This window comes from Shimia sp. (assembly GCF_039969785.1).
In the GTDB taxonomy this organism is placed as follows: domain Bacteria; phylum Pseudomonadota; class Alphaproteobacteria; order Rhodobacterales; family Rhodobacteraceae; genus Shimia.
Genome location: NZ_JBDVNC010000022.1, coordinates 1 through 230,686, shown reverse-complemented (window position 1 = coordinate 230,686; position 230,686 = coordinate 1). Strand labels below are relative to the sequence as shown.

Annotated in this window: 201 protein-coding genes, 1 tRNA gene and 1 pseudogene (1 of these 203 cut by a window edge); 103 read left to right on the top strand and 100 right to left on the bottom strand. The window is 57.2% G+C overall.

The annotated features are described in order from the left end of the window. From rlmN to ABJI08_RS12290, 3 genes are all read right to left on the bottom strand, one after another. Positions 1–467, bottom strand: partial view of a 23S rRNA (adenine(2503)-C(2))-methyltransferase RlmN gene (rlmN, locus tag ABJI08_RS12300; RefSeq protein WP_348402136.1) — the 5' end (the start) only. Its footprint begins 727 nt before the window's first position; 467 of the gene's 1,194 nt are visible here — the first part of the coding sequence; the start codon lies at positions 465–467; its stop codon lies off the left edge, out of view. 85 nt (positions 468–552) lie between these two features. Then, on the bottom strand, positions 553–1,311 hold the full coding sequence (locus ABJI08_RS12295; RefSeq protein WP_348402135.1) for a Hint domain-containing protein: 759 nt from the start codon (positions 1,309–1,311) through the stop codon (positions 553–555). Positions 1,312–1,674: 363 nt separating this feature from the next. Next, the gene (locus tag ABJI08_RS12290; protein WP_348402134.1) at positions 1,675–2,208 is read right to left on the bottom strand and encodes an invasion associated locus B family protein; all 534 of its coding nucleotides are present in this window, start codon (positions 2,206–2,208) and stop codon (positions 1,675–1,677) included. 167 nt (positions 2,209–2,375) lie between these two features. Here ABJI08_RS12290 and ABJI08_RS12285 point away from each other — a divergent pair, with 167 nt between their 5' ends. Next, positions 2,376–3,371 carry an asparaginase gene (locus tag ABJI08_RS12285; RefSeq protein ID WP_348402133.1) on the top strand — a complete coding sequence of 332 codons (996 nt, stop codon included), beginning with the start codon at positions 2,376–2,378 and terminating at the stop codon, positions 3,369–3,371. 147 nt (positions 3,372–3,518) lie between these two features. On the opposite strand, the gene glgB is transcribed toward ABJI08_RS12285, so the two are convergent. Genes glgB through glgC form a run of 7 tightly spaced genes read right to left on the bottom strand, consistent with a single transcriptional unit; the run spans position 3,519 to position 16,623 of the window. Next, positions 3,519–5,681 (bottom strand): 1,4-alpha-glucan branching protein GlgB, encoded by a 2,163-nt coding sequence (glgB, locus tag ABJI08_RS12280; RefSeq protein ID WP_348402239.1) that lies wholly within the window; start codon positions 5,679–5,681, stop codon positions 3,519–3,521. Between the two features lie 59 nt (positions 5,682–5,740). Continuing rightward, the gene (locus tag ABJI08_RS12275; protein WP_348402132.1) at positions 5,741–8,146 is read right to left on the bottom strand and encodes a glycogen/starch/alpha-glucan phosphorylase; all 2,406 of its coding nucleotides are present in this window, start codon (positions 8,144–8,146) and stop codon (positions 5,741–5,743) included. A 47-nt stretch (positions 8,147–8,193) separates the two neighbouring features. After that, positions 8,194–9,831, bottom strand: coding sequence for an alpha-D-glucose phosphate-specific phosphoglucomutase (locus tag ABJI08_RS12270; RefSeq protein ID WP_348402131.1), 1,638 nt, complete (start codon positions 9,829–9,831; stop codon positions 8,194–8,196). Then, entirely contained in the window at positions 9,828–11,819 is a 1,992-nt protein-coding gene (gene malQ, locus ABJI08_RS12265) for a 4-alpha-glucanotransferase (RefSeq protein ID WP_348402130.1), read from the bottom strand. Before malQ ends, ABJI08_RS12270 begins: the two co-directional genes overlap by 4 nt. Continuing rightward, the gene (gene glgX / locus ABJI08_RS12260; RefSeq protein ID WP_348402129.1) at positions 11,816–13,915 is read right to left on the bottom strand and encodes a glycogen debranching protein GlgX; all 2,100 of its coding nucleotides are present in this window, start codon (positions 13,913–13,915) and stop codon (positions 11,816–11,818) included. The genes malQ and glgX overlap by 4 nt, the downstream gene beginning before the upstream one ends. A gap of 6 nt (positions 13,916–13,921) precedes the next feature. After that, positions 13,922–15,361: a glycogen synthase GlgA gene (gene glgA, locus ABJI08_RS12255; protein WP_348402128.1), complete on the bottom strand. Its 1,440-nt coding sequence runs from the start codon at positions 15,359–15,361 to the stop codon at positions 13,922–13,924. Between the two features lie 5 nt (positions 15,362–15,366). Further along, positions 15,367–16,623 carry a glucose-1-phosphate adenylyltransferase gene (gene glgC, locus ABJI08_RS12250; protein ID WP_348402127.1) on the bottom strand — a complete coding sequence of 419 codons (1,257 nt, stop codon included), beginning with the start codon at positions 16,621–16,623 and terminating at the stop codon, positions 15,367–15,369. A 332-nt stretch (positions 16,624–16,955) separates the two neighbouring features. On the opposite strand from glgC, the gene ABJI08_RS12245 reads away from it, so the two are divergent. Then, entirely contained in the window at positions 16,956–18,101 is a 1,146-nt protein-coding gene (locus tag ABJI08_RS12245; RefSeq protein ID WP_348402238.1) for an ROK family transcriptional regulator, read from the top strand. Positions 18,102–18,105: 4 nt separating this feature from the next. Further along, positions 18,106–19,032: a carbohydrate kinase gene (locus tag ABJI08_RS12240; RefSeq protein ID WP_348402126.1), complete on the top strand. Its 927-nt coding sequence runs from the start codon at positions 18,106–18,108 to the stop codon at positions 19,030–19,032. Positions 19,033–19,190: 158 nt separating this feature from the next. Here the strand turns inward: ABJI08_RS12240 and ABJI08_RS12235 are convergent, their stop codons facing one another. From ABJI08_RS12235 to ABJI08_RS12215, 5 genes are all read right to left on the bottom strand, one after another. After that, positions 19,191–20,630, bottom strand: a complete 1,440-nt coding sequence (locus ABJI08_RS12235) for a sulfatase-like hydrolase/transferase (RefSeq protein WP_348402125.1) — start codon at positions 20,628–20,630, stop codon at positions 19,191–19,193. A gap of 2 nt (positions 20,631–20,632) precedes the next feature. Further along, positions 20,633–21,457, bottom strand: coding sequence for a carbohydrate ABC transporter permease (locus ABJI08_RS12230; protein ID WP_348402124.1), 825 nt, complete (start codon positions 21,455–21,457; stop codon positions 20,633–20,635). Then, the gene (locus tag ABJI08_RS12225; RefSeq protein WP_348402123.1) at positions 21,450–22,337 is read right to left on the bottom strand and encodes a sugar ABC transporter permease; all 888 of its coding nucleotides are present in this window, start codon (positions 22,335–22,337) and stop codon (positions 21,450–21,452) included. The genes ABJI08_RS12230 and ABJI08_RS12225 overlap by 8 nt, the downstream gene beginning before the upstream one ends. A 66-nt stretch (positions 22,338–22,403) precedes the next feature. Next, positions 22,404–23,684 (bottom strand): sugar ABC transporter substrate-binding protein, encoded by a 1,281-nt coding sequence (locus ABJI08_RS12220; protein WP_348402122.1) that lies wholly within the window; start codon positions 23,682–23,684, stop codon positions 22,404–22,406. Positions 23,685–23,714: 30 nt separating this feature from the next. Next, the gene (locus tag ABJI08_RS12215; protein ID WP_348402121.1) at positions 23,715–24,521 is read right to left on the bottom strand and encodes a helix-turn-helix domain-containing protein; all 807 of its coding nucleotides are present in this window, start codon (positions 24,519–24,521) and stop codon (positions 23,715–23,717) included. 111 nt (positions 24,522–24,632) lie between these two features. On the opposite strand from ABJI08_RS12215, the gene ugpC reads away from it, so the two are divergent. From ugpC to ABJI08_RS12195, 4 genes are all read left to right on the top strand, one after another. Continuing rightward, positions 24,633–25,712 carry a sn-glycerol-3-phosphate ABC transporter ATP-binding protein UgpC gene (gene ugpC, locus ABJI08_RS12210; protein WP_348402120.1) on the top strand — a complete coding sequence of 360 codons (1,080 nt, stop codon included), beginning with the start codon at positions 24,633–24,635 and terminating at the stop codon, positions 25,710–25,712. Positions 25,713–25,717: 5 nt separating this feature from the next. Next, positions 25,718–26,632, top strand: coding sequence for an SUMF1/EgtB/PvdO family nonheme iron enzyme (locus ABJI08_RS12205; RefSeq protein ID WP_348402119.1), 915 nt, complete (start codon positions 25,718–25,720; stop codon positions 26,630–26,632). Between the two features lie 266 nt (positions 26,633–26,898). Then, positions 26,899–28,878 (top strand): thiamine pyrophosphate-binding protein, encoded by a 1,980-nt coding sequence (locus ABJI08_RS12200; RefSeq protein ID WP_348402118.1) that lies wholly within the window; start codon positions 26,899–26,901, stop codon positions 28,876–28,878. 202 nt (positions 28,879–29,080) lie between these two features. After that, complete coding sequence (locus ABJI08_RS12195) at positions 29,081–30,334, top strand: alpha/beta hydrolase (protein WP_348402117.1); 1,254 nt, start codon at positions 29,081–29,083, stop codon at positions 30,332–30,334. Positions 30,335–30,372: 38 nt separating this feature from the next. Here ABJI08_RS12195 and ABJI08_RS12190 read toward each other — a convergent pair whose 3' ends face one another. Beyond that, positions 30,373–31,353 (bottom strand): P1 family peptidase, encoded by a 981-nt coding sequence (locus ABJI08_RS12190; RefSeq protein ID WP_348402116.1) that lies wholly within the window; start codon positions 31,351–31,353, stop codon positions 30,373–30,375. A gap of 213 nt (positions 31,354–31,566) precedes the next feature. Here ABJI08_RS12190 and ABJI08_RS12185 point away from each other — a divergent pair, with 213 nt between their 5' ends. The 6 genes from ABJI08_RS12185 to ABJI08_RS12160 all read left to right on the top strand — a co-directional run bounded on the left by ABJI08_RS12185 (position 31,567) and on the right by ABJI08_RS12160 (position 38,660). Further along, complete coding sequence (locus tag ABJI08_RS12185) at positions 31,567–32,643, top strand: hypothetical protein (RefSeq protein WP_348402115.1); 1,077 nt, start codon at positions 31,567–31,569, stop codon at positions 32,641–32,643. A 307-nt stretch (positions 32,644–32,950) separates the two neighbouring features. After that, positions 32,951–34,072: a hypothetical protein gene (locus ABJI08_RS12180; protein WP_348402114.1), complete on the top strand. Its 1,122-nt coding sequence runs from the start codon at positions 32,951–32,953 to the stop codon at positions 34,070–34,072. 67 nt (positions 34,073–34,139) lie between these two features. After that, a complete protein-coding gene (locus ABJI08_RS12175) occupies positions 34,140–36,074 on the top strand; it encodes an ATP-binding protein (protein WP_348402113.1) in 1,935 nt (644 codons plus the stop codon). Between the two features lie 300 nt (positions 36,075–36,374). Then, positions 36,375–37,721, top strand: a complete 1,347-nt coding sequence (locus ABJI08_RS12170) for a DUF6638 family protein (protein ID WP_348402112.1) — start codon at positions 36,375–36,377, stop codon at positions 37,719–37,721. Between the two features lie 3 nt (positions 37,722–37,724). Next, the gene (locus tag ABJI08_RS12165; RefSeq protein ID WP_348402111.1) at positions 37,725–37,991 is read left to right on the top strand and encodes a hypothetical protein; all 267 of its coding nucleotides are present in this window, start codon (positions 37,725–37,727) and stop codon (positions 37,989–37,991) included. Between the two features lie 12 nt (positions 37,992–38,003). After that, a complete protein-coding gene (locus ABJI08_RS12160) occupies positions 38,004–38,660 on the top strand; it encodes a DUF1523 family protein (RefSeq protein ID WP_348402110.1) in 657 nt (218 codons plus the stop codon). A 318-nt stretch (positions 38,661–38,978) separates the two neighbouring features. On the opposite strand, the gene ABJI08_RS12155 is transcribed toward ABJI08_RS12160, so the two are convergent. The 4 genes from ABJI08_RS12155 to ABJI08_RS12140 all read right to left on the bottom strand — a co-directional run bounded on the left by ABJI08_RS12155 (position 38,979) and on the right by ABJI08_RS12140 (position 44,766). After that, positions 38,979–39,851, bottom strand: coding sequence for a DmsC/YnfH family molybdoenzyme membrane anchor subunit (locus tag ABJI08_RS12155; RefSeq protein ID WP_348402109.1), 873 nt, complete (start codon positions 39,849–39,851; stop codon positions 38,979–38,981). Continuing rightward, positions 39,851–40,612, bottom strand: coding sequence for a 4Fe-4S dicluster domain-containing protein (locus ABJI08_RS12150; RefSeq protein ID WP_348402108.1), 762 nt, complete (start codon positions 40,610–40,612; stop codon positions 39,851–39,853). Before ABJI08_RS12150 ends, ABJI08_RS12155 begins: the two co-directional genes overlap by 1 nt. 115 nt (positions 40,613–40,727) lie before the next feature. Further along, positions 40,728–43,553, bottom strand: a complete 2,826-nt coding sequence (locus ABJI08_RS12145) for a molybdopterin oxidoreductase family protein (RefSeq protein WP_348402107.1) — start codon at positions 43,551–43,553, stop codon at positions 40,728–40,730. 79 nt (positions 43,554–43,632) lie between these two features. Then, on the bottom strand, positions 43,633–44,766 hold the full coding sequence (locus ABJI08_RS12140; protein WP_348402106.1) for a citrate/2-methylcitrate synthase: 1,134 nt from the start codon (positions 44,764–44,766) through the stop codon (positions 43,633–43,635). 32 nt (positions 44,767–44,798) lie between these two features. On the opposite strand from ABJI08_RS12140, the gene ABJI08_RS12135 reads away from it, so the two are divergent. Continuing rightward, positions 44,799–45,650 (top strand): phosphate acyltransferase, encoded by an 852-nt coding sequence (locus ABJI08_RS12135; protein ID WP_348402105.1) that lies wholly within the window; start codon positions 44,799–44,801, stop codon positions 45,648–45,650. Between the two features lie 29 nt (positions 45,651–45,679). Here the strand turns inward: ABJI08_RS12135 and pta are convergent, their stop codons facing one another. The 6 genes from pta to ABJI08_RS12105 form a co-directional block, all read right to left on the bottom strand. Then, positions 45,680–46,708, bottom strand: coding sequence for a phosphate acetyltransferase (gene pta / locus ABJI08_RS12130; RefSeq protein WP_348402104.1), 1,029 nt, complete (start codon positions 46,706–46,708; stop codon positions 45,680–45,682). Positions 46,709–46,712: 4 nt separating this feature from the next. Further along, positions 46,713–48,488 (bottom strand): sulfoacetaldehyde acetyltransferase, encoded by a 1,776-nt coding sequence (xsc, locus tag ABJI08_RS12125; RefSeq protein ID WP_348402103.1) that lies wholly within the window; start codon positions 48,486–48,488, stop codon positions 46,713–46,715. Between the two features lie 103 nt (positions 48,489–48,591). Then, positions 48,592–50,049 (bottom strand): PLP-dependent aminotransferase family protein, encoded by a 1,458-nt coding sequence (locus ABJI08_RS12120; RefSeq protein ID WP_348402102.1) that lies wholly within the window; start codon positions 50,047–50,049, stop codon positions 48,592–48,594. Between the two features lie 41 nt (positions 50,050–50,090). Beyond that, on the bottom strand, positions 50,091–50,684 hold the full coding sequence (locus ABJI08_RS12115; RefSeq protein WP_348402101.1) for a GNAT family protein: 594 nt from the start codon (positions 50,682–50,684) through the stop codon (positions 50,091–50,093). A 98-nt stretch (positions 50,685–50,782) separates the two neighbouring features. Beyond that, on the bottom strand, positions 50,783–52,183 hold the full coding sequence (locus tag ABJI08_RS12110) for an aminotransferase class III-fold pyridoxal phosphate-dependent enzyme (protein WP_348402100.1): 1,401 nt from the start codon (positions 52,181–52,183) through the stop codon (positions 50,783–50,785). 280 nt (positions 52,184–52,463) lie between these two features. Next, on the bottom strand, positions 52,464–53,891 hold the full coding sequence (locus tag ABJI08_RS12105) for an aldehyde dehydrogenase family protein (protein WP_348402099.1): 1,428 nt from the start codon (positions 53,889–53,891) through the stop codon (positions 52,464–52,466). A gap of 264 nt (positions 53,892–54,155) precedes the next feature. On the opposite strand from ABJI08_RS12105, the gene ABJI08_RS12100 reads away from it, so the two are divergent. Then, complete coding sequence (locus tag ABJI08_RS12100) at positions 54,156–54,809, top strand: peroxiredoxin (protein ID WP_348402098.1); 654 nt, start codon at positions 54,156–54,158, stop codon at positions 54,807–54,809. Positions 54,810–54,849: 40 nt separating this feature from the next. Here ABJI08_RS12100 and ABJI08_RS12095 read toward each other — a convergent pair whose 3' ends face one another. The 3 genes from ABJI08_RS12095 to pnp form a co-directional block, all read right to left on the bottom strand. After that, positions 54,850–55,767: an amidohydrolase family protein gene (locus tag ABJI08_RS12095; protein ID WP_348402097.1), complete on the bottom strand. Its 918-nt coding sequence runs from the start codon at positions 55,765–55,767 to the stop codon at positions 54,850–54,852. Between the two features lie 129 nt (positions 55,768–55,896). Then, positions 55,897–56,784: a YghX family hydrolase gene (gene yghX / locus ABJI08_RS12090; protein ID WP_348402096.1), complete on the bottom strand. Its 888-nt coding sequence runs from the start codon at positions 56,782–56,784 to the stop codon at positions 55,897–55,899. A 131-nt stretch (positions 56,785–56,915) separates the two neighbouring features. Then, positions 56,916–59,060 carry a polyribonucleotide nucleotidyltransferase gene (gene pnp / locus ABJI08_RS12085; protein ID WP_348402095.1) on the bottom strand — a complete coding sequence of 715 codons (2,145 nt, stop codon included), beginning with the start codon at positions 59,058–59,060 and terminating at the stop codon, positions 56,916–56,918. A 385-nt stretch (positions 59,061–59,445) separates the two neighbouring features. Between pnp and ABJI08_RS12080 the strand changes: the two genes are divergently transcribed. Beyond that, the gene (locus tag ABJI08_RS12080) at positions 59,446–60,210 is read left to right on the top strand and encodes an SGNH/GDSL hydrolase family protein (RefSeq protein WP_348402094.1); all 765 of its coding nucleotides are present in this window, start codon (positions 59,446–59,448) and stop codon (positions 60,208–60,210) included. Positions 60,211–60,298: 88 nt separating this feature from the next. Here ABJI08_RS12080 and rpsO read toward each other — a convergent pair whose 3' ends face one another. The 6 genes from rpsO to rbfA all read right to left on the bottom strand — a co-directional run bounded on the left by rpsO (position 60,299) and on the right by rbfA (position 64,539). Then, positions 60,299–60,568: a 30S ribosomal protein S15 gene (gene rpsO, locus ABJI08_RS12075; RefSeq protein ID WP_348402093.1), complete on the bottom strand. Its 270-nt coding sequence runs from the start codon at positions 60,566–60,568 to the stop codon at positions 60,299–60,301. Positions 60,569–60,720: 152 nt separating this feature from the next. After that, positions 60,721–61,776: a calcium-binding protein gene (locus ABJI08_RS12070; RefSeq protein WP_348402092.1), complete on the bottom strand. Its 1,056-nt coding sequence runs from the start codon at positions 61,774–61,776 to the stop codon at positions 60,721–60,723. A gap of 78 nt (positions 61,777–61,854) precedes the next feature. Next, the gene (locus ABJI08_RS12065; RefSeq protein ID WP_348402091.1) at positions 61,855–62,385 is read right to left on the bottom strand and encodes a DUF1643 domain-containing protein; all 531 of its coding nucleotides are present in this window, start codon (positions 62,383–62,385) and stop codon (positions 61,855–61,857) included. Further along, positions 62,382–63,296 carry a tRNA pseudouridine(55) synthase TruB gene (gene truB / locus ABJI08_RS12060; RefSeq protein WP_348402090.1) on the bottom strand — a complete coding sequence of 305 codons (915 nt, stop codon included), beginning with the start codon at positions 63,294–63,296 and terminating at the stop codon, positions 62,382–62,384. Before truB ends, ABJI08_RS12065 begins: the two co-directional genes overlap by 4 nt. Positions 63,297–63,406: 110 nt before the next feature. Then, entirely contained in the window at positions 63,407–64,144 is a 738-nt protein-coding gene (locus ABJI08_RS12055; RefSeq protein WP_348402089.1) for a phosphodiester glycosidase family protein, read from the bottom strand. After that, on the bottom strand, positions 64,141–64,539 hold the full coding sequence (rbfA, locus tag ABJI08_RS12050; protein WP_348402088.1) for a 30S ribosome-binding factor RbfA: 399 nt from the start codon (positions 64,537–64,539) through the stop codon (positions 64,141–64,143). The genes ABJI08_RS12055 and rbfA overlap by 4 nt, the downstream gene beginning before the upstream one ends. Before the next feature lie 102 nt (positions 64,540–64,641). On the opposite strand from rbfA, the gene dapB reads away from it, so the two are divergent. From dapB to ABJI08_RS12025, 5 genes are all read left to right on the top strand, one after another. Beyond that, positions 64,642–65,451: a 4-hydroxy-tetrahydrodipicolinate reductase gene (gene dapB, locus ABJI08_RS12045; RefSeq protein WP_348402087.1), complete on the top strand. Its 810-nt coding sequence runs from the start codon at positions 64,642–64,644 to the stop codon at positions 65,449–65,451. A 197-nt stretch (positions 65,452–65,648) separates the two neighbouring features. Then, positions 65,649–66,608, top strand: coding sequence for an ABC transporter substrate-binding protein (locus ABJI08_RS12040; protein ID WP_348402086.1), 960 nt, complete (start codon positions 65,649–65,651; stop codon positions 66,606–66,608). Positions 66,609–66,613: 5 nt separating this feature from the next. Then, complete coding sequence (locus tag ABJI08_RS12035; RefSeq protein WP_348402085.1) at positions 66,614–67,666, top strand: glycine betaine/L-proline ABC transporter ATP-binding protein; 1,053 nt, start codon at positions 66,614–66,616, stop codon at positions 67,664–67,666. Next, positions 67,663–69,723, top strand: a complete 2,061-nt coding sequence (locus ABJI08_RS12030; protein WP_348402084.1) for an ABC transporter permease subunit — start codon at positions 67,663–67,665, stop codon at positions 69,721–69,723. The genes ABJI08_RS12035 and ABJI08_RS12030 overlap by 4 nt, the downstream gene beginning before the upstream one ends. Before the next feature lie 524 nt (positions 69,724–70,247). Then, positions 70,248–71,219 (top strand): hypothetical protein, encoded by a 972-nt coding sequence (locus tag ABJI08_RS12025; protein WP_348402083.1) that lies wholly within the window; start codon positions 70,248–70,250, stop codon positions 71,217–71,219. 369 nt (positions 71,220–71,588) lie between these two features. Here ABJI08_RS12025 and ABJI08_RS12020 read toward each other — a convergent pair whose 3' ends face one another. Continuing rightward, entirely contained in the window at positions 71,589–71,780 is a 192-nt protein-coding gene (locus tag ABJI08_RS12020) for a DUF1674 domain-containing protein (protein ID WP_348402082.1), read from the bottom strand. A gap of 78 nt (positions 71,781–71,858) precedes the next feature. Here ABJI08_RS12020 and ABJI08_RS12015 point away from each other — a divergent pair, with 78 nt between their 5' ends. The 7 genes from ABJI08_RS12015 (at position 71,859) to ABJI08_RS11985 (ending at position 80,529) form a co-directional block, all read left to right on the top strand. After that, positions 71,859–73,130: a transcription antitermination factor NusB gene (locus ABJI08_RS12015; RefSeq protein ID WP_348402081.1), complete on the top strand. Its 1,272-nt coding sequence runs from the start codon at positions 71,859–71,861 to the stop codon at positions 73,128–73,130. A gap of 160 nt (positions 73,131–73,290) precedes the next feature. Next, complete coding sequence (locus tag ABJI08_RS12010; protein WP_348402080.1) at positions 73,291–75,033, top strand: heparinase II/III family protein; 1,743 nt, start codon at positions 73,291–73,293, stop codon at positions 75,031–75,033. 22 nt (positions 75,034–75,055) lie between these two features. Further along, positions 75,056–76,645 (top strand): bifunctional phosphoribosylaminoimidazolecarboxamide formyltransferase/IMP cyclohydrolase, encoded by a 1,590-nt coding sequence (gene purH, locus ABJI08_RS12005; protein WP_348402079.1) that lies wholly within the window; start codon positions 75,056–75,058, stop codon positions 76,643–76,645. A gap of 115 nt (positions 76,646–76,760) precedes the next feature. Beyond that, the gene (gene lspA, locus ABJI08_RS12000; protein ID WP_348402078.1) at positions 76,761–77,231 is read left to right on the top strand and encodes a signal peptidase II; all 471 of its coding nucleotides are present in this window, start codon (positions 76,761–76,763) and stop codon (positions 77,229–77,231) included. A 58-nt stretch (positions 77,232–77,289) separates the two neighbouring features. Then, entirely contained in the window at positions 77,290–77,796 is a 507-nt protein-coding gene (locus ABJI08_RS11995; RefSeq protein WP_348402077.1) for a DUF3035 domain-containing protein, read from the top strand. 103 nt (positions 77,797–77,899) lie between these two features. Beyond that, the gene (locus ABJI08_RS11990; RefSeq protein WP_348402076.1) at positions 77,900–79,234 is read left to right on the top strand and encodes a pitrilysin family protein; all 1,335 of its coding nucleotides are present in this window, start codon (positions 77,900–77,902) and stop codon (positions 79,232–79,234) included. After that, entirely contained in the window at positions 79,231–80,529 is a 1,299-nt protein-coding gene (locus tag ABJI08_RS11985; protein ID WP_348402075.1) for a pitrilysin family protein, read from the top strand. Before ABJI08_RS11990 ends, ABJI08_RS11985 begins: the two co-directional genes overlap by 4 nt. A 44-nt stretch (positions 80,530–80,573) precedes the next feature. On the opposite strand, the gene ABJI08_RS11980 is transcribed toward ABJI08_RS11985, so the two are convergent. Together ABJI08_RS11980 and deoC are read right to left on the bottom strand one after the other, a co-directional pair. Then, complete coding sequence (locus tag ABJI08_RS11980) at positions 80,574–82,913, bottom strand: aldehyde dehydrogenase family protein (RefSeq protein ID WP_348402074.1); 2,340 nt, start codon at positions 82,911–82,913, stop codon at positions 80,574–80,576. A gap of 10 nt (positions 82,914–82,923) precedes the next feature. Beyond that, on the bottom strand, positions 82,924–83,916 hold the full coding sequence (gene deoC / locus ABJI08_RS11975; RefSeq protein ID WP_348402073.1) for a deoxyribose-phosphate aldolase: 993 nt from the start codon (positions 83,914–83,916) through the stop codon (positions 82,924–82,926). 186 nt (positions 83,917–84,102) lie between these two features. On the opposite strand from deoC, the gene ABJI08_RS11970 reads away from it, so the two are divergent. The 4 genes from ABJI08_RS11970 to ABJI08_RS11955 are packed head-to-tail and all read left to right on the top strand — an operon-like array spanning position 84,103 to position 88,008. After that, positions 84,103–85,065, top strand: a complete 963-nt coding sequence (locus tag ABJI08_RS11970) for a zinc ABC transporter substrate-binding protein (RefSeq protein ID WP_348402072.1) — start codon at positions 84,103–84,105, stop codon at positions 85,063–85,065. 4 nt (positions 85,066–85,069) lie between these two features. Further along, positions 85,070–85,876: a metal ABC transporter ATP-binding protein gene (locus ABJI08_RS11965; RefSeq protein WP_348402071.1), complete on the top strand. Its 807-nt coding sequence runs from the start codon at positions 85,070–85,072 to the stop codon at positions 85,874–85,876. 3 nt (positions 85,877–85,879) lie between these two features. Then, complete coding sequence (locus ABJI08_RS11960; RefSeq protein ID WP_348402070.1) at positions 85,880–87,085, top strand: metal ABC transporter permease; 1,206 nt, start codon at positions 85,880–85,882, stop codon at positions 87,083–87,085. Beyond that, a complete protein-coding gene (locus tag ABJI08_RS11955) occupies positions 87,082–88,008 on the top strand; it encodes a metal ABC transporter permease (protein WP_348402069.1) in 927 nt (308 codons plus the stop codon). The genes ABJI08_RS11960 and ABJI08_RS11955 overlap by 4 nt, the downstream gene beginning before the upstream one ends. Before the next feature lie 50 nt (positions 88,009–88,058). Here the strand turns inward: ABJI08_RS11955 and sulP are convergent, their stop codons facing one another. Beyond that, positions 88,059–89,810, bottom strand: coding sequence for a sulfate permease (sulP, locus tag ABJI08_RS11950; protein ID WP_348402068.1), 1,752 nt, complete (start codon positions 89,808–89,810; stop codon positions 88,059–88,061). 85 nt (positions 89,811–89,895) lie between these two features. Further along, the gene (locus tag ABJI08_RS11945) at positions 89,896–90,291 is read right to left on the bottom strand and encodes an SRPBCC domain-containing protein (RefSeq protein ID WP_348402067.1); all 396 of its coding nucleotides are present in this window, start codon (positions 90,289–90,291) and stop codon (positions 89,896–89,898) included. 83 nt (positions 90,292–90,374) lie between these two features. Here ABJI08_RS11945 and ABJI08_RS11940 point away from each other — a divergent pair, with 83 nt between their 5' ends. Further along, a complete protein-coding gene (locus ABJI08_RS11940) occupies positions 90,375–91,076 on the top strand; it encodes a methyltransferase (protein WP_348402066.1) in 702 nt (233 codons plus the stop codon). Between the two features lie 76 nt (positions 91,077–91,152). Here the strand turns inward: ABJI08_RS11940 and ABJI08_RS11935 are convergent, their stop codons facing one another. Beyond that, positions 91,153–92,826 (bottom strand): TIGR01244 family sulfur transferase, encoded by a 1,674-nt coding sequence (locus tag ABJI08_RS11935; protein ID WP_348402065.1) that lies wholly within the window; start codon positions 92,824–92,826, stop codon positions 91,153–91,155. A gap of 296 nt (positions 92,827–93,122) precedes the next feature. Between ABJI08_RS11935 and ABJI08_RS11930 the strand changes: the two genes are divergently transcribed. The 5 genes from ABJI08_RS11930 (at position 93,123) to ABJI08_RS11910 (ending at position 98,470) form a co-directional block, all read left to right on the top strand. Next, positions 93,123–94,286, top strand: a complete 1,164-nt coding sequence (locus ABJI08_RS11930; RefSeq protein WP_348402064.1) for a twin-arginine translocation pathway signal protein — start codon at positions 93,123–93,125, stop codon at positions 94,284–94,286. A 10-nt stretch (positions 94,287–94,296) separates the two neighbouring features. After that, positions 94,297–94,749, top strand: a complete 453-nt coding sequence (locus ABJI08_RS11925; RefSeq protein ID WP_348402063.1) for a MarR family transcriptional regulator — start codon at positions 94,297–94,299, stop codon at positions 94,747–94,749. A gap of 40 nt (positions 94,750–94,789) precedes the next feature. Beyond that, positions 94,790–96,655, top strand: a complete 1,866-nt coding sequence (mutL, locus tag ABJI08_RS11920; protein WP_348402062.1) for a DNA mismatch repair endonuclease MutL — start codon at positions 94,790–94,792, stop codon at positions 96,653–96,655. An 81-nt stretch (positions 96,656–96,736) separates the two neighbouring features. Continuing rightward, entirely contained in the window at positions 96,737–97,888 is a 1,152-nt protein-coding gene (rmuC, locus tag ABJI08_RS11915) for a DNA recombination protein RmuC (RefSeq protein WP_348402237.1), read from the top strand. A 255-nt stretch (positions 97,889–98,143) separates the two neighbouring features. Then, positions 98,144–98,470: a DUF3775 domain-containing protein gene (locus tag ABJI08_RS11910; protein ID WP_348402061.1), complete on the top strand. Its 327-nt coding sequence runs from the start codon at positions 98,144–98,146 to the stop codon at positions 98,468–98,470. Positions 98,471–98,571: 101 nt separating this feature from the next. Here the strand turns inward: ABJI08_RS11910 and ABJI08_RS11905 are convergent, their stop codons facing one another. Then, positions 98,572–99,153: a TetR/AcrR family transcriptional regulator gene (locus ABJI08_RS11905; RefSeq protein ID WP_348402060.1), complete on the bottom strand. Its 582-nt coding sequence runs from the start codon at positions 99,151–99,153 to the stop codon at positions 98,572–98,574. A 110-nt stretch (positions 99,154–99,263) separates the two neighbouring features. On the opposite strand from ABJI08_RS11905, the gene ABJI08_RS11900 reads away from it, so the two are divergent. Continuing rightward, positions 99,264–99,857 (top strand): NAD(P)H-dependent oxidoreductase, encoded by a 594-nt coding sequence (locus ABJI08_RS11900; RefSeq protein ID WP_348402059.1) that lies wholly within the window; start codon positions 99,264–99,266, stop codon positions 99,855–99,857. A 52-nt stretch (positions 99,858–99,909) separates the two neighbouring features. Here ABJI08_RS11900 and ABJI08_RS11895 read toward each other — a convergent pair whose 3' ends face one another. From ABJI08_RS11895 to ABJI08_RS11875, 5 genes are all read right to left on the bottom strand, one after another. Beyond that, positions 99,910–100,965 carry a saccharopine dehydrogenase gene (locus tag ABJI08_RS11895; RefSeq protein WP_348402058.1) on the bottom strand — a complete coding sequence of 352 codons (1,056 nt, stop codon included), beginning with the start codon at positions 100,963–100,965 and terminating at the stop codon, positions 99,910–99,912. Positions 100,966–101,167: 202 nt separating this feature from the next. After that, the gene (locus ABJI08_RS11890; protein ID WP_348402057.1) at positions 101,168–102,673 is read right to left on the bottom strand and encodes a tripartite tricarboxylate transporter permease; all 1,506 of its coding nucleotides are present in this window, start codon (positions 102,671–102,673) and stop codon (positions 101,168–101,170) included. Positions 102,674–102,683: 10 nt separating this feature from the next. Then, positions 102,684–103,127 (bottom strand): tripartite tricarboxylate transporter TctB family protein, encoded by a 444-nt coding sequence (locus ABJI08_RS11885; protein WP_348402056.1) that lies wholly within the window; start codon positions 103,125–103,127, stop codon positions 102,684–102,686. 79 nt (positions 103,128–103,206) lie between these two features. After that, positions 103,207–104,181 carry a tripartite tricarboxylate transporter substrate binding protein gene (locus tag ABJI08_RS11880; protein WP_348402055.1) on the bottom strand — a complete coding sequence of 325 codons (975 nt, stop codon included), beginning with the start codon at positions 104,179–104,181 and terminating at the stop codon, positions 103,207–103,209. Between the two features lie 33 nt (positions 104,182–104,214). After that, a complete protein-coding gene (locus ABJI08_RS11875; RefSeq protein WP_348402054.1) occupies positions 104,215–105,225 on the bottom strand; it encodes a YncE family protein in 1,011 nt (336 codons plus the stop codon). Positions 105,226–105,348: 123 nt separating this feature from the next. Here ABJI08_RS11875 and ABJI08_RS11870 point away from each other — a divergent pair, with 123 nt between their 5' ends. The 3 genes from ABJI08_RS11870 (at position 105,349) to ABJI08_RS11860 (ending at position 109,571) form a co-directional block, all read left to right on the top strand. Beyond that, the gene (locus tag ABJI08_RS11870) at positions 105,349–106,242 is read left to right on the top strand and encodes a LysR substrate-binding domain-containing protein (RefSeq protein ID WP_348402053.1); all 894 of its coding nucleotides are present in this window, start codon (positions 105,349–105,351) and stop codon (positions 106,240–106,242) included. A 124-nt stretch (positions 106,243–106,366) separates the two neighbouring features. Then, positions 106,367–109,156, top strand: coding sequence for a DNA polymerase I (polA, locus tag ABJI08_RS11865; protein WP_348402052.1), 2,790 nt, complete (start codon positions 106,367–106,369; stop codon positions 109,154–109,156). A gap of 46 nt (positions 109,157–109,202) precedes the next feature. Further along, positions 109,203–109,571 (top strand): hypothetical protein, encoded by a 369-nt coding sequence (locus tag ABJI08_RS11860; protein WP_348402051.1) that lies wholly within the window; start codon positions 109,203–109,205, stop codon positions 109,569–109,571. A gap of 6 nt (positions 109,572–109,577) precedes the next feature. Here ABJI08_RS11860 and ABJI08_RS11855 read toward each other — a convergent pair whose 3' ends face one another. The 3 genes from ABJI08_RS11855 to ABJI08_RS11845 all read right to left on the bottom strand — a co-directional run bounded on the left by ABJI08_RS11855 (position 109,578) and on the right by ABJI08_RS11845 (position 112,590). Further along, positions 109,578–110,339: a TIM barrel protein gene (locus ABJI08_RS11855; RefSeq protein ID WP_348402050.1), complete on the bottom strand. Its 762-nt coding sequence runs from the start codon at positions 110,337–110,339 to the stop codon at positions 109,578–109,580. Positions 110,340–110,578: 239 nt separating this feature from the next. Then, on the bottom strand, positions 110,579–111,481 hold the full coding sequence (locus ABJI08_RS11850; RefSeq protein ID WP_348402049.1) for a LysR substrate-binding domain-containing protein: 903 nt from the start codon (positions 111,479–111,481) through the stop codon (positions 110,579–110,581). A 518-nt stretch (positions 111,482–111,999) separates the two neighbouring features. Next, positions 112,000–112,590: a DUF1285 domain-containing protein gene (locus ABJI08_RS11845; RefSeq protein WP_348402048.1), complete on the bottom strand. Its 591-nt coding sequence runs from the start codon at positions 112,588–112,590 to the stop codon at positions 112,000–112,002. Between the two features lie 66 nt (positions 112,591–112,656). Between ABJI08_RS11845 and ABJI08_RS11840 the strand changes: the two genes are divergently transcribed. From ABJI08_RS11840 to ABJI08_RS11805, 8 genes are all read left to right on the top strand, one after another. Further along, complete coding sequence (locus ABJI08_RS11840) at positions 112,657–113,664, top strand: MoxR family ATPase (protein ID WP_348402047.1); 1,008 nt, start codon at positions 112,657–112,659, stop codon at positions 113,662–113,664. Then, positions 113,661–114,533: a DUF58 domain-containing protein gene (locus tag ABJI08_RS11835; protein ID WP_348402046.1), complete on the top strand. Its 873-nt coding sequence runs from the start codon at positions 113,661–113,663 to the stop codon at positions 114,531–114,533. The genes ABJI08_RS11840 and ABJI08_RS11835 overlap by 4 nt, the downstream gene beginning before the upstream one ends. Next, positions 114,530–117,271 carry a DUF4159 domain-containing protein gene (locus ABJI08_RS11830; protein WP_348402045.1) on the top strand — a complete coding sequence of 914 codons (2,742 nt, stop codon included), beginning with the start codon at positions 114,530–114,532 and terminating at the stop codon, positions 117,269–117,271. The genes ABJI08_RS11835 and ABJI08_RS11830 overlap by 4 nt, the downstream gene beginning before the upstream one ends. Further along, entirely contained in the window at positions 117,268–119,310 is a 2,043-nt protein-coding gene (locus ABJI08_RS11825; RefSeq protein ID WP_348402044.1) for a hypothetical protein, read from the top strand. The genes ABJI08_RS11830 and ABJI08_RS11825 overlap by 4 nt, the downstream gene beginning before the upstream one ends. A 132-nt stretch (positions 119,311–119,442) precedes the next feature. Next, entirely contained in the window at positions 119,443–120,966 is a 1,524-nt protein-coding gene (gene gpmI / locus ABJI08_RS11820; protein ID WP_348402043.1) for a 2,3-bisphosphoglycerate-independent phosphoglycerate mutase, read from the top strand. Then, positions 120,963–122,099, top strand: a complete 1,137-nt coding sequence (locus tag ABJI08_RS11815; RefSeq protein ID WP_348402042.1) for a peptidoglycan DD-metalloendopeptidase family protein — start codon at positions 120,963–120,965, stop codon at positions 122,097–122,099. Before gpmI ends, ABJI08_RS11815 begins: the two co-directional genes overlap by 4 nt. Before the next feature lie 3 nt (positions 122,100–122,102). Next, positions 122,103–123,443, top strand: a complete 1,341-nt coding sequence (locus ABJI08_RS11810) for a S41 family peptidase (RefSeq protein ID WP_348402041.1) — start codon at positions 122,103–122,105, stop codon at positions 123,441–123,443. Between the two features lie 136 nt (positions 123,444–123,579). Further along, a complete protein-coding gene (locus tag ABJI08_RS11805) occupies positions 123,580–124,062 on the top strand; it encodes an RNA pyrophosphohydrolase (RefSeq protein WP_348402040.1) in 483 nt (160 codons plus the stop codon). Positions 124,063–124,064: 2 nt separating this feature from the next. Here ABJI08_RS11805 and ABJI08_RS11800 read toward each other — a convergent pair whose 3' ends face one another. The 7 genes from ABJI08_RS11800 to ABJI08_RS11770 all read right to left on the bottom strand — a co-directional run bounded on the left by ABJI08_RS11800 (position 124,065) and on the right by ABJI08_RS11770 (position 130,018). After that, positions 124,065–124,763, bottom strand: a complete 699-nt coding sequence (locus tag ABJI08_RS11800; RefSeq protein ID WP_348402039.1) for a phosphatase PAP2 family protein — start codon at positions 124,761–124,763, stop codon at positions 124,065–124,067. Then, positions 124,751–126,205: a glycosyltransferase family 39 protein gene (locus ABJI08_RS11795; protein ID WP_348402038.1), complete on the bottom strand. Its 1,455-nt coding sequence runs from the start codon at positions 126,203–126,205 to the stop codon at positions 124,751–124,753. The genes ABJI08_RS11800 and ABJI08_RS11795 overlap by 13 nt, the downstream gene beginning before the upstream one ends. Then, a complete protein-coding gene (locus tag ABJI08_RS11790) occupies positions 126,192–126,503 on the bottom strand; it encodes a lipid-A-disaccharide synthase N-terminal domain-containing protein (RefSeq protein ID WP_348402037.1) in 312 nt (103 codons plus the stop codon). The genes ABJI08_RS11795 and ABJI08_RS11790 overlap by 14 nt, the downstream gene beginning before the upstream one ends. After that, positions 126,503–127,246: a glycosyltransferase family 2 protein gene (locus ABJI08_RS11785; protein WP_348402036.1), complete on the bottom strand. Its 744-nt coding sequence runs from the start codon at positions 127,244–127,246 to the stop codon at positions 126,503–126,505. Before ABJI08_RS11785 ends, ABJI08_RS11790 begins: the two co-directional genes overlap by 1 nt. A gap of 130 nt (positions 127,247–127,376) precedes the next feature. Then, entirely contained in the window at positions 127,377–128,927 is a 1,551-nt protein-coding gene (locus ABJI08_RS11780; protein ID WP_348402035.1) for a DUF427 domain-containing protein, read from the bottom strand. Positions 128,928–129,039: 112 nt separating this feature from the next. Continuing rightward, complete coding sequence (locus ABJI08_RS11775; RefSeq protein WP_348402034.1) at positions 129,040–129,744, bottom strand: hypothetical protein; 705 nt, start codon at positions 129,742–129,744, stop codon at positions 129,040–129,042. Next, entirely contained in the window at positions 129,716–130,018 is a 303-nt protein-coding gene (locus tag ABJI08_RS11770; protein WP_348402033.1) for a hypothetical protein, read from the bottom strand. The genes ABJI08_RS11775 and ABJI08_RS11770 overlap by 29 nt, the downstream gene beginning before the upstream one ends. 180 nt (positions 130,019–130,198) lie before the next feature. Between ABJI08_RS11770 and ABJI08_RS11765 the strand changes: the two genes are divergently transcribed. The 4 genes from ABJI08_RS11765 (at position 130,199) to ABJI08_RS11750 (ending at position 134,198) form a co-directional block, all read left to right on the top strand. Next, the gene (locus ABJI08_RS11765; RefSeq protein WP_348402032.1) at positions 130,199–130,681 is read left to right on the top strand and encodes a hypothetical protein; all 483 of its coding nucleotides are present in this window, start codon (positions 130,199–130,201) and stop codon (positions 130,679–130,681) included. 106 nt (positions 130,682–130,787) lie between these two features. Further along, positions 130,788–131,405: a ribonuclease HII gene (locus ABJI08_RS11760; RefSeq protein ID WP_348402031.1), complete on the top strand. Its 618-nt coding sequence runs from the start codon at positions 130,788–130,790 to the stop codon at positions 131,403–131,405. Positions 131,406–131,512: 107 nt separating this feature from the next. After that, positions 131,513–132,628: a site-specific DNA-methyltransferase gene (locus ABJI08_RS11755; RefSeq protein WP_348402030.1), complete on the top strand. Its 1,116-nt coding sequence runs from the start codon at positions 131,513–131,515 to the stop codon at positions 132,626–132,628. A 163-nt stretch (positions 132,629–132,791) separates the two neighbouring features. Continuing rightward, positions 132,792–134,198, top strand: a complete 1,407-nt coding sequence (locus ABJI08_RS11750) for an adenylate/guanylate cyclase domain-containing protein (protein WP_348402029.1) — start codon at positions 132,792–132,794, stop codon at positions 134,196–134,198. A gap of 6 nt (positions 134,199–134,204) precedes the next feature. On the opposite strand, the gene ABJI08_RS11745 is transcribed toward ABJI08_RS11750, so the two are convergent. Together ABJI08_RS11745 and mutY are read right to left on the bottom strand one after the other, a co-directional pair. Next, positions 134,205–135,338 carry an alkane 1-monooxygenase gene (locus tag ABJI08_RS11745; RefSeq protein WP_348402028.1) on the bottom strand — a complete coding sequence of 378 codons (1,134 nt, stop codon included), beginning with the start codon at positions 135,336–135,338 and terminating at the stop codon, positions 134,205–134,207. Between the two features lie 66 nt (positions 135,339–135,404). Next, positions 135,405–136,457 carry an A/G-specific adenine glycosylase gene (gene mutY / locus ABJI08_RS11740; protein ID WP_348402027.1) on the bottom strand — a complete coding sequence of 351 codons (1,053 nt, stop codon included), beginning with the start codon at positions 136,455–136,457 and terminating at the stop codon, positions 135,405–135,407. A gap of 86 nt (positions 136,458–136,543) precedes the next feature. Here mutY and ABJI08_RS11735 point away from each other — a divergent pair, with 86 nt between their 5' ends. Together ABJI08_RS11735 and ABJI08_RS11730 are read left to right on the top strand one after the other, a co-directional pair. After that, on the top strand, positions 136,544–137,059 hold the full coding sequence (locus tag ABJI08_RS11735) for a DUF721 domain-containing protein (RefSeq protein ID WP_348402026.1): 516 nt from the start codon (positions 136,544–136,546) through the stop codon (positions 137,057–137,059). After that, entirely contained in the window at positions 137,060–137,731 is a 672-nt protein-coding gene (locus ABJI08_RS11730; RefSeq protein WP_348402025.1) for a DsbA family protein, read from the top strand. It begins immediately after the preceding gene. On the opposite strand, the gene lpxK is transcribed toward ABJI08_RS11730, so the two are convergent. From lpxK to ABJI08_RS11715, 3 genes are read right to left on the bottom strand one after another with little or no spacing between them, the layout of a single operon-like run. Continuing rightward, entirely contained in the window at positions 137,732–138,757 is a 1,026-nt protein-coding gene (gene lpxK, locus ABJI08_RS11725; protein WP_348402024.1) for a tetraacyldisaccharide 4'-kinase, read from the bottom strand. Then, positions 138,754–139,977, bottom strand: coding sequence for a glycosyltransferase N-terminal domain-containing protein (locus ABJI08_RS11720; RefSeq protein WP_348402023.1), 1,224 nt, complete (start codon positions 139,975–139,977; stop codon positions 138,754–138,756). The genes lpxK and ABJI08_RS11720 overlap by 4 nt, the downstream gene beginning before the upstream one ends. 7 nt (positions 139,978–139,984) lie before the next feature. Then, positions 139,985–140,227 (bottom strand): DUF4170 domain-containing protein, encoded by a 243-nt coding sequence (locus ABJI08_RS11715; protein WP_348402022.1) that lies wholly within the window; start codon positions 140,225–140,227, stop codon positions 139,985–139,987. A 148-nt stretch (positions 140,228–140,375) separates the two neighbouring features. Between ABJI08_RS11715 and ABJI08_RS11710 the strand changes: the two genes are divergently transcribed. Beyond that, positions 140,376–141,113, top strand: coding sequence for a glutamine amidotransferase (locus ABJI08_RS11710; RefSeq protein ID WP_348402021.1), 738 nt, complete (start codon positions 140,376–140,378; stop codon positions 141,111–141,113). Between the two features lie 10 nt (positions 141,114–141,123). On the opposite strand, the gene ABJI08_RS11705 is transcribed toward ABJI08_RS11710, so the two are convergent. The 3 genes from ABJI08_RS11705 to ABJI08_RS11695 form a co-directional block, all read right to left on the bottom strand. Then, positions 141,124–141,897, bottom strand: a complete 774-nt coding sequence (locus ABJI08_RS11705; RefSeq protein ID WP_348402020.1) for a 3'(2'),5'-bisphosphate nucleotidase CysQ — start codon at positions 141,895–141,897, stop codon at positions 141,124–141,126. Then, positions 141,884–143,230 carry a TldD/PmbA family protein gene (locus tag ABJI08_RS11700; RefSeq protein WP_348402019.1) on the bottom strand — a complete coding sequence of 449 codons (1,347 nt, stop codon included), beginning with the start codon at positions 143,228–143,230 and terminating at the stop codon, positions 141,884–141,886. Before ABJI08_RS11700 ends, ABJI08_RS11705 begins: the two co-directional genes overlap by 14 nt. Before the next feature lie 111 nt (positions 143,231–143,341). Further along, on the bottom strand, positions 143,342–144,844 hold the full coding sequence (locus ABJI08_RS11695) for a DUF2125 domain-containing protein (protein WP_348402018.1): 1,503 nt from the start codon (positions 144,842–144,844) through the stop codon (positions 143,342–143,344). A 129-nt stretch (positions 144,845–144,973) separates the two neighbouring features. On the opposite strand from ABJI08_RS11695, the gene ABJI08_RS11690 reads away from it, so the two are divergent. Then, entirely contained in the window at positions 144,974–145,726 is a 753-nt protein-coding gene (locus ABJI08_RS11690) for an SDR family oxidoreductase (protein ID WP_348402017.1), read from the top strand. Next, entirely contained in the window at positions 145,723–146,346 is a 624-nt protein-coding gene (locus tag ABJI08_RS11685) for an enoyl-CoA hydratase/isomerase family protein (RefSeq protein ID WP_348402016.1), read from the top strand. The genes ABJI08_RS11690 and ABJI08_RS11685 overlap by 4 nt, the downstream gene beginning before the upstream one ends. Before the next feature lie 41 nt (positions 146,347–146,387). On the opposite strand, the gene ABJI08_RS11680 is transcribed toward ABJI08_RS11685, so the two are convergent. Next, positions 146,388–148,304: a DEAD/DEAH box helicase gene (locus ABJI08_RS11680; RefSeq protein ID WP_348402015.1), complete on the bottom strand. Its 1,917-nt coding sequence runs from the start codon at positions 148,302–148,304 to the stop codon at positions 146,388–146,390. Positions 148,305–148,631: 327 nt separating this feature from the next. Further along, positions 148,632–149,846: a 2-isopropylmalate synthase gene (locus ABJI08_RS11675; RefSeq protein WP_348402014.1), complete on the bottom strand. Its 1,215-nt coding sequence runs from the start codon at positions 149,844–149,846 to the stop codon at positions 148,632–148,634. A 360-nt stretch (positions 149,847–150,206) separates the two neighbouring features. On the opposite strand from ABJI08_RS11675, the gene ABJI08_RS11670 reads away from it, so the two are divergent. Both ABJI08_RS11670 and ABJI08_RS11665 read left to right on the top strand, forming a co-directional pair. Further along, entirely contained in the window at positions 150,207–150,869 is a 663-nt protein-coding gene (locus ABJI08_RS11670) for an FCD domain-containing protein (RefSeq protein ID WP_348402013.1), read from the top strand. Positions 150,870–150,930: 61 nt separating this feature from the next. Next, the gene (locus ABJI08_RS11665; RefSeq protein WP_348402012.1) at positions 150,931–151,740 is read left to right on the top strand and encodes a glutathione S-transferase family protein; all 810 of its coding nucleotides are present in this window, start codon (positions 150,931–150,933) and stop codon (positions 151,738–151,740) included. Between the two features lie 9 nt (positions 151,741–151,749). On the opposite strand, the gene ABJI08_RS11660 is transcribed toward ABJI08_RS11665, so the two are convergent. Together ABJI08_RS11660 and ABJI08_RS11655 are read right to left on the bottom strand one after the other, a co-directional pair. Next, positions 151,750–153,012 (bottom strand): malonyl-CoA decarboxylase, encoded by a 1,263-nt coding sequence (locus tag ABJI08_RS11660; protein WP_348402011.1) that lies wholly within the window; start codon positions 153,010–153,012, stop codon positions 151,750–151,752. Between the two features lie 12 nt (positions 153,013–153,024). Next, a complete protein-coding gene (locus ABJI08_RS11655) occupies positions 153,025–153,438 on the bottom strand; it encodes a YciI family protein (RefSeq protein ID WP_348402010.1) in 414 nt (137 codons plus the stop codon). A 181-nt stretch (positions 153,439–153,619) separates the two neighbouring features. On the opposite strand from ABJI08_RS11655, the gene ABJI08_RS11650 reads away from it, so the two are divergent. The 6 genes from ABJI08_RS11650 to ABJI08_RS11625 are packed head-to-tail and all read left to right on the top strand — an operon-like array spanning position 153,620 to position 158,630. Beyond that, a complete protein-coding gene (locus ABJI08_RS11650; RefSeq protein WP_348402009.1) occupies positions 153,620–154,285 on the top strand; it encodes a malonic semialdehyde reductase in 666 nt (221 codons plus the stop codon). Between the two features lie 7 nt (positions 154,286–154,292). Beyond that, positions 154,293–154,748, top strand: coding sequence for an OsmC family protein (locus ABJI08_RS11645; protein WP_348402008.1), 456 nt, complete (start codon positions 154,293–154,295; stop codon positions 154,746–154,748). Positions 154,749–154,777: 29 nt separating this feature from the next. Next, positions 154,778–155,851, top strand: a complete 1,074-nt coding sequence (locus tag ABJI08_RS11640) for a C4-dicarboxylate TRAP transporter substrate-binding protein (RefSeq protein WP_348402007.1) — start codon at positions 154,778–154,780, stop codon at positions 155,849–155,851. Positions 155,852–155,880: 29 nt separating this feature from the next. Continuing rightward, on the top strand, positions 155,881–156,441 hold the full coding sequence (locus ABJI08_RS11635) for a TRAP transporter small permease (RefSeq protein ID WP_348402006.1): 561 nt from the start codon (positions 155,881–155,883) through the stop codon (positions 156,439–156,441). Beyond that, positions 156,441–157,748 (top strand): TRAP transporter large permease subunit, encoded by a 1,308-nt coding sequence (locus ABJI08_RS11630; protein WP_348402005.1) that lies wholly within the window; start codon positions 156,441–156,443, stop codon positions 157,746–157,748. The genes ABJI08_RS11635 and ABJI08_RS11630 overlap by 1 nt, the downstream gene beginning before the upstream one ends. A 9-nt stretch (positions 157,749–157,757) precedes the next feature. Continuing rightward, positions 157,758–158,630 carry a dioxygenase gene (locus tag ABJI08_RS11625; protein WP_348402004.1) on the top strand — a complete coding sequence of 291 codons (873 nt, stop codon included), beginning with the start codon at positions 157,758–157,760 and terminating at the stop codon, positions 158,628–158,630. Positions 158,631–158,651: 21 nt separating this feature from the next. On the opposite strand, the gene ABJI08_RS11620 is transcribed toward ABJI08_RS11625, so the two are convergent. The 3 genes from ABJI08_RS11620 to ABJI08_RS11610 form a co-directional block, all read right to left on the bottom strand. Next, complete coding sequence (locus ABJI08_RS11620; RefSeq protein WP_348402003.1) at positions 158,652–159,797, bottom strand: iron-containing alcohol dehydrogenase; 1,146 nt, start codon at positions 159,795–159,797, stop codon at positions 158,652–158,654. Beyond that, the gene (locus ABJI08_RS11615) at positions 159,797–161,179 is read right to left on the bottom strand and encodes an aldehyde dehydrogenase family protein (protein WP_348402002.1); all 1,383 of its coding nucleotides are present in this window, start codon (positions 161,177–161,179) and stop codon (positions 159,797–159,799) included. Before ABJI08_RS11615 ends, ABJI08_RS11620 begins: the two co-directional genes overlap by 1 nt. A gap of 105 nt (positions 161,180–161,284) precedes the next feature. Further along, the gene (locus ABJI08_RS11610) at positions 161,285–162,646 is read right to left on the bottom strand and encodes a glutamine synthetase family protein (RefSeq protein WP_348402001.1); all 1,362 of its coding nucleotides are present in this window, start codon (positions 162,644–162,646) and stop codon (positions 161,285–161,287) included. Between the two features lie 292 nt (positions 162,647–162,938). Here ABJI08_RS11610 and ABJI08_RS11605 point away from each other — a divergent pair, with 292 nt between their 5' ends. Continuing rightward, entirely contained in the window at positions 162,939–164,483 is a 1,545-nt protein-coding gene (locus ABJI08_RS11605) for a sulfatase-like hydrolase/transferase (RefSeq protein ID WP_348402000.1), read from the top strand. Here the strand turns inward: ABJI08_RS11605 and ABJI08_RS11600 are convergent, their stop codons facing one another. The 5 genes from ABJI08_RS11600 to ABJI08_RS11580 all read right to left on the bottom strand — a co-directional run bounded on the left by ABJI08_RS11600 (position 164,484) and on the right by ABJI08_RS11580 (position 170,761). Further along, positions 164,484–165,266 carry a DeoR/GlpR family DNA-binding transcription regulator gene (locus ABJI08_RS11600; RefSeq protein ID WP_348401999.1) on the bottom strand — a complete coding sequence of 261 codons (783 nt, stop codon included), beginning with the start codon at positions 165,264–165,266 and terminating at the stop codon, positions 164,484–164,486. 259 nt (positions 165,267–165,525) lie between these two features. Further along, positions 165,526–166,878, bottom strand: coding sequence for an aspartate aminotransferase family protein (locus ABJI08_RS11595; RefSeq protein ID WP_348401998.1), 1,353 nt, complete (start codon positions 166,876–166,878; stop codon positions 165,526–165,528). After that, positions 166,869–168,317, bottom strand: a complete 1,449-nt coding sequence (gene phnY / locus ABJI08_RS11590) for a phosphonoacetaldehyde dehydrogenase (protein WP_348401997.1) — start codon at positions 168,315–168,317, stop codon at positions 166,869–166,871. Before phnY ends, ABJI08_RS11595 begins: the two co-directional genes overlap by 10 nt. Further along, the gene (gene phnA, locus ABJI08_RS11585; RefSeq protein ID WP_348401996.1) at positions 168,314–169,573 is read right to left on the bottom strand and encodes a phosphonoacetate hydrolase; all 1,260 of its coding nucleotides are present in this window, start codon (positions 169,571–169,573) and stop codon (positions 168,314–168,316) included. The genes phnY and phnA overlap by 4 nt, the downstream gene beginning before the upstream one ends. Before the next feature lie 9 nt (positions 169,574–169,582). Beyond that, complete coding sequence (locus ABJI08_RS11580) at positions 169,583–170,761, bottom strand: 2-aminoethylphosphonate--pyruvate transaminase (protein ID WP_348401995.1); 1,179 nt, start codon at positions 170,759–170,761, stop codon at positions 169,583–169,585. Positions 170,762–170,857: 96 nt separating this feature from the next. On the opposite strand from ABJI08_RS11580, the gene ABJI08_RS11575 reads away from it, so the two are divergent. The 6 genes from ABJI08_RS11575 to ABJI08_RS11550 all read left to right on the top strand — a co-directional run bounded on the left by ABJI08_RS11575 (position 170,858) and on the right by ABJI08_RS11550 (position 178,459). Further along, a complete protein-coding gene (locus tag ABJI08_RS11575) occupies positions 170,858–171,721 on the top strand; it encodes a LysR substrate-binding domain-containing protein (RefSeq protein ID WP_348401994.1) in 864 nt (287 codons plus the stop codon). 376 nt (positions 171,722–172,097) lie between these two features. After that, on the top strand, positions 172,098–174,137 hold the full coding sequence (locus ABJI08_RS11570) for an ABC transporter substrate-binding protein (protein WP_348401993.1): 2,040 nt from the start codon (positions 172,098–172,100) through the stop codon (positions 174,135–174,137). Positions 174,138–174,302: 165 nt separating this feature from the next. After that, positions 174,303–175,307: an ABC transporter permease gene (locus tag ABJI08_RS11565; protein ID WP_348401992.1), complete on the top strand. Its 1,005-nt coding sequence runs from the start codon at positions 174,303–174,305 to the stop codon at positions 175,305–175,307. Positions 175,308–175,311: 4 nt separating this feature from the next. Next, entirely contained in the window at positions 175,312–176,466 is a 1,155-nt protein-coding gene (locus tag ABJI08_RS11560; RefSeq protein ID WP_348401991.1) for an ABC transporter permease, read from the top strand. Beyond that, complete coding sequence (locus ABJI08_RS11555) at positions 176,463–177,461, top strand: ABC transporter ATP-binding protein (RefSeq protein WP_348401990.1); 999 nt, start codon at positions 176,463–176,465, stop codon at positions 177,459–177,461. The genes ABJI08_RS11560 and ABJI08_RS11555 overlap by 4 nt, the downstream gene beginning before the upstream one ends. Next, entirely contained in the window at positions 177,458–178,459 is a 1,002-nt protein-coding gene (locus ABJI08_RS11550) for an oligopeptide/dipeptide ABC transporter ATP-binding protein (protein WP_348401989.1), read from the top strand. Before ABJI08_RS11555 ends, ABJI08_RS11550 begins: the two co-directional genes overlap by 4 nt. Positions 178,460–178,463: 4 nt before the next feature. Here ABJI08_RS11550 and ABJI08_RS11545 read toward each other — a convergent pair whose 3' ends face one another. Then, positions 178,464–179,744, bottom strand: a complete 1,281-nt coding sequence (locus tag ABJI08_RS11545) for a flavin-dependent oxidoreductase (protein WP_348401988.1) — start codon at positions 179,742–179,744, stop codon at positions 178,464–178,466. Positions 179,745–179,873: 129 nt separating this feature from the next. Between ABJI08_RS11545 and modA the strand changes: the two genes are divergently transcribed. The 4 genes from modA to ABJI08_RS11525 all read left to right on the top strand — a co-directional run bounded on the left by modA (position 179,874) and on the right by ABJI08_RS11525 (position 185,086). Beyond that, positions 179,874–180,668, top strand: coding sequence for a molybdate ABC transporter substrate-binding protein (modA, locus tag ABJI08_RS11540; RefSeq protein WP_348401987.1), 795 nt, complete (start codon positions 179,874–179,876; stop codon positions 180,666–180,668). Beyond that, a complete protein-coding gene (gene modB / locus ABJI08_RS11535) occupies positions 180,665–181,360 on the top strand; it encodes a molybdate ABC transporter permease subunit (RefSeq protein ID WP_348401986.1) in 696 nt (231 codons plus the stop codon). Before modA ends, modB begins: the two co-directional genes overlap by 4 nt. After that, positions 181,357–182,442 carry a molybdenum ABC transporter ATP-binding protein gene (modC, locus tag ABJI08_RS11530; RefSeq protein WP_348401985.1) on the top strand — a complete coding sequence of 362 codons (1,086 nt, stop codon included), beginning with the start codon at positions 181,357–181,359 and terminating at the stop codon, positions 182,440–182,442. Before modB ends, modC begins: the two co-directional genes overlap by 4 nt. A gap of 262 nt (positions 182,443–182,704) precedes the next feature. Further along, positions 182,705–185,086: a Tex family protein gene (locus tag ABJI08_RS11525; RefSeq protein WP_348401984.1), complete on the top strand. Its 2,382-nt coding sequence runs from the start codon at positions 182,705–182,707 to the stop codon at positions 185,084–185,086. 175 nt (positions 185,087–185,261) lie between these two features. On the opposite strand, the gene aroQ is transcribed toward ABJI08_RS11525, so the two are convergent. After that, complete coding sequence (aroQ, locus tag ABJI08_RS11520) at positions 185,262–185,699, bottom strand: type II 3-dehydroquinate dehydratase (protein ID WP_348401983.1); 438 nt, start codon at positions 185,697–185,699, stop codon at positions 185,262–185,264. Between the two features lie 63 nt (positions 185,700–185,762). Continuing rightward, entirely contained in the window at positions 185,763–186,206 is a 444-nt protein-coding gene (locus tag ABJI08_RS11515; protein ID WP_348401982.1) for an Lrp/AsnC family transcriptional regulator, read from the bottom strand. 124 nt (positions 186,207–186,330) lie between these two features. Here ABJI08_RS11515 and ABJI08_RS11510 point away from each other — a divergent pair, with 124 nt between their 5' ends. The 3 genes from ABJI08_RS11510 (at position 186,331) to ABJI08_RS11500 (ending at position 191,955) form a co-directional block, all read left to right on the top strand. Next, positions 186,331–189,753, top strand: coding sequence for an indolepyruvate ferredoxin oxidoreductase family protein (locus tag ABJI08_RS11510; protein ID WP_348401981.1), 3,423 nt, complete (start codon positions 186,331–186,333; stop codon positions 189,751–189,753). 164 nt (positions 189,754–189,917) lie between these two features. Further along, the gene (locus tag ABJI08_RS11505) at positions 189,918–190,325 is read left to right on the top strand and encodes a hypothetical protein (RefSeq protein WP_348401980.1); all 408 of its coding nucleotides are present in this window, start codon (positions 189,918–189,920) and stop codon (positions 190,323–190,325) included. Positions 190,326–190,764: 439 nt separating this feature from the next. Continuing rightward, positions 190,765–191,955, top strand: coding sequence for a hypothetical protein (locus ABJI08_RS11500; RefSeq protein WP_348401979.1), 1,191 nt, complete (start codon positions 190,765–190,767; stop codon positions 191,953–191,955). 266 nt (positions 191,956–192,221) lie between these two features. Here the strand turns inward: ABJI08_RS11500 and ABJI08_RS11495 are convergent. Beyond that, positions 192,222–192,443 (bottom strand): annotated as a pseudogene (locus ABJI08_RS11495) (IS3 family transposase); the annotation flags it as partial. Positions 192,444–192,526: 83 nt separating this feature from the next. Between ABJI08_RS11495 and ABJI08_RS11490 the strand changes: the two are divergent. Beyond that, positions 192,527–193,423, top strand: coding sequence for an IS481 family transposase (locus tag ABJI08_RS11490; protein ID WP_348401978.1), 897 nt, complete (start codon positions 192,527–192,529; stop codon positions 193,421–193,423). Positions 193,424–193,976: 553 nt separating this feature from the next. On the opposite strand, the gene ABJI08_RS11485 is transcribed toward ABJI08_RS11490, so the two are convergent. From ABJI08_RS11485 to phnF, 4 genes are all read right to left on the bottom strand, one after another. After that, positions 193,977–194,765 (bottom strand): hypothetical protein, encoded by a 789-nt coding sequence (locus tag ABJI08_RS11485; RefSeq protein WP_348401977.1) that lies wholly within the window; start codon positions 194,763–194,765, stop codon positions 193,977–193,979. 518 nt (positions 194,766–195,283) lie between these two features. Further along, positions 195,284–195,360 (bottom strand) — tRNA-Met (locus ABJI08_RS11480). A gap of 125 nt (positions 195,361–195,485) precedes the next feature. After that, on the bottom strand, positions 195,486–195,890 hold the full coding sequence (locus tag ABJI08_RS11475; protein WP_348401976.1) for a DUF1801 domain-containing protein: 405 nt from the start codon (positions 195,888–195,890) through the stop codon (positions 195,486–195,488). 73 nt (positions 195,891–195,963) lie between these two features. After that, positions 195,964–196,689 carry a phosphonate metabolism transcriptional regulator PhnF gene (gene phnF / locus ABJI08_RS11470; RefSeq protein WP_348401975.1) on the bottom strand — a complete coding sequence of 242 codons (726 nt, stop codon included), beginning with the start codon at positions 196,687–196,689 and terminating at the stop codon, positions 195,964–195,966. A gap of 99 nt (positions 196,690–196,788) precedes the next feature. Between phnF and phnG the strand changes: the two genes are divergently transcribed. The 8 genes from phnG (at position 196,789) to phnN (ending at position 202,453) form a co-directional block, all read left to right on the top strand. After that, positions 196,789–197,235 carry a phosphonate C-P lyase system protein PhnG gene (gene phnG / locus ABJI08_RS11465; RefSeq protein WP_348401974.1) on the top strand — a complete coding sequence of 149 codons (447 nt, stop codon included), beginning with the start codon at positions 196,789–196,791 and terminating at the stop codon, positions 197,233–197,235. After that, positions 197,232–197,801, top strand: a complete 570-nt coding sequence (gene phnH, locus ABJI08_RS11460) for a phosphonate C-P lyase system protein PhnH (protein ID WP_348401973.1) — start codon at positions 197,232–197,234, stop codon at positions 197,799–197,801. Before phnG ends, phnH begins: the two co-directional genes overlap by 4 nt. Then, on the top strand, positions 197,801–198,913 hold the full coding sequence (locus ABJI08_RS11455) for a carbon-phosphorus lyase complex subunit PhnI (RefSeq protein ID WP_348401972.1): 1,113 nt from the start codon (positions 197,801–197,803) through the stop codon (positions 198,911–198,913). The genes phnH and ABJI08_RS11455 overlap by 1 nt, the downstream gene beginning before the upstream one ends. A 220-nt stretch (positions 198,914–199,133) precedes the next feature. Then, complete coding sequence (locus ABJI08_RS11450) at positions 199,134–200,003, top strand: alpha-D-ribose 1-methylphosphonate 5-phosphate C-P-lyase PhnJ (RefSeq protein ID WP_348402236.1); 870 nt, start codon at positions 199,134–199,136, stop codon at positions 200,001–200,003. Beyond that, positions 200,000–200,398: a VOC family protein gene (locus tag ABJI08_RS11445; RefSeq protein WP_348401971.1), complete on the top strand. Its 399-nt coding sequence runs from the start codon at positions 200,000–200,002 to the stop codon at positions 200,396–200,398. Before ABJI08_RS11450 ends, ABJI08_RS11445 begins: the two co-directional genes overlap by 4 nt. Then, positions 200,385–201,170 (top strand): phosphonate C-P lyase system protein PhnK, encoded by a 786-nt coding sequence (gene phnK / locus ABJI08_RS11440; RefSeq protein WP_348401970.1) that lies wholly within the window; start codon positions 200,385–200,387, stop codon positions 201,168–201,170. Before ABJI08_RS11445 ends, phnK begins: the two co-directional genes overlap by 14 nt. Before the next feature lie 66 nt (positions 201,171–201,236). After that, a complete protein-coding gene (gene phnL, locus ABJI08_RS11435; RefSeq protein ID WP_348402235.1) occupies positions 201,237–201,917 on the top strand; it encodes a phosphonate C-P lyase system protein PhnL in 681 nt (226 codons plus the stop codon). Beyond that, the gene (gene phnN, locus ABJI08_RS11430; protein ID WP_348401969.1) at positions 201,914–202,453 is read left to right on the top strand and encodes a phosphonate metabolism protein/1,5-bisphosphokinase (PRPP-forming) PhnN; all 540 of its coding nucleotides are present in this window, start codon (positions 201,914–201,916) and stop codon (positions 202,451–202,453) included. Before phnL ends, phnN begins: the two co-directional genes overlap by 4 nt. Here the strand turns inward: phnN and ABJI08_RS11425 are convergent. Further along, positions 202,435–203,121, bottom strand: a complete 687-nt coding sequence (locus tag ABJI08_RS11425) for a DUF1045 domain-containing protein (protein WP_348401968.1) — start codon at positions 203,119–203,121, stop codon at positions 202,435–202,437. The two genes, phnN and ABJI08_RS11425, sit on opposite strands and share 19 nt — an antisense overlap. 54 nt (positions 203,122–203,175) lie before the next feature. Between ABJI08_RS11425 and ABJI08_RS11420 the strand changes: the two genes are divergently transcribed. Further along, on the top strand, positions 203,176–204,321 hold the full coding sequence (locus tag ABJI08_RS11420; protein ID WP_348402234.1) for an alpha-D-ribose 1-methylphosphonate 5-triphosphate diphosphatase: 1,146 nt from the start codon (positions 203,176–203,178) through the stop codon (positions 204,319–204,321). Positions 204,322–204,394: 73 nt separating this feature from the next. Here ABJI08_RS11420 and speB read toward each other — a convergent pair whose 3' ends face one another. The 5 genes from speB to ABJI08_RS11395 form a co-directional block, all read right to left on the bottom strand. After that, positions 204,395–205,240 carry an agmatinase gene (gene speB / locus ABJI08_RS11415; RefSeq protein ID WP_348401967.1) on the bottom strand — a complete coding sequence of 282 codons (846 nt, stop codon included), beginning with the start codon at positions 205,238–205,240 and terminating at the stop codon, positions 204,395–204,397. A 10-nt stretch (positions 205,241–205,250) separates the two neighbouring features. Further along, complete coding sequence (nspC, locus tag ABJI08_RS11410) at positions 205,251–206,420, bottom strand: carboxynorspermidine decarboxylase (protein WP_348401966.1); 1,170 nt, start codon at positions 206,418–206,420, stop codon at positions 205,251–205,253. Positions 206,421–206,499: 79 nt separating this feature from the next. Continuing rightward, positions 206,500–207,711 carry a saccharopine dehydrogenase family protein gene (locus ABJI08_RS11405; RefSeq protein WP_348401965.1) on the bottom strand — a complete coding sequence of 404 codons (1,212 nt, stop codon included), beginning with the start codon at positions 207,709–207,711 and terminating at the stop codon, positions 206,500–206,502. 22 nt (positions 207,712–207,733) lie between these two features. Continuing rightward, on the bottom strand, positions 207,734–209,623 hold the full coding sequence (gene speA, locus ABJI08_RS11400) for a biosynthetic arginine decarboxylase (RefSeq protein ID WP_348401964.1): 1,890 nt from the start codon (positions 209,621–209,623) through the stop codon (positions 207,734–207,736). A 91-nt stretch (positions 209,624–209,714) separates the two neighbouring features. After that, a complete protein-coding gene (locus ABJI08_RS11395) occupies positions 209,715–210,014 on the bottom strand; it encodes a hypothetical protein (RefSeq protein ID WP_348401963.1) in 300 nt (99 codons plus the stop codon). Positions 210,015–210,068: 54 nt separating this feature from the next. Here ABJI08_RS11395 and ABJI08_RS11390 point away from each other — a divergent pair, with 54 nt between their 5' ends. Then, entirely contained in the window at positions 210,069–211,991 is a 1,923-nt protein-coding gene (locus tag ABJI08_RS11390) for a DUF3604 domain-containing protein (protein WP_348401962.1), read from the top strand. Between the two features lie 123 nt (positions 211,992–212,114). Here the strand turns inward: ABJI08_RS11390 and ABJI08_RS11385 are convergent, their stop codons facing one another. Further along, positions 212,115–213,713 (bottom strand): phosphoenolpyruvate carboxykinase, encoded by a 1,599-nt coding sequence (locus ABJI08_RS11385; protein WP_348401961.1) that lies wholly within the window; start codon positions 213,711–213,713, stop codon positions 212,115–212,117. A 372-nt stretch (positions 213,714–214,085) separates the two neighbouring features. On the opposite strand from ABJI08_RS11385, the gene ABJI08_RS11380 reads away from it, so the two are divergent. From ABJI08_RS11380 to ABJI08_RS11350, 7 genes are read left to right on the top strand one after another with little or no spacing between them, the layout of a single operon-like run. After that, positions 214,086–214,787, top strand: coding sequence for a response regulator transcription factor (locus ABJI08_RS11380; protein ID WP_348401960.1), 702 nt, complete (start codon positions 214,086–214,088; stop codon positions 214,785–214,787). Between the two features lie 32 nt (positions 214,788–214,819). Next, a complete protein-coding gene (locus tag ABJI08_RS11375) occupies positions 214,820–216,505 on the top strand; it encodes a sensor histidine kinase (protein ID WP_348402233.1) in 1,686 nt (561 codons plus the stop codon). Between the two features lie 13 nt (positions 216,506–216,518). Next, positions 216,519–216,980, top strand: a complete 462-nt coding sequence (locus ABJI08_RS11370) for an HPr kinase/phosphatase C-terminal domain-containing protein (RefSeq protein WP_348401959.1) — start codon at positions 216,519–216,521, stop codon at positions 216,978–216,980. A 1-nt stretch (position 216,981) separates the two neighbouring features. Continuing rightward, complete coding sequence (gene rapZ / locus ABJI08_RS11365; protein WP_348401958.1) at positions 216,982–217,911, top strand: RNase adapter RapZ; 930 nt, start codon at positions 216,982–216,984, stop codon at positions 217,909–217,911. Beyond that, positions 217,908–218,300 carry a PTS fructose transporter subunit IIA gene (locus ABJI08_RS11360; protein ID WP_348401957.1) on the top strand — a complete coding sequence of 131 codons (393 nt, stop codon included), beginning with the start codon at positions 217,908–217,910 and terminating at the stop codon, positions 218,298–218,300. Before rapZ ends, ABJI08_RS11360 begins: the two co-directional genes overlap by 4 nt. Before the next feature lie 4 nt (positions 218,301–218,304). Then, entirely contained in the window at positions 218,305–218,583 is a 279-nt protein-coding gene (locus ABJI08_RS11355) for an HPr family phosphocarrier protein (RefSeq protein ID WP_348401956.1), read from the top strand. Positions 218,584–218,628: 45 nt separating this feature from the next. Then, entirely contained in the window at positions 218,629–219,504 is an 876-nt protein-coding gene (locus ABJI08_RS11350) for a lysophospholipid acyltransferase family protein (protein ID WP_348401955.1), read from the top strand. Positions 219,505–219,524: 20 nt separating this feature from the next. Here the strand turns inward: ABJI08_RS11350 and ABJI08_RS11345 are convergent, their stop codons facing one another. After that, positions 219,525–220,400, bottom strand: a complete 876-nt coding sequence (locus ABJI08_RS11345; protein WP_348401954.1) for a 3-hydroxybutyryl-CoA dehydrogenase — start codon at positions 220,398–220,400, stop codon at positions 219,525–219,527. A gap of 160 nt (positions 220,401–220,560) precedes the next feature. Between ABJI08_RS11345 and ABJI08_RS11340 the strand changes: the two genes are divergently transcribed. Next, on the top strand, positions 220,561–221,391 hold the full coding sequence (locus tag ABJI08_RS11340; RefSeq protein WP_348401953.1) for a DUF6473 family protein: 831 nt from the start codon (positions 220,561–220,563) through the stop codon (positions 221,389–221,391). Positions 221,392–221,439: 48 nt separating this feature from the next. Here ABJI08_RS11340 and ABJI08_RS11335 read toward each other — a convergent pair whose 3' ends face one another. From ABJI08_RS11335 to ABJI08_RS11310, 6 genes are all read right to left on the bottom strand, one after another. Then, on the bottom strand, positions 221,440–222,369 hold the full coding sequence (locus ABJI08_RS11335; protein ID WP_348401952.1) for an electron transfer flavoprotein subunit alpha/FixB family protein: 930 nt from the start codon (positions 222,367–222,369) through the stop codon (positions 221,440–221,442). Then, positions 222,369–223,127: an electron transfer flavoprotein subunit beta/FixA family protein gene (locus tag ABJI08_RS11330; protein ID WP_348401951.1), complete on the bottom strand. Its 759-nt coding sequence runs from the start codon at positions 223,125–223,127 to the stop codon at positions 222,369–222,371. The genes ABJI08_RS11335 and ABJI08_RS11330 overlap by 1 nt, the downstream gene beginning before the upstream one ends. Before the next feature lie 252 nt (positions 223,128–223,379). Then, positions 223,380–223,952, bottom strand: a complete 573-nt coding sequence (locus tag ABJI08_RS11325; RefSeq protein ID WP_348401950.1) for a cob(I)yrinic acid a,c-diamide adenosyltransferase — start codon at positions 223,950–223,952, stop codon at positions 223,380–223,382. A gap of 3 nt (positions 223,953–223,955) precedes the next feature. Beyond that, positions 223,956–224,159 (bottom strand): twin transmembrane helix small protein, encoded by a 204-nt coding sequence (locus tag ABJI08_RS11320; RefSeq protein ID WP_348401949.1) that lies wholly within the window; start codon positions 224,157–224,159, stop codon positions 223,956–223,958. An 81-nt stretch (positions 224,160–224,240) separates the two neighbouring features. Then, positions 224,241–225,074: an SDR family NAD(P)-dependent oxidoreductase gene (locus ABJI08_RS11315; RefSeq protein WP_348401948.1), complete on the bottom strand. Its 834-nt coding sequence runs from the start codon at positions 225,072–225,074 to the stop codon at positions 224,241–224,243. 87 nt (positions 225,075–225,161) lie between these two features. Further along, complete coding sequence (locus ABJI08_RS11310) at positions 225,162–225,719, bottom strand: SH3 domain-containing protein (protein ID WP_348401947.1); 558 nt, start codon at positions 225,717–225,719, stop codon at positions 225,162–225,164. Between the two features lie 174 nt (positions 225,720–225,893). On the opposite strand from ABJI08_RS11310, the gene ABJI08_RS11305 reads away from it, so the two are divergent. Then, positions 225,894–228,236 carry a DNA topoisomerase IV subunit A gene (locus ABJI08_RS11305; protein WP_348402232.1) on the top strand — a complete coding sequence of 781 codons (2,343 nt, stop codon included), beginning with the start codon at positions 225,894–225,896 and terminating at the stop codon, positions 228,234–228,236. A 121-nt stretch (positions 228,237–228,357) separates the two neighbouring features. On the opposite strand, the gene ABJI08_RS11300 is transcribed toward ABJI08_RS11305, so the two are convergent. Next, positions 228,358–229,710 carry a cytochrome P450 gene (locus tag ABJI08_RS11300; protein WP_348401946.1) on the bottom strand — a complete coding sequence of 451 codons (1,353 nt, stop codon included), beginning with the start codon at positions 229,708–229,710 and terminating at the stop codon, positions 228,358–228,360. 114 nt (positions 229,711–229,824) lie between these two features. Between ABJI08_RS11300 and ABJI08_RS11295 the strand changes: the two genes are divergently transcribed. Next, on the top strand, positions 229,825–230,445 hold the full coding sequence (locus ABJI08_RS11295) for a hypothetical protein (RefSeq protein ID WP_348401945.1): 621 nt from the start codon (positions 229,825–229,827) through the stop codon (positions 230,443–230,445). A 100-nt stretch (positions 230,446–230,545) separates the two neighbouring features. Continuing rightward, the coding region (locus ABJI08_RS11290) for a GTP-binding protein (RefSeq protein WP_295176471.1) at positions 230,546–230,686 on the top strand (141 nt) is incomplete at its 3' end.

Sequence of the window (230,686 nt, the reverse complement as noted above, 5' to 3'; positions counted from 1 at the left end):
GCGGTCAGATTACGTACCAGCTTTTGTGTGCCTGTGTGACAGAAGGAACATGTCAGCGTGCATCCAACTTGAGATGAGACACACAATGTACCCCGGTCGGTTTCAGGAATATAGACAACTTCCACCTCGTGACCGCCAGCAATGCGCACCAGGTATTTCCGAGTACCATCCTCACTGACCTGGCGGCTGATCGTCTCGGGAATATCGACGCAGAATTTTTCGTCCAGTTCGGCACGATAAGCTTTGGAAAGATTGGTCATCGCATGAAAATCACGCACACCCCATTGGTACATCCACTGCCAAATCTGGTTTGTCCGCATTTTGGCTTGTTTTTCAGCAGTGCCGTTTTCAATCAGCACTGCGCGCAAACCATCCCGGGTCAAACCCACGAGATTGATTTTGCCACCTTCGGGCAGCTTGCGGGGAATGGTCATCACATCCTGCGTGACGGGGGCGCTGGCGGTCATGGTTATGGTGTCCGGGCTAGGAAATAGAGGGGTGCCTTACACCATTTGGCCTCAAAAGCAAACAAAACGAGGGTAGGCGGCCTGGTCAGGCGACCCATTTCGTGCGCACCGCCAATTGTGCTTCGTGTGTTTTTAGACACCGCCGCGCGGTGACGCCATGGGCGGCAAGTTCGATCAACTCTGGAAACAAACGTAGTAGCTCGTCGCGCGTTTCATTTTCGAACTGATCAAAGGTTAATTCGCCCGGGTGAAAGCTCTCGGTTTGCATGCCGTCAGAGATGATGATTTGATGCCTATCGAAAAGGATGTGAAAATACTCGGGCTGCGGGACGTAAGAGACCTGTTCGATACCTTTCCAACCGACCAGTTGCTTGGCGGGGACCAACACTTCACGGTCGTCAAACAATACTTCAAAACTGGCGTCCCGCATCCAGACCCGATGGTTCGGTGACACGTACAGATCCCGCGTTGGAACACCGCGGCCCATGGCGCCGCGGGGAATACGGATAGGCGCGCTCTTTTCAAAAGCGGAGCCACGCGCGGTGGCGGTGTAAGATCCTATCCACCGTATGGGTGCCAATCCGCCGTCGCGAACGACCACCATGTCTCCGGGGCGCAGTTCTTCTACGGCGACTTCACCACGTTTGGTGGCGATTTTTGTTCCGACGAGAAAGCAGGGAATAGTGCCTTCATTGATTGGGCCGGAGACCCAATTACCGTCTTCGTCTAGTTGAATGGACTCATTTTGATTGTTACCCGTCGACCCGATCTGGGTTGACGTCATCCCGTCGGCCGGTCCGCCATTGGCAGTGACTGCCCGGTCAAATGACACAAAATCGATCACCACACCGTCCTGGACAAGAGCGACTGCGCCAAAGCGATGAACACCTGCGCCCAGCGAGTAAACGTCTTGACCAAACTGCGTACCTTCAAATGAACCGATGGTATTTGTTGACCGCACTGTTCCGTTTGAATGGTACACAACAATCTGAGTATTCGAAACATCTGTTCCAGCCGCGATTGACGTTTCAATAAAGTCGTCATTCGCGGTACCGCGGTACTTTATCTCAGTAAGTCTTGGGTCTGGCATTGTCGTGCCTCCACATGTCTGAACGCAGACCGGTGTATCCGGCCTGTTTCCCCCATGTGACGATGTGGCTGTCTTAGACCCTGGCAGGGGTCTTTCTCGCCGAAATGGCGAAGATTGCTACTTACAACGCTTTTCTGCGTCTTCAACTGCGGCGGTAAATCCCAATAGCGAAAACGAGTCTTCGGTCTGGGTGTTGCGCGATGATCGGGCTGACAGCTTGGCCTTGGTGCCGCGTTTCATAGCTGCGATGATTTTGGCATCGTCGCCGGATGACGCGGGCCATGCCCACTCACCTTCGGTGATCATGGCAAATGTATTTCCATCAATGTCGACATTTACGTTGGACCCGCTGGCAAAGGGATACCCACCGGTAAAGCCCAGTTGACCAGCCACTTTCATATGTGGAAGGAAGCTGACCATCAAAAGAATATCACTGCGGCGAACGGCAACAACGCGGCCCCCTTTGGTATTGACGCTTTCCTTGGCGGTGCTGACGGCCCAGCATTCGCGCTTGTCGCCCTCTTTGTGTTCAAAAACACTCCAGTCAGTCATTGCAGCGACTTGATTTTCGCTGACGTCCTGTGCGTGCACAGCAAATGCCACAAGCGACAAACATGCCGAACCAACCGCGCTCACGAAACGTGATCCCATAATACACAGCCTCCAAGCTGTCTTGTGCCTCAATCGTCCTACCCCACGGCTTTGCGCCTTTTTTACTGGGCTGGACATTTCTATCCCGATCTTCACAGTCTAGCCTAATATGTCGACAGTGTGAAAGACCTGTTGGCACAAAATTGCCTGCAAAAAAGTGAGAAATCATGGCACAACCGGTCCTTATGACAGAAATCTGGCGCGGAGATTTTCTGGAGAACACACATTTTGGCCACGCGGTGGTCTGTGATGCCTCTGGCGACATCCTGCATGCGTGGGGTGATCCTGACGCTGTTGTATTACCACGCAGCTCGTCAAAAATGATTCAGGCGTTGCCTTTGATTGAAAGCGGCGCAGCTGATAAGCTTGGTCTTACAGATCAAAATCTGGCGTTTGCATGTGCGTCTCATAACGGAGCAGTCATCCATTCCGACATGGCGAACAAATGGCTCGACGCATTAGGGCTGAGCGAGTCAGATCTGCGTTGTGGTTCTCAGGAGCCCGCCGACATTCCAGCCCGTGACGCTTTGATCCGGGAAGGGCGCTCGCCTTGTCAGGTGCACAATAACTGTTCGGGAAAGCACTGCGGTTTTCTGACCGTGTCGCAACAACTTGGGGGGGATCCCGAATACATCGACCCGGACCACCCGGTACAGATTGCTGTGCGAGAGGCTTTCGAAGATGTCACAGGAGCGACCAGTCCTGGTTTTGCGATTGATGGTTGTTCGGCCCCGAATTTGGCTGCCACTTTGCACGGCATGGCCCGCGCTATGGCATTTTTCGCAGCTGCCCGTGAAGGGCAGGGAATCCGTCAGACCGCTGCTGCACGATTACGTAACGCGATGGCGGCGCATCCCGAATTTGTCGCTGGCGAGGGGCGTGCGTGCACGAACCTGATGCGTGCTATGGGGCACACCGTGGCTGTAAAGACGGGCGCTGAGGCGTATTTTGTGGCTATGCTGCCCGAGCAGAAACTTGGTGTGGCTTTGAAAGTCACAGATGGCACGACCATTGCCGCCGAAGCGGCGATTGCGTCCATTTTGACTAAACTTGGAGTTCTGGATTCAGCACACCCGACCACACAGCGCTATGTGAACGCACCGATTACCAACCGACGTGATATCCGTTGCGGAGTTATGAAATGCGCCTCCGGATTTCTTTGATCAGCGTGCGGAAGTCGCAATAATTCAATTGGGTATTAATACTATGCCTGCGGCACTCATCCTTTAGTGGGAAAAACCGGCCAATGAGGCCGGTCTTGAATCGTTCACGAAGTCGTTTCTATAGCGCAGTCCTGAGCCAGACTGTAACTATGCGTCATTCGATTTTCGTTGCCGCAGAAACAGGGTAGAGTTGCCCGGCAGGTCAAAGCAAATCGACTGGGACTGATTGCTCCATGCGATACCTTCGCTTTCGCAAGATTGCGCAAGGTTGTGCCCCGATCCGCCATATTCGGCGGCGTCGCTGTTAAGGATCACTTCCCAAGTGCCATCGTTGGGCACGCCCAGGCGGTAACCGGTGCGTGGCGCGGGTGTGAAGTTGCTCACAACGATAATCGGGTCTTTGCCGTTTTTACCCTGACGGACCCACGCATAGACTGACAGATCAGCCTGATCGACCTCAAGCCAATAGAACCCTGAGGCGTCACAATCCGTCGAATAAAGTGTCGGATTTTGTGCGTAGGTCTGGTTCAGTGCACGTACCCAGTTTTGCATGCCGCTGTGGCTGGGGTGGTCCAGCAAGTGCCAGTCCAATGACTGATTGTGGTTCCATTCAGATCCCTGGGCGAACTCCTGTCCCATGAACAGCAGCTTTTTGCCGGGATGTCCCCACATGAACCCGTAATAGGCCCGAAGGCAGGCAAACTGGTCAAAGCCGTCACCCGGCATTTTCTCCAACATCGAGCCTTTGCCATGCACCACCTCATCGTGGCTGATTGGCAGCACGAAGTTTTCCGAAAAGGCATAGGTCAGGCCAAAGGTCATTTGGTGATGGTGATGGGAACGATGAATTGGGTCGCGCTGGATGTAATCCAGCGTGTCATTCATCCAGCCCATATTCCATTTGAAGCCAAAGCCCAGCCCTCCCTGATCGGTCGGTTTGCTGACACCGGGGAAGGACGTGCTTTCCTCGGCAACCATCATCACGCCAGCATCGGCATTATAGACCAGTTCGTTGGTGCGCTTCAGAAACTCGATGGCTTCCAGGTTTTCGCGGCCGCCATGTTTGTTTGGAACCCATTCGCCGTCTTTGCGCGAATAATCCCGATACAGCATCGACGCGACTGCATCAACGCGCAGCCCGTCGATGTGGAATTCGCGGATCCAATACAGCGCGTTGGCACACAGGAAGTTCTGCACTTCGCGGCGGCCGTAATTGTAGATCAGGGTGTTCCAATCCTGATGGAATCCTTCTCTGGGATCGGCGTGCTCATAAAGTGCGGTGCCGTCGAATTTCCCCAACCCGTGTTCATCGGTCGGGAAATGCCCCGGTACCCAATCCAGCAGCACACCAAGCCCGGCAAGGTGGCAGGCATTTACGAACTGTCGGAATTCATCCGGTGTCCCATAGCGAATTGTCGGTGCGAACAGGCCGATGGGCTGATAGCCCCATGAGCCGTCAAACGGGAATTCTGAGATCGGCATCAGCTCGATATGAGTAAAGCCCATGTCGCGCACATAGTCGACCAACTCGGTCGCAAATTCCAGATAGCTGAGCGCGCGGTTGCCGTCTTCAACCTTGCGACGCCACGATCCCAGATGCACTTCGTAAGTCGAAACCGGTTGGTCGTGGCGATTTCGGCTGGCGCGATTCGCCATCCAATCATCATCGCTCCACTCAAAATCGCGCAGATCACGTACAACCGACGCTGTCGACGGAGGATGCTCGGCGCCAAATCCCATTGGGTCAGCCTTCAGAGGCAGTGTCGTGTGCGACTGGTCGCGGATTTCATATTTGTACATGCAACCAACGGTCAGATCAGGGATGAAAATTTCCCAGATGCCGGTGGAACCACGGGCACGCATGACATGACACCGACCATCCCATTGGTTGAATTCCCCAACAACGGAAACCCGGGATGCGGCTGGTGCCCAGACTGCAAACTGCACACCTTTTGTACCTTGATGGGTCATCGGATGTGCGCCGAGGCGTTCCCACAATCCCAGATGTGTTCCTTCGGCAATCAGGTATTCGTCCATATCGCCAAGAACCTGCGCAAACCGATACGCGTCGTCCTGTTCCCATTCGGCGTCGGCATTGCGCGCGCGCAACCGGTAGGGGCCGGTTGCAACGGGTTTACGGACATAGCCGGAAAACAAGCCGCGACCATCCAGACGGTTCAGAACAGCCTCGACCTTGTTGGTCTTTCCATTGATGACCTCAACGCTTTCTGCGCCCGGCATCAGGGCTGTCACGCTCCAGCGACGCCCGTTTAAGTGCGGTCCAAGAACGGAAAACGGATCCGTCATCATGCCGTTCAGCAATGCTTCGCCAGTTGCTGAACCAAATGCAGGAACATAAGCAATTTTTGTCATTTTCTGGCTCCGGATAATGAGTCCACGCCCCAGATTTCGTCGGCGTAGCTTTGAATGGTGCGATCCGACGAAAACCAACCTGACAGTGCAGTGTTGAGAACGGCCATGCGGGCCCAGGCGTCTTTGTCGGCAAAGCCCTTGTCGACTTTGCGCTGTGCCTTCCAGTAGGCATCGAAATCTGCGGCGACCATGAAGTAGTCGTCACGCAACAGTTTTTCGAGCACTGGCCAGTGGCGCGTTGTCTCTTCCGGGGAATAGAAACCGTCGCGGATCTGGTTAATGACCTCAGTCAGGATCGGGCTTTGATCTATGTAGTTTTGCGTTACATAGCCGTCTCGCGCGTCTTGCACTTGGTCCGCCGTCATACCGAAAATATAGATGTTATCCGGGCCGACATGTTCGGCGATTTCAACGTTGGCGCCATCAAGCGTCCCGACAGTGACAGCCCCGTTGAGAGCAAACTTCATATTGCCTGTTCCCGAGGCCTCTTTACCCGCAGTTGAAATCTGCTCGGACAAGTCGGCCGATGGGATCAGGATTTCAGCCATCGAGACGTTATAGTTTGGCGGATAAACCACTTTCAAACGATCCCCGATCACCGGGTCGTTGTTCACCGAAACGGCGATGTCATTGATCAACCGAATAATGTTTTTGGCGTCCAGATACGCAGGGGCGGCTTTGCCCCCAAAGATTTTGACGCGCGGTGTCCAGTCGGCATCGGGATTGCGACGGATGGCATTGGCAAGCGCTGCCGTTTCCAAAGCGTTCATCAGCTGACGTTTATATTCGTGAATACGCTTGATCTGAACATCGAACATGGCGTCGACCGATACGTCGATATCCATGGTTTCTTTGATCCAGGTCGCCAGCTTTTGCTTGTTGTCCCGCTTGATCGCCATGAAACGATCCCGGAATTCCGCATCATCCGCGAGAGGTGCAATTTTCTCCAGTTGCTCAAGATCGCAAACCCACTCGGTTCCGATTTTTTCATTCAGAAGGTTACGCAAGCCTTCATTACAACTGTGCAACCAGCGACGTGGCGTGACACCGTTGGTCTGGTTCAGGATACGGTTGGGATAGACTTGGTGAAGGTCGCTGAACACAGTCTGTTTCATCAAGTCCGTGTGCAAAGCTGAAACGCCGTTGACCTTGTTGGCACAGGTAAAGGCCAGCGTGCCCATGTTAACTTTTTCATTCTCGACAATCCGAGGCGCGGAGCCGACGTTTGACGCCCTGGCATCCCGTGCCAGACGATCATCAACACGCTCAATCAACTGCATGTGGCGCGGCAGCGTCTCGGACATCAGCTGGGTGTCCCAGGTTTCCAGCGCTTCTGGCAGCAATGTGTGGTTGGTGTAGTTCAGCGTGCCCTGAGCTATATCAAACGCGTCATCAAACTCAAAACCATGACCGTCAATCAACAGCCTGATCAACTCGGGCCCGGCGATGGCAGGATGCGTGTCGTTCATTTGGATGGCGACTTTGGACGGCAAGGCCCGCAAATCACCGTTATGGTTCAGGAAGCGTCGCAGCAAATCCTGCAAAGACGCAGCGGTAAAGAAGTATTCCTGCTTCAGCCGCAGAGCCTTGCCGATTTCGGTGCTGTCATCCGGATAGAGAACCCGGCTGATGGTTTCTGCCAGAACTTCCGGAGCAGCGGCTTCCATATATTCGCCACGATTGAAGGGTTCGAGGTCAAAGATTTTCTTTGGCTTAGCTGACCACAACCGCAATGTATTGGTCCAGCTGGCCTGCCACCCCGGAATTGGCGTGTCATAGGCTTGTGCCATCACCTGATCAGAAGACGTCCAAACCGCCCGCGATCCTTTTTCCGTTACGTGCCCGCCAAAACCGATGTCGTAAACGCATTCTGCGCGTTCAAATTCCCAGTTGTGCTGATGACGTAACCAATCCTCGGCCACCTCGATCTGGCGCCCGTCGTCAAACGATTGTTTGAACAATCCATGCGCGTATCTGATGCCGTATCCATAGGCGGGAATGCCAAGGCAGGACAGGGAATCAAGGAAACACGCTGCCAGACGGCCAAGACCGCCATTGCCAAGCGCTGCGTCTGGTTCGTCTTGCATAACATCGTTGAAGTTTACGCCATGAGCGGCAAGCGCCGCCGTGGCTTTTTCTTCGAGCCCGAGGTTATTGACCGCGTCCTCAAGAATGCGGCCCAGCAGAAACTCCATCGACAGGTAGTAAACCCGCTTGCGATCCTGCTTATAGGTCCGACGTGTGGCTTCGAACCAGGGATCGATAAGCTTGTCGCGTACAGCGCGTGACAGCGCGAGACGCCAGTCAGAATTAGAGGCCGCGTCAGGCGTTTTGCCAACTGTGTGGGCCAGGTGAAATTCGATCGAACCCGCAAGCGAGCCAGTGTCATTAAAATCTTTCATGGTCTTGTCCGTCATATTCTTTCCGTGGGGTTAGCGGGACCGGATCATCAAGTGATGATGTCCGCTTTGCTCCGGCCGGTGTGTTTGGTGATTTCTGAAATGATTTCAGCAGCCTCGATGACTGGTGCCAATGCGTTTTGTACGTCCTCGCTGTGGTCACCGGATGAGTCGACAAAGCGCTCAAGATAGACGCGCAGCGTGGCACCCTGTGTTCCGGTACCGGACAAGCGCATCACCACGCGAGAACCGCCGTCAAAGCTAATGCGTACGCCTTGGTGTTCTGTCAGGCTGCCGTCGACCGGATCGTGATACGCAAAATCGTCTGCATCGGTGATGGTCATGCTGCCTGCGGTGGTTCTCGGAAGAGAAGGCAGTTGAGCGCGCAGCGCTTTCATCAGCGCTTCGGCGTCATCTGACGGGATCTCTTCATAATCGTGGCGGGAATAATAGTTGCGCCCAAAGCTGCGCCAGTGATCTTGCCGCAACTGAATGATGTCGCGCCCGTCACGCGCCAGAATGTTCAACCATGCCAGCACGGCCCAAAGCCCGTCTTTTTCGCGAATATGGCTCGACCCGGTGCCAGCGCTTTCTTCGCCACAAAGTGTGGCTTTTTGCGCGTCCAGAAGGTTGCCAAAGAATTTCCAGCCCGTGGGGGTCTCAAAACACGGAATGCTAAGCCGTTCCGCCACGATGTCGACCGCCTGGCTGGTTGGCATCGAGCGCGCTACGCCAAGTAATCCACCTGAATAAGCCGGGCATAGATGCGCATAAGCCGTCAGCATTGCGAGGCTATCAGAGGGTGAAACGAAGCCATCCTTTCCTTTGCCGATGCACATATTTCGATCGCCGTCGCCATCTGATGCTGCGCCAAAGTCGGGAGCGTTGTCGCCTTCCATGATAGCGACCAGTTCGCTGGCCCAAACCGGGTTGGGATCGGGGTGCCCGCCGCCAAAATCAGGGCTTGGAACTGCGTTGATGACGGATCCGGGAGTTGCCCCTAACGTGCCCTCCAGAATGCGCTTCGCATAGGGTCCGGTTACCGCGTGCATGGCGTCAAAACAAACGCGGAATCCGCCTGTGAACATCTGGCGGATCGCGTCAAAGTCAAACAACTCCTGCATCACTTCTTCGTAGTCGTCCACGGGATCGATTACGTCGATCCGGGTCTTACCGATCTGCGTGCTGCCAATGGTGCCAATATCGCAATCGGCCGCGTCCGCAATTTTGTATTCCGAAATATTCAATGTACGGGCAAAAATCTCGTCAGTGATTTTCTCTGGGGCAGGGCCGCCATTTTCGGCGTTGAATTTAACCCCAAAGTCGCCGTTTTCGCCGCCCGGATTGTGGCTGGCTGACAGGATGATGCCGCCATCGGTATTGTTCTTGCGGATCAGGTTAGAAACCGCTGGAGTAGACAGGATGCCATTTTGGCCTACGATCAATCGTGCCGCTCCGTTGGCCACTGCCATACGAATGATGACCGCGATCGCTTCGGGGTTAAAGAAACGCCCGTCGCCGCCAACCACATAGGTTTTCCCTGCGGCGCCACCGGTGCCATCAAAAATACATTGCACAAAGTTCTCAAGATACCCGGGCTGGCGGAAAACGGCAGTTTTCTTGCGCAATCCTGATGTGCCGGGTTTCTGGCCCTCAATGGGGGCTGTTTGAACGGTTTGGAAGGTCATGGTCCTTCTCCGATTTTGTCAGTGTTTGTTCGACCTTCGGCGCGCATTTCAAGTCCGAGCTTGGCAAATGCGGGGGAATTGCGAATGTCGTTTGAGGAAAATGTTACGGCCTGTTGCCAGTTTGGATATTCGTCGATTGTTCCGGGCAGGTTTTGCTGCTCTTTTCTTTCTGCGACGTCGTCGAGCTGCACAGCCACCAGTTCAGAGTTGGCGTTGGCCAACCTTTTGTGGATTGCGCAAATGGGCGAAACGTCGCCAAGTGAATTGTGAGCCTTTTGACGGTCTGTTTGGATTTGTTCAAAACTGTCCGGGGTCATTGCGCCAAATTGCATCTGCAAACGAGCATCCTCGGCCGCGAAAAAGCCATTGATCGTAGGGGTGTCGTGGGTTGCAAAGGCACAGATCGCCTTTGTACGGGCTTTTGCTGTATCGGTGAAACCGCCAGCGTCGTTTCGCATGTATTGCAGGACATCGAGCCCGTAAATCCCATAGACCGCCAGCTTTTCACGCAGACCTTCAGGGACAAGACCCAAATCCTCGCCAATGACAATTGTACGGTTGCGCGCGCTTTCAATCGCGACGACAGCCAGCAGCGCGTCCACCGGATAAGAGACATAGGCACCTTCTGTGCCGCCATCAGGAATCCAGAAACTGCGCATCAAGCCCAGAATATGGTCAATTCGGATCATTCCGGCATGCCGCATGACCGCCTGCAAAAGACGTGAGAACCCGGCATATCCTTGTTCCCGACACAGTCTGGGCGATTGCGGCGCCAAACCCCAGCTTTGGCCGGAAGGCCCCAATGGATCTGGGGGCGCACCGAGCGTGGCACCGGTCACAAGAGATGTGCCTTCAACCCACGTTTCGGCGCCACCCAACCGGGGGCCAACGGCTAGATCAAGGTAAATGCCAATCCGCATTCCACCATCGATGGCCTGTATTTGGGCATCCGCGAGTTGGCGCGCCGCCAACCATTGCGCCCATTTGTGGAAGGATAGATCGTTCGTATGTTCAGGCAGGAACCGGGCAAGCGTTTTGTCATGGCGGTTACGGTATTCCGCAGGCCAGTTGCGCCAGTCCGGTCCAAACTGGCTCGCAAGGACCTCGAACAGGGCATAGTCGTCCAGGGCCTTCCCCTTGGTCTGGCAAAAACTGACAAAGTCGCGTTTGTCCGTTGCCGTTTCGGGCAAGTCCAGAAACTGGGCGTATTCAGTCGCAAGTGCCTTGTCGTTGGCAGTCAGAGCCGCCGGATAGTTGATCAAGCCAGGGGCGGATTGATCCGGTGACCTGAGCCGCCGCGAAGCGTTCGGCGCTGCCACATGCCACGTGTTTAGAAATTCCCGATGGCTGGGAGAATACGGGCTGATCACGTTTTCAGGGCGTGTTTGGCCCATCGCATGTATCGGGTTAATGCCAAGGAAATCAGCGCCATGCCCGGCCATCGCGGCTGCATATTCGCCCAGATAAGGATAGGTTCCGATTTCGGCGTTGTTTCCGTTGGTCAGACCATAAAGCGGCGCGGTAACACCCCAGGCACGGTCATGTCCGCTGTGGTCGGCCAGTGTGGTTGATTTGGTCGGGTGTGCCAATATCCAAGTAACCCACTCATCAGCTCCAGACCTCAGAACCAGGCGGTGAATGCCCAAGGGCAATTTGGGCAAGGCAATGCTTTGGTCCGACGTTCCGCTTGCCAAAACTGTTTGGCTAGTCTCTGCCTCGACAACCCAATCAACGTGTCTGGAAACCGGGACAATGGTGCTTTGTCCTGCAGGGATAATGACTTCAGGGGGGGCAGGGCGCTGTGCATCCTTGTTGCGAAGGAAGTTGAGTTGATTCTGAGCGTCCCCTTCAGTGGACACATTGTATCCAAGCGCACGCAACACGGCGAGCCGGGTGTCCTGGGATACCGCAATTGTCTGGCCGTCAAATCCACCATATTCGGCACCAATACCGACATGATGGCAAAGATCAGAAATCCAGTCTGTCATAGCGCCACCTTCTTGCCGACAAACAGCATCACAGAGTGCGGTGCTATGTGTTGGTGATTGGCGTCTTTGACAAGGAATGGCGCGGTCTTGGGCTTGGCTGTATCCAAGGCGCATTCCCATCGGAATTCCGAGCCAGGAGAAGTCAGGGCAAGGCGTCTTTTGGAGTCGCTGCCATTGACCACAATCATGGCAGTGCCCCCATCAGAAAGAGGGGCTTCGGCGGCTCCGCGCAACTGCAGGCAGAAGCCGTCCAGCATCGGGTCGCGCCAGTTCAACGCGCCACCTTCCAGATTGGACCAGATAGCGTCCTGAAACCCGTCTTCTCTCAGACGGCTGTGCAGGAACCAGCCTTGCCGCAAAACCGGCGTTTCGCGTCGAATGGCAATAAGTTTGCGGACAAACGCAAGCAGGTCCTGATCGGCGGTATCCCAAGCGATCCAGCTGGTCTGATTGTCCTGACAATAGGTGTTGTTGTTGCCTCGCTGGCTGCGGCCCAGCTCGTCACCGGCCAGCAACATCGGAGTGCCTTGAGACAGGAAGACTGTTGCCAACAGATTGCGTGCTCTTAGCGCTCGCCGGTCCAATATGGCCGGATCGGTTGTGTCACCTTCGGTCCCGCAATTGTCAGAGCAATTGTGCCCGTGGCCATCCGCGCCATTTTCACCGTTCGCTTCGTTATGCTTTTCCCGGTACCGGGTGGTATCCGCCAGTGTGAAACCATCATGCGCAGCGACGAAATTGATCGAACTAAATGTTTTGCGACCCGGATAGTCAAAGACAGACGCCGTGCCCAGAAAGTTGCCAGCCAGATCTTGCGCAGAATGCGCATCGCCACGCCAGAATTTACGGGACGTGTCGCGAAATTTGTCGTTCCACTCCGCCCAATCAGCCGGAAAACCACCGAGCTGGTATCCACCGGGACCGATGTCCCATGGTTCTGCAATCAGCTTACATTTGCTGAGAACCGGATCTTGTCGGATGGCATCAAAGAACCCGCCGTAAAGGTCAAATCCATGTGGTTCGCGTCCCAGTGTGGTTGCCAGATCAAATCGGAATCCATCGATCCCCATATTCGTGACCCAATAGCGCAATGAATCCAGTATCATGCGCAAACAAAACGGATGACTTACGTTTACCGTGTTTCCACATCCGGTATCATTGACGTAATACTGAGATTGGTTGGCCTGAAGGTGGTAATAGACCGCATTGTCCAGCCCGCGAAACGAAAGGGTCGGCCCCCGCTGATCGCCTTCAGCTGTGTGGTTATAGACGACGTCCAGAATGACCTCGATTCCGGCCTCATGGAGGTTACTGACGGCCTTTCGAAACCCGTCGGCTCCATTGGGACCGAAGTAACGAGATTCCAGCGCAAAGAACCCAACTGTGTTGTAACCCCAATAGTTTGTCAGGCCGCGGTCCAACAGAAATCCATCGTCCAGAAAGGCATGGATTGGCATCAATTCCAACGCGGTCACGCCGAGATCTTTCAGGTGATCGATTACAGGCGCGGTGCCGAGAGCCTCATAAGTGCCCCTAAGGGGCTCCGGAATGTCCGGGTGCAGTTGGGTCAGACCTTTGACATGCGCTTCGTAAATGACCGTGTCTGACCACGAGCGGCGGGGCGAGGGTGCACCTTTCCAAGCGGTTTCGATTTCCGGCACGACAGACTTTGGCACAAAAGGAGCGCTGTCAATCTGGCAAGGTTGGTCATCCGTCTCTGAAAGGGTGCGGTCATATCCCAGTGTTTCTTCCACCGCAGTCCAATCGCCGTTGTAAGACCGCGAGTAGGGATCAGCCAAAAGCTTTTGCGGATTAAAACGATGCCCTTTGTAGGGCTCATACGGACCGTGCACACGATACCCGTAAAGCGCGCCGGGTTTCAGGCCAGGCACATAGCCATGCCAAACTGGACCGGTACGCTCAGGCAGGGTCAGCCGGGTAAGTTCACGTGCACCATCGTGGCTGAACAAGCACAGTTCAATCTTGGTGGCGTTCTCAGAAAACACAGCAAAATTAACTCCTTGGCCGTTGTAAACGGCACCAAGGGTCGTGTGCTCTCCGGCACCGATACTATAACAGAAGGGGATCTGTTGCATCTTGTATTATCGCTCGCTCAGGTCCTGGAAAAGTTCTGCAAAACGGGCGGCCGAACTCTCCCAACTAACAGGGTGTTTCATCGCGTTGCGCACAGATTTTTGCCAGTGCGTTTTATTCTCATACAGCGCCATAGCGCGGTTAAGTGCGTCGCCTAGTTTTTCCGAGGTTACCGGCGCAAAATTGAAACCGGTCGCGCATTTTGCAGCAAGCGCGGCTTCGTTGGCATCAATGACCGTGTCCGCCAGACCACCGGTTTTTGACACAATCGGCAAGGTTCCGTAACGCATGGCGCAGAGTTGCGTCAGGCCGCAAGGCTCAAACCGGGAGGGGACGAGTGTCGCATCGGCGCCGGCCTGAACGAGATGTGCGAGGTCTTCGTCAAAACCGATTTCCACACCAACTTTACCGGGGTAACGTTTGGCCAGTTCCAGAAACCCGCGTTCCAGATCAGCACTGCCAGACCCGAGGAGAACGAACCGTGCGCCGCTGTCCAATATATCGGGTAGAACCCGCAGCGCGATGTCCAAACCCTTTTGTTCCGACAGGCGGCTGATGACTGAAAATAGCGGGGCGGACGTGTTGCCGGACAGGTTAAACCGCTCCAAAAGGGCACGTTTATTAGCTAACTTTTTCGCAAGAGTACGCGAAGAATAGTTTTGCGCCAGTGCAGGGTCGGTTTCCGGATTCCAAACTGTGGTGTCGATACCGTTTAATATGCCAGTCAGCACGTCCCGGCGCGCATTCAACACGCCCTGAAGACCCATACCGAATTCATCAGTCAAAAGCTCGTCCGCATAAGTTGGGCTAACCGTTGTGATCTGGTTTGCATACATCAGCCCGCCTTTAAGGAAACTGATCTTTTCGAAATACTCAAACCCGTCTTGAGTAAAGCCCATTGGATCAAGGTCCAAAGCACCGATCGTCGTGGCCGGAAAGATACCCTGAAACGCGATATTGTGGATCGTAATCACGCATGGTTGGGTGGCATTAGGAAACTGTCGCGCATAAACGGGTACTAGACCGGCCTGCCAATCATGGGCATGGATCACGTCCGGACGCCAGCCTGCGATGCCTTTGTCCGCGATCCGGGCGCCAATCCAGCTGAGCAGCCCAAACCGAAGATGATTGTCAGCCCAATCCACACCCTGTTCGTTCAGGTAAATCTGACCCGCACGATCATAAAGGTGCGGTGCATCAACCAGCAGTAAGTCAATCCCGGCCTCGCGCTTGGCGAGAACCCGAACCGAGCCGCCGAACCTCGTTTCCGACTCGAATACCTGTTCTGCACCTTCCACCAGATGCGCAATCTGACGGTAAAGCGGTAAAAGAACTCGACATTCAATAGCGTGATCGCCAAGCACTTTGGCCAGGGCTCCGACGACATCCGCCAGCCCCCCGGTTTTGATGAATGGCGCGCATTCGGACGCAACGGAAAGGATTTTCATAGTCATTAGTCTAAACGATCAATCATATCTTGGGTGATGAGGCAGATGCCGTTGTCAGTACGCTGAAACCGCTTGGCGTCAAGCTCAGGGTCTTCGCCAACAACGAGGTCGGCAGGAATCTGGACGGCACGATCAATGACCACATTTGTTAGACGTGCGCCGCGACCAATGTTAGCGTATGGCATGGCGACGACGCCTGACAACTCAGAGTACGAGTTTGCGCGCACGCCGGTGTGTAACAGGCAATCGTTCAACCGAGAGCCAGAAATGATGCATCCACCTGAAACCATTGAAGAAATTGCCATTCCCCGGCGATCTTTCTCATCGTGGATGAATTTGGCAGGCGGTGTGATTTCGGCATAGGTCCAGATCGGCCATGATTGGTCATAGAGATCCAATTCAGGTTCGAAATCGGTCAGGTCGATGTTGGCCTGCCAAAAGGCATCGATCGTTCCAACATCGCGCCAATAGGGTTTTTGCTCTTTCGAGCTAGTGACACAGGACCGGCTAAATGGATGAGCGTAGGCGCGCCCCTGAGCAACCAACGCTGGAATGATATCATTGCCAAAATCGTGCTCTGAGGTTTCGGACTCGGCATCCTTTTTCAGCAATTCGATCAGAAAATCAGTCTTGAAGACGTAAATACCCATACTGGCGAGGGCTTGCGTCTCGTCGCCCGGCATATGGGGTGGGTTTTCGGGCTTTTCTACGAAGTCCAGGATCAGGTCGCTTTCATTTACCGCCATCACGCCATAGGCCTTGGCTTCCTCACGTGGAACCTCAATGCAGCCAACAGTGACATCCGCGCCGGTTTCGACATGCTGTTTCAGCATCAGCGAGTAATCCTGCTTGTAGATATGGTCACCCGCCAGGATCAGAATGTATTTCGGAGCATAGCCTTCGATAATGTCGATGTTTTGCGTAACGGCATCCGCAGTGCCCAAATACCAGTGACCTTTTTCGACACGCTGAGACGCGGGCAAAATATCGAGCGATTCATTACGCTCAGCCCGGAAAAAGCTCCAGCCACGTTGCAAGTGGCGAATAAGGCTGTGCGCCTTGTACTGAGTGGCCACACCGATCCGGCGAATGCCGGAATTAACTGCGTTGGACAAAGCAAAGTCGATAATACGAGCCTTGCCGCCGAAATACACAGCCGGTTTGGCGCGAACATCAGTTAATTCTTTCAGTCGGCTTCCGCGACCGCCTGCAAGAACAAATGCCATTGTCTCGCGAGCCAGTTGATGTGTGGATACAGTCATCTCAGTTTCTCCAAGGTTAGGTCATCAGGACCTCTAGTATTTATGATAGCGCTAACAAAATATGTGCCGCTCGTAGCTCTTTTTTGCGATTCACGCAACTCATCGTGAACCAAAGGACCAGTCCCCCGGAGCCTTGCCCCCTAAAACACGATTCCACCGCCACCTGTCAATAAATAAATCACAATGATTTATTTATTGACAGGTGGGCGTGAATCTGAAAAACAGCACTGGCGAAAATGAAAGTTGACGACGGCGCTATGGAACATGCATTGAAAGCAGAACAGGTGGCAGGAGTCACGAGCCGCTTGTCTCGCGGGTCGAACCAAAGTGGTATGCGTGCGTATAATGAACGTCTTGTTCTGTCGCTGATCCGCCAGTCCGGCGCGTTGCCCAAAGCCAGCATTGCAAAGATGACAGGCCTGTCAGCTCAGACTGTATCCGTTATAATGCGATCTCTTGAAGCCGACGGTCTTTTGCAAAAAGGTGAACCTGTCCGGGGCAAGGTAGGGCAGCCATCTGTCCCGATGGATCTGACTGGAGCCGGTGCATACTTCTTTGGTCTAAAAGTCGGGCGACGTGGTGTGGATTTGATCCTGACAGATTTTCTGGGCCGTGTTGTTCAGCAAGTGTCGAAAAAATACCGGTTCCCGACGCCAGACGGGGTTGTCGCATTTGCAAATACAGCTATTGGCCAAATGCTTGATGATTTGCCCGAAGGTGGGCGCGACCGTGTGTCCGGGCTTGGCATTGCGATGCCCTTTCGGCTCTGGGATTGGGTCCGTCAATTTAGCGTAGACTATGGAGAAATGTCGGGTTGGCGCGACCGGACAATTTCTGACGAAATCGGAAAAAACTGGGACTTTCCCGTGCTTCTTAGCAATGACGCGTCAGCTGCTTGTGGTGCTGAGCTGGTATTTGGCGATCAGGAAAAGCCGCGGGACTTCTTGTACTTTTTTGTTGGGTATTTCGTTGGCGGTGGAATGGTGTTGGACAATGTGCTTTACACTGGGCGCACCGGGAACGCTGCCGCACTTGGATCGATGCCTATCGCGGGCTTGGGTGATAGCCCGCGCCAACTTGTAGATGCTGCATCATTGGCTGCGTTGGAAACTGCGCTGCAGTCCGGCGGGTATGATGGCGACATGATATGGGAAGCGCCCGGCAGTTGGGATTTACCCGAGGATGTTTTGGATTCATGGTTGGTCGAAGCGGCCGCCGGTTTGGCGCTTACAGTTCTCTCATCCGCCTGTGTAATCGATTTTGAATGTGTCGTTGTGGATGGTTGGTTGCCCGTTACAGTTCGTACCAAACTTGTCGCCCGCATCAATCACCAACTTGGCGAAATATCTCTGGCCGGTATCGAAGCCCCGAGCGTTCGTGAAGGAACGATCGGACCAGATGCGCGGTCTTTGGGTGCTGCAAGCCTGCCCCTGTCAGAGCGGTTTCTTGTAGACCGCAATGCTTTCTTGAAAGGTTAAGACAATGATTTTGTGCTGCGGAGAAGCGCTGATCGATATGATACCCTCCCCGAATACCGACGGGCGTGAAGGCTATGTGCCCCATTCCGGAGGTGCCGTATTCAACACATCAATTGGATTAGGGCGGTTGGGCGTTCAGACTGGCATGCTAACAGGATTGTCGACCGACATGTTCGGCCAGCAGCTTATCACAGCTCTTAAGGCCAGCCATGTGGACACGTCGAATGTGATCCTGTCGGACCGGCCAACAACGCTGGCATTTGTGCGTCTTGTGGATGGGCACGCGACCTATTGTTTCTTTGATGAAAACTCGGCTGGCCGGATGTTGACGCCAGATGATCTTCCGCAATTGTCCGACGAAGTCTCTTCGCTGTATTTCGGAGGTATCAGCCTTGCTTGTGTTCCGGGCGCCAACGCCTACGCCGCGCTGTTGGAACGTGAAGGCAAAGATCGCGCGGTGATGCTGGACCCGAATATCCGCCCTCGTTTTGTTGAGGACATTGACGCGTTTCGCGACCGTTTGGATCGGATGGTTGCCATGGCGGATATCATCAAAGTGTCCGACGAGGATTTGAACTGGATTTTGCCTGCTCCGCTTTCGTTTGATGAGAAAGTCGAAATGCTCCTGGAGAAGGGCCCGTCTGTGCTCATTTTGACCCGCGGCGGCGAAGGCGCCACTGGATATCTGTCTGACGGCAGTTCGGTTAAAGTCCCTGCGCAAAAAGTCGAAATGGTCGATACTGTTGGCGCTGGCGATACATTCAATGCGGGATTTTTGGCCAAATTGTATGAACTTGGGCAGCTTCGTAAATCCAACCTGAAAGTGCTGTCACATGCAGACCTGAAAGAGGCGTTGACGCATGCCGCCAAGGTTGCAGCCGTCACCGTTTCGCGTGCCGGTGCCAACCCGCCTTGGGCCGGAGAGTTGTAGACGGCGAGAGGTCGGTTGAAGGCCCTTGGCCAGACCAACGCGCAGATGGGTTGTTCCGTTCAGGCCTGTTGTCGATTCGAGATCGGACTCCCTCATGACTCCACAGCTTTAGGCACTTGACAGGGTTACTGTGATATCTGAGGTAGTTTTGAACACTTTTATCTTGTTCTTGCGGCCAGCATTTGTACGAAGCCTTGCGATTTCCGGGCGCTTTCGATGCGCCAGTTTAGAATTTGCTCTACTAAACTGCTGCGTACTGGAGCCGTCTTGGCATCGTCCCAAAGGTTATTAACCTCGTTAGGGTCGGCATCGAGATCAAAGAGCTGTCCTTCCTCATGATCGACGAAATGCACCAGTTTCCAGTTGTCTTGCCGGATCATGGTCATAAAGTCGGTCCCGGTCAGGATTGCGTCATCCGAATGCTCGGCAAAAACCCGATCCCGTGCGGCCCCCTTTGCGCCGAACAAGATGTCGGCCAGTGATTTGGCCTCCATCCACTCGGGTATTGCGGCACCAGCAGCCTCAAGAATGGTAGGTCCGAAATCAAACAGGGACACAAGCTGCGCATACTTTTGCCCGGCTGCTACTTTACCCGGCCAACACATTATGGCGGGAACATGGACCGACTGTTCATACATGTTCCATTTTTGGGAATGGCCGTGATCATTTAGACAATCGCCGTGGTCGGATGTGAAAATGATGATCGTGTTGTCTAACACTCCGCGGGCTTCCAGTGCTTTGACAATATTGCCGACCTGCGTGTCGATCATCGTTACATTCGCATAATAATGCGCGCGTTGGCGATGCAGCTGTTCCTTGTTGGGGGCTTCGAGATGGTGCACTGCGTCATGTCCGTTATCGAGGTGGTTCTGCCGCAGGGTTTGCAGTGGGGTTGGCTGGGTTGAAAGATCGTAGTTCAAGATCGGCTCGGGCAAATCCTTGTCCAAATACATGTCGAGATATTCTTGGGTGGGATCATACGGCGGGTGCGGGCCGGGCAGGCCTATCTGCAAAAAGAACGGCTCATTTCCCGGATAGCGTTCTAACCACCAACATGCGGTTTCACCTACAAAAACATCGGGGTGAAGGTCTTCGTCCTGTTCCCAGACAAATGCCCCCAAAGCTTCATCGTAATCGGGTCGTTTGGAATAGCTGACACGCGATGGTTTGTCGGCCCCACGCGCATGGATCGCCTTGTCCCAGTTGTCTAGATAGAACGGCAGGTTAGGGTGGTCGCGGTCCTTGTTTTCAACGACGTGACGTTCGTGAAATCCAAAGTCACCCTCGATCGGCATCGTGTGCATTTTGCCCACATTCACACAGCGGTAGCCCGCATCGGCTAGCTCGGACACCCAACAATAATTCCACGGTTCATCATTGCGAAAAACACCGTTTGTATGGGGATATGTACCGCTGAACAGCGAGGCACGCGACGGCGCACAAGAGGGCGCTGTCACATACATGTTCTCAAAAACAGCGCCCTTGTGCACCAGCGCGTCAATATTCGGGGTAATCATGTGATCAAACCCGTTGGCAGCAATCGTATCAATGCGCTGCTGGTCGGTCAGGATAAAGACTATGTTGGGTTGTTTACGCATTACTAGCCTTTCACTGCCCCGCCCATTGATTGGACGATATATTTATTCGCAAAGATAATGACTGGCACGGTCGGCAAGGTCAAAACGATGCTGGCCAAGGCGATGCTGCCCCAATCGACACTGGCATAAGAAACGAAATTCATAATGGCGACAGGTGCGGTCACTGTGTCGGAACGGGTGATGACCAGTGCAAAGAAAAAGTCATTCCAAGCGATTAGAAATGCCAGCACAGCGGTGGCGACAATGCCGGGTCGCGCGGCAGGAAGCACAACTTTGACCAAGGTTTGAAACAAGGAGGCGCCATCAAGAAGCGAGGCTTCGATCAATTCGTCCGGAATTTGTGACAGAGACGTCCAGGACGACCAAACCACCATTGGCAAGGTTAGGACCATATAGGCCGCGATCAGGCCGATCCACGTATCGAGCAGACCAATGTTCAGGTAGATCAGGAATAGCGGAATGACAAAACCCACCGGCGGTGCCATGCGCAAAAGAAGCAGTGCCCAAGAAGCGATGAATTTTCGTTGCGAACGTCCCTTGGCCAATGCAAATCCGGCAGGCACGCCAATAATCATGGCAAGGATGGTCGAGCCGCCGGCCGTCACTACGCTGTTAAACAGCGCAAACGGAAAGTCCGAACGGGCGAGGGTTTGAAAGTTGTCCCAAGTCAGCTGTGTGGGCGATTGCCAAATTGGTTCAAACAGGTGTGTGGTCGGGCGAAACGACAATATGAATGACCATATGATCGGCAGGAATGTGAACGCCAGACAGGCGAGCATCATTGTGACGCCCGCGATTTTCTTAAAGCTCATGTCACGTTTAGGCATCGGTTAACCTCGCGTTTGCACGGGCGACGTAAAAGCTGATGATGCCGGCAAATAGGAACAGGAAAACCGCAATCGCCGCGCCGTAGGACACATTGGACGATTGGAACGTCTGAATATAGGCATAGTAATTCGTAGCTTGGGTTGCGCGCCCCGGCCCGCCGTTCGTCATTACAAAGATCAGCGGGAAATGCTTGAGCGTTTCTATGAACCGGAACAGCGCGACCATCAACAGCGCGGGTTTCAGAAGCGGCAAAGTGATGCGCCAGAAGATCTGCATCTTTGAGGCCCCGTCAATCGAGGCGGCCTCATCCAGATCGCTCGAGATACCTTGCAACGCGGCAAGGATCAGCAACATCACAAACGGCGTGCTGGCCCATGTATCGGCAATCACGATGGCTGCAATCGCCCCGTATTGCGACGTCAAAAGCGGAGGAACGGTAATGGCAAAGATATCAAAGAAGGCGTTGATTGGGCTGAGCGTCGGGGTGAACAGGCTCAGCCAAATCAGGGCCACGGCCACGTGCGGTACGACAAACGGCACCACAAACATGCCTCGGGCAAAGCGCCAGCGTGGCACGATCTTTTCCAGACCAACGGCGATGGCTAATCCTAATGTGACCTGCGCGACAACGCCGAAAACGCTAAGCATCATCATCACAGAAATTGAGTTGCGAAAGCGGCGGTCTCCGATCAGACGTTCAAAATTGTGCAATCCGATGTCGCGGTCCCAGGGTTTGATCAAATGAAAGTCAGTAAATGATAACCCCAGCATCCCGAGCAAAGGGATGATTGCAAAAATGCCGACGGCAAAGACCGCGGGGAAGAGCATCATCCGATAGGCCCGGTTGAATTGCGGCTGAACGCCTGCGGATGGCAGCATCTTTGGTGGCTCTCTCAGACAAGGGTCCGAAGCCCCAAAGTGCAGGGCTTCGGCAGGGAGTGTTAGTTATCCGTCAGCGAGAATGTCAGCAATTTCCTGATCCGCCGCTTCCAGCGCTTCTTGTGGTGACAAAATACCGTTTACGGCCGCATTGATGTTTTCACCGACAGCGGCACCAATGGCAGGCCATTGTGGGATTAACGGACGGTAATGTCCGATCGCATCATTCAACATCGCCACACGGATATTCAGGAATTCCGGGTGGATGGATTTGAAATTGTCGATAACCGCTTGATCGCTGGCAACCGAGGCCCGAGTGAAGTCAGCGAAGCTGGCAGAGATCGCAATTTTTGCCTGTACGTCCGCACTTGTTGCCCATTCCATAAAGGCAAACGATGCCTCGGGGTGTGGCGCGTCAGCCGGCATTCCCAATCCGTGCACGGCAATTGCTGGTGAACGCCCCGCTGGGCCGGAGGGCACAGCAGCGATGCTGATATCGGCAGCCATTTTGCTCTTTTCGGGATCAAGCGTCTGCGCAATCAATCCGCTTTCGTCGATGATCATGGCAACCTGTCCATTTTGCATCGCCGCAGTGACTTCACCAAAGTTAAAGTTGCCGATGCCGTCGGGACCGTAATCGTTCATCAACGACATATATGTGTTGAGACCTTCGAGGCCTTCGGCAGTATTCATATTCGGCGTCAGGTCGGTTGGATAGTCGGCAAAGAATGCGCCGCCATAAGCCCGCATGATCTGAGGATAGACGAACATGTTAAAGCCCTGACCCGGTGCCACACGCATCGCAATCGCGGCGGTTTCAGGCGTATCAACGGCAGCCGCGACTTCTAGCATTTCTCCCCAGGTCGCAGGCGGAGCGTCATAGCCAGCGGCCTTAAGAATATCGGTGCGATAAGCCATCATGCCCACCCCTGCGAGGAAGGGCAGCCCCCACTGTTCACCGTTGACAACAAATGAATCGAGCGGCCCGGCGAGGATGTCATCTTTGGTGTCCATTGCGGCCACTTCAGCAGTGACAGGGCGAAGCCAGTTTGCCGTGACCCAGCGTTGCAGCTGAATGACGGGCGCGTGTACAACGTCGATGTCGCCTGAGCCACCAGTAAATGATAAAGTGATGCGGTTCTCAAAGACGTCTTGACCGATAACATCGATGTTGACCGTATGGCCTGTCGCTGCTTCAAAATCGGCCTCAAGTTCCGCCAAAGCCCGTGTGTAGGGCATTGAGAACATGACGACATTCAGCTCTTCGGCAAACGCAGAAGTTGGAATCGCTGTGGAGCACGCCATAAGGGCGCCAAGTATGGTGTGGTGAGATTTCGTGAGCTTCATGATGTCCTCCCATAGGATCTTTGAAGTTGGCTATTTGACCAATTTTAGGTTGGCGTAGTGCTTGCTGATGCCGTCTCCCCCGACGGCTTCAGCCTTGATTTGGGCGTTCAAAGTTGCCCTGGCTTCGCTTAGTACGCGTCGCGCCTTAGCGACGTGCTCTTGTTTGTCCCGTACAGGCACTGCCGCTTCAGCAATGCTAAGCAAATGCAAAAACTTGCCTTCTTCGTCCTCGATGATCGTTGAGAACCGACGAACACCAACGTGGTTCCCGTCAAAATCCATGTCGAAATTTGCTTCGGCCACGTCTTCGATGATCCGGCGCGCCTCACTTGGCGCGAGGCCCTTCATTTCAAGACCAGTTTTAAAAAAACCGCCGGTGAAGTATTTGTAGCTGACTTCGTCCCAACCCAGACGGCTCAGATAAAGCCGAGACATCGCATCAAGTTCATAAAGGCTGCGCCGGAACCCACGCGCCGCACGAATGGCGACGCTGGCATCGGGCAGTTGGGTGCGTGAGTGCCACAACAAATCAAAACCGGTTACAACAACGGCTTCAACCGAAACACTGTGCTCGGCCGTGATGTCGTTCATCAGATCGCTCAGCACCGACAGATAGCTTTCGGACATCGGAACGTTTCGGATCAGGCGAAAGTTGGGGATGCAGTATTTTTCGCTAGTGTGAAAGAGATAGCCGCGCTTGGCCAGTGTGCGCACGATCCTGTTGACCGTCGCCGCCGATATTCCAAGATCACGAGAGATATCGACCTGTTTTACCGGCTCGGGTCCGGCCGCCATCAGATATTCCATCACTTGCAAAAGACGGTCGCTTGGTCCCATCAGATTCTTCTTTCAAAATTTCACATTTGAAATTATAAAAACCAATAATGAAAGATAGGTCAAGCTTAATTCCCGGTCGGTAGGGATAGCTGGCACCAGTGAGGAGCGCTAATGGCAACGGTATCTTTGAGTGAAATTAAGAAATCCTTTGGCGCTGTCGATGTCATCCATGGCGTGTCCGTCGACATTGCACAGGGCGAGTTCGTTGCGTTGGTTGGCCCGTCCGGCTGTGGTAAATCAACGTTGCTGCGCATGATTGCCGGTCTCGAAGATCCCAGCGCAGGCCAAATTTCCATTGCCGGTAATGTGGTGAACGACCGTCTGCCCAAAGACCGTCAGATCGCGATGGTGTTCCAGTCTTACGCGCTTTACCCGCATATGACCGTGCGCGAAAATATGTCGTTTGCGCTTGAGCTTGAAAAGCGGCCGAAGGCAGAAATCGCCTCTGCGGTCGCAGAGGCAAGTGCAATTCTGGGTCTCGATGAATATCTGGATCGCCGCCCAAAGGCGCTGTCTGGCGGTCAACGACAACGAGTGGCGATGGGTCGCGCAATTGTGCGAAACCCAGAAGTTTTCTTGTTTGATGAGCCGCTTTCAAACCTTGATGCCAAGCTGCGCACTGTCATGCGCAAAGAGGTTAAGTTGTTGCACCAGCGCCTCAAGACCACTTCCATATACGTCACACATGACCAGACCGAAGCTATGACAATGGCAGACCGAATCGTTGTCATGAACGCAGGGCGAATTGAGCAAATTGGCACACCGCTTGAGCTATATAATGCGCCGGAAAACTTGTTTGTTGCTGGCTTTATCGGAGCGCCGCAAATGAATTTGATTTCGGGAACGGCATTGGTAACCCAGCACGGTTTCGCGATGCAGTTTGGAGAAACAGTTTTGTCGTTGCCTTCGGGCGTTGCTCTGAGAAATGAACAGGAAATTGTACTTGGGATACGCCCGGAGCATTTGCGTATAGATCCTGACGGCGAACTACTTTCCAAAGTAGGAGTCGTCGAACCGATGGGCAGTGAAACGCATCTGACCTGCGATCTTAATGGAACCGAGATCAGTCTGGTTGAGGCCGCAGATATCAACGCCCAGCCCGGCACTGTTGTCAGGCTGACGTTTGACAGGGACAAGGCGCATGTTTTTGACAACGCAAGCCAAGCGCGCGTTGTTCGAGGGGGAAACTAACTCCAATGTACGACCCAAACACGCTCAACCCAATGGTTCGGATCAAGGGAGGGCGTTTTTTGATGGGTTCGGACGCGCATTATCCCGAAGAGAAACCTGTGCGGCTGGTTGAAGTTGCTGACTTTGAAATTGATCCCGCGGTGGTTACCAATCAAGAGTTTTCGCATTTTGTAAGTAGCACCGGCTACGTCACAACAAGCGAGCGTGCGTTAAATCCGTGTTGGCAACCCGGCATGCCGTCAGAATATTATGTTGCAGGGTCGCTGGTGTTTCACATGCTGTCCCACCCGGTAAAGCTGACAGACCCCGGTCAATGGTGGCGGTTTGTACCGGGGGCCTTTTGGAAACATCCAGAAGGCCCAGATAGCACACTGACAGGGCGCGAATTGCATCCCGTTGTACATATTTCCTACATCGACGCGCAGGCATTTGCACAATGGGCTGGCAAGGCGCTTCCGACAGAAGCGCAGTGGGAATATGCAGCCAATCTAGCGCAATCTGACCGGGCTACAGCGCATATCTGGGACGGCGAATTTCCATACCGCAATGAGTATTCACAAACCGCGCCCTTTACTGTTCCTGCTCATTCTAGATCAGAACCGCCAAGTGGCTTACACAATATGCTTGGCAATGTATGGGAGTGGACGTGCGATAGGTTTTTGACACCTACCACTCAGAAGAATAGCTGCTGTGCCCCCAAAAACGACAATCCAATGCCCGTCTTACGTGTCTTAAAAGGTGGGTCGCATCTGTGTGCTGATAATTATTGCCTCAGGTACAGGCCCGCTGCGCGCATAGGTAATGATGAAAACTATGCATCAAGCCATGTCGGATTTCGATGTATTGACGCGGGCGCATCACGTCGTTCCGCCTTGCCGCAAAGTAGGCAATCGTTAGCCCTTTGCCCGCATTTGACCTGACGGAAACGACAATGTCGTCCATGCCGAAGAGCGCCCGGTTTCCCCGAACAATTAGACTAGCTTTGGGGTATCCACAGGTTCGCTGCAGGCAGTGGTTCGCACTTGTTGTCACGATTGCGTGTTTCAGTGCGCGGTTGTTGAATTGACCAAGTATAAGAGGGGATGGTTGGTCCCGCGGGCACTCATCAGGCGAGCAGAGGCGCCTCTGACCAGCCCCGGCAATTATTCGAAAGACTAAGGCGTGGCGCCTAAAACGGGAGAGACAGATGAGTGATGAACCCCTAGATTGGATCCGCGTTGGACATGTCGAAGATCTTCCAGAAGGTCGGGTAAAAACGGTCACAGCGCGCACCACGTCGATCTGTCTGGTGCATTTTGATGGTCAATGGGCAGCGATGAACAACCACTGCCCGCATCAGCGGGGGCCCTTGGGCGAGGGGTCGATCGAAAAGGGCATTGATGAAAAATGCTGGATACGTTGTCCATGGCATGGATGGGACTTCGATCCTCTGACCGGCAAACCGCCTGGTGGGCATGAAGACACAGGGCAGCAAACCTATCCCGTCGATATACGAGACGGAGAGATTTTTGTCGGGATTGAACCAGAGCCACCACATGACCCAACAGTGACCGATGTGATGGTTGAGACGCTGGCCAATTGGGGCGTACAATCTGTGTTTGGCATGGTCGGGCATTCAAATCTGGGGCTTTCGGATGCGATCCGGTTATCAGTGGCGGACGGCAAAATGCGCTACTATGGCATCCGCCATGAAGGCGCCGCTGCATTCGCCGCTTCGGCTTATGGTAAATTGACAGGCACCCCCGCCGCTTGTCTGACCATCGCAGGTCCGGGTGCAACGAACCTACTGACTGGGCTGTGGGACGCCAAAGTTGACCGCGCGCCGGTGTTGGCGCTGACGGGTCAGGTGCAAACCCAAGTGATGGGACCGGGGGCGTTTCAGGACATTGATCTTTTGTCTGCCTTTGATGCTGTTTCTGCATTTTCTCAACCGGTTCTGAGCAGTTCTAACCATGCAGAACTGGCGACGCTGGCATGCAAGACCGCGATAGTTGAACAAAACGTAGCGCATCTGATTTTTCCGGATGATGTACAGACTATTCCCAGCAGCCAGAAATCTGGCTCACCAACCGGTCGGGTTACGCAGGCGCCGGTATTGCCAGCGCCCAGCGAGGTTGAAAGAGCCGCCGAAATGATTGCAAACGCAAAGCGTCCGATCATCGTAGTGGGGCATGGTGCTTATCCGTTCCGGGACGATATCGCGGCTTTGGCCGAGAAGCTGGGCATGCCGGTGATGACGACGTTCAAGGCCAAAGGACTGCTGCCTGACAGCCATCCCAATGCGGGGGGCGTGATGGGGCGGTCGGGAACCCCTATCGCAAGTTGGTTCATGAACGAGGCGGATCTCATTCTTGCGCTGGGAACCAGTTTTTCTAATCACACCGGTATTAACCCCGGAAAACCGACCATTCAGGTGGATCATGAACGTATGCAATTGGGCAAGTTCCATCCTGTGACCCTGCCGGTTTGGGGGGATGTCGGGGCATTCTGTGACGCTTTGGGGCAAGGTTGCACGGCAAATCAGGAGGCCGATGATCAGATCAGCGAACTCGCAGAACGTTGGGGATTCTGGCGCAGCGAAAAGCAGACCCGGCTACAGGAGAACCTTGCCAAGGGCATTCATTCGTTCGCTATTTTCGAAGCGCTTGGTCGATTGGTGCCTGATAACACAATCTTTGCGGTGGACGTTGGCAATAACACCTACTCTTTTGGCCGCTATCTTGAGACCAAAGGCAGTCAGCGCGTGTTGATGTCTGGGTATCTCGGATCTATCGGCTTTGGGCTTCCTGCAGCGATGGGGGCGTGGGCGGCCACACAGGACAAAGAAGACTTGAAAGGCTGCAAGGTTGTGTCGATTTCTGGGGATGGTGGCTTTGGCCAATATCCGATGGAGCTGACAACAGCCGTAAAATACGGCATGGATATAACCCATATCCTGTTACACAACGGTGAGCTGGGTAAAATTTCCAAAGAGCAGCGTTCGGGGGAATGGCCGGTTTGGGAAACCAATCTGCAAAACCCTGGATTTGCCGCCTTTGCGCGACTGTGCGGCGCACAAGGAACCAAGGTAACGGACCCATCCGAAATCGAAACCGCCATCCGCGAAGCTTTGGAATACAAAGGACCAGCACTTGTAGAGATCATGACAGATGCTGATCTGGTCTGACTTTGACTGACAGGCGTTTCCGGATCAGGAACGCTCGTCAACTCTCGTCCGGTTCATGCGCACTTAGATCGGTTGGTTGCTGGGAAGATCTGGACCGGCTACCTTTAGCGCCCTTGAAATCTCTATCGGAAATTCAGACACTTACCTGCCCATCGAACATGTCGTTCGGTCTCGGATTTCAGAATAACCAAAGTGGCTTGTGATGACCCTTGTTAACAAATTTCTCCCTGTAGTGATTTTACTGCTTTTGGCGGCATGCAGTTCGACCCGTGTGTTGGCGCCCACTCCAAATGTCTTTGCAAACGGCGGGTATCCGCAAAGCGATGTCGCGCCAGCACTCCAGACTACACAATCTTCGATTTTCTACATCACGGACCGGATGCCTGAGCTAAAAGACGACGCGCTGTCATATGGTTCAGAGCGGTCAAGCTCGATGGCATTTGGCGTCACTGACGTGAGCTTTGGGGAAGATGGTGATTGGCCAAGCCTGACAGCGGCAAGTGGCGCGGTTAAACGTGACATGAAGCTGCCGCTCAGCATTGTCGAAAATCGCGAAGTTCTGAGGTTTGACCCGACACCGATCCCATTCAAAGTCAAAAATGGTCGACCCGAACGCATTCCCGAGGCGGTTCGGTCCTATAATGCGAAACGGGCTGATTTTCAGGCGCAGGTCCGCAAAGAGATGCGACGGTCCGGAAAAAGCGAAGTTGTCGTATTTGTGCATGGCTTTAACAACAGCTTTGAGGATGCAGTTTTTTCACTGGCCGACATCTGGCATTTCAGCGGCCGCAAGGGTGTTCCAATCGCCTATTCCTGGCCTGCCGGAGCGGGCGGGTTGTTTGGCTATTTCACGGACCGGGAGTCGGGGGAGTTTACGGTTTTCCATCTCAAAGAATTCCTAACGCAATTGTCCCAGATCCCCGAGCTACGTAAGATACATATCGTGGCACACAGCCGGGGCACAGACGTGACCACAACAGCCCTGCGCGAGATGATTATCGCGGTTAACAATCAGGGCAAGAACCCAAAGACCGTTCTGAAAATTGAAAACCTTATTCTCGCCGCGCCTGATCTCGATTTCTCAGTTGTTCGCCAGCGTCTTGTGGCCGAAGGGTTCGGGGCTGCAATTGGCCAGATAACCGTCTTCATGAACCCCGGAGATTCCGCGCTTGGATTATCGCAACGTTTGATGACGGGGCAACGGTTTGGCCGACTTGAAGTCGAAGACATCAACCCGGCTGAAAAGGAAATCTTTTCCGAAGTCAGAACCGTCAACTTTGTGAATGTAGAAGGCGTGCGTGGTCTCACCGGGCATGCGTATTACCGAACTAATCCGAATGTATTGTCCGACATCGCGATCCTGATCAGAAATGGTGGCATGCCGGGATCATCCTTACGCCCGATGACCCGAATTGAAGGGAATTTTTGGACTATGTCTGAGTCATATCCGTTCTGATTTAGGCGATATTGGGATCAATGGCGTCAGAATATGTCTTAACTCGTTTTGTAAGCAAAGCAGGGAAGTTTATCACCGGGTTCTGGCGACGCGTGATATGCGCCTCGGGCGATTGCACGTGCCAGACAAGTGGCTGCGGCGTGGCCCAGCCATAATGTGTCAGCAACCGTGTCTGTCAATGGCTTGGCATCGGTTGAAACAGCGAAAACAAGATCGCCATCCCTCGGCGTGTGCGCAGGGACAATTGCGCGGGCCATCCCGTCATGGGCGGCGGTCGCAATGCGCGTGCACTGCGCTTGGGTCAGCACTGCATCCGTCGCGACAATTGCGATGGTCGTGTTGTGGGCTCTCGGCTTGGTCGCGGGCAGATCTTGAACCGCGTGCGGGATATTTCCGAACCCTCCGAATTCACCGTCGATCTCCCACGGGGCAGCCCAAAAATGTTTGCCATCTGGTGACACGTCGCCAATTGCATTTACCGCAACCAGCGCCCCAACGGTGTGCCCTGATGGCAACGTCATGGATGCGGACCCAAGGCCGCCTTTATGCGACGCCATCGTGGCGCCGGCTCCGGCGCCAAATGTGCCCAAATCGAATTCTTCCGACGCATCTTCCAATGCGGCGACACCAAGAGCCCGATATGGGTTAACGTCCCAATCCTTGTTCCCACCATTGAGCATGTCAAACAGAATGGCAGATGGAACAATCGGAATAGTCTGATCGCCCGCCACAAATCCGCGCCCCTGAGAACGCAATTTGTCCGCGACACCAGATGCGGCATCCAGACCAAAGGCGGATCCCCCGGATAAAACAAGCGCGTCGACCTGTTGCACGGTTTTGTCCGGCGCAAGCAAGTCTGTTTCGCGTGTTCCTGGCGCGCCTCCCATGACGCTGACCCCGCAAGTCAGGGGCAAATCAGCCACCAAAACCGTGCTACCTGATTTGATACTGTGATCTTGTGCATTGCCTACTTTGAGCCCGGAAACGTCCGTGATCAGGTTGCGAGGTCCGGTGTGCATCGGCGTCCTTTCAGTGATGATGGGCGAACACTACAACTTTCAAATTGGCGGACAAGATGCGGAGCACCGGTTTTTTGCCGACGGGCGCGACATCGCGCTCTTTTCAATGCAGTGCGCATTTGCAACACTGTAATTTGATTGAATTCAGAATGGATGTAAATGGGCGTAACATTACCCATATGCATACCAACAGATTGATAAAACGGAGTGATTATGGCTGATTTTGACGCCCAGGTACGCGAATCTCAGGAACAGGTGGCTGCGGCTCAAAGCAAGATTGCAGAGCTGACAGGACGGATTGAAACGGCGCGGGCCAAAATGAAATCCGGCGACGATGTTTCCATCGACATTGAGAATGCGACGCTTGACGATGTGCACGCACATACCGACGTCATGAATGCCAATATCGCAGAGCTGATCATGGGCTTGGATGATGTTACGTCGGCATTTTCCAAAGACTTTGACGAAATGCGTGACAAGACCGGATGGGAAAGCTTTGTCGGCGTCTTTAGTCGTGCCAAGTCCGAGTCAATGCGACAGGACCGGATCAAGACAGCCAATATCGACGACAAATTGCAAGATCTGATCGCCAAGTCTGACATCATCACAACCTTGCTTGAAAACCAGCTGACCGTTTTGAACGAACAAAAAACCAAGGTCGAAGCCAACCTTACCGAAACGCTGGACGAACGTGAGGCAACGGTTGGAGAGCTGGAGACAGTTAAGGCGGAAATCGTTGCGCTGGACCCGAAAATCATCGAACTGGAAAACAAGATTTCCGTCGAACAGGACGCTGCGGCGCGCACGAAGCTGGAAAGTGAACTTGCCGACCTAAACGCAAAATACAACGCGATGGTGCAGCAGGAACAAGTCAAACTGGCCAACTCCCAAACGCTGGAACGCTACATCGAAAAGGGCAAGACCTGGATCGACTCGTTGCAGAACCAGGCGGCGACTCAGATGGTTTTGATCAATAAATTGCAGACCGATACTAAACAGCGTGTGGTTCTGTATGACGCGTTATCCAAGTCGTTGAAGACAGCGCAACAACAGGATGTGGCGCACCGCATCAACGAGATCGGGGTTGAAACCGACAAAGAAGCGCAGGCCAGCATGGCGGCGATCGGTACGGCCACCAATCAACGTATGGCCGACATGATGGAAGCCCACGAAGATCACATGGTGTTTGCGCGTGACGTTCTGGAAGCCAAGGCCAAAGCCGACGAACGCTTTGCCCGCCGGTTCCAGAAGATCGTCGAGAAACACGACAAGAACCTGTACGGGGAATGACATTCAGACGACGCTGCTATTTCTTTATTCTTGTCGGAGGCGCGCTGTCATATTGGGGCTACTCAATAGCGCCATGCGCAGTAGGTAATGGGCTGTGTCCGGGCATTGCTAGAACATTCGCATTCTTCGGCTTCTTAATTGGCTTCGGTCTGGGGCTAGGACCATTGATAAATCGCGGGGCATGGAGCGTGACGAAAATGGCAGAAAATGCATATTTTCTCGAGAAGTGGCAAGAACGGTGTCTCGGGTATAGTGGCGACATCCTGATTTGGTACGCAGGTATTAACTACGACGGAAGTTTGCGCAAATGAGTGACGAAAAGGCCGACCACAAAGCCCTGATGGATACCCACGCCTCGCGCCGGTATTTCCAGAAATTCGAGCGTATTACGGATCATCTGACCCGTGTGGCGGCAGCTCGTGCGGCAGAGGGCGCGCTGAGCGACGTCGATGTTGCAATCATGACGCGGTATCTCAAAGCGATTAGCTTTACGTTTCGCGCTTTAAGTATGAAATACCTGCTGGTTGGTCGCGAAACCGGTACGTTTTTTGGCTCGCTTTCCTTTGACGCCACTGCCAGCGGATTTCCGGTGTTTAACGAATTGCTGGTCATGGCCAATGATGCGCAGCAAGCGGAAAGCCATCTGCGCAACATGCCGTCGTCGGATGATCTGAAAGATCAGATGCTGCGCATGATCATCGGGGAACGCGAAATCCCGACGAAGCTGCAATTCGCCTTGGCGCAGCGGCTCTATTATGAAGAGTTGTTGCAGGGAGAGTTGTTCTGGGCGCAAAATCACCCTCAGGTGGAATGGATCGAGAATTTGGCGGATGAACGCCGTCGCTATCTTGTGCATTGGGCGGTTTATGACAGTCAGGTCAATTTACCGACAATCTATCTGTTAGAGCTGGAAGACAGCGGGCGCACCGCCCTGCCAAATGACGAACGTCGATGGCCCGAAGTTCAGGCGCATCTGATGGCGCAGTCATTAGGCGGTCTGAAGCTGGTGACAATCGCCAAAGGATTTGACGGGAGCTTTGATGATCTGCACCCCAAACGTTTGCGCCGGTATCACGTTGGCCCAATGTATTCGAGTGCATTTACCCGGCAATCCGGTCCCATCCGCCAAGTGTTGGAGCAGGCCCGTGCACCTGAGGGCGAAGATTGGGCATTGGCTTGGACCGTCGAGGAGTTGCTGTCAGAACGTGTGACTGAAGAGCGGTCCGGGTGGTTTTCGACTGTGGAACGAGAGATATTTGCGCTTGATCCGTTTTCGGGGCGTGGCGTCGATACTGGTGCGACCCGCATGGAGCGCGCAATTATTCTGCCTCAGCGCCCCTTTCAGGCGTTGGAAGAATTGAATTCGCCGGGATTTGGCAGCGTTCGAAAATATGTGGTCAGCCCCCAAGGGCGGGTGTTGAGTTATTGATTGTCCGCGCCGCGGCCAAGCCTGCGGCGCGAGTATTTTTGGCAAAATGAAGTTTGAGGTGTGAGATATGAGCGTGACGTCGGACCAGATGGAGCTGCGCGAAGAAGACATCCGCAAGCATTATGACGCTGCGGTCGGCTTGTTGGACGGGTTCGATCACACACCACGGATCGCCAAAAGCAAAGATGTAGCGGCACCTGAGCGGTCTTCGGGCATCGGCACGCGGCGGCGGTTTCGCACCACAACGCCGGGGCTGGTGACACGGTCCACGGCGCGCCCGGAAGGGGTGCATCTGGTCGAACGTATTGAAGCGGCTGACGGCGACGACCCGCTGGTGTCCCCTGTCCAGGCCAATGTGCTGCACGGGTTGCGCCGGGCGCTGGCGATTGCGCTGGCGATTGGTGAGAATTTTTCCGAAGCTTCGGGTCTGGGCGACCTCAAACGCGACAACCTTGCCGGATCGCTGGGCGCAGATCGCAAGGCCGAGTTTGGTGAACTGCTGACCGGCGAAGCGCTGGCGGTACTGCATGTGTTTGCCAACGCCACGGCCTATCTGTTGGCGCCATATGCCAGCGAAGTCTCCGTTGAAGTTGGCGAGGTGCAGGAAACGCTGACGGACAACGCGCAGCTTGGATTGCACGGCGCGTTGTGGGAACTGGATCAGGACATCGCGGCGCTGGTCAGTGAAGAGGCGCGGCTGGTGCCTTGTGTGACCGCATATGCCGAGCAGTTGATGGAGAAAGTGTCGCTGAGGGCGCAGACGGCGGGGCGGCTGGCGGCCTTTACCAATGCGAGCTGGCGGATCGAGGCGGATGATCTGACAATCAATGGGTTCACCCCGGCCCGCGCGGCTAAGAGCACTAAATTGACGATGACCTTTAAGAAACCCAACGAGGTTGTCGGCAATCACATCGCCAAATATCAGGCGATGAAGCTGTCCAAGATGCTGATGGCCTATGATTTTGACCGCAAGCTGAACCCGTTTGCCGAGCTGGGTGGATTCATTTTTACCTTTATGGGCGACGGCAAACCGGGTACGGGTAAGACTACGTTGATCCAGATGATGGCCGGGCTGATCAATGATTATTGTCAGGTCGCGGGCTATCCGTTCCGGTATCAAAACCTGAGCACCGACAATATCGACAGCTATCAGGGCAAATCCGGCCAGAACGCCAAAGCGTTTATCAACAACATCATCGATCCAATGGCGATTGGGTTTGGCACCATTGACGACATCGACCAGCTGGCGGGCAAGCGCGGCGACAGACAGTCCTCGGCCGGGCAACTGGAAATCACCGCTGTGCTGATGGAGAGTTTTGCCGGGGCAAACACAGTCGTGCGCGGCAATTGCACGTTTGGCATGTTCTCGAACTATCCCGAGAATGTCGACGACGCGCTGCGCCAGCGGGCCGGGGCGCGGTTTCTGGTGGATGGGCCGATCACCCGCGACGATTATGTCGACATCCTTGCATTGCTGATGGGCAAGAACCACGACATCCCGCTGGGTGATCATGAGTTGTTCGAGGCCCAGGCCATCCAAAAGGCCGTCGCTGCCAGCTTTGAAAGCCATTCGCGCCCGCATGAGGCCGGCTTGCTGAACGTGTTTGACCGGGTGCACGACCAGATTGGCGCGCTGGACACAATTGCCAAGCTGGGCACGTACCTTAAGGGCATTCAGGAGGCGGATGAGCGGTTTACCGGCCGGGCCATCAAGAACATCACCGATGCTGTCAAAGTGCGGGCGATGGACTTTGAATTGCCGGATGAATGGATGGAGAACCCCGAGCTGTTCCTGTTCCGCGATTACGACACCAAACGCGACATGATTTCAGACCTGCGGGTGCCCATCACGGTCGAAATGGTGTTGCAGGAGATCAACCGCTACGCCGACAGCGAATTCCGCTATGCCGACAAATCCGACGAAGTGGCGATTGAGAACATGGTGCGGGAATATGGGCGTCAGGAAGAGGCGAAAAAGCGGTACCTGGAGGGGAAGGGGTGAGGCTTCATTGGTTGATGCTAACTTATTTGGTTCCCACTTCGGCAGCATATTTAATTTCTGGTTCCATATGCGGAAAATGGTGGTTCGACGAAGTAAATTGCCTCCACGCAAGCGATCCATTTCGTGAAGTGTTTTGGTCATTCTTAGTCATTCTAGGAGGCCTTTGGACGATATTAATAGTATTGGCCGGTTTGATGGGGCGGGGAAGAGAAGCATGAAATTCATCCTGAATGTCCGCGGCGTAGTCTGCACCCACCCCGGGTCAGGCGCATCGCTGGGCATTGGAAAACGGAGGCCTAAATGCACCGACTGATTAAACGCGGCCTGATGTTTGGCAACCTGATCGAGGTGGCCTCGCCTGTGCTTGTCGAGCGTTACAACCGGGCGCTCAAGCATCTGACGGGTAAAACCACGCAGCTCACCGATTTTCATATCGACATCTCGGGTTATTCGCCCGAGATCGGGGATGAGCTGAACGATCCGTTGTATCTGAACCACAACGGAGTTAACCGGCAGTTTATTCTGCTGAGCACGGAACAGAAGACTGCACCGCTGCTCAATGCGAAGTTTTCGTCCAGCCGGGGTATCCTTAAACGGTTCATTGCCGAAAACGAGGCGCAGCTTTTTGCGCTGACAGCGCGCGATACTGTGGCGGGTGAGCTTGTGAATTCGGTGTTCAGCGTGGCCGATCCTGTGCGGTTGTTTGATATTCGCAGGGTCGAGATTGAGGCGGACACCACCGAAGGCACGTTGCGCGACGCGGATGAACTGGCCAAGCTGGTCGACCGGTTCAAGGGCGAAGAGGATGCGTGGTATGATGACGTTCTGATCGCTGACATGATCACATTGTCCAAACGCACTGGCGACGTTACCCGCAATCCGGTGCGGCTCAAGCAAATGGCGTTTCAACAGGATAATTTTTGGACGGCGCATTTTGGCGGGGTCTATATCTTTCGCGGGTTGGACCACCCGGCGGCGATTGCCCGGAACGACAAAAAAGCGCTGGGCAAGCTGCCGATCAAATACACGTTTGATTTCGGCGACCGGAACCAGATAGCCAAGTTTTTTGAGTTCAACGATCTGGTTGAACCCATCGTCAAGGCGCGCGGCATCGATGCAAGCGCGATCCTGCGGCAAACGATGGACTTTATCGTTGTGGATGCGGCGCAAGAGGCGGGCGTGGACCTGACCGGGGCCACGCGCCGTGACATTCGCGCATTGGCGCGTGCGCATGCCGATCAGCTGCCGCCGGAATACCACGGGCTTCGGGACTTGGTCAGCTGGGTCGATAATGACGGACCGTGGCCGCGTATCAACAGCGATCATCCGGCCTATTTCTATTCGCTCCGTGCGGCTGACACGCCTGACAAGGATCTGGTCAATATGTTGCTGGCGGAATTGGCACCCAAGGATGTCCGGCAATTGTTTATCTGCCACAAAGAAGCGTTCTATGCCGCCTATGCAGGGTGGACCGAGACCAAAAAGTCCTTTGTGGCGGATTTTCTGGATCGCGAGTATCAGGTGGACAAGGCCGGTGCGCGCGCGGCTCTTTTCGGGCATGATGCGCCCATGGAAGAACCTGTCGCAGCGCCAACGCGCGATGATCTGATAGCGCGGGTTGGGCCATGGGGTGCGGTGAGGAGATAGAGAATGTTTGCATTGTTCAGATTGTCGGCCATCGGGTTTGTAGTTCTGACGGTAATCTATATCTGCCTGTCGCTGTATTCCCGCAGCGTTCGGCGTGGCAAGCTTGAGGCTGAATGGGAAGAGGAAAACATGACCGGGGATCGTGATCTATGGATCGATCAGGGCTTGCAGGACTATGACGGGTCGCTTAGGCGCAAGCTGATACTGGGTGTGTATATCGTGCCGGTCACGCTGGTGATCACGCTGATCTATTTTATGAATTTTCACTAAGAGGGCCGGAACATGGTCTATGTTAAATGGGGTTTCTGGGGTTTGGTCTGGCTGCTGATTGCCGCCTTCTTCCACTATACCTTGCCACAGCACGATATCGTGCGCGTTGCTGATACCTATGAAAAGCGGATCGATTTTGGAGAGAACTCGATCTTTTGGGCCGCACCAGATGCCGGCAACGATACAGGTACGGTAAACCGGGATGTGTTTTTCATTCAGGCGTTTTATGAAAATGAACGCCCGATGGTCTATCGCAACGAAGACACAAGCTGGGGCTGGCCGCCCTATTTCAAGTTTGACACTGCAAACCTTCAGGCTGAGGCGACTGATCTCAAGTCAACCAAGGAAGCCGCCAAATGGGTGGCTTTGAAGCATTACGGTTGGCGCAATGAATTCATGTCGATCTATCCAAATGCCGTTGGGGTTAAGGCCGTGGAGGGACCGGATGTCACCATTATCCCATGGTTGAATATTGTGATCCTGGTCGTGTTCTTTGCGATTGCCTGGGCGATCTGGGTGCGTTGGCGGCGGTTCCGTCAGGCTCGGATTGATCCGGTACTGGAAGACATGGGTGATAGCCTAGAAGCTGCAGGCGATAATATTGCCGAAAAGCGTGGGCGTTTCTCAAGCTGGTTGGGGACGTGGCGGGAAAAACCACCAAAGAAATAGTGATGTATTTGTGAGTGGCAGTGCGAGGTCCCTTGATTCCTGCAAGGCGGGGTTGCGGATTCGGCATTAGTGCTTTGGGTGCGACAGGCATATCGGTTGCACCAACAAGACGATCTTCGAATAGGACACTCGATCATGGCAACCGCCGCATTCAAATCATCCGCTTTCACAATTATGGCTCTTCTGTCGCCGTTCCGCGCTGTTGCACTGGCGTTCAGATCAAACGAGAAAGTACCACATTGGGTGGACTATCTGCACGATACACAGAGCTAATACACTGAAAAAAATCTAAAAAACGGGCCAATGCGGCCCGTTTTTTTATCGCATTCCGTAATAGAGCCCGACGGTGTGTTCTGCTTGGGCAAAGAACAACCAGCGCGACACGGCTACGCCCGCCAGATGGCTGAGCACGGCGATCACGGCCAGAACGTGATGGAATGGCGCCAAAAGCAGTACAACCGGCAAGACGATCATCAGACTCAGGGCAATTACTCTGAGTTTGAGAGCGTGTTTGCGGCCCACGACAAAGACAAATTCGCGCATCAGATAGTTTGGTGACGTGTGCGGATGTGCCATCGAGCGGACCTCGCCCCGGTCCCCCAACCCTGTGGCAGTGCCCAGATCGGTGCCTGAATTCGCAAACGCGGTGTCACCGCGTATCCACCAGCCCAATTGAATGACACCGGCAAGACACAGCAGCCCGAGAGCCATAGTGATGCGCCCAGACAACAGTGCACCACCGGCAAGCGACAGCGCCAGAAACAAGGCCGGGGTCAGCGGCGTGTTCCAGCGTGGGATGGTCGCCAGTTGGGTATATATCATCGACGTGGTGAACACGGTTGCTAGACACAACAATGCTCCGAGCCAGCCCAATAAGGCGATATGCGCCCCGGCAAAGATCAGGGCAGCCGCATAAAGCCCCATGACGACAAGCGCGGCAATGGCACAAACACCCTCGCGGCTGAGCCAGCTGGTGCGCCACTGGGTCAACGCCCGCATCGCGCGTTCGGGATGCCCGAGGTGAAATGTCGAGGCAACCAATCCGCCAACCGCCAGCGCAAAGGCGATGACAAAGAAAACGAATGCGATCAGCCCGGTTGCCGGAGATGTATCAATGCCAAGCCAGAACAGCAGACCAAAGCCTAACCCGGAAAGCGTTGTGAAAACGATAACTGAAGGTGCTGGATGCATCAGGCGGTCCCTCCAGGCAGTTTATCGAGCGTCTTGTCGAGCCAGCTTAGAAAGCCTGTTGCCTCGCTTGCGACGGGTTCCAGCAACGGTGCCAGAAGGCTTTGATCGTCCCAGCTGTCTTTGGTCCGCGGCGGCAGGTATTTGTTTACCGGGGCTGTGCCAAGCTCGGGCATCAGGTCAAAACCCTCTCTCTTTTCAACAAGTTGCGAGACTTCGCTGGTCGGGTCTCCAAGGTCACCAAAGTGGCGGGCGCCGGCGGGGCAGGTGCGTACACATGAGGGAACGCGGTCCACCTCGGGCAGGTTTTCGTTGTAAATCCGGTCCACGCACAACGTGCACTTTTTCATGACGCCTTCGGCCTGATCCATTTCGCGGGCGCCGTAAGGGCAGGCCCACGCGCACAGGCCGCACCCAATGCAGCTGTCTTCGTTGACCAGCACAATCCCGTCTTCGACGCGTTTATAGCTGGCACCCGTTGGGCAGACGGTCACGCAGGGCGCTTTTTCGCAATGTAAACAAGACTTTGGAAAATGAACGGTCTGGGCCGCGCCGGTCTCGGGCTGAACCTCGTAGCTGTGTACCCGGTTCAGGAACGTCCCCATGGGTTCTTCGCCATAGGGGCGTTGATCCGACAGGGGTGCGCCATAGTTTTCTGTGTTCCAGCCTTTGCAGGAGATCACACAGGCATGACAGCCGACGCAAGTATCGAGGTCGATCACAAGGCCGAGTTTGCGGGTCGTTTGAGACGGCAGATCGGTCATTTTTGGCCCTCGGTATTACGTCGGTATTGCGTCGGTATTGCATCGGTTCTGTTTTGCGCCACCAAAACATGTCGGTCAGTTTGCAAGGATGAGCGGGCGGGAAGGTGCGCGAGGATCATTTGCCAACCTTCCATTTCAGCTCGTCCGGGCCCTGTTTGACCGGCGATGTGATCGGAGCAAAGACCGGCTGCGCCTCGGACGGCGCCGCAACCTTTTCGAGTTTGACGCGCAGGTCAAACCAAGCGGCTTGTCCGGTGATCGGGTCTGAATTGGCCCATCGCAAGCCGTCACCTTTGGGCGGTAAAAGCTCGTGAATAAGATGGTTGAGCAGAAAGCCTTTGTTCGCCTCGGGGGCGTCTTCGGACAAGGCCCACGTGCCTTTGCGTTTACCAATGGCGTTCCATGTCCACACGGTGTTGTCATTCAGTGCGGCCTGATGTGCCACAGGCACTGTGATCTCACCATGTACGGATGTGACCCGCGCCCAGTCGCCTTCGGTAAACCCATGTTTTTTCCAAAGCTTGGTGGGCAGGTAAAGCGGGTTTTCCCCGTGCAACTGACGCAGCCAGGCGTTCTGGGTGCCCCAGCTGTGATACATGGCCATGGGGCGTTGCGTCAGGGCGTGCACATCGAATTCCGACGCGTCCACGCTGGCATCCTCTAGCGGTTCGTACCAGATTGGCAGCGGGTCCATCACGTGTTTCAGGCGGTCGCGCAGGTGGTCTGGCGGCTGACGGTCGCCATGACCTTCGGCGGCACGTTGGAATTTGCGCATGGGTTCGACATAAAGCTGAAACAGGTAAGGCTGGGGGGCGTCGTAGATGCCCATGCCAACCGCCCAGTCCTGATAGGCGGCGTTCCAGGGTTTCATATATTGCGCTTCGGCGGGGATATGTTCGACAAAGAACCCGCCGTTTTCTATATATTTATCAAGCTGTTCGGGGTTGACGGCGCCGCGCCCAGCCTGATCACCGTCTTGGCCGCGGAACCCGGCCAGTGGGCCGATACCCGGGCGGCGTTCGTGATTGACGATATAGTCGGCGTAGTCTTTCCATTTCGGAGTGCCGTCTTCGTTCAGGAAACCTTTCAGCCCAATGCGGGCACCCAGCTCGATCAGCACTGACTGGAAACCGCGCACGTCGCGATCAGGTTCGATCACAGGCCAGCGGATCGCGTCGGCGGCGGCGTCTGCCTCGCAAATCGGACGGTCCAGCAACGAGATACAGTCGTGGCGTTCCAGATAGGTGGTGTCGGGCAGGATCAGGTCAGCATAGGCGACCATTTCCGAACTGTAGGCATCGGAATAGATGATACGGGGAATGCGATAGCCGCCGTCGTCGTTGCGATCGGTGAGCATCTTGATCACGCCGGATGTGTTCATCGACGAGTTCCAGGACATGTTGGCCATGTACATGAACAGTGTGTCGATCGGGTATGGGTCCTGAGCGTGGGCGTTGGAAATCACCATGTGCATCAGGCCGTGCACCGACATCGGATTTTCCCATGTGAAGGCCTTGTCGATGCGTTGTGCTTTGCCGTCGTCATCCAGCAACAGGTCTTCTGGTCCGCGTGGAAACCCAAGGTGCGGCCCGGCCAGCGCCTTGCCGGGGTGGCGTTCGCCGTGTGGCGTGGGGTGGGCTTCGACCGGTTTGGGATAGGGCGGTTTAAAGCGGAAGCCGCCGGGAACCTCGACTGTGCCGAGCAGGATTTGCAGTACGTGCAGCGCACGACAGGTCTGGAAACCGTTCGAGTGGGCCGAAATTCCGCGCATCGCATGAAAGCTGACCGGGCGACCCGTCATGGTTTTGTGGGTTTCGCCCCGGAAATCGGTCCATTCCTGATCCAGCTCGAATGCCTCTTCAAAAGCGACGCGGGCCAGTTCCGCAGCGATCTTGCGGATCTTGTCTGCCGGGATGCCGCAACGCTCGGCCACGGCCTCGGGGGCGTATTGCGGATCAAGGTATTTTTCGGCCATCAACGCCATGACCGTACGGTGTGTGGTGCCCGCGTGACGATAGCTGCCGGACAGATCGGGGCGCACGCCTTTCTGGTCGAACGGGGTCGGTTTGCCGGTTGTGCGGTCGATCACCAGCTGTTTGCCGTCGTCATCGCGCAGCAACAGACCGGTGTCGCCATCCACCAGCACCGCAGCATTGGTGTATTGCGCCAGATAATGCAGGTCGATTTTGCCTGCCTTCATCAGCTCGTGCACCAGAGCCAATATGAAGAGCCCGTCAGTTCCGGGCGTGATGCCAACCCATTCATCTGCGATTGCGTTATAGCCAGAGCGCACAGGGTTGACGCCAATCACCTTGGCGCCGCGTGCCTTGATCTTGCCCAGCCCCATCTTGATCGGGTTGCTGTCATGGTCTTCGGCAACGCCAAAGATCATGAACAATTTGGTGTGGTCCCAGTCCGGCTGACCAAATTCCCAGAACGCCCCGCCCATGGTGTAAATCCCGGCGGCCGCCATGTTGACCGAGCAAAATCCGCCATGCGCAGCATAGTTCGGGGTGCCGAAATGCTGTGCCCAGAACGAGGTGAAGGACTGTGACTGATCGCGTCCGGTGAAAAAGGCCAGCTTGTGCGGTGCGGTTTCGTGCAGCTCGGTCAGCCATCCGACCGCCGTGCTGAGCGCCTCTTCCCAGCTGATTTCCTCGTATTCGCCCGACCCGCGCGGTCCGACGCGTTTCAGAGGCTTTTTCAGCCGAGAGGGCGCGTTGACCTGCATGATGCCCGCCGACCCCTTGGCGCATAGCACACCTTTGTTGACGGGGTGGTCGCGGTTGCCTTCGATATAGGCGACCTGTTTTTTGCCATCCGGGCCGTCCTTCATGTGCACATTGATGCCGCAGCGACAGGCGCACATGTAACAGGTTGTCTGGCGGACTTCGTCCGAAACAGGGGGCGAAGTGTCTAGCTTGGGTTGCTGGAAGGTCATTATCGTTCTTTCGCGCGCGAGGTCAGTCAGACAGAGTTCACCGGGAAATTATCCCGAGGTAAAGCGAAATATTGGAACGCTATCGTTCTGAAAATGGAATATACGCGCGCATTTCCGGGCCGTTGTACAATGTCAGCGGACGGATCAGGATGTTGCCGCGTTGCTGTTCGACGCATTGCACGATCCATCCGGGCATACGACCGATGGCGAAAATTGGCACGTATAGGTCCATAGGGATGCCGTGCAGCTGGTAAATGACGCCGGAATAGAAATCGACATTCACGTTCAGCCCGTGGCGGGCATAGGGTTTCATCGCATCCACAACGGCTTGCAGGATTTCGTACCATTCCGGCGCGCCCATCTCTGCGCCCAGTTTGCGCACACCTTCGCGCATGTGACGCGCGCGCGGATCTTCGGCGCGATACACGCGGTGGCCAAATCCTGTGACCGCCTCGCGATTCTTGCGTTTTGCTTTGACATAATCGGCGGCTTTGTCCGGGCTGCCGATGTCGTGCACCATTTTCATCACGTCTTCGGCAGCACCGCCATGGGCCGGACCGGCCAGCGTCGACAGCGCGGTGACAATGCCGCCATGCAGGTTGGTTTCCGTGCCAATGGTGACACGGGCCGCAAAGGAAGACGCGTTGGCGCCATGTTCGGCATGCAGGATAAAGTCGACATCTGCCAGCCGCGCGGCATCTTCGGACGGCTTTTCCCCCTTGAGCATCCAGAGCCAGTTGGCCGCGTGGCTGAGAGCCGGGTCCGCAGGCATTGGTGCGCGCCCGTTGCGGATGTTTTCGTGTGCCGCGATGATCATCGGCACCTGGCTGGTCAGACGTATGCCATTGGAAAGAAACGCAGCCTCGCCGGTCTCATGGCTGCCTGGTTCCAGCGCAGCAAGGGCAGACACGGCGGTGCGCAGAACGTCCATCGGGTGCCCGTCAGCCGTGGCGCGGATGATGTCAAAGATCGGCTCGGGCAATGTGCGGGCCGCCTTGAGGTTAGCGTCAAATGCGGCCAGTTCGCCCTCGGTCGGCAACTCCCCGTGGATGAGCAGATAGCAGACTTCTTCGAAGGTCGAATGCGTGGCGAGATCGTGGATAGAGTATCCGCGATAACTGAGTTCCCCTTTGCTGCCGTCGATGTGGCTGACGCCGGAACGTTCGAAATAAATGCCTTTAAGGCCGCGGTTGATCTTGACGTTTTCGGTCACGGGTGGCTCCTGTTGCGTATACGGAGGTATACATGCGTATCACGGAATTGTTGTCGAATAAGGTTGCTGCCCAAAATGCCCGGGTGGTGTTTCCCGAGCACGAAGAGCCGCGCATTGCGCAAGCCATGGAAAAACTGGCGCGTGACGGGCTGTGTCAGCCGATATGTCTGGGCGATGACACGGACCAGTATGCAGAGGTGCTGGTCAAAACGCGTGGCATGAAGGAAGGGATTGCGCGCAGGCTGGTGACCAAGCCGCTGTATCGGGCGGCCGCCATGGTCGCGGCGGGCGAAGCGGATGCCATGGTGGCCGGTGCTGTTGCGCCGTCGCGCCGTGTTATCGAGGCCGCGTCGATGGCGATTGGTCTGGCTGATGGGGTCAGCGTGCCATCTTCCTTCTTTTTGATGTTGTTCCCGGATGAACGCGCCCTGATCTTTGCCGATTGCGCCGTGAATGTTGCCCCTGACGCTGATGTGCTGACCTCGATTGCGCGCAGTTCGCACGCCACGGGACAAGCGCTTTTGGGAGAGGCACGCGTGGCGCTGTTGTCGTTCTCGACAATGAACTCCGGGGCGGGCGACAGCGTTGATGTGGTGCGACAGGTGGCCGAGCGTACCGGTTTTTTGGGTCCGGTTCAGGGCGATGCGGCCCTGATCCCCGAGATCGCCCAGCGCAAAGGCGCTGGCGCGGGCGATGCCAATGTGTTGATCTTTCCATCGCTTGATGCAGGCAATATCGCTTACAAGCTGGCCGTTGCGCTGGGCGATGCACAGGCGTTGGGGCCGATATTGCAAGGGTTCCGCAAACCGGTTTGTGATCTGAGCCGTGGTGCGACGGTTGACGACATTGTCGACGCGACGGTTGTGACGCTCGCTTTGAGCTGACGGTATTGCGGATATTTGCGTGTCCACCATCATGCAGTTTGCCGTTGAGATAGCGCGTTGGATTGCGCGACGGTGACGGCTATCATATGCAGGATGTCCTCGGCGTCGCAGCCACGGGACAGGTCGTTTGCGGGCTTGGCCAGCCCCTGCAACACTGGACCAATCGCAGTTGCGCCGCCGATGCGTTGTGCGATTTTATATCCCAGATTACCCGCATTCAGGCTTGGAAACACAAACACATTCGCCGCGCCTTGCAGGGCTGAACTGCTGGCCTTGGAGGCCGCGACCTCGGGCACAAAGGCGGCGTCGAACTGAATTTCGCCATCAATGATCATGTCGGGATCGGCGGCCTTGACCATTTGTGTGGCCTGCACAACTTTGGACACTTTGGGATGTTCCGCGCTGCCAGCGGTGGAAAAGGATAGCATCGCCACGCGCGCAGGCGCACCGACAAGTGCCTGATAAGACGCGGCAGACGCGCGGGCGATCTCGGCCATTTCGCTGGCATCCGGGTCGACGACCAATCCGCAATCGGCAAAGATATGCGCGCCTTTGACGGCGTGATGGTCCTCGCAATAGAGCATCAGGAAAAAGCTTGAGACCAGATTTGTGCCCGGTGCTTTGCCGATAATCTGAAGGGCTGTACGCACAGTGTCGGACGTTGTTTCAACGGCGCCGCCGACCGTGCCGTCGGCATAGCCCTGTTGGACAAGAAGCGCGGCAAAGATCAGACGGTTTCGGATCAGAGGTTCGGCGTCTTGCGCTGTCATGCCCTTATGGGCACGCAACGACACCAGCGCGGCGCGGAATTCATTGGTCAAAGGGCTGGAGGCGGGATCGTGAATTTCAATCTCATCCGCGATTTCGGCAGTGGTGACGCCGTTATCCGACAGATGCTTTAGGATAATTGTGCGTGTGCCGACCAGCAGGATTTTGGCGGCGTTTTCAGTGCGCGCCAACAGCGCTGCCTGAACAACACGGGGATCATCGCCCTCGGAAAGGGCGATGATTTTGTCAGAGCCGCTGGCAGCGCCAAGGATTTGCCGGAGCGGCTGCAATGGATCAGCTGCCCGATTGCGGGCGCATATCAGCGGCGTCGATACCTGCCACGGCAACCGGTTTCTTCATCGCGTCGCGCCGGAAAGGTTCGCCAAGCTCCTGATTGATCATGGCTTCGATCAGTGTGGTGATGCCGTTTTTCTGATCTTCGACGGCTTGTGCCAAGGCAGCAGTCAATTCGTCCATGGTCTTGGCGACAACACCTTTAAGACCGCAAGCCTGCGCGATGCCGGCATAAGACACTTGTGTGTCCAATTCGGTGCCGACGAAGTTGTCGTCAAACCACAAGGTCGAGTTGCGCTTTTCCGCGCCCCACTGGTAGTTGCGGAAGACAATCTGTGTCACCGCGGGCCATTCTTTGCGCCCGATGGCGGTCAGTTCTGTGACGGCGATGCCAAACGCGCCGTCACCGGAAAATCCAACAACAGGTACATCAGGGCAGCCGATCTTGGCGCCGACAACCGATGGCAGGCCATAGCCACACGGCCCAAACAGGCCTGGGGCGAGGTATTTGCGACCTTCTTCGAAGGACGGATAGGCGTTGCCGATCGCGCAGTTGTTGCCGATGTCAGACGAGATGATGGCTTCGCGGGGCAAGGCCGACTGAATTGCGCGCCACGCCATGCGGGGGCTCATCCAGTCAGGTTTGGCGCCACGCGCGCGTTCGTTCCAGGTGGTGCCGGGGTCATCCTCTTCATGATCCATCGACGACAGCTGCTGTGCCCATGCGGATTTGGTGGTCGAAATCAGGTTCAGGCGTGCGTCGCGATTTTCGTCGCCCGCTGTGCCGGACAGCTTGTCCAGGATCGAGCTTGCCACTTGCTTGGCGTCACCGACGATACCGACTTCGACCTTTTTGGTCAGGCCAATCCGGTCCGGGTTGATGTCGACTTGAATGATTTTGGCGTCAGTGGGCCAATAGTCGATACCATAGCCGGGAAGGGTTGAAAATGGGTTCAGACGGGTGCCGAGCGCCAGAACAACGTCGGCCTTGGAGATCAAGTCCATGCCGGCTTTGGAGCCGTTATAGCCGAGTGGGCCAGCAAAAAGCGGGTGTGATCCCGGGAAGGCGTCGTTGTGCTGGTAGCCGCAGCAAACCGGTGCAGACAGACGTTCGGCCAAAGCCATAGACGCCGGGATCGCGCCGCCAATCACCACACCAGCGCCGTTCAGGACGACCGGGAACTTGGCGCTGCTCAGCAGTGCGGCGGCCTGATCCAGAGCTGCTTCGCCGCCGCTTGGACGCTCAAACCCAACAATTGCAGGCAGATCGATGTCGATCACTTGCGTGAAATAATCACGAGGTACGTTGATCTGCGCCGGGGCCGAATTGCGATGAGCCTGCATGATCACACGGTTCAGAACCTCGGCCATGCGAGAGGGATCACGGACTTCTTCCTGATAACAGACGCAATCAGCAAAGGCGCGCATCTGTTCCATTTCCTGGAACCCACCCTGGCCCATAGTCTTGTTGGCAGCCTGCGGCGTGACCAGCAAAAGTGGCGTGTGGTTCCAGTAGGCGGTTTTAACGGCCGTTACGAAATTGGTGATGCCGGGACCGTTCTGGGCGATCATCATCGACATTTTCCCGGTGGCGCGGGTGTAACCGTCGGCCATGAAGCCGCCGGAGCCTTCGTGGGCGCAATCCCAGAATGTAATGCCCGCCGGTTCGAAAATGTCGGAGATGGGCATCATGGCCGATCCGATAATCCCAAAAGCGTGCTCGATACCATGCATTTGCAGCGTTTTGACGAACGCCTCTTCGGTTGTCATTTTCATGTGAATCACTCCTGATGCGCCCATGGGCGTTTTGCGCTGAAATTAGGGGGGGGAGTGCCGCGCGGTTAGGGCCAGAATGAAAGCCCGGATAGAGCCAGAATTTTCAGACGTTGAAAACTTGCGCAATCTTGGCCACGCCTTCGGGAATACGGCTGGCCGGAATTGACGAATAGCCCAGCCGATAGAACCGCGTGGGTTTGTCATCGCCATGAAAAAACGGACGGCCCGGCTCGATAAGAACACTTTGCGCTCGCAGTTGATTGGCGACGTCATCAGCATCAAACCCCTCCGGCGCCTGCATCCAGAAAGAAGACCCGCCGAACTTGCCTTGTCCGGCCACGCTGAGCCCGTGTTTGTCGAGGGCGTCCTGCATCACCGTGCGCCGTTCCGCCAAGGCAATGCGAATGCGCCGGATCAAAGCGTCGTAATATCCAAGGGACAGGAAATAGGCGGTGGTGCGCTGAATATGTCCGGGCGGGTGGCGCAGGATACTGGCACGCAGCGCGCGAGCTTCGCGAATAAAAGCCTCAGAACCAACCAGATAACCAAGCCGCAACCCGGGAAACAGCGATTTTGAAAAGCTGCCGACATAGATCACGCGGCCATCCGTATCCAGCGATTTGAGCGCCGGTGTGGGGGCATTCAGAAAAGACATTTCGAATTCGTAATCGTCTTCGACCACCAGCGCGTCAATGTCGCGGGCCCGTTGCAGCAATGCGTTGCGCCGGTCCATGGGCATGGTGGCGTTGGTCGGGCATTGGTGGCTGGGGGTCGTAAAGATAACGTCGGTATTGTCGGGAATGTCGTCTGTTTTCAATCCGTCCCGGTCAACCGGGATGGGCGCAACATGACAACGTGACAGCTGAAGAATTTCACGCAACGCATAATAGCAGGGGTCTTCGATGGCGGCCGTGCGTCGCTGGGTCAGCAGGATTTGCGCGGCAATCCAAAGCGCGTTCTGAGCGCCCAAAGTTATCAGAATTTGTTCGGGTCGCGCTTTTACACCCCGTCTGGGCAGGGTGTTGCGGGCGATGAATTCGACCAGACGGGGGTCGTCCTGATCAAAATAATCGGCGGTCAGGGCGGTAAAGTCTTTTTGGCCAAGCGCCTGAAGCGCGCACAGGCGCCAGTTTGAGTGGTCAAATAATGTCGGGTCCGTTTGACCGTAGACGAAAGGATAGCGGTATCTGGCCCAATCCAACGGCTTTTGCAGCGTGTTGCCCCCTGTAAAGCGACGCCCGAGCGCGCGCGACCAGTCGACAGTGTCTTCGCTTTTCTTTGGTGGTGAAAAGCTAGGGGGCACCGGGGCGTTCTGCGAGACGAAATAACCGGAGCGCCCTTTGGAGGTCAGGTAGTCATTTGCCAGCAATTCGGTGTAGGCCAAAGTAACTGTGATCCGGCTGACGCCCAGATGCGCCGCGAGGCGGCGACTTGAGGGCAGCTTTTCGGCTTTGCGGAATTGTCCCGACAGGATGCCTTCGGCAATCATCTGCTGAATTCGGGCCTGAAGTGTGCCCTGATGGCTGGGAGACAGAAAGAAAGTTTCAACGGAAATTGCCATGTCGAAACGTTACACTGGACTTAATCGGCGTGCAATCTGGTCTATTTGGTGGGGTGGTTTTTCAGCTTGAGTTCCAACCCTGCGCGCACGGCTGGCCATTCGTGCGACAGGATTGAATACACCGCCGTGTCGCGCAGTGACCCATTTGCCATGCGTGTGTGGCTGCGCAACACGCCATCCAGTCGCGCGCCAAGACGCTCGATCGCGCGACGTGATTGCTGGTTCATGAAATGCGTGCGGAATTCCACGGCGATGCAGTCGAGTTTTTCAAAAGCATGCTGCAACAACAAGAACTTACATTCTGTGTTTACGGGGCTGCGCTGAACTGATTTTCGGTACCATGTCGATCCGATTTCCAGCCGCCGATTGACCGGATCAATATTCATGAATGTGGTCATGCCGACCGCTTGACCTTCGGTGTCGAGCACCGCGAAAGGGAGCATGGATTTTGCGTCCAGAAGCCCGAGGCGGCGGTCGATTTCGGCAGGCACGTCGCTTGGCGCAGGTATGGATGTGTACCACAATTCATGCAGGTGCCCATCCGCGCTTGCCTTGGCCAAGTCCAACGCATGGGCTTGGGAAAGCGGTTCGAGTCGCACATGGTTTCCAGATAGAAAGAGCGGTTCAGGCCACATGGAATATCTCGCTTAAGCAGACGCGCCGCCCGCCCCCGCGGAGAGGCCAGGCGGCGCGGGTTGAGGCCGCGGGCCTCAACCGGAACTGTGGTTAGGGGTTAGCCAAACACCTTGGTCAGCGCTTTGTCGACCGCGTCGGTAATGGCATCGATATCATCCGCGGTTGCGATCAGGGCCGGAGAGAAGCACAACACGTTGTTGCGCCCGGGGATAGACCGGTTGGCGGCGCCAATGATCACGCCCTGCGCGCCGCAATCGGCAACGATGGCGCCAACCTGCGCTTCGTCAACGGGTTCCTTTGTCTCCCGGTCTTTGACCAGTTCAGCCCCAAGGAAGAGCCCCTTGCCGCGCACGTCACCGATGACGTCGTGCTTTTCCATCAAGGCGTGGAGATTTGCCTTCATGTGGTTGCCCATTTTGGTGCAGTTTTCCAGCAGGCCTTCTTCTTCGATAATGGCCATGTTTTCCAACGCTGCCGCAGGGCCAGCCGTACAGCCGCCAAAGGTAGAGATATCGCGGAAATGGTCCAACTTGTCCGATGGATCGGCCTTGAACATCTCAAAGACCTCTTCGGTGGTGACCATACAAGCGATGGCGGCATAGCCCGAGGCAACGCCTTTGGCCATCGATACGAAATCGGGTTTGACGCCATAATGCTGATAGCCGAACCAATGTGTGCCGGTGCGCCCGATGCCGCAGACAACTTCGTCGATATGCAGCAGGACCTGATACTGTTTGCAAATCTCCTGAACCCGTTCCCAATACCCTTCGGGCGGTTCGATCACGCCACCACCGGCGGTCACAGGTTCAAGGCACAGCGACCCAACCGTATCGGGGCCTTCGCGCAGGATGACCTCTTCGATCAGATTGGCCGCAGCGATGCCAAATTCACGGCCCGACAGATGGCCAAGGCCAAGTTCGTCTTTGCGGTATTCCATGCAATGGGGCACCCGTACGAAATCAGGCGCAAAGGGGCCATATTGCATGTTGCGTTCGTCTTGTCCGCCAGCAGACATCGCCGCCAGGGTCGATCCGTGGTAATCCCGATCGCGGTAGAGGATTTTGGTTTTCTTGCCACCATATTTCTTGTGCGCAATCTGGCGCACCATCTTAAAGGCTTTCTCGTTCGCCTCAGAGCCGGAATTTGTATAGTACACGCGGCTCATGCCGGGCATTTTGCTGATCAGCTTTTCCGCATAGAGCGCGCCGGGAATGGACCCGCCGGTATTGGCGAAATAGCAGAGCTTCATCAGCTGGGCGTGCACCGCATTGGCAATACGTTCACGGCCATAGCCAACATTTGCGGTCCAGACTGCACCAGACACCGCGTCGAGGTATTCTTTGCCATTCTGATCCCAGACGCGCATGTCTTTGCCTTCGATGATGATGCGTGGATCACCGGTTTCAAAGGGTTTGTGCTGAACAAGGTGATGCCAAACGTGGGCTTTGTCGGCGTTTACGACCTTGCTGAGGTCGTTTTCATTGAGAGTACCGTCCATAACTCGGACCTCCTTGGGTATAGTAGCAATTTGGGAATAGGATCATGTGCCCTTGCGGACGCGGTCTTCCATTGTTGCCATCCTCGCTTGTTTTCGCGGCATTCATGTAGGGCCAGTTGGTGGCAGTGTGTGACGCCAGAATAGGTGGGCCCGTGCGCGGGTTGCAAGTTATGTGACGGGCGATATCACACAAGTCTCAAAGTTGTTCAGTTCGAACATGGCCTGCGCAAAGAATGCGCCGGGGCCGCATGCCCCGGCGTTTTGTTTGCGGGTCGCGGTGTTACCCCATCGGGACGCCGGAAATGGATTTGGTTTCGCAGAACTCTTCGAGCCCCCATTCGCCGCCTTCGCGCCCGTTGCCGGATTGTTTGTATCCCCCAAACGGAGAGCCGTTGACGCGGCCAACACCATTGGTTTCGACCATGCCCGAACGCACCTTGCGCGCCATGCGCAGGCGCTTGTTGTCGTCTTGCGTCTGAACATAGTTGGTCAGGCCGTAAACCGTATCATTGGCCATTTCGACGGCCTGTTCTTCGGTCTCAAAAGGAATGATCGACAGGACCGGGCCAAAGATTTCCTCGCGATAGATCGTCATGTCCGGGGTAACGTCGGCAAAGACGGTGGGGCGCACGAAATAGCCCTTGTTGACGCCTTCGGGGCGGCCAAGCCCGCCCGCTAGCAGCGTCGCGCCTTCTTTGATGCCGGTTTCGATCAGGCCCTGGATTTTGTTGAACTGAAGCTCGGACACCACTGGCCCGATGTGACGCCCGCTTTCGGTTGTGGGCCCAACCTGAGTGGCCTCAGCAGCCGCCCGGGCCTGTTCCAGGGCTTCGTCGTAGCGCGATTTTTCAACGAACATGCGCGTGGGTGCGTTACAGGATTGGCCCGTGTTGTTCATGCAATGGATCACGCCCCGTTTCACCGCCTTTTCATCGGCATCGGCAAAGATCACATTGGCGCCTTTGCCGCCCAGTTCCAGACTGACGCGTTTCAGGGTGTCGGCGGCGGCTTTGGTGATGGCGATGCCAGCGCGGGTCGAGCCGGTAAAGCTGATCATGTCGACGTCCGGATGGGATGACAGTTGTGAACCGACACCCACGCCATCGCCATTCACAAGGTTAAAGACACCGGGCGGGAACCCGGCCTCGTCCACCATCTCTGCAAACACCAATGACGAGAGCGGTGCGATTTCCGAAGGTTTCAGGACCATCGTGCATCCCACGGCCAAAGCCGGGATCGCCTTGAGCACAACCTGATTCATTGGCCAGTTCCAGGGGGTGATCAACCCGCAGACCCCAATGGGTTCTTTGCGGATACGGTCTGTGCCCATCTGAGATTCAAAATCGAAGCTTTCCAGCGCTTCCAGAAAACCGGACAAATGCCAGCTGCCTGAGCCCCATTGGCTGCTGCGGGCCAGATCGATAGGAGCGCCCATTTCCATGCGGATGGCTTCGGCCATATCATTGCGGCGGGCATTGTAGATCTCGCCCAGCTTTTTGATCAGCGCAACACGCTGTTCCAGCGGCGTATCTGCCCATCCTTCAAATGCAGCCCGGGCCGCGGCGACGGCGGCGTCAGTATCCGCCTGATCGCCCAGCGAAATCACGGCGCACACCTCTTCGGTGGCGGGGTCAATGACGTCTAGGTCGTTGGCGGTCGCAGGGGCAACCCACTGGCCGTTGATATAGAACTGGCGTTTGTCGATCATGGTGCTCTCCGTAAAATCTGTGAACACTGTGTCAGCGAGATTTCTACGCCGCAAGTGGTGTCACGCACCGTCACTTGGGGTTTGATCAGATCATTTGTGTCACACAAAGGCTGGAACTCAGTCGAGACACCTGTAGTCTGGGGATCGTTGTATTGCGTGCCTCCGTGTTTCGGGCGGTTTTTTGTGCGCAGACACTATGCATTTTATTCAGACGTCATATCTGAAGAAACAAGACACTCTGGGATCACTTAAGGGAGAAAACCTATGGGCCTTCGAATCAATGACACTGTTCCGAATTTCACGGCTGAAACGGATCAGGGCACAATTACATTTCACGACTGGATCGGGGATGGCTGGGCAATCCTATTTTCGCATCCCAAAGACTTCACCCCTGTCTGCACCACCGAATTTGGCGCTGTGGCGCAGTTGGCCGATGAATGGGCCGCGCGCAACACCAAGGTAATTGGTGTTTCGGTGGATGGGGTCGAAGATCACAAGGGCTGGAAGGGCGATATCGAAACTTATGCTGGCACGTCGGCCGGGTTCCCGATTGTCGCGGATGAAGGGCTGGAAGTCTCCAAAGCCTTCGACATGTTGCCAGCCGAGGCGTATTTGCCGGACGGACGTACCCCGGCAGACAGCGCAACCGTGCGTACCGTGTTTATCATTGGACCAGACAAACAGTTGAAGCTGTCGATGACGTATCCGATGAATGTTGGACGCAACTTTGCCGAAGTTTTGCGCGCGCTGGACGGATTGCAGACTGCGGCCAAAGAGAATGTCGCAACACCAGCGAACTGGACACCCGGCGGTGATGTGGTGATCCCGGTGGCTGTGAGCGATGACGATGCCAAGGCGAAATACGGCGAGTTTACCACGCATTTCCCATATCTGCGTATGACCAAGCTGCCTGCATAATCCCGTGTCGGTCAGCGCGTGGCCATCACGTGCTGACCGGTTACCGCGTTCCTATCTGTTCCATTGAAATCTTGCGACCAAAGGCGCGTTCTGCGTTGCGGTACGCTATTTTTTCCGCCACTTCGCGCGGCAATTGGGACAACCAACGCCGGTTGGATGCGATGATCTCGTCGTAATTGTCCCACTGGCCATTGACCCAAGTGTCGCTGCCCACCATCAGCCGATCCTGAAAATCGAACAGGATTTCGCGCCATTGCGGGTCCAGTGCGCCGCCGCCGCCCAAAATGGCGTATTCCCTGAGCGAGGTATCCGCCAGAAGCGCGGGGTAATCGGACATCAGCTCATGCACGTTGGTCGCTTTTTCCCCAAGTCCGGCATGGGCCCAGATAATCTTGACGTCCGGGTCCAGAGAGTAAAGCCAGCGGATGGGTTCGGTGCCGGAATGCACATGCAGGAAGATATCGCGCTGTTTTGCCATCTGAATGATCTCGCGAAACAGCGGCGCATCGTCGGTGTTGAGCCGGTGGATGTGGAATTCTCCGATGCCCTCGTGCGGATACTTGTCCAGCCGCCCTTTGAGATATTTGTTCATATCCTGCATGCGGGTCCAGTTTTGCGACCCATAGTCGCCGTGATACGGGCGCAGCTCTGGAACGATCCGGTTGGGCGCGTATTCCCAGAGCATTATCGTGCCTTCGTCGGGTGTTGAGGACACAAGGCCCATGGCCACACCGTTGCGATCCATCATTTCGATGACGCTGGCCACCGGGTAAGGCCCCCATGCAGGTTCCTTGTAGTGAATATGCGCGTCAAAAATCGGCAGGTCATTCACGCCGTCGCCAATGGCGGGACCGGCGTCGTCGGATATTGCACAGCTTGCGGCCAGCATCAGGCCAAGACCTGAGATCACGGCCAAAAGCGAGCCGGGTTTTGGGAAGGATGACAATCGAGGGTGCATGAGGCGCGCTTTCTTTGGACCGGGTGTTTCCGAGTATACGGCGGCCCACAGAAACTGGACGCATTTTTTGCCCATATGCAGGGTGCGTCGGATACATGCGACCCCGCGTTGGCCGCGGGGTCGGTAAGATCAGCTCAGATGTTTGGAGAAATGAGCAATTGTGCGGTCCCAGGCCAGAGTGGCTGCGGCCTCGTCATAGCGGGGTGTCGTGTCGTTGTGGAACCCGTGGTTGGCGTCCTCATAGATATGGGTCTCATAGGATTTGCCATTGTCCTTAAGCGCGGTTTCATATGCGGACCAGCCTGCATTGATGCGCTTGTCCAGCGCACCATAGTGGATCAACAGCGGGGCCTGAATGGCGGGCACGTCCTCAGCTGATGGTTGGCGGCCATAGAACGGCACCGAGGCGCCCATATTGGGATAGGCCACCGCGAGCGCATTGCATACGCCGCCGCCATAGCAAAAGCCGACGGCGCCCACTTTGCCGGTCGAACTATCATGGTTCACCAAATATTCAAAGGCAGCAAAGAAATCGGCCATTAGTTTGGCGCGGTCCAGTTCTTTCTGCATGGTCCGGCCTTCGTCATCGGTGCCCGGATAGCCGCCAAGCGGGGTCAGCCCGTCTGGGCCAAACGCGAGGAAACCGGCCTTGGCAGTGCGACGGACCACATCTTCTATATAGGGGTTCAGGCCGCGGTTTTCGTGTACGACCAGCACGGCGGGCAGTTTGCCGGTTGCGCCTGCGGGTTTTGCCATCAACCCCTTGATTGTGCCGTGGCCCTCCGGGCTTTCATATTCCGCAATCATCGTTTCAATCGAGGAATCGTCAGGGGCAACCTGTTGTGCGAGCGCGTAATTGGGCTGCAGGCTTTGCAGGATTGCGGCGGCCCCGACCCCGGCGGCGGTATACTGAGCAGCTCCGCGCAGGAATTCGCGCTTGGTCAGCTTGCCGTGGACGTAACCGTCATAAAGCTCAAGAATATGCGGATCAAAATCACTGGCTTTTTTACGTTGCATTTTAGGTCTCCGTCAAAGATGTGAGTCATACTCATATTCAGCCTAACACAATCATCGGCAGAGTCAGTGGAATCAAAAAACCCCGGCAGGTTACTGCCGGGGTTTTGATCGAATGTGATCGAAAGAGAGGTTTAGTCCTCGCTCTTTTTCTCACGTGGCTGCTGAGGGATTTCTTCGCCGGTTTCCTGATCGACGATTTTCATCGACAGGCGTACCTTGCCACGGTCGTCAAAGCCCAGAAGTTTAACTTTTACTTCCTGACCTTCTTTGAGAACATCCGAAGGATGGTTCAGGCGGCGGTTTTCGATCTGGGAAACGTGCACCAGACCGTCGCGCTTGCCAAAGAAGTTCACGAACGCACCGAAGTCTACGATCTTGACCACTTTACCGTTGTAGACCTGACCCACTTCGGGTTCGGCCACAATTGCGTGGATCATGTCATAGGCTTTCTGGATCGAGTCACCATTTGGCGACGCGATCTTGATGATGCCATCGTCATTGATGTCGACCTTGGCGCCCGACACTTCGACGATTTCGCGGATCACTTTACCACCCGAGCCGATCACTTCACGGATCTTGTCAGTTGGAACCTGCATAGTTTCGATTCGTGGCGCGTGCACAGAGAAGTCAGCAGCGCCAGTGATCGATTTGTTCATCTCACCCAGAATGTGCATGCGTCCGTCCTTGGCCTGAGCCAGGGCTTTCTCCATGATTTCTGGTGTGATGCCTGCAACTTTGATGTCCATCTGTAGCGACGTGATGCCGTTTTCGGTACCTGCCACTTTGAAGTCCATGTCACCCAGGTGATCTTCGTCACCCAGGATGTCGGTCAGGATTGCATATGAACCGTCGTCTTCCAGGATCAGACCCATGGCCACACCGGCAACGGCGTTTTTCAGAGGCACACCTGCGTCCATCATCGACAGCGAGCCGCCGCAGACAGAAGCCATCGACGAAGAGCCGTTGGATTCGGTGATTTCCGATACAACACGCAGTGTGTAGGGGAAGTCAGTCGCAGCAGGCAGAACCGCCTGAAGCGCGCGCCATGCCAGTTTACCGTGGCCTACTTCACGACGACCGGGAGGGCCCACGCGACCAGCTTCACCAACCGAATAGGGTGGGAAGTTATAGTGCAGCAGGAAGTTAGAACGGAAGTTGCCGTGCAGCGCGTCGATGATCTGTTCATCGTCGCCGGTGCCCAATGTGGTCACAACCAGACCCTGTGTTTCACCACGGGTGAACAGGGCAGAACCATGGGTCCGTGGCAGCAGGCCAGTTTCACACACGATGTCACGCACTTCGTCGGTTTTACGACCGTCGATGCGTGTACCGGTTTTAACAACGTCGCCGCGCAGGATGCCTGCTTCGAGCTTTTTCAGGGCCGAACCGAGGTTGCTGTCTGCCAGCTGGTCTTCGTTCAGCGCTTCTTTGATCGCGTCACGTGCTGCAGATACAGCTGCGGTGCGTTCCTGCTTGTCCGTCAAAGCAAATGCAGCGCGCATTTTCTCTTCACCGGCAGCTTTTACGGCTTCGTACAGATCGCTGTAATCTGGTGCCTGGAAGTCGAACGGCTCTTTCGCCGCGTCTTCGGCCAGATCAATGATCAGGTCGATCACTGGCTGGATCTGTTCGTGGGCGAATTTCACGGCACCCAGCATTTCGGCTTCGTCCAGCTCGTAAGCTTCGGATTCAACCATCATCACGGCGTCTTTGGTGCCGGCAACAACAAGGTCCAGACGCTGGTCAGGATTGTTGCGCAGGTCCTGCATGTCGTCGACGGTTGGGTTCAGAACGTATGCGCCATCTTCAAAACCAACGCGCGCACCAGCAATCGGGCCCATAAACGGAGCGCCGGAAATGGTCAGCGCGGCCGAAGCGGCGATCATCGCAACCATGTCAGGGTCGTTGACCAGATCGTGGCTGAGCACGGTGCACATCACCAGAACTTCGTTTTTGAAGCCGGGGACGAACAAGGGGCGAATCGGGCGGTCGATCAAACGTGCGGTCAGCGTCTCTTTTTCAGTTGGACGTGCTTCGCGTTTGAAAAAGCCGCCGGGTACTTTACCAGCAGCGTAGTATTTTTCTTGGTAGTGAACCGTCAGCGGAAAGAAGTCGAAACCGGGTTTCGGCGCCTTCGCAAAGGTCACTGCGGCCATCACGGATGTTTCGCCCAAAGTGGCGATTACACAGCCGTCGGCCTGACGGGCAACTTTACCCGTTTCCAGTGTGAGCGTTTCTTCGCCCCACTGCATGCTTTTTGTCGTTACATCAAACATCAATTTTTCCTAGTTGGGAGCACTCCCAGGCGTATCCCGGGTCTCCCGTTTCAATGGCGGCCCCATTGCCGCCGACCCCTCTTCATCGTTGATCCGCGTGCGAGGGTCAGGGCACATCGTCTCAGATCATCGGGCCATATAGGAAATTACCCCCTTTGGAAATAGGGTTTTTTGGATGTCGAAAAGGGGGGTGTTCGTGCATGAATAGGGCCGATATCTTGGCCATCTTCGTTCTGGCAACAGATTGTTTACGACGAAATTGTGGCAATTTGTCAGAAATGGGGCAATACTGTGTCTAAGGGTCGGACCGTTGGGGGCAATGGGTTTGGCAAAAATAAGAACCGCGTCACGAGGCGACGCCCCCAATGTTGAGAGCAGTCGATACATGAAAACTCTTTTTACCATTTGTGCTTTGGCAATTCTGTCTGTGGCAGGTTGTTCCAATACCGTTTCCCGCAATGAAACTGCGCCTGCGATGTCGGCAATGTCGACACCAGAGGTCAGCCGCAATGCAACGCCGCGGATTTTGGCGATGGGCGACAGTTTGATGGCGTGGCACACAATGACCGGCGGATCGATTGCCGATTCCGTGGCGCGGGAGCTGAACGAGCCGGTTTCAAACCATTCGATCAGCGGGGCGCGGGTGATTTACAAGCTGCCAATTTCCGGCGCGATGGGCATGAAGATCGCCAATCAGTACCGCAAGGGTGACTGGGATTGGGTTGTGCTGAATGGCGGCGGTAACGATTTGTGGATGGGTTGCGGATGTGGCGCCTGTGACAACCGGATGGACCGGATGATCTCGGCGGATGGTCGCAAGGGCGCAATCCCGCACATGGTGGACAGCTTGCGTAAAACAGGCGTGCAGATTGTGTATGTCGGATATTTGCGCAGCCCCGGCGCATGGTCGCCAATCGAAGGCTGCCGTGACGATGGTGACGCGCTGGAGGCCCGGATTTCCAAGCTGGCGGATATCATTCCTGAAATGCACTTTGTGTCGCTGGCCGATATGGTGCCAACCGGAGACCGGTCTTATCATGCGATGGATATGATCCACCCGTCCGTCAAAGGCAGCCGCGAGATTGGACAACGTGTGGCAGCCGTGATTAAGGCAGCGGAACAGCCCGTGTTGGAAACAGCGGCCAACTAACGCTGCCGCTTTCCTTCACACGACCTGACAAAAGAAAACGCCCGCTCGATTGAGCGGGCGTTTCTTTGAATAACTGTCTGAACGTGGCTTAGCGGCGGATGCCCAAGCGTTTGATCAGGTCCTGATAACGGGCTTCTTCTTTGCCTTTCAGGTAGTCCAGCAACTTGCGGCGCTGAGCAACCATCTTCAACAGACCACGGCGACCGTGGTTGTCTTTTTTGTGGGTTTTGAAGTGCTCGGTCAGGGTATTGATGCGCGAGGTCAGAATGGCAACCTGAACTTCGGGCGAACCTGTGTCGCCTTCTTTGGTTGCGAATTCGCTCATTACGCGTGCTTTGTCTTCTGCAGTAATCGACATCGGGGTCTCCTTGCGTTGAAGGTTAAGGGCACAAGCCGGGATGTCGTCCAGCAGGGTCCGTGGAGAAATCTGTCAGAGATTCTCTGAGCAGATGGGCGCATATAAGAGAAATTTCGTCGAAAGGAAAGAGCGGAACGCGTTGCGCGGGTTTGTTAGACGTGCAGCACTTCGGCGCCCGGGCTGGTCTGCGGCATCAGCGCGATGTCTGTCGGGTTAAGCCCAGAGCCACCATGCACCAACGCAAGCTCGGTTCCATTCACAAAAACCCGCACCGCGTCGTCGGTGTCTGTGTCAGGTTCTATTGTCACGTTCGGGTCGCTTCCGGTGTCTTCATACAGCAGCACCAGACTGTCTTGTGTCGGGTTGAAGTCCATAACCGTCAGCACATCGCCGGCCTGATCCCATTCGCCAAGCATGAATGCATCGCCATCTTCGCCGCCGCTCAGAATGTCGCCGCGCCCGCCAATCAGGGTGTCTTCGCCGTCTCCACCGTTCAGAAAGTCGGAATCGTCAGCGGCGTCTGCCGGGGTAAGGCCATTGACGACATCGTCGCCAAATCCACCAAACAAGGTGTCCTGCCCGGCGTCACCATTAAGGTAATCGTAGTCATGTCCGCCATGCAGCGCATCATTGCCGCTGCCCCCGGACAACGTATCATCATCGCTGCCACCCATCAGCGAGTCATCCCCGGCACCACCCTGCAAGTCGTCCGATTGCATATGCCCGAACAGGCTGTCGTTGCCGTCATCACCGCGCAGCACATCCATGCCATCTTCGCCGTGCAGAACATCGTCGCCCTGACCGCCTGACAATGTATCGTCACCTTCGGCGCCATGCATGTCGTCCTGCCCGTCATCGCCCGACAGCGTGTCGTCGCCGCCATAGCCGTTGATTTGATCGTTTCCGGCGCCGCCAAAGATGAAATCGGAAGTCTCCGTGCCTGACAGAATATCGTTGCCGACACCGCCATGAGTGGCGCGAAGGTCTGGGTCGTCAGATGTGCCACCATCGCCTTCGACGACTTCCGCAGGTGCCGGATCGACGGTATCCGGTTGCTCCGATGGCTCTAGAATGTCTGTCGTGGTCGCGATTTCTACGGAGGTTTCCTGTTCTTCTGAGGGTGCATCCTCACCGTCGTCAGAACCGTCAATTGCAACAAATGCCGCTGCTCCGGCCATCAGGCCCAAAATTCCCGCGAGAAAAAACATCGCACCATTACTCCACACTTACCCACGGGTATTACCGCACGAATCCGGTATTTAGGCAATCTTTGACGGCGTCAGTGGTTAACGTGGATCGGTTGCATCGTCCAGATTCCAGAGCGCCGGAGTTTGGGCATAGGCGATGTAAAGCGGGTGGCGCGGGTGGCCGTGTTTGGTGAGGCCAAGGTGATGAATCGGGCGCTGTGTGGTGCGCAAAACATCGCGCATGTCGTAACCGCGCCGGTGATGATCGCCATGTGCGCCCCACGCGGCGATGATGGTATCCGCCCAAAGGCAGCTTTCTGCAATAACTGTATCATTGTCCGGCCCCACGGGCTGAGGATGCACGCGCAGCTTGCGCGGATCGGTTTCCCGCAAGCCAAAGATATTGACCGCCCGGAATGCTCCAAACCCAAGTGCACGTGCGCGCCGTTCACAACGTTCAATGGTGGGATCGTTCTGCCGTTCTGTGGCTTTTGAAGGGTTCAGCATGATGAACAGCACACGTTTGCCGCTCGGTTCCCAGATGCGGGTCAGCGCATAGCGATAGGTTTCACAGTCAGAGTAAATCGCCGAAGACGCAGCATCCTCTTTCTGAAACCGGCGGGTAATCATGCGTCGGGCAGAACAAAAACGCGGCTTGGATGCAGTTCACCTGCCTTATAGACGCCAACCGCGACGGCCTGACCGTCAAAGGACGCCCAGCATTCATCGCCGTATTCGATATCATGTGCAATCACCATACCGGGATTGCCATTGCGCAACCGCACAACACCCTGCGCCGTCGCTTTGACTTCGGGCAGTTCGATCAACCCTTGTTCAAGTGGCATGAGATGGCTGTCCAGATCGGGCGATTTCGCCATGGCTTCGACCTGTTCGAGCGTCAGGCCCTTGTCCGCGTCAAACGGACCTGACCAGATGCGGCGCAATTCACGGACATGGCCAAAACACCCAAGTGCGGCGCCCAGATCACGGGCAATCGCGCGTACATAGCCGCCTTTGCCACAGGTCATTTCCAGCGTCACGTGATCGGCGTCTTCGCGGTCGGTCATGATCAGTTCTTCGACCCAAAGCGGCCGCGCGGCAAGTTCGATTTCTTCGCCATCGCGCGCCAGTTTATAGGCGCGCTGTCCGTCGATTTTCACGGCCGAGAATTTGGGCGGCACTTGTTGGATGTCACCAACAAACTGACCCAGCGCGTCTTTTATCTGATCATCAGTGGGGCGTTGGTCAGATGTGTTAATAACCTCGCCTTCGGCGTCATCTGTATTGGTCGATTGTCCAAGTCGCACAGTGAACTGATAGGCCTTCAGCGCGTCTGTGATATAGGGCACCGTTTTGGTTGCCTCGCCCAGGGCGATGGCCAAAACGCCGGTTGCGTCCGGGTCGAGCGTGCCTGCATGGCCAGCCTTTTTGGCATCCATGGCCCAACGGACCTTGTTGACCACAGAGGTCGAGGTCATGCCTGCGGGTTTGTCGATAACCAGCCAGCCGGAAATATCGCGGCCTTTGCGTCTGCGTGCCATGTTGTGTGCCCGTAATTGAAGGTGAAGGCGGCGGGGTAGCGGATCGGGCGCGGGCTGTCAATTTCCAGGAGCCGGGTTGGTGGTCGCAAATCGGTGGATTTGACGGGTTTTCAGTCTGCCGTGACGACGCCAACAATAGGCCCCATCCAGAACCCGGCATCCGACCGGTCGATCTGGGGCGCGTGCAAGCGGCTGACCTTGCCATCAAAGAACAGCGCGTTTGGTTTGTTCAAAGCATCGCGAAAAAAGCTACCGAATTCGTGAAACGTGACCCGATTGTTGGAAATGGCAAACACCACCCGTTGCCCGTCATCGCTGGTACCGACGCCATTGCGCACATGGCGCGATGTGCCGTCTGGCAGAAACCGCGGGTGCAGTTCGCCGTCAATCACCAGCATGGGCCCGGACTGTGTTGCAAAACGGCAATCGGGTGCTTCGCGCTCAAAGCGCAGCGTTTCAAACACGTCCGCGCGATCCGGGCGAATGCAAAAAACACCATTGGGCAAGAGGCCAAAATTGCCCTTGCTCGCACCTGTCAACAGACGTGCGACAGGTTGACCGTCTTCGACATAATGTCCAACCGGGGCACGGTCAGGGTGGTACATGCCCGCGTTCATTGCGAAAGACAAAACCTGTGTCTCAGGCAAGGCGCGCGCGACCCTTGAAAACTGACCCAGCACATCGCCGCTGTCATCTTTCAAAAACAGGCGCAGATCTTCCCTGGCCGCGTCCACCTCGCACACAGTGTAAGAATTGCCTAGGTATTCAGTATCCTGACACGTGACCGCATAGGCCAGTTGCGGAGCCAGAAAGGTCAGGAGTGTCAGGGCGAACGTGACAGGTTTCACTGGTCGTCAGTGTCCTGCCGGACCCGGTCTTCGGACAGCATGCGCCGGGTGTCATCCATCTGGTCAAACGTGTGATCCAGCTGAAACCGCAGATCAGGCGCGTATTTCAGGCCGGTCTTTTTGCCGATCACGCGGCGCAGTTCGCCTTTGTTGCGTGCCAGCAGAGCGACCACTTCATCGCGACCTTTGCCGCCCAGTGGCAGAACATAGGCCGTCGCGATCTTGAGATCGGGGGATGTGCGCACTTCGCCGACGGTGATGGACATGCGATTAAGGTCAGGATCGTGCACGTCGCCCCGGGCCAAAACCTCGGACAAGGTGCGACGGATCAGTTCGCCAACGCGCAGTTGGCGCTGAGAGGGGCCGGAGCCTTCGTGGAGTCTGTTCTTTGCCATGGCTCTCACTTATGCGTTTCGCAAGGCTTTGCCAAGCGGGCAGGCATTGGGTAAGCAGGGCGCAGTATCACTGAACTGACCGCCAGACATGGAGACAGCAATATGGAAGACCTGCCGGGTATCGTAATCACCGGGGCCTCGGGCCGCATGGGGCAGATGCTGATCAAGACTGTGGTCGACAGCGACAAGGTCCGGCTGGTCGGTGCCATTGAACGTCAGGGCCACGACTGGGTCGGGCGCGATGTGGGCGAGGCGATGGGCGGCGGCGCATTGGGCGTTGCGGTCACGGATGACCCGCTTGAGGCATTTGCCAAAGCGCAGGCGGTGATTGACTTTACCGCACCGGCGGCGACCATTGAATTTGCAAAACTGGCGGCTCAGGCGCGTGCGGTGCACGTGATCGGAACGACAGGCATGACGGACGACGATATTGCCAAGCTGGCACCATGTGCGCTGCATGCCGTGATTGTCCGTGCAGGCAACATGAGCCTTGGCGTGAACCTGTTGACACAGTTGACCCGCAAAGTGGCTGCCGCGCTGGACGAGGATTTCGACATCGAGGTCATCGAGGCGCATCACCACCACAAGGTTGATGCACCATCAGGCACGGCGTTGATGCTGGGCGAGGCCGCCGCCGAAGGGCGCGGTGTTGCGCTTGGCGACGTCGCAGACCGGGGGCGGGATGGAATCACCGGGGCACGTAAACGCGGTGACATCGGGTTCACGGCCATTCGTGGCGGTGACATTGTCGGCGAACATGATGTGATGTTTGCGGCTGCCGGAGAACGGATTGTGCTGCGTCATATCGCGACAGACCGGACCGTATTTGCGCGTGGTGCCCTTAAGGCGGCGATATGGGGAATGTCCCGGAAACCCGGGGAATATGATATGCTGGATGTGCTTGGCCTGTAGGTCTAACGGCGAACGTCCCCTTGTCTCAGCATCTGGTTTTCGCGGGCGAAAGCAATGGGCGCTTTGCTTTCAAGACCCGCGATTCGTCGGTAAGGTCGAGAAATAATTCTTGGCACAAAGGCGTGTGCGTGGTTTTATGTGTATAACAAAAATTGAATGGCCATTTAAATTTCAGGCCGGAATTCAGGGAGAAGACCATGAAAACTACCATGCATATGGGCCTTTCAGTATTGGCGCTGATGGCTGCTGGCGTTGCCGGAGCTGCCGAAATGGGCGACGTGGATGAGCCGATCAAACTGGCCATCAACGAATGGACCGGACAGCACGTCACCACACATGTCGCGGGCGAAATGCTTAAAGCGGCCGGATACAAAGTCGAGTTTGTCACGGCTGGTATGATGAACCAGTTCCAGGCCATTGCTGACGGTGACATTCACGCGACACTGGAGATCTGGTCGTCCAACGTGTCTGATCAGTACGGCGTTCTCAAAGGCGAAGGTAAACTGGAAGAGCTGTCCGATCTGGGTCTGAACGCGCGCGAAGGCATTGCCTATCCCGCGCATGTGGCCGAGTTGTGCCCCGGACTGCCCGCATGGGAAGCGCTGCAAAACTGCGCTGTGGCCTTTGCGACAGCTGAGACAATCCCGATGGGCCGGTTGGTCGATTACCCCGCAGATTGGGGCACACCGGGTGCAGACCGGATGGTGGGATTGGGCCTGCCGTTCAAAGCTGTGCCAGCAGGGTCCGAAGGCGCGTTGATCGCTGAGTTGCGGGCGTCTACGGAAAAGAAATCACCTTTGCTGATTACGTTCTGGCAACCGCACTGGGCGATGTCGGCCTATGATGTACAGTTTGTCGACCTGCCTGCAGGCGAGGCAGCCTGTTTTGACGATCCGGCATGGGGCCCGAACCCGAACGCTGTCAATGACTGTGACTTCGCACCTTCGCGCATCTTCAAAGCCGGATGGCCGGGTCTGAAAGACAAATGGCCAGCCGCGCATGAAATTCTGGTGAATTATACGCTGGCCGTCGAAGATCAGCAGCCCATGATGGGTGCGGTTGATGTGTCCGGCGACGCTGTTGAAGATGTTGTCGGGGCTTGGATGGGCGCCAATGAGGGCAAGTGGAAACCCGTTGTCGACGCGGCAATTCAGTAAGCCTGATGCCAGACGTCGATAGCACAGCACCGGCGATTGCGGTCGAAGGCCTGTGGCAGGTCTTTGGCACAAACGCCACATCGGCCTTGCGCGATGCGCGCGAGGCCGGGGATTCCCGGGCGATTGCGGAAGCTCTGATCAGCAAGGACCTGATCCCGGCTGTGAGGGACGCAAATTTCGAGGTGCGCTCGGGGGAGTTGTTTGTGATCATGGGTTTGTCTGGATCCGGCAAGTCCACATTGATCCGCTGTATCTCGCGCCTGGTCGAACCGACCGGCGGGTCTGTGCATATCGACGGAGAAGACATTCTTCAGGCGTCTGAAAAGCGCCTGATCGAATTGCGGCGTAATAAACTGGGCATGGTGTTCCAGCATTTTGGCCTGTTCCCGCATATGAGTGTTGTCGACAATGTTGGCTTCCCTTTGAAAATGCAGGGCGCGAATAAAGCTGACCGCAAAAAGCGCGCCATGGAAGTGATCGACCTTGTCGGGTTGACAGGGCGCGAAAACGCCTATCCCCGCGAGCTGTCCGGTGGGCAGCGGCAACGTGTTGGAATTGCACGGTCTTTGGCAGTGAATCCGGACATCTGGTTTCTGGACGAACCGTTTTCCGCGCTGGATCCGTTGATCCGAAGACAGCTGCAGGACGAGTTTCTGAACATTCAGGCGACGTTGAAAAAATCGATTGTCTTCATCACGCATGACATCACCGAAGCGCTGAAACTGGCGGATCGCATTGCCATCATGAAAGACGGCGAAATCGTTCAGATCGGTACGCCGGAAGAGATCGTTTTGCGCCCCGTGAACGACTATGTCGCAGAGTTTTCCAAAGATGTGGCCAAAGGCAAACACGCCTGTGTTGAATCTGTCATGACGCAGGAAATCCCTGATACTATGCCGGATGATCCCGGTCTGCGTGTTGGGATGACGCTCGATATGGCGCTGGCCAAATGCATGTCACTTTATGAGCCAGTGCCGGTGCATGATGCTGACGGCAAACTGGTTGGCGCGGTGCAGCCCGGTGATCTGGCTGCGGCACTACAGGTCGAAGATACATGAGCCTGGCGGATGTCCTGCCAGGCCGCGCAACCCTGTCGCGCGGTGCACAAGCTGCGTTGCTGGTTTTGGGCGTGGCTGTGCTGTGTCGTTTGTTGGGTGCGCAAGCGCCCTGGCTGGTGGGGTGGCCCAGTGCGCTGACCGTGCCAATGACCGACTGGGTGGGCACCGGCGCCACGTGGTTTCTGAGTGTTTTTAAACCGATAGCGCGGGCATTTTCCTTTTTGCTGAGCTTTCCCATGGATTGGGTCAGCGGGCTTTTGGGGAATACACCCTGGCCGCTGATCGTTGGCTGTGTAACGGCGCTGGGCTGGATGATTGGCGGGCTGAGAATGGCCGCACTGGGGGCTTTCGGGCTCGGATTTATCGTGCTTTCGGGCTATTGGGCCGAGAGCATGAACACGCTGGCGCTGGTCGTTGTATCCGTGCCGTTGGCCATGCTCAGCGGCTTGGCGATTGGTGTGCTTGCCTATGAATATCCGCGTGTCAAAGCTCCTGTACAGGCCTTGCTTGACGTGATGCAGACCGTACCGACCTTTGCTTATCTCACGCCTTTGCTGGTGCTGTTTGGCTTTGGCCCAGTGGTGGGGCTGATCGCGTCGGCGATCTATGCAGCGCCGCCTATGGCGCGCAATGTTTTGCTTGGGCTGGAACGGGTGGACAATGAAATCCGCGAGGCAGCGGTGATGTCCGGGGGTACCCGTCGTCAGCAATTGTTTCTTGTCGAATTGCCCGCCGCAACCACGCAGATCATGGTGGGTGTGAACCAATGTCTGATGGCCGCATTGTCGATGGTCATCATCGCAGCGGTGATCGGCGGCTTTGATGATATCGGTTGGGAAGTTCTGCTCACTATGCGTAAGGCCTTGTTTGGACAATCTTTTTTGGCAGGTCTTGTGATTGTGGTTTTCGCGATTGTGATTGACCGCATGTCCGGTGCGCTGGCGCATCAGCGCCCGTCGCAGGATCGGCGCGTGGCCTGGAGCATTGTGGCGGTTGGTGCCGTGCTGTCGGTTTGGGCATGGTCCGCCGGATGGGATCCGTCGCAAATGGCGGCGTTTGACGGCGCTGCTGACCGGGTTGATGCGGCGGTTGGAACGTTCACCGCCAATCAGGGCGCGACGTTGGATGCGATCAAGAACAACGTCATGTTTTATGGGCTTTTGCCGTTGCGGATCGGGTTGGGGGATGCCGTTTTGCCCTTTACCTGGGGGTTCCAGTGGACAGCCATGCACAGCGCGGTTTTTTATGGCGTGGCCATTTTGATTGCAGCACTGCTGGCGTGGCGTGGACGGTTGACCGCCGGTCTATGCGTGATGATCTTTGCGGTGGTTCTGGAAACCGGTATCGCGCAATTGCCGTGGCCGTTGGTGATTATCGGCACCGGGGCCTTGGGCTGGGTGTCGGGCGGGTGGAAGCTGACCCGGTTGGTGACCCTCCTTTTGGGACTTATCCTGATTTCAGGTCTTTGGGACCGTGCGCTGCTTTCTCTATATCTATCAGGAGCTTCTGTGGTTGCCTGTGCGCTCACAGGTGGTGCGCTGGGCCTGTGGGCGGCGGTCAGCACAACCGCTTGGCGGGTGATCCGACCGGCCTGTGATCTGTTGCAGACCATCCCGCTTTTCGTGTTCCTGATTCCGGTTCTGATGTTCTTTCAAATCGGTGAATTCTCGGCCTTTCTGGCGATTTGCCTGTATGCCGTTGTGCCCATGATCCGCTATACGCGGCATGGTCTGATCAACACGCCCGAAGACATGATTGAGGCCGCTCAGGCCAGCGGTGCGGGTAAGTGGCAGGTGATGTTCGAAGTGCGTGCGCCTTATGCGGCGCCGACGATCCTTTTGGGGCTGAACCAGACCATTTTGTACGCCTTTGCCATGCTGGTGATTGCCGCGCTGATCGGCACCACCGGGTTGGGTCAGTCGATCTATCTGGCGCTGGGGCAAGCAGATGTCGGGCTGGGTCTGACGGCGGGGGCGGCGATGGCGATTTTGGCCTTGGTTGCCGATCGGCTGGTGCAGGGATTTGCCGAAGAACGCCGTCGTGCGCTGGGATTGTAAAACACGCAACGAATCATGGTTAGCGTCTGTGTCTTTAGGGGTTTTGTGTATCTGCAGCGCGTCGGTTCCGCGTCGGTATTGCGTCAGTTTGAAATGCAAAAACACGCTGGTTAAGACACCGAACGCTTGTTTTTGTTATGTGATACCATATCGGTTTGAGCGCGACTGACACGGGAAACTCTGTTACAATCTGAGTTTGGGGGCTGTTGTCTGACAGACAGCCTAAAGCCGATGCCGATAAGACCGATGCCGTCGTCTACAATTCTAACCCATGGAACGAATTTGTATGGTACCCAGGTCCGAGCGCTAATGTCTATTTTCGCGGACAAAGTGTGAATTCGCTGCAGTTGCCCCAACGGCTACTTTGGCGAGAACCGCATCTACAAGATGCATGCTTTCGCACGCCAGAAACGGTTGTTTTTTGATACAGTGGTATTGGAAGGGGGTTCTTGTCCTGCGTGTGCCAAACTGATGATTTTCTGTTAGCTAGTTCATATATGAGTAGTAGCTAAGCAGGAGTTGAAATGTCGACAGCCAACATTGCATTCATTCCCGGTGTCAGCGCGCATCGGGCATTATATTTTCCCAAAGTACATGCGGTTTCAAAGAGACCGGTTCCTCAGTTTGAAGCAAGTGGGGCATTGAAACTAGCGACTCTACTCTATGAGCAGATCGTTTTCGATTGGACGTCGCAAGCGATAGATGAAGCTTGCAGATACTCAAAAATTGATCGGCCGAATAACTGGGTATCAGCTGATGAATATTCAAGCATCACGGGAGTGAATTCATTTCGTCAGTATCTTGATTCGCGAGAATTGACGGACCCGAAGAAATTTTATTCAGCTCTTGGCGATCTGACAACAGAGCTCGACGCTTTGTGCGGTGACGAAACTACTATCGTAATGGACGACCCTGTTCATCAAGCCATGGCATCTAACAGTGTAACGATGGAAAAATCCGCTAATTCCTTGAATGCTATTCAATCAATCTTCAACTGGTCTGCTTTCAACGTTTCGGTGCAGTCTACTCTGACCTGTTTGACAAGCTTTGAACGGGCGGTGGCAACCGCATACTTCGGCATGAGTGATGATCCACGCCCAACTACTATAAATCACAACCTTACGCTTCCATTCTTCGATTTTGATCAAGTCTCTTGGGAGAGCGTGAAGTCATATGGTGCCGACCCCAGGCTCAAAGAGTTTCATGAGTGGGTAAACAGCGGACTTGCCAATCAATCTGTGGACGTGAGCAAAGAAATGACAACTGGCATGTTCGAACTTTTATCAAGACTCGGTAACCCCAATAAGGCGGCAAAACTGAATCTTGGCCTTAGCTGTATGCCTTTGCCAATTCCGGTCAACCCTGTCAGCATCGGACTGGGTGTCAAAGATATGGTGGAAAGTCGCAAGCTGAACAGAGAGTATGGGTGGCTCTTTGCATTCATGGAAGTTGCACATTCAGTTGAACAGACGAATGACAATCCTGCACAAGTCTAAAAATAGCTTAGACCCGTACGTTTCTGTTACCGGCCAGAACGCTCGTTTTTGTCACCAAGGGCGTGACGTCCGAAATCACTAAATATTCTTATGCCACAAACCCTTGGCAAAACTCCGTTTGGTTTTGGCAGGTTTTTGATAATCTCAAGAAAACTGGACGTTCGTACGAAGCGCAGCATCATACACTCTGGGCTCCAAGCCGCCATTCATTACGTCGAGTGCAATTGTTCGAAGAGGCGCTGTCTCAAGTTAGGTGTTCGTCGAAATGGTCCTAAGGCTTCGCGCATCAGTGACCGCGAAGCGCGTTGCCGGGCATGGAGATTTTTCGTTGACCGTAGCGGTTGTGAGGGCGCTGTGCACAGGACGCCCTCAAAAATCGATGGCGATGCCTTTTTTCTCCCAGTCGCCATAGCGCACGGGGTCGAGGCCGTCGCGACCGCCCAGTTCTGTAGGCAATTGCTCTTTTGACGCCTTTTTGCGGCGCTCTTCGGCTTCGGCCAGCGCGCGTTTTGCGGCGGGGGGCAGGTCGGGTGTGTCGGATGTGGCGGTCTCATCGCTCATAACGGGTTCCTTTCGGGGCTGGCCCTTGATATACGCGCCCGTCCGCCATGGGCAAGAGAACAAGGAGTCGCGAGCCACATGTCCAATTCCGGGGTACAGACCCGCCGCAGTGCCGTTTATTTGCTGGATCAGGTTTTGGGAGAAGGCCGCTTGCTGTCTGAGCTGATTGGCTCGGGTGCGCTGGAGAGGCTGGAGCCGCAGGATCGCGCGCGCGCGCAGCGCCTGGCGACAGAGACCTTGCGCGGGTTGGAACGCGCGGACCGGTTGTTGCAGAAACACTTGCAGAAATATCCGCCACTGACAGTGCGCAATGTGCTGCGGCTGGCCACGGTAGAGCTGTGTCAGGGTGGCGCGGCGCATGGTGTGGTCAATGATGCGGTCGAGATTGTTGCGCGCAACAAGCGGACCAAGGCGATGAAGGGTTTGGTGAACGCGGTGCTGCGCAAAGTAGCGGCGCAAGGCCCTGACGCATGGAATGCGCTGCGCGTGCCGCGCTTGCCCAAGTGGCTGCGCAAGCCGTTGGTCGAGGCATATGACGGTGAAACAGTGCTGGCTATGGAAGCCGCGCAATACCGTAGCGTTCCGGTGGATTTGACACCCAAGAGCGACGCGGCGGCTTTGGCTGAGGCGGTGAAGGGCACACTGTTGCCGACCGGATCTGTGCGCCTGCAGGATGCGGGACAAGTGTCGGCGCTGCCGGGGTTTAAGGCCGGAGACTGGTGGGTTCAGGACGCCGCTGCCGCGATTCCGGCGCGGGTGCTGAATGCGCAAAAGGGCGAAACGGTGCTTGATCTGTGTGCGGCGCCGGGGGGCAAGACCATGCAACTGGCCGCCACCGGTGCCGAGGTTACTGCGGTGGATGACAATCCCGCGCGCATGGAGCGGGTGCGGGAAAACCTGAAACGCACCGGGTTGAAGGCAAAGTTGATCGTCGGTGACGTGATGGCACAAACCGGCACGTGGGACGCGATCCTGCTCGACGCGCCATGTTCCGCAACAGGCACGATGCGCCGCCACCCGGATTTGCCGCATGCCAAGGATGGCAGCGAATTTGCCGAGTTGATTGGCCTGCAGTCGTGGATGCTGGACCATGCGGTATCGTTGCTCAAGCCCGGTGGGCGGTTGGTGTTTTGCACCTGTTCGCTGTTGCCCGACGAAGGCGAAGTGCAGATCGACGAAGCGCTGGAGCGCCACAAAGGGCTGAGCGTAGATAAAAGCGCGCTGGATCTGCCCGGGATCGATCCTGCATGGATCACCCAGGAGGGCGGGCTGCGGCTGCGCCCGGATTTCTGGGCAGATCAGGGCGGTATGGATGGGTTTTACGTGGCCTGTCTGAAAAAAGACGCGTGATCTGTGCCCGCTTGTCATGAGCGAGCGGTCGCATGCCTTTCGTTGTTCCAAAAATACTCAAATTGAGCATTGCCGCGCACTGCGCCGATTCAATCGGTGACTCGGACCTGCAACGCCGTTACACTCGGGCCAAACGCCAAAGAGCGTAGAGGCAGAGCAGATGTCCGACCCAAACAGCATGTCAGCACGCTATACGCGTGTAATGCATCGTATGCATGCGCGTATCTCGACGATGGCGCGTCCGGCAACGGGATTCACCTCGATGCCGGAACCGCGCACGATTGGGCTTTTTGCGCGTGGCAAACAGCTGGTCGCCGGGAATTTTTTGTTTGCAGGCCATCTGGTTACGGCACCTGATACGTCGATCTGGGACATTGATGTGCCTGACGAAGTGTTTGGGCAGGACCTGCACGGATTTGCATGGATGGATGATCTGGCGGCGGTGGGTGACCCGCTGACGCGTGACCGCGCGCAGTTGTGGTTGTGGCGCTGGATTGACCGGTTTGGGCGAGGGCGCGGGCCGGGATGGACGCCGGATCTGACCGGGCGGCGGCTGATTCGCTGGATCAGCCATGCCTTGTTCCTGTTGCGTGCACGTGATGTGGACCAGTCTGACGCATTTTACCGGTCGCTTGCGCAGCAGACGATTTTCCTGAGCCGACGCTGGCACAAGACGCTGCCGGGACTGCCCCGGTTTGAGGCATTGACCGGCCTGATCTATGCCGGGTTGGCGCTTGAGGGGATGGGACGGCATGTTGATCCGGCGCGCAAGGCGCTGGACCGGGAATGCCGCCGTCAGGTGGACGCGCAGGGTGGTATTCCGACGCGTAACCCCGAAGAATTGCTGGAAGTGTTCACCTTGCTGACCTGGGCGGCAACAGCATTGTCCGAGGCCGGGCGCACTGTATCCGATGACCACATGCAAGCGATTGAACGCATCGCCCCCACATTGCGCACCTTGCGCCACGCCGATGGCGGTTTGGCGCGGTTTCACGGGGGTGGGCGCGGTATGGAGGGGCGGTTGGACAGCGCCCTGGCAGAAAGCGCCATCAAGACGCGACAGGCGGATGGTCTGGCGATGGGCTATGCCCGGCTGAGCGCGGGGCGCACCAGCGTGATTGTGGATGCCAGCGTGCCGCCGATTGGCGAAAGCTCGGTCAATGCGCACGCATCGACATTGGCGTTTGAGCTGACCAGCGGGCGCCGTCCGGTGGTGGTGAATTGCGGTTCCGGGGCCAGCTTTGGCGAAGAGTGGCGGCGCGCAGGTCGCGCAACGCCGTCGCATTCCACATTGTCGCTGAACGGATTGTCGAGCGCGCGGCTGGGTGAGCTGGGCCGGGGATGGCGTGAAGAGCAATTGGTGGATGCGCCCAAGGAGGTCCCGATTCAGATGAGTCAGGCACCGGACGGGCTGAGATTTGAGGGCGGGCATGACGGGTATGGGCGCACCCATGGTCTGACTCATGCGCGCACATTAGAGCTGACGTTTGATGGGCGCGGCATGGTGGGCGAAGACCTTTTGGTTGCGCTTGATGATCCGGCAAAGCGGAAATTTGACCGGGCGATGGACGCCAATGCCCTGCAAGGCATCCCGTTTGATATGCGATTCCATTTGCATCCAGAGGCAGATGCAGAGCTGGATATGGGCGGTGCGGCCGTGTCGATTGCCCTCAAAAGCGGTGAATTATGGGTATTCCGGTTCGATGGAGCCGCAAAAATGTCCTTGGATCCCAGTGTTTTTCTTGAAAAAGGCCGATTAAAGCCTCGCGCGACAAAACAGGTCGTTCTATCTGGCGTGGCAATGGAGTATGCGACCCGCATCCGGTGGTCCCTGTCCAAAGCGCACGAAACGTCCGTGGCGATCAGAGATCTGAACCGGGAAGAGCTGGATCTGACACACTGACCTTTTTGGGACCCGAACCGATATGACCGACATGACACCCATCCGCCGCGCCTTGATTTCCGTTTCTGACAAAACCGGGTTGATTGACCTGGGCAAAGCGCTGTCTGAGCGCGGTGTTGATTTGTTGTCGACCGGTGGCAGCGCCAAGGCATTGCGCGACGCTGGGTTGACCGTGACGGATGTAGCGGATGTGACAGGTTTCCCAGAGATGATGGATGGACGGGTGAAAACGCTGCACCCCAAAGTGCATGGCGGGCTGCTGGCGTTGCGCGACAATGCAGACCATGTCGCGGCGATGGACGAGCACGGCATCGGGCCGATCGATTTGCTGGTGGTGAACCTGTACCCGTTTGAGGCAACTGTGGCGGCGGGAGCTGATTATGACACTTGCATTGAAAACATCGACATTGGCGGTCCGGCAATGATCCGTGCGGCGGCCAAAAACCATGGCGACGTGACCGTGGTTGTGGATGTTGCGGATTACGACACTTTGCTGGGCGACATGGACCAGCACAATGGCGCGACTTGTCCCAAGTTCCGCAAAAAGCTGGCGCAGATCGCTTATGCCCGCACCGGCGCCTATGACGCGGCTGTCTCCAACTGGATGGCGGATGCGATTGGCGTTGAAACGCCACGTCGTCGTGCCTTTGCCGGAGAGCTGAAGCAAACGTTGCGCTATGGCGAGAACAGCCACCAGCAGGCCGCGTTCTATACTGACGGATCAAACCGCCCCGGTGTGGCCACCGCTCAGCAGATGCAGGGCAAAGAGCTGAGCTATAACAATATCAACGACACCGACGCCGCGTTTGAGCTGGTGGCTGAGTTTGATCCGGCCAATGGTCCGGCCTGTGCGATCATCAAACACGCCAACCCCTGTGGTGTGGCCGTGGGTGACAGCTTGGTCGGGGCTTATCAAAAGGCGTTTGATTGTGACCGTACCAGCGCATTTGGCGGCATCGTCGCACTGAACCAACCGCTGGACGCGGCCACGGCGTCAAAGATTGTTGAGATTTTCACTGAAGTGGTGATTGCGCCGGGTGCCTCGGATGAGGCCAAGCAGATTTTCGCAGCCAAGAAGAACTTGCGCTTGTTGCTGACCGACGGTTTGCCCGATCCTCGTAAACCGATTGTGGCACACAAGCAGGTGGCCGGTGGCATGCTGGTGCAGGACAAGGATGTCGGCAGCGTCGCAGCAGAAGAGCTGAAGGTCGTGACCAAGAAAGCGCCCACTGAGCAGGAAATGGCCGATCTGCAATTTGCGTGGAAAGTTGCCAAGCACGTCAAATCCAACGCCATTGTCTATGTCAAAGACGGCGCCACCGTAGGTGTGGGTGCTGGTCAGATGAGCCGGTTGGACAGCGCCAACGTGGCCGCCGCCAAAGCCGGTCGGATGGCTGAAGAGCTGGGCCTGAGCGAAAGCCCCGCCAAGGGCAGCGCCGTGGCATCAGATGCGTTTTTCCCCTTTGCTGACGGGCTGCTGGAAGCGGCTGCCGCAGGAGGCAAATGTGTGATCCAGCCGGGTGGGTCCATGCGGGACCAGGAAGTGATTGATGCGGCTGACGAAGCCGGGTTGGCCATGGTGTTCACGGGCATGCGCCATTTCCGTCACTAAGGTCGCGGAACAATTCGCCAGACCCCGATCTGCCCGGGGTTAAGCCAAAAATGAAATGCGTAAGCCTCTGAAAAAAGGGGCGCGCAGCTTCGCTGAGAGGCAGAAAGGGGGCGCGATGCGTCTGGTATTCTGGGCAGGTTTCTGGGCCTTTATTTCGGATCAGGCCAGCAAGTATGTGGTCGTGCACGCAATGAATTTGCGTGAGGTGCTGCACATCGATGTGCTGCCGCCGTTGCTGCAGTTTCATATGGCGTGGAACAAGGGCATCAACTTTGGCCTGTTTGCCAACAATGCCGAGGCGGCGCGTTGGATTCTGATCGCAGTTGCATTGATGATCTCGGTGTTTGTTGTGTTCTGGGTGCGTCGTGAACCGCCCGGAAAATGGGGGCTGATCAGTGCCGGTTTTTTGATTGGCGGTGCGCTGGGCAATGTGATTGACCGGCTGCTGTACGGGGCGGTTGCAGACTTTTTGAACATGTCCTGTTGTGGCATCAACAACCCCTATGCGTTCAATCTGGCGGATGTCTGGATTTTCGCCGGTGCGTTGGGGCTGGTGATATTTGGTGGTGGCAAAAGAGAGGCGTGACGTTTCCGGTGTGATACGGTAAAGCTGAGCGCAAGTTTGCAGGAGGTATGCGATGCGCATGTCGCGTATATTGATTGTTGGTTTGGGTCTGGCTCTGGCTGCGTGCAGCAGTGACAAGGGTGTGCGCCAGCTAAGTTCGACGGGCGACGGTCCGGACGAGTTTCTGGTGATGCCGGGCAAGCCATTGACGCAACCCGAGAATTACGCTGCATTGCCGCCTCCGACACCGGGGCAGGGCAACATTACCGATCTTGACCCGATGGGCGATGCGGTTGTTGCACTGGGCGGGTCGCGGACCGCCCGCAATAACAAGCAGACCATCGGAAAATCCGACGGTGCGCTGGTCAGTTATACGTCGCGCAACGGACGTGCGGCGGATATCCGCCAGACCGTGCTTGCCGAAGACGACGCCTTCCGCAAGAGACGTGGCCGGTTTACGAACTTTAGAATTGGTAAGCAGGACCGCTATAACGAGGTTTATAACCGTCAACAGCTGAACTCGTATGACGAGTGGTGGCGCTGGCGGTCTTCCGGTGCACGGACGCCTGCAGCGCCTCCGGGCTAAACCTGAACGAAATCGTCATCTCACATCTGCGTTTACGCCCTTGCAGCCGTCGGGATCGGGCGTAACTATTTGTGTGAAACGAGTTGGACAGGGAGTCGCGGGAATGATGCGAAGATTTGCTTTGGCACTGGGGGCCGCGCTGATCGCGCTGCCTGCATGGGCCAATGATCTGGTAACGGATTTCACCTTGGACAATGGCATGCAGGTGGTGGTGATCGAAGATCACCGCGCCCCGGTTGTCATGCATATGGTCTGGTATCGCGCGGGTTCCGCAGATGAAAAACCCGGCGTGTCTGGCGTGGCGCATTTTCTGGAACATCTGTTGTTCAAGGCCACGGACAAGCTGGAGTCAGGCGAGTTTTCGGCGACAGTGGCGGCGAATGGCGGGCGTGACAATGCGTTTACCAGTCTGGATTACACCGCCTATTTTCAGCGCGTGGCCACCGACCGGTTAGAGCTGATGATGACGATGGAAAGCGACCGGATGGTCAATATCCGCCTTAGTGAGGAAGAAATCCTGACCGAGCGGGATGTGATCATTGAAGAGCGCAATATGCGTGTGGAAAACAGCCCCGGCGCGCTGTTCCGCGAACAGATGGGCGCAGTGCAGTATTACAACCATCGCTATGGTGTGCCGATCATTGGCTGGCGTCACGAGATGGAAGAGCTGTCTCTGGAAGATGCGCTGGGCTATTACGGCACGTATTACGCGCCCAATAACGCCATTCTGGTGGTTGCCGGTGATGTGCAGCCAGATGAAGTCAGGGCATTGGCCGAGACATATTACGGCGCCATCCCGGCCAACCCGGACTTACCAGCACGTGCGCGCACCAAAGAGCCACCCCAGACATCTCCCCGGCGTATGATTTTCGAAGATGCCCGTGTATCGCAACCTTATGTGACACGGTCCTATCTGGCGCCCGAGCGCAATCCGGGCGACCAGAAAACAGCCGCCGCGTTGACGTTGCTGAGCGAAGTTCTGGGCGGATCGCAGACATCTGTTTTGAACCAGAAACTGCAATTTGAACGCAAGCAGGTGGTCTATTCCGGGGCGTGGTACAGCGGCACATCGCTGGACGAGACCACGTTCAACCTGACGGTTGTGCCGGTGCCGGGGGTGTCGTTGCAGGAAGCCGAAGACGTGATGGACGAGGTTGTGGCCGAGTTTCTGGAGACCGGGGTTGATGAAGATCAGCTTGAGCGGATCAAGATGCAGCTGCGCGCCAGTCAGGTTTATGCGCGTGATGACGTTGAGCGGTTGGCCAATCGCTATGGCCGTGCGCTGACATCCGGGTTGACGATTGAAGATATACAGGCGTGGCCTGATGTGTTGCAGGCGGTGACCGGCGACGACATCATTGCCGCTGCACGGGACGTATTTGACAGAAAACGCTCGGTCACCGGGTGGTTGATGGCACAAGAGGAGGTCACGCAATGATCCGGTTTGCATTGGTAATTGTCGGCTTTTTCGCGGCCTTTCCGGCGGTGGCGGGCATTGAGATCAAAGAGGTCACTTCGCCCGGCGGGATCAAGGCGTGGTTGGTTGAGGAACCTTCCATTCCCTTTGTTGCGCTGGAACTGCGGTTCAAGGGCGGTACGTCTCTGGATGCGCCGGGCAAACGCGGGGCCACCAACCTGATGGTCGGGCTTTTGGAAGAAGGTGCCGGGGATCTGGACGCACAAGGGTTTGCCCGTGCCAGCGAAGCGTTGGCCGCTCAACTGGGGTATGACAGCCATGATGACGCCGTGGCGATTTCAGCGCGCTTTCTGACGGAAAATCAGGATGAGGCGCTGGAATTGCTGCGCTTGTCGCTGATTGAACCGACTTTTCCGCAGGTGGCCGTGGACAGGGTGCGCACGCAGGTTCTGAGCGGGATCCGTTCCAGCGCGACCGACCCGGATGAGATCGCCGGAAAGCGATTTAATGCGCTGGTTTTCGGGGATCATCCGTATGGCTCTGACGGGGCTGGAACAGTGGAAAGCGTGACCGCGCTGACACGTGAGGATATTGTGGCGGCCCATCAGGGTGCGCTGGCCCGGGATCGGCTCTATGTGTCGGCGGTGGGCGATATTACAGTCGAAGAGCTGGGTCCGATGCTGGATCAGTTGCTGGGCGCGCTGCCGGAGACCGGGGCGCCTATGCCAGAGGCCGCGGTAGTGACGCTGGATGGTGGGGTAGAGGTGGTCGAGTTTGAGACGCCGCAATCTGTCGCGCTGTTTGGGCAGCCGGGAATTCACCGCGACGATCCGGATTTTTTTGCGGCTTATCTGCTGAACACCATTTTGGGTGGGGGTGGATTTGAAAGCCGTCTGATGACCGAAGTGCGCGAGAAACGTGGACTGACTTATGGGGTTTATTCGTACCTGGTGCTTAAGGATCTGGCGAACCTGTATCTGGGCAGCGTGGCGTCGGCGAATGACCGGATCGGAGAGGCGATTGAAGTGATCCGTGCTGAATGGGCGCGCATGGCTGAGACCGGAGTGAGCGCAAAGGAACTGGCGGATGCCAAGGCGTTGCTGACGGGAGCCTATCCGTTGCGATTTGACGGCAATGGATCGATTGCCAAGATCATGGTGGGCATGCAGGTGGATCAGATGCCAATTGATTACATCGCAACCCGCAATGCCAAGGTGGATGCGGTGACGTTGGAAGACGTCAACCGGGTGGCTGGCGAATTGCTGGACCCGGATGCGCTGAAATTTGTGGTTGTGGGCAAGCCTGACGGGGTGTGACCCGGAGGTAGGTCGGACAAATTTGTCCGACCTACGATGCCGTTCTATTCCCCGTAGGGGATCCAGATATTTTTGATCTCAGTGGACGCTTGCAGGAACGCGCGGCTGTCGTCGTGGGACCAGTTGCGCGCAGCGCCATTATTAACCCATGTGCGTTTCAGATTGCCTGCACTTTCGCGTTCGATGGTGGCGGCGAGGTCGGTAGAGGAAAACGACCAGAGTGCGTCGACATCCATATGACCTGCCAGCGGTTTGGCGAGGTCGCCGTGCGGGCCGGTGAGGATATTGACCACACCCGCTGGCACATCCGAGGTTTCCAGCACCTGATAGAAATCGGTCGCGGCAAGTGGAAACGGGTCTGACGCGACAAGCACAACCCGGTTGCCCATCGCGATGGCTGGCGCCATGACCGAAACAAGGCCCAGCAGAGGGGCTTCGTCAGGGCAAAGAGCGCCGATCACGCCCACAGGTTCTTTCATCGCCAAAGCGACACCCCGGATCGGTACGCCATGTGCCTGACCGTCGTATTTGTCGGCCCAGGCCGCACAGGTAAAGAGGCGTTGGATGGCGGTGTCGACCTCTTTCGCGCCAGAGCGCCCTCCGGTCAGAGCGTTTAGGCGGCTGGCAAATTCGCCCGCGCGGGCAGACAGGTTTTCGGCAATATAATAAAGGATCTGAGCGCGCAGGTGGCCGGTGGTGCCTGACCATCCCTTGGCCGCCTGAGCGGCTTCGACGGCGTTGCGTACGTCTTTGCGATTGGCAATTGGCGCCTGTCCGAGCAGAGCGCCGGTTTTGCCGTAAACCGCGCGCGAATAGCCGCCATCCGGGCGGGTTTGTTTGCCGCCGATATAGAGCTTGGGCGTGCGGTCAAGTGGGTCGACCGGGCCTTTGTCGCCCGAAAGCGCAGCCAGGGGTTTCAGCGGTTTGGTTGCGCCTTTGGGTTTTGTATAGGCGGCAAGGCCTTCCCAGCCTCCTTCGCGGCCAAAGCCGCTTTCACGGGTGCCGCCAAACCCGGCGGCGGCGTCGAACAGGTTGGTGGCGTTGACCCAGACCACCCCGGCGACCAGTTTTGGCGCGATGTCGAGCGCGAGGTTGATGTTTTCGCTCCACAGCGTGGCGGCCAGCCCATAGCGGGTGTTATTGGCCAGCGCGACCGCTTCGGCGGGCGTGCGGAACGTGGTCGAGACCAGCACCGGGCCAAAGATTTCCTCTTGCATCAGGCGCGCGGAGGGCGCGAGGCCGGTGATCAGTGTGGGCGGGTAGAAACAGCCCTCGACGGGCATGTCGACATTGGCGTGATAGGTTTCGCCATCGGTGTTGGTCGACACCATGTCAGTGATGGTCTGCAATTGCACCGGGTCCACCACGGCACCGACATCGATGCATTTGTCCAGCGGATTGCCAAGGCGCAGCCCGTCCATGCGCGCTTTGAGCCGGGTATAGAACCGGTCGGCAATGCCTTCTTGCACCAACAGGCGCGACCCGGCGCAGCAGACCTGACCCTGATTGAACCAGATGGCGTCCACCAACCCTTCGATGGCAGAGTCGATGTCAGCATCGTCGAACACAATATAGGGCGACTTGCCACCCAGTTCGAGTGTGAGCGCTTTGCCGGAACCTGCGGTGGACTGACGAATTTTGCGCCCCACATCGGTCGAGCCAGTGAAGGCGATCTTGTCGATGTCGGGATGCGCGGTGATCATTTCGCCAACCGCGCCGTCGCCGGTGACAATGTTGACCACACCTGCGGGAACACCGGCTTGATGGCAGATGTCGGCAAACAGCAATGCGGTCAGCGAGGTGTATTCGGCGGGTTTCAGCACCACGGTGTTGCCCATGGCCAGCGCTGGTGCGACCTTCCATGCCAGCATCAGCAGGGGGAAGTTCCACGGAACAATCTGGCCACACACACCCAATGCCTGAGCGTCGGGCAGTTCGCTTTCCATCAGTTGGGCCATGCCGGCGTGATAGTAGAAATGGCGCTGGACCAGAGGAATATCGATGTCGCGGCTTTCGCGGATTGGTTTGCCATTGTCGAGCGTTTCCAGCACCGCAAACAGGCGGCTGTGTTTCTGCAACAAGCGCGCGATGGCATAGAGGGTTTTGGCGCGGCCATGTCCGCCCAGCTTTTCCCATTTGGGCTGAGCCTTGCGCGCGGCGGATACGGCGGCGTCGATCTCGTCCTGAGAGGCCTGGGTCAGGTCCGCCAGCGTTTCGCCATTGGCCGGGTTCTTTGACTGAAAATCCTGGCGCGGTTCGGTCCACGTGCCGTTGATGAACTGACCAAAGGCAGCCCCCTGATCGACAATCCACGCAAGGGCATCTGCAGCGGATTCCGGGGCAGGGCCATAGTCCATGGACTCGAAGATTTCTTTGACGGTCATGAGCGTGTCCTTAGGCCAATGCGTGGCGGTAGTTGGCCGAGTAGTGGCCGGTCACATGGTGTTCGAGCTGGCGTTCGATGTCGCCCAAAAGGGACGAAGCGCCAAGGCGGAAGAGGTCAGGCTGCAGCCAGCGGTCGCCAAGTTCGTCTTTGATCAGTGACAGATAGACCAGCGAGTCTTTGGCTTTGGAAATACCGCCCGCCGGTTTATAGCCAATGCGATAGCCCGTGCGGTCGTAATAGTCGCGGATGGCGCGGATCATCACCAGTGACACGGGCAGGGTGGCGTTGACGCCTTCTTTGCCGGTGGATGTCTTGATGAAATCGGCCCCGGCCATCATGCACACCAGCGACGCACGGGCAACATTGCGCAACGTGCCGAGTTCCCCGGTGGCCAGAATGGCTTTGACATGGGCCTCGCCACAGGCTTCGCGAAAGGCGCGCATTTCGTCATAAAGCGCCTGCCAGTTGCCTTGCAGGACATGGCGTCGGGTGATCACGATGTCGATTTCCTGCGCTCCGGCTTTGACGCTTTCGCTAATTTCGGCAACGCGCAGATGAAACGGGGACAAGCCCGCCGGAAAGCCGGTTGAGACTGCTGCCACAGGGATGCCTGAGCCCGCGAGCGCGTCCACGGCGGTTTCGATCATGTCGTGATAGACGCAGATCGCCCCGGTGGTCAGGCCCTGCATGCCAAGCGCATCCAGAATGTCGGCACGTACGGGTTGGCGGGCCTTGGCGCACAGTCGTTGCACGCGGCCCTGGGTGTCGTCGCCGGACAGCGTGGTCAGGTCAATACAAGAGATGGCGCGGCACAGCCACGCGGCCTGATAGTCTTTTTTCACGGATCGCCGCCCCGGCAACGTTTTGGCGCGCCGTTCGATGGCAGAGGTGTTGGCCTGAGCGCTGCGCACCCATTCCAGATCAAGCGCCATGCCGGGATTGCGGGGTTCCAGCGCTGTCGGAAGCTGATGTCCGGTGGCTGTCATGGTGGGCGTCTGCATGAGTCCATCCTGAATAAAAACAGACCTCACCGTGTCATGGTGCCGCGCGCTTTTCAAGCAGAGTGAGGCGGTGGGGTGAATTTATTTGACCAAATGATCAGAATTTAGTTGAGAATAATTCTCAATTGCGTTGACTTCCTTGAGAATGGTTCTCATATTCAATACGAACACCAAAGAGGTAGACCAATGCGAATCACAAGACGTGGTATTCTGGCGGCCGGATTTGTCGGCGCGGCGTTGCTCGCGGCTCCGGGTTGGGCGGCGGACAAGCTGTCTGTGGTCGCAACCACGGGAATGATCGCTGATACCACACGTCAGATTGGTGGGGACGCGGTTGAGGTTAAGGCGCTGATGGGGCCGGGTGTTGATCCGCATGCCTATCGCCAGACACGGACCGATATTGCCGCCATGACCCGCGCCGATCTTGTGTTGTGGCACGGGCTGTATCTTGAAGCGCAGATGGAAGATTTTTTCCACAAGCTGGAAACACGCGGCAATGTTGTTGCGGTCACGGATACGCTGCCGCGGGATATGCTTAAGGGGCATGATGATTATGCCGAAAAGTATGATCCGCATGTGTGGATGGACCCCAAGCTGTGGGTCTTTGTGAGCGCGCATATTCGCGACACTTTGAGCGAGAAAGACCCCAAGAACGCCGGGAAGTACGCCGCCAACGCGACGGCCTTTATCGAAGGTCTGGACCGGTTGAGCCAGTATGGCGACAGCACGCTTGGCAGCGTACCCGACGAGGCGCGCGTGTTGCTGACGGCGCATGATGCGTTTGGGTATTTCGGCCGGGCCTATGGGTTTGAGGTGCTGGGTATTCAAGGCATTTCCACGCAATCCGAGGCCGGTCTGAACCGGATTGGTGAGCTGGTGGACATGCTGGTTGATCGCAATATCGGTGCAGTCTTTGTGGAAAGCTCTGTATCGGATCGGTCGATCCGGGCCCTGAGCGAAGGCGCCGCGGCGCGGGGCCATGATGTTGTGATTGGTGGCGAGCTGTTTTCCGACGCGATGGGCAAAGATGGCACCTATGAGGGCACGTATGTTGGTATGATCGATCACAACGTGACCGTGATTGCCGGCGCCTTGGGTGGCACGCCGCCCGCACGTGGCATGCAAGATAAATTATCAGCGGGATTTTGATTTTATGAGCGTTGAACTGGCATCTAATCTGGGCGTTGTCCCAGGCGCGGAAGAGACCAATAACAGCCCGCTGGTCGTGCGTGGCATGACCGTGTCTTATGGTCAGAAGCCGGTTGTTTTCTCTGTCGATATGACCGTGCAGGAAGGCGCGATGACAGCCATCATAGGGCCAAACGGTGCCGGCAAGTCGACCCTGCTTAAGGCGGCGCTGGGTATTGTGCGGCCTTTGGCCGGGCATGCGCTGGTGTTTGGGAAATCGCTGAAGCATCAGCGTCACCGCATTGCGTATGTGCCCCAGCGGGCCAGCGTGGACTGGGACTTCCCGACGCGCGTGATCGATGTTGTCCTGATGGGGCTGTACCGCGAACTGGGCCTGTTGCGCCGGGTGCGTCAGGTACATCTGGACAAGGTAACCGCCTGTCTGGAGCGCGTGGGCATGGTGGATTTTGCTGACCGTCAGATCGGGCAGCTTTCGGGCGGTCAGCAACAGCGGGTGTTTCTGGCGCGTGCGCTTGCGCAGGGGGCTGATCTCTATTTGCTGGACGAGCCGTTTGCCGGGGTGGATGCTGCCACGGAAAAGGCGATCATTTCGGTGCTTAAAGGCCTGCGCGAAGAGGGCAAGACAGTGGTTGCCGTGCATCACGATCTGTCCACAGTGCACGAGTATTTTGACCGTGTGTTCATGATCAACACGCGCAAGATTGCCGAAGGCTCTGTGGCTGCGGCCTTTACCTCTGAAAATCTGGACAAAGCCTATGGCGGACGTCTGGCCACCGGTCAGATTGATCAGCTGGCATTGACTGCGAGCTGACCCATGTTGTGGGACGCGCTAAGCCTGCAGCTGGGCTATAACGCCACTCTGGTCACCATTGGGGCGTGCTTTCTGGGTGTGGCTGCCGGGGTGACGGGCACGTTCCTGTTCCTGCGCAAGCGGGCACTGGTCAGCGATGCGATCAGCCATGCCACGTTGCCGGGCGTTGGGCTGGCCTTCATGATTATGGTGTATTTTGGTGGTGACGGGCGCAACCTGCCCGGGTTGCTGTTGGGCTCTGCGATTTCTGCCGGTCTGGGGCTGCTGTGCGTCAGCTGGCTGACCCGGCGCACACGGCTGGCCGAAGATGCGGCCATCGGGTCGGTGCTGTCGGTGTTTTTCGGATTTGGCATCGTGCTTTTGACCATCATTCAAACCATGAGCTCGGGGCGTGCTGCCGGGTTAGAGAGCTTCTTGTTGGGATCAACAGCGGGCATGTTGTGGAACGACGCAATGGTGATTGCCGGGGGTGGCGCTGCGACGCTGGTGCTTGTGTTGTTGTTGCGCAGACCTATGGGGTTGGTGGCGTTTGACCCGGAATTTGCCGCTGCAAGCGGTGTTGATGTGGCGCGCATCGATCTGGCCATAATGGGGCTGGCGATGGCTGTGACTGTGGTTGGTTTGAAAATCGTCGGGCTGATCCTGATCGTGGCGATGTTGATTATTCCACCGGTTACGGCACGGTTCTGGACCGACCGAACCGACCGCGTCGCGCTGATTTCTGGCCTGTGCGGCGGCGTGGCGGCGTGGGTCGGCGCGGCGATCTCGGCCATTGCGCCAGCGCTGCCAACCGGGCCGATTATTGTGCTGGTCAGCTTTGCGATGTTTGCGGTGTCGCTGTTTCTGGCACCAAACCGGGGCGTGCTGGCCGCCGTGCTGCGCCATGGCCGGTTCCAGCGCCGGGTGCATTTACGTCAGGGCTTGCTGGCGCTTGCGCAAGGCCAGCCGATTTATGAATCCTACACTTTGCGCCTGTTGCGGCGTGCCGGGCTGGCGCTGCCGGATGGTGTGCCAACCGAGGCCGGCAAGGCCCGCGCGGCCAAGGCGCTGCGCGATGAAAAACGCTGGGAGCTGATCCGCGCGGATCAGTCGTTTGAAAGCGCCGCAGCACTTTACGACGGGCTGCGCGAGATCGAAACGGTTTTGACCGCGGACCAGATCGACGAGATCGATTTGCGGATGGGTGGCCCCAAAGGAGTCGTGGCATGAACGGCGCTGAATTTGTCCCCCTGTCGCTGACCCCGCTGCTGATCGGCATCTTTGCGGCTGTGGCCTGTGCCTTGCCGGGCAACTTTCTGGTGCTGCGCAAGCAGGCCCTGATCGGCGATGCAATCAGCCATGTGGTGCTGCCCGGTATCGTGGTGGCGTTCCTGTTTACCGGCGTGGTGTCGGCGTGGCCCATGATGATCGGTGCCGCGCTGGCATCGGTTGTGGCTGTTGTGCTGATCGAGGCTGTGCGCCGGTTGGGTCGGATCGAGCCGGGCGCGGCCATGGGGCTGACGTTTACGTCAATGTTCGCCGCCGGTGTGTTGCTGTTGGAACAATCCGATACGTCCGCTGTGCATCTGGATGTGGAACATGCGCTTTATGGCAATCTGGAAAGCCTGATCTGGCTGGACGCAATGGGCTGGCACAGCTTGCTGGACCCGGTTGCATTGGCCGGGCTGCCAATTGAGCTGATCCGTATTGCGCTGACATTACTAGTGGTGATTGCCTTTACATGGCTGTTCTGGCGGCCTCTTAAACTGTCGACCTTTGACGAAGGCTTTGCACAGACGCTGGGCATGCGCACCGGCTGGATTGGTCTGGCGCTGGTGATTGTCGCGGCGGTGGCCGCAGTGGCGGCGTTTGATGCGGTCGGCTCGATCATCGTGATCGCAATGTTCATCTGCCCCCCGGCGGCGGCCCGCCTGATGACCAACCGGCTTGAGGTGCAAATTGCGTGGAGCGTGGCGTTTGCGGTGATTTCGGCGGTGCTGGGCTATGTTCTGGCAGGTTACGGGCCACTGTGGCTTGGCTTTGACAACGCGGTCAGCGCGGCCGGTATGATTGCGACGGTCTCGGGCATTATCCTGGCGCTTACAGCGCTGTTTGCTCCATGCCGCACACGCGCCGGGGCCCCGGCACACTGACGCCGCGCGCTTCATTTTGCCAAAAATACTCGCGCCGCAGGCTCCGACACTCAGGCCGCCACAGGCGTTTCCGGTGCACTCAGCGCTTTCCATGCATCATATTGTGCCAGGAACACTCGCCCGGTCAGATCCTCCAGGAAAGCACTGCGCTTCAGGCGGTCCATCACCGGCCCTTTGACCTCTGACAGATGTAGCGCGATACCCATGTCGCCAAGCCGGTGGTTGATCTCTTCAAGGCTTTCCAGCGCGCTCATGTCAATCTCGTTCACCGCAGAGCACATCAGCACCACGTCCCGGATCGGTGCGTCGCAGACAACCCGGTTGTTGATGTAATCTTCCAGATATCTCGCATTGGCGAAATACAGGCTTTCGTCGATGCGCAGCGTGACAAGGCTGGGCGTGGTGTCGACCTTGTGGCGCAGGATATTGCGGAAATGCTGAGTGCCGGGCACCAGCCCGACCTCGGCAACATGCGGGCGCGAGGTCTTATAGAGAAACAGTCCAATCGACAGGATCACACCTGCTGACACGCCCACTTCGACGCCAAAGCCCAACGTCAGTAGAATGGTGGCGGCGACTGCGGAAAAATCGACCTTGGAATAGGTCCATGTCCGGCTGAGGATGGAAAAATCGACCAGCGACAAGACCGCGACAATGATCGTTGCTGCCAGCGTCGCTTTGGGCAAAAAGAACAGCAAGGGTGTCAACAACAGCGCGGCAAGCCCGATGCCTATAGCAGTAAACGCCCCGGCGGCGGGGGTGGCTGCGCCAGCATCAAAGTTGACGACCGAGCGGGAAAAGCCGCCTGTGACGGGATATCCGCCAGACAGCGCCGAGGCGATGTTGGACGCCCCCAGCCCGATCAGTTCCTGATCAGGCACGATTCGCTGGCGTTTTTTGGCGGCCAGCGTCTGGGCAACCGAAACGGATTCAACAAATCCAATGACCGAAATCAGCAGGGCCGACACAAACAGCGACGACCAGATTTCCGTCGAAAACCCGGGCAGCGTTAATGGTGGCAGACCGGTCGGAACCTGCCCGACAATGCGCACGCCGTGATTGGTCAGATCAAACCCCCAGACCGCCAGCGTGGTCACAGCGACCGCCGCAACCGGACCAGCCTTGGCCAGAACTTCGGCCAGCCCTGGCGGCATACCCGTGCCCAGCAAAAGCGGTTTCAGCCCTTTGCGCACCCAGAACAGAAACCAGATTGTGCCGGCCCCGATGCCAAGCGTGATCAGATTGGTATCGGGCAGATGGGACACCAGCGAGCTGAGCAATGTGGTCAGGCTGTGGCCATGCGCATCGACGCCCAGAATGTGTTTCATCTGGCTGGTGGCAATCAGGATGCCAGAAGCGGTAATAAAGCCTGCTATCACCGGGTGAGACAGGAAATTCGCGAGAAACCCGAGCCGAAACACCCCCATAACGATCAGGATCACACCCGAGATAAAGGCCAGCGTGATTGCAGCGGCGATATATTCCGCCGTGCCTTGCAATGCGAGATTGCCAATGGCGGCAGCAGTCATCAACGAGACCACGGCCACAGGTCCAACCGCCAATGCCCGCGAGGTGCCAAAGATGGCATAGGCGACCAATGGCAGGATTGACGCATAAAGCCCCATTTCCGGCGGCAACCCGGCCAAAAGCGCATAGGCCAAAGACTGGGGGATCAGCATGATGGTGACAATCACGGCGGCGACACCGTCAGATGTCAGTGTGTCGCGATCATAAGATTTGGCCCATTGCAGAATGGGCAGGTGGCGTTCCAGCTGGGCGCGGGACGGGCGGTGCAGAGACATGGGCAATTCCGGGGCTGTCACAGGGTGTCGCTCTTATGTATTCAATAAAAGGAATAAGTGAAGAGACCAGATTGCCGCGTCTCTGTCATCGTTTTCCCAAAAATGCGACCAGCCCGGATATATAAGCGTCCCATCCACTGTCATGCATGTTCGCGCTGTCCGCCGAAGTAAACCCGCGATGCGCCAGGGTGATGACAGTGCCACCCTCATTGGCCCGGAATGTGACATCGATCAGGGACACCGCACCATCGCCGTTCCATTCCCACGTATAGATCAGGCGCGCATTGTGCTCGACCTTGTGGAACACACCCAGCGTTGACGCGCCGCCGTCGGGCCCCTCCATGAACAGCTGATATCGCCCGCCGGGGGCCGGCTCGACCAACATCCGGCTGGCCGGTGCAATCACGGTGTCCGATGAAATCCACGCGGCAAAGACCTGATCCACCGGAAAAGGCAGGGTGTAGCTCTTTTTGATGTCCATGCCCCATTTTGGCCCGTCAGATACATTGACGCAAGCGTCACATCTGACGATCATTCAGCGATCATGGGCAAAGGACAGACAGCATGGCGACCCTCAGAGAGATCCGAAGCAAATCAAGCTGGGCGCAGATTTTCGAAGGTCAGGGCCAGCACCTGATCATTCTGGGATTTATGCTGGCGGGGGCGGCGTGGTTCTTGCAGGGGCAGACCGGGCAGCGCGGTTTATTGTGGATGGACAGCCTGTGCTGGGCGTGGGTGTCGATCTGGTTGGCGGTGCTGCATCAAGTCATGGTGGCAGTGGTGTTTCGCCTGCAACTGCATCGCCGCCTGATGACCCGGATGTTCGAAGAGGGGGACTTGCAGGTCTGGGGTATGTTGTTCTTTCCGCTGTTGGTCGCGCGTCCGGTCACGATCCTGATCGTAGCGGTGCTGGACCGGGGCAGCCTTGGGGTGCCGGTCTGGATCGGCATACCATTGGGCGCGGTGTTTTTGGGGCTGTCGGCCTATACGATGTATTGTGTGAAACGCTATTTCAGCTTTGAACGCGCGTTAGGTGGGGACCATTTCTATGATCACTACGCAGATATGCCAATTGTACGCCAGGGCGCGTTTGGCTGGTCCCAAAACGCTATGTACACCTTTGGATTTCTGGGACTGTGGGCCTTTGCGCTGTTGCTGGGATCATGGCAGGCGCTGATCGTGGCGGCGTTCCAGCACGCTTATATCTGGGTGCATATGTACACCGTTGAAGGGCCCGACATGCGTCACTTGTATCAAGACGCGTAAGGCCGGGTGCCAATTCACTAAACCTGTGTGCGCAAAGCGCACGCCGCTGGATTACGATCTGCGTGCCTTACAGAAATCAGCTGGCCGATACTTTCTCTGGCTTGGCCATCCATTCCTTGCCGCGCAACATCGCCTTCCAATAGACCGGGGGCAGGATCTGTTCCTTGAGGATCCACGCCGCGCGGGTGGGTTTGGTGCCATCGATCAGCCATTTTGGGAAAGACGGCAGCAACGTGCCGCCATAACCAAACTCTGCCAGCACAATCTTGCCGCGCTCGACCGTCAGCGGGCAGGACCCATAGCCGTTATAGATGGCAGTCGGGGACATGCCGTTGATGTCATCGACAAGGTTTTCCGCAACAATCGGGGCCTGCATGCGCGCTGCGGCGGCGGTTTTGGCGTTGGGGGCGTTCATCACATCGCCCAGCGACCAGACATTGTCATACTCTTTGTGGCGCAGTGTGGATTGGTCGACATCGACCCACCCGCCTGCATCCGCCAGTGGTGAGACACGTATGAAATCCGGGGCTGTCTGGGGCGGGCAGACATGCATCATGTCAAACTCGACCGTCACGGTTTCCGGGTCCGTATCGGGTTTCTTCACCGCAAAAGTTGCCGTTTTGGCCGGGCCGTCCACCGCAACCAGATTGTGGAAGAAATTCAGATCCGCATTGTAGCGCTCGATATAGTTCATCAGCGCGGGCACGTAATCTTTGACACCAAACAGCACACCGCCAGCATTCATGAACTGGACATCGATGTCTTTGAGAACCCCCATGGTTTCCCAGTTATTGGCCGACAGATAGAGCGCCTTTTGCGGCGCGCCGGCGCATTTGATTGGCATGGGCGGCTGTGTAAACAGCGCGCGGCCCTTTTTGAGACCGCGCACCAGTTCCCACGTATAAGGCGCCAGATCATAGCGATAATTTGACGTAACCCCGTTTTTGCCCAGCGTTTCGACTAGCCCGTCAACCCCGTGCCAGTCCAGCTTGAGCCCCGGACACACCACAAGGCGGTTGTATTTCACCACCCGGCAACCATCCAGAATGACGGCGTTGTCTTTGGGTTCAAAAGCCGCGACTGCGGATTTGAGCCAGTGCACCCCTTTGGGGATCAGCGAGCCCATGGTCTTGGCGGTGGTTTCCGCGTCAAAAACCCCGCCGCCGACCATGGTCCAGCCGGGTTGATAATAATGAATATCCGCCGGATCGATTATTGCAACGTCCAGCCCGGGTTTGCGTGACAACAGTGACGACGCCACGGCGATGCCTGCCGCGCCCCCGCCCACGATCACCACGTCAAAGGCTGCGTCGGCTGCATCAGTTGGTGTTTTGCCGCCGTTTACGATGCGCCGCACCACACCCGCCATATCATACCCGGCCGCTTTGGTGGCCGCCAGAATGGCCGCTGGCTCCATGGTTTTCGCCTGCGCCAGCGACCAGAGTGTCGCCGAGCGGGTGCCGGTGCGGCAATAGGCAAATACCGGCCCGGGCAGTTCCAAAAGCGCGTGTTCAAATTCGTCGGAGTCTTCGTCCTGAACCTTGCCTGAAACGATCGGCAGATACCGCGCTTCGATCCCCGCGGCTTTCGCAGCAGTTTCGATCTCTTCAAAGGTTGGCTGATCCGCCGCTTCGCCGTCGGGACGGTTACAGATGATCGAGCGGAACCCGGCTGCTGCAAGATCCCTGACCTCGGCCGGGGTGATCTGAGGAGAAACCGAGAGTTGGGCGGTGATGGTCTTGATGTCCATTGGCTTGATCCTTGATCCGGTGCGACTGGTGTTCTGCGGGCGGCAGGGTGGCCCGGCCCGCGCAATTTGGGCTGCGTGGGAATTGATATATTCAATCTATCGAATGGATCAACGTGTGAATTGACGCAGGTGTCGGGCTTTGCCGGATGGCACGCAGAAATAAGAACTGGAACGAGACCTTGCATCTACGGTTAGACGTGGTCGATTGCCGGGGCATCCACAAAGAAACAATCTATATCTTGATTTTAGTTCGATATCGTATTATTTAATTCGATATCGAACTAATGAGGTGTGTCATGAACCGAAGATCATTCATACGGCTTGCTGGTGGCGGGCTTGTTTTGGCGGCGACCACGGCGGGGGCGGCCAAATGGTTTCACGCGTCTCAAGTTGCGATGCCTGATGCGGCTTTGCAGGGGTGGCGCTCGGCCGGGCAGGTGGCAGATTTGCGCGAACGGTGTTTGTCTTATGCCATTCTCGCGCCCAATCCGCACAATATGCAGCCGTGGATTGCGGATCTGTCAGACCCGGATACGATCACAATCCGGCATGACACCACCCGTCTGTTGCCCGAGACGGACCCTTATAGCCGTCAGATATTGTTGGGGTTGGGATGCTTTCTTGAGACTCTGAAAGTGGCGGCTGGCGACATGGGGGTTCGTGCCGAATTTGAGCTGTTCCCTGACGGCGCCCCCGGGGAGTTTCTTGATGGGCGGCGCGCGGTGCGTATCACGCTGACGCCGGATCGAAAGGTTACGCGCGACCCGCTGTTTGCACAGATTCTGGCGCGCCGCACAGATCGGCGGGCGTATGATGTGTCGCGTCCGGTGACGGCAAGCGAAGCTGACGCGCTGATCACTGCAGCCGCGGGGCATTCCGTTTTGTCAGGCGTTGTCACTGATCCGACCGAGGTTGCCCGGGTGCGTGAGATTGCGATCCGCGCCATGCAGATCGAGATGGTGACCGAGGGGGCCTTTATGGAATCCATGCGTGTGCTGCGCGTCGGCACCCAGGAAATTCTGGCGCATCGCGACGGCATATCCGTGACGTCGCCCGTGCCCGTGGTATTGTCCAAAACAGGCCTGTTTGACCGAACTGTCATGCCCGAACCCGAGTCGATGGCCGTGAAAGGGCAGATCCAGAAAATGCAGGCTGATATGACCGCGACCCCGGCCTATTTGTGGATTGTGTCTGACGGGAATTCGAGGGAGGCGCAGGTGAATGCCGGGCGCGCTTATGTGCGGATGAACCTGGCCGCCACCGGATTGGGATTGTCGGTGCATCCCAACCAGCAATCGTTGCAGGAATACGAGGCGGTTGCAGAGCCATATCGCGCGATCCACGCCGAGCTGGCAGAGGCAGGTCAGGTGGTGCAGATGTTGGCGCGTGTGGGCAAGGTCACCGGGCAGGCGGAATTGTCGCCCGCGCCAAGACGTGCATTACAGGATTTCCTGACATAGTCTGCCTCGTATGAAGAACCCGTATTTCTCGTTCCTGACTGAAATTGGCATCATCGCGCAGCTGAGCCGCACGATGTTGGAAAAGCGGCTGCCGGATGGGGTGAGTGCGCCGATGTTTGGCGTGTTGAACCATCTGGCAAGGCTGGGCGGCGGACAGACACCTTTGCAGATTGCCCGCGCCTTTCAGGTGGCAAAGTCGAGCATGACCAATACACTGGCCGGGCTGGAGCGACGCGGGTTAATCGAGATGCGGCCCAACCCCAAAGACGGGCGGTCCAAGGGCGTGTGGCTGACCGACAAGGGCGCGACGCTGCGTGAGGCAGCCATTCAACAAGTGGCACCGGATTTAAAGGGGCTGGCCGAGGCGTTTCCGGCAGGCTATGTGGATGAAATCACCCCACGATTGTCCGAGATACGGGCGTGGCTGGACGCGGCGCGCGACGCTGATAATAGCGCCGAATAGGTGTGGCAGAATCGCGGCCTGACGTGCTAGGTTTTGCGGTATGCCTCTATCTGACCCCAACATAAGCGAAAAAACGCCTGTAATCCGCCAATTGGATGACGCGGCTATCAACCGGATTGCAGCCGGGGAAGTGGTGGAACGTCCGGCCTCTGCCGTCAAAGAGCTGGTTGAAAATGCCATCGACGCCGGAGCACGGCGTGTGGACGTGGCCTATGGCGATGGCGGCAAGACGTTGATCCGGGTGTCGGACGATGGATGCGGCATTGAGGCCGACGCATTGCCCCTGGCATTATCGCGCCATGCCACGTCCAAGATCGACGGATCGGATTTGCTGGACATCCACACATTTGGGTTCCGTGGAGAGGCGCTGCCGTCTTTGGGCGCCGTGGGACGGTTGAGCATCACATCGCGCGTTGGACGGGCGGATGCAGCCTCAATCACGGTTGAAGGCGGTCAGATGAGCGCGGTGCGGCCCGCTGCGTTGTCTGCCGGCACCATCGTAGAATTGCGCGATCTGTTTTATGCCACGCCGGCACGGTTAAAATTCATGCGCAGTGATCGGGCCGAAGCGCAGGCGATCACAGATGTGGTAAAACGGCTGGCGATGGCCGAGCCGTTTATAGCCTTCACATTGCGCGACGTGACGGGCGGCGGTGAGGGGCGCGTGACCTTTCGCGCTGAGGCGGAGAATGGCGATCTGTTTGACGCGTTGCATGGGCGGCTGGCATCGATTTTGGGGCGTGAATTTGCCGAAAACGCGCTGAGGATTGATGCCACGCGGCATGGGTTGCGGTTGCTGGGCTATGCAGCTTTGCCGACTTATTCGCGCGGGTCATCGGTTGCGCAATATCTGTTTGTGAACGGACGTCCGGTCAAGGACAAATTGCTGGTTGGGGCGTTGCGCGGCGCGTATTTCGATTTTCTGAGCCGGGACCGGCATCCGGCGGCGGCGTTGTTCATCGACTGTGATCCGCATCTGGTGGATGTGAACGTGCATCCGGCCAAGTCCGAAGTACGGTTTCGCGATCCCGGGCTTGCGCGGGGGTTGATCGTAAGTGCGTTGCGCCATGCGCTGGCCGAGGCGGGGCACCGGGCATCAAGCACGGTGGCGGATGCGACGCTGGGCGCGATGCGCCCCGAGCAAACGGGTCCGGCGCGGGTGTATCAGATGGACCGGCCATCATTGGGCGCCAGAATTGCGTCCTATAATGCACAGGCGCCAGCGCCCGAGGCAGGCTTTTCCGAGCTGTCCGGTGCCTTTAGTGCGCGGGTCGAGCCGGTATTGGATGAGGCAGAGGATGTCGGCGCAGACACCCCGGCTGAGGGCTTGCCGCTGGGCGCGGCGCGCGCGCAGGTGCATGAGAATTATATCGTGGCCCAGACCGCGACGGGCATGGTGATTGTTGATCAGCATGCCGCGCATGAGCGGTTGGTTTACGAGAAACTGAAGCGCCAGATGGCTGAGACCGGTGTGGCGGCGCAGGCGCTTTTGATCCCGGAAATTGTGGAGCTGAGCGACGGGGATTGCGCACGGATACTGGCGGTGCAGGGACCTCTGGCCAATCTGGGTTTGACGCTTGAACCGTTTGGCGGCGGGGCCATTGCGGTGCGCGAAACGCCTGCCATTCTGGGCGAGGTGAATGCGCGGGCGATGGTGCTGGATATTCTGGATGAGCTGGATGATCAGGGCGAAAGTCTTTTGGTGCAGGCGCGGATTGAAGCGATCCTGAGCCGGGTCGCGTGCCACGGGTCTATCCGGTCCGGGCGGCGCATGCGGGCCGATGAGATGAACGCGCTGTTGCGCGAGATGGAAGCCACGCCGCATTCGGGGCAGTGTAACCACGGGCGTCCGACCTATGTGGAACTGAAGCTGAGCGATATTGAACGGCTGTTTGGCCGAACCTGAAGCGTGTCCCCCGCCCCCGCGGAGGGGCCGGATGACACGGCCCGACCTGATGGTCGGGCGGACAAATACGATAGGGCAGGAATGATCACAATTGCAGATTATACGTTGAGCGGGGCCGAAGTGGCCGGGCTGGGAATTGCCGCCGTGGTGATCGTGCTGTTGGTTCTGTCGGTGCGCGCTGCGGGTCGCTCTGCCCGAATGGCCGAGCCGCTGGCGCACCAGATGGGCGCATTGGGACAGCGGGTGCAGGCGCTGGGTGATGGGCAGCAACAGCTTGCGGGCGGGCTGACGCAAGTGGTCGAGAGTCAAGCGGCGGCGCAGGCCAATCTGTTGCAGCATATGGAAAAGCGGCTTGCTTTGGTGAACCAGCAGATGACGGAGAACCTGCAAGGGTCAGCGCGGCGCACAGCGCATTCATTGGGCGAACTGCAAGAGCGGCTTAAGACCATCGATAAGGCGCAGGACAACATCACACGATTGTCGGGCGATGTTCTGAGCCTTCAGGACATTCTGAGCAACAAGCAGACCCGCGGGGCGTTTGGCGAGATCCAGCTGAACGATATTGTGTCCAAAGCGCTGCCCAAGGATTCCTATGCGCTGCAACATACGCTGTCGAATGGCAAGCGCGCCGATTGTCTGATCCACTTGCCCAACCCGCCCGGGCCCATCGTGATTGACAGCAAGTTCCCATTGGAAGCGTATGAAGCGCTGCGCAATGCCGAGACGCAACACGAACTGAACGAAGCAGCGCGTATGCTGCGCACGTCGGTCAAAAAGCACATCAAGGATATTTCCGAGCGCTATATTCTGGAAGGCGAGACGGCAGATGGCGCGTTGATGTTTTTGCCGTCCGAGGCGGTTTATGCAGAGCTGCACGCCAATTTCCCGGAACTCGTCCGCGAGGGGTTTGCGGCGCGTGTGTGGATTGTGTCTCCGACGACCTGCATGGCCACGCTGAATACAATGCGCGCGATCCTGAAAGACGCACGCATGCGGGAACAGGCCGGGTCGATCCGACGCGAGCTGGGGCTGCTTTATACAGATGTAGAACGGCTGGGCACGCGGGTGGAAAATCTGGACCGGCATTTCGGGCAGGCGGCCAAGGATATTTCCGACATCAAGATCAGCGCAGACAAAGCCGGGCGACGTGCCCGGCGGCTGGACAATTTTGATTTCGAAGAGCTGGCGTCGGATGACGGCAAGGTGGTTCCGCTGACAAAATCGGAAACCTGACCGTCAGGCGCAACCGCGGCGCAGCCGCCATGCCCAACGCTTTGAGGCGCGGCTTGCCGCGTTGAAAAGGGGCGGGAGCGCTGGCGGCGATAAGCCGGGCCGCGACATGTCCTGAAGCGATGTGTGTGCCGTTTTTGCCCTGCGTCCAGTTATCGGCGCTGCCAGATGGCGCAGAAAAATGATTTGCGCAAGATCAAGGACGGGGTGCATGCTTTCGGGCGAGATGGGGGTGGGCGAACAGATAGGAGCCGCAAAATGCTTGAAATTACCGCATGGAAAGTGGCGCAGGTTGTGCTGATGTCGCGGGAACTGGACCGGGCCGAAGGCGAATTGCGCGGTTTTATTGACCGGTTGAACGAAGACGAACAGGCGAGCCTTGTGGCGGTTATGTGGGTCGGACGGGATGCCTTTGCCGCAGACGAGCTGGCCGAAGCCATTCAGACGGCCAAGCGAGAGGCGACGACGCCGACGTCGGATTATTTGCTGGGCACACCGCATTTGTCGGACCATCTGGAAAACGGCATGGAAGAACTTGGCCTGTCCCTGTCAGATGCTGAAGACGGTCTTGTGCGCGGTGGCTGATGCCTGCTCTCTGTTAGCTGGTTTAAGATGCTGTTTTTCCGTCTAAAAAACCGAAACCCTGATTGGCGAGGGCATCACACCCGGCGTCGTGTGACGGCGCTTTACCAGGATGCAGGTGTCAGCCAGGCATTCAGGTAGAGCGTCATTCGGGCGCGCAGATCGGTTTCGTTGTGCAGCGCACAAAAGATCAGCGCCATGGCCTGAACGCTAAAGGCCTGAACGCCCTCGGCCAGCAATTCCGCGCTGATGTCCTTGCGAAATGGACCATCTGCCAGCCATGAGATCATGACGTCGATCTGGCGTCCGAATGTGGTCGCGATGGTCCCGATGTCTTCGCAGGCGGCGGCGCCGGAATAGCGCATGATCACATCAAAGACATACCGCTCACATGTCATGAATTGCATCATCGGCATCAGCGCGTCTGTCATATCGTCAACTGATTGCGGGGCCGGAAGTGTTTCAATCTGGTCGAGAAATGTGTTGATTCGTGACCCGATCAGCAATTCCATCAACGCGTCTTTGTCGCGGAAATGGGCGAAAAACGTACCCTTGGCCACGCCCGCCCGCAACACCACATGTTCGACGCGAAGCCCCTGATAGCCCACTTCGTCTATGACTGCGTTTGCCGCCGCCACAAGCCGGGCGCGGGTTTCCAATGTGCGTTTTTGAGCTGCTCTGGCCATATGGTGTTTTCGCACGTTAACTGACCGTGGTCAAATTTTATATTGACCGCGGTCAGTATTTTGATCAATAAAATGACCATGGTCAATTTAAGCGATTCGAGGATACCGACATGACTGGCAAACGCATTTATGTATTGAACGGCCACCCGGCCAAAACATCTCTGACCAAAAGCATGGCCGAAACCTATGCCAGCGCGGCACGGGACGCGGGCCATGACGTGCGGCTGACGCATCTGCATGATCTGGAGTTTGACCCGGATTACGGATTTGGCGGCTATGTGAACAAAAAGCCGCTGGAACCCGCGTTGCAGCAGGTCACGGACGATATCGCGTGGTCCGAGCATATTGTGATTGCAACGCCGGTCTGGTGGGGGGGCGTGCCCGCCAAGCTTAAAGGTCTGTTTGACCGCGCGTTTCTACCGGGATTCGCGTTTGATACGCGCAACACCACACGGTTGGGCTTGCCCGCGCCATTGCTGGGTGGGCGGACGGGGCGGGTTCTGATGCTGTCGGACACACCCGGCTGGGTCTTTCAGTTGCTCTATCGCAATGCGATGATGGTGCAGCTCAAAGGTCAGATTTTGGGGTTTGTGGGCATAAAACCGCTAAAGATCACGCAGTTTAGCGGGGCCAGCCACCCAAAGGACGGGTTGGTCGAAAAATGGCTGCGCAAAACAGCGCGGATTGGCGCAGCAGCCGGATAAACGTATGCGCCTTCAAGTGCCGGACACCCAAAGCTGAAGTGTCCGGCAGTCTTTAAAGCTCTTTGGAGTGGAGCACAAAATCGGCCTCAGCCCGTGTCCAGACCCCGCCGGACAGGTCGTCGACACTCAACAATGTGTTCAGCAATTGCGCCGCATAATCCTGAGAGCTTTCAACCGGCAGCATTGAGGGCAGGTTGTCGATGGCCATCACATCCAGTACCGGAACAGTGGCGACGCGCACAACCGGTTGGTCCCATGTGGTAGCGCGATCATAGACCGGTACGGGGTTGTAATCGCTGTCCGGGTCACAGGCGACATCGCCAATCGCGCTGAGCGCGCGAGGGGCGGACAATGCAGATTTGGGAACAAATACCGGCGTGCCGGGGCGGGCGAAAATGCAGTTCAGGAACAGCGCATGGTCCAGAATTTCGGGAAACGGTCCGCCGCTTGCGGTTTCGGCCATGTCCCATTTGGTGACGCTACATCCCATGGCCGACAACAAACCCACAGCGCCTGAACCGACACGCCCCAATGCGCCAATGACAAGGGCGCTGGGACGCGCGCGGTTCAGCGCATCCAGCTCTGCGCCAAGCTCCGCCAAAAGTGCGTCCTTGCCCGGATAAACCCCAACCGGCCCACATACCGCGCCGCGCTGTTGCGCCGCCCAGGATTTGAGCGTGACCGCCGCGCCGGCATATCCCGCCCAATAGCCAAATGCCGCGACCCGGCGTCCGGTCTCATCCACAAGATATTCCAGATCATACAGCGTGCCGCCGCCCGCTTTGAACCGTTGCAATAAAGCCTTGCCAGAATGCTGGCCCTTGTAAGCGTGGCCAAACATGATGTGGCGATGGTGCAGGGGGGTGCCATCTTCGGGCAGTTCTTTGAGCCCAAATATGATCGCGTCCCCGGGCGCATCGGGCCAGCTGTTCTCCGGCGCAATCTCGCACCCTGCATCCACGTAACCGTCAATCGGGATTGCGCGCACCGAGCTTTTCTCAACCGTGACACGGATGCCTTTGTCCAAAAGCGCCCTCGCGCCCTCGGGCGTTAGCCCGACGCGATCTTCGTTGAGGCGTTGCTCCGCCCGGACCCACAGATGTGCCATTCTCGACCCCTTCATTGACGGCAAAGAAAAACGCGCACAACGGCAGCGCGTCAAGCCCTGAACGTGCCAAACACGCAGTTTCGAGCCTCTTCATTTTGCCAGAAATACTCCGGGGTGTGCGATGCCTTTGCCTAGCAAAGGCATCGTGAGGGGCCGCGCCCCTTAATTGGCCCTTTGTCACCATTCCCTGATCCCACCCCGATTAGTCATCATCAACCATCGCGATTTTCCGGGTTTTGTTTACGCTTGGCAAAACCGCAACAATCAGAGCCACTGCAGCGACAGCCAGCAATCCGGCACTGATCGGTTCGCGCACGAACACAGATATATCCCCGCGCGAGATCAGCAGAGCCCGCTGCATATGACCTTCCATCATTGGCCCCAGAATAAAGCCAAGGATCATTGGCGCGGGCTCACATTCCAGCTTTTTCAAGACGTAGCCGAATACGCCAAACCCAGCCATTGTGAAGACCGCAAAAGCCGAATTATTGATACTGAAAACGCCGACACAGGCAAAAACGATGACAATTGGAAAAAGGATTTTATAGGGAATGGATACGAGTTTCACCCAAAGCCCAACCAGCGGAAGGTTCAGCAACAAAAGCATCAGGTTGCCAATCCACATTGACGCAATGATGCCCCAGAACAGTTCCGGGTGGTCCGAAATGACGGCAGGGCCCGGTTCAATCCCCTGAATGACCAGCGCGCTGATCATAAGCGCCATAACCGGATTTGAGGGGATGCCAAGGGTCAGCATGGGAATAAAAGACGTCTGGGCGCCTGCGTTGTTGGCGGCCTCGGGGGCGGCAACGCCCTGAATGGCACCGCGCCCAAAATCGTCGGGGTTTGGCGCGATTTTCTTTTCCAGAGCATAGGCGGAAAAAGAGGCCAGCAAGGCCCCGCCACCCGGCAAAACGCCTAGAAAAGACCCAAGAAAAGTTCCGCGCACCATTGGAGCAAAAATACGTTTCAGATCGTCCCGGCCGGGCATCAGGCTGGTGATTTTGGATACAGTGAAATCGCGCCTGTTAAAGTCCTCAAGGTTGCGCATAATCTCGCCAAGACCAAAGATGCCCATGGCGATTGCCGCAACGGCAAGCCCGTCTGACAATTCGGGCACGCCCAAAGTCATGCGTTGTAAGCCGGATTGTTCGTCGGTGCCGACGAGGCCGATCAACAACCCCAAAACCATCATTCCAATGGCCTTCAGCACCGATCCGTTGGCCAGTACAACCGACACAATCAGGCCGCAGACCATCAGCGAGAAATACTCGGCGGGGCCAAACTTAAAGGCAAGCTCGGCCAGAGGTGGCGCAAAAATTCCGATCAGGACAGTCGCCACACAACCCGCAAAGAAAGACCCGATGGCCGCGGTGGCCAGAGCTTTGCCAGCCTCGCCGCGCTTGGCCATCTCGTGACCGTCCAGCGTGGTGACAATGGACGACGCTTCGCCCGGTAGATTGATCAGGATGGCCGTTGTTGAGCCGCCGTATTGCGCACCGTAAAATATACCGGCCAACATGATCATCGACGACACTGGGTCCAGACCAAATGTGAACGGCAACAAGACCGCAATCGCGACCAGCGGTCCAAGGCCGGGCAGCACGCCAATCAAGGTGCCCAGAAGGACGCCAAAGAAGGAGAACATCAGGTTCTCAGGCGTGAGAACTGTTGCAAAGCCTAACTCGAGATTACTGAGCAGTTCCACAAATCGCCTCCTACACCGGCCAAAGCGAAATTGGCAAATTCAGCAAGACCACAAATAACAATGCGCTGAAGGCAGCCAGTCCAATCGCCAGCACGAACCGCTGCACGTTCCCGAAATGGGGCCGTGCGCAGCTTGCAATGAGGACCGCCAGAATGACCGACGGAACCAATCCAAAAGGTTCGATGCAAAAAGAAAACACACAGACAGCGGCGGTGATCAGAATTAGGGGGGGCAGTGCGAAATGTGCAATGGGATCACCGTGGCGCAAAAGGCCCCAGCCTGAAATCGCCGCGCCGATCAGCATCAAAAGCACCGACAATACAATCGGAAAGAACCCTGGTCCCGGGCGGGCGGCTGATCCGAAATCGAACTCTGATGTCAAAAACAAAGCGATCAGACCGAATAGGATGAACATCAGGCCAGAGGCGACGTCCTTGTCATTGAGGTGCTTCATTGAGGTGCTCGTCGCCAAATTAAACGCGGGAAGGCGATGGCCTGTCTACTTCAGGCCATCGCTTTTGTTTCAAGACAGTTTACTTCGAAAGGATTTCTTTCCAACTGACAAGCTCGGCGTCGATCACGTCTGCGAACTCTTGGGGGGTGCCCGCAATCAGTTCCAACCCGGCTTTGGCAATCGCCGCCTGAAACGCCTCGGTCTTGGTTTGACGCAGAACTTCGGCGTTCAGCGTTGCGATGATGTCTTGCGGTACGCCTGCTGGTGTCACAAAGCCAAACCACGATCTGAACTCATAACCGGGAACGCCCAAGTCGGCGATTGGTTTGAGGTCCGGTGCGCCGGGGTTGGGTGTCAGGCCCGTGATGCCAAGCGCTGTGAGTTTGCCTTCATTCACGAACTGCATGCCTTGTGCAGCCGAGACAAACACTGAAGACACGCGCCCCGCGACGACGTCCAGAACGCCCAAGTTCAGTTTTTTGTAGGGAATAGCTGTCATTTCAACGCCGGTTTCTGTCTGAAACAGCTCGGCTGCCAGATTTGCGGCGCTGCCCAATCCAGCGGTGGCAAAGGTCACTTCTCCGGGATGCGCTTTGGCGTGGTCGATGAACTCCTGGACGGTTGAGACGCCCAGATCATTGGAGACGTAATGAACCATCGACGCGCCAGCGACGCGGATGACGGCATCAAAGTCGGCGCTGACATCATAGCCGATCTCGTAAAGATAGGGGTGTGTGGTCAGGTTCGCAGGGACAAAACCAAGCGTGTAACCGTCGGCCTCGGCTTCGGCCAGTTTCGCAGCCCCAATTGATCCGCCCGCGCCGCCGATGTTTTTGACGACCACTTGCTGGCCCCAAGTTTCGGTCATGCCTTCGCCGACAAGCCGCGCCAGAATGTCAACCAGGCTGCCCGGTCCGGTGGGCACGATAAGGTTGACCGGTTTGTCCGGATAGCTTTGCGCCTGAGCAGTGTTTGGCATCAGCGACATCGATGCGCCAAAAGCGGCAATTGCCATTGCGCCAAATATCCGCCTGTTCAGCTTTGTGATTTTCATTGTGTCTTCCTCCCGTGGAATTTCTCTTATCTCTTAGTAGTAGGTCAGCGCCTCGATCCCTTTTCCGGCGGGCACACATTCAACCGCTTTGGCGGTCTTCAGATGAATGCGCGTGAACAGGCCGCAATCGTGGTTCGAGACGATGGCGTGCGTGCTGTCGGCGTCAAAGGCGATCCCTTGCGGGCCTTTTGCGATGGGCAACAATTCGTGGATTGCAGGGTCCGCCGCGTCGTGGATGTGCATGACCCCTGATGCATAGTTTGTGCTGACAAGGTATTTGCCATCCGGCGAAAACCGCAGACGTATCAGCCGGCTGGTTTTCGGATTGCTCAGGACCGCGCCTTTCAGGGGAATGACCCGACTGATGCGATTGGTGGCCGTTTCGATTTCCAACAGGTCCTGTCGCGTGTTTTCAGCGGCATATAGATGGGTGCCATCCGGCGAAAGCGCGATGCCTTCGGTGCCATGTGGGACATCAATTTCTGTCACCACGGATCGGTTTGGAACGTCAAAGACAATAATATTTCCCAGCTTGCACGACACATAGATGCGCTCACCATTTGGCGTGATTTCAAGAAATGGCGGACGTTTGCCAGCAGCGCCAATGTCAAAGGTTTCGGCCAGAGTCATTGTTTTGGTGTCCACGCGCCCCAACTCGCCGGTTTCCTCAAAGATCACCCACAAATCGCCGTTGGTATCGAACCGCATCGCATGTGGGCCTTTGAAATCGCCGGTTGGAATGCGTTGGACGATGGCCTGAGTTCCCAAATCTACGACGCTGATATGCGCGCCGGACTCAACGAACTCCCCCGCAAAGAACTTTCCAAACTCTGAAGCGTAGGCAAGCTTGTGGTCGGGAGAAACGGCCACTTCATGGTGGTTCTTGTGCGCGATGACCTTTTGCGTTTCCAGCGTCACCGGATCCATAAACAGGATAGCGTTTCCAACTTTGTCGATGCCAATCAGACCGTCTCGCCCAGTTGGATTGTTCACCGGTTCAAGATTGGAAAGCTGATGTGTTTGATTGTGCGAATTTGCTGACACAGTTCTGTAAAACCTGCTTGAGTGGTCTGCAAGCTGGCATTCTCCCACAGGGATGCTAGGCAATTTGCTTAATTCCAATCAAATATGTATTATTCATATGGTATTCCAAAATGGACTTAAATCGTGCGATTTTCCTTAAATCAAATTCAGTCAATTGTGGAAATCGCCCGCGCTGGATTTCACGTATCTAAAGCTGCCGCAAATCTGAATACGTCGCAATCTGCCATCAGCAAACACTTGAAATCTCTTGAAAATACACTTGCCCGACCGGTTTTCCTGCGATCCGGAAAGCGGTTGGCAGGCTTGACGCCCGAGGGTGAAAAGATACTGAAATATGCCGAGCGCGTGTTGCAGGATCTTGCCAGCATCGAAAAGATCGGTGTCGAGGCGAACGTGCTGGAACGCGAAACGCTTGCGTTGGCGACAACGCCGACATTGGCACATTATTTACTGCCAACGACGGTTAAGACATTCACGCATGCGAATCCGGATGTTCACCTGCGCATACAGGTCGAAGAATCCGACAAAGCAGTGGCGGCGGTGCAAAGGGGGGAGTGCGATTTTGCCATCGCCCCAATCGGAAAACGACCTATGAATGGGCTATCGATCGACGTTCTCCTGGAATGGAGCCGTGTGTTGATCGGGACAAAGGAATGCCCATTGTTTGCTGCGCGGGAAATTTCGTTGGAAACCATCGCGACAGAGCCCATAATTGCGTTTGAAACCCCGACAGTTTCCTTGCGAGAGACGTTTAAGCTGCATGGTCTCAATCCCAATTACGCGCTGACGACAAGCAATCCGGACGTCATGAAAGCCTATGCGGCTCAGGGGCTTGGCGTTGCCATTGTTGCGACCCCGACATTTGATCCCGTTCGAGACGCGCCGCTGGTTGCGCGCGATGCCTCGCATCTCTTTCCAAATGTAACAATTGCGTCCGTGCACAAAGAGGATGGCTACCGGACAATTGCACAGAAGCGGTTTTTGAGTAACTTAAAATCGGTATTGCCTGCAGGCTAGGACTTTTCCGGACATTGGGACCTAGCGATCAACAAACAGACAACGTTTTGTCGCCGCCGCTTTGCATCTGGCCCCGCTGCGTCTGGCGTGGCACAACGGGTTCAAAGTCACGAAGGAGCGCGCCATGAGTTTTGGTAAGGGATGTCATCTTCACCTGATCGACGGGTCGGCCTTTATTTTCCGGGCCTATCACGCGTTGCCGCCGCTGACGCGAAAATCTGATGGTTTGCCCGTGGGCGCTGTGGCCGGGTTTTGCAACATGCTGCAACGTTATGTTGAGGGCAATACCGGCCCCGATGCGCCGACCCATGTAGCCGTGATCTTTGATCATTCCGGCAAAACTTTTCGCAATGACCTTTATGATCTGTACAAAGCCAATCGTCCGCCCGCCCCCGAAGATTTGCGACCGCAATTTCCGCTGACCCGGGATGCCACACGTGCCTTCAACATTGCCTGCAAGGAAATCGAAGGGTTCGAGGCCGATGACATCATCGCAACCCTTGCGCATCAGGCGCGCGATGCTGGCGGGCGCTGTACCATCATCAGTTCGGACAAGGATTTGATGCAGCTGGTGGGCGGCGGCGTCGAAATGCTGGACGCGATGAAGAACAAACGCATCGACAGTGACGGTGTGCACGAAAAATTTGGCGTTGGTCCCGACCGCGTGGTGGATGTTCAGGCGCTGGCCGGGGACAGCGTTGATAACGTGCCCGGCGCGCCGGGGATCGGGATCAAGACGGCGGCGCTTTTGATCAATGAATATGGCGACCTTGAGAGCCTTTTGGACCGCGCCGAAGAGATCAAACAGCCCAAACGCCGTCAGTCGCTGATCGACAATCGAAGCCAGATCGAAATGAGCAAGACGCTGGTGCAGTTAGATTGCGTTATGCAGCTGGACTTCACTTTGGATGAGCTGGAAGTGCGCGACCCCGAGCCAGAGGCCTTGCTTGGGTTTTTGGCGGAAATGGAATTCCGCACTCTGACCAAACGTCTGGCGGATCAGATGGGTGTGGAAGCGCCGTCGATTGCAGAACAGGAAACCGGGGGCGCCGCTGCCGAGGAAGCTGTGCCGATCAACCCGGACGCCTATGAATGTGTGAACGATGATGCCGCGCTGGAAGGCTGGATCGCGCAGGCCTATCATCGGGGATATGTCGCCGTGGATACGGAAACCACCTCCCTGAACGAGATGGTGGCCGAGCTGGCCGGGATATGTCTGAGCGTTGAGCCGGGCGCGGCCTGTTATGTGCCGGTTGGGCACAAAAAAGGCGCCAGCGACGATCTGTTTGGTGGCGACGAGTTACAGGACGGGCAGATGCCGCTGGAAAAGGCGTTGGCGATGTTGAGGCCGATGCTGGAGGATGCGTCGGTTCTTAAGATTTTCCAGAACGCCAAATATGACTGCAAGATTTTTGCGCGCTACGGGATCAACGTCGCGCCAATCGATGACACGATGTTGCTGAGCTATGCGTTGCATGCGGGCGAGCATAATCACGGTATGGATGCGCTGAGCGAACGGTATCTGGATCACAGCCCTATCCCGATCAAGACGTTGCTGGGTACGGGAAAATCCGCGATCACCTTTGACAAGGTGCCGATTGAGGATGCGGTGAAATACGCGGCAGAAGACGCGGACGTGACTCTGCGCCTGTGGAAGTTGTTCAAGCCACGCCTGCATCAGAAACAGGTCACAACCGTATATGAAACGCTGGAGCGGCCATTGGTGCCGGTTTTGGCGCAGATGGAGATGCATGGCGTCAAGGTGGATCGCGACACGCTGAGCCGGATGTCAAATGCGTTTGCCCAGAAGATGGCGGGTTTTGAGGCCGAGCTGCACGAGCTGGCCGGGCATGAATTTAACGTGCAAAGCCCCGCCCAGGTGGGCACGATCCTGTTTGAGGAAATGGCGCTGGAGGGCGGTAAGAAGACCGCCAAGGGGCAATGGCAAACGGCGGCCTCTGTGTTGGAGGACCTTGCGACCGAACATGAGTTTGCCGCGCGCGTGCTGGATTATCGGCAGCTGCAAAAGCTTAAATCCACATACACGGATGCCTTGCAGGATCACATCAATACCGACACGGGCCGGGTGCACACATCATATGTGCAGACCGGGGCCAATACCGGGCGGTTGGCGTCAACCGATCCGAACCTGCAAAACATACCCGTGCGTACGGAAGAAGGGCGGCGCATTCGCGAGGCGTTTGTGTCTGAGCCGGGAAAAACGCTGATCAGCCTGGATTACAGCCAGATCGAGCTGCGCATTCTGGCGCATATTGCAGAGATCGATGCGCTGAAAGAAGCGTTTCGGGATGGGCAGGACATTCACGCGATGACCGCGTCCGAAGTTTTTGGTGTGCCGATGGACGAGATGACGCCGGAAATACGCCGCCGCGCCAAGGCGATCAATTTTGGTGTGATATATGGCATCTCGGGCTTTGGTCTGGCGCGCAATCTGCGTATTCCGCGGGGCGAGGCGCAGGATTTCATCAACCGGTATTTCGAGCGGTTCCCGGGCATTCGTCAATACATGGACAGCACCAAAGAATTCGCCAAAGAGCACGGCTTTGTGCAGACGTTGTTTGGCCGCAAAATCCACACACCCGAGATCAATGCTAAGGGTCCCAAGGCGGGGTTTGCTTATCGCGCGGCGATCAATGCGCCGATACAGGGCACCGCGGCAGATATTATTCGCCGTGCGATGATCCGCATGCCGGATGCGATCAGGGATTTGCCAGTTAAGATGCTGTTGCAGGTGCATGACGAACTGATCTTTGAAGTCGAGGATTCTGCGCTGGATGATGCAATTGGCGTGGCGCGCGACGTGATGCAGGGCGCGGCTGACCCTGCCGTTAAGCTGGATGTGCCGCTGATCGTGGATGCGGGCACCGGTCAAAACTGGGCGGATGCGCACTGATCGTGGTATCCTGGCTTTGACGCGCGTCTGAAAAGTTGGGGGATTGGTGTTGTTAAGATCGCTGGGCATCGTTGCTTTTGTGAGTGTTTGCGCGGGGCCGGTATGGGCCAATGACGACGTTTATTACGTGTCCGGTGGTGGCGATGACTATGTGATCACTGCGAATGCCAATGGCTATGTGCTGACCAGCCGCTATCCCAAGGCGCGATTTGTTGAGGCCGGGGTGAACAGCCATGTGGTGCGAGGCGTAGAGACGTTTTATTTCGGTAAAGACTGCGATGCGGCACATACGTTGTTTGGCGCCGGAACGTGGGGCTGGGCCAATGGTGGATTTGGCGCTGACTTTGAGAGTTTTCAGCTGCGGTTTCCACGTCAGGAATTGCCCGATGGCCCGGGGTTGGAATGTCGCTGGTAAGTGGGGTCAGACCGGCTGAGGTTTGAGCCAGCCGAGGCCTTTGCCGGTTTCTCCGGATGGGTGGTATTCGGCGCTGACATACCCTGAATAGCCCGATGCATCCAGTTCCCGGAAAAATGCCGGATAGTTGAACGGACCGCCGGCAGGCTCGGCGCGTTCCGGCAAGCCGGCGATCTGGATGTGGCCCGCACGTGATCCGTGTTTTGCCCAGCATGCGCCGACGTCTTCGGTGATATGATAGGCGTGGTAGGTATCAAACTGAAGCGCCAGATTGGGGGCGGCGACCTGATCCAGAATATCCGCCGCCAGATCGAAGGAGTTCAGGAAATATCCGGGCATGTCGAGCGGGTTCAGCGGTTCAATTGTCAGACGTTGTTTGGGCGCAAAATCAGTGGCCCAGTTCAGGTTTTCCACAAAGGTGTCATGCGCCTCGGGGCCAGCGGCCACGCCTGCCATGACGTGCAGAATATGCGCGCCCAGAACCTCGGCATAGCGCAGCGCGCGCTTGAAATCATGGCGAAACCGGTCCTGCCCTCCGGGGATTGCCGCAAAACCACGCGGCCCGCCGGTGTAGTTTGGCGGCGGTGTGTTGATCAGAACAAGCTCCATTTCGGAGGCGGTCATGGCCGCAAGCAGATCGCGCGCAGGGGTATCATATGGGAACAGAATTTCGACCGCATCAAACCCGGCCTTGCGCGCCGCCTCAAACCGGTGAGGCAGTGGAAGCTCGGTAAAGAGCAAGCTCAGATTGGCAACAAATTTCGGCATGTTCGCATTCCCCCGACAAAGAGATAGCGCAGGTTTAAATCGCTTAACAGACAGAAGAAAGGTCAGCTTGCGAAAACTGACCTGAGACCTTCGTTGCTATGTGCGCAACACGGTGCGGGTTGCAGATATTCACCAATTGTCGCTGAATGCATGGAGTTCAATCGGAACTGCACTAATGCGGACAAACTGGCCCTTCAATTTTCAACGGGTCACCCGATGAAAGCAGTCAGATGCGCCGCTCAGGTGTCCTTGGATAGCAAAGCCTCATCACCGAACCCTGGCCCGACGGACTCAAGCCAGCTAATAAATGCAGCGACCGCCGGGCGAGGCTTCCATGGCGGTGTGACGATGAAATATCTAGACATGTTAGTGATTGAGATGGGGGCAATTTTGAGCGTTTCTGCCTTGAGTTGGGCGCGTACGTCGATCTCGGATTCAACTACAAGCCCCATACCTTCCTCTGCTGCTCGGATTTCGAGAGACGGGGCGCCAATTGCCAGGGTTTTGATGGCGCTCGTGTCGATACCGGATTCTTCCAGGGCTTCTCGTTCCCAGAGGCTGTCACTCGGGATCAGCCAGGGAACTTCATCCCAATTGGTTGCTGGGTTATCGACGAGTGAAGGCGCAGCAAAGGCCCGGGTTGGGCTTTCTATCAACAGTCGACACTTTAAGTCTGGCCAGTTTCCGTCACCTGCCCGGATGGCAAGATCGAAACCCTCTGCGACGAGGTCAATAGCCTCGTCCGTCGGGGCGAACGAAATTTCGATTCTTGGAGCCGTACTCCAAAATTCCGCGATCTTTGGAAATATGACTGCCTCTGCAAAATATGCTGTGGTCGTCACTCGCACAGGTCGGCTCCTGTTTTTTTCCTGAAGCGTTTCGATACCTTCAGCGATTGCGGCGAACCCGTTCGCCAAAGCCTTCGCAAGTTCTTGTCCCTCAGACGTCAGGCTCACGCCCCGCGCAGAGCGTTCGAGCAATTGCATACCAATGAATTCTTCCAGGGCACGAACCTGTTGCGCCACCGCAGCGTGGGTTACATTGAGCGATCGAGCCGCCGCGGAAAAGCTCTTTGCCCGCGCTGCAGCTTCAAATGCCCGAAGCGCGGTTAGGGATGGCAGCTTTGTCCAGTCCAACGCCATACTGATAGATCACCTTTCACCCCAAAAGTATTTCTGACTCTCAGGGTTGCTGGAATATTACCATACTCCAATTGAAAATCACCTATTGAAGGAGAAATTCAATGTTTGCCCCAAACACAGACCTGTTGCGTGCCGTTTCAAAGTACGATGCCAGCGGTCGCCCACGCCCTGGTTATTTCCCGAGTTACAGGTTGCCATCGGAGACGCAGCGCATGGGTCGGCGTCGTAGCCTGACATCTCTGTTCCAATACATCCTGACCTGGACGCGACCGCGACACACGCACATAGAGGTTGGTCATCGGTGACCCGGTGGAGCTTTTCATCGTAAAGCAAATCAAATGGCGTGATGGCGCGACCAATTGTTTTACCTGGGCGCTGCTCTTAACGTTGGCAAGACCGCTCTGGGCTCAAACCGGACGAGAGTCGATCGAGCCGGATTGTCTTGTCATAATTTAGCATCGATTGAGCGCGCTTTGAGCTGGCTCACACGTTTGGGAGCAGGTGCTTGGGTTGCGCGCTTAGACCAATTCGTCCGACGGAGTGATTGGGAAAAATGCGCCGCCGGAATGCACGCCAAACCAGCTTGACCCGTCCACATCGGCATGTGTGCCAAGGTCAATCAGGCGATAAAAGCTTTTGCGGTCGATCAGCGCCACAAGGTTGGTACGGATTGTGACATAGGGGGCGGGTTCGCCGGTTTCCGGGTCGCAGTCGACCCGGATTGGATTGTCCGGGCCTGCGGTGGCGAAATCCCCGACATGAGTTTCAAAGGTCAGCTTCTGATCGGTCCCGGCACCTGACGCGTTGAAATCGATGGCCACAAAAGGGGCGTCGTCGACGGTGATGCCGACCTTTTCCACCGGTGTAACGAGAAAATAGTCGTCGCCATCCTTGCGCAGGATGGACGAGAACAAACGCACGAGCGGGGCGCGGGTGATTGGTGTGCCGAGGTAATACCACGTGCCGTCCCGGGCGATGCGCATGTCGAGATCGCCGCAAAATGGCGGATTCCACAGATGTACGGGCGCTGGTCCCTTGCCCCTGGCCGCCGATTGGGCCGCTGTGGCGAGGCTGTTTACGTCTGGTTTCACAGGAATTTGTCCGCTCATTACTTTTGCCATTTCATCCATGCGGGTTAAGCTTCGTATATATATAGTAATGCAGGGAGCATTGTAATGAGCGAAGACACCGATCTGGTTGCGGATATTGAAGTCCTTGGCGGGAAGCTGGCCGAGGCGAAATCCGCGATCACGCGGCGTTTTATTGGGCAGGAGCGGGTGGTTGATCTGACGCTTTCGGCCTTGCTGTGTGGGGGTCATGCGCTGGTGATTGGTCTTCCTGGACTGGGTAAAACGCGGCTGGTGGATACGCTGTCGACGGTGATGGGGCTTAACGGAAACCGGGTGCAGTTCACGCCCGATCTGATGCCTGCGGATATTCTGGGGTCGGAAATTCTGGAGAAAACCAAGGGCGGCGGACGGGGCTTCCGATTCGTTCCGGGACCGATTTTCTGCCAGCTTTTGATGGCGGATGAGATCAACCGGGCCAGCCCGCGCACCCAATCGGCGCTTTTGCAGGCGATGCAGGAGAAAAAAGTGACCGTCGCCGGCGAAGATCGTGAGCTGGAAGCGCCGTTCCATGTGTTGGCCACGCAGAACCCGATCGAGCAGGAGGGCACCTATCCTTTGCCCGAGGCCCAGCTGGACCGGTTTCTGGTGCAGATCGATGTGCCTTACCCTGATCGCGATACTGAGCGTGACATTCTTTTGGCCACAACAGGTGTTGAGGAAGATGAGGCGCATCAGGTGTTTACCGGTGCAGAGCTGATCGCGGCGCAGACGTTGCTGCGGCGTATGCCTGTAGGTGACAGCGTGATGGAGCTTATCCTAGATATGGTGCGGGCGTGTCGCCCTGATGACGAGACCGCAACCCAGGCCGTGCGCGAGCATGTGGCTTGGGGGCCGGGACCACGTGCAGCGCAGGCGCTGATGATGACCGTGCGGGCACAGGCGTTGCTGCACGGACGACTGGCCCCAAGCGCGCAGGACGTGATCGACATGGCGCAACCGGTTCTGAGCCACCGCATGGCGCTGACTTTTGCGGCGCGGGCGCGGGGCGAGTCTTTGCCAGCGTTGATCGCGGACACCATTCGTCAGTTTGACGTGGTCGGGGCCGCCGCGTGATTTCATTTTCCCAGCTTCGCAGTGGTGCCGAGACAGAGGCGGCAAGTCTGCCGCCCTTGTTGGCGCAGGCCGAGCATCTGGCAGGCACCGTTCTGTTGGGTGAACACGGACGCCGCCGCGCCGGGCTGGGAGATGATTTCTGGCAATACCGTCCAGTCCAGGAGGGTGACAGCCTGCGCATGATTGACTGGCGTCGGTCTGCCAAAACCGGGGCGCAATTTGTGCGTCAGCGGGAATGGCAGGTGGCGCAATCGGTGATGCTGTGGGTGGATCAGGCGTCATCGATGGGATTTTCCAGCGACAAAAACCTGCCGTCCAAAGGGGATCGGGCCAGATTGCTGGCTTTGGCGGTTGCCATCCTGTTGATCCGGGGCGGTGAACGGGTTGGATTGACCGGCACTTTGCTGCCGCCGCGCCGGGGCGAAGGACAAATTTTGCGCCTGACGGAAATGATGCTGCGCGACGAGGGTGGTGATTACGGCACACCCGAAGCGCGCGCCATGCTGCCGCATGCAAGGGCGTTGTTTGTGTCAGACTTCATGGGTGATTTTGACAGTTTTGAAGCGGCCCTGACCAAGGCCGCAGATCGTGGTGTGCGCGGTGTGTGTCTGCAGGTGTTGGACCCGGCTGAGGAAAGCTTTCCTTTTAAAGGGCGCGCGATTTTTCAGAGCATGGGCGAGACCATAAGTCATGAAACCAAGAAAGCCGATGATTTGCAGGCGCGTTATCTGGAGCGGCTAATCGAACGCAAAGAGCGTTTGCGGGCGCTGTGCCGTTTGACGGGTTGGCATTATGGCCAGCATCACACGGGCGAGTCGACGCAAAGCACCCTTTTGTGGCTGCACCGAGCGTTGGAGCGGCGCACATGATTTTCGGATTACCCATCGGATTTACTGCACCTTGGGTGTTGTTGGCGCTGATTTTTCTGCCGGTGTTGTGGCTGATCCTGCGGGCCATACCCCCTGCGCCGATACGGCGTCGGTTCCCCGGTGTGGTTTTGCTATTGGGGTTGCGCGACGAAGACACGGTCACGGATCGCACGCCCTGGTGGCTTTTGCTGCTGAGGATGCTGGCGCTGGCGGCGGTGATTGTGGGGCTCGCGGGGCCGTTGCTGAACCCCGAAGAGTCCAGCGACGGAGACGGGCCGTTGTTGATCGTGATGGATGCCAGTTGGGCATCTGCCCCCGATTGGGAAGCGCGCCGCGCCATGGTCGAAGCTTTGCTGGACGAGGCCGCGCGCGACGGGCGCGCCGTATCAGTACAGCGGCTGAGCGACCCTCAGGAGGTGCGGTTTCAGCAGGCCGATACGTGGAAATCACGGCTGGCAGGGGTGAAGCCATTGCCGTGGGCCCCCGATGGCGACGCCGTGACAGTGTTTGCGACCCAATTGGCTGGTCAGAGATTTGATACGATCTGGCTGTCGGACGGGTTAGAGCGCGATGGGCGCGATGTGCTGACGGATGCGTTGCAGGCAGCCGGGGCGTTACGTGTTGTGCAGACCGGGCGCGGAGCGCTGGGGCTGGAGGCGCCGGGGTTTGAGGATGGCAAAGTTCTTTTGACGGCAAGACGGTCAGAAGGCGCATTGCCGCGTGATATTTCGGTGCAGGCGATTGGTAATGATCCGGGTGGATCAGAACGTGTGCTGGCGGCGTTGCCATTGAATTTCGAAGCTGGTGAAACAGTGACGGAAAATGCGCTGGTTTTGCCAGCAGAGTTGCGTGCACGGGTTTCGCGTTTTGAGGTTCAAGGCGTGCGGTCTGCGGGCACAGTCAGCCTGTCAGATGACAGTTTGCGCCGCCGCGAGGTGGCCTTGATTTCCGGACGGGAAGACCGCGAGGGACTGCAGCTTTTGTCACCCTTACATTTCCTGCGACAGGCGCTGCTGCCCACGGCGGATGTGTTGGAAGGGGCGCTGGTCGACCTGTTGCCCGCGAACCCGGATGTGATTGTGCTGGCAGATGTGGCGGTACTGTCCGAGGGGGAAGAAACGGCCGTTCTGGAGTGGATCGATAAGGGCGGTTTGTTGCTGCGCTTTGCCGGGCCGCGTTTGGCGGCGAGCGAAGTCAGCCGCAGCGCCGAAGACCCGCTGTTGCCGGTGCGGTTGCGCGCTGGTGGGCGCAGTGTTGGGGGCGCGATGAGTTGGGGCGAGCCTAAATCGCTGGCGCCGTTTGCAATCGACAGTCCGTTCTATGGTCTTGAGGTGCCCGACGAAGTGACGGTGACAGCGCAGGTGATGGCGCAGCCTGATCCGACGCTGGCGGACCGGGTGATTGCCAGTCTGAGTGACGGCACGCCGTTGGTGACGCGCAAGGAAATCGGCCAGGGGCAGGTGGTGCTGGTGCATGTCACGGCCAACGCAGAATGGTCCGGATTGCCTTTGTCAGGCTTGTTTGTGCAGATGTTAGACCGGCTTGCGGTTTTGAGCGGTACTGCCGCTGATCTGGAAGAGCGTATGGCGGGTACGGTCTGGCAACCGTTGCGGGTGCTGGATGGGTTTGGGCGTCTGGAAGACGGGCAAACGCTGCCCGGGGTGCCCGGCGAGGATATTCTGGACGGTGATTTGAGCGCTGAACTGCACCCGGGGCTGTACCGGGAAGGAGACCGGTTGATGGCGCTGAATGTGGTACGCCCGGATGTCGAGCTGATCCCGGCAAACTGGCCGGTGGATGTGCCGGTCGAAGGGTTGCGCGGCGCAGTAAGTCAGGATTTGTCCGGGTATCTGTTGGCCGGTGCGCTGATCCTGCTGGCTTTGGACGTGCTGGCGTCGCTGGCGGTGTCCGGTCGGCTTTGGGGTGCACGGGTGGCCGCGGTTATGTTGCTTGGGGCTATGATGCCGGTGCCGGATGCGACGGCCCAAGGCGCGGATGCGCATGCCCGCGACGTTGTGCTGGCGCATGTTCTGACCGGGGATCGACAGGTCGATAACGTCGCCCGTGCCGGAATGCTGGGGCTGAGCGAAACCTTGTATTTCCGCACGTCGGTTGAGCCGGGCGCGCCTGCGTCGGTGGATCTGGAGCGTGACGAGCTGGCGTTTTACCCAATCCTTTACTGGCCGATCTCCCCCGATCAGCCGACCCCATCGAGCGAGGCTTATGCCAGGCTGAACGATTATCTGCGGTCGGGCGGGATGATCGTGTTTGATACGCGCGACGCCGATGTGGCACGATTTGGCGCGGCCAGCCCAAACGGGCGCAAATTACAGCGGTTGGCGGCCGGGCTGGATATTCCGGCGCTGGACCCGCTGCCAGCGGATCACGTACTGACCCGCACATTTTATCTGTTACAGGATTTTCCGGGCCGTTATGCCAGCCGGGATGTCTGGGTCGAGGCCGCACCGCCGGATGCGGAATTAATCGAAGGCATGCCATTTCGCAATCTGAATGACGGTGTCACGCCGGTGGTGATTGGCGGCAATGACTGGGCTGCGGCTTGGGCCATGGATGACCGGGGCAACAGCCTTTTTCCCGTCGGGCGCGGGCTGGCAGGAGAGCGACAGCGCGAACTGGCCTATCGGTTTGGGGTGAATATCGTGATGCATGTGCTGACCGGAAATTATAAAAGCGATCAGGTGCATGTGCCCGCGCTGCTGGACAGGCTGGGCCAATGACAGGACAAGTTCTTTTTGATCCGCTTGTACCGGTTTGGGTGTTGATCGCGCTGGCCACGCTGAGCGCGGTCGCAGTGTCGGTCGCGTTGTGGCGCGGTTTGTCGGGCTGGGTGTTTCGCGGGTTGGCGGGGCTGGTCATACTGGCGGCACTGGCAGGGCCGGTATTGCAGACCGAAAAACGTGCGCCGCTGAGTGATATTGTTCTAATGCTGGTCGATCAAAGCGCCAGCCAACGTCTGTCAGATCGCGGTGCACGCACTCAAGCTGCGGCAGAGGCGTTGGAGACGCGCATCGCCAATCGCGACAATACCGAACTGCGCCGGATCAATGTGCCGGATGGTTCGGGCGATGCTGGCACCGAGTTGATGGCGGCGTTGACAGAGGCGATGGCGCAGGAACCGCGCGGACGTATTGCCGGTGTGATCGCGCTGAGCGACGGGCTGGCGCATGACCTGGACCGGGCGCCGGATGTTCCGGCGCCGGTGCATTTGTTGCATACCGGGAAAGCCAGCGATTGGGATCGGCGGTTGAGCGTGCGCAATGCGCCCGCATTTGCCATTTTGGGCGAGCCGGTCACGCTGACCCTGAGGATAGACGACAACGGCGCAGCCCCTGAAAACGCGGATCGCGCGCCGCTGGATATTTCCGTGGATGGCAGCCCACCTGAACGGTATATGGTGCCGATTGGGCGGGATATCGAATTGCCTGTGACCTTGTCGCATGGCGGGCGCAATGTGATTCAGTTCATCGTGCCCGGAGAAGAGGGAGAGCTGACCGACCGCAATAATGCGGCACTGGTGCAGATCAACGGCGTGCGCGACCGGCTGCGTGTTTTGCTGGTGTCCGGAGAGCCACATCCGGGCGGGCGGACATGGCGCAATCTGCTGAAATCTGATGCGTCGGTGGATCTGGTGCATTTCACGATCCTGCGGCCACCCGAAAAACAAGACGGTGTTCCGGTATCCGAACTGTCGCTGATTGCGTTTCCGACGCGCGAGCTGTTCCTTGAAAAGATTGAGGATTTTGATCTAATCGTGTTTGATCGCTATCAGCGGCGCGGGATTTTGCCGTCGATTTATCTGGAAAATGTTGCGGATTATGTACGCAAGGGGGGGGCGGTTCTGGTGGCGGCGGGGCCTGATTATGCCACGGCGGACAGCCTGTATCGCTCACCTCTGGCGGATGTGCTGCCAGCGAGCCCCACGGCGCGTGTGCTGGATGAAGAGTTCAGGCCGGTGATTTCGGATTTGGGGCAACGCCATCCGGTGACAACCGGGTTGCCCAACCAGGAAACGTGGGGACCATGGTTGCGCCAGATCGATGTGGTGCCGGATGCGGGCACGGTGTTGATGACCGGCCATGAAGATCGCCCCTTGCTGGTGTTGAACCGCGTTGGCGAAGGGCGCGTGGCCCTGCTGGCGTCGGATCATGCCTGGCTTTGGGCACGCGGATATCAGGGCGGCGGGCCACAGCTGGAATTATTGCGGCGGTTGGCGCATTGGATGATGGGCGAGCCGGAGCTGGAAGAAGAGGCGTTATGGGCTGAGGCGACCGGGCAGAGCATGCGCATCATTCGCCGGAGCCTGAACGACAGCGTTGGTGCTGTGACCATCACAACGCCATCGGGCGCACAGGTGGATGTCCCCTTGCAAGAGGTGGCGCCGGGGCGGTTTGAGGCCCTGTATGAAGGCCCGGAGATTGGACTGTATCGGTTGAGCAACGAAGACAATGAGGCGGTGATCGGGTTGGGGCCAGCCGCGCCGCGAGAGTTTGTTCAGACTATCGCGACAGGTGCAGAAATGGCGGCACTGGTTGAGGCGCGGCGCGGTGGTGCCTTTGCCCTGGAGGACGGCATGCCGTCGGTCCGGGATGTGCGGGAAGGACGGCCCGCGGCAGGGCGTGGGTGGCTGGGGCTGACCCCGCGCGGTGCGTTTGAGACGCTGGATATTGCGCGGGCGCCATTGCTGCCTGCGTGGATTGTGTTGCTGCTAACGGGTATGCTGATCGTGGCCGGATGGTTGCGTGAAGGGCGGCGCTGAGCGGGTGTTGAGCTGTTTTCGGTTTACGCAAAGCCCATCATTTCAGGCGCAATCATACCTAAACAGGAAAAACAGGTTCCCCCTTGGACGTGCACGCGGTAGAACGCCCCGGATTTCATACGGGAGAATTCCATGACCACGCCCAAGCCTGTTGTTCTGTGCATTCTGGATGGATGGGGATTGTCCGAGCGCCGCGATGACAACGCGCCCTTGCTGGCCCAAACCCCGACATTTGACGCGATGATGACCGATTGTCCCAATGCGTCGCTGATTACGCACGGCCCGGATGTGGGTTTGCCCAGCGGGCAGATGGGCAATTCCGAGGTGGGGCACACCAATATCGGCGCTGGGCGCGTGGTCGCGATGGATCTGGGGCAGATCGATCTGGCCATTGAAGACGGTTCGTTTTTCGAAAATGACGCGTTATTGGCATTTGTGGCCCGGTTGAAAGAAACCGGTGGTGCGGCGCATCTGATGGGCATGATTTCGGATGGCGGGGTGCACGGGCATATCACCCATATTCTGGCGGCTGTTCGTGCCGTTGCCAGTGCCGGTGTGCCGGTGGTATTGCATGCGGTGACCGATGGGCGCGATGTGGCGCCAAAATCTGCGCTGACCTATCTGGAGACGCTGAACGCCGGACTGCCTGAGGGCGCGCGCATTGGCACCGTGACCGGGCGCTATTTCGCCATGGACCGGGACAATCGTTGGGAGCGTGTCAGTCAGGCCTATGCCGCATGGATCAACGGCACGGGGCTGGCGGTTGAAACGGCGCAGGCGGCCATAGAGGAAGCCTATGCGCGGTCGGAAACGGATGAGTTTATCACGGCTTCAGTGGTCGGTGATTATGACGGCGCAAAGAAAGGCGACGGGTTCTTTTGCCTGAATTTCCGGGCAGATCGCGCCCGCGAAATCCTTGCAGCGATTGGACAGCCCGCGTTTGCGGAATTTGATGTTGGTGTGCGCCCGCAATGGGCGGGATTGCTGGGCATGGTGGATTATTCCGAGGCGCATAATGCCTATATGACCAGCGCCTATCCCAAGCAGGAAATTGTCAATACGCTGGGCGAGTGGGTCGCGAAAAAGGGTTTGCGCCAGTTCCATCTGGCGGAAACCGAGAAGTATCCGCATGTCACGTTCTTTCTGAATGGCGGCAAGGAAGCGCCAGTGGCCGGCGAAGACCGCTATATGGCGGCATCACCCAAGGTGGCGACCTATGATCTGCAGCCCGAGATGTCAGCAGGAGAAGTGACCGAACATTTTGTCGGGGCGATCGAGGATGGTTACGATCTGATCGTAACCAATTTTGCCAACCCGGACATGGTGGGCCATACGGGCAGCCTTGAGGCTGCGATGCGGGCGTGCGAAGCCGTTGATCAGGGGCTGACAGCGGTGCAGGCCGCGTTGGAAAAGGTAGGCGGTGCGATGATTGTCACCGCCGATCACGGCAATTGCGAAACCATGGTAGACCCGGTGACGGGTGGACCACACACGGCGCACACCACCAATCCGGTGCCGGTGGTTCTGGTGAATGGCCCCACAGGCGCGACGCTGCGCGCGGGAGGTCGGTTGGCCGATCTGGCGCCGTCGTTGCTTGACCTGATGGGGCTGGACCAGCCCGAAGAAATGACCGGAGAGAGCCTGATTATACGATGAAACGTATTGCGCTGTTGTTGCCATTGGTTTTGATCGCGGGTCTTGCCCGCGCTGAAACTGATCCGGCGACGTCGGCGCGGGATGCGGCGGATCAGCTGGAAGGCGCGAGCGTCGCTTTGGCGCAGGCGGGCAGCGCACGCGACCGGGTCAAGGCGTTGACCGAAGTTGTGCATGCCTATGAGTCCGGGTTGACCGCGTTGCGCGCGGGATTGCGCCGTGCGGCCATTCGCGAGGCCCAGCTGGATCGCCAGTTGAAGGCACAGGAGAGCGAAATTGCACGGCTGTTGGGCGCATTGCAGTCTATTGGATCAGGGCCGCCACCTGTGATGTTGCTGCATCCGGCAGGGCCAGAGGGCACAGCACGCGCCGGGATGATACTCGCAGATGTGACGCCTGCCTTGGAGGCCGAGGTTGCGCAATTGCGCCGTGATCTTGAAGAGGTTGTGATCCTGCGCAGTTTGCAGGAAGGGGCTGCGGAAACGCTGCAAGAAGGTCTGGCAGGCGTTCAGGATGCGCGCACCGAGTTGAGCAAGGCCATTGCCGACCGGACTGACCTGCCGCTGCGATATGCCGAAGATCCGATTCAAACCGCATTGCTGATCGCGTCGACCGAAACGTTGGAAGGTTTTGCCAGCGCGCTTGTTGATTTGCAGGTCGATGGTATGGCCGAGATTGATCTGCCGGATGCCACAGCGTTCAAGGGCATTCTGGCCCTGCCGGTCGAATCACAGGTGCTGCGGCGTGCCGGAGAGGCCGATGCCGCCGGGATCAAACGCCCGGGGTTGGTTTTGGCCACACGTCCCAATGCGCTGGTGGTGTCACCCACGGCGGCAACGATCCGGTATCTTGGGCCATTGCTGGATTATGGCAACGTGATGATCCTTGAACCACAGCCAGGCCTGCTTTTTGTGCTGGCGGGTATGGAACAGGTCTATGGCGAGGCCGGGCAAGTGCTGCCCGAAGGGTCACCAGTGGGATTGATGGGCGGAAATGATCCGGAAATCGGTGCCATCCTCTCACAGTCGAGTGATGGCTCTGGTCATGACCGTACAGAAACGCTCTATATAGAAGTCAGAGAAGGCAAATCGCCTGTGGACCCGGAAACGTGGTTCCGAACCAACAAGGATGGATAACCTATGAAGAGATTCTTAGCTGCCGCCGCAGGTGGTGTGGTGGCCGGTCTGCTTGTCACGACGCAGATCGCTGGGCCGCTCTTGGCGCAAGAGACTGAACGCAAGGTCAATGTCTATGAGCAGCTCGATCTGTTTGGCGATATTTTCGAACGCATTCGCGCGCAATACGTCGAAGAAGTGGACGAGGCTGATCTGATCGAAGCAGCGATCAACGGGATGCTTACTTCGCTTGATCCGCATTCCAGCTATCTGTCGCCGGACGATGCCGAAGACATGCGCGTGCAGACGCGCGGTGAGTTTGGCGGTCTGGGCATCGAAGTGACGCAGGAAGACGGGTTTGTAAAAGTGGTGTCGCCGATTGACGACACGCCTGCAGATGCAGCCGGGATCGAAGCCGGGGATTTCATCACGCATGTCGACAATGAAAGCGTGTTGGGCCTGACGCTGGATCAGGCGGTCGAAATGATGCGCGGCCCTGTGGGGTCAGAGATCATTATCACCGTGGTCCGGGAAGGCGAGCCGGAACCGTTTGACGTGTCGATCATTCGCGACACGATCAAGCTGACGGCGGTGCGGACACGGACAGTGGGCGATTCAGTTGTTCTGCGGGTAACCACGTTTAACAACCAGACAACCCCCAACCTTGAAGCCGGTTTCAAGAAACAGGTCGAAGAGCTGGGCGGCATGGACAATGTGAACGGCATTGTTCTTGATCTGCGCAACAACCCGGGTGGTCTGTTGAATCAGGCGATTATGGTGTCTGACAGCTTCCTTGAAAAAGGCGAGATTGTTTCGACACGCGGGCGCGATCCTCAGGATGGTGAGCGGTATAACGCAGAGCCGGGCGATCTGGCCGAAGGCAAACCAATTGTGGTGCTGATCAATGGTGGGTCTGCATCGGCATCGGAAATTGTCGCCGGAGCTTTGCAGGATCATCGCCGTGCCATCGTTGTGGGTACCAAGAGCTTTGGTAAAGGCTCAGTACAAACAGTGATGCCTTTGCGTGGCGAAGGCGCGATGCGTCTGACCACGTCGCGGTATTACACGCCTTCGGGACGGTCCATTCAGGCGCTGGGCGTTAGCCCGGACATCGTAGTAGAACAGCCACGACGCAATCCGACCACAACCGAGGACGAGGAAGAGGCCAACAACCAGCGTATTCGCGGTGAAGCCGATCTGCGTGGCAGCCTGAACAATGACAGCCTGACCGAAGACGAAATCCGTCAGATCGAAGAAGACCGCGCCAAAGCCGAAGACGCGGCCGAGCTTCGGGAAGAGGATTACCAGCTGGCCTATGCCATCGACATCCTCAAGGGTTTGTCGGCCTTGGGTCCAAAAGAATAACCCACGCAATTGCGTGACATTAGAAAAGGGGCGTCCGACCGGGCGCCCCTTTTGTCGTTAGGCACCGCCATTGGCATTGCACCGCGTGCGGCGCTTGGTTAGGACTTGATCCGGTTGATCCAAGGAGCCCGCAGACATGACCCCGGATGAGATTTCAAAACTGCCTTATCGGCGCAATGTTGGTGTGATGCTGGTCAACGCGGATGGGCATGCCTTTGTCGGACAGCGGTTGGACAGCGACGTGGCCGCCTGGCAGATGCCACAAGGTGGGATCGACAAGGGCGAGGCCGCGCAAGAGGCCGCGCTGCGCGAGTTGGAAGAGGAAACCGGCGTGTCCCGCGATCTGGTCACAGTTGAAGCCGAGACCGAGGGTTGGATTTCCTACGACCTGCCGCATGATATTGTGCCGCGCATCTGGAAGGGCCGGTACAAGGGGCAGGAACAGAAGTGGTATCTACTGCGGTTTCATGGCCGGGACGATCAGGTCAGGATTGACGGAGACCATCCCGAGTTTTCTGAATGGCGCTGGCTGCCTGCGGACGAATTGGTGGCCAATATCGTGCCGTTCAAGCGGTCGGTTTACGAACAGGTTGTAGCGGCGTTTTCATCCCGTCTGTGACGTCAGAAGAGGCGCAAAGACCGGTAGCGTTTGAGTTGCAGCAGGCCGAGTGCGATCAGCGTGACAAACAACATGGCAAACAGCGTATCCGACAGGAAATGACGCCCCATCAGAATGCGCAAGGTCAACCCAAGCGTTGCCATGACAATAACAATATGCGTGACAAGCTGCGTGTAGCGCCCGGGCGCCATGTTACGTGTGATCAGCAGTACCGAAATCAGCATGGCGGTCGCGCCTGATCCTTCGCCGGAAACGAACGAACAATTATCCACGCATTGATCCGACATAACGACTGGCGGGGTGAAAGGCTGTGATCCGCCAAACTCAGCCACATTGGCCGGGCGGGCGCGTCCCCAAAAGCTTTTGAGAACAGCATCCACCAGCAAGATCGGCCCCAGCAGATAGGTCAGCACGACGACCTCCCAGACCTTGTTCAGCACAGGCGCCGTGGTTCGGAATATCCTGGAGAATATCAGGGCGATCAGGGCGACGCAAAATACCAGTATAATCAGCCCCCAGACCAGTTCGCGCAATGTTTGCACGGCGGAGATGCGGGCGATCCAGAAACCATGAATATCTGCAAAGAACAGCCCGGACACAAAGAGGTCGAGCGCGGGCCATGAGGTAAAGACCATGGCCAGAACCACGGTGATAATCACACAGTCCCGCAGAGCTTTGCGGTTTGGTGTCATCTCAGACATGCTGCGTCCACGATAAAGGCGGGCAATGTCATGTTCGCCCACGTGCCGATGTCCTGAGACAGGTCCGTCACCGGCGTCATGGCTATACCGTCACAAGTCAATTCCGGGTCGTGGCTGACAAACAGGACACGCCCGGAATACTCATCCGGCAACGCCTTTTTCTGTTCGTAATAGTGATGCGGCGCGCCCTTGGGTGGCACGGAATAGAACACCATATCGCTGTCAGATCCGGTGAAAAAGAAATCCGCCAGAATGCCGCGATTTTGGGCCACGATGGTGGTCATGTCATTGGCGCGGGCCAGCGCCATTGCGTCATGGGTCAGGTCGGCGACATTGACATAACGTTTGGCCAAGGGCTGGCCTTTGCCGTCTTGGATCAGATTGGGGAACAGGGTCACAATCGGAATAGCGAGGCAGACCACCATGTTCAGGGCGAACCCGGCCCACATGCTGCGGTGGCGGTGGGTGTCCAGTGCCCAGAGCATGGCCGCGATGGTGGCCGGGGGAATGGCGGCAAACGCCCAATTGGCATAGGCGCGTGACAGCAGGGCCTGTATCAGCACGATCGTCCAGACGGGGATTGAAAACCAGATCAAAGCACGTTGCGGCCCTGTTGCGGGCGCGCGCAAAGCCAGCAACCAGAACACCATGAACACAGGCCCAAAGACCAGAAACTGGCTGGCGATGAATTGGATCATGCGGGGCAGGCTGGGCTGGGGGCCGGCGCTTTCGGCCTTGAGCCACGCGGCATTGTCCATGGTATGGCTGACCGTGGTTAGGTCGTTCGCGATATTCCACAAAATATTGGGCGAAGCGGCCAGTAGAAATGCGAGTACATAAAGCGCCAGATGGCCTGCGCGCGGGCGCATCGAGGGATAGATGGCATAGGCGATCAGGGCGCCGTGCAGGAAATAGATGGCGGCGTATTTGGACAGGAATGCGCAGCCCAGTAGCAGCCCGCCAAAGATCGCGTCGCGTGCGGTGCCGCTCGTGCCGATACGCCAGTAGAACAACAACGCTCCCGCCAGAAACGGCGCCATGATGGTGTCTGTTGAGATCAGAAAGCTTCCGACGGCGACGATGGGCAGGCTGAGATAGGCCATTGCCACCCAAAACCCCGCCAGCCGATGCGATGGGGCAAGGCTTTGTGCCCATGCGCCAAGGATCAGGGCGGTGGCGCTGTGAAACAGAGGGGCGGGTAGGCGCACGCTGAACGCGTTGCGCACCGGGACAAGTTCATCAAAGAACCGCAGCACCCAGCCGATCATTGGCGGCTTGGAATAATACCCGAAATCGAGCGCCTGGCCCCAAATCCAATACTGGGATTCGTCGACATAAAGGTCGGTTGGGCTGCCCCACAGAGCAACAACCCGCAGCAACGTAACCAGACCAACACCGATCAGTGCAGGTTTGATCCATGCGTGAGATTCAGCGTGCAGCATTTTCGCGGCGTTCGCGATAGATCAAAAACAGATTGCGCGAATAGATGAACAAGCCAAGGGATTGGCCAAGAATGAACACCGGATCAGCGCGATAAACGGCATAGCTGAACAGGATCACACCGCCACCCATTGAGAAATACCAAAAGGCCACCGGTACGGTCGAACGGTGCGCCTTTTCCGAGGCGATCCATTGTACGATAAAGCGGCCGGAAAACATCAGCTGGCCAAGCAGCCCGAACATCACCCACCAGAATTCCAACCAGCTGTCGACTTTGAGAAAGGAAAGCAGCGCTTCCATCAGCTCGCTCCGTTGTGTTCAGTGGCTTGTGTCTTTTTCCGGCGCCGGATCAACCATGCCACGCCCAGAAGGTCAACGACACCAACCAGCCCGCGTTGCAGGTTGGAATAGTTGGAGTGGCCCGAATGACGCGCTTCGTGGCTGACATCGACATGCTCGACCCGCCAGCCGTTCATCGTGAACAGGGCAGGCAAATAGCGGTGCATGTGATCGAAATAGGGCAGTTCCAGAAAGGCGTCGCGGCGAAAGGCCTTGAGTCCGCAACCGGTGTCGCGGGTTTCATCTTTGAGCACAAAGGACCGGATGCCGTTCGCGGCTTTGGAAGCCAATTTCTTGGACAAAGTATCCTGCCGATTGACCCGCTGTCCGGCGACCAGACCCAGTCTGGAAGCGGGGGTCGCGGCCAGCAATGGCGCAACAAGACCGGGCAGTTCGGATGGCGGGTTTTGCCCGTCGCCGTCCAATGTGCAGATGAAGCGCCCCTGCGCCGCCAGAACACCGGAATGCACCGCCGCGCTTTGACCGCCCGACCGCGCGTGGCTGAGCACGCGCAAGTTGCGCATTTCTGCCTGAAGCTGGTGCAGCGTGGCAAGGGTGCCGTCTTCTGATCCGTCATCGACGATGATGATTTCAATCGGGTGCTCCGCCCCGGCAAACGCCGCCTGAATCCCGCCTGTCAAAGTTCGCAGGCTGGCCTCTTCGTTCCTGGCCGGAACGACAATAGAGATGACGGGCACGTTCATTGCGGCACCTTTAAAGGCACCCACCGGGCACTTCGGACCGGCAGGCGGAATTTAGCTCCTTCTTCCCCTTAAAACTCTGCGCGTCAAGAGAGGCGGGATGTCGGGGCGGCGACGGCTTGCCGGAATTGTTTCAACTGTTTGCAGAAACCGCATAGCTCGTGACCGGCACAGAGACGTTGTGCAAGGCAATGTCCCCAAGCGGTTCGGCGGTGTCGCCAAATTCGGCGACGTCTTGGGTCACGACAATCCGACGACCGATCTTTTTGCCGAAATCACCCAAGCGCGCGGCGATATTGGCGGGTTGTCCGATAACAGTGAAGTCCAACCGTTCCCGAGAGCCGACATTGCCATAGGTCACGCGCCCATAAGCAACGCCGATGGAACATTCAAAGTCCAGCTGTGTTTCTTTGGAGACCTCGTGCAGGCTGCGCACAATGGTTTTTGCTGCCTCCAGCGCGCTGGACCGCGCTTCGCCCTGAATTTCGCCTTTGGGGAAGACGGCCAGAACAGCGTCGCCGATGAATTTCAGCACTTCGCCGCCGTTTTCGTTCACAATATCGGTGACGGTGTCGAAGAACTGGTTCAGGAAGTTGATATAGTCATCCCGTTCCATTTCTTCTTCCAGCCGGGTTGAACCGCGCAGGTCGCAGAACATGATTGCGGCGTCGATCTCGTCACCATCACCGCGCCGGATGTCACCGCCAAGCACACGCGCGCCCGAGCGGCGTCCGACATAGGTTTCCAACAGAGATTGCGCATTTTCCTTTTGCATGAACACTTCGAAGAACCGACTGATGACCGATGAAATTTCAAAGATCAGTCCCAGATTGGCGGTGGTAAATCCTTTGGGGTGATCACTGGTCAGGGTCATGACGTTGATCTGCCCGTTGGAAAACATCAACGGCATGGCGACATAGTCGGTGTGTCCTTCCTGTTGCAGTTCATCCATGATGGAAAACTGCATTTGATCTGAAGGGCCGTCCAGTTTTTGACGGACTCCGCCTAACCCCGCGGCCACATGGCTGAGCGGGCTGTTGACATAAGAAGGGTGGTCATAAACATCGTGCGTGGGCGCATAGGTGGTGATCTCATTCTGGCCTTTTTCCCACAGATATATTTTGCCAGCTGTCATCGGGTGCAGCGACCAGATCAGCACGCTCATCCGGGACACCGCGATGCCGCTTTCCAACATCTTTTCGGACAGCGCCTTGGTAAAATCTTCGGGCGAGTCCAGAAAGGCAGCGCCGCGCATCAACCAGTCAACTAGCGGACCGGATATATTGCCTTCGTCGTCAGTTTGAAGCTCTGTCCCACCCAGATCGATTTCGATGTCGTCATTTGGCATGAAGCCAATAAAGCCATTGATTTCGCGGCTTTCCGGCAATGCGTCATCATACGACCAGATGGCGTTTTCGATAACTGTTTGGTCCAGTTCAATGTCGCGGTAGCGCGCCGTGCCTTTGAACGGGCAAAAAGTTTGCAGATCGGTCAGATCGGACAGGGGAACGCGCACGTCTTCGGCCGGCAGATACACCTGAGGGGGCAGCCGGGTTTCGTACATGACTTTGGCTCGATTGGATTGCGCCAAAAGTCTTCCGTGGTGCCAGACACGCACAGTGGTGTCGAGCGGTTCGATTCTGAGGCCATAACCTGAATTTGCGCCGAAGCGAGAGCCTTCCATACCGGGCGGCCTTTCTCAATAAATACTGGAGCGGCTCAAGATATGGCAATTGATGCGCCAATTCCAACCACTTGCCGGTCAGTTTATTGGAAAAGTGGCGCATTTTCCCAGCCTAGAGAACGCGGATCACGTCCTTGTCAATCGCCAGCATATATCCCTTGCGGGCAATGTTCTTGACCAACAGCTCGCTGACCATCTGGTTTCCTAGTGAATCCCGCAGTCGTTTGATGCGTGTTGCACCCGCCGCTTCTTCGCAATCTGACGCGGTTTTCCCCGAAATCACAGATTCAATTTCAATACCGGACAACACGTCGTCATCCATGCGCGCCTCGGCCAGAACGGACAGGGTTTCCATGGCAGCATCGGTCAGTTTGAAGCCCATATTGTTGAGGTAGACGGTTTTTTCATCGCGGCTGATCAACAGGGAATTGACCTGAATGCCTGCACGTTCGATCTGGGCCATACGGCGGTTCATCGTGACCAGCATGATCAAAAAGACCAAAGCGGCAATCATCATGCCGGTGGCGAACACCAGCAAAACCAGAATCACCATGCGATAACTGGCCAGAATATCGGCAAAAGAAGTTCCCGACTGCGCCAGAATTTCCAGGAGCTTGATCTCGGCCTGACCGGTCAGCGTGTCATTTTCCAGAAACAAGCGTTCAACGCGCGCGTTAAATGCATTGGCGTCCGGCAGAGTCAGAACCAGAACAATCGCCGCCACCAGGAGAATGGTAACGATGGCGATCAATCCAAAGGTCACAACGCGCCCGCCGTGGCGGCGGGCGTCAATAACGGAGATAGAAGTGTCCGGCACTGGATTCCTTTCCCGAAAGCTGTGACGCATCAAATACCGAAAGCACATTCAATAGCGTCCAGCCGTCCCGGCGAATGCGTTTGGCGATCTCAGAGCGCGCGCTGTCCTTGGAACAGTCCTGACGCAGTTGCACGACACCGTAATGCAGTTTCAGGGGATTGTCTTTTTTGGCTTTGTAATCGGCAAAGCAATCAGCCGCCGCCGCCGCATCCGGCAGGGCCAGCGCCAGCAGCATGGCCCCGGCAAGAGCGATATGTCTGAATGTGTATCTCATGGTGTCGACTGTGCGCTGAATTCGCGTGTTATTCAATAACCAAGCGTCGTTCCGGAAGCGATATCGGATATCAAGCATCTGATATTGCGTGGCTTTTTAAGTTGAGGGCAAAGTTGGGCTACACCGCCCGGTGCAAGACAGCCGGGTCAGGACAATTCGCAAGTACAAAGGATCTGAGCCATGAAAACCCGTACCTTTATCGCCGCAGTCATAACCGCCGCCATGACGCTGACTGGGGTGTCCGCCTCAAGTGCGCGTGCGCTGACTGAAGATGACGTCGCTAAGCTGATGATTGGAGCGACCGCTTTGTTTATTCTGGGTAAGGCAATAGACGACAATAAAAAGAGCAAACCAAAGGCCGTCATTCAACCGACACGCCGGTATGAGCCAAAGCATGTGACCAAACCCAATACCCGCAACACCGGGCGCGCCAATCCGCATCGACGCAATCTGGTCCTGCCGGTGCAATGCAAACGCAACTTTGTAACTGAGCGCGGCAAACACGTGACGGGGTTCCGCCGGGTATGTCTTAACCGGTCTGGCGTGTCTGTGAACCATCTGCCTGGCGGGTGCGAGCGTCAGGTTAACACCCAGCGTGGCTGGAAGACGATCTATGGCGCGAACTGCATGCACCGCAGCGGATACCGCGTGGGCAACCGGTAAAAAAATCGAGCAGCAGACCGGCATCAGACCGGTCGCTGAACCGGAGGGTCTTGAACCCTCCGGTTTTTTAGTTGCGAAGAGGCGTTGCCCGTGATTGTCAGGGGGCATGGATATGCCAGATTTTTCACTTGAGCGCGGCGCGTTTGAACATGGCGCAAGCCGGGTTGCCGGAGTTGACGAGGTTGGGCGCGGGCCTTTGGCCGGACCGGTCACGGCGGCGGCTGTGGTGTTGGACCCTGACAACATTCCCGACGGGTTGAACGATTCAAAGAAGTTGTCTGCAAAACGCAGAGAGGTCGCGTTTGAAGCGATCCTTGCCAGCGCGGATGTCTGCGTCGCCCACGCGACAGTGGAAGAGATTGATGACATCAATATCTTGAGGGCCAGCCATTTGGCGATGCAACGTGCGGTCGATGGTTTGTCACACGTGCCGGATTATCTGTTGATTGACGGCAATATGATCCCGCGCGGATTGCAAATCCCATCGGCTGCCATTGTCAAAGGAGACGCCCGTTCGGTGTCGATTGCGGCCGCGTCAATTGTTGCAAAAATCACCCGCGATGGGATCATGATGGATTTGGCGCAACAGTTTCCCGGATATGGATGGGAGACAAACGCCGGATATCCATCAAAAAGTCACAAAGCGGCGTTGCTGAAATTGGGTGTAACCCCACATCATAGGCGTTCGTTCAAGCCTGTACACAATATCTTGTATCAAGAGTAAAAACTAACCTCTTGATTCAAAAAAGAATTTGACGCCGAATCGCGTTTGAATCATCCTAGTCCCAATCAACGAGCGCACAAAAAACAGCGCCGTGAACGAGGCAGAGAATGAAAACGATGACCAAAGCGAAGAGCGCACCCGCGCTCCCACTCAACACGATTCTGGACGGTGACTGCATCGAAATGATGAACAGTCTGCCCGAGAATTCGATTGATCTGATCTTTGCAGATCCCCCATATAACCTTCAGCTCAAGGGCGATTTGCACCGGCCGGACAATTCCAAAGTGGATGCCGTCGATGACGAGTGGGACCAGTTTTCCAGTTTCGCAGCATATGATAAATTCACGCGGGCCTGGCTCAAGGCGGCACGTCGTCTGTTGAAGCCGAACGGCGCGATCTGGGTGATCGGATCCTATCACAACGTGTTCCGCATGGGCGCCGAATTGCAGAACCAGGGCTACTGGATTCTGAACGATGTGGTGTGGCGTAAATCCAATCCGATGCCGAATTTCCGTGGTAAACGGTTCACCAATGCGCATGAAACCATGATTTGGGCATCCAAATCTGAGGGCGCAAAATACACGTTCAACTATGAAGCGCTGAAGGCCCTGAACGAAGGCATTCAGATGCGCAGCGACTGGGTGCTGCCAATCTGCACAGGTCACGAGCGTCTGAAAGACGACAACGGCGACAAAGCGCATCCGACACAAAAGCCAGAGAGCCTGTTGCATCGGGTGCTGGTCGGATCGACCAATCCCGGTGACGTGGTGCTGGACCCGTTCTTTGGCACCGGCACAACCGGGGCTGTGGCCAAGATGCTGGGACGCGAGTTCATCGGGATCGAACGCGAAGCGGCCTATCGCAAAGTTGCCGAAAAACGCTTGAAGAACACACGCAAGTTTGACCGTGAAGCCCTGCAGGTGTCGGTCAGCAAACGCGCCGAACCACGTGTTCCATTTGGACAGTTGGTCGAACGCGGCATGCTGCGCCCGGGCGAAGAGCTGTTTTCGATGAACAAACGTCACAAAGTCAAAGTGCGGGCCGATGGCACGCTGATTGGCGACGACATCAAAGGATCAATCCATCAGGTCGGCGCGCATCTGGAAGGCGCGCCAAGCTGCAACGGCTGGACCTACTGGTGTTTCAAACAGGATGGCAAACGAGTGCCTATTGATGTGCTGCGTCAGCAGATCAGGGCCGAGATGGCCGAACGCCCTAACTAAATGACCCAACCTTACCTTTAATAAGAATACCGCCGGTGCCTGAAGCCTGACTTCAAGATCAGGCACCTTGACTTACCCCGCCGCATGTCGGCGGGGTTTTTTTGACCTTTACGCTGCGCGATGTGCCACTATCTAAGGCAGATCACTAAAAAAGGTCGGCCCAATGTCTCAGAAGCGTCCGCTTCTTTCTTTGTTCGCGCGCAGGCGTCGGGATGAATTCCCGGACAAGAGCAGCCCTGAATATCAATACACCGAAGCCGTTCTGGAACGTCACAAGCGCGAAGGGCTTGAACTGGCTGTGCAGGTGCGTTGGGTCGCGATGGCGGCCATTGGGGTTCTGATGCTGTTTCTGGTGCCATTCCCCGAGGTGCTGTATATCGAGTGTATTCTGGCGCTTTTGGCGCTGAATGGCTGGTTTATGCGACGGGTTGGCAAGGTGGGGCAGTCCAAGGCCGAACTGGGGCTGATCTTTTTTGACCTTGTTCTGATGACATACGGCATGGTGGGACCGAACCCGCTGAGCGATCAGACATGGCCGCATGCGATGCAATATCGGTTTAACAATTTCCCCTATTTCTATGTGATTCTGGCGGGCGGCGCATTGGCCTATTCCTGGCGCACGGTGCTTGCCATTGGCACGTGGACGACAGGCGTTTGGCTGATTGGTCTGGCCATATCGGTTTGGTTCGTTGATCCGCTGCCGGAATACAGCGACGCGGTCATCGCAGCCTTGCCGGATCAACAGGATATGGCGCATTTGCTGGACCCCAACAGCTATCAATTGCAGCTTAGGGTTCAGGAGATCGCAATTTTTCTGATCGTGGCGCTGAGCATGGCGGTGCTGGTGCGGCGCTTTAACGGATTGCTGCGCTCGAACGCAGCGCTGGAGCGCGAACGCACGAACCTGTCACGCTATTTCTCGCCCAACGTGGTCGAAGCGTTGTCGACCAATGATGAGCCGCTGAAAAAGATCAGAAATCACGAAATTGCGGTGTTGTTTGTGGATATTGTCGGGTTCACCGAATTTGCCGCCACCCGGCGGCCCGAAGATGTGATCGAGACGCTGCGGGAATTTCATGGGCTGATGGAAACGGCTGTGTTTGCTCATGGTGGCACGCTGGACAAATATCTGGGCGATGGATTGATGGCGACGTTTGGCACCCCTGATCCCACCGAACAGGATGCGGTTAATGCACTGGCCTGCGTGCGCGATATGATGGACACGCTGGACACGTGGAATGACGACCGTATTGCCCGCAATCAACCGCCGTTGCGGGTGGGGTTTGGCGCGCATTATGGCCCTGCGGTTCTGGCCGATATTGGCGCGAACCGGCTGGAGTTTGCGGTGGTGGGCAATACGGTCAACGTGGCCTCGCGCCTTGAGGCGCTGACCCGCGGCTTGAACGCGCGATTGGTGATCAGCGACGGCATGCGCGACGAAGTGATCGGCGAAGGCGGGCACGAATGCCTTGATGGATTGCGTCGGTTTGCCGATCAGGACATTCGCGGTGTCGAAGACAAGCTTACGGTTTGGGCGTTTGAGCGGCCTCAGGGTCAAACATCCGCCTGATCCGTTTTAGCGTGGCATCGGGGTTTTGGCCTTGGAATAGGGTGTCCAGTCGGTGATCTCCGGATAATACATGCCGCGCCATTTGCGCACGCGCGGGTTCATGATGCGTCGCCAGACTGGGGGCATCATGGCGGCCATGGTCATGATTGGATAACCATAAGGCAGTTGCGGGGCCTCGGCCTCGGTATAGTTCTGCAACAGCGGAAAGCGGCGGTCGGGCTTGTAATGGTGGTCCGAGTGGCGCTGAAGGTTGATCAGCAACCAATTGGACGCTTTGTGCGCGGCATTCCAGCTGTGATGTGGTTTGACATGTTCATATTTGCCTTCGCCCAGATGTTTGCGGGTCAGGCCGTAATGTTCGACATAGTTGGTCAGCTCCAGCTGCCAGATGGCAACATAGGCTTGCCACAGGAACAACAGCAGCCCGATCCAGCCACCGATCAGCAGCGCCAGCACCAGCATGACGCCTTGCAGCGCCCAGTAGCGAAAGAACGGGTTGGACAGATCGCTCCAACGCAGGTCCTTGCGCGCCAGCATGTCCTTTTCAGCGCGGAACGAGGATTTCAGAGAGCTTATCAGGACGCGTGGGAAAAAACGGTGAAAGCCTTCGTTGTAGCGGGCGGTAACAGGATCGCGCGGGGTGGCGACATAACGGTGATGCACCAAAAGGTGTTCTGAGCGAAAATGGGAATACATCACCATGGACAAGAGAATGTCACCGAGCCAGCGTTCGGTGTTGTTTTTCTGGTGCATCAGCTCGTGGCTGTAGACAATCCCCACAGAGCCGGTGACAACGCCAACCCCGAAGAACAGTCCAATCATCGCGCCGACGGACAGGTGGTCGGTATGTGTGGCGTACCAGATCATGCCAAACAGGGTCACAAACTGCAGGCCCGGCCAGATCATGGTGACAAAGCGATACCAGTACAGATCGTCTTCGGTCGTGTCGGGATCGGCGTTTTCAAGGTTCAGCCCGGCGAACGCGTCAAGGATGGAAAACAGATACCAGGTGGCAGCAGGTACAAGCAGCACCCACCAGCTGCCCAGACCTGCAACAATCCAGATCAGGGGGATCAGAAGCAGGGACAGCCAGAACGGCAGGGCGCTGGCAAATCTGGCAACTTGCGATGACGGGATCATGATCACTTTCCTCTTTCATGCGCGCAGGCGCAGTATGGTCTGCGTTGCAGGCGGCTGCAATCGAGATCAGGCGTTGCGATAAAGATCGTAGGCTTTGCGCATCACTGTGGGCAGATCAGAGGGGCGGAAATCTGATTGTTCGTGGAATACACCGGATTTGGGGGCGCGATCCATGGGCACAAGTGCGGTTTTGACGGTCAGACGCAGGTGAAAGTGGGTAAAGGTATGGCGCGCCTCGGCGGGCAGGGTTTTCCATTCGGCGCGGATCGGGTGGGGGTGATCTGGTGTGCCGATTTCAACCCACTCTGAACCGGGCCAACCCAGCATGCCACCCAACAACCCCTTGTCGGGGCGGCGTTCCAGCAAAATCGCACCATCGACACGTCGCGCAATGTAGACGGTGCCAAAGCGGATGGGTTTGGGTTTCTTAGGTGTCTTTTTGGGCAAGTCTGAGGCGGTGCCCAGATCGCGGGCCTGACAAGGTGCACGCCAAGGGCAAATGCCACAGGCCGGATTGCGCGGTGTGCAGATGGTGGCGCCAAGGTCCATAACGGCCTGCGCGTAATCCCCCGGGCGTTTCTGCGGGGTCAGCGCAGCGGCATGGGCTGTCAGGATGGGTTTCGCGGCGGGCAGGGGCGTGTGTTCGTCAAAGAGCCGCGCCATGACGCGTTCGACATTGCCGTCGACCACGGTTTCGGGCTGATCAAACGCAATCGAAGACAGTGCGGCGGCCGTGTAGGGCCCGACGCCAGGTAATTTGAGCAGTTCGTCGTGGGATGAAGGGAACACACCGTTCAGGTCTGTGCTGATCACGCGGGCACATTTCAACAGGTTGCGCGCGCGGGCGTAATAGCCAAGGCCCGCCCATGCGCCCATGACCTCTTCATCTTTGGCGTTGGCCAGCGCATCCACATTGGGCCAAAGCGTGGTGAACCGTTCGAAATAGTCTTTGACAGCGGCCACGGTGGTTTGCTGCAACATGATTTCAGACAGCCAGATGCGATAGGGATCAGGCGCAATGCCCTTGGCGCGATCCGCGGGGCTCACCCGCCAGGGCATTTTGCGGGCGTGAGTGTTGTACCACTCCAGCAAGTCAGTGGCCTGAGGCAAGTCACGCAAGTTTTATCTCCTGTCCGGAACGGTTTCGCTGGCGCCGCGCAGCAGGCACACTAAAATAGCGCCAGACACAAGGATGCAAGACCGACATGCGCCGCACCACGACGAAAGGTTTCAAACGCACGTCTTCGCTGTTGCGTGACCGGATTCGCCAGGCGGGCGAAAGCCGGGGTTTTGCCGTGACCCGGGTGCTGACTCATTGGGCCGAAATTGTAGGACAGGACATTGCGGCCATCTGCAAGCCCGTGGACGTGAAATACGGACGTCAGGGATTTGGCGCGACGCTGACGATCCTGACAACCGGCGCGCAGGCGCCCATGCTGGAAATGCAAAAAGAAACGCTTAGGTCCCGTGTTAACGCAGCTTATGGGTATAACGCGATTGCCCGGTTGCGGATCACACAGACAGCAGCGACAGGGTTTGCCGAAGGGCAGGCGCAGTTCGCGCCCAAACCCAAGCCACAAGAAAACAATCCCGACCCGGAAATTCGGGCCGAAGCAGCGCAGGTGGCGGCACCCGTGGCTGATGACACTTTGCGGCAGGCGCTTGAGCGGCTTGCCGGAAACGTTCTTTCAAAACAAAAAACCGATAAGAAAGGTTTCTAAATGAACCGTCTCATTCCCATCCTATTGGTGGCGTTGATCGCAGTAGCCGGCGGCGGCTATTGGTACAGCCAGTCTTCGGGCGTTGCTCCGGGCGTGACCAATGTAGAAGTTGTCTCATCAGAAGGGGCTGCGGATGTTGACACATCCGGTGTGGTCGAAATGTCGATCGGGGCCGAAGACGCACCGATCACCATGATCGAATATGCGTCATTTACGTGCCCGCACTGTGCCAGCTTTCACGACACTGTCTATAAGCAGCTGAAGATCGACTATATCGACACTGGCAAGGTCAAGTTCATCTTCCGCGATGTGTATTTTGACCGCTTCGGCCTTTGGGCGTCGATGGTGGCACGGTGTGGCGGTCAGGAGCGTTTCTTTGGCATCACCGAGCTTCTGATGAGCTCGCAGGATGAATGGGCTCGTGCCGGTGAACCTGTTGCGATTGCGGATGCGTTGCGCAAAACCGGGCGTTTGGCCGGGTTGGAAGACGCCCAGTTGCAGGCGTGTCTGCAAGACGAAGACAAGGCCAAGGCGCTGATCGCGTGGTATCAGACCAATGCCAGCGCGGATGATATTTCCGGCACGCCGACATTGATTATCGACGGCGAGAAGCACTCGAACATGAGCTATAGCGACCTGCGCGATATTCTGGACGCCAAGCTGGACGGCTGATCAGGTTTTTGACCGGGCGGGATTGTTCTGCCCGGTCAGTACATCATCGATGGCGTGGTCAATGGCTGACCAGTCGTCGATTTCCAGTCTTACCGGAACACTCAGAACGTTTTGACGCATGTCGCGAGGCAGGCGCACCGCGTCTTTTTCGGTGGTCACAAGCTGGGCGCCCAGCCGGTTGGCTTCGTTGGTCAAACGGGTCAACAAAGCAGTGGTCAGCGTCTGGTGATCATCCAGCGCCTGTTCGCGCAGGATTTCGGCGCCCAGCCCCCGCAACGTTGCAAAGAATTTTTCGGGATGACCAATACCGGCAAAGGCCAGAACGCGTGTGCCCTGCCACTCCATCCCGGTGGGCAGTGGCGCAAGTTCACCAGTGGCATGTGGTAGGGTGATGTCATTGCCCCATCGGGTTGCGAACTCTGCTTGTGCCGCTTTCGGGCCAATCGAGAGCAGCAGGTCGGCGCGGCGCAGTCCCGGTGTGACGGGTTCGCGCAAGGGGCCTGCGGGGATGCAACGTCCGTTGCCAAAGCCGCGGGATGCATCCACCACGATCAATGACAGGTCTTTGTGCACCGACGGGTTTTGAAATCCATCATCCAGCAGGATCAGATCGGCGCCGGCATCCTGGGCGGCTTTGACGCCAGCGGCGCGGTCTTTGGAGATCCATGTGGGGGCAAACGCGGCCAGCAAAAGCGGCTCGTCTCCAGTTTCATGCGCCTGGTGTCGCATTTCATTGACCTGTACCGGGCCGTCCAGCACGCCGCCATAGCCGCGGGACACAATATGGGGCGTATGCCCGCGTGCCTGCAAACGTTGAGCCAGCGCGATTGTGGTCGGCGTTTTGCCCGTACCACCGGCGTTAAGGTTACCGACGCACAGAACCGGAATTTTCGCTCGAAAGGCATCGCCGGTGCGCCCAACCCGGTTGCCGGTCGCGCCCGCATAAAGCGCGCCGAGTGGTGCCAAAAATCGCGCCTGCCATCCCGGGCGGTCCGGCGGATTGTCCCAGAAACGCGGCGGTCTCATAGGTAACGCCCCTGGCTCTCAAGCATCTGCTGAGCGCGCGCAATGATGTCGTCCGAGACCTCGGCGCCTGCTGAGATTACCTGCCATCCGGCATGGGCCATCGCGGCCACCTGATCCGGCGCAATCAGCTGTGTGAGCGCGGCGGCAAGGTTGTCGGCGTCTTTGACGATTCGCGCGCCGCCTTCCTGGGCAAGTCGGGTGTAGGCATCCAGATGCTGGCGTACGCCGGGGCCGTAAAGCACGGCAGACCCGAGCGCGGCGGGTTCCAGCGGGTCGCGCCCGCCAAACCCCGGAACCAGCGACGAGCCGATAAGGGACACGGGCGCAACGCGGTACCAGAGGCCAAGTTCGTCAGGTCTTTCAGCCAAAAGAATATGTGTGCTATTTTCAGGAAAGGTGCCATTTTCCCATTCCGCAAACCGCAAACCTGACTCGGTAACAGCTTGTTTAATCTCGGCGGCGTCCTCGCTGGAATCCGGTACAATGATCAGCAGCATCCTGTGAGCCAGACGCAGAACCTTGCGAAATGCGGCCAGCGCGGTGTGGACTTCGCGTGGCTGAACGCGGGCAGCGAGCCAGACAGGACGCCCAGCCAACGCCGCGCGCAATTCTTCCAGATCGGTTTCATTACAGGGCAGCGCCGGGCTTTCTTCCATCAACGGGCCGCTTTCACAGATAAGCGTCGAATTGTCGGGCAAGGATTTGCGGAACCGGTCTGCGCTGGCTTTGTCGATGGTCAGAACATTCGAAAACCGGTGCAGCGTTGCCTGGGTCGGTTCCGGGATCCAGCGCCAGTTTTTGTTTTCCAGACCGGGGGTGCTGGCTTCGAGCAACAGAGATGCAATGGCACGCTGATGGGCTGCGTCGATCAGGGCCGGGCGCAGCCATTGACCCAGCCAGATCAAAAGATCAGGGCGCCAGTGGTTCAAAAAAACGCGGATATCATCGGGGTTTTCCGAGGGGCATTCCTGCCACAGCACATTTTCGGGCAGGTCTTGCAGAGGGCGTTGGCCGGGTGACGTGGTCAACAATATCTGAACTTCGGGGCGGTGCACCGTCAGGCGCAGGCCAAGCTGTGCAAGAGTGCGCGCGCGTTTGGGGTCCGCGCAATGCAGCCAGATCAGTTCGCCATCAGGGCGTTGCGTTGTAATCTTCTCAAGGCAGGCCGGTTGGCGGCGCGCAATAGCCAGATAGGCCGCGAGGCTTAGCGAGCGCGCCATCAAAGGATCAGTCCAGTTCTTCGGTCGTAGAGGTTTCGGCCTCTTCGTCACGCAGGCGATGCAGGTGCGCGATGAAAAACCGCATATGCGCGTTGTCCACGGTGCGCTGTGCGGCGGCACGCCATGCGTCATAGGCCGCCTGGTAGTTGGGGAAAATTCCGACAACTTCGATGTCATCGACATTTTTGAAGGCCGACTTGGTGGGGTCCACCAATTCTCCGCCGAAAACGAGGTGCAGGCGCTGGGTCATGTAACGACTCCTGAGGTTTGAAGTTGGGGCAACCTATGACCGATGGGTCGCAGCCTCAAGTGCTCTGCGCCGGTTTGATGCTGCGCGGTTGACGCATGCCAGTCAATCGGGCAACCACGCAGGACAGCATTATGTGGATATTGGCCTGATGAAACGCTTTTTGATTTTGCAGTTGCGCCCGGAAACTGAAGCGTCGGATGACGAGTTTCAGGCCATTTTGCGCAAGGCCGGTTTATCAGCGGATGAGGTACACCGCATTCGGTTGGATCAGTCCCCTTTGCCGGAGGATCTGAGGCTGGATGACTACGCGGGTGTGATTGTCGGCGGGGGGCCAGGATGTGTCAGCGATCCGGCGGACAAGAAGTCCGATGTCGAGGCTCAGATTGAAACTGCCGTATTGGGGCTGATGCCACAGATCACGGAACAGGATTTTCCGTTTCTGGGGTGTTGCTACGGGATTGGCATTCTGGGGCATCATCTGGGGCGGGTGGTCAGCAAGGAAAACTATTCCGAGGATGTGGGCACCACAGATTGCAGCCTGACACCAGCGGGTCGGGCCGACCCGGTGCTAAGCGGCCTGCCGGATCAGTTTCACGCCTTTGTAGGTCACAAAGAAGCGGTTCAGGTGTTGCCTGAAGGGTGTACACATCTGATCAGTTCGCCAACCTGTCCTTATCAGATGATCCGGTACGGGCAGAATGTTTATGCCACGCAATTCCACCCAGAGGCAGACAGCGACGGGTTCGAAGTGCGCATCAACATTTACAAACATCGCGGATATTTCCCGCCGGAAGATGCCGATGCGTTGATTGCAATGTGCCGGGCGGCTGATGTGCATGCGCCTGAAAAGGTGCTGCGCAACTTTGTCGACAGGTATCGCAGCTGATCAGATCAGATCAAACAAGCGCTGCGCAGATGTCGCTATGTACTGCGGCGTTTGCGGCGACAATGCCCGGAACACGGGGATCCGGATTGTTGAACAGCAGCGTTTCGCCTTTGCGATCAGAGGTGGCGGCGCCAGCTTCGCGCAGGATCAGATCACCTGCGGCGATGTCCCATTCCCAGGTCGGGCGCAGGGTCAGCATCGCGTCATAGCGTCCCTCGGCGACCAGAGCCAGGCGATAGGCCAGTGACGGGCGGTAGCTGCGAAAGACATTGGGTGGGCTGTGTTTCCAGTGGTGGTCGTCCATCACCGGGCGCGCAACCAATACATTGGCACCAGTCAGCGCCGGACGGTCGGTCGGGCGGATGGCCGCGCCGTTCAGATGCGCGCCTGCACCTTCGGCGGCGCTGTAAAGCTTGTCACGCAATGGCAGAAACACCACCGCAGCAGTGACGCGTCCCTGTTTGGCAATGGCCAGCGAATGCGCCCATGTGTTGGACCCGTCCATAAAGCTGCGGGTGCCATCGATCGGGTCGATGATAAACACGTGGTCGGCTGACAACCGATCGCCGCTGTCTATGGATTCCTCGCTGAGCCAGCCATAATCCGGGCGTGCGGCGCGCAATTCGTGCTCTAACATTTCGTTTACCGCCAGATCAGCCTCGGTCACGGGGCCTGCACCGTCGGGCTTGTCCCAGACCTGAGCCTCGGGGCCGGAAAAGCGCGTCGCGATACGACCGGCTTCCTGAGCCGCGCGCATCAGCAGGTCGAGATCAGTTTCCGGCAAGGGTCATCCCTTCGACCAGCAGCGATGGCACAACGCGGGACAAGTGCGCGCGGGCATCATTGGCGGGGATGAGGCCTGTCAGCATGTCGTTCAGATTGCCTGCAATTGTGCATTCATTCACCGCATATGTCAGTTCGCCATTCTCGACCCAGAACCCGGCTGCGCCACGTGAATAGTCGCCGGTGTTGGGATTGATGGTCGATCCGATCAGGGACGTCACCAACAGCCCGGTGCCCATATCGCGCAACAGGTCTTCGCGGGACTTTTCACCTTGGGTCATGGAGACGTTCCATGTGGAGGGGGACGGCGGGGATGACACGCCACGCGATGCGTTTGCGGTCGAGGTCATGCCCAGTTTGCGGGCATTGACCAGATCAAGTGTCCAACCCGTCAGAACGCCGTTTTCGACAATGTTGCGCTTTTGGGTCGCCAGACCTTCGCCGTCAAACGGTCGCGAGGCAGAGACGCGCGGGCGGTGCGGATTTTCGACAAGTGAGAGCGCGGCGGGCAATACCTGTTCGCCCAGTTTTTCCCGCAACCACGATGAGCCGCGCGCCACGGACGACCCGTTCACAGCAGCGAGCAAGTGTCCGATCAACGACGACGAAATGCGTTCATCAAACAGCACCGGATAAGACCCGGTGGTCGGTTGGCGCGCATTCAGCCGTTCAACTGCGCGATCTCCGGCGGATTTGCCGATGTCAGCCGGTGCTCGCAGGTCGCTTTGAAACACACGCCCGTCGCCATCATAGTCGCGTTCCATGCTGTCGCCGGTGCCCGCAATTGCAGTGCAATAGGTCGCGCGGCTGGTGCGTTCATAGCCGCCGGAAAACCCGTTGGAGGCGGCAATATGCACGCCGGTGTGGCTGTAACCTGCGGTGGCGGACTGGACCTGAGACACACCGTTGACGGCCTGGGCTGCGGTTTCTGCCGCCAGCGCGTCAGCCTGAAGCGTTGCGGGGTCAGGTTCTGCAGAGGGGTCCGCAAGTTCAAAGGCGGCGATGTCCCAGTCTGTGGCCAGCTGGTCAGGTGCCGCGAGACCGATATAATTGTCCTCAGGGGCTTCGCGGGCCATGGCCACGGCACGCTCTGCCATGGTGGCCATGGTTTCCGGACGAGAATCGGACACTGAAACATTGGCCTGACGCTGACCAACAAAGACCCGCAACCCCAGATCCATGCCTTCAGAGCGTTCGGCCTGTTCAAGCTGGCCTTCGCGTACATCAATGGAAAGGGATGTTCCCTGAACGGCAATTGCATCGGCGGCGTCGGCCCCGGCACGGGTCGCGGCCTCAAGCAGGGCCTGCGAAAGTGTTTCGAGGTTCTGGCTCATCTGTCCCTTGTCCTTGGTTTGCTTTGAGGTAGACCGGGGGCCACAATTCCGCAAGGTCTGCATGCAAAAGGGGCCACCCGAAAGCGGCCCCTTGCTGATAGTTTGACAGGATTACTTCAAGCGCTGGCCGTTTGCCAGAACATGACCCTGTTCATTCACCACGATGGTCGAGTTCAGTTCGTCGTCACCCTCGCCGGGGATCGAGAACATCGACAACATCATACGCGCGCCCATGACCTGTTCTTCGGGCAGCAGGCCCATAGACACAAGTTTATCCATCAGGCCGTTGATACCAACGATATTAAGATCCAGCGCGCCTTCGGGGCGTGGAAAACCGTCAAACGACACCATGTCAGAATTGTCGAAGACAAAGTCGCCCATGCCGGTCAGGCTGGCACCGGCAATGTGCACCTGAAGATCGTTCAGAGTGAGCGCGTTCAGTTCGCCCGGAACTTCGTCAGAGTCTTCATCCAGTGTTATGATGTCCTTGAGGATCGTGGCCTTGCCGGCCAGATCGATCACCAATGTCGCCGGATCGTGCGGCAGAACCTGACCCGGATCGAACATCGACCAGATCATTTCAGAGACGGCCAGATCGCCCAGAACCAGACCAAGGCTGAAATCCTGCTGATCCTGAGACGCCTTCATGGGCATTTCGAATCCATAACCAAGTTCGCCAAAGCTGACATCAATCGGCAACGGAATATCCGGACCGGTAGCATTGATCTGAATGTCAGACACTGCGCCGCCATAGGCCATGACAGTCTCGTTCATTTCGAAAGCCATATCGCCTGCGCCGGTTGTTACCTTGGCCTTGCCCGGTGCGCCGTCTTCTTCAAAGCTCAGGTCAACATCGGATCCCTGAATTGCATAGCTTCCGGCAATATCAAATCCGGCCTGAAACAGCGCCGCAGGGTCTTCAGTATAGTCTCCGAGCGGCAAAACCATTTGCGCGTCGGCCTTCAGACCGGTCATGTTGCCCTTGAGGTCAACCTCTCCGCCGCCGTCCGGATCTGCAGCCTGAACAACATACGCAATGCTGTCGACGCTCATCTGTTGCTGCGTTTCCATCGTATCGCCGGTCAGCATTTTTGACTGGCCCAGCACGCCCTGCATAATGGCGTTGACCACCAGTCCGGGCAATTCTTCGCCGTCCACAACCAGTTTGGTCAGATCGAACGTGAGCTCAGACGCGTTGTAGTCATAGGTCATGTCTTCGGGCGTGCCGGACACAACTGTTGTCATGTCCTTATGGGTCAATGTGACCGTGGCATCGACGTTTTCACCGTCTGCATCCACCACGACATGCATGGGCATCTGGCTGGGCATGACAACGTCGACAGTACCATCGCCGTTGTCGACAAACTGGATATCCCCCATATCGATGGACACGGTGCCATCTTCGTCGGGGATTTGCATGCCCAGCGTAAGATCGTTGACGTTCAGCGTGTTGCCGTCAGTTTTTTCCTGTGCGGATACGTCATATCCAAAACCGCTCAGATAACCGCGCCAGCTTTCCCAGACGTCGCGCGGACCGACATCGGCCAAAGCGGTTGTGGAAAGCAAAAAACTGGCCAGCAGACTTGATCCTGCGACTCTTTTACCAAAATTCATCGGGACATCCCCTCTTAAAAAATCTGCAACAGCTTTGAACGATGCAGCGGCGGGGTCAAGTAGGAAGGGGTGGACGCTGTGCCTGATGATGGCTACCTCTTGCATCAATATTCAGCGAGGAGAGCCAAAATGAGCGATGTTTCGGGGAAAACAGTATTTATTACGGGTGCCAGCCGGGGCATTGGTGAAAGCACCGCAAAAGAGTTCGCCAGGGCCGGAGCCAATGTGGTTTTGACGGCGCGCGGCGCGGACGCGATCCGGGCGCTGGCAGAGGAAATTGGACCTCAGGCTATTGCGGTGCCCTGCGACGTGGCGGATTACGCACAGGTCGAAGCTGCCGTATCTGCCGCGACAGAGCGGTTTGGCGGGGTTGATGTGTTGATCAACAATGCCGGGCTGGTCGATCCGATTTCCCATCTTGATACATCCGATCCCGAAGACTGGGGCCGGATCATCGATATCAATCTCAAAGGTGTTTACCACGGAATGCGGGCCGTGATGCCGGGAATGGAGCGTGTTGGAGGCGGATCAATCCTGACCATCAGTTCTGGCGCAGCGCATGGCCCGGTCGAAGCATGGAGCCATTATTGTGCATCTAAGGCGGCGGCGAACATGTTGACCCGCTGTGTTGACAAAGAAGCCCGCGACAAAGGTATTCGTGCCATCGGTCTGAGCCCGGGAACCGTGGCCACGCAGATGCAACGCGAGATCAAGGCCAGCGGTATTAACCCGGTCAGCAAGCTGGACTGGTCGGATCATGTTCCGCCGGAATGGCCTGCAAAATGCCTGTTGTGGATGTGCAGCAGCGCGGCGGACGCGTGGCTGGGCGATGAGATTTCGCTGCGGGATGAAGATATTCGGCGCAAGGTTGGCCTTATATGATCGAGCTGGTCAAAGGAGCGGATGGGTTGTGGATCGTCACCATCAACCGACCAGACAAAGCCAATTCGCTGACCCATGGCATGCTGACGGAACTGGCGGATATCGCCGAGGCGGCGCAAGACGCGCGCGGGCTTATCCTGACGGGCGCTGGCAAGGTGTTTTCGGCGGGTGCAGATCTTGAAGAAGCCCGCGCCGGACTGGCCACCAGCGATGTGTGGGAACGCTTGTCAGGTGCGATTGCGGCGTTGCCGGGGTTGAGCATTGCCGCATTGAACGGAACACTGGCCGGGGGCGCGATGGGCATGGCTCTGGCGTGTGATATCCGGTTGGCCGTGCCCGGGGCCAGGTTCTTTTACCCTGTGATGAAACTTGGGTTTTTACCGCAACCCAGTGATCCACAGCGCATGGCCGCATTAATAGGACCCGCGCGCGCCAAGCTGATCCTGATGGGAGGACAGAAAGTGCCTGCATCCGAAGCGTTTGAATTTGGGCTTGTTGACCGGATCATTGACGACGGGGATGTTGTGGGCGCTGCCCGGGACATCGCGGCAGACACGTTGGCCGCTGATCCCAGGATTGCCAAAGGTATCAAATCGCTGTGTCAGTCCGTGCAGATTTGAAATTTCGGGGGTCGAGATGACGACCCCCGAAACCAAAGCGCCTATTTAGGGCCGCGTTTAGGGCCACCCTTGGATTTGGCTGCCTGAGCGCGAGCGCGGTTTTTCTTGCTTGAAGACTTCCCGGCGGGTGGTGTTGGCCCTTTGGGTTTGCCGCCGGTCTTTTTGCGCGCACTGTGCACCTCGGGGTCGCGTTTTTCCTGACGGGGCGAGGGTTTGCTTTCGTAGGATTTGCTCTGCCCCTTGGAGGATGGCTTGCGGTCTTCGGGCTTGGGTTTACGTTTGCGGGGTGCAGGCGAGTCGTTCCAGTCAACCGGGGCCGAAGATTTGTTGTGCTGTTTGGGCTTGGATTTGCGCGGTGGCTTGCCGCTTGGACCTGAATCGCGCACCAGCTTGGGCGCCTCGTTCAAACGGGTCACTTTTGCGCCCGGTTCCAGCGTCATAGACGGGCCAATATCCGCCAGAAAGGCGTCAATGCTGGTTTCTTTGATCTGCACAAACGACTCGTCCTGTTGAATGCGGATCGCGCCAATTTCGAATTTGGTCAGGTTTGAGGCCTTGCAAATCATCGGCAACAACCGGCGCGGTTCAGCATCTGCGGCGCGTCCACCGGATACGGAAATCCAGACGCTGGGTCCAAATTCCTGTCGCGGCGCGAGTTTTGCATCTGCATCCGACAATTCTTCGGGTGCAGAGCGGACAGAGCGGTAAAGCCGCAAGTATGCTGCTGCAAGCTGATCCGCCGAGAACGTGGAGGCCAGCCGTTCAACAGATGCCTGTTCAGCGCCTTCGGGGGCCTGTTGCCATGTTTCGTGGTCGAACATGCGTTCGTCTTCGCGTTGATTTACAGCTTCGGCAGATGGCGCTTGTGTCCATTCTGCTTTGACCTTGGCCATGCTGAGAATGCGGTCGGCCTTGCGCTGGGTCTTTTTGGTGACGATCAGCGCGCTGACACCTTTGCGTCCGGCACGTCCTGTGCGACCCGAGCGGTGCAGAAGGGTTTCGTGGCTGCCGGGCAATTCTGCATGCACCACCAGATCGAGGTTGGGCAGGTCAATACCACGTGCGGCCACGTCGGTTGCCACACATACCTGCGCGCGTCCGTCCCGCATCGCCTGAAGCGCATGGGTGCGTTCAGACTGAGACAGTTCACCCGACAGGGAGACAACCTTGAACCCACGGTTGGACAGGCGGGTGGTCAGGCGGTTGACCATCGCGCGGGTGTTGGCGAACACAATGGCATTGGGGGCATTGTGGAACAGCAACGTATTAATGACGGCGTTTTCGGTGTCATGCGGTGCGACGGACGTTGCCAGATAGCTGATGTCAGCATGCTGAGACGAGCCGGATTTCGCAATGACGCGGGCGGCGTCACGTTGATAGCTTTTGGCCAGTTGCCCAATGGATTTTGGTACGGTGGCCGAAAACATAAGGGTCTGACGGTTCTCGGGGGACTCGCCAAGGATGAACTCAAGGTCTTCGCGAAAACCGAGGTCCAGCATTTCGTCAGCTTCATCCAGAACCACGGCGCGCAGGCTGCTCAGATCGATTGAGCCACGCATGATGTGGTCGCGCAACCGGCCCGGTGTGGCGGCCACAATGTGGGCACCGCGGGCAAGCGCACGGCGTTCGTCGCGCATATCCATACCACCAACACAGGATGCGATCGTGGCGCCAGCCTTGGCAAACAGCCAGCTCAATTCGCGTTTCACCTGAAGTGCCAGTTCGCGGGTCGGTGCAATCACCAGACCCAGAGGAGCGCCTGCGGTTTCAAACCGCTCGCTGTCGGGCAAAAGCTGTGGCGCAACGGCAAGGCCAAACCCCACCGTCTTGCCAGAACCGGTTTGGGCCGAAACCAACAGGTCACGACCTTCCAGCTCGGGTGCCAGAACGGCTTCTTGTACAGGTGTCAGGTCCGTGTACCCACGGTCATCGAGTGCGTCGCGCAGAACTTGCTTCAAAGGATTTGCTTTTCGTTGGGGACTGCTTGCTAAATCGGCCCCATCCAGGCGATCGGGCGGGCAATCATGTCAGCTCGGGTGTCTTAGCGTAGCGCGCTTAGAGCAAATGCAGCAGAGTGTACAGGGCTTGAACCTGAGGCGCGGCGCGAGGGATTGAAGTTATTGCCAAAAAATATGCGCCGAACGGCATCGGCGCAGAAAATTTGCTGTTTTTGGCGCTTTTCAGGGGTTTTGAGCCTGACGTGATGCTCGAGTTGCGATCTCGTGCCGGGCATCAGAACCGCCGCGCTGCCCCAAAGGTGCGCGGCGGTCTTGTTTTTGTCTCTATCAGGACGCCGCTCTGTGAGCGTTCAGAAGCGCAATGAACTCTTCATCACTCAGGAAATCGCGTTTATCGATTCCCTTTTGTTTGACCTTGGCCAGCAACGCCGCATTTTCTTCGTCGCTGACTTCGCCAAGCCCCAGTTCCTGCATCTTGTAATTGATCGATGCCTTGCCGCTTTTCTTGCCCAGAACAACCTCGCCAGAACGTCCGGTCAGCGCGGGGTGGGTGCCGAACATTACCAGCGGATCATGCATGACATACTGAATGCCAATGCCGGATTCGCGGATAAAGTTGCCTTGCCCCAGGACCGGCTTGTTACGGGCAATCGGAATGTTGGACAGCTCAGACAGCAATGCGCCCAGTTCCGGCAGTTTTTCCAGCTTGTACTGCGTGTCATAGCCGTAAAGCAGGTGCAGACCCAGCATCAGCTCTTCCATCGCGGCATTGCCGGTGCGTTCGCCAAGTCCGTTGGCGCAGCTGTGCACAACTTCGGCCCCGGCAGCGACGGCGGCGAGTTCTGTGGCGACGCCCATGCCAAAGTCATTATGAGTGTGGATTTCGATCGGCAGACCGGTCATCCCCTTAACCCAGCCCACCATATACTTCACCGCCTCTGGTGTCGCACAACCCATTGTGTCAACGATGCCGATCGAGTCGGGCGGAGATTCGTTCATAATACCTTTGCACAGGTTTTCGAGATCATCGCGGCGGGCACGTGTTGTGTCATACGGAAAGAACACCGCATAAAGCCCCTGTTCACGGGCATAGTTAATCACGTCGCGGCTTTTCTTGAAGACGTCTTCCCAAGTCCAGCCGAATTGCGTCACCAGTTTGGGATACCCAATTGGCACCTCGATGATGACGCCATCCGCGCCACATTCCAGAGCCATGTCGATGTCTTGCTTCATCGCGCGGGCAAAGGTGAAAATCTTGGACTTCAACCCGAGTTTCGAAATTTCCTTGATGGCTTCGGCATCCTGAGGAGAGACGGCAGGCATGCCAGCCTCGATCCGTTCAACGCCAACTTCGTCCAGCTTGGTGGCAATCCGGATTTTATCGTCTACCGAAAACACCACGCCGGGTGTCTGTTCGCCATCGCGCAAAGTTGCATCATGGATTTGCACCTGCGGCGGCAGCTGCATTTGGTTGCGCACTTCGGGCTCGAAATTGTAGGGGCTGACCCACCATTTGCCGTCTTCAAAGTGGTTTTCTCGCATCATATTACCCCTGGAAATTCTCAGATATTATCAAAAAATGTTTTATATTAGATTTGTTGGTCCGACAATAAAAAAACGAGATTTTTCGCGTTTTGGTGTTTAGGGAGTTATTTCAGGAGGGCGTGGATTTTGTAGAAATTCGCATAATTTTTGACTGAAATGATCGGAGCTTTGTAGTGAAAGGTAAATTTAATATAATTAAAACAATGGTATGCAACATCTCCTGCCTTACCCCGACATGGTTGGGTTTTCGTTTTTCGGATAGTTCCCGGCTCACGGTCCGTTATGCTAATCGACGAAACTGAGGCTGAAATATCGATATAATTTGCGTTTCGGCAACATCTTTGGTTATGTCCGGGTATGAGCACAATTGATCTTCAGAACCAGTCAAACCAGTCTTCGACGCGCCGCACGTATCTTACGCTGCGCAACGAGATCATCACCGGCAATCTTGCTCCGGGCGAGCGATTGAAGGTCGAAACACTGAAGGAAAACTATGGGGCGGGGGCGTCGCCAATCCGCGAAGCATTGAGCCTTTTGACCTCGGATCAGCTGGTTGAGCGGTTGGATCAACGTGGGTTTCGGGTGGCGGATGCAAACCGGCACCAGTTTCAGGAAATACTGGGCCTGCGGTGCACGCTGGAAGATATCGCGCTGCGACAAAGCGTTAAAAATGGTGGTCGTGAATGGGAAGAGAACCTTGTTCTGGTGCACCATTACCTGAGCCGTACGGATCGTGGCGATGTCGAGCTGTTCGAAGAGCGGCACAAAAGCTTTCACATGGCGCTTTTGTCGGCCTGCGATTCGCCTGTGTTGATGCGATTTTGCGGTCAATTGTATGATTTGAATGTGCGCTATCGGTTCCTTGCGGGACGGTCCAAATCCTATGCCAGCCGGAATGTAGAAGGCGAACATCTGGCCATTCTGGACGCCGCTGTCAGCCGCGACGTAGAGCTGACGTCGACTTTGCTGATGGATCATTACAACAGCACCGGCGCGTTTCTCTCAGAGCTGATCGCATAGTCAGAGTTGGACCTGCCGAACTGTTGAAAATGTCGGGCTGGGTACGAACCGGAGAATTCTAATGCTAAAGCTTTATCACGGTGCAACCAGCGTGTGTTCCGCCAAGGTGCGCATCGGGCTTGCAGAGCTTGGGACCACATGGAGCGGACAGATACTCGATCTGGGTAAAAGTGAGCAGAACGAGAGCTGGTATCTGAAGCTGAACCCCAAGGGGGTGGTGCCGACGATTGTGGTGGATGACTTCTGTCTGGTCGAGTCCAGTGTCATTCTGGAGTATCTTGAGGAAAGCGACGGACGTGGTCTGTTGACACCTCAGGACATACAGCAACGCGCCCGGGCGAAAATGTACCTGTATGATTGCATCGAAATTCACGCTGCGATCAACACGATGACGTTTTCTACCTCAAAACGGGCGCAGATTTTGGCGACACAAACAGCCGAAGAAATCGACGCATCCATCGCACGAATGGCCAGCCCGGCGAATGCGGTGAAACGCCGGGACATCTTCGATAATGGCGTGGATTCGCCGTATGTGGTAGCGGCCTTTTTCACGCTGAAGCTGTTGCTGGATCGTATGCAGGCGGATTTGCAGTCGGGGCCGTGGGTGATGGGCGAAAAATATTGCATCGCGGATGCATCGATCATTGCTTATATTGATCGGCTGGATCGTCTGGGCCTTGCCGGGCTCTGGAAAACGCGCGCGCCTGCGATTGAGGCATGGCTGACCGCGTCCCGTACGCGGCCCAGTTATAAAACTGCCATTGAGGATTTTGCGGGACCTGCAAAGGGTGACAGAGACAAAAACTTAGCTGCCGGTTTTTGGGATACTGTCGAGCCGCGCTGGCAAGCGTTTCTGGCAAAGCACGGCTAGCGACGGGCGCTAGCCCGCCGCATCAGCCAATCGTGTTTTCGCGCCTTGTTTGGCCAGAGTTTTCACCGCAGATGCCGCCGCCACTTCGTCGTTTTTAGCGAATTGTTCAACGTTCTGCGTGATCCTGGATGAATCGTAGAGATAATTCACCATCACGCCGTGTGACTGGCCCAAACCTTTGTCAGACAGATCAGCCTGCGCGTGAACCTGATGCACCTGCGCGCCGTTTCCGAGATGGAAACGCGCCACCGGGTCGATGGGTTTCCCGTCCGGTTTCTTGGCATCCAGCAGGTAATGCGCCGCTAGCTGTTTCAGGGCTTTCTGCGTGTTGTCCTCTGGCAGCTGCCCCTTTGTGTCCAGCCATCGTGACAATCCGGGAATAGGTGACAATGTGACGAATTTCTTCAGACCAGGCAGCTCGTGAGACAGATCGCGTACAACCTGTTTGATCAACGAGTTGCCAAACGAAATCCCCGCCAGACCGGCCTGACAGTTGGAAATAGAATAGAACACCGCCGTATCTGCCTCTTCTGCAGTAGATTCGGCGCGATCCTCGGACAAAACATCCTGAATAGAGCCGGGCACACCTCGGGTCAGCGCGACCTCGACAAAGATCAAGGGATCATCCGGCATCGACGGATGAAAGAACGCAAAGCATTTGCGATCAGCAGGCTGCAAACGGCGTCTCAGATCGTCCCATTTGCTGATTTCGTGCACCGCCTCATAGGCAATAATGCGTTCCAGAACAGAGGCCGACGTGTCCCATGTGATTGGGCGCAACACCAGAAACCCACGGTTGAACCAACTTCTGAGCAGGTGCACCAAGTCCAGATCGGTGCGGCCAAGGTCGGGATCATCCCGCAGATGGTTCAACAGATCTGCGCGCAATCGAACAAGCTCTGCAGTTGCACCAGGGGCCTGGTTCAGGCGGCGGAACAAATCCTGCCGCCTGGGTTCCGCCGCGACTGAGAGTTGTTTGAAATTGTCGATAGAAGGGTCGTGCGCATATTGCTGAGCCAACTTCTCAACAAGCTGGGCATCAATATCCAGTTCCGTGTTCAGGTACTGAAAGAACGCGGCCCGACCTTCTTGGGGCAGATTGGCAAACTGGTCCAGAACAGCCGCAGCCAACTGAAGGCCGGTTGTCTCAGAATCCTCTGCGAGTAGTTCCCGGCACAAGTCCTGAAGTGCACCGGGATCGAGGGTCGTGCGATAGAACGGTCGTCGCTCCAGCAACGTCGTTAAAATACCGCTTAATCCGCTATTGGGCATACTGAACTCCTATCAGGCCAGCCTGGCTGATCCGGTCGACAAACCCACGTTGACGGTCAGATTGCCTTCGTTCACAAGCCATTTGCGCACGGTAAAGCTGCGTGCTCCGGACGCGTGCATCGGGTCAGCCTCGGCCAGACCTTGCGCGTCCTGCATCGTGGCAGCGCGGTAAAGAATAAGACCCGCGCCAACCATGATTTCGCCAGTTGGATCAGACAGGGGCCCCGCCAGAACAAGCGTGCCGTTTTCCTCGAGCTTGCGCTGATAAGCAAGATGGTCGGGTAAATTGTCCTTAACGGCTTCGGGCGCGCCGGCCGGTGTCGATTCTACGACAAAAAGTTCCAGTGCCAGGGCGCCGCGTCCGCGTGCCATTTCCTTGTAGTCATTCCACGCAACCATGCGATCACCTCCATTTTTCCAGTTCATAATAAAATATCGATTTTATTTGACAAGGTAAAATATCATCGTCAAAATGAGCGCAATGAGGAAAGACTTGTAGAATGCATCGATGAGCGCCAGATTGGGTGTCAGGCCAGAACGCGGCACGCTCGCATTGTTCATGTTTTCAGGGGATACCAAAGAGCCTGCGGGCCAGAGGGAATAGTTGATGACTGCTTTAACTGGTGAAGTGCTTGAAAAGGCACGCGCTGAAGCACAAGAGGCCGTTCGCGCGCTTCGTGAAAGACGCACTGTGCTGGATGACGATTCGATTGACGTGATTCTGACGGATGCGCGGTCGCACTATGCCTGGCAGGATCGTCCGGTCTCAGATGAGACGCTGCACAGACTTTATGACATCACCGCCGCCGGGCCCACCAGCATGAATACCTGCCCGGCGCGGTTTATTTTTGTAACCTCGCAAGAGGGTAAGAAACGGCTGGCTAAGTCGTTGAAAGACAAAAACATCGATAAGATGATGGAAGCGCCGGTCACGGCGATTATCGCGCATGATCTGGAGTTCTGGACTGAACTGCCGTTTCTGTTTCCGCACGAAGACCGGCGGCCACATTTTCAGGGTAAACCTGAGCACTCTGAAGTGACGGCCTTTCGCAATGGTACGCTGCAGGGCGCCTATTTCATGATCGCAGCGCGGGCGCTGGGGCTGGATGTCGGCGCTATGAGCGGCTTTTCGAACGCGGTCGTTGATGAAGAGTTTTTTGCGGGGACAACGTTGAAATCGAATTTTCTATGTAATTTTGGCTATGCCGATGAAGGCGCGCTTTTCCAGAAATTGCCGCGTTTTCCATTCGACAAAGTCTGTTCATTCGCGTGAGGACATAATGGCGATACGACAAAAAACGGTTATCAAACTAAAAGTCTCGGGTCACTCTCCGTCGCATGCGCGCACGGACGTTTCCGTGCGCGATCTGAACGTCATCATTGATGAGCCGATTGAACGCGGCGGCACCAATCTTGGCGCGTCACCAACCGAATTCGCCTATACTTCGCTGATGGGGTGCACCACGTCGATTGGCAACAAATGCGCCCATGCGCTTGGCGTCGAGATCGGAGAGCTTGATTACGCGATGGAGGTTGAATTCGACCGCCGCGGCGTGCTGCTTCAGGCAGAGGTTGATGTACCCTTTCCGGCGATCCGTCTGGAGGTGACCGCCCACGGGTCTGCCACGCAGGAAGAGCTGGACAAGGTCGCGACAGAAACTGCGAAATATTGTGCGATATCAAAGCTGTTTGAAGCAGCGGGTACCAAAGTAGAGGTGAACTGGCGCAAAGCCTGACCTCAACAAAACCATCAAGGGAGGAAACGATGGCTGTATTTTCGAAAAGCATGGCATTTGGGGTGCTGATGGCGGGACTGACCGCTATTCCGGCCTATGCCACAGAAACAATCAAAGCGGTTGTGATCGACGGCTACCCGGCGCGCGCGCTTTGGGTCAAAGAATTCACCGGCTTTTTTATTCCCGAAGTGGACAAAAAACTGGCGGAAACCGGCAACTACAAGATGGACTGGCAGGAAAGCTATGGCGGTGCCATTGTTAAGCCCAAGGGTGTCCTGGAAGGCGTTAAGCTGGGGTTGGGTGACATTGGTATCGTGACCACAATCTTCCATTCGTCCAAATTGCCAAGTCAGGCGATTTCGGCGGTCACACCTTTTGTGGCGGCAGATGCACGGGCGGTTGCAAAGGCGGTTGACGAGATTGCCAAAGAATACCCCACTATGCAGAACGAATTTGCCAAACAAAATCAGGTCTATCTGGCGACCGGTGTTGTTCTGGACACCTATCAGGTGTTTTCGAAAGACCCGATCACTTCGATCAAAGACATCGAAGGCAGCAAAGTGGCCGGCGCTGGCATGAACCTGCGCTATCTGGAAGGCATTGACGGGGCAGCTGGTGTTCGCGGCGGTCTCACCGATTTCTACAACATGCTGGATACCGGGCTGGTCGACAAAGCAATGTTGTGGCCCGAAGCTGCCAAGACGTTCAAAATTGCCGAAGTTGCACCTCATATGTTGTCCGTTGATCTGGGCGCTGTGAACTCCAAAACCATCACTGTGAACGCTGACTACTGGAAAGGTCTGCCTGACGAAGTGAAAGACACTTTGCTCGAAGTCGCGGTTATGTATCGTGATCACGTGGCAGGAATTGCGATGGACCGCGCGGCTGCTAGCCGAGACGCCTATACATCAGCAGGTGGCACCATCACCGAGGCCAGCGCCGAAGACCGCGCAGCCTGGGCAGCAGCAATGCCAAATATTGCTGCAGAATGGGCGGCAACGTTGAACGACAAAGGCGAACCCGGCAACGAAATGCTGAACGCCTATCTGGGCAAGCTGGAAGCAGCCGGTTTCACCGGTGTTCGCGACTGGTCCGCTCAGTAATCGCGTAAGAAAAAGGAAAGGGCCGAACCTTGGCTAATTCAGCTTACGAAACACTGGTTCTGGCCCTGTCCAAAGGTAGCAACAGAGTGGCGATCGGCGCAAATGCCATTGGCACTCTTGTTGTCCTGGGCCTTGTGGGTGTTGTGAACTTTGACGTGGTGGCAAGAGGCGTGTTTAACGCGCCATTTCTGGGCGCAGTCGAAGTTGTGCAATTCTCGATGGTGCTGATCGTATTCCTGCAACTTCCAGACGTGGTGCGGGTCAATCGCCTGACACGTTCTGACGGGTTTCTGGTTGTGATCGGCAGCAAGTATCCACGATTTGCAGCCGGGTTGCGGCATGTAATCGAAACCGTTTCGGCAATATTCATGGCGCTGATCGCGATTGCGATCTGGCCGGAATTTACTGACATGTGGGAAACCAAAGACTATTTCGGCGTACCGGGCGTTTTCACCGCTCCGTGGTGGCCGATCAAACTCACCATTTTCCTGAGCGCCGGTCTGTGCACGCTGATCTTTGCGCTCAAAGTCCTGACCCCCGCGGACAAGCCAAAACTTGTGCGGGTTCCTGAACATGAGGACGACAAGTAATGAGCCCCGTTGAACTTGGCATGGCTTCGGTCGGTGCCATTGTCATCCTGATTTATCTTGGGGTGTACATTCCGATTGCGCTTGGTGTGGTGTCATTTGTCACCATCTGGTTTATGCGCGACAATTTTGAACTGTCGATGAACCTGCTGAAAATTGCAGTTGGCGACAGTGTGATGGAATACGCGTTTGCCACGGTGCCGCTGTTTACTTTTATGGGGCTGGTTGTGTCCAAGGCCGGGCTGGGCGGCGATGTCTACGAAGTCATGAGCACGGGATTCCGCCGGGTCAAAGGCGGTATCGGAATGGCGACCGTGGGGGCCAATGCAGTGTTCGCGGCTGTCACCGGATCCTCCATTGCGTCGGCTTCGGTGTTTTCCAAAGTCTCGGTCCCGCAGATGTTGCGCTATGACTATAATCCGCGGTTCGCCGTTGGTGTTGTGGCCGGGTCATCCGTGCTGGGAATGATCATTCCGCCGTCGGCGATGCTGATCATCTACAGCTTTGTGGCCGAACAATCGGTCGGCGAGATGTTTCTTGCGGGCATCGTGCCCGGTCTGATGCTGGCCGTGGCATATATCGGTGCCATCTGGTTCATGGGACGGTTTTTCCCGAAATTTGTTGGCGGACGTCCGGCAGAAGATTACGAAGTGATGCCATGGGGCGAGATCGCCTCAAAGACACTGCCAACACTGGGCCTGATTGCAGTGGTTCTGGGCGGTATCTACACAGGTTGGCTGACCCCGGTCGAAGCGGGCGCAACCGGATCGCTTGTTGCTTTGCTGATCGCATTGGTGCGTCGCCGCATCACGCTCAAGGGGTTTTGGGAAGCGCTTCTGGAAACCGGGCACATCACCGCGTCGATCCTGTTCCTGATTACGGCGGCGTCAATCTATAGCCGTATGCTGGGTCTGGCCGGGTTGCCAAATGAATTGGGCGACATGCTTGCCGGAAGCAATGCCAGCTTCTTTACCATCATGTTCCTGTATGTGCTGTTGATGCTGTTTCTGGGCACGCTGCTGGACACCGCGTCGATCATTCTGATCGTGGTGCCGTTGTTCCTGCCGCTGATCGAACCTATGGGGCTGAGCCTTGTATGGTTTGGCATCATCACCGTGGTTGGCGCCGAAATTGGCCTGCTGACCCCGCCGCTGGGCATTAGTTGTTTTGTCATCAAGGCCACTCTCAACGATCCGCGCATCTCTCTCAAAGACGTGTTCCTCGGGGCGCTGCCTTTTGCAGGGGTCATGTTGATCGTTCTTGTATTGCTGATCCGCTATCCGGCGCTCAGCCTGGCCATTCTGAACTAGGAGGCGCAGATGCGCACAGTCACCAAAGATAATATCACCGATGTGTTTTCAGCCTATTTCAGCGAGGAAACCGATCCGCGTGTGCGTGAAGTTCTGTCCGCTCTGGCGCGACACATGCATGACTTTGCCCGTGAGGTGAACCTGACCCATGACGAGTGGCGTGTCGGCATCGACTTTCTGACCCGCGCCGGGGACATCACCACGCCCGAACGGCAAGAGTTTGTGTTGTTGTCGGATGTATTGGGCATGTCATCGTTGGTCGATATGTTGCACTCAACACCCGAGGCAACCAGCTCGTCTGTGTTGGGACCATTTCACGTATCCAACCCGCCGCCGCTGGACGTTGGCGGTGATATGAAGCGTGACTTTGAAGGCGAGGTTCTGGTGGTCGAAGGCACAATACGCGACCTTGAAGGCAACCCGATCCCGGGCGCGCAGATCGACATCTGGCAAACCGCTCCCAATGGCATGTATTCCAGCCAGGACCCGGATCAGGATATCCATTCGTTCCATGGTCTGATGACGGCAGATGAAAACGGCCGTTATGCGTTCACAACGGTGCGCCCTGTTGAATATACGGTACCCGATGACGGGCCGGTCGGTGACATTTTGCGCGCGGCGGGGCGTCATCCATGGCGACCATCGCACCTGCATTATATCGTTTCGGCAGACGGTTTCCGCAATCTCGTGACCGAGGTTTTCCCGGATGATGATCCCTACCTTGATCAGGACACGGTGTTTGGTGTGCGCGATGATCTGGTGATGACCTATGTCAAACAACCCGCAGGCAGTTTCCCCGACGGGTTTGCCCTGTCAGGCTCAGTGGCTGAGGCCTATTCACGGGTTGATTTCGATCTGGTGCTGGCACCCGAAGCCGGTTGATCCGGCCCCGGGCTGTCAGGTCTAGATACAGGTTTCGAACAACGACGTCAGGTTGTCGCGTGTCAGCTCTATCGGGTTGCCACCGCAACTTGGGTCGATGATCGCACCCTCGACCAATTGCGGAATGGCGGTTTTTTCAACGCCCAGTTCAGACAGGGTACGGGGAATACCCAGAGCATCGTTCAGGTCCTGCACAAAGCTGCGAAATCCGTCAAAGCCCCCGGATATGTCCAGATAGGCCGCGACCGCGCCAAACCGGTCCGCTATTTGCGGCGCGTTGAATGCCAGCACTGCGGGCATGCAAACGGCATTTGTGGTGCCATGATGGGTGTTAAACATAGCGCCCACCGGATGGCTCATGGCGTGGATCGCGCCGAGCCCCTTTTGGAACGCCGTGGCGCCCATTGATGCCGCGCTCATCATCTGGGCGCGGGCTTCAATGTCCGTGCCATCCGCATAGGCGCGGGGCAAATAGTCCTTGACCAACCGCATACCTTCCAGCGCAATGCCTTGCGACATCGGGTGATAATGCGGGCTGGAATAGGCCTCAACACAATGGGCAAAGGCATCAAGGCCCGTGCCCGCAGTGATAAATTTGGGCATGCCCACGGTCAGTTCAGGATCGCAGATCACTACAGATGGCAGGACTTTGGGGTGAAAAATGATCTTCTTCACATGGGTCTCTGAATTGGTGATCACGCTGGCGCGCCCGACTTCGGACCCGGTTCCTGCGGTGGTGGGCACCGCCACAATGGGGGCAATCGCGTCGGCATCTGCCCGCGTCCACCAGTCGCCAATGTCTTCGTAATCCCAGACCGGGCGGCTCTGGCCCGACATGAACGCAACCATTTTGCCCAGATCCAGCCCCGAGCCACCACCAAAGGCAATCACGCCGTCATGATCACCCGCTTGATAGGCGGCAACTCCGGCTGCAAGGTTAAGCTCGTTCGGGTTGGGGTCGACCTCTGCAAACATCGCGCGGCCCAATCCGGCCGCCTCCAGAATATCCAGCGTAGACTGGGTGACAGGCAAATTGGCCAGCCCGCGATCGGTGACCAGCAACGGGCGTTTGATGCCCGATTGCGCGCAGGCTTGCGGCAGCTCGACAATGCGCCCTGCACCAAATTTGATGGCCGTGGGATAGGACCAGTTTCCGACAATCGACATCAGCTTGTGACCTTCTTCAAATGATAGGATTTGGGACGCGTGAGGTTGTGATACCCGATCACAGACAAGCCCCCACCGCGCCCGGTATTTTTGCACCCTGTCCAGCACAGCCCCGGATCAAGATAGTCTGCACGGTTCATGAACACAGTGCCGGTTTCGATCTGGTCGCCAACCCGAACGGCCCGGTCGATATCCCGGGTCCACAGGCTGGCCGTCAGGCCAAAGTTACTGTCGTTCATCAAAGCGATTGCCTCTTCATCACCCGACACTTTCATGATGCCGACCACTGGCCCAAACGACTCTTCGCGCATCACACGCATGTCGTGGGTCACATTGCTCAGAATCTGCGGGCTGATATAGGCCCCGCCATCGTCTTCAACAAACGTGTCGATATGTGCGGTTGCGCCCTGTGCGACAGCCTCGGAAATCTGGGCGCGCACAAGGTCGGCAAAACGCACATTGGCCATTGGGCCAAGCGTGGTCTCGCTGTCCAGCGGATTGCCCAGCTTGTAGCCTCTGACAATCGTCACCGCCTTGTCGACAAAGGCGTCAAACAGGCTCTCATGCACGTAAATGCGCTCAATGCCGCAACAACACTGGCCCGAGTTAAACATCGCGCCGTCAATCAGCGTGTCCACGGCCGCGTCCAGATCGGCATCTTCCATGACATAACCCGGGTCTTTGCCGCCCAGTTCAAGTCCAAGCCCTGTGAATGTGCCTGCCGCTGCGCGCTCCATGGCTTGCCCGCCGCCGACAGATCCGGTGAAGTTGATGAAATCAAACGTGTTTTCCGCAATCAATGCGCTGGTGGTGTCGTGATCCAGAAACGCATTCTGAAACACGCCTTCGGGGACGCCGGCCGCATGAAATGCCGCTGCCATACGCTCGCCCACCAACAATGTCTGAGTGGCGTGTTTCAGCATCACCGCATTGCCCGCGATCAGCGCGGGCGCCACGGTGTTGATCGCCGTCATATAAGGATAGTTCCACGGCGCGACGACAAAAACCAACCCGTGTGGCACACGCTTGATGGCGCGCTTAAAGCTGTCATCTTCGCCCACCTGGATATCGGCCAGCGCCTCTGAGGCGATGTCTGCCATATGGCTGGCGCGCTCTTCAAAGCCGCCAAATTCACCGCCATAGCGCACGGGACGTCCCATCATATGCGCCAGCTCAGGCACAATCTCGTCGTTCATGGCACCAATGGCGGCAACCCCTGCCATCACCAGATCGACCCGCTCTTGCAAAGGGCGCGCCGCCCAGCCCGACTGGGCCTGTCTCATGCGCGCGGCAAGGGCTGCGACGGCATCGCGATCCATCGTTTCACGTTCGGCATAAACCGTGCCGTCGATTGGTGAAACACATTTCAATGTCTGGCCCATGGCCATACTCCCAACTTTTTTCTGCTCTCTTAAGCAGTCTTCATTTTGCCAAAAATACTCAAGCCGCGCGCGTGAAGCATTCGTTGCCCTATCGTGTCAAAACGCCTAGGCGCGTTCAAAACCGCGCGCAATTTCCCAGTCGGTCACAACCCGCTCGAATTCCTCGATTTCGACCTCGGCGGCGCGGGTATAGTGGTCAACCACATCGTCCCCCATCGCGGCGCGCAGCATGGTCGAGCCGTGCAGCGCATCCCGCGCGGCGCGCAGGCTGCCCGGGATCATGCCGGTATCGCCCTGATAGACATCCCCGGTTGACGGGGGTTGCAGGTCAAGCTTTTCCTCGATCCCGGCAATACCAGCCGCCAACATGCCCGCAATGGCCAGATATGGGTTCATGTCTGACCCGGGAATGCGGCATTCCACCCGCACAGACTTGGTGCCCTCGCCACACAACCGATAACCGGCCGTGCGATTGTCGACCGACCAGATGATCCGGGTTGGGGCAAAAGTGCCCTTCATGAACCGCTTGTAGCTGTTGATATAGGGCGCCATGAAATACGTGTAATCCGGCGCGTATTTGAGCAGACCGGCCATGTAACATTTCATCAGGTCGGACATGCCCAGCGGGTCGTTTTCATCGTAAAATACGGGTTTCCCGTCTTTCCACAGCGATTGGTGCACGTGGCTGGAGCTGCCAACCTTGTCGTGATGCCATTTTGGCAGAAACGTCACCGCATGCCCATGTTGCCAGGCAATCTCCTTGGTCGCGTGTTTGGCGATGGTGTGAAACTCAGCCGTATCCATAGCAGGCGCGTATTTGATGTTCAGCTCTTCCTGCCCGGCTTCCGCTTCGCCCTTGGTGTTTTCGATCGGCAGCCCGGCATCCCAAAGGTGATTGCGCAAGGGGCGCATCACGTGCTCTTCCTTGGTGGTTTGCAGGATGTGATAGTCTTCATTATAGCCTGAAATCGGTTCCAGATCGCGCCATTTGTCCTTCCGGATGTCATCAAAGCTTTTCTCGAACAGGAAGAATTCCAGTTCGGTTGCCGTCATCGCGTCAAACCCCATTTCGGTCAGGCGCTGCACCTGTTTTTTCAGGATTGCGCGCGGCGAGTGGGGCACTTCGGCGTGGGTGTGGTGGTCCAGAACATCACACAGAACCATTGCGGTTCCGTCCAGCCATGGGATCGGACGCAGGGTCGTCAGATCGGGCTTCATAACATAGTCGCCATAGCCGCCCTCCCAACTGGTTGAGGCATAGCCATCCGGCGTGCCCATCTCCAGATCGGTGGCCAGCAGATAGTTGCAGCAATGGGTCTCTTCCCACGCGCCGGCAACGAAATGGCCCGCGTGAAACCGTTTGCCCATCAGGCGTCCCTGCATATCGACCAAACACACCAGAACCGTATCTATGGTGCCGTCGGCGACCTGTGCTTTCAGCGCCTCGAAATTCAGCTCCGTGGTCATTGTGCACTCTCCCTGAAATGATTGCCGCGCAGCTGTTTGCAGGCGGCTGATTTTGAGCGCCATATCATCAAGCAGTTGGGGCAGGCGCAAGTGGGCATATCAAATTTCATGGGAAAATGGTGGGGTGTGAGTGAAAATTTGCGATAAACTTGCAAAATATCCACAAAAACACACAAACAAACTGGCGCGGTGATCAGGTTTCGGGCAAAATCATTCGTACCAGGTCTGATTTGGGTGGACCGCTCCAGGTGGCTTTCCTAAGACTTTGTTCTGAGCGCAGAGGAATCGCGGAATGAGCCATCAGAAAAACGTCCTGTTCATCACCATCGACCAGTTGCGGGCGGATTGCATTGCTGGTGCGTTGGCGGATCATGTGGATCTGCCCAACATGCGGGCCCTGATGCAGGACGCGGTCAGCTTTGAAGGGCATTACACTGTGACCAGCCCTTGTGGCCCGGCCCGGGTATCGTTGCTGACCGGGCAGTATGCGATGAACCACCGCTCTGTGCGCAATGGAACCCCGCTGCGCCACGACACGCCCAATATTGCCACCGAGCTGCGCAAAACCGGATACCTGCCGATGTTGTTCGGCTACACCGACACAGCCGCCGACCCGCGTGTGCATGACGCCAATGATCCCGCCGTGCAGACCTATGAATATCCGATGGCCGGATTTCACGAGATGCTGGAAATGCGCATGGAAATGTCATTTCCTTGGCGCGCGCATCTGACCCGCCAAGGGTATCAGTTTGACGGGTACGAAAACGTATACAAGCCGGTCAGCCCGCCCGACCGACCCGCAGAAATCGGAGATCCAACCTTTTTCAAAGCGGAAGACAGCGACACGGCGTTTCTGACAGATCGGTTCCTGGAAACCATTCCGGGTTACCAGACCGAAAGCTGGTTTGCGCATCTGACCTATATTCGCCCACACTGGCCCCTGATCGCGCCGGAACCTTATAACCGGATGTATAGCCCGGATAATCTGCCAATGCCGACCCGCTGTGACACGGCCCGGGAGGCAGCGGAATTGCATCCGTTTATGGGTCCGGCACAGCTCAGGGAAACACCGGGGCGGGCGTTTCTGGGCTTTCCGGGGTTTGAGGTGAATGACGTCACGACGCAAGCCGCGCGGGCGGTTTATCTGGGGTTGGCCACCGAAGTGGATCACCACATCGGGCGTGTCGTGGACTACCTCAAGGACAGCGGGCAGTACGAATCGACCCTTTTGATTGTCACGTCAGACCACGGCGAATTGCTGGGCGATCATCATGCGTGGGGTAAGATGTCGGTCTTTGACGCGGCGTATCATATTCCGCTGATCATGCGGCTGCCGGGGAATGTGGAACGGGCAGGGACACAAGTGAGCGTTCCGACTGAATCTATTGACGTGATGCCGACGATTCTGGACTGGATCGGACAGGACATTCCGAACTCGGTTGATGGGCGATCATTGCTGCCTTTGCTGACCGGAGAGGCTCCTCAGGACTGGCGCAAATATACGTTCTCGGAGTTTGATTTTGGCGACGTTCAGGGGGCGACAGCCTGGCAAGAGGCGCTGGGCACAGATGTTAGCGAGTCCTGTTTGGGCATATTGCGGGATGGACAGTTTTCGCTGATCGAATTTGCCTGTGATCTGCCGCCGATCTTGTTTGACCATGACGCAAAAGGCGAGTTTGAAAACGTTGCGGGACGCCCGGAATATGGCGCCGATCAGCTGCGTTTAACCCGACAAATGCTGGCGCACCGGATGCGCAATATGGATCATACCCTGTCGCTGGATCAGATCACCAAAAAGGGTCCAATTCATCAGCGCAGGCACCAGAAAAGCCAGTGATCACTTTGTCAAAATGGTCTCTATTTCCCACATTTCCAATTGCTTACGGAAAGCGGGCTTAAGCTCCTGATCCGTGACCACGAGGTCAACATCGTCATGTGGAAACGCCACAATGGGCGCGCGTTTGCCAAATTTGGCGTTGTCGCATCCCACGATAGTACGCTGGGCCCGGGCTGCCACGGCACGTGCCAGATCCGCCTCGGACGGGGCGGTTAGCAGGAAGCCAGCATCAGGGTCGACGCCGTCGATTGAAAAGACCGCTGTATCGATACTAAAGCGCTCGACGAATTTGATGGTTTCCTGACCAAATGCGCCGCCTTCGACGGTCATCAATTCGCCCCCGGCGAGAAACACCCGGTTGCCGTTCTGACCCGCCAAAGCGTGGGCGGCATGCAAGCCATTGGTGATCACTGTCAGGTCTTTGTGGTTGGCCAGCGCCTCGGCCACAAAGGCCGTGGTCGAGCCGACATCGAGAAACACAGATGATCCGCTTGGGATCAGCTTGGCCACTTCGCGTGCGATGCTCAGCTTTTCCTGTGTACGGGTACCAAGACGCATGCCCACCGGGCTCAGCGCTTCGGAATTGGACAGGTAGACGCCGCCGTGCACACGTTCCACAAGGCCGGATTTGGCCAGCGCTTTGACGGTCCGGCGCACGGTTTCTTCGCTGACACTCAGCGTTTCGGCCAGCTTTGCTGTGCGCGCCGATCCGCCCTGCGCCCGCAAGGTTTCCAAAAGCTCGACCTCTCGATGGGTCGCGTGGATTTCCGTTGTGTCTGACATGGGCGCCTCCTGCGCGCAGTCTATGCGGGTAGCGGAATCAATGTCCATGCGATGATCTGGTTATGTGTGAATAATTGCGCAGATGCGCAAATTTGCGTCGCCTGTCAGGATGTGGCAGTCAGCGAACGTTGCAAAATAAAGGTTAACAGGTTGAATAAAGAGGCATTTCCAGCCTCGGCAAGCCGTCGGTTTTACGTCGGTATGACATCGGTGTCGGATTCTGAAGCGCGCATAGTTAACGGTGAACTGCCAGAGGTACTCAATTCAGGGTGTCAATTGTATCAGCGACAATGCCCAGTGCGCGGTCAAGATCAGACCGGGAAATCGTGAGCGGTGGCGACAGGGTCAACACGTTTGTGGCGCTGATTTTGAAGCTGAGACCCGCGTCAAGGCAGGCGTAATAAACCCGTTCCGCCAGATCAGGGGCCGGCGCGCGGGTTTCGTGGTTTTGCACAAGTTCAACGCCAAACATCAGCCCGCGACCTCGGATGTCGCCAACGTTGGGGTGCGTGCCGATGCGATCCTGCAGGACATCAAGCGCGTGCGCGCCCAGTGATTTCGCGCGGGCGATCAGGTCTTCGTCTTCGATAATCTGCAAAGTTGTCAAAGCAGCGCGGGCCGTGACCGGGTTTTTCTCGTGCGTATAGTGGCCAATGGCAAAATCGCCGACCACATCAAGTGCCGCGCGCGCGATCACGGCAGCGATCGGTAGGATGCCCCCGCCCAGCGATTTTCCGACAGTCACAATGTCAGGCACGATGTCGTCATGTTCAAAGGCAAACATTTCGCCGGTCTTGCCCAGCCCGGTGGGAATTTCATCCATGATCAGCAAGGCACCATGCCGGCTACAGGCGGCGCGCACGGCTTTCCAGAAACCGGGGGGCGGCACCACAGGCACGGCGCGCATTGGTTCGGCAATCACAGCGGCCACGTCGCCCTCTTTCGCCAGCACGTAATCGACCATATTGGCGCATGCCAGCGCGCAATTGTCCGGGCTTGCATGCCCATAAGCACAGCGATAGCAATTGAACGGCGCGACATGTTCGGTTCCGGGCAAAAGCGGTCCGGCGATGTGGCTGCGAAATGTGGCTTCGCCGCCCACGGACGCTGCGCCAAAACCGGCACCATGAAACGCGTCCCAAAAGCTGAGGGTTTTGAAGCGGCCTGTCGCGGCGCGGGCAATTTTCAGCGCGACTTCGTTGGCATCTGATCCGCCGGTCGTGAACAGCACCTTGTTGAGGTCGCCCGGCGCAATCTGCGCGAGCTTTTCGGCCAGTTCGACAGACACGTCATTGGTAAAGCGGCGCGGGGCAAAGGGCAGGGTGTCCAGCTGATCTTTGATCGCGGCAACAAGTCGGGGGTGGCCGTAGCCAATATGGTGCACCGAATTGCCATGAAAATCCATGTAGCGGCGCCCGGCGGTGTCTTCGATCCAGATGCCTTCGGCCTTGGCGATGGTCGCCACGCAAGGGCTGGACAATGCCTGATGGATAAACGCATCCGAGTCACGTTGCAGCAGGTCGCGGGTGGGCCTGTGCGCCTCTTTCGCGGACCATTCAGCGCGCGCGGGCGAGGTATTATCCTCTCCCTCGGTATGCTGGATCAGGGCCATGGCAACGAATAGGTCTTTACGTTGGTAAAGAATTTCATCGCCTCAATAACGCCTTCCTTAACGCCATTGCCGCTGTCTTTGATGCCGCCAAAGGGTGACATTTCAATACGATAGCCGGGTTGTTCCCAGATATTGCAGGTGCCGACGTTCAGCCCGTTGATATAGGCGATGGCGCGGTTCAGGTCGTTGGTGCACACACCCGAAGACAGGCCAAATTCGGTTGAATTCGAAATTGCCATCACGGCGGTATCATCATCGGGCACGCGCACAATTGGCACAATCGGACCAAAAGTTTCTTCCATCACAAGTTCCGATTCGTGTGGCACCTTGTCGATTACGATGGGTGGCAACAACGCGCCCCGCCGGCCGGGATGATAAAGGATTTCGGCACCTTCTTTTTCGGCCTGAAACACACGGTTTTCAAACAGTTCGGCCGCCTTGTCGTGGATCACACAACCCAGTTCGGTGGCCGGGTCCTGAGGGTCGCCAAATTTGATCGCCTTGGCCTTTTCCAGCACCAGCGGCACAAACCGGTCCGCGACGCTTTCCTGAACGAGGATACGTTTGACGGCCGTACAACGCTGGCCCGAATTGCCCGTCGCACCGGCCACGGCGATGGTCGCGGCCTTTTCCAGATCGGCGTCGGTCAGGTCATTGCAGATTATCAGCGGGTCATTGCCGCCCAGTTCCAGTGCGGTGCGCTTGTAGCCGGCCTTGTCAGCGATGATTTTGCCCACCGGCACGCCACCGGTAAAAGTGATGATGTCGATATTGTCATTGGTGATCATTTCGTCGCCAATGTCTTGCGGCAGGCCCGTTACAACCTGAAACATCTCTGGCGGCAGGCCAGCGTCATAGAGGATGTCGGCCAGTGTCAGAGCGGTCAAAGGTGTCAGCTCGGTTGGTTTGCAGACCATACAGTTGTTGGTCGCGATAGATGGCGCAATCTTGTGGCTGACCATGTTCAGCGGGTGATTGAACGGGGTGATCGCGCTGATCGCGTTGACCGGCTCGCGCATGGTGAAAATCTTGCGTGCCTTGCCGTTGTGGGTCAGGTCACACGAAAAAATCTCGCCATCATCCTTGATCGCCTCGGCGGCGGCAAACTGATACACATCCTGTGCCCGTTTGGTTTCGTAAATCGCATGCTGATGGCAGATGCCCAATTCCAGCGTGAGCCATTTGGCAAGGTATTCGCGGCGCTCCCCAATCAGTTCACCGGCACGTTGCAGGATCTGGCTGCGCTCGTACCGTGTCAGCGTTGGGGTGTAGTTGGCGGCAATCTCAAACGCGCGCGCGGCGTGTTCGGCGGTGCCCGCAGGCACGGTGCCGATCACCTCGTTTGTATACGGGTACAGCACCTCGACCCGCGCGTCGGTCGAGACCTTTTCGCCACCAATGCGCATCGCTTCGTGGCGGATATCGGCAGCAGCGTTCATGCGAGTTCCTCGGTCAGAGCGGCGGCGGTGGCCGCGTAAAAGAAGGCGTCAAAATTGCGCAGGACCGGTGCGCCGGGCAGGTCGATGACCCGGTTGACGATAAACGGCACCTCTTGTTCCGTCAGTCCACCATGGCTGCGCAGCGGTTCCTTGAGCGCGGCCAGATCGTGGCGGTCGGCAGAGGTGCCAATGGTCATGTTCTCGGTCGAAACCATGACGATATCACCAATGCGGTCCGCGGGCAGTTCAAACCGGGTGACGGCCTCTTCCTTGTTGAGCACTTCGAGCATTTCAGGCAACGCGGCAAGGCGCGCGATGATATCGGCACGGTCCGCATTGTCGGGCAGATAGGCAGTGGCAAACGCGCCAAGCGCACCGTGATGCACTACGTAAGGGTCGGTGATTGGCAGGATTACGCGGGCGGCTTTTTCCCCCAGCCAGTCGTCCAGCACGTCCTGCACATAGATCACGGCAGGGTCGCCATTAGCGTCGTGTTTGGGCTTCATGCCATGATCCGCAGTGATCACAATGGCCGCGCCCAAAGCGTCCAGTTCGGCCAGATAGCGGTCGAACATGGCATAGAAATCCTTGGCGCCCTGTTCATCCGGGGCGAATTTGTGCTGGATGTAGTCGGTGGTCGACAGATACATCACATCCGGCTTCCATTCTTTGAGCAGCTTGACGCCTGCGGCAAACACAAACTCGGAAAGCTCGGCAGAATAGACTTCGGGCACGGGCATGCCCAGCCAGTCGGAGGCGTTGTCGATGCCATGCTCGGCCTTGGTCGTGGTCCCCGAACGTTCCGACGAAAACGCGACGGCGCGGTCCTGATCAAATTCCAGCCCGGCGCCCAGCAGAGCGCGCAGTTTGTCTTTGGCTGTGACCACTGCGACGCGGGCACCGGCCTCGTAATATTTGGAGAACAGCGTTGGTGCGCGCAGGAACCGCACGTCGTTCATCATCACTTCTTCGCCGGTTTCCGGTTCATAGAGGTAGTTGCCACAGATGCCATGCACGGCAGGCGGGCGGCCCGTCGCGATGGACAGGTTGTTGGGGTTGGTAAAGGACGGGATCACCGAATGGGCCATCCGGTCGGTGCCGGTTTCGCGGATGCGTTTCAGCGTGGGCATCAGCCCTTCGGCAATGGCGACATCAAGATATTCCGGCTCGCATCCGTCCAGACAGATGGCAATGGCGCAGGTTTTTGGCGCAGCATAGGTGCGGTCATTGGCGACGACAGAGGAGTTGATCGGCATAGGTTTTCCTTAAGCGGCAAGTTTTTTGCGTTCGTTCAAAGCGGCGACGGGTGGGGCGGCAGACACCACACCCATATCAGACAAGGCCAGCCGGGCGGCATCCACCACACGGCGCATCACATGTTCGTCCATCTGCCCGATACAGCCAACACGAAAGCTGTCTGCAACGGTCAGTTTGCCCGGATAGATGATAAACCCGCGTTGCTTCATCAATTCGTAAAACTGGTCGAATTGAAAGGCAGGATCATCGGGGCAGAAGAAGGTGACGATAATGGGCGACAACCATGTGTCATCCAGCAATGTTTCAAAGCCCAGATCGCGCATGCCCGCGACCATCACATCGCGATTACGGGTATAGCGTGCGCCCCGCGCGGCAACACCGCCTTCGGCTTCGTGCGCGTTCAGGGCTTCGATAAAGGCGGCGACCACATGGGTTGGCGGGGTAAAGCGCCATTGGCCGGTTTTGTTCATGGTGGTCCATTGTGCCTCGACATCCAACGACAGCGAGTGGGCGTTGCCCCTGGCCGCCGCAAGTTCGCTTTTCCGGGCAATAACAAAACCAAAGCCGGGCACACCTTCGATGCATTTATTGGCAGACGACACAAAGGCCGCACAGTTCAACGCAGCCGCGTCCAGCGGCAGAGCACCAAAGGCTGACATCGAGTCGATTAACAGTTTGCGGCCATGCGCATGGGTTGCGTCGGCAATTTCCTGGATCGGGTTCAGGATGCCTGACGAGGTTTCGCAATGGATCGCCAGAACATGGGTGATGGTTGGATCATCAGCGAGAATTTGAGACACTTCGTGACCGCGCGGCGGCAGGTAATCGCCCTTGTTCAACAAGACTTTGGCGCGGTCGAGATAATCCATAGTGGCCGACGCGCGCAGGCCATAGGCGCCATTTGCCAGCACCAGAACTTTGCCATCCCGGGGCACAAAGCTGCCCAACATCGCCTCGACAGCGAATGAACCGGACCCTTGCACAGGCACGCAATCATAGGCGTCGGCCCCATCCCCGATCATGGCCAGAAGGCGCGCGCGCATATCGCGGGTCATGGTGCGGAAATCATTGTCCCAACTGCCCCAGTCGCGCAGCATGGCTTGTTTGACCTTGTAGGATGTGGTCAGCGGTCCGGGAGTCAGCAGATAGGGTTCGCCCATATGCGGGGCCGGGATAGGATGCGCCATGACCATGTCCTTGTTCAGTCCTTGTGTTCAGATAACCGTGACCGCTTCCATATGTGAAATCTTTCTTTTCTATCAAAACATAGGTATTACCTATGTATGAGATATAGTCAGATCAAAGCGTTTCATCATGTCGCGCTGCATGGCGGGTTTTCCCGTGCGGCAGAGGCATTGAATCAATCTCAACCGTCGCTGTCCGAACAGGTGCGCAATCTGGAACAGGCGCATGATGTCCTGTTATTTCGTCGCGACCACAGGCAAGTGCGGCTGACAGAAGCGGGCGAGCAGCTTTTCCTGCTGACGCGGCAGTATTTTGAAGACGAAGAGCGCATTGGTGATTTCTTAAGTCGGTCAAAAAGCCACATCGATGGCACGCTGCGGATCGTGGCTGATTCTGCGATTCACATCACGCAGGCGTTGCAGAAATTTCGCCGGGCCAACCCGCATGCCGTTGTGTCGATCCAAAGCGGCAACACCGAAGAGGTTTTGCAGAAGCTGCGCAATTATGAGGCTGAGGTTGGTGTCGTGGGCAACCATGAACCGGCACAGGATCTGGATGAGTTGGATTTGGGGCGGACGTCGATCATGGCCATCGGGTCCAAAGACATCTTACCCAAATCGACCGAGGGTATCGCCTTTGAAGACTTGCGCGACTGGCCGCTGATCTTTCGCGAACAGGGGTCACGGACGCGCAGCGGCCTTGAACGTATGGCTGTCGAACGCCGCATTAACCTGCACCCGACAATCGAAGTCGACGGGCGCGAAGCGATGCGCGAAGTGGTCGCGTCCGGGGCCGGGATCGGGTTTGTGTCCGAGGCGGAAATGGGCTTTGACAAACGGTTGCGCGCGGTGCCGATATTGGGGTCGAGCATGACGATGTCTGAATCGCTTGTGTACCTGTCGATGCGCAAGGACCTGCAAATCATCCGCGCCTTTTTGCGGTGTTTTTCAAAGCCTGATTAACAAAAACCCAAATTTCGCGAAATCAAACACATAAGCCCACATGATGCTAATAAACGCTTGATCAGTCTTCGGATTCCGGTTTTTCTGTAAAAAAACAACATAGGGAGTGCCGAAGATCCGGGGAGTGGCGCCGTGTAATGAGTGCCTAAACTGCGAAAAAATCGGGATAGTTTGAATAAAAACCGAAAAAAACGCACAAATATCCTCTCTGGTTTCATGCGGCGGTTACATTCGAATCATATATCTGTTTGCGATGTCGCAAAGCAGGATGAGACGTATGGGTCGCGCTTTTTTTGAGTTACTCGAGCAACATAAACGCAAAGCAAATTCCAAGGTGGAACCAACCGCCATGGCTAAAAAAACAACTGGAGGTCAAATGAAACGTTTTCTTTTATCAGGTGCAGCACTTGCTCTGCTACCTGCCGCCGCAATGGCGAATTGCCCGGCGATCACGGTCGCCGATATGCAGGGTGTCTCTGCTGGTGCGTTCCCACAGCAATATGAGCTGGCCGAGTTTGAAGCCGCTGCCGGATGTAAGATGGAGTTTTCCGGGAACCCGGATTCCGAGATGCTGAACGGTAAGATCAAGGGTAACCCTGATCTGATGGCGTTGTCGGATCGTATTCCGATGGAACCGCTGGTGATGGTGCCTTATGACAGCGTCGGCAAATTTGGCGGCACTCTGGATGTTCTGTCGAACGCGACCGAAGCGGGAACGTCGGACTTCCTGTCTGTGCGTCACGTGAATCTGGTGCGTTATTCGGACGATCTGCAAACCATCGTTCCCAATATTGCCAAGTCGTGGGAATGGAATGCAGATTTCACCCAGCTGACTTTCAAACTGCGCAAGGGCCACAAATGGTCAGATGGTGAGCCATTCACCAGCGCGGATGTGCTGTTCTGGTATGACAACCTGATGATGGACACGAATATCTTTGAAAAGCCCAAGGATTACGTGACCGTTGCTGGCGAGCGCATGACACTGGAAGCGCCGGATGCCGAAACTGTTGTGTTCAACCTGCCTGCGCCTAAGCCGGGTCTGTTGGCGCACTTTGCCACCCACTATGCGCAAGGCTTCCAACCCAAGCATTTCCTGGGCCAGTTCCACCCCGATATCAACGCAGATGCGGATAGCTATGCGCAGTCGCTGGGTTTTGAAAACGGCTATGCCGCGATCAAGGCGTATTACGGCAACTCGGACTGGACGGATACACCGTCACCGATGCTGTCACAGCCAGAGCTGGTTGATGGTTTGCCCAAAGGCACGCATCCAACGCTGGAAAGCCACATCTATGTGAACGACACCACCGAAGGGCGCCATCTGGTTGCGAACCCGTATTTCCACATGGTGGATGTGACCGGTCAGCAGCTGCCTTATATCAGCGAGCAGGACGAGGTTTACATCAACGACAACGAAGTGCGTTTGCTCAAGATCGTGAACGGCGAAGTTGACTATAAAGCCCAGTCGCTGCAGCTTGCCTCAGCGCCGATCCTGTTGGAAAATCAGGAAAAAGGCGGCTATACTGTTGATCTTAAACCTGAGATCACCATGGGTGCCTTTAGCTTTAACGTCACACATGAAGACGAAGAAAAGCGTGCGGTGTTTGGCGATCTGAAGTTCCGCGAAGCGATGTCGATTGCGATCAACCGTGACGAGCTGAACGAAGTTGGCTTCTTTGGTCAGGGTATCCCACAACAATATATCGGCTTCTCGCCACGTCCAAGCGGCGTTGACGAGTCGTGGCTGACGTACATGACCGACTTTGACGCCGCTGGCGCCAATGCCCGTCTGGACCAGATTGGTCTGAAGGACACCAATGGCGACGGCACACGCGAATTGCCAAGTGGCGCTCCGCTGGTGTTGAACCTGAACTACTCGACACAGGGTATTGCGGGTCAGACGGTCGAGCTGGTTGCGCAATACTGGCGTGACGTGGGCATCGACTCAGTTGTGAAAGAAGTGACGCCAGATGAATATCGTTCGGCACAGTCTTCCAACAAGCTGGACGTGTCGATGTGGCGCAAAGGTCAGCCGTTGGCGATTGTTCTTGGCAACAACGAACTGTGGGTGCCACCATTTGAAAACTACTTTGGCAACCGGTCTGCGATGCTTTGGGCTGAATGGATTGAATCCGGCGGGTCCGCTGGTGTTGAGCCTCCAGCCTATGTCAAAGAGCTGATGGAAGACATCAACGCGTTGCAATCAGCCGATCAGGCCAGCCCGGAATTCGCGGCGCTGACTGAAAGCATGGTCAAGAAGATGGCTGAGAACGTGTTGTTCATCGGTACTGTGAATGCGCCTGCGCCAATGATCCACCGCAATGCGCTGCACAACTTCACCGAAACCAAGACGCACTCGTATGAGTACTATCGGACCTATCCTTACCGCGCTGCACAGTGGTGGTTGGAAGATTAATCCGCTTGGGAAATTTCGGATCAGAGCAGACGCGTCCCGGATGAGGGAAACCGTTTGCTGATGACCCGGCTATGACACTTGTCGGGGGCGTTATCCAGCGCCCCCGATACCAACAGGAAAGTCCCGGCGCGCCAATAAGAAGCCGCGGGACAGGGGACCCGACATATGTTTCAATTCGGACGCTTCGTTGTGACACGAGCGGTGATGGCTTTGATCACGTTGATCATTGTGTCGCTGGTGGTGTTTTCGCTGATGGAGCTGGTGCCCGGCGATTGCGCCGAACGGTATCTGGCGTTCAAGAACACTCAAGGGTCCGGTATTTCGGTCGCCGACATCGAAGCCGAACGACAACGGCTGGGGCTGGATCAGCCGTTTTTCACCCGATGGGGTGTCTGGATTACTAACGCGTTTCAGGGTGAATTCGGCGACAGCTGTATCCTGCGCGTGAACATTGCCAACCTTTTGGGGCAGAAATTCTGGTTGTCGCTGGGCATCTGTCTGGCCTCGCTGGTTCTGGCCTATGCCATTGCCATTCCGGTGGGCATCATTGCCGCCGCTTCGAACAATGCCACTCTGAACAACACGCTGAAATTCATCAGCTACTTTGGTTTGGCCATGCCGAACTTTTTGCTGGCGCTGATGATCATGCTGATTTCCACGGTCTGGTTCGGGGAAACCCTGACCGGGCTGTTTTCCAAGGAATACCGAGATGCGGCCTGGGGGTGGGCCAAGTTTGTTGATCTGATGAAACACGCCTGGCTGCCGATTTTCATTCTGGGCTGGTCCGCCACGGCGTTTGCGCTGCAAACCGTGCGGGCGCTGATGTCGGATGAGATTGGTAAGCTCTATGTCACGGCCGCCTCTGCGCGGGGGGTATCCGGGCGCAAGCTGCTTTGGAATTACCCGGCGCGGCACGCGCTGGGGCCGATCGTGAATTCGCTGGGGTTCGATCTGAACCGGATCTTTAATGAGCTGCCGATTGTGGCGCTGATCCTTGTGATGACAGATGCCGGGGCGCTGTTGATCGAAGCCCTGGCGCGTTCAAATGACCAGCAATTGGCAGGGGCGATTATCTTCCTGCTGACCGCGTCGATTGTGACGCTGAACTTTCTGACTGATGTGTTGCTTGCGGTGCTTGATCCGCGCGTACGCAAGAGCATTCTGAGGTGAGCCGATGACAAGCCAAGCACAAACCGAAGGCCAGATGTCGGCAGAAGACCAGAACGCCAAGGAAGCCTATTTCACCGCTTCGCAACGTCAACTGATCTGGGCCCGCTTTAAGAAACAGCGCACCGCGATGGTGGCGGCGGCGGTTCTGGTGGCGTTGATCCTTGCCGGATTGTTCGCGCCGTTCCTGTCGCCCTATGACCCGACCATTGCGGGCCGTGACAAGGATTACACCAATGGCGCGCCGCAGCTGATGCAGTTCTGTGACAAGAACGGCTGTTCGGCACGTCCCTTTATTCACGCGGTGGAACGCGAACGGTCGATGGCCACGAATTTCCGCTGGGTGACGACCATTAACGAAGACGAACGATTGTCTGTGCAGTGGTTTGTCAAAGGTGACAGCTACAAGCTGTTTGGGTTCATTCCCGGAAGCGTGCATTTGTTTGGAGTCGAAGGTGGCAAAATCCATCTGTTTGGCACGGATGAAGACGGGCAGGACATCTTTTCGCGCACGTTACACGCGGTTTGGACATCGCTTCAGGTGGGCACAATTGGTGTGTTTATCGCCTTTATTCTGGCTCTGATGATAGGAGGGGTGTCCGGCTATTATGGCGGTGCCCTGGATGGATTTATCCAGATGGTCACGGATGCGGTGCGGGTTGTGCCGGCGATTCCGTTGTTTATGGCGGTGGCGGCGTTTATGCCGCCCGAGACATCAGCCGAGGCGCGGTTTTTCTACATATCCCTGATCCTTGGCTTTATCGGCTGGCCGACGCTGGCAAGGCGGGTGCGTACGCATTTGCTGACCGAACGTAATCAGGAATACGTGCTGGCGGCCCAGCTGTGCGGGGCCTCGCCCAACCATGTGATCCGCCGCCACCTGTTGCCAAGTTTCACAAGCTATATCATCGTCGATCTGGTGATTTCGTTCCCTTATATGGTGCTAAGCGAAACGGCCCTGTCGTTTATCGGACTGGGGTTGAAGGACCCCGTGTCATCGCTGGGTGTGATGCTGCAAAAGGCGACCAGCGCCGACGTGATGCTGAATTATCAGTGGTACTTTATCCCTGTTATTTTCTTCATCGTTCTTGTGATGGCGTTTGTGTTTGTGGGCGATGGCCTGCGCGATGCCGCTGACCCTTATTCGGATACCCACAAATGAGCCGCCTGATTGATGTTGAAAACCTGACGCTGCAATTCAAGACCGATGAAGGTCTGATTACGGCCGTCGATAATGTCAGTTTCTCGCTTGAAAAGGGCGAGGTGATGGGGCTGGTGGGTGAATCCGGTTCGGGCAAGTCAGTCACCGCCAAGGCGCTGATGCATCTGAATGCCCGCAATGCGGTCTACAGCCCCGAGAGCAAAATCACATTGCACACTGAAAGCGGGCCGGTAGACGTGTTGTCGCTGACCAAGGCTTCCGAATTGCAGGTGGTGCGCGGTGGCGCGATCTCGATGATCTTTCAGGAACCGATGGCGTCTTTTGCGCCTGCGATCACCATTGGCAAACAGATGGCCGAACAGCTGATGTTGCACGGTAAAATGTCCAAGGCCAGGGCCAAGGAAATTTCGGTTGAGATGCTGGACCGGGTGGGGATTTCGGACGCGTCCAAGCGGTTTGATCAATACGCGTTTGAGCTGTCGGGTGGGATGCGCCAGCGGGCGATGATCGCCATGGCGTTGTCGACCAGACCCAAACTGTTGATTGCGGATGAACCGACGACGGCGCTGGATGTGACCATTCAGGCGCAGGTGATCGATCTGATGAAAGATCTGGTCGAGGAATTCCATATGGGGATCGTGTTCATCACCCATGATCTGGGTGTGGTGGCCCAGACCGCAGACAAGGTGTCTGTCATGTATTTGGGCGAGCTGATCGAAGAGGGCCCGGTGCGTGAAGTGATCCGCACCCCGGCGCACCCTTATACGCGTGGTCTGTTGTCGGCTTTGCCCAAGCTGGACGATTTGGATTCGCCACTCACTCCGGTGCCCGGCGACATTCCTTCTCCGTTGGAACGTCCGCCCGGATGCGTGTTTCACACAAGGTGTTCCAAAGTGGTCGGCGATGCCTGCATGACAAAATTGCCCCAGCGGTATCAGCTGGATGAAAACCATGCAGTGTCCTGTCATATTTATCCCGAAGGAGAAGGGGCATGAGCAGCGAAATTCTGATCCGCGCCGACGGGTTGTCGGTGGGCTTTAACATCGGCAGCGGTTTGTTCAACAAACAGGTTCTCAAGGCCGTTGATGCGGTGTCTGTCGAGATCGAGAAGGGCTCGTTCTTTGGTCTGGTGGGTGAGTCCGGGTCGGGCAAAACCACGTTGGGGCGCGCCTTTCTTAAGGCGGTGCCGATCACAGGGGGGCATGCGACCTATGACGATGGTGAGGTTCAGTATGATCTGGCCGAAATAGATGGTGCCGAACTCAAGGATTATCGCAAACGGGCGCAGTTGATCTTTCAGGATCCGTATGCCGCGCTGAGCCCACGTATGACGGTGCGTGATATTATTGCCGAACCGCTGGAGGTGATGGGACTGACCAGTTCGCGCGCCGAGACGGATGAGCGGGTGCGGGAGATTGCGGCCAAGTGCCGTCTGAACCTTGAGCATTTGCGCCGGTTTCCACACGCCTTTTCCGGCGGTCAGCGACAGCGGATTTCGATTGCGCGGGCCCTGGTCAGTGATCCGAAATTTGTGGTCGCGGATGAAAGCGTTGCAGCGTTGGATGTGTCCATTCAGGCCGACGTTCTGAACCTGTTGAAAGAGCTGCAGCGCGATTTGGGTCTGACCTTTATGTTCATCAGCCATGACTTGTCGGTTGTGGCCCATACCTGTGACCACGTCGCGGTGATGTATCTGGGTCGGTTGGTGGAAACCGCGCCAACACGCAGGTTGTTCGAGACGCCCAAGCATCCCTATACCAAGGCGTTGTTTTCAGCGATCCCATCACTGGACCCGGATGACCGGGGGTCGGCGCAAAAGCTTGAGGGCGAAATCCCGTCACCCACAAACCAGCCTTCGGGGTGCAAATTCCACACCCGCTGCCCAAGTGCCGTGGATCAGTGCAAGGTTGAAGAACCCAAGCTGGAGAACGCAGGCTCGCAGGGGCACGAAGTGGCGTGCCATCGCTGGCAAGAGCTGTTCGAAACTACCTGAGGTCTCAGACCTTTGCCCCTGCCGGGATGATGGCGGGGGCGGCGTTCAGCGTGTCGATGGCGAAACCGGCGGCGGCTTTGTATTTGGCCATAAAATCGGCGCGTTCCTGTGGCGGGATCACGTCGTCGATATTGTCGAACATGCCGCCACAGCGGGCGTCGACCATCGCCAATAGCCCAAATGGCCCCGCACCACGGTTGCGCAGGATCAGCTCAGACACCGGGCCGCACAGTTTGTCGTTATAGGCCGCAAGGGCGCGCGCAGTGATGCCATGATCCAATAGGACCGCGCCCAATGTGCGCGCATCAATGATCGCCTGACTGGCCCCATTAGAGCCGGTCGGATACATCGCGTGGGCGGCATCGCCCATCAGGACAACGCTGCCATCCTGCCATGTCGGGATCGGATCGCGGTCGATCATCGGGTTTTCAAAGGCGATGTCCGCCCCCCGGATCATCGCGGGAACATCCAGCCAGTCATAGGTCCAGTCGTTGAAATGATGCACAAAATCGTCGATGGCCACTTGCCGGAACCAACCGCTTTTCTGCCAGTCTTCTGTGGTGTCGACAGTGACTTCGGCGATCCAGTTCACCTCGGCCTCACCGGTTTCGGGGTCCGGGGGGGAGATGGGGTAAATCACCATGCGCTGGCGATCTGTGCCCAGCCCGATAAAGGAGGATCCGGTTCGAGCCGGTTTGAACCGGGTGGTGCCCCGCCACATCAGCGCGCCGCCCCAGTGGATGGCTGGTTGATCGGGATGCATCTGGGCGCGGATCGCGGAATGGATGCCATCAGCTCCAATCAGCAGCGCGCCAGTTTCGCGGCGCTGGGTGCCGTCGGCCATGTCGATCAGGGCCGCAACAGTTCCGTCGGCGTTGTTTTCATAGCCGTTTACCCGCGCGCCAAGCTGTACGGATTGCGCCCCCGCCCGGTCGATCAACGCATCATAGAGCATCATGTGGAACGTTCCGCGATGCACAGCGTATTGTGGCCAGTTATACCCCGCCAGCTCGCCGCGGGGTTCGGCGTAGATGTCATTGCCGTTCAACCCGACCAGTGCCCATTCTTTGGCCGGCACCCCGACATTGTCCAGTGCGGTTCGGTCAAACCCCATCTCGAACAGTTCGCGCACCGCGTTGGGTTGCAGGTTGATGCCCACACCCAGCGGGCGCAGCGATTCAACAGCTTCAAACACGATGCAGGGCACGCCGATCTGGTGCAGGGTCAGAGCAGCGGCGAGACCGCCAATACCGCCACCAGCGATCAGGACAGGAGGTTGAGACATAAGGCTTCCTTTCGAGGATCAGCACATGTGTAGCACCAATGAGGCGTGGCTCAACCACGAAGGCGCATGTTGCGACATTGGCAGCTTTTCGATATTCCCTTTAAACATAACGCGTTCCGCCCCGGGAGAATGATGATCAGGCACCTTGGAATAAGCAGCTTAGCGGCTTTGGTGACGGTGCTTTGGGTGTGTTTTGCAACGCCGGGGGCGCGGGCCGGAGAGGTGGTGGTGTTTGCTGCGGCCAGCCTGAAAAACGCGATGGATGACGTTGCAGACACGTTTGAAGCCGAGACCGGTCATCAGGTGGTTGTGTCGCTTGCCGGATCGTCAGCCCTGGCGCGCCAGATTACGTATGGTGCGCCCGCAGATGTGTTTCTGTCGGCCAATTCCGAATGGATGGACTATCTGGAGCAAGGCGGGCTGATCGACGTTGACACCCGTGTTGATTTGCTGGGAAATACGCTGGTCCTGATCGCGCCAAAGGGCGGCACACCTGTGGCACGTCCGGTGGTTGGAAAGGATATTCCGGCCCTGCTGGGCGAGGGTCGACTGGCGATGGCTCTGGTTGAGGCGGTGCCTGCCGGGCAATATGGCAAGGCGGCGCTGGAGGCTCTGGGGGTATGGGATCAGGTGCAGGCACAGGTGGCGCAATTGGACAATGTGCGCGCCGCACTGGCGCTGGTGGCGCTGGGCGAGGCTCGGTTGGGGATCGTGTATAAGACCGACGCGCGGGCTAGTGAAGATGTTGAAATCGTAGGGGTTTTCCCAGAAGGCATCGCCCCGGATGTTGTCTATCCTGTGGCTGGTTTGACCACACGAGACAACCCCGTGACGCCTGTGTTTTTGACCTTTTTGCAGGGTGCGCAGGCCCGAGCGGCGTTTGAGCGACAGGGGTTTCGCGTACTGGCAGAGGGCGGGTTATGACCGACTGGCTTGGCCCCGAGGAATGGAGCGCGATTGCGTTGTCGCTGAAGGTGGCATTGTGGGCCACGCTGGGGTCTTTGATCCCGGGCGTGTTTGTCGCCTATGCTCTGGCGCGGTGGCGGTTTCCGGGCAAGCAGATCGTGAACGGGCTGGTGCATTTGCCACTGATCCTGCCGCCTGTCGCAACCGGGTATCTGTTGTTGATGGGATTTGGCACACAAGGTATTTTTGGTAGTTTTCTCAAAGATTTGGGCATCGTGTTCGCGTTCCGCTGGACCGGTGCAGCCTTGGCAGCGGCGGTGATGGCGTTCCCGCTTTTGGTGCGGGCTGTGCGCTTGTCGATAGAGGCGGTGGACCCCAGGCTGGAACAGGCCGCTGGCACATTGGGCGCGTCGCGCATCTGGGTGTTCCTGACCGTGACCATGCCCTTGATTTTACCGGGAATTCTGGCGGGGGCGGTGTTGACCTTTGCCAAGGCGATGGGCGAGTTTGGTGCCACAATCACCTTTGTCTCCAACATCCCCGGGCAGACGCGCACATTACCGACCGCGATCTACAGCTTTTTGCAGGTGCCGGGCGGGGAATCTGCGGCGTTGAGGTTGGTTGCGGTGTCGGTGTTTGTAGCCATGGCAGCATTGTTGCTGAGTGAGTACATAGGACGGTATCTGGCCCGCCGGGTGAGCGGATCATGAGCCTTTTTGTATCGGTAAAACAAGAGGTTGAGGCGTTTTCTCTGGACGTTTCCTTTGAGACGCCCGAGGGGCTGACGGTGCTGTTTGGCGCGTCGGGGTCGGGTAAGACAACGCTGGTCAATGCAGTGGCGGGGTTGTCGCGCCCGGACACGGCTCGGATTGCGATTGGAGACTGGGTTTTGCAGGACAGCAAAACCGGCGTGTGGTTGCCGCCCCACAAGCGGCGTCTGGGCTATGTATTCCAGGAAGGGCGGTTGTTTCCCCACATGACTGTGCGGCAAAATTTGCTTTATGGACAATGGTTTGCCGGTAAACGTGCGCAGGGGAAAGAGTTTGACCGGGTTGTCGGAATGTTGGGGCTGGGGCCGCTTTTGAAGCGTCGACCTGCGTTGTTGTCCGGGGGCGAAAAACAGCGGGTGGCGATTGGGCGGGCGTTGTTGGCGGCCCCCAGGCTGATCCTAGCTGACGAGCCGCTGGCGGCACTGGATGATGCGCGTAAGGCTGAAATTATTCCCTATTTCGAACGGCTTAGAGACGAGGTGAAAATCCCGATCCTGTATGTCACGCACTCGATCGCCGAAGTTGCGCGGCTGGCCACCAGCGTTGTCGCGCTTAAGGGCGGTCGGATGGTGCGGGTTGGGCCTGCGGGTGAAGTGCTGGGTGATCCGGGGTTCACGCCTGCAGGTGTGCGGGCTGTGGGTGCGGTGTTGGATGCGCGCGTGGCCAGGCACCACGATGATGGTCTGAGCGAGCTTGACGCAGCCGGTACCCCTTTGTTTTTACCGGGTATTTCAGAAGAACTGGGCAAGGTGATCCGCGTGCGGATTGCGGCGCATGACGTGATTTTGAGCCGTGAAGAACCCAAAGGACTGTCTGCGCTGAACATCCTGAAAGGTACGATTGATGCGGTGCGCGCAGGCGATGGGCCGGGTGCGATTGTGTCGGTGAAAACGCCTGCCGGACCGGTTTTGGCGCGGGTGACACGGCGTTCGGCGGATGCGCTCGGGTTGGTTGAGGGTGCGCGCTGTTATGCGATTGTCAAAACCGTGTCGATTGCGCCGCAGGACGTGGGCGGGCGTTGAGCGCGTCGAATCATGGTTAACGTGCTGATTTAGATAAATAATGATCTGTCGGCAGACCGTCGGTATCGCGTCGGTATTGCGGCGGTGTGAAAAGGCGGAATTGCCGGGGTTAACATGGCGCACGCAAGGTTTTGAGATGAAATAACATAACGGACGTGTTCGGCATATTGGCGCGGACCGGTCGGGTGCTGGTATTTCCCGCTTGGCGGCGTCTGGCGGGGTGGGTAAGAAGGGCATCCCAACGAGGCAGGAGGCAGACCCCTTGGACAACAGCGCACGCATTTCCCGGACCATTGCAAATGAGATCGGCGCGCGCGCCGAACAGGTTGGCGCAGCCGTCAAGCTGTTGGACGACGGCGCGACCGTGCCGTTTGTGGCGCGTTATCGCAAAGAGGTCACAGGCGGGCTGGATGACACGCAATTGCGCACATTGGACGAACGCCTGACCTATCTGCGCGAGCTTGAAGCGCGCCGGGAGACGGTGCTGGGGTCGATCAGGGATCAGGGCAAGCTGACAGACGAGCTGGCCAAGGCGATTGCCGGGGCTGACACCAAGGCGACGTTGGAAGACATTTATCTGCCCTATAAGCCCAAGCGGCGCACCAAGGCGATGATCGCGCGGGAACGCGGGCTGGAGCCTTTGGCCGAGGCCATACTGGCGGATCGTCAGGCAGACCCGGAGGCCTTGGCGCAGGGCTATCTGACGGCAGAGGTTGCGGATGTGAAAACCGCGCTGGACGGCGCGCGCGATATTGTGGCCGAGGGGCTGTGCGAAAACGCGGGCCTGTTGGGGCAGTTGCGTGGGTTTCTGCAGCGCGAGGCGTTGGTCAGCGCCAAGGTGATCAAAGGTCAGGAACAGGCAGGCGCGAAGTTTTCCGACTATTTCGCGCATACCGAGCTGTGGTCCAAGGTGCCGTCGCACCGGGCGCTGGCGATGATGCGCGCCAGCAAAGAGGGTATCGTGTCGTTGGATATTGGCCCCGACCCCGAAGGCGGAAAAGAACGCGCCGAGGGTATGGTGGCGGCGACGCTGGAAACGCGCGGGCAAGGGCCGGGTGACATGTGGTTGCGCAAGGTCGCGGGCTGGACATGGCGGGTCAAGCTGAGCCTGACGATGACCGTGGATCTGATGGGCGAGCTGCGCAGTCGGGCGCAGGACGAGGCGATTCAGGTGTTTGCGCGCAACCTCAAGGATTTGCTGTTGGCAGCACCCGCAGGGGCCAAGGCGACGCTGGGGCTTGATCCCGGGATTCGCACCGGGTGCAAGGTGGCGGTGGTGGATGCCACGGGCAAGTTGCTGGATACGGCGACGATCTATCCGTTCCAGCCCAAGAATGATGTGCGTGGGGCCGAGGCGGTTTTGATCGGGCTGATTGCGAAACATAATGTGTCGCTGGTGGCGATTGGCAATGGCACGGCCAGCCGCGAGAGTGAGCGGTTGGTGGCGGATGTGCTCAAGCTGTCGCCGCCCAAGGTGGCGACCCCGGCCAAGGTGGTGGTCAGCGAGGCTGGTGCCAGTGTGTATTCCGCCAGCGAACTGGCCGCGCGCGAGTTTCCCGATCTGGATGTATCGCTGCGCGGCGCGGTGTCGATTGCGCGGCGGTTGCAGGATCCGCTGGCCGAGCTGGTCAAGATTGAACCCAAGTCGATTGGCGTGGGGCAGTATCAGCATGACGTCGACCAGTTCCGCCTGAGCAAATCGCTGGAAGCGGTGGTTGAGGACGCGGTGAACGCGGTGGGCGTGGATCTGAACATGGCGTCAGCCCCGTTGCTGGCGCATGTGTCGGGGCTTGGCCCCGGATTGGCCGAGGCGGTTGTGGCGCATCGGGACGCCAATGGCGCGTTTACGTCGCGCAAAGAGCTGCTAAAGGTCGCGCGGTTGGGGCCGGTGGCGTTTGAGCAATGCGCGGGTTTTCTGCGCATCGCGGATGGCAAAGAGCCGCTGGACGCCAGTTCGGTGCATCCCGAAGCCTATGGCGTGGCGCGCAAGATCGTGGCGGCCTGCGGGCGCGATGTGCGAAGTTTGATGGGGGACGAAGCGGCGTTGCGCGGGGTGCGGGCAGAGCAGTTTGTGGACGACAAGTTCGGCCTGCCAACGGTACGTGATATTCTGAGCGAACTGGAGAAGCCGGGCCGCGATCCAAGGCCCACTTTCAAGACGGCAAGCTTTGCTGATGGGGTCGAGGCGATCACCGATCTGAAGCCGGGCATGATGCTGGAAGGCACAGTGACCAATGTGGCGGCGTTTGGCGCGTTCGTAGACGTAGGCGTGCATCAGGACGGGTTGGCGCATGTCAGCCAGCTGGCCGACCGGTTTGTGAAAGACCCACATGAGGTGGTCAAGGCCGGGGATGTGGTGAAGGTGCGCGTGACCGAGGTGGACGTGGCACGCAAACGCATCGGGTTGAGCATGAAAAAGGATGGCGGCGCTTCTGCGCGCGAGGATCGCACGGCGCGTGGCGCGGGCGATGGACGTCGGGACAAGTCGCAGGGTGGGCCGCAAGGCGGGCCGCAGGGACGTGGTCCCAAAGGTGGCGGACCGCAAGGCCGTGGGCCGCGCGGTGGCAGTGCCAAGCCCCCGGGTGGTGGTCAAAGTCAGGGCGCGTTGGGAGACGCGTTGATGAATGCGCTTAAGAAGAAATAAGGCGTCTGGCGCGGAACAAGGCCGCAGGCCGCCGCGCTATCGCCAGACCGCCCGCACGGGCTGGCGATTTTGTGGGCGTGTATCAGATTGAAAGCGGCGCGGAATTTGGCTGGCATAAAATGCCCACTTTTCGGGTCAGATCACCATCCGGCGGTCTGGCGATAGTGCGGCTGGGTCAGTCTAGCATTCCCGCAACACGGCGCAGGGCCAGATCATAGCCTTGTACGCCGCATCCGACGATGATGCCATCTGCGCGCTGGCTGACATAGGAGTGATGGCGGAAGGCTTCGCGGGTGTGCACGTTGGAAATGTGCACTTCGATCACCGGGCCCTCAAACGCACTGAGCGCATCGAGAATGGCGATGGATGTATGCGTGTAGGCACCGGGGTTGATCACGATCGCTGCGGCGTTGTCGCGGGCATCGTGTATCCAGTCGACCAGTTGCCCTTCGTGGTTGGATTGCAAGGCCGTCAGGGTCAGGCCCAGTTCCTGGGCGAGCGTTGCGCTGTTGGTCTCGACATCGCTGAGCGTGGTGCTGCCGTAAATCTCGGGCTCGCGTTTGCCCAGCAGGTTCAGGTTTGGACCGTTCAGAAGATAAACATTGCGGGTCATCGGCATTCTCTGGCTTTGGAGTTGGGATCGACCTAGCCCGTTCGTGCGGGCCGGGGCAAGGGGTCAGCGGTTTTTTAGGTCGCGCAGGATCACGTTGGTCTGGGCGGATCGCACGGCGGGCAGTGTAAAGAGAAAGTCCTCTAGAAACAGGTTATAGGCATCGATATCGGGGCAGCGTACGCGCATATGATAGTCCGCGCTGCCGGTGGTGGCGTAACAATCGCGCACTTCGGGGCGTGTCTGGATCACCTCGACAAACCGTTTCAGTGCGGGCTTGTCGTGGCGGGTCAGCTGAACATGCACAATGGCATGAAACGCCAGCCCCATCTGTTCCGGGTGCAGACGCGCGCCGTAGCCGGTGATGAGTCCGGCGTCTTCAAAAGCCCGGATGCGGCGCCAGCAGGCCGAGGTGGACATGCCGACCTGTTCCGCCAGATCCGCGTTGGGCAGGCGGCAATCCTGTTCCAGAAGGGCGAGCAAGTGGCGGTCTTTGTCGTTGAGAGTCATTGGTTCCAGTTTCCGATGGTTGGCAGAAATATGGCACAAGAATTCGAAAAATTCAATAATATCGCTCACATTGGCACGGTTTTGCAGGGGTTTCATGAGACACTGGTCAAAACGGAGATGCGCCATGACCCAAGCCCGCCATGATTTTCAAAGCTATGAATTGTCAGACCGATATGCGCGCACCAAGGGGCGGGTGTTTCTGACTGGGACACAGGCGTTGGCGCGGATCATGTTTGATCAGGCGCGGCGCGACCGTGCGGCGGGGTTGAATACGGGCGGGTTTGTATCGGGTTATCGCGGCTCGCCCCTTGGAGCGCTGGACCTGGAGTTCTGGCGCGAACAGGAGCGCTGCGCGCAGGAAAAGATCACGTTCATGCCTGCCGTAAACGAAGATCTGGGGGCCACGGCGGTGTTGGGCGCGCAGCAAGCGGTGCTGGACCCGGATTGCCAATATGACGGGCTGTTTTCCATGTGGTACGGCAAAGGGCCGGGCGTGGATCGGTCCGGCGATGCGTTGCGTCATGGCAACGCTTATGGTGCGTCCCAAAAGGGCGGCGTGCTGGTTGTGGCGGGCGACGACCATGGCTGTGTCAGCTCGTCCATGCCGCATCAGTCGGACGTGGCGTTTATGACGTGGTTCATGCCCACGCTCAATCCCGCCAGCGTCGACGAGTATCTGGCTTTTGGTGAATATGGCATCGCGTTGTCGCGGTTTTCGGGCACGTGGGTCGGGTTCAAGGCGATCTCGGAAACGGTGGAGTCCGGACGGTCTGTAGATTTGTGCGCGGATCGGAAATTTGTGATCCCGGCGTTTGACATGCCCCCCGGTGGGTTGCACGTGCGGCCCAGCGATCTGCCCAGCCCCGAGATTGAAACGCGCATCGGGCACAAGCTGCGCGCGGTAGAGGCGTTTGTTGACGCCAACCCGATTGACCGGCGAATTTATGACATCCCCGAGGCGACCTATGGCTTTGTGACAACCGGCAAGGGGCATCTGGACCTGATGGAGGCGCTGCGTCTTTTGGGGCTGGACGAGGCGGTGTGTCGGCGGTTGGGGGTCGATATCTACAAGGTTGGCATGGTTTGGCCTTTGGCGCGGCGCGATGCGCTGGGATTTGTGCGGGGCAAGCAAGAGGTGCTGGTGGTCGAGGAAAAGCGCGGCATTATCGAAAGCCAGTTCAAGGAGTATTTCTATGACTGGCCGGGCGATAAACCCGAGACCATGGTGGGCAAGCATCGCGCGGTGGGCGATCCGTTGTTGCCCTGGACTGGCGAGCTGAGTCCGCTGCAGCTGGTGCCGGTGGTGGCCGAGCGACTGGCGCGGTTTTTCCCCGAAGAAGGGCTGGAAAAGAAGGCGGCAGCGTTGGTGGCGATGCCCGCGCCGGTATTGAATGTCAGTGGGGCGGCGCGCACGCCGTATTTCTGTTCGGGCTGCCCGCATAACACGTCGACCAAGGTGCCCGAAGGCAGTCGCGCGCTGAGCGGCATCGGCTGCCACGTGATGGCCAGCTGGATGGACCGCAACACCGGCGGCTATGCCCAGATGGGCGGCGAAGGTGTGCCCGTCGCGGTGGCGCAGAAGTTCAACGGCGGCAAGCATGTGTTTCAGAATTTGGGCGAGGGCACATGGTATCATTCGGGGTCATTGGCGATCCGGCAAGCGGTCGCGGCGGGGGCCAATATCACTTACAAAGTGCTGTTCAATGATGCGGTGGCGATGACCGGCGGGCAACCGGTGGACGGGCCTGTTTCGGTGCAGGGAATCGCGTGGAGCGCGCGGGCCGAAGGGATCGAACGTGTGGCGTTGGTCAGCGATGACATCGCCAAGTTTTCGCATGGTGATTTCCCACCCGGCACCACATTTCGAGACCGCGCCGAATTGGATTTGGTGCAGCGCGAATTGCGGGAAGTCCCGGGTGTGACGCTGCTGATTTACGAGCAGACCTGCGCCACCGAAAAACGGCGGCGACGCAAGCGTGGGACGCTGCAAGAGTCTGATAAATTTGCGTTTATCAATGAACTGGTCTGTGAGGGGTGTGGTGATTGTTCGGTAGAATCCAACTGTCTGAGTGTGGAACCGGTTGAGACGGAATTCGGGCGTAAACGGAAAATCAACCAGTCAGCGTGTAACAAGGACTTCTCTTGTGTGAATGGGTTCTGTCCCAGCTTTGTGACCGTGACCGGTGCGAAACGACGACGCAAGCAGGCGGCAGAGATCGATCTGGCTGGTAAGCTGGCCGGGCTGCCCACCCCCGCGGTGCCATCACTCGCGGAACCCTTTGACCTGTTGGTCACGGGGGTGGGGGGCACAGGTGTGGTTACGGTTGGCGCGCTGATCACCATGGCAGCCCATCTTGAAGGGATGGGGGCATCGGTGTTGGATTTCACCGGGTTTGCGCAAAAGTTCGGCACGGTGCTGAGCTATATTCGGTTGGGATCCAGCCCGGACGTGCTCAATCAGGTGCGGATTGGCACCGGCGCTGCGGATGCTGTGATAGGTTGTGATGTGGTTGTCAGTTCGGCACCCAAAGCATCCGTGCATTATCGCGCTGGCACGCACATGGTGCTGAATACGGCGGCGATGCCGACCGGTGATCTGGTGCTGAACCGGGACGCCGATTTGAAGATTGGTCGTCGTGAACATGTCATTCGCGCGGTTGTTGGCACAGAGAACCTGTCGGCGTTGGACGCGAATGCGCTGGCAGAGCGGCTGATGGGCGACGTTGTGTTTGCCAATGTGATGATGCTGGGGTTCGCATGGCAACAGGGGCTGGTCCCGGTCAGCGAAGGCGCGTTGCAGCAGGCGATATTGCTGAACGGCGTGGCGGTTGAAAAGAACATTCGCGCTTTTGGCATCGGACGGGTGCTGGCGCATGACGGGGCGGCATTCGCATCGCCAAAGACGCCGGAACCCGAGGGTTTGGAGGCTGTGATTGTGCGCCGGGTTGCGTTTTTGAGCGACTATCAGGATGCCGAATATAGCGCGCAGTTTGAGGCGCGTATCCGGGCGTTCGCTGCGGTTGTACCAGAGGCGCTGGGCATTCAGGCAGCGCAATCGTTGTTCCGGCTGATGGCGATCAAAGACGAATTTGAGGTTGCGCGGCTTTATACGCGATCCGGGTTCGAAGACAGGTTGAACGCCGAATTTGAGGGGGACGTCAAAGTAACTTATCACATGGCACCGCCGGTCTTGCCGCTTGGCAAAGATGCGCGGGGACGGGCCAGAAAGCTGCGGTTGGGACCATGGATGCGGCCCGTTTTGCGCGGGCTGGCCGGAATGCGCCGTGTGCGGGGCGGGCTGTTGGACCCGTTTCGGTTTGGTGCTGACCGCAAGCTGGATCGTGATCTGCTGGCGTGGTTTGAAACCGTGCTGGACCGTGTCGGGGCCTGTTACAGCCCGGACATCCAAGAGGTTTGCGCAGCATTGCTGAAGGCACCACAGGATATTCGTGGCTATGGTCCTGTGCGGGATGCCTCGGCCGAGACAGTTTTGCGCGAGGCGAAGACCTGGATGGATGACCTGACAACACGTGGTGATGCGAGATAGATATTGAGCCGGGACAGGATTAGAGTGACGCCAAGGCCATTGTGTTTCAGGAGCAAATAAGATGAGTGAGATCGACGCAAGATTGCAGACGCTGGGGCTGTCTTTGCCGACCCCGACACAGACCCGACCGGGTTTGCACCTGCCATTCAGTCTGGTGAATGTGCGTGGGCGGCGGGTTTGATGAGTTTTACGGCGAAGCGGGCAACGACGTTTTGCGCGGTGGTTTAGGTTTTGACCGTCTTTTCGGCGGTGCTAATGCGGACCAGTTGTTTGGTGATTTGGGCAATGACACCCTGAATGGTGGTTTAGGTCAGGACCAGATGACCGGTGGTGCGGGGCTGGATCGGTTTGTGTTTGCCAGCGGTTTTGGCAATGATACGATATTCGGGTTTGAGGCTGCCGATGGTGAGAAGATCAACCTCGCTGGCGTGGGCGCAATCACAGGTTTCGCGGACCTGATCACCAACCACCTCGAAGACGCAGGAGGCACCGCGCGGATCGTGGCAGGAGTGAACTCGATCCTTTTGGACGGCGTGAGCTTCTCAGATGTCGGCGCAGGGCAATACGAATGAAGGTGGGACAAAGAAGCGTTTCATGTCTTTGTGCCGCGATTGCACGCCCAAGGATGGCCCAGGCCGGTGAAGGGTAAGCGGGCGGCTTAGGGATTGCCAAAAGTGGTACATTAGTGGGACATGGAAAATATTACACCATTACCTAGATGCCAAAAAGCCCTCTAAGGCACTAACCTTAAAGGGCTTATTATGGCTCCGGCGGTAGGGACATCATCCCCGCCGCAAAACCTTATGATTTCAAACGAAAAAACTCGACCGATATCATCGTGGACTCTACGTGTGTCACTGACGGTGCCACAATGTGGAATCGCGTGCAACAGGTACTGTGCCAGAGTTTCGATTTTGCCACAAAAAATCCGTAGGCGTGATGTCTGGAAACGTTTTACCTTTGCTTGATTTTTGTTGTAACGTCGGTAAATTGTGATTGAGAGGCACGGAATTGAGCAAGTTTTCGATTTTCGCAATTGGTTTATTTATTTTTGTGGCTGGGTCGCTTTGGCTGATCATCTCCAACGAGGCGGTCCTAGCGAACACTGATTTGGACGCACCTTCAGAATCGCACGCGGGTGCGAATGAGGATCCTTTGGTATGGCAAGCCCGCGAGGGCAAATGGCTGCGCGATCCAAATATTTATCGGACTAAGGCGGGTACTTTTATCCTGACCGGCACGGAAGATCATGTGGTCGAATACCAAAGCCTTGCGCCGGGATCTTTTGAAGATGACGACGGTGTGCCTTATTTTCTATCATTGCGCGCGCCCAACGGGGAGCGGATGCTGCGCAGAGAAGGGTTTCGAGAGTGGGAAAAGAAATTTTTTGACAGCCAAGACGGGTTAGTTATGGTGTCGTCCTTGCCAACGGTCGAAAACTTCAACCGAGATGGCCTCGAGGGCGCCAAAAAACGCAGCAGCTATTTGTTTGAGCCAATTCAAGATGGCCGTCGGACCAAGTCGGGATTTCCGCTAGATTGGCGAATGCAAAGCAATGAGCCGTGGTTGGAATCTATCTACAATGGTGGAATTTTCGACACCGGAGGAAGGAAAGTGTTTGTCTATGCGGATGTGCGCTATGACAAAACGCATAATACCACCTGTGTCCGAGGGCAACGTATGTCGCGGGACATGCGGATGGAAAAGCCAAAGTTCCTGTTGTGCCCAGGGCGCAAAGCTAAGAGAAGCAAAGACCAGAGCGGTTGGGACCGGGACAATCCATTACCCTCGGAGGTGCGGTTTGAAGACGGCGGTGGACTGTTGGAAGGTGCTTGGGGTTGGCAATCGCCGAACGGGCCTTACTTCTTGCTGTATTCGAGTGGGGATTATACCGATGAAGCGCTTTACGGCGCGTTTGTAGCCGAATGTAGCACGCCAATGGGCCCGTGTCGCAAGGTTATGCGTGACGACAAAAAGGATGTTCGATTTTTTGTTGAAGGAAATTCAAAAAACTATGAAAGGGCCGGAAGGGCCTTTCCGGTAATTGACGCGAGCGGGCAGTTGGTCGATATCATTTTTCACGCGCGTAGGCGCGGGCAGATGACGGATGACATTTTGCGCTGTCTTAATTTTTCTCCCACCATTATTGAAGAGTTCGCTTCTGGCGGGGCAGGGTGCGCTTATGATAACGTCACCTATTGAGATTCTGATGAGAACTGTTCTCCCTTATACCGGTCCCGGCGACGGCGGCGGACTCCTTCACTAGAAAATTTTTCGCAACAGTTATGAAAACTGAACTTTGGCAGGCGCACCATTCCACGCAAATTCGGGAAGGGATAGGCAGCACTTGGCACGATCGAAGCAATCATGAATTGCTCTTGAAATCGGGGTTCGACGGCGGTTTCCCCATGCAGAGTTTCAAAGTGATGATGTGAAGGCGGTTGTTCATCAAGGATTGCGCTGAGTTAGCTCCAACCCCAGCCAGTTGCTTTGAAATAGGTGAAGTCGGTTTGCCAACGTTGAATAGGGGTCGTCATCTTGTCGCGGAACATATCAGCAGTCTTCATTACCAAAAAAACCGGGCTTGTTCTCAGGTCATGGAATCGAAGAAGCCTGTAAATACTAACTTCCGAGACAAAGTAGGTGTGTTGATCGGTTAACGTAACAGCCAGTTCTCTTGGGCTTATCTCCGGCCTTGCCAATGCCTGTAGATATGTACGGACTCTCGGGACACTTCCTGTAAATTCCCTGATTTGGGATGGAGGTAGTATTCATGACGAACGGAGAACGCGACATTCAATGCAAACTTAGAGTGCTCCAACACGCCGAGAAGATCGGCAATGCCCGCAAGGCCTGTCGATATTTTGGGATCGGCAGGTCCAGTTTCTATAGATGGCGTGATGCATACCAAAAGCATGGAGAAGCTGGCCTAAAGAACGCCAAATCAATCCCGAAGAATCCTGCCAATCAAACGCCAGCAGAGATCGTAGAGAAAGTGCTTTATCTGCGCCGCAAATATCACCTCGGGCCAATCAGGATAGTCTGGTATTTGGCGCGATATCACGGCATCAGGATCTCAGACGCCGGCGTCTACCGCATCCTTAAGCGCAACGGCCTTAACCGCCTGCCCAGAGGCACACGCATGCGCAAACTGCACACCAAACGTTATCAGAAGCAGGTTCCGGGTCATCACATTCAAGTGGATGTTAAGTTCTTGACGTTCAAAGGGAAAAGCGGCGAAAAGGTCCGCCGTTTCCAATACACGGCAATCGACGATGCAACCAGAGTTCGCGCCCTCAAGGTCTACGAGAAGCATACCCAGGCAAACGCCATCGACTTCATTGACCACATTATCGAAAAGTTCCCGTTTCGCATTCGCGAGGTGCGGACCGACAACGGTCACGAGTTCCAGGCCAAGTTCCATTGGCATGTCGAAGACCTCGGGATCAGGCATGCCTACATCAAACGCGGCACACCTCAGCTCAATGGCAAAGTCGAACGATCCCACCGGTCCGATCAGCAGGAATTTTATCAGCTTCTCAGCTACAAGGGTGATGTCGATCTGGAGGCCAAGCTGGAGGATTGGGAGCGGTTTTATAACTTCGCCAGACCTCACGGTGCGCACAATGGCCAGACCCCTTACGAAGTACTCAGAGACAAGCTACAGTAACCTCACCAGTGTCCCGCCGGTCTGTCGAGTTTACACAGTTTTAACCCGACGGTCACGATCCACAATGTCGGCCCAAACCAAAGTGGCGATCTCCCCTACACGCAGGCCCGCATGGTGGGATAGCAATAGGGCGATCCTGTTGCGGTCGCCATTCTGGGCGGTTTCACAAAGCGTAAGCACGCGCTTGAGTTCCGCCTTCGTTAGTACCTTTGCTTGCTTCATCAACCTTCCGCCCAAATGTAACAAAATGCAGCGTTTCCACTGCGTTTGTTATGTTGTCATCTGATGTGAAGATGCTGCCAAAGCAAAACAGCGTGAAGGCACTTACCAAATGGCGGAGATGAACGCGCGGGTTTCTCAGCTGTTCGTCGAAGCTTGTGAGCGAAATGATCGGAAGCGGTTACTTGCCAACAAAGTTAGCTAGCCCGTTGGTCTCTTTGCTTAATAGCGCAAGGTTTTTACAATCGTCTAAAACGAACTTCAGAAGGCGGCTGTGCGGGCATAGTGACCTTTGCATTTCTTAGGAAGGCAATGACCCCATAGCCGGTATGGATCAGTCCTCCCGCCTGAATCTCGTGCGGCATTCAAGTAGATACGCTTTACGCAACCGGACCTGTCTATCGACGGGTAAGTCGCAGAAGCTCCAGAATTCTTCGATATTCTTGAAGTTGAACGGATTCGTAAGAAAGGCATGCAAAAACGGAGTGAGGAACTGTTTCATCTGAAATGCTAGGCCTTCGTTGCTATTGTCTTTTACAGGGCGGCCATGTGAAATCAGGTTACGCCTATGCATCAAATGTAACCCAATCTGGTATTGTTCATCTCGATTCTCAAAAAACCAAGCAGCCCTTTTCACAAGTATCTCGCCTTTTTCTCTAGAGTGACCGCCAATTGCTTCAAGTAATCTCCAGCCATCCAGGAAGGATGCTTCCAAATCGCATTGCGCGAATGCTGCATAGTGACGGGCGAGCGACAACTCAGCAATTTGCCGCCACGGAAGTTTTCGGAGCCGAATTCGTACGCTTTCAGCCTGCTTTAGCACTTTCGTGATTTCTGATTGGGAACGTGCATTCTCTGGCGACTGATCCGCCCATCGGTTATACCAATATATGTCAAAACTGAGCGCGCCAGCTAGATCATGAACCGTCATGTGAGGAGCAAGTAAGGTGGTATTGATTGGCTTGTCTGGCTCGGTAGAAAAAATGAATTTTCCTCGAGATGAGATCAGTGAAAAGAGGCCAAGTTCCTTGGAGATCGCATTTTCAGCTTGCTCAAATGCATCGTGGACATCAATCGCTTGGACAGAACAAATCGCTATCGGTAGGTCATGATGATCATTCATTCCAGGTGAGCTTTTGTTCTCACGTTTCCGGAGCTGTTCGGCTCTGTCATTTTTTGCTCGCCGCCCCGAGATGGAGAACCTAATGTACCATCTGGAACTGTTTGGTCGTTGAAATATCTCGTAACCGCTTGATTTTGCTGTTTGAACCATCCGTGATACCCGTTTGCAACAAAAGTAGCTGGGAGTGAGCTGAAAAGCAAAATCTAATTCCAGTGCATGGAATGCAAAAACCCGGATATTTTCTGTTTTAAATCAAAGCGGTATCAAGAAGAGATCGCCGTTCATGCGTTGTGATGCTGAAATGTATCAAAAGAGGTGCGCGATGCCGCGTTGCTAACGCACTGCGCTAAAACTGCGCTAGATGTTTGGCGCACTCAGTGCAATTTGTTGGAAATAAGTGCAAATCTTAGGGGTGCGCTAGACTGGGCTAGTCGGTTTGGACCAATAATCGGTAGGTTTTTCAATTGATATTCGAGCACAAAACGCTGTTAATCATTTGAATACTAACTAGAAAGTAATGGTGGCGGTACAGGGACTTGAACCCCGGACACGCGGATTATGATTCCGCTGCTCTAACCAACTGAGCTATACCGCCTTGAGTGGAACGCGATTTAGGGGAGTCGGCGGGCCGGGTCAAGAGAGAAATTGCAGGTTTGCAGCGGCATCGCGCAATTCTGCGAACCACGTGCCCCCGGCCGTGATTTGACCCGGGGTGTGGGGCTATTTCAGATGATATGTCAGCGCGCTGTGGATGAGTTGGCGCAGCGGGGCCTCGGCCAGATCTGAATCGGCTGGCAGATGCACGGCGCGGTTGCCCTCGATGGCGAAATCCTGCGCAAACTGGCTGGCGAAATCGGAAATAATGGTTGTCTGGCAATGCGCATAAAGCGCGACGCCCCCGGTTTTCGGCATACCCAGGCGCAGGGTAGAGCCGGATTTGGTCTGAGGTGTGAGATAAGCGGGCTGGCCCCATTTCAGGGTTTCTTCAAGCGCGCCGACATCCGGCGTTCGGGCGGCGGTGTCAAAGATCATTTCGCGCAGGCGCAGCAGCGTTGGGCGCAGATCATCGGGAAAGGCGTTGAACGCAGTCTTTACGTTGGGATCATGAAACGGTGTCGTGGTCATGTGCGCAGATTAAGGCGCGGGTCATGGCAAATACAACATTGGATTTCGAACGACGCGACGGCCGGGCGACGTCTTAGGGCGTATCATTGAGCGTCAGGGTCACGCGATCCCCGGCAAACCAGGATGTGCCAAATTCGATCGGCGCGCCATCGGGGTCGATGTTCACACCCACGGTGCGCAGGATCGGGTCACCTTCGGACAGGCGCAGGTGCAGGGCTTGTGTTGTGGTGGCGCGCTGGGCAGTCAGCCGTGTCCAGGCGCGGGTATAATCGGGCACGCCGCATTCGCGCAGCGCGGCTGTCACCGACCGCAACCGGTCAAGCCGGTCCGTCAGGTCAGGAAACCGGTGGGCCGGAAACACGCTTCGGAACACGGCGATGGGGGTGTCATCTGCAAGAGACCGTCCGCCATAGACATGCACGCGCCCGTCGGTGGGCAGGTCAAGCGCCTCGGCTTCTTCTGCGTCGGGGTTGCGGGTTTCGAAATAGAGCACTTCTTTGCCCGGCAGGCGTCCGGCCTGTTCGATGTTGCGGTGAAATCGGACCCGTTTGCCAATGGGATAGTCGGTCGGGGTGAGCGTGACAAACACCCCAGCGCCACGCCGGGCATGCACCAGGCCGCCTTCGGCCATCGCCTTGAGCGCATGGCGCACAGTGTGGCGGTTGACGCCAAAGCGGGCCGACAAATCCGCCTCGGTCGGGAGCTTGTCGCCGGGGCCGTAACGACCCTCGGTGATGTCGCGTGTCAGGGCGGTGGCAATGGATTTCCAGACCGGGGTGCGCGCGGATTTGGGGGGCATGGCGTGAAGCTTTCGCAAAGGGGTCTTGCCAGACTCAGACAAATGGGTAATGATTTGTCTAGTTGTATAGTAAATTAGACAAATCCACAAGGTGTCTAGATGAGCACAGAGTTTTCCCGCCGGGCATGGATGTCCCTATTGGCCAAGGCGCCCGCCGAGGCGGTGGCGCGATTGTGGGCGACGTTGGATGTTGCGCCCGAGTTTCAGTGGCTGCGCCCGCCCGAGATTGGCGCGGCGATGGTGCGGGGGCGGCAGGGCGGCAACGGTGCGCCGTTCAATCTGGGTGAGATGACAGTCACGCGCTGTGCGCTACAGCTTGCCGGTGGCGCGGTGGGGCATGGCTATGTTCAGGGGCGCGACAAGGATAAGGCGCGGATTGCGGCGCTGGTGGACGCGCTCATGCAAGGCGATATGGCGGGGCAGGTGCGCGACGTGGTGTTAGAGCCGCTGGCCAGAGAGATGCAGGCGGCCAAAGCGGCCCGTGCGGCCAAGGCGGCCGCGACCAAAGTCGACTTCTTTACGATGGTGAGGGGGGAAGACCGATGAACGCCGGGCCCCTGAAGGGGGGTTTTGTCAATGCGCCGGTTGATGCGGCCTATGCGTTTCGCGCGATGATGAACGCCATGGCGCGGCCCGGAACGGTTGAAACTCTGGCGGGCGCGTTGCCACCTGCGCCATTGTCGGTGGCGGCAGGGGTGGTGGTGTTGACGTTGTGTGATCCTGAGACGCCGGTGCATCTGGCGGGGACGGTTGATTGCGCGGCTGTGCGGGATTGGATCGGGTTTCACGTTGGGGCGCCGGTTGTGGCGCGCGGCGACGCGATGTTTGTGGTGGGGCGTTGGGATGATCTGATGCCGGTGCATGATTTTGCCATTGGCACGCCCGAATACCCCGACCGCTCCGCCACGTTGATTGTCGAGCGGGATGCGTTTGAGCCCGGTGGAGCGGTGTTGCGCGGGCCGGGCATTCGCGACACGGCAACGTTGGATTTGCCCGCGCTGGACGTGTTTCGGCAGAACGCGGCGTTGTTTCCGCTGGGGCTGGATTTCTTTTTCACGGCAGCTGATCAGGTCGCTGCATTGCCGCGCACGACCAAAGTGGAGGCGGCCTGATGTATGTGGCGGTCAAAGGCGGCGAGCGCGCGATTGACAATGCGCATGCGTGGCTGGCCGAGGAACGCCGGGGCGATCCGGGTGTGGCTGAGCTGAGCGTGGCGCAAATTCGCGCGCAGCTGAGTTTGGCCGTCACCCGGGTGATGGCCGAAGGGTCCTTGTACGATCCTGATCTGGCGGCGTTGGCGATCAAACAGGCGCGCGGCGATCTGATCGAGGCGATCTTTCTGATCCGGGCCTATCGCACAACGTTGCCCCGGTTTGGCGCGACCGAGCCGATTGATACTGGAGAAATGGCGTGTGACCGGCGGGTGTCCGCGACTTTTAAGGATGCACCGGGCGGGCAGGTGTTGGGGCCGACGTTTGATTACACCCACCGGTTGCTGGATTTCAAACTGGCGGCAGATGGCGAGGTGCCAGAAGCGCCCACCGCCGCGCCGCGTACGGAACCGACGCCGCATATCACGGAGTTTTTGAATAAAGAGGGCCTGATCGAGGTCAAAGAGGCCACGGACGAGGTGCCAGGTGATCTGACCCGGGCGCCGCTTGAGCTGCCTGCCACGCGAGCCTTGCGGTTGCAGGCGTTGACGCGCGGGGACGAGGGGTTTGTGCTGGGCATGGCCTATTCCACCCAGCGCGGATATGCGCGCACGCATGCGTTTGTGGCTGAGCTGCGGATTGGTACGGTGGCGGTTGAAATGGACATCCCCGAGCTGGGGTTCGCCATCGAGGTCGGTGAAATTGAGGTGACTGAATGCGAAACGGTCAACCAGTTTCACGGCAGCAAGACAGAGCCGCCGCAATTCACGCTTGGTTATGGGCTGGTGTTTGGTCAGTCAGAGCGCAAGGCCATTTCCATGGCGCTGGTGGACCGGGCGTTGCGATGGAAGGAGTTGGGCGAAGATGATACGGGCGCGCCGGCGCAGGACGAAGAGTTTGTCCTGTATCATTGTGATAATATTCAGGCGACGGGATTTCTGGAGCATATCAAGCTGCCCCATTACGTGGATTTTCAATCAGAGCTGGAATTGATCCGGAAATTGCGACGCGAAGCACACAAGGCCGCGTCGGCCTGTTCGGGTGTCACGGCGACACAGGAGGTCGCGGAATGACACCCGTACAGGAGACTTCATCAAGCGTCGTCGCCGGACGATTTACGGGCGTGCATCACCTTGGCGATAACCGCCAGGCTGAAGATCACAAGCAGTGCATTTACGATGCTGAACATAGTTTATTCCTCTTGGTTTTTAGCGTTGAGGTTTCCGCATATCGGGAAATAGGGGCGATATGATGATGGATTTAAGCAGAGTTGACCCAGAAAACGCCCAGAAATTGCCGGAATACAACTTCGCCTATTTGGATGAGCAGACCAAACGCATGATCCGGCGGGCGATTTTGAAAGGGCTGGCGATCCCCGGATATCAGGTGCCCTTTGCCAGCCGCGAGATGCCGATGCCGTATGGATGGGGGACCGGCGGGGTGCAGGTGACGGCGGCCGTGTTAACGCCTGATGACACGTTAAAGGTGATCGATCAGGGTGCGGATGACACGACCAATGCGGTGTCGATCCGCAAGTTTTTCGAGAAAACTGCCGGGGTGGCCACCACTGAAAAGACGCAGGAAGCCAGTGTGATTCAGACCCGGCATCGCATTCCCGAAGCGCCGCTGCGCGCCGATCAGATATTGGTCTATCAGGTGCCAATCCCCGAACCGCTCAGGTTTCTGGAACCCAGCGAGGTTGAGACCCGTAAGATGCACAGCCTTGAAGAATATGGGCTGATGCATGTGAAGCTATACGAAGACATCAGCCGTCATGGCGCAATTTCCACCGCCTATGCCTATCCGGTGCGGGTGGAGGGACGGTATGTGATGGATCCCAGCCCTATCCCGAAATTCGACAACCCCAAGCTGGGTATGGCGGCGATCCAGTTGTTTGGCGCCGGGCGTGAACAGCGGATTTATGCGCTGCCGCCTTTTACCGATGTTGTCAGTCTGGATTTTGACGACCACCCGTTTGAGGCGACTAGGGCAGAGCATGTCTGTGAGGTGTGTGGTGCGAATGAAAGCTATCTCGACGAGGTGATTATGGATGACGCGGGCACGCGAATGTTTGTCTGTTCGGACACGAATTATTGCGAGGCACGCCGCGAGGCAGGGCAGTCCGGACCCAATAGCAAGAGTAATAAGGAGGGCGCGGTATGAGCGCAAAGACGTTGGGAATAGACCATCTGGGTTTGACGGTCAGCGATTTGGAGGCCAGTCTTGGGTTTTTCACGGGCGCGCTGGGCTGGACGAAATTTGGAGGCAATGCGGCGTATCCGTCGGCCTATGTCACGGATGGGCACTCCAAACTCACGCTGTGGCAGCAGAAAGAGGCGGGCAGCGGTTTTGATCGGCATGCGAATGTCGGGTTGCACCACACCGCGTTGAAGGTGGCCGATGAAGCGACCTTGAATGCGGTTTTTGAAACGGTGCGGGACTGGCCCGGTGTCGCGGTGGAATTTGGCCCCGAGTTTTCGGGGAATGGCCCCAAGGTGCATTTCATGATCCGCGAACCGGGCGGCACCCGGTTAGAGCTGTCTTATGACCCGAGATAGCGCCGATACGTTACTGTCGGTGCGCGGGGTCGGCAAATGGTACGGCGCGCGGATCGGGTGTAACGCAGTCAGCTTTGATCTTTATCCCGGCGAGGTCATGGGCGTTGTGGGGGAAAGCGGGTCGGGCAAGACAACGTTGCTGAACTGTCTGGCCGGGCAGCTGACGCCGGATCGCGGCGAAGTGTTCTTTCAGATGCGGGATGGGTCCTTGAAAGATACGGTGTGCATGTCGGAACCTGAGAGGCGCATCCTGGGGCGCACCGATTGGGCGTTTGTGCATCAGCATGCGCGCGACGGATTGCGGATGAATGTCAGCGCCGGAGGCAATGTGGGGGAGCGGCTGATGGCGGTGGGCGCGCGCCACTACGGCGACATTCGCGCGGCGGCGGTGGATTGGCTGGGACGGGTTGAGATTGACGAGACCCGGGTGGATGACCGCCCGTCGCAGTTTTCCGGGGGCATGCAGCAGCGGCTTCAGATCGCGCGCAATCTGGTGACAGGGCCACGGCTGGTATTCATGGATGAACCGACAGGCGGGCTGGATGTCTCTGTACAGGCGCGGCTTTTGGATTTGCTGCGCGGGTTGGTGCGCCGGATGGGGTTGAGTGCAATTATCGTGACCCATGATCTGGCGGTGGTGCGGTTGCTGGCGGATCGGCTGATGGTGATGAAGGATGGGCATGTGGTTGAGACCGGGTTGACCGATCAGGTGCTGGACGATCCTCAGCATGCCTATTCGCAACTTTTGGTGTCCAGTGTGTTGCAGGTTTGAAACCGGAAAAGGGGCTGTCGCTGGCGATGTGGCCCCGAAGATATTTAAGGTCAAACGAAGATGGCGATGATTGAAATAGACGGGCTGGCCAAGATTTTCACCCTGCATAATCAGGGGGGTGTGGTCATTCCGGTGATGCCTGACGCCGCGTTGCGTGTGTCGCGTGGTGAATGCGTCGGGCTGGCCGGAGCGTCCGGGTCTGGGAAATCGACGTTGATGCGGATGGTCTATGGCAATTATCTGGCGTCGGCGGGCCGGGTGGTGGTGGATGGGTTGGACGTGGTGCAGGCCGCGCCGCGCGAGATACTGACGCTGCGCCGTGAAACGCTGGGCTATGTGAGCCAGTTTCTGCGGGTGGTGCCGCGGGTCTCGACGCTGGATGTGGTGGCCGAGCCATTGCTGGCGCTGGGCGTGGAGGCAGACGACGCGTGCGATCGGGCGCGCCGTTTATTGACGCGCTTGCGCATTCCTGAGCGGTTGTGGGGTCTGAGCCCAACCTCGTTTTCAGGCGGAGAGCTGCAGCGGGTGAATATCGCACGCGGGTTTGCGCATGCCTATCCGGTGTTGTTGCTAGACGAACCGACCGCCAGTCTGGACGCCGCCAACCGCGAGACGGTTCTAACGCTGATTGAGGAAGCCAGAGCGCGCGGGGCGGCGATTATCGGGATTTTTCACGACGAAGACGCCCGCACCCGCGTCTGTGACCGGTTGGTGGATGTCGCGTCCTTTGCTGTGAGGGCGGCATGATGCGTGTGATCGGGGTGGTTGGTCCGTCCGGGGTGGGCAAGGACACGGTCATGGCGGCGTTGATGCAAGCGCGCCCAGGCCTGTACCGCGCCCGCCGGGTGATCACCCGACCGGCGTTGGCAGGGGGCGAAGCCTTTTGCCCGGTCGATGAGGCCGGGTTTGATCGGATGGTGGCGGCGGGTGATTTCGCGTTGTGGTGGAAGGCTCATGGATTGCGCTATGGCGTTCGCGTTGCCGAGATTGCTGAGAAGCCGGAGCGCGACGCAGTGTTGGTCAACCTGTCGCGCGGTGTGCTGGATCAGGCACGGGTGCAGTTTGACGGGTTTCGCATTCTGTCATTGCGCGCAAAGCCCGAGGTTTTGGCGGCACGGTTGGCGGATCGGGGGCGCGAGACCAAGGCCGGGATTGCGGCGCGGTTGGCGCGGGCAGATCATCTGCGGCCCGCTGGGCAGGACGTGATCGAGATTTCTAATGATGGCGCACTGCAGGATACTGTGATGGCAATTTTGCGCGCGCTTTACCCGGAGAGGGCGTAGCGATGGATTTCATGAAACATACCGGACGCGTCTTCGCCCACAAGTGTGAGGCTGTCCACGTCAAACGGTGCCGGCAAGAGCGGCGCGATATGCGGTGTCAGCGCGGCCCTGGTTTGTGCACAGTGATCCTGGGACATCGGCCCGGTCAGGGTGATGTGAAAGCGAAATTCGTCCATGACATAGGGATAGCCCCATTGCGTCAGCAACGCGTCCTGACGCGGCGACAGGCTGGATTTGCGGCGACGCGCCAGTTCTGCCTCCGAGGGTGGGGCACGAAAATGGTCGAGGCTTTGCACAACCGTGCTGGCAAGGTCAGCCAGCGGGGTTTGATCGCCTTCGACCTTGAGTGCGAGAAAGCGCCCGATCTGCGACAGCACCAGCCCGTCAAGGCGCACGGGCGTGAGCGTTTCGCAAAGCTCTGCCAGCGCGGCGCGCAACCCCTGCTCATCAGTATCCGGGGCGAGGAAAAACGGCGGTTTGATGGTGCCATGCAAACCGTATTTGCGCGGTCTGGCGGTGATGTCGGCAATCGGGGCGGGCAGGTCAGCGATCAACGGATGCGACCGGGGTTTTCCGTTTGTCAGTTCCCAGCCCAGCCAGTTTGCGCCGAAATCAGCCAACGCCCCTGCGGGCGGGGTGTCGTAAATTCCATATCTGCGGTAGGTCATTGGGCCTCCGAAAAGGGGTCGTGAATGTTGATGACTAAAACCTGTGACACTGAGATGCCACAAGAGATGATCCTCGCCAATGCCGCTCTGGTTTTGCCGGACGAAACCGTGCGCGGCAGCATTGTGGTGCGTGGCGGCCGGATTGTGGATATGGGCACCGGTACGGCAGTTCCTGCGGAGGCCGAGGATTGCGGCGGTGATTTTGTGGCGCCGGGGCTGATCGAGCTGCACACGGACAATCTGGAACGCCATATCCGCCCGCGCCCCAAGGTTGACTGGCCCCATCAGGCGGCGATTATCGCGCATGACGCGGAACTGGCCAGTGTTGGCATCACAACGGTGTTTGACGCGATCCGGGTGGGGTCAATCGTAAATGGCCCCAACAAGAAATACGGCAAATATGCACGTGCCATTGCCAGCGAAATTCTGACGATGCGGGACAGCGGCGGGTTGCGGATCAGCCATCATCTGCACCTGCGGGCCGAGACCTGTTCCGAGACCCTGATCGAAGAACTGGACGAGTTTGGCCCCAAAGACCGGATCGGGATTGTCAGCCTGATGGATCACACGCCGGGGCAACGTCAGTTTGTCAATATGGACAAATACCAATCGTTCATACGCGGCAAATACGGGTTGGATCAGGCGTCATTTGAGGCGCATGTCGCGCATCTCTATGCGCTGCGGGCGCAATTGGGTGATCGCCATGAAAAAGCGGCGGTGGCGGCGGCAAATCGCTATGGCGCAGTGTTGGCGAGCCATGATGACACCACGGCGGCGCAAGTGGCCAGTTCGGCGGGCAATGGCGTTCAGCTGGGCGAATTTCCCACCACGGTTGAGGCGGCCACGGCCAATCACACGCACCGGATTGCCAACATTATGGGCGGGCCGAACCTTGTGCGGGGCGGATCGCATTCAGGCAATGTGGCGGCGATTGATCTGGCCGATCAGGGGCTGCTGGACATTATTTCGTCGGACTATGTGCCCGCGTCCCTGTTGCTGAGCGCGGTGCAGTTGGGTGCGCACTGGGGGAACATGGCCAAAGGGTTGCACACCGTCACAGCGGCACCGGCCAGACACGCGAGGCTGGACGACCGGGGGCGGCTTGAAGTTGGTTTGCAGGCTGATCTGATCCGGTTCCGGCTGACCGAGGGTGTGCCAGCGTTGCGCGCGGTGTGGAGTAAGGGCGTGCGCGCGGCCTGAATTTGCCGGGCGCTGTCCGGCGGCGTGCAGAGCACGCCTTGATTCCGGAAACTTATCGGTGGAAAGCCGTCGTTTAGAGACAGGCGGCCATCAGGCGATAGGTGATCTGGGCGGCGGTGAAATCCCATGCGGCGTTGCCATCCGGGGCCAGTTCCACCACGTCCAGCCCGACGCATTTGCGCCCTTTCAGGGCGTGCTCGACAAGGTGAAGGGCCTGATAATACCCCAATCCGCCGGGCACTGGCGTGCCGGTGGCGGGCATCTGGCTGGGATCAAGCCCGTCCACGTCAAAGCTGACATAGACCAGATCAGGGAAATCGGCGGGCAGATCAACGGCGTGAATGGCCTTGGTGACCAGCTCTTCGGCGTCTTTGAAGAACACGTTGTGTTTGACGCGTTCGTCGACCTCTTGCTGACACAGGGCGCGCACGCCGAACTGGGCCAGCCGGATGCCATCACTGGCCAGAAGATGCATGACCGACGCGTGGGAGTGTTTCTCGCCCTGATAGGCGATGCGCAGGTCGGCGTGGGCATCGATCTGGACAAGCCCGATGGGTTTGCCAAGCGCGCGGGCCACGCCGGTGACGGCTCCGTAAGACAGCGAGTGTTCGCCGCCCAGAGTGACGGGGATTTTGCCAGCCTGTACGGCGGATTGTGTACGGTGCGCGAGACGTTCCATGATGTCGGGCAGGGGACCGGTGCAGTCGAGCGGCGCTTCGGTGAGGATGCCGTGTGCGCAGGGTTCGCCGCCTTTGGTGAGGCGTTCGAGTTCGTTGGAGGCCTCGATAAGGGCTGCCGGACCAGCGGCGGTGCCTGCGCCATAAGACACGGTGCGTTCCAGTGGCACGGGGATCACGCGGAACAGGGCATCGTCGCTGCGTTCAGAAGCGGTGAGTTCGCTGTCCAGAAATATGCTCATACCGGGGTCCTTATGATAGCCGGTTGCGGAAGTCGTCATAGGTGAACTGCCTGACCATCTGCAGCGTGTCGGTTTCGCTGTTCCACAGGGCGATGGCGGGCAGGGGCACCCCGTTGAACGTGTTGGTTTTGACCATCGAGTAATGCGCCTGATCGAGAAAGGCAAAGCGCTGACCGATCTCAAGCGGTTGGGGCCATGTGTAGTCGCCGATCACGTCCCCGGCGAGGCAGGACGGACCGCCCAGCCGGTAGCTGTGGCCCTTGTCCGCCTCGTCCAGCAGGGCGGGGCGATAGGGGGCTTCGATCACGTCGGGCATGTGGCAGGTGGCCGAGATATCGGTGATGGCGAGGGGCATGCCATTGCTGGGCAGGTCAAGGATTTCGCCCACCAGTATGCCCGCATCCAGCGCGACCGCTTCGCCGGGTTCCAGGTAGATGTCGAGCTTGTGCTGTGCGCGGATGTCTTTGATGAATCTTACCAGCGCGTCGCGGTCATAATCGGCGCGGGTGATGTGGTGCCCACCGCCGAAATTGAGCCATTTAAGGCCCGCCAGATAGGGCGCAAGTTTGGGGGCGACGGCGTCCCATGTGCGCTGCAATGGATCAAAGCCCTGTTCGCACAGCGTGTGCATGTGCAGCCCGTCGACCTGCGCGATAATCTCGGGCGTCAATTGGCGGATCGGGGTGCCAAGGCGCGAGCAGGGGGCGCAGGGGTCGTATTTGGGAATATCGCCTTCGGAATGTTCGGGATTGATGCGCAGGCCAACCTGTTTGCCAGCGGCGCGGCATTTGGGGGCAAAGCGGGCAAGCTGGGCAGGGCTGTTGAAGATGATGTGGTCCGAGAGCGCGATGATCTCGTCTATGTCGCTGTCTTTGTAGCCTGCGCAGAAGGTCGCGACTTCGCCACCGTATTCATCGTGTGCCAAACGCGCCTCGAAGATGCCGGAAGCGCAGGTGCCGTCGAGATATTGGCGCACGAGCGGGGCGAGGGCGAACATGGAGAAGGCCTTGAGCGCGGACAGCACATGGGCGCCGGAGCGGTCGGAGATATCTTTGAGGATCGCGAGATTGCGCTCCACGGCTTTCTCATCGACCACGAAACACGGGGACGGCACGCGGGAGAGGTCGAAATCGCGGAACGCGCCCGCGTCTCCGGCCTGGGTTTGCATCATGTCGGACATCTTACAGGTACCACATTGAGGTGAGGCCGGGGGCCAGCCCCCGGACCCCCGGAGTATTTTTGGCAAAATGAAGGGGCGATCAGAAAGTGACCGGCCCGTCGAGTTCATGCACCTGCCATGGCAGGCCGTGGGTGTTGAGCATGTCCATGAAATCATCCGGGTCGAGCTGTTCCATGTTCCACACGCCGGGTTGCACCCAGTTGCCTTTCAGAACCTGCGCGGCGCCGATCATGGCGGGCACGCCCGTGGTGTAGGACACCGCTTGTGAGCCGACCTCGGCGTAACATTCCTGATGATCGCAGATGTTGTAGATGTAGTAGGTTTTTTCGCCCGAGCCGTCCTTGGCCTGACCGGTGGCGATGTCGCCAATGCAGGCTTTGCCTTTGGTTTCGGCACCCAGATCGCCGGGATCGGGCAGCAGGGTTTTCAGGAACTGGATCGGAATGATCTCCTGACCGTTATGCATCACCGGGTCGATGCGGGTCATGCCGACGTTTTCCAGCACTTTGGCGTGCATGATATAGGCGTCGCCAAAGGTCATCCAGAAGCGCGCGCGTGCGATTTCGGGGAAGTGGGTGGTCAGCGATTCCAGTTCCTCGTGATACATCTGGTACATGTTTTTGGGGCCGATAGCGGGAAAGTCATATTCGACTTTGGTGGTCATGGCGGGGCTGGTTTGCCACGCGCCATGTTCCCAGTGGCGCACTTCGGCCAGCACTTCACGCAGGTTGATCTCGGGGTTGAAGTTGGTTGCGAATTCCTGATCGTTGGAACCGCCATTGGCGTCCAGAATGTCGATCTGGCGGATGCTGTCCAGCTTGTGTTTTCTGAGCCATGTGGCAAAAACCGAAGTCACGCCCGGATCAAAGCCCGAGCCAAGGATTGCGGTCAGACCGGCCGCTTTGAAGCGGTCCTGATAGGCCCATTGCCAGTGGTATTCGAATTTGGCCACGTCTTCGGGTTCGTAATTGGCAGTGTCCAGATAGTGACAGCCCGCTTCGAGGCAGGCATCCATCAGCACCAGATCCTGATAGGGCAGCGCGAGGTTGACCAGCAACTCAGCACCGGTTTCGCGGATCAGCGCCACAGTATCGGCCACTTTGTAGGCGTCTAGCGCAGCCGTTTTAACTGTCACCCCGGTGCGGGATTTGACGGCAGCGGCGATTGTGTCGCATTTGGATTTGGTCCGGCTGGCCAGCGTGATCTCGGTAAAGATATCGCTGTTCATGGCCATTTTATGCACGGCGGCGTGGCTGACGCCACCTGCGCCGACGACGAGTGTTTTGCCCATGATCTGGTCTCCTTTGGAGTGGTTATTCGTAATAGGTATAGCCGTTGATCGAGTCGCGATAGGCGCCCATGATCAGTTTTCGGTCGGATGCCTTAAGCGTGCCTTTGGAAATTGCGCCGTCCACCAGCTTGCGGAAGGCGGCGACACAGTCGTTTGGATCATATTCTACGTAAGACAGCACCTGAGAAATGGTGTCGCCCTCTTGCTCGTGCAAGAGATCAAAGCCGCCATCGGCGCGCAGGTCCAGCGTGACAACGTTGGTGTCGCCAAACAGGTTGTGCAGATCGCCCAGCGTTTCCTGATATGCGCCGACAAAGAACACGCCCAGGTAATAGGGCTGATCTTCGGGCAGCGAATGCACCGGCAGTGAAGGCGACACACCATCCGCGAGAATAAAGCGGTCAACCTTGCCGTCGCTGTCGCAGGTGATGTCGGATAGTACCGCGCGTCGGTCCGGGGTCTGGTCCAGCATTTGCAGGGGTACAATCGGATGCAATTGATCAATCGCCCAGACATCGGGCAGCGATTGGAACAGGGAAAAGTTGCAGTGATAGATATCGGCGGCTTTTTCCAGCTGGGTGTCGACATCTGTCAGGTCGTCCATCGAGGCCACCAGCGCCTTGATCAGGGCCATCAGGTGCAGATAGGTGCGTTCGGCGCGGGCCATCTGGCGCAGGTCGATATAGCCGCGCCGGAACAGGGCGCGCAATTCGTTGCGGTAGAAGCTGGCGTCGTTCCAGCATTCCTGTACCCGATCGGCGCTGAGGTAATCTTTGACGGCAGCCAGATCGGAGAGCAGGTGGTGATCATCGGGTGTTATGTCAGGTGAGGCGGGCGCGTCATAGAGGGTGGATTCCAGTACGTTGAACACCAGCATGGACGAGGTGGCGACCACCGCACGCCCGCTTTCTGTGACCAGCGTAGGATGGGCGATGTCGGCTTCGTCCATTGCATAGGCGACGGTTTCGACCACGTTGGCGGTGTATTCTTCGACCGTGTAGTTGATCGAGTTTTCGCTGGCACGTTTTTCGCCAGTATAGTCAATGCCCAGACCGCCGCCCAGATCAAGATGGGTCAGCGGCACGCCTTCGTTTGTGAGTTCGGTAAAGTAGCGACACGCCTCGCCCACGGAACGGCGCACGTCGTTGACGTCAGGCACCTGAGAGCCGAGATGAGAGTGCTGGAGTTTCAGGCAATGCAGCAGGCCTGCGTCGCGCAGTTTGTCCAGCACGGCGACCAGCTGATCGGTGTTCATGCCAAAGGTCGACCGGTCGCCCGAGCTTTCCTGCCATTTGCCGCTAATCTGGTTGGTCAGCTTGACCCGCACACCCAGCAGCGGTTCGACGCCAAGTTCTTTGTAAACCTGAATGACGGTGTCGGCCTCTTTCGGGCTTTCGAGCACGATGACGGTGTTAAAACCCAGCTTGCGCGACAGGGTGGCCAGCGTGATGAACTCGGCATCTTTGACGCCGTTGCAGACGATCAGCGCCTCTTTTGCGAGCTTGTGCGCCAGCGCGATGACCAGTTCCGGTTTGGACCCGGCTTCCAGCCCGTAATTATAGGGTTGGCCGAATTCCACGATGCGGTCGATCACCTGTGCCTGCTGGTTGACCTTGATCGGGAAAACGCCGCGATAGCTGCCTTTGTAGCCGGTGCGGGCGATGGCCGAGCGAAAGCTCTCGTTGATGGTGCGGATTTCGTTTTCCAGATAGCTGGAAATGCGCACCAGCATTGGCACCTGAATGCCGCGTTCATCCAGATCGGCAAGGATCGAAGGCAGGCTGATAGCGGGCGCGTCCGGGGCGAGCGGGTTGCGCAGACCAATTTCACCGTTGACCAAAGGCACAATCAGGTCTTTGCCCCATTTTTCGATGCCATAGATATCGCGCGCCGCGTCAGCCGTTTGGTTCAATCCATCATTTCCTTTTGTGGCCCGAATGCGGGCTGTCTGTTGCAAGGATAGCGCCGTTTAGGGGCGGTGGTTGATTCTTCCAAGAAGTTTTTCATTTTTTAGCAGAAACATTGCCTATCGAACCAAATCGCGAAATCCGGGACGGGTTAGCGATTCGAGTGAGGCACATTTTACGTGGATCAACGTGAGAAATCAGTCGGCGCGAAAATCGTTGGAATGCGGCCAATTTGAGTTTCGCTTTCTTGGCGATCATTCCGCTGGCGTTTGGCCAGACAGCGCCATGCGAACCACAAAACAAGTCCCGAACAAAGGGACGACGGCGAACCCCATGAGACTTCAACAAAGGTATTGAGGTAACAAAAAGTTGACCAAATGGGAGAAGTCCGCTCATAGTGTAGTTAATTAGTTAGCAAAATTTTGTATGTCCCCGATTAGGAGAAGCTCGATGCAAAGACTCGTGACTGCTACCGCTATTATTGTCGCCATGTCATCCGCTGCGATGTCAGACGGCGTTCCAAGTAAAGAAGCCTCGGAAGGGACATTCGCAGCTAAACCGTTCTCGCCATATGCCAATCGCAAGTTTCCCGAAATGCCTTTGTGGGGGGAGACGCATTTGCATACGGGTCTGTCGCTGGATGCAGGCGCATTTGGCAATATTCTGGGCCCGGATGATGCGTGGCGCTTTGCCAAGGGTGAACAAATAACCTCATCATCGGGTCAGCCAGTGCGGTTGAGCCGCCCGTTGGACTGGATGGTGTTGACCGACCATACTGACCTGATGGGATTCGCCCCTGACCTTCAGGCTGGAAAGCCCGAAATCCTTTCGGATCCCAAAGGTCTGGAGTGGTACGAAGGGTATACAAAAGGCGGTGAAGAAGCCGGTAAATCCGCCTTTGATCTGATCACGAACTTTTCCCAAATGACCCTGCCAGAGGCGATTGTCACGGCTTATAGCCCCGGTGCTGATGCTTTTGCATTTACCTGGGAGAAGATCGTGAATTCGGCGGAAACGCATAATGATCCGGGGCGATTTACTGCGTTTATCGGATTTGAATGGACGTCTGTTCCCAAGGGTTTCAACCTGCACCGTAACGTGATGTTCCGCGATGGCGCGGCGCGGGCGTTGCAGGTGGTCCCACCGGTCACGCAGCCCCCAATGGGATCCACCAACCCGCTGGATTTGTATGACTGGCTGGAAGCGTATCAGGAAAAAACCGGCGGTCGGGCGGTGGCGTTTTCGCACAATGGCAACCTGTCCAATGGCTGGATGTTCCCGACCGAAGGCACGTATCACAAAGGCACGGTTGACCAGACCTATGTAGAGCGGCGTGCCAAGTGGGAACCCCATTACGAGATCACACAGATCAAAGGTGACGGGGAGGCACACCCGGTTCTGAGCCCGGAAGATGAATTCGCAGATTACGAAACATGGGATGTGGGCAACCTTGACCTGACAGAGTTGAAAACAGAGGACATGTTGCGCGGGGAATACGCCCGGGAAGCGCTTAAGCAGGGTCTTGCGTTAGAAGCCAAATTTGGGATCAACCCCTACAAATTCGGTTTGGGCGGCGCAACCGACAGCCACACAGGGCTGACAACCGCCGAGGAAGAAAACTTCTTTAGCAAGTCGGTCAGTGTGGAACCGTCTCCCACGCGCATTGAGCATCCTTTTATCAAAAGCGAACTGGGTCAGATCGACGGGCATCAGATGGTCGCGTCCGGTTACACGGCTGTTTGGGCCGAAGAAAACACACGGGCCTCGATTTTCGATGCGTTTAAGCGCCGCGAGACATATGCCACAACCGGTCCTCGCATTGGGTTGCGGTTCTTTGGCGGATGGGAGTTTACCGAAGAAGATACATATACCCGGTCGCCAGCAATCGCCGGCTACACCAAAGGCGTTCCGATGGGTGGCGATATGCGGCCACGCGCGGGTGATGCGGTGCCAAGCTTTCTGATTGCAGCGCTGCGTGATCCGATTGGGGCAAATCTTGATCGGGCTCAGGTCGTCAAAGGCTGGCTGGATGCTGAGGGCGAGCTGCACGAAAAGGTGTTCGATGTTGCGTGGTCAGGCGACCGCGAGATTGATGCAAACGGCAAGCTTCCCGAAGTGGGCAACACGGTCAATCTGGAGACCGCCAGCTGGCAGAATTCGATTGGCAGTTCAGAATTGCTGACGGTGTGGACGGACCCGGACTTTGATCCGAATGAGCGCGCCTTTTACTATGTTCGTGTCCTTGAAATTCCGACACCGCGCTGGGTTGTTTATGACAAGATCAGATTTGGGATTGAGCTTCCTGAGGAAGCGCAGTTGATCCATCAGGAACGCGCTTATTCCTCGCCGATCTGGTACACGCCAGAAGGCTGAGCGTTGAAAATGATCCGGCGGGTGCGCGTGTTTTGAAACGCGGACATCTGCCGGAATGCCGTTTACAGGCACAAAAAAACCCGGCCATCAGGCCGGGTTTTTCATATTGTACTGAGCTGACCGTTAGCCGATGGCAGCGGCTTTTACGTCAGCGTCGATGAAGGGCAGGTACTGTTCAAAGTTCTCAGCGAACATTTTGACCAGCTTTTCAGCCTGCGCGTCATAGGCGTCTTTGTCATCCCATGTTGAGCGCGGATCCAGAAGACCTGCATCCACACCGGGAACCGTAACCGGCACCTGGAACCCGAAATTTGGGTCCTTGCGGAAGGTGGACGAATTGAGCGACCCGTCAAGTGCCGCAGTCAGCAGCGCACGCGTGGCCTTGATCGGCATCCGCGAGCCGGTGCCATAAGCGCCACCGGTCCAGCCGGTGTTGACCAGCCAGCATGTGGTGCCGTGATCCGCGATCTTGTTGCGCAGCAATGCGCCATAGGCTTCGGGGCGGCGCGGCATGAACGGTGCACCAAAGCAGGTCGAGAACGCTGGCTTGGGTTCAGTCACACCGCGTTCGGTACCTGCCATCTTGGCGGTGAAGCCAGACAGGAAGTGGTATTCAGCCTGTGCCGGGGTCAGACGCGCAATCGGAGGCAGTACACCAAAGGCATCACAGGTCAGCATGATGACATTCTTGGGGTGACCGCCCAGACCGTTGTCGGACGCGTTCGGGATGTAATCCAGCGGGTATGCACAGCGCATGTTTTCGGTCAGGCTGCTGTCTTCGAAATCAAGCTCTTTGGTTTCTTCGTCAAAGATCATGTTTTCGATCACGGTGCCGAACATGCCAGTGGTGGCGAAAATTTCGGGCTCAGCTTCTGGGTTAAGACCAATGGTCTTGGCGTAACAGCCACCTTCAAAGTTGAAAGTGCCGCGATCTGACCAGCCATGTTCGTCATCCCCGATCAGAGTGCGGTTCGGGTCAGCGGACAGGGTGGTTTTGCCAGTACCGGACAGGCCAAAGAACACGGCGCTGTCGACCGGGTTGCCATTGGCGTGGTTGGCCGAACAGTGCATCGGCATGATGCCTTTTTCCGGCAGCAGGTAGTTCAGCACACCAAACACGGATTTTTTGTTTTCACCGGCATATTCGGTGTTTCCGATCAGGATCAGCTTTTTGTCGTAGTTGATCGCAATCACAGTTTCCGTGCGGCAGCCATGTTTGGCCGGGTCAGCCTTGAAGCTGGGGCAATTGATGATTGTGAAATCAGATGTGAACCCGTCAAGCGCGGCGCGGTCGGGGCGACGCAGCAGGTGGCGGATAAACAGGTTGTGCCACGCCAGTTCGTTGATGACGCGCACATTCAGGCTGTGGGTCGGATCGGCACCGGCGGTCAGGTCCTGAACAAAGTAGTCCCGGCCCTTCATATGGGCGAGCATATCCGCGTGCAGACGGTCAAACGCGTCCGATTCCATCGGAGGATTGTTTTCCCACCAGATGTTGTGCTCGGTCGACGGTGTGCGGACCGTGAACTTGTCTTTGGGGGAGCGTCCGGTGAATTCTCCGGTGCTGACCAGAAAGGCGCCGCCTTGTCCCAAAGTGCCTTCGTTGTTCTTGAGCGCAGCTTCTACCAGTGCGGGCTCCATAAGATTGTAATAGACATTACCCAGCCCATTGATCCCTTGATCTTCGAGGCGGAATTGCGGGTTTACCCGTCCAAATGTCATTTTCAAACTCCTGTAGCCGGCTCTGTCAGAGGCGGCGGTCCTTAATTTCAGAAGAAATTCCATCCTTCTGACCAGCCCTGTTATTGGGTCGGTGCGTGGCTCTTAGCATGAGGTTTCCACAGTTGAACAGCGTGCAATAGAGTAGTTAGCGCAACCACTTACAGGTTAGCGCAACCAACCCCCGAAGTCGGAAACATTCCGCTTACAGGGCAGGCAGTAAGTGAGGCATATTAGCCATTGCTTAGCAAAATCGGTGTCAAATAAGTCCGGTTTGCGACCCGAATCGCACTTTAGGATTGATTGCCAATGCCCGTTTTGCGCATAATGTGCGAAAAAATAGGCAAAAAAACGAGCAGCATAAGGACCCGACCAATGTCGAAAATTGCCCTGGTGGATGACGACAGGAATATCCTGACGTCGGTATCCATGACCCTTGAGGCAGAGGGTTTCGAAGTCGAAACATATCATGACGGTCAGCAGGCGCTGGACGCATTTAACAAAAAACTTCCGGATATGGCGGTGTTGGACATCAAGATGCCCCGCATGGACGGAATGGATCTGTTGCAGAGATTGCGGCAGAAATCGTCGATGCCAGTGATTTTTCTGACATCCAAGGATGACGAGATTGACGAAGTTCTGGGCTTGAGAATGGGCGCGGATGATTACGTCAAAAAACCATTTTCCCAGCGGCTGCTGGTCGAGCGCATTCGCGCTTTGCTGCGCCGTCAGGAAGCGGTTGATGGGGATATCGTCGGAGACACAGAGGAAACCAAGGTGATGAGCCGTGGTGATTTGGTCATGGACCCGCTGCGCCATTCGGTCAGCTGGCGGGGCCGTGATGTGACCCTGACAGTCACCGAATTCCTGTTGTTGCAGGCGTTGGCGCAACGTCCCGGCTTTGTCAAAAGCCGCGATCAGCTGATGGATGTCGCCTATGACGATCAGGTCTATGTGGACGACCGGACCATCGACAGCCATATCAAACGTTTGCGCAAAAAGATGCGTACTGTGGACAATGAATTCTCTGCGATTGAGACCCTTTATGGCATCGGCTATAGGTACAACGAAGAGTAAGAGCGGCAGCCGGAAGGACTGAAGTGCGCGACATGGCCCAAGGGCGGGACGGAGACGTTGTATTGGGCGATGACTGGGTCGCCCCAGAAGCCAATGTCGAGCGGGAAATGCAGGGACGGCGCGAACGCCGCCGCCTGCTGCCGCTCAGCAAATCCCCGTTGACCCGAAAAATTATCACGTTCAACCTGATTGCTTTGTGCGTTCTGGTGGCTGGAATTCTGTATCTGAATTCCGCGCGCGACAGCTTTGCTGTGCAGCGTGCGGCGGGTCTGATGACCGAAGCGCGGCTGATTTCAGGCGCGTTCGAAGCGCAAATGCCCTCGGGAGCGCCGGTCAATATGGCGACCGGCGACGGCGTGAATGTCGAAGGCACGCTGGACAAGCTGCCATTGCGGGTCGGAACGCATGTGTTTGTCTATGATCTGGCCCAGACAGAGGTCGGTGCCAAGGCGGGCGAAGCTTCGGCCGAGGCCGCAGATGTGCTGGCTGAACGGCCAAGTGGCACACCGCTGACTTCGGCGCTGAACTGGATTTGGGACGTGTTTCACGTCAGCGGCGAAGGTGTCGGAGATGCCAGCCTGCTGATCGAAAATCAGGCTTTGGATTTGTCCAAGGAAGCGTTGGGCGGGCAAGAGATTCTGGCGACGCTGAAGGATCAGTCCGGCGCGACGGTTTTTGCCGTGGCTGTGCCGGTGGCCCAGAACGGGGCCGCAGTTGGGGCCGTGGTTTTGACCAGCGCGGCGGGTGAACTGGACCAAATGGTTCGGTCTGAACGCGAACGTGTCCTGCAGATGTTCCTTATTGCCACTGTGGTGTCGATTGGGCTGTCGATGGTTCTGGCCTCGACAATTTCGAACCCTCTGTCTGATCTTGCGGCAGCTGCCGAGATCGGGCGTGACAATGACAGCCGCAAGGTGAACCCGGGGCGTGTGCGCATTCCTGATCTGACAGCGCGCCCGGATGAAATTGGCCGCCTGTCAGGCGCGTTACGCGGCATGGTGTCCGCGCTTTATGAGCGGATTGACAGCAATGAACAATTCGCCGCCGATGTCGCGCATGAGATTAAAAACCCGCTGGCTTCGTTGCGTTCGGCCGTTGGATCGTTGCGCATCGTTAAAAAGGAAGAGCATCGCGAAAAGCTGTTGGATGTGATCGATCACGACGTGCGCCGGCTGGACCGGTTGGTCAGCGATATCTCCAATGCCTCGCGGCTGGACAGCGAACTGGTCAAAGAAGAAGAAGAACAGTTCAACCTGCTTGAAATGATTGGAAATCTTGCGCAGTATCTGGGCGAGGATGCCAAGGGCAAGGGCATCGAATTCATCACCGACCTGCCGGAAACGCCAATTGAAATCAACGGGCTGGAGGCGCGTCTTGCGCAGGTGTTTGTCAACCTGATCACAAACGCCATCAGTTTCTGTGAAGACGGCGACGCGATCCGCATCTGGGCCAGAAAGCGCGAAAACCGCGTTTTGGTTGTGGTGGAAGACACTGGGCCGGGCATTCCTGAACAGGCGTTGAACAAGATTTTCAACCGGTTCTATTCGCACCGGCCTGAAAACCAGTTTGGCAACAACTCGGGTCTTGGACTGGCGATCTCAAAGCAGATCGTCGAGGCACATGGTGGCGTGATCTGGGCCGAAAACATCCGCCCAACCGAGGCAGATGTCACATCTGATCCGCTGGGCGCGCGTTTTGTCGTGGGTTTGCCCGTCTGATTGTGAGGCTTAAATGGCACCGCCCCGCACGGATGCGTCTTCAAACGGGTTAACCCCGGTCGAAACGATCCTGCATGCAAGCTGTGTCGCCTATGCAGAGCGCGCTGTGTTGATCTCTGGCGCGTCGGGATCGGGTAAATCCGCACTAGCATTGCAACTGATGGCGTTTGGCGCTGCTCTGGTGTCGGATGACCGCACCATTGTGCGCGCGCATGGCGAAAGGTTGCTGGCACGCGCACCCGATACAATCCGGGGCAAGATCGAAGCACGCGGTGTCGGTATTCTGAAAGCCGCCAGCGTCGAGGTTGCGCAGGTTGTGCTGGCGGTGGATCTGGATCGGGTCGAAACCAACCGGTTGCCTCACCCGGATGAGATTGTCATGCTGGGGCAATCCGTCCCCTTGCTTTGCAAGGTCGAGGCCCCACATTTCGCAGCAGCTTTAATGCAGATTCTGCGTCAGGAAAGACACGCGTGACATGACACCGGATGACACGTCCTCCTTTGCCCGTCTGGTTCTGGTCACCGGCCCGTCCGGTGCGGGACGTTCGACAGCCATCGGCGCGCTGGAGGATGCAGGATATGAGACCATCGACAACATGCCGTTGGGCCTGTTGCCGCGATTATTCTCGGGGCCGCCGTTGCAACGGCCTATGGCGCTGGGTGTGGATGCGCGCAACCGGGATTTTTCGCCGCGCGCCTTGCTGGATGCATTGGACGTGCTGAGCGGATTGCCGGGGCCTGCACCGGAATTGCTGTATCTGGATTGTCGCGCCGAAGTTCTGCAGCGCCGCTATAACGAAACCCGCCGACGTCACCCGATGGCGCCGGACGAAAGCCCCCGCGAGGGCATTGTGCGCGAATTCAGCATGCTGGAAATGGTGCGCGACCGGGCCGATGTTTTGATTGATACGTCGTCGATGTCTCCGCACGAGCTGCGCGCGTCAGTGGAGAAATGGTTTGCGCCGCAGGACCGTCAGCCTTTGGCGATTTCGGTGCAGTCTTTCAGTTACAAACGCGGTTTGCCGCAAGGGGCCGATCTGGTGTTTGACTGTCGGTTTCTGCGCAATCCGCATTGGGTGGCGGATTTGCGGGCGCTGAATGGTACAGACGCACCCGTGGGTGCATATGTGGCGGGCGATGAGAATTATTCCCCCTTCGTTGAACGCTTGATGGGGCTGGTGGAATTGGTGTTACCTGCTTATGTGTCAGAGGGGCGCAGCCACCTGATGATTGCCTTTGGATGTACCGGTGGTAAACATCGTTCCGTTTACATGGCAGAAACCGTCGCTGAGGGCCTTGCACAAGGTGGGTGGCAAGTGTCAATTAGACATCGTGAACTTAACAGGTTCGCGACATTGCCGGGACAGACCCCGCGCAATACTGAAGATGGAGAGCAAACAGCGTGATCGGGATTGTGATCGTGGCACATGGTGGTCTGGCCAGCGAATATCTGGCGGCAATGGAACATGTCGTCGGATCGCAAAAAGGTGTGCGCGCCATTACGATCGAAGCAGATCACGACCGGCCGTCCAAACAGACCGAGATCTGTGCGGCTGCAGATTCGGTGGATCAGGGTCAGGGCGTTGTGGTTGTCACAGACATGTTTGGCGGATCTCCGTCAAATCTGAGCCTGAAAGCCTGTGCACCGGACAATCGCCGTATTCTGTACGGCGCAAATCTGCCCATGCTGATCAAACTGGCCAAAAGTCGCCACAAGTCGGTCGCAGACGCTGTGCGCGCTTCGTTAGAAGCGGGCCGCAAATATATTGATAGTCAAAATGTACATACGGATTGAATGAATGTCCGAGAATTTATCGCGCACCCTGAACATCATTAACGAAAAAGGCCTGCATGCCCGCGCCTCTGCCAAGCTGGTAGAAGTTGTCGAAGGATTTGACGCCTCGGCCGAAGTGTCAAAGGATGGGTTGAGCGCCGGGGGCGACAGTATTATGGGGTTGCTGATGTTGGCCGCGTCAAAGGGGACTTCGATTGACGTTCAGACCAATGGCCCGGATGCCTCTGCGCTGGCGGATGCAATCGAAGCTTTGGTTGCTGACAAGTTCGGCGAAGGTTTCTGACGCGGTTAATGTGTCACGTAAGAAAGAATAAAATTGGTTGAAACAGTGCCACAGCCAAGCACGGCAAAAGAAGACGCGCCAACCGACGGTCAGACCTATGACCGGCGCACGCTGACTTATGCCAATTCGTTTGACGATCCGTGGACGTCTTTTGCGATCCGCGCCATTGAATGGTGTACCGGCAAGCTGACCATTCTGCGGATGGTAAACAAGTTTGAACGCAATAATGCGGAATATCGCGGCCAGAGATTTTGGCGCGGTGCCCTGAATACTATGGGGATTGAGCTTACGACACCGCAGGAACAGCTGGCCAATATTCCCAAAGAAGGCCCGGTCATTGTTGTGGCCAATCACCCGCACGGGATGGTGGACGGCATGATTTTTGCCGACCTGATCGGGCGCGTCCGCGAGGATTATCGTATCCTCACCCGGTCGGTTCTGACCGGGCTGGACGAGGCCGCCACGTCTTTCATGATTCCGGTGCCGTTTCCGCACGATCCCGAAGCGCAACGCAAGATGGTCGAAATGCGATCAAAAGCGATGGCGCATCTGGCCGAAGGTGGCGTTGTGGCGCTGTTCCCGTCGGGCGTGGTGATGTCATCTGATACGTGGTTTGGTCCGGCGATTGAGCAGGAATGGAACGTGTTCACCGCTAAGATGATTCGAAAATCCGGCGCCAAAGTTGTTCCGATTTTCTATCCGGGCAGCAATTCGCGCGCCTATCAGATTGCAGACAAATTATCTCCGACGTTGCGTCAGGGGCTTTTGCTGCACGAAATTGTCCGGTCGTGCCACAAACCACAGGCCCCGGTTGTTGGCAAAGCGTTGACCGACGAACAGATGGAGCCGCTGGCCAAAGACCCTCGCGGGTTCCTGGCCTGGCTGCGCGAACATACATTGTCGCTGGGTGCCAAAGGCTGATGTGATGACCCGTTAGTGGGTCAGCGTGTGGGCACAGGTGTGTCGCCGCGATAATCATAGAACCCGCGTTTGGTTTTGCGCCCCAGCCAGCCTGCCTCGACATATTTGGTCAACAAAGGGCACGGGCGATATTTGGTATCGGCCAGCCCGTCATGCAGCACGTGCATGATCGCAAGACAGGTATCCAAACCAATGAAATCGCCCAGCTCAAGCGGCCCCATCGGATGGTTGGCCCCAAGTTTTAACGCATTGTCGATTGAGGCAACATTACCGACGCCTTCGTAAAGCGCATAACAGGCTTCGTTGATCATCGGGATCAGTATTCGGTTGACGATAAAGGCCGGGTAGTCCTCGGCGCTCGCGGCGGTTTTGCCTAGGTTTTCTACGATTGCCAGACAGGATCGATAGGTTTCCTCGTCGGTGGCAATCCCGCGGATCAGCTCGACCAAGTTCATCAAAGGCACCGGGTTCATAAAGTGAAAGCCCATGAACCGTTCCGGCCTGTCGGTGCGCGAAGCCAGCCGGGTGATGGAAATTGACGACGTGTTGGTGGTCAGGATGGTTTCGGGTTTCAGATGTGGCAGAAGCGTATCGAATATCTTGTGTTTGACGTCTTCGCGCTCGGTTGCAGCCTCGATCACCAGATCGGTGCCCCCAAGGGCTGGCAGGCTGAGCGTGGTCTGAATACGCCCCATGGCGTTGGCTTTGTCCTGCTCGCTAACAAGATCGCGGCTGACCTGACGCTCGATGTTTTTGTCGATGCGTGCGACAGCGGCGTCCAGCGCGCCTTGATCGATGTCGTTCAACAACACGTCATAGCCTGCGAGCGCCAGAACATGCGCGATTCCGTTGCCCATCTGGCCTGCGCCAACCACACCAACAGACTTGATTTCCATCTTGCGACCCCTCTTGAACCTGACCAGAGCATACGCGTGTGCGTTGGGCGGCTGCAAGGGCCGGAGGCGTCGAAAATTTGAGCCAAGTTAGCACATTAGCAATTTCTCAAGAGGTCTGGGCGATTCTCTCCCTTGGGTGAGAAAATTTAGTGGTGAGATTATGTCTTACGAGAAAATGGGGGGCGGCGACCTTAGTTATGAGCCGTGTCAATATGGGACGTCCCGGTTGTTGTTCCGGGGGCCTGCAAAAGAACTGGACGACGATTTTATTGCGTTTCTGGGCGGGACTGAAACCTATGGGAAATTCATTCCGCAGCCGTTCGCGCAAATGGTTGAGGATGAAACAGAGACAACCTGTGTGAATCTGGGGTTTGTGAATGCGGGCGTGGATGTGTTTCTGGCGGAACCTGCCGTATTGGAAATTGCACAGCGGGCACGGGTGACGGTGGTGCAGGTTATGGGCGCCCAGAACATGTCGAACCGGTTCTACAAGGTGCATCCGCGTCGCAACGACCGGTTTATCGGTGCATCAAACATGATGCGCATGGTGTTTCGCGAGGTGGATTTCAGCGAGTTTCATTTTACCCGTCATATGCTGGGCACGGTTTGTGCCCGCGCCCCGGATCGCTATGGCATGGTGCGGGATGAATTGCGCATGGCATGGGCGGCGCGCATGAAGCTGTTGCTGAATACGATTGGTGGAAAAATCCTGCTGCTCTGGTTTGCGGATCACGCTCCGGACATGTCGTTGGGCAAAAGCGGGCTGGGGCCGGATCCGTTGTTTGTGGATCGCCACATGATCGAGGAATTGCGTCCGCTGGTCGAGGATATCGTAGAGGTGGTGGCCAGCAAAGCCGCGCTTTCACAAGGTATGCAGGGGATGTCCTGTTCGCCAATGGAGCAGGTGGCCGCGCAGCGTATGCTGGGGCCGGTCGCGCACAAGGAAGCTTTTGCCGCCATTACGAAGGCTCTTGGCAAGCTCCGGATGTGAAAAAGCCCGCCATGTGGCGGGCTTATCCGATTTAGCAATGCGTCCGTTTTACCCGAGTTTTTCGGTGAGTTCCGGGACTGCTGCGAAGAGGTCGGCGACGAGGCCGAAATCTGCGACCTGGAAGATCGGGGCTTCTTCGTCCTTGTTGATCGCGACGATCACTTTGGAGTCTTTCATGCCCGCCAGATGTTGGATTGCGCCCGAGATGCCGACGGCGATGTAAAGATCCGGGGCAACCACTTTGCCGGTCTGACCAACCTGCCAGTCGTTTGGCGCATAGCCCGAATCCACCGCAGCGCGCGATGCCCCCACGGCGGCGCCCAGCTTGTCAGCCAGCTTTTCGATCAGCGCAAAATCGTCTTCTGACCCCACGCCACGGCCACCGGACACAACCACACCGGCGGATGTCAGCTCGGGGCGGTCGCTTTCGGCAACCTTATCTTCGACCCAGGAGGACAGGCCCGGATTGGCTGCTGCGGCCACGGTGTCGACGGACGCTGAGCCACCGGTGCCGGCCGCCTCGAAGGTCGAGGTGCGGAAGGTGATGACCTTTTTGGCGTCGCTGGATTTAACCGTCTGCATGGCGTTGCCGGCATAGATCGGGCGCACAAATGTCGACCCGTCCACCACGTCGGTGGCGTCCGAGATCACCATCACGTTCAACAGCGCGGCGACGCGCGGCATTACGTTTTTGGCGTCGGTCGTGGCAGGTGCAACGATATGTTCGTAGTCGTCGGCCAGGCTGACGATCAGCGCGGCGGTCGATTCTGCAAGGCGGTGGCCCAGGCTGTCGTCTTCGGCCACCAGCACGCGTGCCACGCCGTCGATTGTGGCCGCGGCGTCACCAGCTGCGGCGGCAGATCCACCTGCGGCAAGAACAGTTACGTCGCCCAGCGACTGAGCGGCGGTTACAGCCTTGGCGGTGGCGTCCATCGCCAGTTCGCCATTGTTAACCTCGGCAAGGAGAAGAACAGCCATTACACAGCCCCCGCATCTTTGAGTTTCTCGACCAGCTCATCAACCGATCCGACAATAATGCCAGCTGCACGTGCGGCGGGCTCTTCTGTCTTAACGATTTCCAAACGCGGAGTGACATCGACGCCGTAATCTGCGGCGGTCTTTTCATCCAGCGGCTTACGCTTGGCCTTCATGATGTTGGGCAGTGACGCATAACGTGGCTCGTTCAGGCGCAGATCAACGGTGATGATGGTGGGCATCGCGACCTTGATGGTTTGCAAACCGCCATCCACTTCGCGGGTCACAACAGCCGCGTCGCCGTCAATGTCCAGCTCAGAGGCAAAAGTTCCCTGCGACCAGCCAAGCAACGCCGACAGCATCTGGCCGGTGGCGTTCATGTCATTGTCGATCGCCTGTTTGCCGCACAGCACAATGCCGGGCTCTTCTTCGGCCACGATTTTGGCCAGAATCTGGGCCACGGCCAGCGGTTCGATGTCCTGATGCACATCTTCGGATGCGATCACAAGAATGGCGCGATCTGCCCCCATGGCCAACGCTGTTCGCAGTGTTTCCTGCGCCTGTTTGACACCAATCGACACCGCGATGATCTCGTCAGCTTTGCCAGCTTCCTTCAGACGGATCGCCTCTTCTACGGCAATCTCGTCAAACGGGTTCATCGACATTTTCACGTTGGCGAGATCAACACCGCTCCCGTCCGCTTTCACGCGCACTTTCACGTTATAATCAATCACGCGCTTTACAGGCACTAGCACCTTCATATGCGGTAGACTCCTTCAATAGGTTTGAACCGACAGGCGGCTCTGATGGATGCTCTTGGGGCGTTGATATAGGCTTGCGCGCCGCCGAAACAGAGCAAAATCGTCACGTTCCTGTGCAACGACGTCGCGTTTCGCAGTTTCAGGTGAAGATTTTTGCAACAATGGATCACAGGGCAAGAAAGTTGACGTTCCGCCAGAATACGTCAGGCGATATGTTAGCGCGACCAGTCCGCAGCGGGGTCAAAAGCGTGGTCAGCGATTCGCGCCGGGCACCCACAGCACGTCATCTGCGCCGTCATTATTTGCGATGCGGGCCGCTACAAAGAACCAGTCGCTGAGCCGGTTCAGATAGGTGACGACATGCGGATTAACCTCTTCGCTCTGAGACAATTCCACCGACAAACGTTCGGCGCGCCGCGCCACAGTGCGGCACAGGTGCAGGTGGGCGGCCAGGGCGGACCCGCCGGGCAAAATAAAGCTGCGCAACGGCGACAGCACGTCGTTCATCGCGTCAATTTCAGTCTCAAGGCGGTCAACCTGAGACGCGACCATGCGCAGGGGCGGGTATTCAGCGGTGGCGTCGCCCGCAAGATCAGGGCGGCACAGATCAGCGCCAAGATCGAATAGATCATTCTGGATTGCGGCCAGCTGAGTTTCCATCAGTCCCGTAGCATGCAGACGCGCCATGCCCAGCGTCGCATTCAGTTCGTCAGACGTGCCATAGGCCGTCACACGCGGGTCAAATTTGGCAACGCGGTCGCCATTACCAAGCGCGGTAGTGCCTTTGTCACCCGTGCGGGTGTAGATTTTATTCAGGACAACCATGTATCAGCTTCCGCCTCGTAACCAGACAAACAATAGAATCAGCAAAACCGCGACAAACTGAGCGGCGATGCGCAGCTGCATAAGCTTGTTGCCGTATTTTTTGTTGAATGCGCCACCTTTGGCAAAGCCACCAATGCCAATCATAAGAATGGCCAACACGCCGAACGCGGCAATGGCGGCCACCCAGAATAGAGGATCGTTAGCCATGATTCTGCTCCTGAATGCTGTGCTTGTCCTGATGTAGACCTTTGGCGGTCAAAACTGAACCGTCTTATCTGTTACGCGGTGTCACCCCTTGGCGATCACCCAATCGAGCAAAGAGGTTGGCAGCAGGCGGCGCAGGACGTTCATGATGTGGGCGGGTTTTGTGACACGGTAGCGGGCGCTGGGACGGCGCGCGGTAAGCGCTGTCACCAGTTTGTCGCTGACCGAAGTGGCTGGCAGTTCAAACGGATCGGGGCCACGATCCGTGTCGCGGAAGCGTTTTACCAGCGAAGTTTCATAGTCTTTGGCGAAAGGAGAGTTTTCCCAGTCGATCCACTGAAAGAACAGTCGCGCATTGTTGCGACGCAGGGCCGTAGTGATTGGGCCGGGTTGTATGAGGATCGTGTGGATAGCCGTGTCGCGCAGTTCAATGCGCAAACAATCGCTCCAGCCTTCGAGCGCGTATTTGGTGGCAGCATAAGCGCCCCGATAGCGCATGGGCACATAGCCCAGAACCGACGAACAATTGACGATGCGCCCGTGCCCCTGCGCGCGCATGACGGGCAGAATGCGCCGGGTCAGGTCGTGCCAGCCGATCAGGTTGCTTTCAAACAGATCGCGAAACGCTTCGGTGGGCACGTCTTCGACGGCGCCGGGCAGGCCGCGCGCGCCGTTGTTGAACAGTGCATCAAGCGTGCCGCCGGTTGCATCCAGCACCTCGGCCAGTCCGGTTTCGATGGAGGCCGGATCGCAATAGTCGATCAGGGGGCTTTCAAACCCTTCGGTGCGCAGCCGGTCACAGTCTTTTTGCTGGCGACACGAGGCAAAGACACGCCAGCCTGCGTCACGCATTGCCAGCGCTGACTGGTGCCCGATGCCGGTCGAACAACCGGTGATGAGAATGCTCTGTTTGGTCATGTCCGCGCGGCCCTGTCATTGGCAGTTTCACGCGCAGAGTATGGGATAGGGCAACAGGTGCAAGCCCGACTGTGGAGCCCGGTGGGTTTATTGGTCCTGAGGCACTTTTTTCAGCAGGGTGGCGGACATCCAGCCAATGCGCCCGGTATCGATCACCTTGAGTTTGGCCCAGCCATTGCCGGGTTCGCGCAGGACAATGACCTGTTGTCCACGTTTCAGAGTGGCCAGAACGCCATAGCCTGTGCCCGGCCCGCCGCGCATGTTGACGCGGCTGCCCCGGACCTGACGGATATCTTTGGGAAGAACGGCGGGGACAGCCTTGGTTTCCGCGAGTGGCGCTGTTGCTGTCGGGTCCGGGACGGGTGTTGAGAGGGCAGACAGTGAGGCGGGCGTCACAGGTGTCGGTTCAGGCGCGCCCAACAATTGGCTGAGGTCGCGGCGCACTGTTGGAACCGGAATGACTGGCGCGTTTGACGCGACCAAAACGGCGTCTTCTGTGCCGGTCGATTTGGGCGTGTTGTGGCTGGCCAGTTTTATGGTTTCAACCGGTGCAGGTTGTGTTTCCGGCAACGACCGGGCCTTTGGTTCAAATTCGGAACCGTCGCTGAGCTCATAAAATGCCCAGCCAAGAAAAACAAAACTCAACAGCACAAACCGCATAACTCTAAAACCTCGGAACAATCAAAGAATTGATATTAAAACCCTTTTGGGTGACTCGTACACTAGCACATGCCGCCGGGCGCGCGCAGGGGGAAATTTTCATCACTTATCCCCATGCTCGTGCTTTACGCTGTCGCAGCCAATGGGTATCACCGGTTTATGAGTGATCAGATCGACGACGAAGACCTGCCTGTGCCCGCCATTACAGAACCGCTGCGCCGCGCCATCGGCGAGCGCTATCTGACCTATGCGCTGAGCACGATCATGCACCGTGCGTTGCCCGATGCGCGTGACGGGCTTAAGCCTGTGCACCGGCGCATTTTGTATGCGATGCGCGAGCTCAAGCTGAATTCCAACGGTGGGTTCCGCAAGTCGGCCAAAATCTCGGGCGACGTGATGGGCAACTATCACCCGCATGGTGATGCGGCGATTTATGATGCAATGGCGCGTCTGGCGCAGGATTTCAACGTGCGGTACCCGCTGGTCGATGGTCAGGGGAATTTCGGCAATATCGACGGCGATAACCCGGCGGCCAGCCGATACACCGAAGCACGCATGACGGCCGTGGCCGAGGCGCTTCTGGAAGGGTTGAACGAAGACGCGGTTGATTACCGTGACAATTACGACGGCACTTTGCGCGAACCTGTGGTGATGCCGGCCACGTTCCCGAACCTTTTGGCAAATGGCGCAAGCGGCATTGCCGTGGGCATGGCGACCAACATTCCGCCGCATAATATATCTGAACTGTGTGACGCCTGTCTGCATATGATCAAGACGCCGGATGTGCGTGATGACACGTTGCTGAATTATGTGCCGGGGCCGGATTTTCCGACCGGGGGCGTGATTGTCGAGCCGCGTGACAGCATTGCGCAGGCTTATCGCACCGGGCGCGGGTCGTTCCGGCTGCGTGCCAAGTGGGAGATCGAAGATCTGGGCCGGGGGCAGTGGCAGATTGTCGTCACTGAAATCCCCTATCAGGTGCAGAAATCCAAGCTGATCGAAAAGCTGGCCGAGCTGATCCAGAACAAGAAGATACCGATTTTCGGGGATGTGCGCGATGAAAGCGCGGATGACGTGCGGTTGGTTCTGGAACCCAAGTCCAAGAATGTTGATGCTGATCTGTTGATGAGCATGTTGTTCCGCAGCTCTGATCTGGAAGTGCGGTTCAGCCTGAACCTGAACGTGCTGATCGATGGCGTCACGCCCAAGGTCTGTTCGATGAAGGAAGTGCTGCGCGCGTTCCTTGATTTCCGCCGCGAGGTGTTGATCCGCCGGTCACAGCACCGGATGGAAAAGATCGACCATCGGTTGGAAGTTTTGGAAGGTTTCATCATTGCCTTCCTTAATCTGGACCGTGTGATTGACATTATCCGCTATGATGACGCGCCCAAACCGGCCTTGATGGCCGAAGACTGGGGCACGGATCATGTGCGGGCCACGTCCGAGCATGATTATGTATCGCCTTTGCCAGCCAGGGGCGAAGGCGAGTTGAGCGACGTTCAGGCCGAGGCAATCCTGAACATGCGCCTGCGGTCGTTGCGCCGTCTGGAAGAGCTGGAACTGGTGCGCGAACGCGATGCGTTGATGGAAGAGCGGGCCGGGCTGGAGGATTTGCTGGAAAGCGAAAGGCTTCAGTGGGACAGCATTTCGGATCAGCTGAGAGACACCAAAAAGCTGTTTGGCAAGGATTACGAAGGTGGCGCGCGCCGCACGGTATTTGCCGAGGCCGGCCAGGTCGAAGAGGTGCCGCTGGAGGCGATGATCGAACGAGAGCCGATCACGGTTGTCTGTTCTCAGATGGGGTGGGTGCGGGCGATGTCCGGCCATATCGATCTGACCCGCGAGCTGAAATTCAAAGACGGCGACGGACCACGGTTTATTTTCCACGCGGAAACCACGGACCGGCTTTTGGTAATTGGGACAAACGGGCGGTTTTACACGGTCAGCGCCGCCAATCTGCCCGGTGGGCGGGGCATGGGCGAACCGTTGCGTCTGATGGTTGATCTGCCCAATGAAACCGAGATTCTGGACATCTTTGTGCATCAGCCGGATCGCAGGCTGCTTGTCGCGTCGTCGATCGGGGACGGGTTTGTTGTGGCTGAACGGGATGTCATTGCTCAGACCCGCAGCGGCAAACAGGTGCTGAACGTCAAAGATGATGCCAGGGCGGTGATTTGCCTGCCGGTGGTGGGCGATCACGTGGCGGTTGTTTCCAAAAACGGGCGTTTTCTGGTGTTCCCTGTCGATGAGTTGCCCGAAATGGGACGCGGCAAAGGTGTGCGCATTCAGAAGTACAACATGGCGCGCGGGCGTCAGGGCACGTTAGAGCTGGATGGTGGTTTGTCTGACATCACCACCTTCAACTGGGCTGACGGGCTGAGCTGGAGCATGGGCGGCGGCAAAACGCGCCACGAACCGGACATGTCGGAATGGCTCGGCAAACGGGCTGGTGTGGGCAAAAAGGCCCCGTATGGGTTCCCACGGGACTTTAAATTTTCCTGACCGCGGCTTTCATGGTCTTCTGAGTGAGACCTGCCATTTGTTCGATTCAGCGGCGTAGCCGCTATGCCCAACGCTTTGACGTGCAGCATTGCTGCACTGAAAAGGGGCGGGAGCGCTTGTTTCAGACCGGGGTGGCGGTCAGCCAGACACCGGTGTTGGGCCGCAAAGTCAGGATCATCACCGGATCAGGTTCCCGTCCGGGCACCAGATCAAACCGAAACCGCGCCAGCAGCGTGGCCAGAATGATCACCGCCTCCTGTATCGCGAAAGACGCGCCAATACAGATGCGCGGCCCGTCTCCAAATGGCAGATAGGCATAGCGATCAACGGCTTTGCGGTCGGCAAACCGATCGGGACGAAAGGCGTTTGGGTCATCCCACAACATATGATTGCGGTGCAGCGCATAGATCGGGATCATCACCGTGTCGCCCGGTTTGATCTGACGCGCGCACAGCGTGTCGTTGGTTGTTGCGGTGCGTGAAATGATCCCGGCCGGTGGGTAAAGCCGCAGCGCTTCGTCCACGATCTGGCGGATAAAGGGCAGGTTCCCGACATCTGCGCCTGTCGCCGTGGTGCCAGAGATCACCGATTGCGCTTCGGCACGCGCGCGGTCCTGCACGTCCTGATCAAAGGCGCACAGATACAGCGACCATGCCAGTGTCAACGCGGTTGTTTCATGGCCCGCGACGATGAATGTCAGCAGGTTATCGCGCAGCTCGGACGTGTTCATGCGCCGTTTGGTTTCGGGATCTTCACCGGCCAGCAGCAAATCAAGCAGGTCGGGAATGTCCCCCTGTCCGCGCAGGCGGCGGGCGTCGATGGCGTCATCAGCAACCTGTTTCATCTGCGCCACCACCTTGCCGGACAACAGCCGTCCTGGGCGCGGTATCCAGTCGGGCAGGCCCAGCATGTCGAGCAGGGAAATCTTGCCGGCCTCGGCGATATAGGCGTCAATCGAACGGTGTACAGCGTCGCTGTCAAAACTGCCTTCGCCCGAAAAGGTCACGTCAGATATCACGTCAAATGTGGTGCGCACCATGTCGTCGAGAAAATCAATGGCCCGATCCCCGGCGGCGGTGATGCGGTCGGCAGAGCGATTTGCAGCCGCGCTCATCACCGGGGCAAGGTTCATGACGTTGCGATGGGAAAATACCGGTGCCGCGGTGCGACGTTGCCAGCGCCAATGCGCGCCTTCGGCAATGAACAGGCTGTCACCAATCGCCGGGCGCAGGATGTTCTTGGTGGCTTTGGACTTTGGGTAATTGTCGACCTGTTCCAGCAGCACATGCCGGATCGCACCGGGATCCATGATCATATGCCAGCGAATGCCGGTACGCCCTGACACCATGGGCTGGCGCACGGCGATTTCGGGCAGGATCGACAACAAATTGGTGCGCGCGGCCTTGAGCGAGCCCATCAGGCCAAGCGGTTCAGTGGCCAGCGGCACGTGCACAGGCACAGCGGATTGGGTCATGGGCGCTCCTTTGCCACAAAGATAGGGTGCCTTTGGGCGTTGGGGAAGGCTGTGATTGCGAATATGGCGGGCTTAGGCTATCGGTTTCTGGATTTTGTCCGGACCGAGAGAAACATGACGCGTTTTGCAGTGATATTGATTGCCCTAGTGACGTTGGCCGCCTGTACTGCGCCAACGGAAACCGTGACCGGTCCGCCCGCGGATTTGGGTGATTTCAGGCTGGGGCACAATATAGTTGTCGCACCGGATTTCCAAAAGGGACCGGTGTCGCGCGAAGCCAACAAAGAAGAGTTCATCGCGTCGATGAAAAAAGCCATCGACACGCGGTTTGGACGTTACGACGGCACGCGTCTGGTGCATTTCGGTGTGAACCTGTCAGGTTATGCGCTGGCGCCTCCGGGATTGCCGTTGTTGTTTTCGCCAAAGTCGGCGCTGATCATCACCGTCACCGCATGGGATGACCGGGCCGGGGGCAAGTTCAACGAGGAACCGCGCGAAATTATCGTGCTGGAAAGCTTTACCGGCGGCTCGCTGGTTGGATCAGGATACACGCTGAGCCCGGAAGAGCAGATGGAGAACCTGACTTATAATGCCACCCGCGAAATCGAAGAGTGGATGCATCAGAATCGCGACTGTCTGGTCGACGATGTGCCTGCGGAAACGCTGGCAAATTGCTGGAAAACATCCAAAGCCGAGCGGCAGGAACGCCAACGGCAACTGGACGAGCTGCGATAACACGAAACCCCGCTTGATTTTTGCTGCGCAACGCAATATGTCGCGCGCGGTAGAGGTATCACGGGCCAGCAGGCCCCCCAACTGTTAGAAAGCGCCCATCATGGCTAAGGAAAAGTTTGAGCGGAGTAAGCCGCACTGCAACATCGGCACTATCGGTCACGTTGACCATGGTAAAACCACGCTGACGGCAGCGATCACCAAACAGTTTGGTGACTTCAAGGCGTATGACGAAATTGACGGC

Bases quoted from the DNA above. Each gene is read 5' to 3' on its own strand.
- ABJI08_RS12290 (WP_348402134.1), bottom strand. From the start codon at position 2,208: ATGGGATCACGTTTCGTGAGCGCGGTTGGTTCGGCATGTTTGTCGCTT.
- ABJI08_RS12285 (WP_348402133.1), top strand. From the start codon at position 2,376: ATGGCACAACCGGTCCTTATGACAGAAATCTGGCGCGGAGATTTTCTG.
- glgB (WP_348402239.1), bottom strand. From the start codon at position 5,681: ATGATGACGGATCCGTTTTCCGTTCTTGGACCGCACTTAAACGGGCGT.
- ABJI08_RS12275 (WP_348402132.1), bottom strand. From the start codon at position 8,146: ATGAAAGATTTTAATGACACTGGCTCGCTTGCGGGTTCGATCGAATTT.
- ABJI08_RS12270 (WP_348402131.1), bottom strand. From the start codon at position 9,831: ATGACCTTCCAAACCGTTCAAACAGCCCCCATTGAGGGCCAGAAACCC.
- malQ (WP_348402130.1), bottom strand. From the start codon at position 11,819: ATGACAGACTGGATTTCTGATCTTTGCCATCATGTCGGTATTGGTGCC.
- glgX (WP_348402129.1), bottom strand. From the start codon at position 13,915: ATGCAACAGATCCCCTTCTGTTATAGTATCGGTGCCGGAGAGCACACG.
- glgA (WP_348402128.1), bottom strand. From the start codon at position 15,361: ATGAAAATCCTTTCCGTTGCGTCCGAATGCGCGCCATTCATCAAAACC.
- glgC (WP_348402127.1), bottom strand. From the start codon at position 16,623: ATGACTGTATCCACACATCAACTGGCTCGCGAGACAATGGCATTTGTT.
- ABJI08_RS12245 (WP_348402238.1), top strand. From the start codon at position 16,956: ATGCGTGCGTATAATGAACGTCTTGTTCTGTCGCTGATCCGCCAGTCC.
- ABJI08_RS12240 (WP_348402126.1), top strand. From the start codon at position 18,106: ATGATTTTGTGCTGCGGAGAAGCGCTGATCGATATGATACCCTCCCCG.
- ABJI08_RS12235 (WP_348402125.1), bottom strand. From the start codon at position 20,630: ATGCGTAAACAACCCAACATAGTCTTTATCCTGACCGACCAGCAGCGC.
- ABJI08_RS12230 (WP_348402124.1), bottom strand. From the start codon at position 21,457: ATGCCTAAACGTGACATGAGCTTTAAGAAAATCGCGGGCGTCACAATG.
- ABJI08_RS12225 (WP_348402123.1), bottom strand. From the start codon at position 22,337: ATGCTGCCATCCGCAGGCGTTCAGCCGCAATTCAACCGGGCCTATCGG.
- ABJI08_RS12220 (WP_348402122.1), bottom strand. From the start codon at position 23,684: ATGAAGCTCACGAAATCTCACCACACCATACTTGGCGCCCTTATGGCG.
- ABJI08_RS12215 (WP_348402121.1), bottom strand. From the start codon at position 24,521: ATGGGACCAAGCGACCGTCTTTTGCAAGTGATGGAATATCTGATGGCG.
- ugpC (WP_348402120.1), top strand. From the start codon at position 24,633: ATGGCAACGGTATCTTTGAGTGAAATTAAGAAATCCTTTGGCGCTGTC.
- ABJI08_RS12205 (WP_348402119.1), top strand. From the start codon at position 25,718: ATGTACGACCCAAACACGCTCAACCCAATGGTTCGGATCAAGGGAGGG.
- ABJI08_RS12200 (WP_348402118.1), top strand. From the start codon at position 26,899: ATGAGTGATGAACCCCTAGATTGGATCCGCGTTGGACATGTCGAAGAT.
- ABJI08_RS12195 (WP_348402117.1), top strand. From the start codon at position 29,081: ATGACCCTTGTTAACAAATTTCTCCCTGTAGTGATTTTACTGCTTTTG.
- ABJI08_RS12190 (WP_348402116.1), bottom strand. From the start codon at position 31,353: ATGCACACCGGACCTCGCAACCTGATCACGGACGTTTCCGGGCTCAAA.
- ABJI08_RS12185 (WP_348402115.1), top strand. From the start codon at position 31,567: ATGGCTGATTTTGACGCCCAGGTACGCGAATCTCAGGAACAGGTGGCT.
- ABJI08_RS12180 (WP_348402114.1), top strand. From the start codon at position 32,951: ATGAGTGACGAAAAGGCCGACCACAAAGCCCTGATGGATACCCACGCC.
- ABJI08_RS12175 (WP_348402113.1), top strand. From the start codon at position 34,140: ATGAGCGTGACGTCGGACCAGATGGAGCTGCGCGAAGAAGACATCCGC.
- ABJI08_RS12170 (WP_348402112.1), top strand. From the start codon at position 36,375: ATGCACCGACTGATTAAACGCGGCCTGATGTTTGGCAACCTGATCGAG.
- ABJI08_RS12165 (WP_348402111.1), top strand. From the start codon at position 37,725: ATGTTTGCATTGTTCAGATTGTCGGCCATCGGGTTTGTAGTTCTGACG.
- ABJI08_RS12160 (WP_348402110.1), top strand. From the start codon at position 38,004: ATGGTCTATGTTAAATGGGGTTTCTGGGGTTTGGTCTGGCTGCTGATT.
- ABJI08_RS12155 (WP_348402109.1), bottom strand. From the start codon at position 39,851: ATGCATCCAGCACCTTCAGTTATCGTTTTCACAACGCTTTCCGGGTTA.
- ABJI08_RS12150 (WP_348402108.1), bottom strand. From the start codon at position 40,612: ATGACCGATCTGCCGTCTCAAACGACCCGCAAACTCGGCCTTGTGATC.
- ABJI08_RS12145 (WP_348402107.1), bottom strand. From the start codon at position 43,553: ATGACCTTCCAGCAACCCAAGCTAGACACTTCGCCCCCTGTTTCGGAC.
- ABJI08_RS12135 (WP_348402105.1), top strand. From the start codon at position 44,799: ATGCGTATCACGGAATTGTTGTCGAATAAGGTTGCTGCCCAAAATGCC.
- xsc (WP_348402103.1), bottom strand. From the start codon at position 48,488: ATGAAAATGACAACCGAAGAGGCGTTCGTCAAAACGCTGCAAATGCAT.
- ABJI08_RS12120 (WP_348402102.1), bottom strand. From the start codon at position 50,049: ATGGCAATTTCCGTTGAAACTTTCTTTCTGTCTCCCAGCCATCAGGGC.
- ABJI08_RS12115 (WP_348402101.1), bottom strand. From the start codon at position 50,684: ATGTGGCCTGAACCGCTCTTTCTATCTGGAAACCATGTGCGACTCGAA.
- ABJI08_RS12110 (WP_348402100.1), bottom strand. From the start codon at position 52,183: ATGGACGGTACTCTCAATGAAAACGACCTCAGCAAGGTCGTAAACGCC.
- ABJI08_RS12105 (WP_348402099.1), bottom strand. From the start codon at position 53,891: ATGATCGACAAACGCCAGTTCTATATCAACGGCCAGTGGGTTGCCCCT.
- ABJI08_RS12100 (WP_348402098.1), top strand. From the start codon at position 54,156: ATGGGCCTTCGAATCAATGACACTGTTCCGAATTTCACGGCTGAAACG.
- ABJI08_RS12095 (WP_348402097.1), bottom strand. From the start codon at position 55,767: ATGCACCCTCGATTGTCATCCTTCCCAAAACCCGGCTCGCTTTTGGCC.
- yghX (WP_348402096.1), bottom strand. From the start codon at position 56,784: ATGCAACGTAAAAAAGCCAGTGATTTTGATCCGCATATTCTTGAGCTT.
- pnp (WP_348402095.1), bottom strand. From the start codon at position 59,060: ATGTTTGATGTAACGACAAAAAGCATGCAGTGGGGCGAAGAAACGCTC.
- ABJI08_RS12080 (WP_348402094.1), top strand. From the start codon at position 59,446: ATGAAAACTCTTTTTACCATTTGTGCTTTGGCAATTCTGTCTGTGGCA.
- rpsO (WP_348402093.1), bottom strand. From the start codon at position 60,568: ATGTCGATTACTGCAGAAGACAAAGCACGCGTAATGAGCGAATTCGCA.
- ABJI08_RS12070 (WP_348402092.1), bottom strand. From the start codon at position 61,776: ATGTTTTTTCTCGCGGGAATTTTGGGCCTGATGGCCGGAGCAGCGGCA.
- ABJI08_RS12065 (WP_348402091.1), bottom strand. From the start codon at position 62,385: ATGATTACCCGCCGGTTTCAGAAAGAGGATGCTGCGTCTTCGGCGATT.
- truB (WP_348402090.1), bottom strand. From the start codon at position 63,296: ATGGCACGCAGACGCAAAGGCCGCGATATTTCCGGCTGGCTGGTTATC.
- rbfA (WP_348402088.1), bottom strand. From the start codon at position 64,539: ATGGCAAAGAACAGACTCCACGAAGGCTCCGGCCCCTCTCAGCGCCAA.
- dapB (WP_348402087.1), top strand. From the start codon at position 64,642: ATGGAAGACCTGCCGGGTATCGTAATCACCGGGGCCTCGGGCCGCATG.
- ABJI08_RS12040 (WP_348402086.1), top strand. From the start codon at position 65,649: ATGAAAACTACCATGCATATGGGCCTTTCAGTATTGGCGCTGATGGCT.
- ABJI08_RS12035 (WP_348402085.1), top strand. From the start codon at position 66,614: ATGCCAGACGTCGATAGCACAGCACCGGCGATTGCGGTCGAAGGCCTG.
- ABJI08_RS12030 (WP_348402084.1), top strand. From the start codon at position 67,663: ATGAGCCTGGCGGATGTCCTGCCAGGCCGCGCAACCCTGTCGCGCGGT.
- ABJI08_RS12025 (WP_348402083.1), top strand. From the start codon at position 70,248: ATGTCGACAGCCAACATTGCATTCATTCCCGGTGTCAGCGCGCATCGG.
- ABJI08_RS12020 (WP_348402082.1), bottom strand. From the start codon at position 71,780: ATGAGCGATGAGACCGCCACATCCGACACACCCGACCTGCCCCCCGCC.
- ABJI08_RS12015 (WP_348402081.1), top strand. From the start codon at position 71,859: ATGTCCAATTCCGGGGTACAGACCCGCCGCAGTGCCGTTTATTTGCTG.
- ABJI08_RS12010 (WP_348402080.1), top strand. From the start codon at position 73,291: ATGTCCGACCCAAACAGCATGTCAGCACGCTATACGCGTGTAATGCAT.
- purH (WP_348402079.1), top strand. From the start codon at position 75,056: ATGACCGACATGACACCCATCCGCCGCGCCTTGATTTCCGTTTCTGAC.
- lspA (WP_348402078.1), top strand. From the start codon at position 76,761: ATGCGTCTGGTATTCTGGGCAGGTTTCTGGGCCTTTATTTCGGATCAG.
- ABJI08_RS11995 (WP_348402077.1), top strand. From the start codon at position 77,290: ATGTCGCGTATATTGATTGTTGGTTTGGGTCTGGCTCTGGCTGCGTGC.
- ABJI08_RS11990 (WP_348402076.1), top strand. From the start codon at position 77,900: ATGATGCGAAGATTTGCTTTGGCACTGGGGGCCGCGCTGATCGCGCTG.
- ABJI08_RS11985 (WP_348402075.1), top strand. From the start codon at position 79,231: ATGATCCGGTTTGCATTGGTAATTGTCGGCTTTTTCGCGGCCTTTCCG.
- ABJI08_RS11980 (WP_348402074.1), bottom strand. From the start codon at position 82,913: ATGACCGTCAAAGAAATCTTCGAGTCCATGGACTATGGCCCTGCCCCG.
- deoC (WP_348402073.1), bottom strand. From the start codon at position 83,916: ATGCAGACGCCCACCATGACAGCCACCGGACATCAGCTTCCGACAGCG.
- ABJI08_RS11970 (WP_348402072.1), top strand. From the start codon at position 84,103: ATGCGAATCACAAGACGTGGTATTCTGGCGGCCGGATTTGTCGGCGCG.
- ABJI08_RS11965 (WP_348402071.1), top strand. From the start codon at position 85,070: ATGAGCGTTGAACTGGCATCTAATCTGGGCGTTGTCCCAGGCGCGGAA.
- ABJI08_RS11960 (WP_348402070.1), top strand. From the start codon at position 85,880: ATGTTGTGGGACGCGCTAAGCCTGCAGCTGGGCTATAACGCCACTCTG.
- ABJI08_RS11955 (WP_348402069.1), top strand. From the start codon at position 87,082: ATGAACGGCGCTGAATTTGTCCCCCTGTCGCTGACCCCGCTGCTGATC.
- sulP (WP_348402068.1), bottom strand. From the start codon at position 89,810: ATGTCTCTGCACCGCCCGTCCCGCGCCCAGCTGGAACGCCACCTGCCC.
- ABJI08_RS11945 (WP_348402067.1), bottom strand. From the start codon at position 90,291: ATGGACATCAAAAAGAGCTACACCCTGCCTTTTCCGGTGGATCAGGTC.
- ABJI08_RS11940 (WP_348402066.1), top strand. From the start codon at position 90,375: ATGGCGACCCTCAGAGAGATCCGAAGCAAATCAAGCTGGGCGCAGATT.
- ABJI08_RS11935 (WP_348402065.1), bottom strand. From the start codon at position 92,826: ATGGACATCAAGACCATCACCGCCCAACTCTCGGTTTCTCCTCAGATC.
- ABJI08_RS11930 (WP_348402064.1), top strand. From the start codon at position 93,123: ATGAACCGAAGATCATTCATACGGCTTGCTGGTGGCGGGCTTGTTTTG.
- ABJI08_RS11925 (WP_348402063.1), top strand. From the start codon at position 94,297: ATGAAGAACCCGTATTTCTCGTTCCTGACTGAAATTGGCATCATCGCG.
- mutL (WP_348402062.1), top strand. From the start codon at position 94,790: ATGCCTCTATCTGACCCCAACATAAGCGAAAAAACGCCTGTAATCCGC.
- rmuC (WP_348402237.1), top strand. From the start codon at position 96,737: ATGATCACAATTGCAGATTATACGTTGAGCGGGGCCGAAGTGGCCGGG.
- ABJI08_RS11910 (WP_348402061.1), top strand. From the start codon at position 98,144: ATGCTTGAAATTACCGCATGGAAAGTGGCGCAGGTTGTGCTGATGTCG.
- ABJI08_RS11905 (WP_348402060.1), bottom strand. From the start codon at position 99,153: ATGGCCAGAGCAGCTCAAAAACGCACATTGGAAACCCGCGCCCGGCTT.
- ABJI08_RS11900 (WP_348402059.1), top strand. From the start codon at position 99,264: ATGACTGGCAAACGCATTTATGTATTGAACGGCCACCCGGCCAAAACA.
- ABJI08_RS11895 (WP_348402058.1), bottom strand. From the start codon at position 100,965: ATGGCACATCTGTGGGTCCGGGCGGAGCAACGCCTCAACGAAGATCGC.
- ABJI08_RS11885 (WP_348402056.1), bottom strand. From the start codon at position 103,127: ATGAAGCACCTCAATGACAAGGACGTCGCCTCTGGCCTGATGTTCATC.
- ABJI08_RS11880 (WP_348402055.1), bottom strand. From the start codon at position 104,181: ATGAAAATCACAAAGCTGAACAGGCGGATATTTGGCGCAATGGCAATT.
- polA (WP_348402052.1), top strand. From the start codon at position 106,367: ATGAGTTTTGGTAAGGGATGTCATCTTCACCTGATCGACGGGTCGGCC.
- ABJI08_RS11855 (WP_348402050.1), bottom strand. From the start codon at position 110,339: ATGCCGAAATTTGTTGCCAATCTGAGCTTGCTCTTTACCGAGCTTCCA.
- ABJI08_RS11850 (WP_348402049.1), bottom strand. From the start codon at position 111,481: ATGGCGTTGGACTGGACAAAGCTGCCATCCCTAACCGCGCTTCGGGCA.
- ABJI08_RS11845 (WP_348402048.1), bottom strand. From the start codon at position 112,590: ATGAGCGGACAAATTCCTGTGAAACCAGACGTAAACAGCCTCGCCACA.
- ABJI08_RS11840 (WP_348402047.1), top strand. From the start codon at position 112,657: ATGAGCGAAGACACCGATCTGGTTGCGGATATTGAAGTCCTTGGCGGG.
- ABJI08_RS11830 (WP_348402045.1), top strand. From the start codon at position 114,530: ATGATTTTCGGATTACCCATCGGATTTACTGCACCTTGGGTGTTGTTG.
- ABJI08_RS11825 (WP_348402044.1), top strand. From the start codon at position 117,268: ATGACAGGACAAGTTCTTTTTGATCCGCTTGTACCGGTTTGGGTGTTG.
- gpmI (WP_348402043.1), top strand. From the start codon at position 119,443: ATGACCACGCCCAAGCCTGTTGTTCTGTGCATTCTGGATGGATGGGGA.
- ABJI08_RS11815 (WP_348402042.1), top strand. From the start codon at position 120,963: ATGAAACGTATTGCGCTGTTGTTGCCATTGGTTTTGATCGCGGGTCTT.
- ABJI08_RS11810 (WP_348402041.1), top strand. From the start codon at position 122,103: ATGAAGAGATTCTTAGCTGCCGCCGCAGGTGGTGTGGTGGCCGGTCTG.
- ABJI08_RS11805 (WP_348402040.1), top strand. From the start codon at position 123,580: ATGACCCCGGATGAGATTTCAAAACTGCCTTATCGGCGCAATGTTGGT.
- ABJI08_RS11800 (WP_348402039.1), bottom strand. From the start codon at position 124,763: ATGTCTGAGATGACACCAAACCGCAAAGCTCTGCGGGACTGTGTGATT.
- ABJI08_RS11795 (WP_348402038.1), bottom strand. From the start codon at position 126,205: ATGCTGCACGCTGAATCTCACGCATGGATCAAACCTGCACTGATCGGT.
- ABJI08_RS11790 (WP_348402037.1), bottom strand. From the start codon at position 126,503: ATGGAAGCGCTGCTTTCCTTTCTCAAAGTCGACAGCTGGTTGGAATTC.
- ABJI08_RS11785 (WP_348402036.1), bottom strand. From the start codon at position 127,246: ATGAACGTGCCCGTCATCTCTATTGTCGTTCCGGCCAGGAACGAAGAG.
- ABJI08_RS11780 (WP_348402035.1), bottom strand. From the start codon at position 128,927: ATGGAAGGCTCTCGCTTCGGCGCAAATTCAGGTTATGGCCTCAGAATC.
- ABJI08_RS11770 (WP_348402033.1), bottom strand. From the start codon at position 130,018: ATGAGATACACATTCAGACATATCGCTCTTGCCGGGGCCATGCTGCTG.
- ABJI08_RS11765 (WP_348402032.1), top strand. From the start codon at position 130,199: ATGAAAACCCGTACCTTTATCGCCGCAGTCATAACCGCCGCCATGACG.
- ABJI08_RS11760 (WP_348402031.1), top strand. From the start codon at position 130,788: ATGGATATGCCAGATTTTTCACTTGAGCGCGGCGCGTTTGAACATGGC.
- ABJI08_RS11755 (WP_348402030.1), top strand. From the start codon at position 131,513: ATGAAAACGATGACCAAAGCGAAGAGCGCACCCGCGCTCCCACTCAAC.
- ABJI08_RS11750 (WP_348402029.1), top strand. From the start codon at position 132,792: ATGTCTCAGAAGCGTCCGCTTCTTTCTTTGTTCGCGCGCAGGCGTCGG.
- ABJI08_RS11745 (WP_348402028.1), bottom strand. From the start codon at position 135,338: ATGATCCCGTCATCGCAAGTTGCCAGATTTGCCAGCGCCCTGCCGTTC.
- ABJI08_RS11735 (WP_348402026.1), top strand. From the start codon at position 136,544: ATGCGCCGCACCACGACGAAAGGTTTCAAACGCACGTCTTCGCTGTTG.
- ABJI08_RS11730 (WP_348402025.1), top strand. From the start codon at position 137,060: ATGAACCGTCTCATTCCCATCCTATTGGTGGCGTTGATCGCAGTAGCC.
- lpxK (WP_348402024.1), bottom strand. From the start codon at position 138,757: ATGAGACCGCCGCGTTTCTGGGACAATCCGCCGGACCGCCCGGGATGG.
- ABJI08_RS11720 (WP_348402023.1), bottom strand. From the start codon at position 139,977: ATGGCGCGCTCGCTAAGCCTCGCGGCCTATCTGGCTATTGCGCGCCGC.
- ABJI08_RS11715 (WP_348402022.1), bottom strand. From the start codon at position 140,227: ATGACCCAGCGCCTGCACCTCGTTTTCGGCGGAGAATTGGTGGACCCC.
- ABJI08_RS11710 (WP_348402021.1), top strand. From the start codon at position 140,376: ATGAAACGCTTTTTGATTTTGCAGTTGCGCCCGGAAACTGAAGCGTCG.
- ABJI08_RS11700 (WP_348402019.1), bottom strand. From the start codon at position 143,230: ATGAGCCAGAACCTCGAAACACTTTCGCAGGCCCTGCTTGAGGCCGCG.
- ABJI08_RS11695 (WP_348402018.1), bottom strand. From the start codon at position 144,844: ATGAATTTTGGTAAAAGAGTCGCAGGATCAAGTCTGCTGGCCAGTTTT.
- ABJI08_RS11690 (WP_348402017.1), top strand. From the start codon at position 144,974: ATGAGCGATGTTTCGGGGAAAACAGTATTTATTACGGGTGCCAGCCGG.
- ABJI08_RS11685 (WP_348402016.1), top strand. From the start codon at position 145,723: ATGATCGAGCTGGTCAAAGGAGCGGATGGGTTGTGGATCGTCACCATC.
- ABJI08_RS11675 (WP_348402014.1), bottom strand. From the start codon at position 149,846: ATGCGAGAAAACCACTTTGAAGACGGCAAATGGTGGGTCAGCCCCTAC.
- ABJI08_RS11670 (WP_348402013.1), top strand. From the start codon at position 150,207: ATGAGCACAATTGATCTTCAGAACCAGTCAAACCAGTCTTCGACGCGC.
- ABJI08_RS11665 (WP_348402012.1), top strand. From the start codon at position 150,931: ATGCTAAAGCTTTATCACGGTGCAACCAGCGTGTGTTCCGCCAAGGTG.
- ABJI08_RS11660 (WP_348402011.1), bottom strand. From the start codon at position 153,012: ATGCCCAATAGCGGATTAAGCGGTATTTTAACGACGTTGCTGGAGCGA.
- ABJI08_RS11655 (WP_348402010.1), bottom strand. From the start codon at position 153,438: ATGAACTGGAAAAATGGAGGTGATCGCATGGTTGCGTGGAATGACTAC.
- ABJI08_RS11650 (WP_348402009.1), top strand. From the start codon at position 153,620: ATGACTGCTTTAACTGGTGAAGTGCTTGAAAAGGCACGCGCTGAAGCA.
- ABJI08_RS11645 (WP_348402008.1), top strand. From the start codon at position 154,293: ATGGCGATACGACAAAAAACGGTTATCAAACTAAAAGTCTCGGGTCAC.
- ABJI08_RS11640 (WP_348402007.1), top strand. From the start codon at position 154,778: ATGGCTGTATTTTCGAAAAGCATGGCATTTGGGGTGCTGATGGCGGGA.
- ABJI08_RS11630 (WP_348402005.1), top strand. From the start codon at position 156,441: ATGAGCCCCGTTGAACTTGGCATGGCTTCGGTCGGTGCCATTGTCATC.
- ABJI08_RS11625 (WP_348402004.1), top strand. From the start codon at position 157,758: ATGCGCACAGTCACCAAAGATAATATCACCGATGTGTTTTCAGCCTAT.
- ABJI08_RS11620 (WP_348402003.1), bottom strand. From the start codon at position 159,797: ATGTCGATTGTCGGAAACTGGTCCTATCCCACGGCCATCAAATTTGGT.
- ABJI08_RS11615 (WP_348402002.1), bottom strand. From the start codon at position 161,179: ATGGGCCAGACATTGAAATGTGTTTCACCAATCGACGGCACGGTTTAT.
- ABJI08_RS11610 (WP_348402001.1), bottom strand. From the start codon at position 162,646: ATGACCACGGAGCTGAATTTCGAGGCGCTGAAAGCACAGGTCGCCGAC.
- ABJI08_RS11605 (WP_348402000.1), top strand. From the start codon at position 162,939: ATGAGCCATCAGAAAAACGTCCTGTTCATCACCATCGACCAGTTGCGG.
- ABJI08_RS11600 (WP_348401999.1), bottom strand. From the start codon at position 165,266: ATGTCAGACACAACGGAAATCCACGCGACCCATCGAGAGGTCGAGCTT.
- ABJI08_RS11595 (WP_348401998.1), bottom strand. From the start codon at position 166,878: ATGGCCCTGATCCAGCATACCGAGGGAGAGGATAATACCTCGCCCGCG.
- phnY (WP_348401997.1), bottom strand. From the start codon at position 168,317: ATGAACGCTGCTGCCGATATCCGCCACGAAGCGATGCGCATTGGTGGC.
- phnA (WP_348401996.1), bottom strand. From the start codon at position 169,573: ATGCCGATCAACTCCTCTGTCGTCGCCAATGACCGCACCTATGCTGCG.
- ABJI08_RS11580 (WP_348401995.1), bottom strand. From the start codon at position 170,761: ATGGCGCATCCTATCCCGGCCCCGCATATGGGCGAACCCTATCTGCTG.
- ABJI08_RS11575 (WP_348401994.1), top strand. From the start codon at position 170,858: ATGAGATATAGTCAGATCAAAGCGTTTCATCATGTCGCGCTGCATGGC.
- ABJI08_RS11570 (WP_348401993.1), top strand. From the start codon at position 172,098: ATGAAACGTTTTCTTTTATCAGGTGCAGCACTTGCTCTGCTACCTGCC.
- ABJI08_RS11565 (WP_348401992.1), top strand. From the start codon at position 174,303: ATGTTTCAATTCGGACGCTTCGTTGTGACACGAGCGGTGATGGCTTTG.
- ABJI08_RS11560 (WP_348401991.1), top strand. From the start codon at position 175,312: ATGACAAGCCAAGCACAAACCGAAGGCCAGATGTCGGCAGAAGACCAG.
- ABJI08_RS11555 (WP_348401990.1), top strand. From the start codon at position 176,463: ATGAGCCGCCTGATTGATGTTGAAAACCTGACGCTGCAATTCAAGACC.
- ABJI08_RS11550 (WP_348401989.1), top strand. From the start codon at position 177,458: ATGAGCAGCGAAATTCTGATCCGCGCCGACGGGTTGTCGGTGGGCTTT.
- ABJI08_RS11545 (WP_348401988.1), bottom strand. From the start codon at position 179,744: ATGTCTCAACCTCCTGTCCTGATCGCTGGTGGCGGTATTGGCGGTCTC.
- modA (WP_348401987.1), top strand. From the start codon at position 179,874: ATGATGATCAGGCACCTTGGAATAAGCAGCTTAGCGGCTTTGGTGACG.
- modB (WP_348401986.1), top strand. From the start codon at position 180,665: ATGACCGACTGGCTTGGCCCCGAGGAATGGAGCGCGATTGCGTTGTCG.
- modC (WP_348401985.1), top strand. From the start codon at position 181,357: ATGAGCCTTTTTGTATCGGTAAAACAAGAGGTTGAGGCGTTTTCTCTG.
- aroQ (WP_348401983.1), bottom strand. From the start codon at position 185,699: ATGACCCGCAATGTTTATCTTCTGAACGGTCCAAACCTGAACCTGCTG.
- ABJI08_RS11515 (WP_348401982.1), bottom strand. From the start codon at position 186,206: ATGACTCTCAACGACAAAGACCGCCACTTGCTCGCCCTTCTGGAACAG.
- ABJI08_RS11510 (WP_348401981.1), top strand. From the start codon at position 186,331: ATGACCCAAGCCCGCCATGATTTTCAAAGCTATGAATTGTCAGACCGA.
- ABJI08_RS11490 (WP_348401978.1), top strand. From the start codon at position 192,527: ATGACGAACGGAGAACGCGACATTCAATGCAAACTTAGAGTGCTCCAA.
- ABJI08_RS11485 (WP_348401977.1), bottom strand. From the start codon at position 194,765: ATGAATGATCATCATGACCTACCGATAGCGATTTGTTCTGTCCAAGCG.
- ABJI08_RS11475 (WP_348401976.1), bottom strand. From the start codon at position 195,890: ATGACCACGACACCGTTTCATGATCCCAACGTAAAGACTGCGTTCAAC.
- phnF (WP_348401975.1), bottom strand. From the start codon at position 196,689: ATGCCCCCCAAATCCGCGCGCACCCCGGTCTGGAAATCCATTGCCACC.
- phnG (WP_348401974.1), top strand. From the start codon at position 196,789: ATGAGCACAGAGTTTTCCCGCCGGGCATGGATGTCCCTATTGGCCAAG.
- phnH (WP_348401973.1), top strand. From the start codon at position 197,232: ATGAACGCCGGGCCCCTGAAGGGGGGTTTTGTCAATGCGCCGGTTGAT.
- ABJI08_RS11455 (WP_348401972.1), top strand. From the start codon at position 197,801: ATGTATGTGGCGGTCAAAGGCGGCGAGCGCGCGATTGACAATGCGCAT.
- ABJI08_RS11445 (WP_348401971.1), top strand. From the start codon at position 200,000: ATGAGCGCAAAGACGTTGGGAATAGACCATCTGGGTTTGACGGTCAGC.
- phnK (WP_348401970.1), top strand. From the start codon at position 200,385: ATGACCCGAGATAGCGCCGATACGTTACTGTCGGTGCGCGGGGTCGGC.
- phnL (WP_348402235.1), top strand. From the start codon at position 201,237: ATGATTGAAATAGACGGGCTGGCCAAGATTTTCACCCTGCATAATCAG.
- phnN (WP_348401969.1), top strand. From the start codon at position 201,914: ATGATGCGTGTGATCGGGGTGGTTGGTCCGTCCGGGGTGGGCAAGGAC.
- ABJI08_RS11425 (WP_348401968.1), bottom strand. From the start codon at position 203,121: ATGACCTACCGCAGATATGGAATTTACGACACCCCGCCCGCAGGGGCG.
- ABJI08_RS11420 (WP_348402234.1), top strand. From the start codon at position 203,176: ATGCCACAAGAGATGATCCTCGCCAATGCCGCTCTGGTTTTGCCGGAC.
- speB (WP_348401967.1), bottom strand. From the start codon at position 205,240: ATGAGCATATTTCTGGACAGCGAACTCACCGCTTCTGAACGCAGCGAC.
- nspC (WP_348401966.1), bottom strand. From the start codon at position 206,420: ATGTCCGACATGATGCAAACCCAGGCCGGAGACGCGGGCGCGTTCCGC.
- ABJI08_RS11405 (WP_348401965.1), bottom strand. From the start codon at position 207,711: ATGGGCAAAACACTCGTCGTCGGCGCAGGTGGCGTCAGCCACGCCGCC.
- ABJI08_RS11395 (WP_348401963.1), bottom strand. From the start codon at position 210,014: ATGAGCGGACTTCTCCCATTTGGTCAACTTTTTGTTACCTCAATACCT.
- ABJI08_RS11390 (WP_348401962.1), top strand. From the start codon at position 210,069: ATGCAAAGACTCGTGACTGCTACCGCTATTATTGTCGCCATGTCATCC.
- ABJI08_RS11385 (WP_348401961.1), bottom strand. From the start codon at position 213,713: ATGACATTTGGACGGGTAAACCCGCAATTCCGCCTCGAAGATCAAGGG.
- ABJI08_RS11380 (WP_348401960.1), top strand. From the start codon at position 214,086: ATGTCGAAAATTGCCCTGGTGGATGACGACAGGAATATCCTGACGTCG.
- ABJI08_RS11375 (WP_348402233.1), top strand. From the start codon at position 214,820: ATGGCCCAAGGGCGGGACGGAGACGTTGTATTGGGCGATGACTGGGTC.
- ABJI08_RS11370 (WP_348401959.1), top strand. From the start codon at position 216,519: ATGGCACCGCCCCGCACGGATGCGTCTTCAAACGGGTTAACCCCGGTC.
- rapZ (WP_348401958.1), top strand. From the start codon at position 216,982: ATGACACCGGATGACACGTCCTCCTTTGCCCGTCTGGTTCTGGTCACC.
- ABJI08_RS11355 (WP_348401956.1), top strand. From the start codon at position 218,305: ATGTCCGAGAATTTATCGCGCACCCTGAACATCATTAACGAAAAAGGC.
- ABJI08_RS11345 (WP_348401954.1), bottom strand. From the start codon at position 220,400: ATGGAAATCAAGTCTGTTGGTGTGGTTGGCGCAGGCCAGATGGGCAAC.
- ABJI08_RS11340 (WP_348401953.1), top strand. From the start codon at position 220,561: ATGTCTTACGAGAAAATGGGGGGCGGCGACCTTAGTTATGAGCCGTGT.
- ABJI08_RS11335 (WP_348401952.1), bottom strand. From the start codon at position 222,369: ATGGCTGTTCTTCTCCTTGCCGAGGTTAACAATGGCGAACTGGCGATG.
- ABJI08_RS11330 (WP_348401951.1), bottom strand. From the start codon at position 223,127: ATGAAGGTGCTAGTGCCTGTAAAGCGCGTGATTGATTATAACGTGAAA.
- ABJI08_RS11325 (WP_348401950.1), bottom strand. From the start codon at position 223,952: ATGGTTGTCCTGAATAAAATCTACACCCGCACGGGTGACAAAGGCACT.
- ABJI08_RS11320 (WP_348401949.1), bottom strand. From the start codon at position 224,159: ATGGCTAACGATCCTCTATTCTGGGTGGCCGCCATTGCCGCGTTCGGC.
- ABJI08_RS11315 (WP_348401948.1), bottom strand. From the start codon at position 225,074: ATGACCAAACAGAGCATTCTCATCACCGGTTGTTCGACCGGCATCGGG.
- ABJI08_RS11305 (WP_348402232.1), top strand. From the start codon at position 225,894: ATGAGTGATCAGATCGACGACGAAGACCTGCCTGTGCCCGCCATTACA.
- ABJI08_RS11300 (WP_348401946.1), bottom strand. From the start codon at position 229,710: ATGACCCAATCCGCTGTGCCTGTGCACGTGCCGCTGGCCACTGAACCG.
- ABJI08_RS11295 (WP_348401945.1), top strand. From the start codon at position 229,825: ATGACGCGTTTTGCAGTGATATTGATTGCCCTAGTGACGTTGGCCGCC.